207 protein-coding genes, 1 tRNA gene, 1 other RNA gene and 4 pseudogenes are annotated in these 218,185 nt (G+C 41.1%); 74 read left to right on the top strand and 139 right to left on the bottom strand.

All coding sequences use genetic code 11. From position 1 onward, the window contains the following. Window positions 1–162: 162 nt before the first annotated feature. The 5 genes from N473_RS07085 to N473_RS07065 form a co-directional block, all read right to left on the bottom strand. Window positions 163–900: a DNA-methyltransferase gene (locus N473_RS07085; RefSeq protein WP_063367296.1), complete on the bottom strand. Its 738-nt coding sequence runs from the start codon at window positions 898–900 to the stop codon at window positions 163–165. Continuing rightward, window positions 894–1,178, bottom strand: coding sequence for a hypothetical protein (locus tag N473_RS07080; RefSeq protein ID WP_063367295.1), 285 nt, complete (start codon window positions 1,176–1,178; stop codon window positions 894–896). The genes N473_RS07085 and N473_RS07080 overlap by 7 nt, the downstream gene beginning before the upstream one ends. A 72-nt stretch (window positions 1,179–1,250) precedes the next feature. Beyond that, window positions 1,251–1,685: a hypothetical protein gene (locus N473_RS07075; RefSeq protein ID WP_063367294.1), complete on the bottom strand. Its 435-nt coding sequence runs from the start codon at window positions 1,683–1,685 to the stop codon at window positions 1,251–1,253. Then, entirely contained in the window at window positions 1,678–2,205 is a 528-nt protein-coding gene (locus tag N473_RS07070; RefSeq protein ID WP_155735547.1) for a hypothetical protein, read from the bottom strand. Before N473_RS07070 ends, N473_RS07075 begins: the two co-directional genes overlap by 8 nt. A gap of 39 nt (window positions 2,206–2,244) precedes the next feature. After that, window positions 2,245–2,448 (bottom strand): transcriptional regulator, encoded by a 204-nt coding sequence (locus N473_RS07065; RefSeq protein ID WP_063367292.1) that lies wholly within the window; start codon window positions 2,446–2,448, stop codon window positions 2,245–2,247. A gap of 153 nt (window positions 2,449–2,601) precedes the next feature. Between N473_RS07065 and N473_RS07060 the strand changes: the two genes are divergently transcribed. Continuing rightward, on the top strand, window positions 2,602–3,072 hold the full coding sequence (locus tag N473_RS07060; protein WP_196766376.1) for a helix-turn-helix transcriptional regulator: 471 nt from the start codon (window positions 2,602–2,604) through the stop codon (window positions 3,070–3,072). 66 nt (window positions 3,073–3,138) lie between these two features. Here N473_RS07060 and N473_RS26135 read toward each other — a convergent pair whose 3' ends face one another. The 3 genes from N473_RS26135 to N473_RS26130 form a co-directional block, all read right to left on the bottom strand. Then, the gene (locus N473_RS26135; RefSeq protein WP_155735546.1) at window positions 3,139–3,279 is read right to left on the bottom strand and encodes a hypothetical protein; all 141 of its coding nucleotides are present in this window, start codon (window positions 3,277–3,279) and stop codon (window positions 3,139–3,141) included. A gap of 46 nt (window positions 3,280–3,325) precedes the next feature. Beyond that, window positions 3,326–3,673 (bottom strand): hypothetical protein, encoded by a 348-nt coding sequence (locus N473_RS07055; protein ID WP_063367290.1) that lies wholly within the window; start codon window positions 3,671–3,673, stop codon window positions 3,326–3,328. 522 nt (window positions 3,674–4,195) lie between these two features. Beyond that, complete coding sequence (locus N473_RS26130) at window positions 4,196–4,345, bottom strand: hypothetical protein (RefSeq protein ID WP_155735545.1); 150 nt, start codon at window positions 4,343–4,345, stop codon at window positions 4,196–4,198. 154 nt (window positions 4,346–4,499) lie between these two features. Between N473_RS26130 and N473_RS07045 the strand changes: the two genes are divergently transcribed. From N473_RS07045 to N473_RS26125, 12 genes are all read left to right on the top strand, one after another. Then, window positions 4,500–4,766: a hypothetical protein gene (locus N473_RS07045; RefSeq protein WP_063367288.1), complete on the top strand. Its 267-nt coding sequence runs from the start codon at window positions 4,500–4,502 to the stop codon at window positions 4,764–4,766. A gap of 16 nt (window positions 4,767–4,782) precedes the next feature. After that, the gene (locus tag N473_RS07040) at window positions 4,783–5,700 is read left to right on the top strand and encodes a Rad52/Rad22 family DNA repair protein (RefSeq protein ID WP_063367287.1); all 918 of its coding nucleotides are present in this window, start codon (window positions 4,783–4,785) and stop codon (window positions 5,698–5,700) included. 2 nt (window positions 5,701–5,702) lie between these two features. Beyond that, a complete protein-coding gene (locus N473_RS07035; protein WP_063367286.1) occupies window positions 5,703–6,728 on the top strand; it encodes a hypothetical protein in 1,026 nt (341 codons plus the stop codon). 57 nt (window positions 6,729–6,785) lie between these two features. Beyond that, window positions 6,786–7,190 carry a zinc-finger-containing protein gene (locus tag N473_RS07030; RefSeq protein WP_081220992.1) on the top strand — a complete coding sequence of 135 codons (405 nt, stop codon included), beginning with the start codon at window positions 6,786–6,788 and terminating at the stop codon, window positions 7,188–7,190. Continuing rightward, the gene (gene ssb, locus N473_RS07025; protein WP_063367285.1) at window positions 7,183–7,824 is read left to right on the top strand and encodes a single-stranded DNA-binding protein; all 642 of its coding nucleotides are present in this window, start codon (window positions 7,183–7,185) and stop codon (window positions 7,822–7,824) included. The genes N473_RS07030 and ssb overlap by 8 nt, the downstream gene beginning before the upstream one ends. A gap of 44 nt (window positions 7,825–7,868) precedes the next feature. Beyond that, a complete protein-coding gene (locus N473_RS07020; RefSeq protein ID WP_063367284.1) occupies window positions 7,869–8,216 on the top strand; it encodes a hypothetical protein in 348 nt (115 codons plus the stop codon). Between the two features lie 30 nt (window positions 8,217–8,246). Beyond that, window positions 8,247–9,062, top strand: a complete 816-nt coding sequence (locus tag N473_RS07015) for a DUF2303 family protein (protein ID WP_063367283.1) — start codon at window positions 8,247–8,249, stop codon at window positions 9,060–9,062. A gap of 44 nt (window positions 9,063–9,106) precedes the next feature. Next, on the top strand, window positions 9,107–9,433 hold the full coding sequence (locus tag N473_RS07010; protein ID WP_063367282.1) for a hypothetical protein: 327 nt from the start codon (window positions 9,107–9,109) through the stop codon (window positions 9,431–9,433). After that, window positions 9,426–10,049 carry an MT-A70 family methyltransferase gene (locus N473_RS07005; RefSeq protein WP_063367281.1) on the top strand — a complete coding sequence of 208 codons (624 nt, stop codon included), beginning with the start codon at window positions 9,426–9,428 and terminating at the stop codon, window positions 10,047–10,049. Before N473_RS07010 ends, N473_RS07005 begins: the two co-directional genes overlap by 8 nt. Next, window positions 10,046–10,279, top strand: coding sequence for a hypothetical protein (locus N473_RS07000; protein WP_063367280.1), 234 nt, complete (start codon window positions 10,046–10,048; stop codon window positions 10,277–10,279). Before N473_RS07005 ends, N473_RS07000 begins: the two co-directional genes overlap by 4 nt. 66 nt (window positions 10,280–10,345) lie before the next feature. Then, entirely contained in the window at window positions 10,346–11,503 is a 1,158-nt protein-coding gene (locus N473_RS06995; protein ID WP_196766375.1) for a tyrosine-type recombinase/integrase, read from the top strand. A gap of 117 nt (window positions 11,504–11,620) precedes the next feature. After that, window positions 11,621–11,723, top strand: a tRNA-Leu gene (locus tag N473_RS26125). Window positions 11,724–12,230: 507 nt separating this feature from the next. On the opposite strand, the gene N473_RS06990 is transcribed toward N473_RS26125, so the two are convergent. The 4 genes from N473_RS06990 to N473_RS06975 all read right to left on the bottom strand — a co-directional run bounded on the left by N473_RS06990 (window position 12,231) and on the right by N473_RS06975 (window position 19,750). Further along, complete coding sequence (locus tag N473_RS06990; RefSeq protein WP_063367278.1) at window positions 12,231–13,094, bottom strand: hypothetical protein; 864 nt, start codon at window positions 13,092–13,094, stop codon at window positions 12,231–12,233. Further along, window positions 13,087–17,823, bottom strand: coding sequence for an ATP-binding protein (locus N473_RS06985; RefSeq protein WP_063367277.1), 4,737 nt, complete (start codon window positions 17,821–17,823; stop codon window positions 13,087–13,089). The genes N473_RS06990 and N473_RS06985 overlap by 8 nt, the downstream gene beginning before the upstream one ends. A gap of 266 nt (window positions 17,824–18,089) precedes the next feature. After that, window positions 18,090–19,298 (bottom strand): hypothetical protein, encoded by a 1,209-nt coding sequence (locus tag N473_RS06980; protein ID WP_155735544.1) that lies wholly within the window; start codon window positions 19,296–19,298, stop codon window positions 18,090–18,092. Between the two features lie 215 nt (window positions 19,299–19,513). Further along, window positions 19,514–19,750 carry a helix-turn-helix domain-containing protein gene (locus N473_RS06975; protein WP_039609355.1) on the bottom strand — a complete coding sequence of 79 codons (237 nt, stop codon included), beginning with the start codon at window positions 19,748–19,750 and terminating at the stop codon, window positions 19,514–19,516. 344 nt (window positions 19,751–20,094) lie between these two features. On the opposite strand from N473_RS06975, the gene N473_RS06970 reads away from it, so the two are divergent. Then, a complete protein-coding gene (locus N473_RS06970; RefSeq protein WP_063367275.1) occupies window positions 20,095–20,682 on the top strand; it encodes a hypothetical protein in 588 nt (195 codons plus the stop codon). An 18-nt stretch (window positions 20,683–20,700) separates the two neighbouring features. Here the strand turns inward: N473_RS06970 and N473_RS06965 are convergent, their stop codons facing one another. After that, a complete protein-coding gene (locus tag N473_RS06965; RefSeq protein WP_063367274.1) occupies window positions 20,701–21,387 on the bottom strand; it encodes a hypothetical protein in 687 nt (228 codons plus the stop codon). Between the two features lie 110 nt (window positions 21,388–21,497). Then, window positions 21,498–21,689, bottom strand: a complete 192-nt coding sequence (locus N473_RS06960) for a hypothetical protein (protein WP_063367273.1) — start codon at window positions 21,687–21,689, stop codon at window positions 21,498–21,500. A gap of 95 nt (window positions 21,690–21,784) precedes the next feature. Between N473_RS06960 and N473_RS06955 the strand changes: the two genes are divergently transcribed. The 3 genes from N473_RS06955 to N473_RS06945 all read left to right on the top strand — a co-directional run bounded on the left by N473_RS06955 (window position 21,785) and on the right by N473_RS06945 (window position 23,693). Continuing rightward, on the top strand, window positions 21,785–22,051 hold the full coding sequence (locus N473_RS06955) for a helix-turn-helix domain-containing protein (RefSeq protein ID WP_063367272.1): 267 nt from the start codon (window positions 21,785–21,787) through the stop codon (window positions 22,049–22,051). A 549-nt stretch (window positions 22,052–22,600) separates the two neighbouring features. Next, on the top strand, window positions 22,601–22,822 hold the full coding sequence (locus N473_RS06950) for a hypothetical protein (protein WP_039609359.1): 222 nt from the start codon (window positions 22,601–22,603) through the stop codon (window positions 22,820–22,822). Beyond that, window positions 22,815–23,693: a hypothetical protein gene (locus N473_RS06945; protein WP_063367271.1), complete on the top strand. Its 879-nt coding sequence runs from the start codon at window positions 22,815–22,817 to the stop codon at window positions 23,691–23,693. The genes N473_RS06950 and N473_RS06945 overlap by 8 nt, the downstream gene beginning before the upstream one ends. On the opposite strand, the gene N473_RS06940 is transcribed toward N473_RS06945, so the two are convergent. Both N473_RS06940 and N473_RS06935 read right to left on the bottom strand, forming a co-directional pair. Then, window positions 23,684–24,412: a retron Ec48 family effector membrane protein gene (locus N473_RS06940; RefSeq protein ID WP_063367270.1), complete on the bottom strand. Its 729-nt coding sequence runs from the start codon at window positions 24,410–24,412 to the stop codon at window positions 23,684–23,686. The two genes, N473_RS06945 and N473_RS06940, sit on opposite strands and share 10 nt — an antisense overlap. Further along, the gene (locus tag N473_RS06935; RefSeq protein WP_081220991.1) at window positions 24,412–25,617 is read right to left on the bottom strand and encodes a reverse transcriptase family protein; all 1,206 of its coding nucleotides are present in this window, start codon (window positions 25,615–25,617) and stop codon (window positions 24,412–24,414) included. The genes N473_RS06940 and N473_RS06935 overlap by 1 nt, the downstream gene beginning before the upstream one ends. Window positions 25,618–25,692: 75 nt before the next feature. Here N473_RS06935 and N473_RS26470 point away from each other — a divergent pair, with 75 nt between their 5' ends. After that, entirely contained in the window at window positions 25,693–25,920 is a 228-nt protein-coding gene (locus N473_RS26470) for a hypothetical protein (RefSeq protein WP_196766374.1), read from the top strand. Between the two features lie 97 nt (window positions 25,921–26,017). On the opposite strand, the gene N473_RS06925 is transcribed toward N473_RS26470, so the two are convergent. Both N473_RS06925 and N473_RS06920 read right to left on the bottom strand, forming a co-directional pair. Beyond that, window positions 26,018–27,277, bottom strand: coding sequence for a tyrosine-type recombinase/integrase (locus tag N473_RS06925; protein WP_063367268.1), 1,260 nt, complete (start codon window positions 27,275–27,277; stop codon window positions 26,018–26,020). 522 nt (window positions 27,278–27,799) lie between these two features. Then, a pseudogene (locus tag N473_RS06920) lies at window positions 27,800–28,831 on the bottom strand (IS3 family transposase). A gap of 470 nt (window positions 28,832–29,301) precedes the next feature. Here N473_RS06920 and N473_RS26850 point away from each other — a divergent pair. The 4 genes from N473_RS26850 to N473_RS06900 are packed head-to-tail and all read left to right on the top strand — an operon-like array spanning window position 29,302 to window position 34,228. Next, window positions 29,302–29,697 (top strand): phytanoyl-CoA dioxygenase family protein, encoded by a 396-nt coding sequence (locus tag N473_RS26850; RefSeq protein WP_081220989.1) that lies wholly within the window; start codon window positions 29,302–29,304, stop codon window positions 29,695–29,697. Next, window positions 29,678–30,058, top strand: coding sequence for a phytanoyl-CoA dioxygenase family protein (locus N473_RS26845; RefSeq protein WP_081220988.1), 381 nt, complete (start codon window positions 29,678–29,680; stop codon window positions 30,056–30,058). Before N473_RS26850 ends, N473_RS26845 begins: the two co-directional genes overlap by 20 nt. Before the next feature lie 14 nt (window positions 30,059–30,072). Continuing rightward, on the top strand, window positions 30,073–31,128 hold the full coding sequence (locus tag N473_RS06905) for an efflux RND transporter periplasmic adaptor subunit (RefSeq protein ID WP_063367267.1): 1,056 nt from the start codon (window positions 30,073–30,075) through the stop codon (window positions 31,126–31,128). 10 nt (window positions 31,129–31,138) lie between these two features. Beyond that, window positions 31,139–34,228 (top strand): efflux RND transporter permease subunit, encoded by a 3,090-nt coding sequence (locus tag N473_RS06900; RefSeq protein ID WP_063367266.1) that lies wholly within the window; start codon window positions 31,139–31,141, stop codon window positions 34,226–34,228. A gap of 331 nt (window positions 34,229–34,559) precedes the next feature. Here the strand turns inward: N473_RS06900 and N473_RS06895 are convergent, their stop codons facing one another. Continuing rightward, complete coding sequence (locus N473_RS06895) at window positions 34,560–35,531, bottom strand: transposase (RefSeq protein WP_063367302.1); 972 nt, start codon at window positions 35,529–35,531, stop codon at window positions 34,560–34,562. 379 nt (window positions 35,532–35,910) lie between these two features. Here N473_RS06895 and N473_RS06890 point away from each other — a divergent pair, with 379 nt between their 5' ends. After that, window positions 35,911–36,630 (top strand): glycosyltransferase, encoded by a 720-nt coding sequence (locus N473_RS06890; RefSeq protein ID WP_196766373.1) that lies wholly within the window; start codon window positions 35,911–35,913, stop codon window positions 36,628–36,630. Between the two features lie 272 nt (window positions 36,631–36,902). On the opposite strand, the gene N473_RS06885 is transcribed toward N473_RS06890, so the two are convergent. The 4 genes and pseudogenes from N473_RS06885 to N473_RS25780 form a co-directional block, all read right to left on the bottom strand. Continuing rightward, on the bottom strand, window positions 36,903–37,100 hold the full coding sequence (locus tag N473_RS06885) for a hypothetical protein (RefSeq protein ID WP_063367264.1): 198 nt from the start codon (window positions 37,098–37,100) through the stop codon (window positions 36,903–36,905). Between the two features lie 166 nt (window positions 37,101–37,266). Further along, a pseudogene (locus tag N473_RS25790) lies at window positions 37,267–37,398 on the bottom strand (transposase); the annotation flags it as partial. A 434-nt stretch (window positions 37,399–37,832) separates the two neighbouring features. Continuing rightward, window positions 37,833–37,964: pseudogene (locus N473_RS25785) on the bottom strand (transposase); the annotation flags it as partial. A 292-nt stretch (window positions 37,965–38,256) separates the two neighbouring features. Continuing rightward, a complete protein-coding gene (locus N473_RS25780) occupies window positions 38,257–38,391 on the bottom strand; it encodes an integrase core domain-containing protein (RefSeq protein WP_081220986.1) in 135 nt (44 codons plus the stop codon). A 247-nt stretch (window positions 38,392–38,638) separates the two neighbouring features. On the opposite strand from N473_RS25780, the gene N473_RS06880 reads away from it, so the two are divergent. From N473_RS06880 to N473_RS26120, 3 genes are all read left to right on the top strand, one after another. Beyond that, on the top strand, window positions 38,639–39,991 hold the full coding sequence (locus N473_RS06880) for a S41 family peptidase (protein WP_081220985.1): 1,353 nt from the start codon (window positions 38,639–38,641) through the stop codon (window positions 39,989–39,991). Window positions 39,992–40,400: 409 nt separating this feature from the next. Further along, a complete protein-coding gene (locus tag N473_RS06875) occupies window positions 40,401–43,709 on the top strand; it encodes an NACHT domain-containing protein (RefSeq protein ID WP_063367262.1) in 3,309 nt (1,102 codons plus the stop codon). Window positions 43,710–43,976: 267 nt separating this feature from the next. Further along, complete coding sequence (locus tag N473_RS26120) at window positions 43,977–44,117, top strand: hypothetical protein (RefSeq protein ID WP_155735543.1); 141 nt, start codon at window positions 43,977–43,979, stop codon at window positions 44,115–44,117. Between the two features lie 111 nt (window positions 44,118–44,228). On the opposite strand, the gene N473_RS06870 is transcribed toward N473_RS26120, so the two are convergent. The 10 genes from N473_RS06870 to N473_RS06830 all read right to left on the bottom strand — a co-directional run bounded on the left by N473_RS06870 (window position 44,229) and on the right by N473_RS06830 (window position 51,198). Beyond that, entirely contained in the window at window positions 44,229–44,546 is a 318-nt protein-coding gene (locus tag N473_RS06870) for a hypothetical protein (protein WP_063367261.1), read from the bottom strand. Window positions 44,547–44,550: 4 nt separating this feature from the next. Then, on the bottom strand, window positions 44,551–45,495 hold the full coding sequence (locus N473_RS06865; protein ID WP_063367260.1) for a hypothetical protein: 945 nt from the start codon (window positions 45,493–45,495) through the stop codon (window positions 44,551–44,553). Next, a complete protein-coding gene (locus N473_RS06860) occupies window positions 45,485–45,739 on the bottom strand; it encodes a hypothetical protein (protein ID WP_063367259.1) in 255 nt (84 codons plus the stop codon). Before N473_RS06860 ends, N473_RS06865 begins: the two co-directional genes overlap by 11 nt. Before the next feature lie 5 nt (window positions 45,740–45,744). Then, window positions 45,745–46,170 (bottom strand): hypothetical protein, encoded by a 426-nt coding sequence (locus N473_RS06855; protein ID WP_063367258.1) that lies wholly within the window; start codon window positions 46,168–46,170, stop codon window positions 45,745–45,747. Between the two features lie 31 nt (window positions 46,171–46,201). After that, window positions 46,202–46,387 carry a hypothetical protein gene (locus N473_RS06850; protein ID WP_063367257.1) on the bottom strand — a complete coding sequence of 62 codons (186 nt, stop codon included), beginning with the start codon at window positions 46,385–46,387 and terminating at the stop codon, window positions 46,202–46,204. Between the two features lie 361 nt (window positions 46,388–46,748). Then, window positions 46,749–47,105 (bottom strand): VOC family protein, encoded by a 357-nt coding sequence (locus tag N473_RS06845; RefSeq protein WP_196766378.1) that lies wholly within the window; start codon window positions 47,103–47,105, stop codon window positions 46,749–46,751. 225 nt (window positions 47,106–47,330) lie between these two features. Further along, window positions 47,331–47,939 carry a hypothetical protein gene (locus N473_RS06840; protein WP_063367255.1) on the bottom strand — a complete coding sequence of 203 codons (609 nt, stop codon included), beginning with the start codon at window positions 47,937–47,939 and terminating at the stop codon, window positions 47,331–47,333. A gap of 646 nt (window positions 47,940–48,585) precedes the next feature. Next, window positions 48,586–49,464 carry a CPBP family intramembrane glutamic endopeptidase gene (locus tag N473_RS06835; RefSeq protein WP_063367254.1) on the bottom strand — a complete coding sequence of 293 codons (879 nt, stop codon included), beginning with the start codon at window positions 49,462–49,464 and terminating at the stop codon, window positions 48,586–48,588. A gap of 138 nt (window positions 49,465–49,602) precedes the next feature. Beyond that, entirely contained in the window at window positions 49,603–49,764 is a 162-nt protein-coding gene (locus N473_RS26115) for a grasp-with-spasm system A modified peptide (protein WP_155735542.1), read from the bottom strand. Between the two features lie 306 nt (window positions 49,765–50,070). Continuing rightward, window positions 50,071–51,198: a DNA alkylation repair protein gene (locus N473_RS06830; protein ID WP_063367253.1), complete on the bottom strand. Its 1,128-nt coding sequence runs from the start codon at window positions 51,196–51,198 to the stop codon at window positions 50,071–50,073. Between the two features lie 298 nt (window positions 51,199–51,496). Between N473_RS06830 and N473_RS06825 the strand changes: the two genes are divergently transcribed. After that, window positions 51,497–51,826, top strand: a complete 330-nt coding sequence (locus tag N473_RS06825) for a hypothetical protein (RefSeq protein WP_063367252.1) — start codon at window positions 51,497–51,499, stop codon at window positions 51,824–51,826. Window positions 51,827–52,183: 357 nt separating this feature from the next. Here N473_RS06825 and N473_RS06820 read toward each other — a convergent pair whose 3' ends face one another. After that, window positions 52,184–52,627, bottom strand: coding sequence for a hypothetical protein (locus N473_RS06820; protein WP_063367251.1), 444 nt, complete (start codon window positions 52,625–52,627; stop codon window positions 52,184–52,186). A 558-nt stretch (window positions 52,628–53,185) separates the two neighbouring features. Continuing rightward, complete coding sequence (locus tag N473_RS06810; protein WP_063367249.1) at window positions 53,186–55,033, bottom strand: haloalkane dehalogenase; 1,848 nt, start codon at window positions 55,031–55,033, stop codon at window positions 53,186–53,188. 192 nt (window positions 55,034–55,225) lie between these two features. On the opposite strand from N473_RS06810, the gene N473_RS06805 reads away from it, so the two are divergent. The 5 genes from N473_RS06805 to N473_RS26840 all read left to right on the top strand — a co-directional run bounded on the left by N473_RS06805 (window position 55,226) and on the right by N473_RS26840 (window position 58,173). Continuing rightward, on the top strand, window positions 55,226–56,266 hold the full coding sequence (locus tag N473_RS06805) for a sensor histidine kinase (RefSeq protein ID WP_063367248.1): 1,041 nt from the start codon (window positions 55,226–55,228) through the stop codon (window positions 56,264–56,266). 2 nt (window positions 56,267–56,268) lie between these two features. Then, window positions 56,269–57,021 (top strand): LytR/AlgR family response regulator transcription factor, encoded by a 753-nt coding sequence (locus tag N473_RS06800; RefSeq protein ID WP_063367247.1) that lies wholly within the window; start codon window positions 56,269–56,271, stop codon window positions 57,019–57,021. Window positions 57,022–57,240: 219 nt separating this feature from the next. After that, window positions 57,241–57,522, top strand: coding sequence for a helix-turn-helix transcriptional regulator (locus N473_RS06795; RefSeq protein WP_231099533.1), 282 nt, complete (start codon window positions 57,241–57,243; stop codon window positions 57,520–57,522). An 8-nt stretch (window positions 57,523–57,530) separates the two neighbouring features. Further along, a complete protein-coding gene (locus N473_RS06790) occupies window positions 57,531–58,061 on the top strand; it encodes a hypothetical protein (RefSeq protein WP_063367246.1) in 531 nt (176 codons plus the stop codon). After that, window positions 58,045–58,173 carry a hypothetical protein gene (locus N473_RS26840; RefSeq protein WP_269202332.1) on the top strand — a complete coding sequence of 43 codons (129 nt, stop codon included), beginning with the start codon at window positions 58,045–58,047 and terminating at the stop codon, window positions 58,171–58,173. The genes N473_RS06790 and N473_RS26840 overlap by 17 nt, the downstream gene beginning before the upstream one ends. Window positions 58,174–59,034: 861 nt before the next feature. Here N473_RS26840 and N473_RS06785 read toward each other — a convergent pair. Genes N473_RS06785 through N473_RS06775 form a run of 3 tightly spaced genes read right to left on the bottom strand, consistent with a single transcriptional unit; the run spans window position 59,035 to window position 62,005 of the window. Beyond that, on the bottom strand, window positions 59,035–59,202 hold the full coding sequence (locus N473_RS06785; RefSeq protein ID WP_155735541.1) for a hypothetical protein: 168 nt from the start codon (window positions 59,200–59,202) through the stop codon (window positions 59,035–59,037). Then, complete coding sequence (locus N473_RS06780) at window positions 59,199–60,884, bottom strand: nucleoside recognition domain-containing protein (RefSeq protein WP_063367244.1); 1,686 nt, start codon at window positions 60,882–60,884, stop codon at window positions 59,199–59,201. The genes N473_RS06785 and N473_RS06780 overlap by 4 nt, the downstream gene beginning before the upstream one ends. Beyond that, window positions 60,884–62,005 (bottom strand): NAD(P)/FAD-dependent oxidoreductase, encoded by a 1,122-nt coding sequence (locus N473_RS06775; RefSeq protein ID WP_063367243.1) that lies wholly within the window; start codon window positions 62,003–62,005, stop codon window positions 60,884–60,886. Before N473_RS06775 ends, N473_RS06780 begins: the two co-directional genes overlap by 1 nt. Window positions 62,006–62,210: 205 nt before the next feature. On the opposite strand from N473_RS06775, the gene N473_RS06770 reads away from it, so the two are divergent. Further along, complete coding sequence (locus tag N473_RS06770; protein WP_039609386.1) at window positions 62,211–62,621, top strand: TraR/DksA family transcriptional regulator; 411 nt, start codon at window positions 62,211–62,213, stop codon at window positions 62,619–62,621. 44 nt (window positions 62,622–62,665) lie between these two features. Beyond that, window positions 62,666–63,874 carry a zinc metallochaperone GTPase ZigA gene (zigA, locus tag N473_RS06765; RefSeq protein WP_063367242.1) on the top strand — a complete coding sequence of 403 codons (1,209 nt, stop codon included), beginning with the start codon at window positions 62,666–62,668 and terminating at the stop codon, window positions 63,872–63,874. A 62-nt stretch (window positions 63,875–63,936) separates the two neighbouring features. On the opposite strand, the gene N473_RS06760 is transcribed toward zigA, so the two are convergent. Then, complete coding sequence (locus N473_RS06760; RefSeq protein WP_063367241.1) at window positions 63,937–64,329, bottom strand: hypothetical protein; 393 nt, start codon at window positions 64,327–64,329, stop codon at window positions 63,937–63,939. 730 nt (window positions 64,330–65,059) lie between these two features. Between N473_RS06760 and N473_RS06755 the strand changes: the two genes are divergently transcribed. The 4 genes from N473_RS06755 to N473_RS06740 all read left to right on the top strand — a co-directional run bounded on the left by N473_RS06755 (window position 65,060) and on the right by N473_RS06740 (window position 71,460). Then, a complete protein-coding gene (locus N473_RS06755) occupies window positions 65,060–67,318 on the top strand; it encodes a serine protease (protein WP_196766372.1) in 2,259 nt (752 codons plus the stop codon). Between the two features lie 280 nt (window positions 67,319–67,598). After that, window positions 67,599–69,665 carry an LruC domain-containing protein gene (locus N473_RS06750; protein WP_063367239.1) on the top strand — a complete coding sequence of 689 codons (2,067 nt, stop codon included), beginning with the start codon at window positions 67,599–67,601 and terminating at the stop codon, window positions 69,663–69,665. Window positions 69,666–69,674: 9 nt separating this feature from the next. Continuing rightward, window positions 69,675–70,205: a hypothetical protein gene (locus N473_RS06745; RefSeq protein ID WP_063367238.1), complete on the top strand. Its 531-nt coding sequence runs from the start codon at window positions 69,675–69,677 to the stop codon at window positions 70,203–70,205. A gap of 352 nt (window positions 70,206–70,557) precedes the next feature. Beyond that, window positions 70,558–71,460 (top strand): hypothetical protein, encoded by a 903-nt coding sequence (locus N473_RS06740; RefSeq protein WP_063367237.1) that lies wholly within the window; start codon window positions 70,558–70,560, stop codon window positions 71,458–71,460. A 617-nt stretch (window positions 71,461–72,077) separates the two neighbouring features. On the opposite strand, the gene N473_RS06735 is transcribed toward N473_RS06740, so the two are convergent. From N473_RS06735 to N473_RS06710, 6 genes are all read right to left on the bottom strand, one after another. Beyond that, window positions 72,078–72,659, bottom strand: a complete 582-nt coding sequence (locus N473_RS06735) for a hypothetical protein (RefSeq protein WP_155735540.1) — start codon at window positions 72,657–72,659, stop codon at window positions 72,078–72,080. 453 nt (window positions 72,660–73,112) lie between these two features. After that, entirely contained in the window at window positions 73,113–74,312 is a 1,200-nt protein-coding gene (locus tag N473_RS06730; RefSeq protein WP_063367235.1) for a DUF642 domain-containing protein, read from the bottom strand. A gap of 427 nt (window positions 74,313–74,739) precedes the next feature. Then, window positions 74,740–75,564 (bottom strand): sulfite exporter TauE/SafE family protein, encoded by an 825-nt coding sequence (locus N473_RS06725; protein WP_063367234.1) that lies wholly within the window; start codon window positions 75,562–75,564, stop codon window positions 74,740–74,742. A gap of 88 nt (window positions 75,565–75,652) precedes the next feature. Continuing rightward, on the bottom strand, window positions 75,653–76,681 hold the full coding sequence (locus tag N473_RS06720) for a methionine synthase (protein ID WP_063367233.1): 1,029 nt from the start codon (window positions 76,679–76,681) through the stop codon (window positions 75,653–75,655). Between the two features lie 24 nt (window positions 76,682–76,705). After that, entirely contained in the window at window positions 76,706–77,692 is a 987-nt protein-coding gene (locus N473_RS06715; RefSeq protein WP_063367232.1) for a DUF1852 domain-containing protein, read from the bottom strand. A gap of 471 nt (window positions 77,693–78,163) precedes the next feature. Further along, window positions 78,164–79,072 (bottom strand): LysR family transcriptional regulator, encoded by a 909-nt coding sequence (locus tag N473_RS06710; RefSeq protein WP_063367231.1) that lies wholly within the window; start codon window positions 79,070–79,072, stop codon window positions 78,164–78,166. Between the two features lie 117 nt (window positions 79,073–79,189). On the opposite strand from N473_RS06710, the gene N473_RS06705 reads away from it, so the two are divergent. Beyond that, on the top strand, window positions 79,190–79,972 hold the full coding sequence (locus tag N473_RS06705) for a hypothetical protein (RefSeq protein WP_063367230.1): 783 nt from the start codon (window positions 79,190–79,192) through the stop codon (window positions 79,970–79,972). 125 nt (window positions 79,973–80,097) lie between these two features. On the opposite strand, the gene N473_RS06700 is transcribed toward N473_RS06705, so the two are convergent. Beyond that, window positions 80,098–81,225 (bottom strand): serine hydrolase domain-containing protein, encoded by a 1,128-nt coding sequence (locus N473_RS06700; protein ID WP_063367229.1) that lies wholly within the window; start codon window positions 81,223–81,225, stop codon window positions 80,098–80,100. A gap of 646 nt (window positions 81,226–81,871) precedes the next feature. On the opposite strand from N473_RS06700, the gene N473_RS06695 reads away from it, so the two are divergent. Continuing rightward, window positions 81,872–83,089 (top strand): alpha/beta hydrolase family protein, encoded by a 1,218-nt coding sequence (locus N473_RS06695; RefSeq protein WP_063367228.1) that lies wholly within the window; start codon window positions 81,872–81,874, stop codon window positions 83,087–83,089. Between the two features lie 545 nt (window positions 83,090–83,634). Here the strand turns inward: N473_RS06695 and N473_RS06690 are convergent. Then, entirely contained in the window at window positions 83,635–85,263 is a 1,629-nt protein-coding gene (locus N473_RS06690; protein ID WP_063367227.1) for a pentapeptide repeat-containing protein, read from the bottom strand. A gap of 637 nt (window positions 85,264–85,900) precedes the next feature. On the opposite strand from N473_RS06690, the gene N473_RS06685 reads away from it, so the two are divergent. Then, window positions 85,901–86,689, top strand: a complete 789-nt coding sequence (locus N473_RS06685; protein ID WP_063367226.1) for a hypothetical protein — start codon at window positions 85,901–85,903, stop codon at window positions 86,687–86,689. A gap of 112 nt (window positions 86,690–86,801) precedes the next feature. Here the strand turns inward: N473_RS06685 and N473_RS26975 are convergent, their stop codons facing one another. The 5 genes from N473_RS26975 to N473_RS06665 form a co-directional block, all read right to left on the bottom strand. Further along, the gene (locus N473_RS26975) at window positions 86,802–86,873 is read right to left on the bottom strand and encodes a hypothetical protein (RefSeq protein ID WP_419555145.1); all 72 of its coding nucleotides are present in this window, start codon (window positions 86,871–86,873) and stop codon (window positions 86,802–86,804) included. Then, window positions 86,866–87,150: a hypothetical protein gene (locus N473_RS06680; RefSeq protein WP_063367225.1), complete on the bottom strand. Its 285-nt coding sequence runs from the start codon at window positions 87,148–87,150 to the stop codon at window positions 86,866–86,868. Before N473_RS06680 ends, N473_RS26975 begins: the two co-directional genes overlap by 8 nt. Continuing rightward, entirely contained in the window at window positions 87,140–87,769 is a 630-nt protein-coding gene (locus N473_RS06675) for a TnsA endonuclease N-terminal domain-containing protein (protein WP_063367224.1), read from the bottom strand. Before N473_RS06675 ends, N473_RS06680 begins: the two co-directional genes overlap by 11 nt. A gap of 130 nt (window positions 87,770–87,899) precedes the next feature. Then, window positions 87,900–87,996, bottom strand: an RNA gene (ffs, locus tag N473_RS06670) — signal recognition particle sRNA small type. A 147-nt stretch (window positions 87,997–88,143) separates the two neighbouring features. After that, a complete protein-coding gene (locus N473_RS06665) occupies window positions 88,144–89,064 on the bottom strand; it encodes a DUF3014 domain-containing protein (RefSeq protein ID WP_063367223.1) in 921 nt (306 codons plus the stop codon). 361 nt (window positions 89,065–89,425) lie between these two features. Here N473_RS06665 and N473_RS06660 point away from each other — a divergent pair, with 361 nt between their 5' ends. Next, a complete protein-coding gene (locus N473_RS06660) occupies window positions 89,426–90,571 on the top strand; it encodes a patatin-like phospholipase family protein (protein WP_063367222.1) in 1,146 nt (381 codons plus the stop codon). Here N473_RS06660 and N473_RS06655 read toward each other — a convergent pair. Next, window positions 90,568–92,571 (bottom strand): cation:proton antiporter, encoded by a 2,004-nt coding sequence (locus N473_RS06655; RefSeq protein ID WP_063367300.1) that lies wholly within the window; start codon window positions 92,569–92,571, stop codon window positions 90,568–90,570. The two genes, N473_RS06660 and N473_RS06655, sit on opposite strands and share 4 nt — an antisense overlap. 196 nt (window positions 92,572–92,767) lie before the next feature. On the opposite strand from N473_RS06655, the gene N473_RS06650 reads away from it, so the two are divergent. Further along, window positions 92,768–93,664, top strand: coding sequence for a GGDEF domain-containing protein (locus tag N473_RS06650; RefSeq protein ID WP_039609401.1), 897 nt, complete (start codon window positions 92,768–92,770; stop codon window positions 93,662–93,664). A gap of 42 nt (window positions 93,665–93,706) precedes the next feature. Here the strand turns inward: N473_RS06650 and N473_RS06645 are convergent, their stop codons facing one another. Both N473_RS06645 and tilS read right to left on the bottom strand, forming a co-directional pair. Beyond that, entirely contained in the window at window positions 93,707–94,048 is a 342-nt protein-coding gene (locus N473_RS06645) for a hypothetical protein (RefSeq protein WP_063367221.1), read from the bottom strand. After that, a complete protein-coding gene (tilS, locus tag N473_RS06640; RefSeq protein WP_063367220.1) occupies window positions 94,038–95,360 on the bottom strand; it encodes a tRNA lysidine(34) synthetase TilS in 1,323 nt (440 codons plus the stop codon). The genes N473_RS06645 and tilS overlap by 11 nt, the downstream gene beginning before the upstream one ends. Window positions 95,361–96,029: 669 nt before the next feature. Here tilS and accA point away from each other — a divergent pair. Then, the gene (accA, locus tag N473_RS06635; protein WP_063367219.1) at window positions 96,030–96,989 is read left to right on the top strand and encodes an acetyl-CoA carboxylase carboxyl transferase subunit alpha; all 960 of its coding nucleotides are present in this window, start codon (window positions 96,030–96,032) and stop codon (window positions 96,987–96,989) included. A gap of 66 nt (window positions 96,990–97,055) precedes the next feature. On the opposite strand, the gene dnaE is transcribed toward accA, so the two are convergent. The 16 genes from dnaE to rpsB form a co-directional block, all read right to left on the bottom strand. Then, window positions 97,056–100,547, bottom strand: coding sequence for a DNA polymerase III subunit alpha (gene dnaE / locus N473_RS06630; RefSeq protein WP_063367218.1), 3,492 nt, complete (start codon window positions 100,545–100,547; stop codon window positions 97,056–97,058). Between the two features lie 2 nt (window positions 100,548–100,549). Further along, the gene (rnhB, locus tag N473_RS06625; protein ID WP_063367217.1) at window positions 100,550–101,143 is read right to left on the bottom strand and encodes a ribonuclease HII; all 594 of its coding nucleotides are present in this window, start codon (window positions 101,141–101,143) and stop codon (window positions 100,550–100,552) included. Next, window positions 101,133–102,287 carry a lipid-A-disaccharide synthase gene (lpxB, locus tag N473_RS06620; RefSeq protein WP_063367216.1) on the bottom strand — a complete coding sequence of 385 codons (1,155 nt, stop codon included), beginning with the start codon at window positions 102,285–102,287 and terminating at the stop codon, window positions 101,133–101,135. Before lpxB ends, rnhB begins: the two co-directional genes overlap by 11 nt. Before the next feature lie 113 nt (window positions 102,288–102,400). Next, entirely contained in the window at window positions 102,401–103,171 is a 771-nt protein-coding gene (gene lpxA, locus N473_RS06615; RefSeq protein ID WP_039609408.1) for an acyl-ACP--UDP-N-acetylglucosamine O-acyltransferase, read from the bottom strand. Between the two features lie 2 nt (window positions 103,172–103,173). After that, window positions 103,174–103,626: a 3-hydroxyacyl-ACP dehydratase FabZ gene (gene fabZ / locus N473_RS06610; RefSeq protein WP_039609409.1), complete on the bottom strand. Its 453-nt coding sequence runs from the start codon at window positions 103,624–103,626 to the stop codon at window positions 103,174–103,176. A gap of 11 nt (window positions 103,627–103,637) precedes the next feature. Beyond that, window positions 103,638–104,678 carry a UDP-3-O-(3-hydroxymyristoyl)glucosamine N-acyltransferase gene (lpxD, locus tag N473_RS06605; RefSeq protein WP_063367215.1) on the bottom strand — a complete coding sequence of 347 codons (1,041 nt, stop codon included), beginning with the start codon at window positions 104,676–104,678 and terminating at the stop codon, window positions 103,638–103,640. Further along, on the bottom strand, window positions 104,678–105,196 hold the full coding sequence (locus N473_RS06600; protein WP_039609411.1) for an OmpH family outer membrane protein: 519 nt from the start codon (window positions 105,194–105,196) through the stop codon (window positions 104,678–104,680). Before N473_RS06600 ends, lpxD begins: the two co-directional genes overlap by 1 nt. Before the next feature lie 10 nt (window positions 105,197–105,206). Then, on the bottom strand, window positions 105,207–107,678 hold the full coding sequence (gene bamA / locus N473_RS06595) for an outer membrane protein assembly factor BamA (RefSeq protein WP_063367214.1): 2,472 nt from the start codon (window positions 107,676–107,678) through the stop codon (window positions 105,207–105,209). A gap of 72 nt (window positions 107,679–107,750) precedes the next feature. After that, window positions 107,751–109,103: a sigma E protease regulator RseP gene (rseP, locus tag N473_RS06590; protein ID WP_063367213.1), complete on the bottom strand. Its 1,353-nt coding sequence runs from the start codon at window positions 109,101–109,103 to the stop codon at window positions 107,751–107,753. After that, complete coding sequence (gene ispC / locus N473_RS06585; RefSeq protein WP_063367299.1) at window positions 109,103–110,296, bottom strand: 1-deoxy-D-xylulose-5-phosphate reductoisomerase; 1,194 nt, start codon at window positions 110,294–110,296, stop codon at window positions 109,103–109,105. Before ispC ends, rseP begins: the two co-directional genes overlap by 1 nt. Window positions 110,297–110,307: 11 nt before the next feature. Continuing rightward, window positions 110,308–111,174 (bottom strand): phosphatidate cytidylyltransferase, encoded by an 867-nt coding sequence (locus tag N473_RS06580; protein ID WP_063367212.1) that lies wholly within the window; start codon window positions 111,172–111,174, stop codon window positions 110,308–110,310. An 11-nt stretch (window positions 111,175–111,185) separates the two neighbouring features. Next, entirely contained in the window at window positions 111,186–111,959 is a 774-nt protein-coding gene (locus N473_RS06575) for an isoprenyl transferase (protein ID WP_063367211.1), read from the bottom strand. Window positions 111,960–112,191: 232 nt separating this feature from the next. Further along, window positions 112,192–112,749: a ribosome recycling factor gene (gene frr / locus N473_RS06570; protein WP_039609416.1), complete on the bottom strand. Its 558-nt coding sequence runs from the start codon at window positions 112,747–112,749 to the stop codon at window positions 112,192–112,194. 101 nt (window positions 112,750–112,850) lie between these two features. Further along, on the bottom strand, window positions 112,851–113,591 hold the full coding sequence (pyrH, locus tag N473_RS06565; RefSeq protein WP_023401852.1) for a UMP kinase: 741 nt from the start codon (window positions 113,589–113,591) through the stop codon (window positions 112,851–112,853). A 141-nt stretch (window positions 113,592–113,732) separates the two neighbouring features. Continuing rightward, window positions 113,733–114,584 (bottom strand): translation elongation factor Ts, encoded by an 852-nt coding sequence (gene tsf, locus N473_RS06560; RefSeq protein ID WP_063362922.1) that lies wholly within the window; start codon window positions 114,582–114,584, stop codon window positions 113,733–113,735. 104 nt (window positions 114,585–114,688) lie between these two features. After that, window positions 114,689–115,417 (bottom strand): 30S ribosomal protein S2, encoded by a 729-nt coding sequence (rpsB, locus tag N473_RS06555; RefSeq protein ID WP_039609419.1) that lies wholly within the window; start codon window positions 115,415–115,417, stop codon window positions 114,689–114,691. 288 nt (window positions 115,418–115,705) lie between these two features. On the opposite strand from rpsB, the gene map reads away from it, so the two are divergent. The 3 genes from map to dapD all read left to right on the top strand — a co-directional run bounded on the left by map (window position 115,706) and on the right by dapD (window position 120,140). After that, entirely contained in the window at window positions 115,706–116,494 is a 789-nt protein-coding gene (gene map, locus N473_RS06550; RefSeq protein ID WP_063367210.1) for a type I methionyl aminopeptidase, read from the top strand. A 188-nt stretch (window positions 116,495–116,682) separates the two neighbouring features. Then, the gene (glnD, locus tag N473_RS06545) at window positions 116,683–119,301 is read left to right on the top strand and encodes a [protein-PII] uridylyltransferase (RefSeq protein WP_063367209.1); all 2,619 of its coding nucleotides are present in this window, start codon (window positions 116,683–116,685) and stop codon (window positions 119,299–119,301) included. 11 nt (window positions 119,302–119,312) lie between these two features. After that, entirely contained in the window at window positions 119,313–120,140 is an 828-nt protein-coding gene (gene dapD, locus N473_RS06540) for a 2,3,4,5-tetrahydropyridine-2,6-dicarboxylate N-succinyltransferase (protein ID WP_063367208.1), read from the top strand. Window positions 120,141–120,365: 225 nt separating this feature from the next. Here the strand turns inward: dapD and putP are convergent, their stop codons facing one another. Further along, on the bottom strand, window positions 120,366–121,844 hold the full coding sequence (gene putP, locus N473_RS06535; protein WP_063367207.1) for a sodium/proline symporter PutP: 1,479 nt from the start codon (window positions 121,842–121,844) through the stop codon (window positions 120,366–120,368). 274 nt (window positions 121,845–122,118) lie between these two features. Between putP and N473_RS06530 the strand changes: the two genes are divergently transcribed. Both N473_RS06530 and N473_RS06525 read left to right on the top strand, forming a co-directional pair. After that, window positions 122,119–123,342: an EAL and HDOD domain-containing protein gene (locus tag N473_RS06530; RefSeq protein WP_063367206.1), complete on the top strand. Its 1,224-nt coding sequence runs from the start codon at window positions 122,119–122,121 to the stop codon at window positions 123,340–123,342. Window positions 123,343–123,559: 217 nt separating this feature from the next. Further along, on the top strand, window positions 123,560–125,587 hold the full coding sequence (locus tag N473_RS06525; RefSeq protein ID WP_063367205.1) for a TonB-dependent copper receptor: 2,028 nt from the start codon (window positions 123,560–123,562) through the stop codon (window positions 125,585–125,587). A 50-nt stretch (window positions 125,588–125,637) separates the two neighbouring features. Here N473_RS06525 and N473_RS06520 read toward each other — a convergent pair whose 3' ends face one another. From N473_RS06520 to ccmA, 10 genes are read right to left on the bottom strand one after another with little or no spacing between them, the layout of a single operon-like run. Further along, window positions 125,638–126,369: a VacJ family lipoprotein gene (locus N473_RS06520; RefSeq protein WP_063367204.1), complete on the bottom strand. Its 732-nt coding sequence runs from the start codon at window positions 126,367–126,369 to the stop codon at window positions 125,638–125,640. Next, window positions 126,370–127,644 carry a c-type cytochrome biogenesis protein CcmI gene (gene ccmI, locus N473_RS06515; RefSeq protein WP_063367203.1) on the bottom strand — a complete coding sequence of 425 codons (1,275 nt, stop codon included), beginning with the start codon at window positions 127,642–127,644 and terminating at the stop codon, window positions 126,370–126,372. Continuing rightward, window positions 127,641–128,087, bottom strand: coding sequence for a cytochrome c-type biogenesis protein (locus tag N473_RS06510; RefSeq protein WP_419555144.1), 447 nt, complete (start codon window positions 128,085–128,087; stop codon window positions 127,641–127,643). The genes ccmI and N473_RS06510 overlap by 4 nt, the downstream gene beginning before the upstream one ends. Window positions 128,088–128,113: 26 nt before the next feature. Beyond that, window positions 128,114–128,686: a DsbE family thiol:disulfide interchange protein gene (locus N473_RS06505; protein WP_063367201.1), complete on the bottom strand. Its 573-nt coding sequence runs from the start codon at window positions 128,684–128,686 to the stop codon at window positions 128,114–128,116. A 2-nt stretch (window positions 128,687–128,688) separates the two neighbouring features. Then, on the bottom strand, window positions 128,689–130,641 hold the full coding sequence (locus N473_RS06500; protein ID WP_063367200.1) for a heme lyase CcmF/NrfE family subunit: 1,953 nt from the start codon (window positions 130,639–130,641) through the stop codon (window positions 128,689–128,691). Between the two features lies 1 nt (window position 130,642). Beyond that, complete coding sequence (gene ccmE / locus N473_RS06495; RefSeq protein WP_046355148.1) at window positions 130,643–131,122, bottom strand: cytochrome c maturation protein CcmE; 480 nt, start codon at window positions 131,120–131,122, stop codon at window positions 130,643–130,645. Then, a complete protein-coding gene (gene ccmD, locus N473_RS06490) occupies window positions 131,119–131,325 on the bottom strand; it encodes a heme exporter protein CcmD (RefSeq protein WP_063367199.1) in 207 nt (68 codons plus the stop codon). Before ccmD ends, ccmE begins: the two co-directional genes overlap by 4 nt. Window positions 131,326–131,327: 2 nt before the next feature. Beyond that, window positions 131,328–132,065 (bottom strand): heme ABC transporter permease, encoded by a 738-nt coding sequence (locus tag N473_RS06485; RefSeq protein ID WP_063367198.1) that lies wholly within the window; start codon window positions 132,063–132,065, stop codon window positions 131,328–131,330. A 1-nt stretch (window position 132,066) separates the two neighbouring features. Then, window positions 132,067–132,753: a heme exporter protein CcmB gene (gene ccmB, locus N473_RS06480; protein WP_063367197.1), complete on the bottom strand. Its 687-nt coding sequence runs from the start codon at window positions 132,751–132,753 to the stop codon at window positions 132,067–132,069. Beyond that, on the bottom strand, window positions 132,753–133,376 hold the full coding sequence (gene ccmA, locus N473_RS06475) for a cytochrome c biogenesis heme-transporting ATPase CcmA (RefSeq protein WP_081220983.1): 624 nt from the start codon (window positions 133,374–133,376) through the stop codon (window positions 132,753–132,755). The genes ccmB and ccmA overlap by 1 nt, the downstream gene beginning before the upstream one ends. A 105-nt stretch (window positions 133,377–133,481) precedes the next feature. Here ccmA and N473_RS06470 point away from each other — a divergent pair, with 105 nt between their 5' ends. The 3 genes from N473_RS06470 to N473_RS26110 all read left to right on the top strand — a co-directional run bounded on the left by N473_RS06470 (window position 133,482) and on the right by N473_RS26110 (window position 136,896). Next, window positions 133,482–135,992 (top strand): flagellar hook-length control protein FliK, encoded by a 2,511-nt coding sequence (locus N473_RS06470; RefSeq protein ID WP_063367196.1) that lies wholly within the window; start codon window positions 133,482–133,484, stop codon window positions 135,990–135,992. A gap of 3 nt (window positions 135,993–135,995) precedes the next feature. After that, complete coding sequence (locus N473_RS06465; RefSeq protein WP_039609437.1) at window positions 135,996–136,292, top strand: EscU/YscU/HrcU family type III secretion system export apparatus switch protein; 297 nt, start codon at window positions 135,996–135,998, stop codon at window positions 136,290–136,292. A gap of 412 nt (window positions 136,293–136,704) precedes the next feature. Next, window positions 136,705–136,896 carry a hypothetical protein gene (locus tag N473_RS26110; protein WP_155735539.1) on the top strand — a complete coding sequence of 64 codons (192 nt, stop codon included), beginning with the start codon at window positions 136,705–136,707 and terminating at the stop codon, window positions 136,894–136,896. Between the two features lie 211 nt (window positions 136,897–137,107). On the opposite strand, the gene N473_RS06460 is transcribed toward N473_RS26110, so the two are convergent. From N473_RS06460 to N473_RS06305, 31 genes and pseudogenes are all read right to left on the bottom strand, one after another. Then, a complete protein-coding gene (locus N473_RS06460) occupies window positions 137,108–138,067 on the bottom strand; it encodes a fibrinogen-like YCDxxxxGGGW domain-containing protein (protein WP_063367195.1) in 960 nt (319 codons plus the stop codon). A gap of 597 nt (window positions 138,068–138,664) precedes the next feature. Continuing rightward, window positions 138,665–139,725 (bottom strand): annotated as a pseudogene (locus N473_RS06455) (serine hydrolase domain-containing protein). A 188-nt stretch (window positions 139,726–139,913) separates the two neighbouring features. Continuing rightward, complete coding sequence (locus N473_RS06445) at window positions 139,914–140,339, bottom strand: DUF2802 domain-containing protein (protein WP_039609439.1); 426 nt, start codon at window positions 140,337–140,339, stop codon at window positions 139,914–139,916. 3 nt (window positions 140,340–140,342) lie between these two features. Further along, window positions 140,343–140,840: a chemotaxis protein CheW gene (locus tag N473_RS06440; protein WP_023401824.1), complete on the bottom strand. Its 498-nt coding sequence runs from the start codon at window positions 140,838–140,840 to the stop codon at window positions 140,343–140,345. A 24-nt stretch (window positions 140,841–140,864) separates the two neighbouring features. Further along, on the bottom strand, window positions 140,865–141,650 hold the full coding sequence (locus N473_RS06435; RefSeq protein WP_063367192.1) for a chemotaxis protein CheW: 786 nt from the start codon (window positions 141,648–141,650) through the stop codon (window positions 140,865–140,867). Then, window positions 141,643–142,428 carry a ParA family protein gene (locus tag N473_RS06430; RefSeq protein ID WP_039609441.1) on the bottom strand — a complete coding sequence of 262 codons (786 nt, stop codon included), beginning with the start codon at window positions 142,426–142,428 and terminating at the stop codon, window positions 141,643–141,645. Before N473_RS06430 ends, N473_RS06435 begins: the two co-directional genes overlap by 8 nt. A gap of 61 nt (window positions 142,429–142,489) precedes the next feature. Further along, a complete protein-coding gene (locus N473_RS06425) occupies window positions 142,490–143,641 on the bottom strand; it encodes a protein-glutamate methylesterase/protein-glutamine glutaminase (RefSeq protein WP_063367191.1) in 1,152 nt (383 codons plus the stop codon). 85 nt (window positions 143,642–143,726) lie between these two features. Continuing rightward, window positions 143,727–145,991 (bottom strand): chemotaxis protein CheA, encoded by a 2,265-nt coding sequence (locus tag N473_RS06420; RefSeq protein WP_063367190.1) that lies wholly within the window; start codon window positions 145,989–145,991, stop codon window positions 143,727–143,729. A 15-nt stretch (window positions 145,992–146,006) separates the two neighbouring features. Then, on the bottom strand, window positions 146,007–146,774 hold the full coding sequence (locus tag N473_RS06415; protein WP_063367189.1) for a protein phosphatase CheZ: 768 nt from the start codon (window positions 146,772–146,774) through the stop codon (window positions 146,007–146,009). Window positions 146,775–146,794: 20 nt separating this feature from the next. Beyond that, window positions 146,795–147,178: a chemotaxis response regulator CheY gene (gene cheY, locus N473_RS06410; protein ID WP_010364893.1), complete on the bottom strand. Its 384-nt coding sequence runs from the start codon at window positions 147,176–147,178 to the stop codon at window positions 146,795–146,797. A gap of 46 nt (window positions 147,179–147,224) precedes the next feature. Further along, a complete protein-coding gene (locus tag N473_RS06405) occupies window positions 147,225–147,959 on the bottom strand; it encodes an RNA polymerase sigma factor FliA (RefSeq protein WP_039609445.1) in 735 nt (244 codons plus the stop codon). A 2-nt stretch (window positions 147,960–147,961) separates the two neighbouring features. After that, a complete protein-coding gene (locus tag N473_RS06400; RefSeq protein WP_023401816.1) occupies window positions 147,962–148,822 on the bottom strand; it encodes a MinD/ParA family ATP-binding protein in 861 nt (286 codons plus the stop codon). After that, complete coding sequence (gene flhF / locus N473_RS06395) at window positions 148,815–150,311, bottom strand: flagellar biosynthesis protein FlhF (protein WP_063367188.1); 1,497 nt, start codon at window positions 150,309–150,311, stop codon at window positions 148,815–148,817. Before flhF ends, N473_RS06400 begins: the two co-directional genes overlap by 8 nt. Window positions 150,312–150,333: 22 nt before the next feature. Continuing rightward, window positions 150,334–152,433 (bottom strand): flagellar biosynthesis protein FlhA, encoded by a 2,100-nt coding sequence (gene flhA / locus N473_RS06390; protein ID WP_063367187.1) that lies wholly within the window; start codon window positions 152,431–152,433, stop codon window positions 150,334–150,336. 58 nt (window positions 152,434–152,491) lie between these two features. After that, the gene (flhB, locus tag N473_RS06385) at window positions 152,492–153,622 is read right to left on the bottom strand and encodes a flagellar biosynthesis protein FlhB (RefSeq protein ID WP_063367186.1); all 1,131 of its coding nucleotides are present in this window, start codon (window positions 153,620–153,622) and stop codon (window positions 152,492–152,494) included. Between the two features lie 9 nt (window positions 153,623–153,631). Next, window positions 153,632–154,411 (bottom strand): flagellar biosynthetic protein FliR, encoded by a 780-nt coding sequence (gene fliR / locus N473_RS06380; RefSeq protein ID WP_063367185.1) that lies wholly within the window; start codon window positions 154,409–154,411, stop codon window positions 153,632–153,634. A gap of 1 nt (window position 154,412) precedes the next feature. Beyond that, window positions 154,413–154,682, bottom strand: a complete 270-nt coding sequence (fliQ, locus tag N473_RS06375; protein ID WP_039609450.1) for a flagellar biosynthesis protein FliQ — start codon at window positions 154,680–154,682, stop codon at window positions 154,413–154,415. A 1-nt stretch (window position 154,683) separates the two neighbouring features. Further along, window positions 154,684–155,427 carry a flagellar type III secretion system pore protein FliP gene (fliP, locus tag N473_RS06370; protein WP_063367297.1) on the bottom strand — a complete coding sequence of 248 codons (744 nt, stop codon included), beginning with the start codon at window positions 155,425–155,427 and terminating at the stop codon, window positions 154,684–154,686. Window positions 155,428–155,432: 5 nt separating this feature from the next. After that, entirely contained in the window at window positions 155,433–155,792 is a 360-nt protein-coding gene (fliO, locus tag N473_RS06365; protein WP_231099532.1) for a flagellar biosynthetic protein FliO, read from the bottom strand. A gap of 23 nt (window positions 155,793–155,815) precedes the next feature. Further along, window positions 155,816–156,211 (bottom strand): flagellar motor switch protein FliN, encoded by a 396-nt coding sequence (fliN, locus tag N473_RS06360; protein ID WP_039609453.1) that lies wholly within the window; start codon window positions 156,209–156,211, stop codon window positions 155,816–155,818. Between the two features lie 24 nt (window positions 156,212–156,235). Beyond that, the gene (gene fliM / locus N473_RS06355) at window positions 156,236–157,330 is read right to left on the bottom strand and encodes a flagellar motor switch protein FliM (protein WP_039609454.1); all 1,095 of its coding nucleotides are present in this window, start codon (window positions 157,328–157,330) and stop codon (window positions 156,236–156,238) included. A 9-nt stretch (window positions 157,331–157,339) separates the two neighbouring features. Then, window positions 157,340–157,864, bottom strand: a complete 525-nt coding sequence (gene fliL, locus N473_RS06350) for a flagellar basal body-associated protein FliL (RefSeq protein WP_039609455.1) — start codon at window positions 157,862–157,864, stop codon at window positions 157,340–157,342. A gap of 47 nt (window positions 157,865–157,911) precedes the next feature. Continuing rightward, entirely contained in the window at window positions 157,912–160,182 is a 2,271-nt protein-coding gene (locus tag N473_RS26105) for a flagellar hook-length control protein FliK (RefSeq protein ID WP_063367184.1), read from the bottom strand. Between the two features lie 83 nt (window positions 160,183–160,265). Continuing rightward, the gene (gene fliJ, locus N473_RS06340) at window positions 160,266–160,712 is read right to left on the bottom strand and encodes a flagellar export protein FliJ (RefSeq protein ID WP_063367183.1); all 447 of its coding nucleotides are present in this window, start codon (window positions 160,710–160,712) and stop codon (window positions 160,266–160,268) included. Continuing rightward, window positions 160,712–162,055 carry a flagellar protein export ATPase FliI gene (fliI, locus tag N473_RS06335; protein ID WP_063367182.1) on the bottom strand — a complete coding sequence of 448 codons (1,344 nt, stop codon included), beginning with the start codon at window positions 162,053–162,055 and terminating at the stop codon, window positions 160,712–160,714. The genes fliJ and fliI overlap by 1 nt, the downstream gene beginning before the upstream one ends. Before the next feature lie 20 nt (window positions 162,056–162,075). Then, window positions 162,076–162,894 carry a flagellar assembly protein FliH gene (fliH, locus tag N473_RS06330; RefSeq protein ID WP_063367181.1) on the bottom strand — a complete coding sequence of 273 codons (819 nt, stop codon included), beginning with the start codon at window positions 162,892–162,894 and terminating at the stop codon, window positions 162,076–162,078. A 3-nt stretch (window positions 162,895–162,897) separates the two neighbouring features. Continuing rightward, window positions 162,898–163,938 (bottom strand): flagellar motor switch protein FliG, encoded by a 1,041-nt coding sequence (gene fliG, locus N473_RS06325; RefSeq protein ID WP_023401801.1) that lies wholly within the window; start codon window positions 163,936–163,938, stop codon window positions 162,898–162,900. Further along, on the bottom strand, window positions 163,931–165,649 hold the full coding sequence (fliF, locus tag N473_RS06320) for a flagellar basal-body MS-ring/collar protein FliF (protein ID WP_039609459.1): 1,719 nt from the start codon (window positions 165,647–165,649) through the stop codon (window positions 163,931–163,933). The genes fliG and fliF overlap by 8 nt, the downstream gene beginning before the upstream one ends. A gap of 25 nt (window positions 165,650–165,674) precedes the next feature. Further along, window positions 165,675–166,010, bottom strand: coding sequence for a flagellar hook-basal body complex protein FliE (gene fliE / locus N473_RS06315; RefSeq protein WP_039609460.1), 336 nt, complete (start codon window positions 166,008–166,010; stop codon window positions 165,675–165,677). Window positions 166,011–166,166: 156 nt separating this feature from the next. Further along, window positions 166,167–167,576 (bottom strand): sigma-54-dependent transcriptional regulator, encoded by a 1,410-nt coding sequence (locus N473_RS06310; RefSeq protein ID WP_063367180.1) that lies wholly within the window; start codon window positions 167,574–167,576, stop codon window positions 166,167–166,169. Further along, on the bottom strand, window positions 167,573–168,679 hold the full coding sequence (locus N473_RS06305; protein ID WP_063367179.1) for a sensor histidine kinase: 1,107 nt from the start codon (window positions 168,677–168,679) through the stop codon (window positions 167,573–167,575). Before N473_RS06305 ends, N473_RS06310 begins: the two co-directional genes overlap by 4 nt. Before the next feature lie 266 nt (window positions 168,680–168,945). On the opposite strand from N473_RS06305, the gene N473_RS06300 reads away from it, so the two are divergent. Continuing rightward, window positions 168,946–169,563 carry a DNA-3-methyladenine glycosylase I gene (locus tag N473_RS06300; protein WP_063367178.1) on the top strand — a complete coding sequence of 206 codons (618 nt, stop codon included), beginning with the start codon at window positions 168,946–168,948 and terminating at the stop codon, window positions 169,561–169,563. 6 nt (window positions 169,564–169,569) lie between these two features. On the opposite strand, the gene N473_RS06295 is transcribed toward N473_RS06300, so the two are convergent. Then, complete coding sequence (locus N473_RS06295; RefSeq protein ID WP_063367177.1) at window positions 169,570–171,006, bottom strand: sigma-54 dependent transcriptional regulator; 1,437 nt, start codon at window positions 171,004–171,006, stop codon at window positions 169,570–169,572. A gap of 149 nt (window positions 171,007–171,155) precedes the next feature. Then, on the bottom strand, window positions 171,156–171,947 hold the full coding sequence (locus tag N473_RS06290) for a flagellin (RefSeq protein WP_039609465.1): 792 nt from the start codon (window positions 171,945–171,947) through the stop codon (window positions 171,156–171,158). Window positions 171,948–172,172: 225 nt separating this feature from the next. Here N473_RS06290 and pseB point away from each other — a divergent pair, with 225 nt between their 5' ends. Genes pseB through N473_RS06275 form a run of 3 tightly spaced genes read left to right on the top strand, consistent with a single transcriptional unit; the run spans window position 172,173 to window position 175,492 of the window. Further along, a complete protein-coding gene (gene pseB / locus N473_RS06285; protein ID WP_039609466.1) occupies window positions 172,173–173,174 on the top strand; it encodes a UDP-N-acetylglucosamine 4,6-dehydratase (inverting) in 1,002 nt (333 codons plus the stop codon). Next, entirely contained in the window at window positions 173,171–174,349 is a 1,179-nt protein-coding gene (gene pseC / locus N473_RS06280; protein ID WP_063367176.1) for a UDP-4-amino-4,6-dideoxy-N-acetyl-beta-L-altrosamine transaminase, read from the top strand. The genes pseB and pseC overlap by 4 nt, the downstream gene beginning before the upstream one ends. 9 nt (window positions 174,350–174,358) lie before the next feature. Further along, complete coding sequence (locus N473_RS06275) at window positions 174,359–175,492, top strand: Gfo/Idh/MocA family protein (RefSeq protein WP_063367175.1); 1,134 nt, start codon at window positions 174,359–174,361, stop codon at window positions 175,490–175,492. A gap of 33 nt (window positions 175,493–175,525) precedes the next feature. Here N473_RS06275 and N473_RS06270 read toward each other — a convergent pair whose 3' ends face one another. The 5 genes from N473_RS06270 to N473_RS06250 all read right to left on the bottom strand — a co-directional run bounded on the left by N473_RS06270 (window position 175,526) and on the right by N473_RS06250 (window position 181,044). Further along, window positions 175,526–177,070: a class I adenylate-forming enzyme family protein gene (locus N473_RS06270; RefSeq protein ID WP_231099531.1), complete on the bottom strand. Its 1,545-nt coding sequence runs from the start codon at window positions 177,068–177,070 to the stop codon at window positions 175,526–175,528. Then, entirely contained in the window at window positions 177,039–178,625 is a 1,587-nt protein-coding gene (locus tag N473_RS06265; RefSeq protein ID WP_063367173.1) for a hypothetical protein, read from the bottom strand. Before N473_RS06265 ends, N473_RS06270 begins: the two co-directional genes overlap by 32 nt. Continuing rightward, window positions 178,622–178,807 (bottom strand): hypothetical protein, encoded by a 186-nt coding sequence (locus N473_RS06260; RefSeq protein ID WP_231099530.1) that lies wholly within the window; start codon window positions 178,805–178,807, stop codon window positions 178,622–178,624. The genes N473_RS06265 and N473_RS06260 overlap by 4 nt, the downstream gene beginning before the upstream one ends. A gap of 62 nt (window positions 178,808–178,869) precedes the next feature. Continuing rightward, window positions 178,870–179,910 carry a pseudaminic acid synthase gene (gene pseI / locus N473_RS06255; protein WP_063367171.1) on the bottom strand — a complete coding sequence of 347 codons (1,041 nt, stop codon included), beginning with the start codon at window positions 179,908–179,910 and terminating at the stop codon, window positions 178,870–178,872. A 42-nt stretch (window positions 179,911–179,952) separates the two neighbouring features. Beyond that, the gene (locus tag N473_RS06250; protein ID WP_063367170.1) at window positions 179,953–181,044 is read right to left on the bottom strand and encodes an FkbM family methyltransferase; all 1,092 of its coding nucleotides are present in this window, start codon (window positions 181,042–181,044) and stop codon (window positions 179,953–179,955) included. A gap of 167 nt (window positions 181,045–181,211) precedes the next feature. On the opposite strand from N473_RS06250, the gene N473_RS06245 reads away from it, so the two are divergent. From N473_RS06245 to N473_RS06160, 18 genes are all read left to right on the top strand, one after another. Continuing rightward, window positions 181,212–181,937 carry a cytidylyltransferase domain-containing protein gene (locus N473_RS06245; RefSeq protein ID WP_063367169.1) on the top strand — a complete coding sequence of 242 codons (726 nt, stop codon included), beginning with the start codon at window positions 181,212–181,214 and terminating at the stop codon, window positions 181,935–181,937. A gap of 64 nt (window positions 181,938–182,001) precedes the next feature. After that, on the top strand, window positions 182,002–182,952 hold the full coding sequence (locus tag N473_RS06240; RefSeq protein ID WP_063367168.1) for an NAD-dependent epimerase/dehydratase family protein: 951 nt from the start codon (window positions 182,002–182,004) through the stop codon (window positions 182,950–182,952). Further along, window positions 182,949–183,560, top strand: coding sequence for an SIS domain-containing protein (locus N473_RS06235; RefSeq protein ID WP_063367167.1), 612 nt, complete (start codon window positions 182,949–182,951; stop codon window positions 183,558–183,560). The genes N473_RS06240 and N473_RS06235 overlap by 4 nt, the downstream gene beginning before the upstream one ends. Further along, window positions 183,560–184,837 carry a hypothetical protein gene (locus N473_RS06230; protein ID WP_063367166.1) on the top strand — a complete coding sequence of 426 codons (1,278 nt, stop codon included), beginning with the start codon at window positions 183,560–183,562 and terminating at the stop codon, window positions 184,835–184,837. Before N473_RS06235 ends, N473_RS06230 begins: the two co-directional genes overlap by 1 nt. A gap of 3 nt (window positions 184,838–184,840) precedes the next feature. Beyond that, a complete protein-coding gene (locus N473_RS06225; RefSeq protein WP_063367165.1) occupies window positions 184,841–185,836 on the top strand; it encodes a GDP-mannose 4,6-dehydratase in 996 nt (331 codons plus the stop codon). An 11-nt stretch (window positions 185,837–185,847) separates the two neighbouring features. Then, window positions 185,848–186,507 (top strand): class I SAM-dependent methyltransferase, encoded by a 660-nt coding sequence (locus N473_RS06220; protein WP_063367164.1) that lies wholly within the window; start codon window positions 185,848–185,850, stop codon window positions 186,505–186,507. 18 nt (window positions 186,508–186,525) lie between these two features. After that, window positions 186,526–187,209 carry a class I SAM-dependent methyltransferase gene (locus tag N473_RS06215; protein WP_039609480.1) on the top strand — a complete coding sequence of 228 codons (684 nt, stop codon included), beginning with the start codon at window positions 186,526–186,528 and terminating at the stop codon, window positions 187,207–187,209. Then, complete coding sequence (locus tag N473_RS06210; protein ID WP_063367163.1) at window positions 187,202–188,158, top strand: thiamine pyrophosphate-dependent dehydrogenase E1 component subunit alpha; 957 nt, start codon at window positions 187,202–187,204, stop codon at window positions 188,156–188,158. Before N473_RS06215 ends, N473_RS06210 begins: the two co-directional genes overlap by 8 nt. Then, window positions 188,151–189,206 (top strand): alpha-ketoacid dehydrogenase subunit beta, encoded by a 1,056-nt coding sequence (locus tag N473_RS06205; protein WP_063367162.1) that lies wholly within the window; start codon window positions 188,151–188,153, stop codon window positions 189,204–189,206. The genes N473_RS06210 and N473_RS06205 overlap by 8 nt, the downstream gene beginning before the upstream one ends. Before the next feature lie 2 nt (window positions 189,207–189,208). After that, complete coding sequence (locus N473_RS06200; RefSeq protein ID WP_063367161.1) at window positions 189,209–189,988, top strand: SDR family NAD(P)-dependent oxidoreductase; 780 nt, start codon at window positions 189,209–189,211, stop codon at window positions 189,986–189,988. Between the two features lie 3 nt (window positions 189,989–189,991). After that, on the top strand, window positions 189,992–190,756 hold the full coding sequence (locus N473_RS06195) for a transketolase (RefSeq protein ID WP_063367160.1): 765 nt from the start codon (window positions 189,992–189,994) through the stop codon (window positions 190,754–190,756). Further along, the gene (locus tag N473_RS06190) at window positions 190,753–191,679 is read left to right on the top strand and encodes a transketolase family protein (RefSeq protein WP_063367159.1); all 927 of its coding nucleotides are present in this window, start codon (window positions 190,753–190,755) and stop codon (window positions 191,677–191,679) included. Before N473_RS06195 ends, N473_RS06190 begins: the two co-directional genes overlap by 4 nt. A 2-nt stretch (window positions 191,680–191,681) precedes the next feature. Continuing rightward, window positions 191,682–192,917 carry a class I SAM-dependent methyltransferase gene (locus N473_RS06185; RefSeq protein WP_063367158.1) on the top strand — a complete coding sequence of 412 codons (1,236 nt, stop codon included), beginning with the start codon at window positions 191,682–191,684 and terminating at the stop codon, window positions 192,915–192,917. Between the two features lie 12 nt (window positions 192,918–192,929). Further along, a complete protein-coding gene (locus N473_RS06180) occupies window positions 192,930–194,009 on the top strand; it encodes a radical SAM protein (protein ID WP_063367157.1) in 1,080 nt (359 codons plus the stop codon). A 6-nt stretch (window positions 194,010–194,015) separates the two neighbouring features. After that, the gene (locus N473_RS06175) at window positions 194,016–194,876 is read left to right on the top strand and encodes an NAD-dependent epimerase/dehydratase family protein (protein WP_063367156.1); all 861 of its coding nucleotides are present in this window, start codon (window positions 194,016–194,018) and stop codon (window positions 194,874–194,876) included. Beyond that, entirely contained in the window at window positions 194,866–195,915 is a 1,050-nt protein-coding gene (locus N473_RS06170; RefSeq protein WP_063367155.1) for a zinc-binding dehydrogenase, read from the top strand. The genes N473_RS06175 and N473_RS06170 overlap by 11 nt, the downstream gene beginning before the upstream one ends. Before the next feature lie 33 nt (window positions 195,916–195,948). Continuing rightward, entirely contained in the window at window positions 195,949–197,394 is a 1,446-nt protein-coding gene (locus N473_RS06165; protein ID WP_063367154.1) for a PfkB family carbohydrate kinase, read from the top strand. Next, window positions 197,395–198,099: a nucleotidyltransferase family protein gene (locus tag N473_RS06160; protein ID WP_063367153.1), complete on the top strand. Its 705-nt coding sequence runs from the start codon at window positions 197,395–197,397 to the stop codon at window positions 198,097–198,099. A gap of 214 nt (window positions 198,100–198,313) precedes the next feature. On the opposite strand, the gene N473_RS06155 is transcribed toward N473_RS06160, so the two are convergent. The 19 genes from N473_RS06155 to flgB all read right to left on the bottom strand — a co-directional run bounded on the left by N473_RS06155 (window position 198,314) and on the right by flgB (window position 217,715). After that, on the bottom strand, window positions 198,314–200,401 hold the full coding sequence (locus N473_RS06155) for a 6-hydroxymethylpterin diphosphokinase MptE-like protein (protein WP_063367152.1): 2,088 nt from the start codon (window positions 200,399–200,401) through the stop codon (window positions 198,314–198,316). 19 nt (window positions 200,402–200,420) lie between these two features. After that, window positions 200,421–200,717, bottom strand: coding sequence for a hypothetical protein (locus N473_RS06150; RefSeq protein ID WP_039609493.1), 297 nt, complete (start codon window positions 200,715–200,717; stop codon window positions 200,421–200,423). After that, window positions 200,707–201,135 carry a flagellar export chaperone FliS gene (fliS, locus tag N473_RS06145; protein WP_063367151.1) on the bottom strand — a complete coding sequence of 143 codons (429 nt, stop codon included), beginning with the start codon at window positions 201,133–201,135 and terminating at the stop codon, window positions 200,707–200,709. Before fliS ends, N473_RS06150 begins: the two co-directional genes overlap by 11 nt. A gap of 17 nt (window positions 201,136–201,152) precedes the next feature. Beyond that, window positions 201,153–202,574 (bottom strand): flagellar filament capping protein FliD, encoded by a 1,422-nt coding sequence (gene fliD, locus N473_RS06140; protein ID WP_039609495.1) that lies wholly within the window; start codon window positions 202,572–202,574, stop codon window positions 201,153–201,155. A gap of 21 nt (window positions 202,575–202,595) precedes the next feature. Further along, window positions 202,596–203,006, bottom strand: a complete 411-nt coding sequence (locus N473_RS06135; protein WP_039609496.1) for a flagellar protein FlaG — start codon at window positions 203,004–203,006, stop codon at window positions 202,596–202,598. Window positions 203,007–203,092: 86 nt separating this feature from the next. Next, window positions 203,093–204,052, bottom strand: a complete 960-nt coding sequence (locus tag N473_RS06130) for a flagellin (protein ID WP_039609497.1) — start codon at window positions 204,050–204,052, stop codon at window positions 203,093–203,095. Between the two features lie 159 nt (window positions 204,053–204,211). Next, window positions 204,212–205,174, bottom strand: coding sequence for a flagellin (locus tag N473_RS06125; protein WP_039609498.1), 963 nt, complete (start codon window positions 205,172–205,174; stop codon window positions 204,212–204,214). A 453-nt stretch (window positions 205,175–205,627) separates the two neighbouring features. Beyond that, window positions 205,628–206,587, bottom strand: coding sequence for a flagellin (locus N473_RS06120; RefSeq protein WP_039609499.1), 960 nt, complete (start codon window positions 206,585–206,587; stop codon window positions 205,628–205,630). Between the two features lie 337 nt (window positions 206,588–206,924). Continuing rightward, complete coding sequence (gene flgL, locus N473_RS06115) at window positions 206,925–208,169, bottom strand: flagellar hook-associated protein FlgL (RefSeq protein WP_039609500.1); 1,245 nt, start codon at window positions 208,167–208,169, stop codon at window positions 206,925–206,927. A gap of 2 nt (window positions 208,170–208,171) precedes the next feature. Next, a complete protein-coding gene (flgK, locus tag N473_RS06110; RefSeq protein WP_063367150.1) occupies window positions 208,172–210,202 on the bottom strand; it encodes a flagellar hook-associated protein FlgK in 2,031 nt (676 codons plus the stop codon). Window position 210,203: 1 nt separating this feature from the next. Further along, window positions 210,204–211,196, bottom strand: coding sequence for a flagellar assembly peptidoglycan hydrolase FlgJ (gene flgJ, locus N473_RS06105; RefSeq protein WP_063367149.1), 993 nt, complete (start codon window positions 211,194–211,196; stop codon window positions 210,204–210,206). A 107-nt stretch (window positions 211,197–211,303) separates the two neighbouring features. Continuing rightward, a complete protein-coding gene (locus N473_RS06100) occupies window positions 211,304–212,398 on the bottom strand; it encodes a flagellar basal body P-ring protein FlgI (protein WP_039609503.1) in 1,095 nt (364 codons plus the stop codon). An 11-nt stretch (window positions 212,399–212,409) separates the two neighbouring features. Further along, window positions 212,410–213,090: a flagellar basal body L-ring protein FlgH gene (flgH, locus tag N473_RS06095; protein WP_063367148.1), complete on the bottom strand. Its 681-nt coding sequence runs from the start codon at window positions 213,088–213,090 to the stop codon at window positions 212,410–212,412. 16 nt (window positions 213,091–213,106) lie between these two features. Further along, window positions 213,107–213,895: a flagellar basal-body rod protein FlgG gene (gene flgG, locus N473_RS06090; RefSeq protein WP_023401742.1), complete on the bottom strand. Its 789-nt coding sequence runs from the start codon at window positions 213,893–213,895 to the stop codon at window positions 213,107–213,109. An 18-nt stretch (window positions 213,896–213,913) separates the two neighbouring features. Further along, a complete protein-coding gene (locus N473_RS06085; RefSeq protein WP_039609505.1) occupies window positions 213,914–214,678 on the bottom strand; it encodes a flagellar basal body rod protein FlgF in 765 nt (254 codons plus the stop codon). Window positions 214,679–214,789: 111 nt separating this feature from the next. Next, window positions 214,790–216,136 (bottom strand): flagellar hook protein FlgE, encoded by a 1,347-nt coding sequence (gene flgE, locus N473_RS06080; RefSeq protein ID WP_063367147.1) that lies wholly within the window; start codon window positions 216,134–216,136, stop codon window positions 214,790–214,792. Window positions 216,137–216,174: 38 nt separating this feature from the next. Then, window positions 216,175–216,852 (bottom strand): flagellar hook assembly protein FlgD, encoded by a 678-nt coding sequence (locus tag N473_RS06075; RefSeq protein WP_039609507.1) that lies wholly within the window; start codon window positions 216,850–216,852, stop codon window positions 216,175–216,177. A gap of 15 nt (window positions 216,853–216,867) precedes the next feature. Next, on the bottom strand, window positions 216,868–217,299 hold the full coding sequence (gene flgC / locus N473_RS06070; RefSeq protein WP_039609508.1) for a flagellar basal body rod protein FlgC: 432 nt from the start codon (window positions 217,297–217,299) through the stop codon (window positions 216,868–216,870). Between the two features lie 2 nt (window positions 217,300–217,301). Further along, window positions 217,302–217,715, bottom strand: coding sequence for a flagellar basal body rod protein FlgB (gene flgB / locus N473_RS06065; protein WP_039609509.1), 414 nt, complete (start codon window positions 217,713–217,715; stop codon window positions 217,302–217,304). Window positions 217,716–218,185 lie beyond the last annotated feature (470 nt).

Below are 218,185 nucleotides of genomic sequence, written 5' to 3'. Positions count from 1 at the left end.
TTTGTTTTATCTAGGCTTTTTACTTTCTTGCCTTCTACAATCGTGACTTTTACAGTCACTTCCTGTTGTTTTCTTTCTATTTTGTTTTTTACCAGGTTGATGCTCTGGATAAATGTGATACAAATTTTCTAACATTCTTTTCTCCCTGATCATTTTGTTTAGTTAAGCGGCTTTACTATCAATTGCTGTCTCTATACGCTGTTTTGCCTTTTCAAAGTATTCCCTGTTTAGTTCAAAACCCGTGAACTGCCGATTTTGAATCTGTGCGGCAGCACCTGCGGTACCGGAGCCCATACAAAAATCGAGGACATGATCCCCTTCATTGCTATATGTTCTAACTATGTATTCGAGCAACGATAACGGTTTTTGTGTTGGGTGAAGGCTGGCCTTGTATTTGTCACTTGTGAATTTCTGGACACTTCTTGGGAATCTTTCTGTTGAGTCATAATGAACTTTTTTTACTTCTTTCCCATAACACTCACTCTTGCAGCCTTTTCGACTAGCCGTTTTGCGCGGGTGTCCTGATGTTTTTTGCGGGTTATAAATAGGAGGTTTTGAATAAAAAACTAAAACATTTTCATGTGCTTTTAGAGGCATTTTTTTTGCGTTAAAAAAGCCTGTCGCAGTAGACTTTTCCCAAATCCACTCGTATCGCAACATTTCTAAATTACTGCAGCCCAACACTTTATCGAACGGGGTTTGCGCAAATAGAATTATTGCAGCTCTATCCTTCGCAACACGTTTAAGTTTTGGCCAAAGCAAGGTAAGGTCAATCTGAGTGTCCCACTTGCATTGAGTTGTACCGTAAGGCATGTCAGCACAAATGAGATCTATAGAGTTATCAGGCAATAAATCAAGCAGTTGAAGGCAATCTCCTTGAAATAAATTAACCCCTAACATACTTCTTCGTCCTTTCTTGGAGCCGAAGTCTTAAAATCAAAATTGCGTATTACCTGATCAATGCTATCTACCTTTTTCTGGGCATTGGTCAGTTTTTTAGCGGCCTCTTCAGAGCAACTCAAGAACGCCTCCCTGCCCTCTAAGATTGACTCTAGTTCAATTGCCAAAAGAGGTTTTGATACATGATTCCCATGTTCCAAATATGTAAAAGTGCCAACTACTCTGTACTGATCTTGTGCTGTTGGTTGAGCGCTATTGTCTGTATTAAACTCGTTCATTTCTAATTTTCCTTAATTGATTCAGCATAATTGCTAGTTTTTATATTTCACCAATGAGCCTAAAAAAGAACATCAGCTCTTTAGCTCGTTCGGGTATTTACAAGGTTCAGGGTGCGGCCACCCTGCCTGATCGCAGATACCTTGATAAAGTTCGTAGAACCCTGAATCTTTTTTCGCTTGCTGATAAATAAACGTGTCTGCTAACGGTTGTTTATGTGCAATGCTAATGATCGACTTGCCCTGCTCACCTATCTCACCAATTAGGTCCACGAACCTATTAACAACCAAGTTGAAGTTAACCGAATCCTCGTTCAGCATGTTGGCAATGTTCAAAAGCATCTGTTTTGTTTCTAGTACTGCTTTTTCAACTTTGGCCGCATCAAAATCAGGGTGATGTACTGCGGTATCAACATAGGCATCCAAAATGGAAAACATCAGCTTGAGACCTGGCATAAACTTATGTGCCTTTTCAATAATCTGATCGTTAGTTAAATTGGGTTTATCCATTGCTACACCCTTTTATTCTCGCGCCTTGCATCAAACGCTCTGCTTTTAGAATGTAATCCTTGGCACTTGCGATGGATTTCATAACAGCAATTCTTTGCTGAGGATCCTTTATCTTGTCCGCCCAACACAACCAGCCATCGATTGTTTCCAATACACCGCTTTTTGTAGGGATTTGTATCGGTGCCACCAGTTCAAAAGCTAATTTCTCTAAATCTTCGTCGGGGCTTTTCAAATGACTAGCAAGTGAGTGGAGTAGAATGTTCTCAAACCCTTGAAAAGAGGACTGTGTTTCATTGCAGTCACAGCCGTAGACCGAACATTCTCTTTTTAAACGTTCTTTCTCGAACTGTTCTGTTTGATACTCTTCCTCTCTTGAAGCATAGATCAGCTTTAACTCACTACGTGTTAGCGGCTGTGTTACTGTAGCTCCGCCCTCAACGACATAAGTCACTAGGCCAACTACCGCTTTAGGATCTGGCGTTCGCCACTCCAAAGGGTTAATAAATACGGGCTTCATCATTAGTCCTTTCATTTTGATATTGTTGAATTTGTTCACAGGTCATTGTCCAAAAAGGTCTGGCCTGAGTTCTGCTCTGCTAACACCTGTGACTTTTTCAATCTCAATCACATGTTCAGCGGGGACAATACCTCCCCGTTTAAGCCAGTAAGAAATATTTTGCTGCGCAACTCCTGGCAATTGCCCAGCAAGCTTTGTTTGGCTGCCTGCGATACTGATCGCTGCCTTTAGTGCTTTTCCTGACATAATCTCCTCCCACAACAAAAATACAACCACAACAAATAAAATACAAGTTTATTTGTTACTTTGCTACAATTTTATTTGTTTGCTACCATACAAAAAAACTTGTAGATTAACGGGGTATATTTGATGTTAAAAACGAACTTTTGGGGTATTGTCATGGCTAATTCTGTCGGGGCTCGAATTGAGCACCTAAGGAAAGATAAAAACCTAAGTCAGGGCGATCTGGGGAAACTGGTTGGATTAACTCAGCAAGGTGTTGCTTCAGTTGAAAAGAAAGACTCCATACCTAAAAAAATAGTGGAGTTTGCTGAAGCATTAGGTGTAAGCATCGAATATCTTAGGACTGGAGTTTCTGATTGTAAAAATGAAACTGAGGCAAATGAAAACGTTCAAGCTGAAGGTTATAGACTAGATGAAGTTCAAGCTGTAATCCCTAAAGCACTTGACAGAACAATCATTTCACTAAGCAAGCAAGTTAAGGCTAGGCATGGTCGTGAATTAGACCTCATACATGATAGAGCCGCAATATCGAAGCTTCTTACATCAATAGTATTGTCTGAGCTTTCAGGTGATTATGAGATGATCAGCGCTGTATATAATGAATTGAACTTGGCTCAAGGTGAGTAGCCGAGCCACATTTCGATATATTGAATTTTTTGTAAAAAAATGAGCGCATTTGCGCCCACGTTATTTTTATAATTTTAAAGGTGGCTCAGTACCGCCCCCACTTCCAGATAAACTGAAACGAATAGCTCTAGAGTTACTATCATCTCCATCACCGCCCCCGATACCACCAACGACTTTCTTAAGCCCTGAAATAGGTATTACTTTCATTCTGCAACTCCTTTTTTATAAAAAAATTTATACATGCAACTATTAATTAATAAAATTGGCGCTGTTGGCTCTGGTCCGAGCATCTACCTACCCTATCCAGAAGTCCGTCTCGCTTATGTAAGTGAATTGCACTTTTAGCCGTGACATCTTCACCTTTCAAGATCATCTCATCAATATCATAAGATTCCTTAATAACTGCCAGACAATCTTTTAACAATGACTGCTCAGCAAAAGGTGCGTGATATACATTTTCGCTATCTAACTCCTGTTCGATTTGTTCTGGTTTGGAGCTAGTTTCAGCTTTCCTTAGTGTAAGGTAATGAAGCTTGTAAACTCCATAAAAGCTACAAAATAGCATTGCCAATGCAACAATCGCCAAAATGGTAGTGGTCATTCTAAACTCCGTTTATGTACAACGCTTTTCATTGTAACAAATAAAGTTGTTATAGCAACACAAATGTTAATGTAAGGTATACTGTAGGTATAAAACTCTTTGATCAAAAAGTGGTCAACATTTAAAAGTACGTAAGAAATATACCGAATCGTATTAACTGCTGCTAGAAAAGCAAAGCTACCAGCGATGAATACAGCGAATTTGCTACTCTCTATACCGTTGTTTCTATGCACGAAAAAGATAAAGAGCACAGCAACTAAATCAATAAACACAAATGTCAGGTACCAAATATGCCTAAAGATCTCTGAGTTGAAAGAGTTGTGATTGTCTTTTAAGTAAACGCCAATTGACTGCATAAGAAAGTTAAAAAAGCAGAGTGTCACCAAAGACCAAAGCAAACTTTGATTTCTACCCCCTATACATGCATAAATCACGAATGCAAAACAGTTTACATAAACGACTACATCACCGATCTTAAATAACAAATCCGCCATACTAATACCTATTACCTATCTGATTCCCTTAGGGTTTGACAACCTTCACATCATAAAATGCACTACTAGCCTTGGCCGTTGGCTCCCAACCATTTCCATTGGTACCACCGCTTACAACCATTGAAAGCTTAGTGCCTATTACATAAGTGCTATTTAGCTTTTTCTTACTCGTCTTCATAACATCTCCTTTCAATTACAAATAATATATCATAAAAATTGTATTTTAAACTTGAAAACAACAAATTTATTTGTATTATTAATAGCGAAAACAAATTAACAACAACTTGCACAATCATTTTTGTGTTAATAATTGCGATATAGGATTGTACATCATGAATACAGCATTGATACACAAATTAGCTGAATTGCTTCTAGCTAGCTTCCAGCAGCATGACAGAGTATCAATTTCAATTAATACATACCCGCGCAACCAAATGATCGATGTTGTTACATATGACCATGCAACTACTCATGAAGGAAAGCCCGATGCAAATGTAATTGATATGTCTACAGTGCTTTTAAATTCACCTGATGCAGAAAGTCAACTCAATAAACTGATTGCTGATGTAAATACTCACCATTCAGTAACAGCAGCGTAGTAGTAAGGAAAATACAATGACACAAACTGCACAACAAATAAGAGAAAAGCTCTCCGCCCCATTCAATGATCACGAAGTCGAATGGATGGTGAATAGAAAAGGTATAAATAACGACAGGCTTTGGGTTGAAGTTGTTCCTTATATAACAAACCGCGCAGTTCAACATAGATTAGACGAAGTGCTGGGGTTAGACGGATGGAAAAACGAGTTTAAAGACGGCCAAGGCGGTCAAATTTGTGGGTTAAGTATCAAAGTTGGTAATACCTGGGTTACCAAATGGGACGGTGCATCTTACACGGATTTTGAACCGCTAAAAGGCGCATTATCGAGCGCAATGAAGCGCGCTTCTGTTCAGTTAGGAATTGGTCGATACCTTCACCTAGTAAAACCTGTTTTTGTCGAATGCCAACGCATAAGCGATAGAAACGAATGCACAGAAAACTATGTCACTTTCAAGTATGCAGAAAGTGACAATCAATACACAATTTTAAGCGCTCAATGGGCCTCCCCATCATTACCGGCTTGGGCTATGCCCATAAGCGATATAAGCCCATACGTTGCTGATATTAACTCTGCGAAAACTGAAACAGAGTTAAAAAAAGCATTCTCCACAGCTATCAAATGCGCCGAGGCACAAGATAGTGATGTATTCAGGCATGACATAAAAGCAGCTAAAGAGCAGCGCATGTCTGAAATCAAACAAGCTAAACAAAAGACGCAAAGAGAGTCATTAGAAAGGTTTGAAAAATGGTTCGCCAAGAAGTTAGAGCAGCTGCAAAAAGAGCCTAACGAAGCCGTTTTAGACATGACTTACACCCAGTTACTGCAAGAGCTTAAAGGTCAGTGCAAGTCTTTAAGCTTGGATATTTCTGAATATCAAAATCAATTACAAGCCGAAAAAGCGGCAACAATTACAAAAATCCAAGGAGCGTAAAAATGTCATCGAATCACCAAGTAAGCACTGACGTATTAAGTATTATTTTTCAAAATCAGATCACTGAACAGCAATTAGCAGAACTCAAAGCAAAGTTTCCTTCTGACATCGTCTACGACATGACAAATGACGACACATACAAAATAGGCCGTAAAGCCAGAACAGAAAGGAACAAGTTAACAAAGGCCATTAATGATCGCCGTATTAGCATTACTAAGACCATCAAAGAAAAAGGCGATGATCTGATTGAGCAGGTTGAAGATGTCTACTCTGTCATTGTGAGCCCTTTCGAGGCCGAAGATGATGCCAGAAAAAAGGAAAAAGCTCGTCGAGCAGCAGAAAGAGAAACTTTTCTTAATTCACAAAGGGACGAAATACAAGCAATAAGAAACTTTGTTCCTGACTGCGCCAATAAATCATCAGAGTATATCGCCGGCTGTATAGAAGCAGTGAGCATAATAGAAGTGGATCACTTTGATCCTGAGCTAATACATGAAGCTCTCAAAGTAAAAGACGATGTGACTACAGCACTATACAACTTGCGTGAAGATGCTCTAAAACGTGAACGTTTAGCTGAGCAACAAAAAGAAGCAGATCAACGTGACGCATTAAGCCAAATTTCAAACACGCCGATGACGATGTTTAATTCTTCCAGTGAAGACATTAAAGCTGCCATAGCTAAATTGGATGCAACTGTTATTAACGAAGACACATATGGCGATATTAGTGCAGCTAAACAAGCTGTTCATAACGCAACATCTCAATTAAACCAAATTTTAGATATGGCTACAGCGCGTGAAGCAGCTCAGCCCATAACGACTAAAGCTGCAAACGATGACCAACCGGAACTGGCGGCTGATGAAGATACAAGCGAAAGCTTTGAACTTAAATACGAACCTTTCACTAATTGGCCAAGCGATGTGCGTAGAGCACAAGATCCCGCAGTAGATATGATTTGCAAAAAGTTAGAAGAAGCTGAAAAGCATATTGAACTTTTAGAAGAAATGCTTAGCCAACAAGCAGCATAACCAGCCAATGAGGTGCGCATAGCGCCCTCTTCTAAGGTCAAAAAAGGTATTGAAAGAATGGAAGGAATTACACCAATTTGCGGTTACTGCGGCCAGTTTTCGAAAAAAGTATCAGGTCGAGAGATTTATCCTCATAGACCCGATTTATTTAAAAAGACTTTTTACAGCTGCCAAAGTTGCGATGCATATGTCGGATGCCACAAAGGAACTGACAAGCCCATGGGCAGATTAGCTAACGCGCAATTAAGAGCAGAAAAAAGTAACGCTCACAGTGCTTTTGACAAGATATGGAGAAATGGCCACATGAAGCGCCAAGACGCATACAAATGGCTTGCTAAAAAGCTGGGGATTAACGGTAGAGATTGCCACATCGGAATGTTTGACGTGGAAACCTGCAAAAAGGTAGTTCGTATTTCCCTAAACCATCTAAGTACACTAAAAGCAGGGCTTAAACATGGGTAGAGGTGTAAACAAAGTAATCATTGTTGGGAACCTGGGGCAAGATCCTGAAGTTCGCTATATGCCAAACGGTAACGCTGTGGCTAGCTTAAGTATTGCCACGTCAGAGTCTTGGAAAGATAGAAATAGCGGACAGCAGCAAGAGCGTACTGAATGGCATCGTGTTGTGATCTTCGGAAAATTGGCAGAAGTAGCAGGCGAATACTTGCGCAAAGGCTCGCAACTTTACATAGAAGGTAAATTACAAACCCGTAAATGGACTGATCAAAGCGGACAAGACAAATACACCACAGAAGTAGTCGTAGACATAAACGGTCAAATGCAAATGATGGGTAGCCGCAATGATCAGCACTACGGGCCACAAAACTACCCGCAACAGAACGCGCAATATGGCGGTCATCAAAATAACCAGAACCAGCGCGGAGGCTTTAACCCTCAGCAGCAAGGGCATGGACAGCAAAATAACCAAACGCAGAGAGGCGGATTCGCACCTCAGCAAAAAAACAATGCACAACAAGGTAACGGCCAACAAAGCGCTAGTGAGGCGGCAGGTTTGCCTGCTGAGAACAGTAATTTAGGCGGTCCGAATAACCCAATGGAGCCACCCATCGACTTTGACGATGATATTCCCTTTTAGCACACAGTTTTTAAATAGATAAAATTTCAGCAGGAGCAACAGCAATGAGTAATACGACAGATATACAAACATTCATCAGTAGTCTTGAGGCCGGAGTTTTTAAAGAGAAAGTATCGCACTTACTTAGCGATGTAGCTCTCGGCCAAGTTGTACACGGCGCTGGTAACAGAAAAGGTAAATTGACAATCGACTTAACTTTTCAACGTGTCGGAGAAAACAACCAGGTAATGATCTCAAGTAAGCTCACACATACAACGCTTACAAGGAGAGGAAGCAAATCAGAAACAGCATCTAATGAGACCCCGTTTTATGTGGGTAAAGGTGGCGTTCTCACAATTGAGCAGCCGCAAGAAGAGTTCAACGGCCAATTTACCCTAGTACAACAAAACTAAACCATTAACCAAACAATAAGGAAATCAAACATGTCATTATCTAAAGAAGCAGTACAACACATTCAAGAAACAGCCAACGCAGCCCATTTTACTGATCAGTTGCAAGATACAAATGTTCCTCTTGCTCTAGTGCCAGACAGCTTTAAAGTCCAAGACTTAGAAAAGTTTATGGCAGTTCGCTCAAGGCTACGACTGAACTTTGATACTGAGAGCATCAATGACTTTGTTGCCTACAGCATCGAACATGGAAATGACGATTCAGGCTGCTTTATTGACTCTTCAACAATGAGCGCTGAAACAGTTTTTGATATTGGGACCACTGAAGTACCACTGCATCAAGATCACAAAGCTATCGTGGCATTGAAAAAAACAGGGCCATACAAGGCACTATTGGCAACCGGTGACGACTCGCTTAGCCAAAAAACTGCGGCAGAATTTTTTGAAGATTGGAGCGACTTAATTACTGTTTCAGACATGAACGGCGGCGATATGGCACCAGCAATTGCGGCTCAACGACTTAGAGATCTCTCAATAGACAGCGCCAGACAGCTCAATTCAAAAGTGGAAGACTTTGGTGCCTCAATGTCGGCAATGGATAGTATTGAAGCTAAAAACAAGGACACCCTGCCAAACCAAATTACATTCAAATGTGAACCTTACAACGGCTTGGGCGAGTTTTCGTTTACTGTTCGAGTCGGTATTTTAACAGGTGGTGACCGCCCTAAGATCAGTTTCAGAATTTTGCGACTCGAGTCAACGCAAGAAGAGATCACAGAACGCTTTAAAGAGCTGCTAACTACTGAATTTAAAGCGTGTCCATTCAAGACGTACATTGGCCGAGTTTAAACTGATACATGCTGCCCTTCGGGGCAGCAACCAAAGGAAAGATCATGTGTAACGAACTTTATGAAAAAGCCGAAATGACACTGAGTGACGTTGAAGCGGTTGTTGCTATTGGCTCAACTGGCGTAGATGGCGCGGTAACAGAGGTATTAAAAACAAACACACAATTCAACACAGATTTGCAAGAGTACGCTTGTGATATGGAAGATCTGTTCCACAAGCTCACCCTGCCCGAGACAGCAGGTGTATACCTCTTCAAAGGCCAAACTGAAATGCAAAGTCTTGATGACTGGCACCATGAGGGAACATTCACCAAGTTAAATGTTTCGGTATTATTAGAAACAACTACACATAACGAGGTTGCGCATGTTTGATGAATTTAAAGGCCAAAAATTCGGTCTCATATACGCAGACCCCGCATGGCAATTTGATAGCAAAAAAACTGGCGGCTCTATGAGCTCTGGCGCAGCCCATCATTACGACACAATGAGCGTAGAAGAGTTAAAAGCAATGCCCGTAGAAAGTCTCGCTGCAGACGATTGTATATTGGTTATGTGGTACGTGGGAGCAATGCCAGAAGAAGCTATTACAGTTGTCAAAGCGTGGGGTTTCACTCTTAAAAACATGAATGGATTTGTGTGGAATAAACTAACTGTAAACGGCAATCCGGCTTTTGGTATGGGCTATTGGACTCGCGCTGGAAGTGAATCTGCAATCATAGCGACTAAAGGAAAGCCCAAAGTTGCATCGAGGTCAGTTCGCGCCGTTGGGAACTACGCATTTGACGCTGATATCTTCCAAGCTATTAACTATTCAGGCAATTACCTCACTTTAGAACATAGCCGTAAGCCAGATGAATTCAGGGTTAAATGTGAAGAGCTTGCGGGTAATGTACCAAAGGTCGAGTTATTTGCACGGACATCAAAACACGGCTGGTCTGTGTGGGGCAATGAAATAAACAAGTTTGACGCTAAAGGAGAAGCAGCATGAACAAAAACCCGTATGAAAAGACCTATACATCAGCTGAGTACGCGGAAGTCGTCTGCAAAGGAAAGATTAAGCCCCCCGCAGTTCGGGCGTGGATCAGAAAGTGGAGAAGTCAGGGCGGACTCCCCGCCAATCATAGGCTCGATATTTTACCGAATGGAAAAGTGCTGATTGTAGTGACTGAAAACAGAACTCATAGTCAGCTAGTAACTCATTTAGTTGCAAACAGGTGATATATGGCACCAAGAAGACGAATACAGGGCCGAGAAGAGTGGCCCGAGGGCTTGCATAAGAGAAAGATGCGTGGTGTAGATAGGTTCTTTTTCCGAAACGAAAATGGGAAAGATGTATTTTTCCCTGCGGGAACCTCTTTTATTGAAGCCTATCAAGCGGCGCAGACTTACAACGAAATGTATCGTGACCCTGCTAGTATATTTGCATCAAAACTTGATAAGTATAATAAGCCAATCGTTGATTGGAGCAAGCTGATAATAAAAAGGGTTAAATCCGAAGAGGAGCTTGGAGAAAATGCATTTAATACTTTCGTGAAAGACGTTGAAAAACTAGACAGTCTTTTTGGTCATATATTAAGTAAAGAGATTACTTCAGAGCATGCAACTGAATATTTAAATCACTACTGTGTCAACCAAGGCAAATCCAAAAATGTATATAATAGAAAACTGAGTTTTTTAAATAAATACTTCAATTATTTAATGGATGAGCAAGGCATTGAAATACACCCTAGCCAAGGTAAGAAGTTTAGAAAAATAAAAAGAGATGAAAAGAGTAAAGATCGGTCAGATCTAAGTAAAGAGGCGTATCAGGCTATTTATGAAGCGGCTCCACTCTGGCTTAAGGTTGCAATGGGGATTTGCCTTCAATCAACGCATGCAGTTAAAGAGCTCCATCGTTTAAAGCACAATATTAAAAAACCCAAGGTAGGTGAATGCGGTTGCGTTTGGTATGAAACACCTAAAGTAATATGGTGCGTTGTAAGCCAAAAGAACGTACCCACTTTTGGTGTTATGTATATCCATAGGCATAAATCACAACATAAAAAATCAAGTTTTGTAGCGATCCCGATAACAACTGAACTTAAACAGATTATTGAGCTTTCAAAGACAGATAACCTAGTATGCCCTTACATTGTTAGAAGAAAGCCTACACGAAACAATAAAATCTCTAAGTATTGTGATCATCGCTTCCAGATGACAAGTAACAACATTAGCAGAGGCTTTTCGAAGATTAGAGATGACTTAAAGCTTTATGACCATTTACCAAAAGAGCACCGCCCCACCTTTCATGAGATTAGACGTGTAGCGGCGCAAGCAATGGAGCACGCTGGTGAAAACCTCACACAACGAATGGCACATTCAGATAAAGAGACTACAAAAATATACACCGACTCTCAAAATGTTGAGTGGATTGAAGTAGCACCACTTTCTGTACAGTTGTAGTTTTAGCCGCCCCAATATACAGTAGTTTTTAAAAAACTAATTTTTAAGTGATTGTTTTTTATACCCTTATTATTGCCGAATTTACGCGAATATTTAGCATTACTGACGCAAAAGCTTCGGCAAATAACTTTAAGTTATTGATATTTATATATTTTAATATCGCTAACTCTGACACATGGGGTGTCAGGGGTCGCAGGTTCAAATCCTGCTATGCCGACCAGCTTTTCCTTACCCTATTCAATAAGTTATATCAATTACTTGTCTTTTTTTAGCACTTAGCTTCTTCAATTATTAACTTTATATCGCACATTTATCGCACCACATTAATCTAAATTTATTTTCTAATTTTTAGGTTAAATTAGGTGTTGATTGGGGGGGATATATAGGAAGACAGCTAATGGCACCTTTATTACCTTCCTCACGATAGAATTTTATAAAAGCTTTTCAGAAACAGTTTGTAATCGACGGGCAATGAATCTTGGCAGCTCATATATGACCTTATGCTTTCAGCAATTGGGTTAGGATTGTGCCACTATACCTAACAGGTGGTTTGAACTAAAAGCGGACGGCCACTCTAGCCTGTTTTTGGAAAAAATAATTTAGCACTTTGGATCTACAGTGTTACCTTTAAATTAGAAAAATAAGCTTTACTTCCTCCCTTAATTAACCAACAACCTTAGAAAAATGTGTCCGTAGCAGCATTTTTCAAGGAGGATTAAAGATTTAACTAGAATATTTCTGTATAGAAAACCATATCAGGAATGATCATCTTTAATCTTTCATAAAAGTCTTTCCTCAAAATTAAATCGCAACCCTCTAGTCTAGAAATGTTAGAATTTAGGCCAACAAAGGAATTTCCTTTACCGACTAAACTTTCTCTCCAGCATCGGTATATTAAGACTGCTTCACCATTTTCATTTAGAGCTCTCAGCCCGTTGTCATAACGATCTAGACTTAGGCCTAATAAACTCAGCAGCTCACCATTCATCCAAATAACTTGTGCTGCCTCTAAACTATTTTCATTGATACAAAGCCCTTGGATGGCAGGAGTTCCATAACAGTATTCATCTTTCCAAATGTCTTGAGTACAAGGAAAGCTTTTCAGCGGGTTTATGTTAATTTTTATTGGCAGGCAACCTTCACATATCACCGCGCGATTGCCTTTGGTGTTGCTGCCATAATCTCTAGCTTCAAACTGACGCTCAAATCTAGCAATGACAACAAAATCGTTTAATTCATCAGGAGCACTAAACCCAGGTGATTTATCAAACGGCTTTAATAAGTCGGGTCTACTAACAAGAGAGTTAGATGTTGCAATCATTGTTCTAACATCTATTTTCCCTTCACCTTCAAAAATGACTAGTTCTCTATATTGTTGATATAAAAATTCATTTACATACTTAAAAACTAAATCATAGATATAAGTGTTCGGAGAAAGCATCCCATTAGAGCTATTAACAAAGTGCTCAAATTCATCTTCATTAAAATCCTGTATTATTGCGTCTTTTACTTCGTTCGAATCAATTCCTAAAGCATCTAAGTAACTGATAAACTTTGATTTGTTGATTAAGTTTATGAGATTTCTATTCATAACTTAACTCGCAAAAAATACTCTCAACTTCATTTTGTATGTACAAATTTTGCACCCCTATGAGTTTTTCAATAGATGGCTTTATCTTTAGCAACAACGGCTTATGCTGCTTAATTTCAATCGATATAAGCTCAAGGATTGCGGCAATTGTTGAGTGATGGAATAGATGAAAGTTATTGAAAAACCAATTAAGGGGTTTAATTAAAAGGTTAGTGTAATTTTTAATTAAGTAATTTAACGCAAAAATAATCTCTCGTTGAACTGATGAATCCAAGTTGTTTGCTTTACTAAGGAGCAATGTAATTGCCCTCTCATTATCATTCATCTCAGATATTTCAATATAATCTAAATTTTCCCATTCAAAATCACTTTCGTCTGGCAACCTACTGTTGATGAAATCAAAGCCTCTTTCATACATTGATAAAATACTCTGTTCATCAAACCCTACATATTCGAAGGCAATAATTAAGTTAGCCGTTGTCTTGGATGAATAGTCTTTATTTTGAAAAAACGCATATAAAGCCGATGCTAAACAATTTTGCGCAGTATCTCTATCAATCATAACAGCTTGGAGTAATGAATCCTTGTCAACAAAACTAGAAAACCACCCGTCTTTTGAGTACACAAAGTTATTAATCAATAACAAAATTTTATCTCTATCTGAGATGGTAATTCCTTGAATTAACCACCGCAGGTTCGTAAAGTACTCTTGTCCTCTAGGGAACCTTTTGCGGATAAGTGGCACAAGTATTTCATTTGCCAATTCGCTATGATTTCCCTCTTTAAAGAAGAAATGTAAGTAATTGAGATTGTCGTTCCCTAAGATCTCTTGAGAAACTAAATAATCAACTAGATCCTGAGTAGATTTGCTACTTAAGCTTTCTTCTTTACAAAGCTGAGCAGTTAAATTTATAGATAACTTGTCGTTATCAAATGTGCGGGGAGTTCCAGTATTTTGTTCTTTAACCTCATCTAAATGTAAATTCAACCTTAATTTTTCAGCAATATTATTATATTTGCGAACGGTTTTTTGACTCAATGTATCATAAGAATCATTCCAGTCTCTTGTTGATAGGTTAATCATAGATGCTTTGGCTAACTTATCATCCTTCTTTTCTAAACGTCCAATTACCTCCAAAAAACTATTGAGGTATGCATCTTTAATGTTTGTTGGAGTTAATCTATAAAGAAAATTTAAAATACAAGGTTTGATGTTGTCGCTATGTTGCAATAAATCAACATACATGAAGTCTAATTTCCAAAAATATCCATTGGTAAGCATTTCATTGATTAAATATTTCGTAGCTAGTTCGAAATCTACTTTTATAAACATTTCAAACCATTCTATAGTTAACCATCTGGTATCTTTACCATCTTCGGTATGCTTCATAACGGCATCAGTGAGGTATTTGAGTCTTTTAGTATATTCTTTAGCAAAACTGGGATTTAAGTTATTCAGAGAGGGGATCGGGTCGATGAACTCTGCTAAATTTCTATCTTTTCGAGATGTATAGCTAGTTATTAAATGAATAGCCTTTTTCAGCTCTATCTTAGCATTTTCAATATCCTTTACTTTTGCACGATAAATTGCTTTTTTGAATGAATTCACTGCATGCTCAAAATAATCACTGTTTTCTTCATCAAAGCTATTATAAGTCTCTATCAACAAGTTGATATTATTCTTACTAAGAAATCGCTTCTCTATCGTTGGGAGAATAGGAAATACAATTTCCCTTCTGATATCAAATATCTTCTCCCATGCTACTTGTGATTTTATATGCTGAAATACTTGTTCAAAGCTTCTATCTATCAAGCCTCGGCTATCAATAAGAAAATGAGAATACTTAGCGTCAGGAAAGTAGATCATATCTTCAGCTAATGCTTCGAAACTATGAGTTATACTTTCTTCTATTGATAATTCATGGCTGGTCTTGTTTATAATTAGATTCCGTATATAAAACTTAATCCAGCAGTGAACGATGTGATTAGAAGAAATAGTTTTTTTGAAGCTTTGTAGACATTCGAGATCATTATCAGAGTACATTTCTAATTGATTACAAAGCACAGTCAGCTCATTTTTGTCGACATTTTCGTTGATGAGTGGTAGCGATAGGGGCTCTAGAGTGACGTTACACTCTACCTTTATTGGTATCCGAGTTGAACAATTCTCTCTTTCAAAAAGGTTATTAATAATAAGCCCTATGGACTCTTTTTCAGTGTCCGTAAGTTTGCTATATAGATCAACTAAATAATCACTGCCTTTGAGCCTGAATACCTCTTCTAACAATATTCTAAGATAGGTTTTATCATCATGCTGTATTGCTTTGTTTAGAAGCGCAAAAAAATCACCATTTCTTTGGTTCAAAAAGCTAATATAGTATTTGAAGTTTTCTTGAGTTATATTTTTAGAAAACAGCTCATTCACATCCTCCCACTTGGGAAAGTAACCGTGCTTTTCTAAAATTCTAAATGCTTGCGCAGTAACTGCATTACTATGGTTTTTTTCACCATTAAAATATAAAAGCGCATTTGCTTTTTCTACTCCATAGATCAAGCAAATAGCTTCAAAGTATAGCTCGAAGTTTTGTAAAAACTGACTGTAATGTTCTTCGGAGCTAGTTGTATTTATCGCTCTATTCAGTTCACTAGCATAAACAAATAGGGACCAATTTTGTGTTTTTTTGGCTACACTTAGAAAGCTTTCGTAGTTTCTTCTAATTAATGATTCTGAGTGAGCATAATATAAGCTATTTGGTAGAAAATTGTCAGATGCATATCTACTAATATCCTCATACTTCTTTGCTCGCATTAGGTAGCTAAATAAATAACGGTAAGATTTGTCGCTTTCAAAAAAGCATTCACAATTTAGCCAGTCTATGATGAATTCATAGTTTGCTTCTAAAGCTTCTTCGATATCAGCTAACTTTTCCATGTTAAATCGTCTGAAACTATCATGGTAAAGCTTTAGTCCACCCCTAGCTGTATTCTCAGAGATGACGGGGGACAATACTTTCATACTAGAATTGAAATGGTGCTTCACCGGTATTATCTCTTGCAATTCTTTTCTGGTTACAGAAAAATCTAGACAAGATAAGATCTCCGCTGTTGTGTTATTTTCAATTTTATTTGTTAAGTATTCGTAGTATTTTTTCAGGTTGAAATCATAAGGGGGGAGAGAATGTATGATCTCATCACTTATTACTTCACTATTTTCTAGTGTTAACAATATATAAGTTAAATAAAGTGGATTACCCTCACTTTTTTCATGAATTAATGCGACGATATCTTCATTATTGCAATCTAATTTTGTAATTCTATGTTTTTTTGCTAACTCTTTAGTATCCTGAATATCCCAAGCAGGCAACTGGTGCTCTATATAACTGAAGTCCTTTTTAAGAAAATTTAACTCTTCAACAGGCTGGGAACCTAATATTATTATTACGTTGTCGGGAATGCTAACCTGAGATATATTTTCTAGGATTTGAGTTTGTTCTTTAGATAAGCTAATGGACGAATCTAGAACTCTATTAATATGGTCTAAGCCATCTACTATTATTACTAGCGGCTCTTCTATTTTTTGCAAAAGCAGGTTTAATTCATCAAGGTTAGCCGCAAAAACCTGATTTTTTACGTTAGTTAGCTCCGGATATACTTTTTCTATCCCGCTTATTAGATTCCCAAAAAAGGTATTAGAGCTGACCCTTCTCTCAATAAATTCGTCTTCAGTACTTGTGAAACAATAATGACGAAGAACACTTATTTCCTCACGTTCTAAGTAATCTATTAGATTGGTTAGAAACCATGATTTACCAGCTCCTGGCTCACCCGATAATATTACTTTCTTGCTGTTTACAGCAAAGTTATAAAATGAACTATATCTACAATCGGACTTAACGTTTTTACTCTGGTCGATTTCAAACCTTTGCTGAAGTTTTCCAAAATCAGTTTTAATACGCAAATCTTTCAATACATCTAGAGTTGTTACAACAGCAGAATTGGTTCTATAACTTCCAACGTGTTTTACGAGTCTCACCAAGAAATCAATGGTGTTAATATCATCGTTTGGATATTGTCCAATTCCTAGCCTTGTGGCTTGCGAGATTAATATTTTTTCTAGTTCATGTGGATAGTCAAATTTTAAACTGGCTTTTGGAAGATTAACTTCAATTAGAAGGCATTCACAAAATTTTTGGAAATCATCTCGGTCAACGTTATCTTCTTTTACATATTGCTTTAGACTATCCCAACGGTTGAAATTCTCAGGTTCAATTTCCCAAAGTAGGTTTATGTCTACCTTAAAAACTTTAGTTGGAAATGACTCGAATGACGATAGGTTTGAAGGCTGAAGGTTTAACACCTTCAGAATATTTTTTTCAACAGGCTCATCCCAGGCTAAACATAACCTAAACTCACTATGAGTAGTGCTAAGTGCTTTCCATGATTGATATAGTTTATGTAACGCTATCTTATAGTGACTATCAGCGGAAAGGTAATCTTTGGTGAGCCTAATAGATGTCTGTTCATTGCTATATTTTACTTGCTTGCGCTGTACTTTATCCCCGTTAGTTATAACTAAGTCATCGAATCTATCTGGGGTATCTCCTTTCGTATGCTTTTTGTCTATTGAGAATATGCTTTCTCGATTGCCGTTTAGTATCTCTTCTAGTATGAAATAGCTAGTTATCAGATCTTGGTAATCATATCCTTCATGCGCATTATTTAAGCTCAAACTGTTCCTCACCTTGGATTTAGTATTAGTGTTTTAATTCTCGATTTCATTCTACATACCATTGACAAATGAGTCACCACAAAACAATGGATACAGTAACTCTATATTGTTATGCAATTAAAGTTAATAATTATTAAAATTAGGTCAAACACTGAAGTCAATAAATGCTACGAATCATTACTCTAATTAGAAATGGGGCTGACCAAGTTAAGACTTACTTAAATAAATTACACCTTTCGTTGGTTTGAAAATTCCGGTATTTACCCTTAGCTAAACCAATACCGTTTCACCGTTCGTAACCCTAACCCAGCCCTCTCGGCAACTTGCCTCTGAGTTGGCTTTTTGCCTGTTTCATTGATCAATTCATTAAAAGCTTCTCGCACGAGCTCTCGAGAGCTATTTCTCTTCTTAGTAGCAGTATCTTTGGCTGCTTTTTTCTGCCTTTTATTTATTTCATCACTTGATAACTTAACTTTGGGCTTTGTACACAAGTATTCAGGACGGTAGTCAAGTAAGTCTTTTAGGTATTCAGCTAGTGTTTCTTTTTTGTATTTGTAGAAAGTGCTTTTTGCCGTTTTTGTCAGTCCGTCTAACTCTTCGAGTGAAAAACCTATCAGCTCATCATTTATTTTTACCAGCTTTTCAAAAGCAGAGTCTTTATTTAAATGTTGCAAGGCAACAAATAGAATGAATGCTGTTTTATCACGTTTGCCTTTAGGCACCATGCCTTGCTTACGAAAATGAATTTGAATGGTGTTTATACATTTGAGCCACCAATCCTTAATGTTGTGACCGTAACGCCTTTGAGTTTGTTGTTTGGGCTTATTGCTTTTAGATTCATTTGGCAACCTAACAACTCTCAATTCTTTTTCTAGTCTCAAGCTATCTCTTAATGACTCCAAATTGAGATAGTTCAGTAGCTCTTCAAATTGGTACTTAGGGCCACCGCCAAAAAACCTTGCATGTAAACCCGTTCGCCCATGAACAGAACCTGGTATACGCAGATTTCCATAAGCCCTTTTTGATGCGGTTGTGTCGATGCACCATAATGCGCGTATGCTTTGTAAACTTTCAATTAATATATTTGCTATCGCTTTCCACAGTTTTTTATTAATTTGAGAAGCGTCAACAGGAGCGTAAATCCAGTATAAGTGAATCCCGCCAGAACCCGAGCAAACATAACCAGTAAATGGTGGTATCTTATTCTTTTGTAAAATTTGAATAACTTTTTCAATTAAGTCATGTTCAAGCTCTCGCACCTTGCTTGCGTCAACTTTTTCAGTAACATCAATATCAATCCAATTAGCCCTGAAAATAGCCAAATTTATCGCGCGTGGCCAACTATAAAACTCGTTTGGACTATAGTAATTGTTAACCGCTTCGCTTTTACTGTTCAATACTCCTTGAACATATCTAGTTGTTTTTATTTTAAAAGTTTTTAAATCAGTGACCTTGCTGGTCTTTTGGCTTCCCAATAAAAAGATCTTTTTACCTGATTCGTGGTTATGACTAAAAAGTGCCCTCACATATTTGGGTGAATGAAAATCTATCAGCTCGTAAAAGTCTTTTGGTGAGGCAATAGCATACTCAGGCCACGACAAAGGTGGCCTTTCTTGTAAGGCAAGCATATAATTTGAAGATGCAAAGTGCGGTTGGGGTGTCGCCGGTCAAGCAGCCCCTTTCGCCTTCCTTACATCTTCACCCCTTCAAAACGAGCTAGCCATTGCTCAACGGTTTCCCGTATGAACAAACGTGATTTTCCCAACTTTATTGAAGGTGGTGCTAAACGCTGTACTTGGTAGCTCTCTGGATTTTCACCAGCTTCTATTGCTTTAGATTGAGCACTAATTCGGTTGTGGATTGTACGTGGTGATAATTGTAGTAGGTCAGCTAAGTCTTTAACTGAAATAGTTTGAGATGATGACATGACAGTCCTCCAATACGTTTAATGGAGCGAAGGGCATCATTCATGCACGTATGCACGACGCTGCATATGCAGCAATGTCTTTCCTCTTTACGTATTGAAGGCAGCTATAAAAGCGCCTGTTTTCAGTCACCGAAGTGACTCCCCTCGCAGTAACGCAGCAAACGTGCGCATTTGTGAATATAAATGATTGAGTGTGAGGTATCAAGAAATTGGGAGTAACTTTTGCGCTAGTAATTTACTAGTCTTCTAATTTAAGATAACCGTTTAAATAATTGGATAAAAATATAAGCAGGCAGTGCACTTTAACGATACTCAACCCAAAATGTGCGCTACGTAAGGAAACCATGAAACAAAATCTACATTGGCGCTATTATCTCTCGCTAGAATCAGATGTATGCGCTTTGTCTCGCTACATACACTTTGCCCCTGACAATTTCAAAACATACTCTATAGAATTGGCCAAACTCTATCTTGCAATTTGTGCTGAAGTTGAGGTGGTACTTAAAGAGATATGTGATATACACCCTAACAAAAAGGGGAAAAATGCAAATATAAATATTTATCGTCAGTGGATAGTGGAAAATCAACAAGGGCTGATAGCGGAGGAAGTGCTGTCCTTTGAGTTTGAGCTAAAATACGTCCCGTGGAAAGCATTTGAAGAGGGTAGATCCCCCTCTTGGTGGTCAGACTATAACAACGTAAAACATGAGCGCAGAGAAAATTTCAACAAAGCCAATCTTGGTAACGTATTGGAGTCTCTCGCAGGGCTCTATATTACGAATCTATATCTTGAAATAGTGTTATCAGAACGATCTGGCTACAGCCATTTACCTAAAGACATAAATGACGTTTATTCACAACTCCCACATAGCCACAAGCTGTTTCAACCATTTTGTCTAGCTGCTAGCTTGGAAAACTATTATGTTTGTTAAAATTGCAACTCTAACAACCTAATTTTTAGGTTTCTTACTTTCCAGAACCAGTTCAACCACCTTTGAGTAGCGTTCCAAACGCATTGCGAGGTGGTGTGCAACAACACCAAAACCATATAGAAATAATACGGAGTAAGCTAGTGCATCAAGCCATAAGAACTTGTCCGCTTTAACATTTGACAACGCAACCAATACAGCAAATATCCCTGGGATAAGTCCGACTTTTTCGATTGAACCAACAACTAGAGCTATTCTTTTCTCAAAAAACTCTTTCTCTGACCTTAACTCAAGAAGGATAATATCAAGTGTATCAATAGGTAAATCTCTTAGTCTGCTTAACAACCTAGAATCAACTAGGGTACTTCTCTCAATATTTTTCATTAAGAGGCTCATGGGTGAACGCACCGAATTTATAAAGTCACGTCGATGTATCCATATCATTAAGAATGGCTGAATTACCGCAGCAAAATATACCACAAGTAGCAAAATTAATGCTGCTGCTCTTAGGTGATTGTCTCCACCTCCTGAGTTTGCAATAAAAGCCAAAATAACAGACACTGCGAAAGGTGATACTAAGAAAAGCCAGTGGTAGTTTTTGATAATAAAGCTTTCTGTATCTTCTCTACTCTTTGTCTTAAGCCTGCTTTCAAAACGACTAGCGGCGCTAAACAAGCGCAGTAACTCAACCCTCTTAGCTTTATTCATTTGTAACTTCCCTATCGACTGAAATTTTTTATTTACTCAACTCCGAAGAGGTTTACCTATTCGGATTAAGGTCAATTTATAACACATCAGTCTCTAAAGTCGTATGTACGCTAATAAGAAAACTCCCCCCTATCATCGCCTTCTCGTGCTTCTTGCTCCGTATATTCATCACCATAGAAGTTTACATTACCCATCCCATCATTGTATTCATCAATAAACTTGTCTTGGTCTGATTTTTTATCGTCGTCGATCATGACTTCAAGCGCTATTAACGCGGTTGCTTTCAGTGCTTTTAAAAACATGGTTTAGCCTCTCACATTAAAACTAAGGATTCCTGAGTATCAGAATAACATTAAAGCTAAGAGACTCTTAGTTTTCAAGAATTAATCGATTTACGATGAAAACAAATGACGAGTCGCCCTTTCCAAAGCGCTTAAAAGAGGCTCGAAAGAGGAAAGGTTTATCTCAAAAACAGTTAGGTATTTTGGCAGGAATGGACGAGTTCTCAGCCTCTGCGAGAATGAACCAGTATGAAAAAGGGGTTCATGCGCCTGATTTTAAAACAGTCAAAGCACTCGCTAAAGTTTTAGACGTACCAACTGCCTTTTTGTTTTGTGAAGAGGATGGACTTGCTGGGATAATAGCTGATTACAAAGGTAGTTAACTCACCATTTTATTTGACCTTACCTACCATTTGAGGTTTTTGAATTAGCCTATACCTTACATATATCCTCGCCTGCAAATTTGCTAAAAACCAAGCCCTTTTCACCGATGCATCATGAGCAATTTCCTCCTCTTTTAAAAGGGGCTACGCCCCCCGCTATGTCGAAGCGATAAATCGCTCGCTTCATAGCGGGGGGCTTGGTTTTGCTGAGCTTATACGCAGATTTTTATTCGCAGATTGAAAGCTGTCTTATTTAACGCTAACCTAAACTTGATTTAGCCCTTTGGGCATTGAAGAAAAACGGCGCTGCTCAGCTGCCGACAACTCATAGTGAGGACCCTCACTGTTTTAATATTTATGTCATGCCGCGCCACATTTATGGCGCTTTTCAAATTCGGCGCTTAGTTGCTGCCGCTTCCACGTATCTGAGGTTTTTATTTTAGGCGAGATCAGTCCGAGCCTTGCGCAGTTGCGCTTAACTGGGGCGAATAGGCTTTAGTGCCGCTGAGCAACTGTGTTGCCAGTTAATCTTACAACCAAGGAACAAGCATGACTTTTAACCCCAATATTGAAGTCGCTTTATTAAAAGCGCAAACAAAACTACGTGCCCGTAAACGTCATAAATCATCCAAACTTGATAAGTACCGAACTCAACTTTGTAAACTATATGACGCAGGTGCAACTAAAGCTGAGTTACAACGCTGGCTTGCCATGAGAGGTATCGTTGTGCAGTGGACGACCGTTAAGCGGTGGCTCGATAAAAATGCCTAAATTTGCCAAAGCCAGCACACAAGCCAAAAACGTTATCAAAGGGTTGACCAAAGCAAAACATATACGCTCTTTAGGCACAGCTAGAAACTACGAACAGGCGCTAAAAACGGTTGCCAGCTGGTCAAAGGATATTGGTATAAACGGCATCCAATCTATGAGCATTGAACAAGCCCGAATTTATCTCGACTACCGAGCTGAGATTGTCGGCCAAAAAGCCCTAGATATGGAGCGTCAAGCAATACAAGCTATGATGCAACTAAACGGTAAGCTACAGCCAAAAGCAACACTCTATCGAGTTAAGTCATGTTTAGAAGAAATCAAGCGTTCTCGGGCTTACACTAAAGATCAAGCCAGAGCTATTTCACATCGGCAAACAGCAAAGCATCAACTCGCTACACAAATCGCCTATGCCGCAGGTCTGCGCGCTCATGAGCTGCTAACACTTGCCAAAGCTAGTGAGCGAAGCCCAGACAAACGCCCTGCCTTAGATTCAAAATGGCATGGTCGAAGCGGCGAGCTATATACCGTGCAAGGTAAAGGCGGCTTAATTCGCCATGTGCTAATTCCAACCACACTCGCCAATAAGCTAGAACAACAACGTTTAGCACAACCTATCAGGGTAGTAGACAGAAAAATTAACTACCTTCAGCGCTATGATATTGCTGGCGGTAAAAAATGGTCAGACTCTTTCTCTAAAGCCTCAAACCGCGCATTGTTATTTTCGACTGGAGCGCATGGTCTTAGACATAGCTATGCCCAAGAGCGGATGGTTGAGCTGAAAAGCTTGGGGTATAAATATGAAACGGCATTAGAGACCGTTTCACAAGAGATGGGGCACTTTAGGGCTGAGATTACTACTCATTATCTGTAGTGAATATCAACTTTATGCATGAGAAAACGCGCTCTCTCAACCTCTCGCTCATTTGTGAATGTTGTGGTTATCACGTCTAGCAATTTGAAGAAGTCACTCTCAACGGAAAAAAAGTCACTTTTGGGTAAGTTAGCAACATCAATGCCAAATTTTTTAGCGAGTTTTATTATTTTCTTTTTGTGATTGAAAAAAGAAACTTCTGAGTTTGGCACCTTTTTCAGTCCGCCTTTATAACCATTTGAGTAACTTATTACATAGTCTCTCAACTCTTTAACTCCGCTTTTGTACCCATCAAAATTTGACATTTTACCCTCAGATGAATTTGGGTAAATCAACTGATATAAAATATTGAAATCAACGCTAGACTGAGAGAGGTAATCTAGTCGATCAATTTCAGATTTTATGAATGATACGAAGAACTCTAAATTCCTGAGATGGTTGTTAAACGCCCTATCTTTTGATTGCTCAAGAAAAGCTACATAACCATAAGCTACGCCAAAAATAGCCGCAAATCCCGCTAAAAATTTATTTATTACAATCACCAACTCGATAAAATATTGGTGCCTATCGTATAAGTATTTTAGGCAACGATCTTCTACGCAGAAATCAAGTGAAAACGTTCCTGCTACATTCATCTGCACCAACAGCAGGAGTAAGAAAATGATGTTCGTAAAAGCATAAATACAAGCCATCTTTGTTATTTTACTCTTTACTAGCATTAATAGTCCTTGACCTTAAAATCAGGCTCATAACGTGATAAGTTATCAAGCTTAACTTGTGCAAACTTTTTATAGTCAGAACCCCCCTCTCCTTTTATAAAAAATAAGAGATGCTTTAAATAATGATATCTTTTATAAAAGTTGTATTGAGATTTTTTCCTGCTGTAATCAGTCACTATTTTATCAAATCGCTTTTCCGCAGAAATTATGTCTGCCCTGGATGGCTTGGGTCTTAAATTTTCACTTCTAAGTATTTTTATAAGCTTTGCATGCTTGTCATTTTTAACGCGACTAAGCTTATTAACTCTTCCTAAAATCCTTTGGTAGTCGTTCCTATATGATTTCGATTTTTGATCTTCTTGTTTTTCAGCTCTATGTTTCAGTTGATGAACAGCCGCCCTAATATTCTTTACTTCATCTTTAGAATATATAGGGTTTGGGAATGATACTACTAAGCCATGAACTTTGAGTGGCTCACTAGAAAGACGATATATTCTAGTTTTATCAAAGTTCTGTGGTAAGCCTTTTTCATTTAGCATTTCTTCGATCAGCTTGGATGCCCCGTTAAAATCAAAATTGTGACTAGGAGAAGAAACAGTAATATCATCCACTAAGCGCGTATAAGTTAGATTCAAACGCTTCAACTTTCTAACCAAGGATAGCTCAACGTCCCACAAAATAAGTGAAGCTATATAACTAGAGGTCAATGCTCCTTGCACTACCCTGTCACCATAACAGCATATATTGGTTATAATCTCAGAAACTTCATCAGAATACCTGAATAAATTTTTAAACATATTCTGCACATGAAACTCTTGTATATTGTCAAAGAAATTAGAAATATCAACTTTCAAAATACTCTTTGCCCCACAATGTTTATGAGCGCACTCAACATAATCCCGATTACCATTTTCAATACTTTTAGGGATAGAACCATAAATGTAGGAGGGCCATCTTATACACTGCTTATTAATTCTATTATTAATGCGTCGCTGCAAGAACCTTACTTTTCGATGAGGGTTAAATATTTTTCTAATTGTTCCATCAGATTTTAAAATGGGGTTCCTAGGAAGCCTATACCTCTTATCTAGTGGCATGTTTAAGACATCATCGATATCAGATATGTCAATATTTAACACTTTTGCTAAATGAGCTTTCGATTTTATTGGACCGGCTTTAAACAGAGGAATATCTGGAGTGGTCATTTGACTAATAATTCCCTTTACAATTTTTGGAACAACCGACCCAGCACAAACGTGCTAACAGGCTTCCGCCACACTATGAGACTCAAACCGCCTCTGAAAAAGAAAAACCAGTACAAGTCTCATAGCCTGGGTCGGTATCCGAAAGTGCCGAAGGCACGCAGCAGATTCGCCCCAGAGGGGGTTGCGAAGCAACGCTACTCTGGTCAGGGTGAATCACGCGACTGCGTCGGGGGTCCAGCACTAGGCCTAAAGGCCACCTTATACATCAAGGCAAAAGGGTTTTCTTTTTATCAATCAGAATAAGTTTGCGGACGAAACGTCCGTGAAGTTTTAACAATAGCTCTAAATTCAGCTTATGCAAATATTGGCTACAATTTAAATAAGGGGGTTCTAGGACTATTTAAATCATATTAAACTTAAGAGACCAAGCCGCAAGGGCTTTACTCCTTTTCTCCATATACTCCTGTAAGTTATAAACCTTTTGCATTCCCTGCAATTGGTGGTTAAGTATCTTTTCAACCACTATCGGGTCAGCGCCAATATCATCATCACCTAAGCGAGTAGCTATTGTTCTACGCAAGTCATGAGGCACAAACTTTGGAACGCCTAGCTCTTTTTGTTTTCGGTTTACCGCTCTTGAAAGTGAGTGCCTATCAATGGGCTGTTCACCTACAGCGCTTGTGGTACAGGTGGTGCTTGGGAACACATACTTTGAGCTTAAATAGCTGAATGAAGCGCGCAGTTCATCAAGCATAATGATCATATTTTGGGTGATGGGCACTTTGTGGATTCGCTCCCCGCCTTTGTTTTGCTTTACTCGCTCGGCGGGAATGGTCCAAATCATTGTATCAAAGTCGAATTCTTGCCACTGCGCGCCCGTCACCTCTATTGGCCTGCAACCAGTTAAGGCGATAAACTTTAGAGCATAGATAACTTGCGTGCTTACGCCGAGCTTAGGAAGGCGCTCGAATACTTGTATCAGCTCTTCAAACTCAAGAGCACGTGTACGTGACTTTTCAATACCGCCCACGTTCTTTTTCTTAGCGGTGCTTATCGGGTTGCCCTGCATCAGGTCACGCTCAACGGCAAAGTCGAACATTTGTTTAAGAATTGAAAGGGTTTTGTTGGCTTGAGTGCCTGCTCCCCTGTCGGTGATTGGGTCTAATACTTTGCTTAAAATGTCTCGGCGGGTAATGTCTTTTAATTTAGCGCCCCCTATCGTTGGTAGCACGTCTTTTTTAAACATGCGTTCGACTTCTATAGGGTCTTTGCGATTAACCTTGATATAGCGTTCTAGGAACTCTGTAACTAACTCTTGTATCGTTGGTGCTTCAGTTTCTTGTTTTTGCGCTTTGGTTCTTTCTTTCTGTTCAAGAAATACATCAATACCGCGTGATACATCACCAATGTATTGCTTTGCTAGCTCACGAGCTTTAACAACGCTCAAAGCAGGCGCACGGCCTAATGCTAAACGCCTTTCTTTTGAACCTCGGCCGCCTAATCGATAATAAAGGTAGTAAACTAAAGAACGCTTCCCATCTTTGTTAGGCTTGCCAACATTGAGATAAAAACCTGATAACTCAGTATCTGTTATTCGGGTGATCTCTAGTGGAATATTTTTGATCACCGACTCTGTTAATTTTGCTTTAATTGACGCCATTTATCGCACACCTAACACATAGCTAATAAATTTATCGCACAGTTATCGCACCAACTGGTTTTAACTCACGATTCATCACGTTGCTTCACTATGTATAATTTACAACGTAATTATTAGCAACAGCAATAAGTTAGGTTTTATTCGGATACCTCACGATGAGCCACGTTTGTTCATGATTGTACACGTTTGAACACAGTTAATTTTTATGGGGTGTCAGGGGTCGCCGGTTCAAATCCTGCTATGCCGACCAGCTTTCCTCTCCCTATTCAATAAGTTAAACCAATTTCTCGTCTTGTTTTTCGCACTTAGTTTCTAATATTTTTATCCGACATATTTTTTTGGCTTTGTAACGCTTTGATATCTGTACAGTGCTTAGTTCATACCTTTAGAATGAGCAGGCTCTTTAATACATTCATAAATTAAATCCCAATATTGAATATCTCATTATATCTTTTATGGTTCAAAGAGGATCAGGGAAGTCCTTTGAAACACACCTTTCTTGGACTGTTCTGCGCAACTAAATCAGGACACTTTTCTTAAGGAATTTTGCTCATACTCTACTGGCGTTTGATCACAGTTAGCTGTATGAAGTCGCTCTAAATTGTAATAGCGCATATACGCTGTCACATCATTTCTCATATATTCACGAGTTAGCTGAGGCACTTTCAACAACCAATCGTGTTTTAAACTGCCGAAGAACCGTTCAACCACGGCATTATCCCAACAAGCTCCGACATCACCCATACTCGCTCTAATACCGTAATTAGCTAACAGTTTTCGGTAATGCTTACTGGTATATTGCGAACCTCTATCAGAGTGAAACACCAAGCCTTTTGGTGGCTGGCGTAAGTTATACGCTTTCATCATCGCTTTGCTCACTAAGTCTGTGGTCATGCGTCTATCAATGTGCCAACCAACGATACGGCGTGAATATAAGTCCATAACAATGGCTAGGTACATCCAGCCTTCGTCAGTTCTTAAATAGGTCACATCAACAGCCCATACCTGATTAGGCGCAACAGGATTAAAGTTCTGATTCAATAAATTATCAGCAACAGTATCACTGTGCTTGCGTTTGGTTGTTACCTTATAGGCTATGCGCTGGGTAACAACTAAGCCAAGCTTAGCCATTAATGTTTTAACGCCATACTCGCTAACATTTGTCCCTCCTTGCATAACCGTTTCCGCAGTTCTCGGTAGCCTAAGCTATTTTGCAAAGCTTCACCACAGGAAACGCTGTAGCTAGCTGTTGAATTGTTTGAAACGCTACTTCGTTTCCCTTAGCAGGAGGGAACTGGCCTTTTTTAATATTTCTTTTTCCATCCTTAGCTCTTTAACTTCCTTTCGTAGCTTCAATAATTCGGCTCGCTCATCAGCACTTAAAATCGAGCCTGATTGCTCTGCTTCAAATTTTGCTTTCCAGTTATAAAGTAATTTATCTGTGATACCTAAAGACGCAGCCGCTTTAGATACGCTATAACCTTGCTCGGTTACTAATGCGACGGCTTCTTGTTTAAATTCAGCCGTGTAACTTCTGTTTGTTCTTTTTGTCATTTAACACCTCAATAATTGGATTATATTCCATTATCAAAGTGTCCTGTTTAATTACAGCAGATCAATTTAAAACTGGACAAATTTATTAGTATTTTAAATTGACTTAGACGGACCTGTAATGTAGCATTTTCGCTCATTCCATCGAGTTTATTTCACTTATTTTGAATTAAATGGGGATTAATGACAGAATTTTTAAACCTCATAGGTTTGGATAAATACGCACCCAGGATAAGCCACAGCCAATTCATAAGTGAGAGGTACAATCATATCTAAAGAGATATGTTTGGGAGCTTTGCTATATAGAGATTAATGTTCTTAATGGGTATAGTTTTTGAGTAGCTGAATAGACTATCTGTGCATTACTTAAGACTTTAATCGGTAAAGAAAACAAAATCTTTTATGCCGGTGGATAAAAGCTTGTCAGTAAAATTTAGAGATGGAACATGGAACAAAAAGATTAGAGATGGAACATGGAACAAAAAGAATTTTATAATAAAAATGGTTATTTAATTTTATCTGGGTTTTTGTCTAAAGATGAGTTAAACGATATAAATGCACATTTATCTGATTATATAAAAAACGTCAAAAAAGGCGTTGCTCTTGAGGCGGACGGAAAAACAATTCGCGGACTTCACGGGTTGCATTTGTATGACGATTTTTTCAAAAGGCTCACTAATCATCCTGCGATTCTTGATTTGGCAAAGCAGCTTTTGCATAAAGAATTATATGTACATCAATTTAAAGTAAATCTTAAAGAAGCCATAATAGGGGCTAGTTGGCCTTGGCATCAAGATTATATTTTTTTGGAAAGAGTTGGATCATATTCCAAATCCACATTTAATAAATATGTGTATTCTCTTAGATGATGTTGACTACTTATCTGGTCCTTTGTGGTTAATACCCGGAAGTCATCTGCTAGGTGACATTTCAATGCCAATAGGGAATAGAGCGAAATCAGTCAACCGTTGGGCAAACGATACCTCAGAAACTTTGTCTTACCAAGTGCCTTCTAATGATGTGAATTCGTTATTAGAAAACACTGAGCCTAAGGCTTTGGTCGGTAAAGCTGGCGACGTAATATTTTTTCATCCCCAAGTCGTTCACTGTAGCTCAAATAATTTATCAAGTGTAGATCGTCGTTTATTGATAATTACCTATAATCAGAAGTCTAATGCCGGTATAAAAGCTTCAAGTCGACCAGAATTTCTTAGCTCAAGATTAAAATAAAAGGTTAATGTATTATGAGAAATAGTTGGTCAAGAAGCTTAAAACTCACAAATATAGGTATTTTTTCACTTTTTCCTTGGTTAGTCCATGCAGATATTAGCGCGGTATCTGTTGCTAATGTGACTGCTAGTAACGAAAGACATGTAGAAGTTCAATGTCAAGTAATCGCCGAGCATGAGAAAGTATACTCTGCTCAAGTTGATGCAAATATAGATTATATTTCGCTCACTGGGCAGCAGTTGGAAAGTGGAGATGAATTGATTAGGCAAGATACTACCTTCATGAAATTTGATTTATCGAAGTTAGAAATAGATATTCTTAGCGAGAAAAATAAATACGAATATTTAAAAAAGGAATCTTCTAGATTATCGTTGTTAGCAAAACGCAATTTGTCATCTGATGAGCAATCCTCACGAGCGATTCATGAGCTTGAACAAAGTAAGTATCGACTTTCATTATTAGAAAATAGAAAAAATGTCTTGCAAGAAAAAATTTCAAGAGGTGTATTAACTGCTAGTAAAAAGGGGGTTGTGGTTTCTAGAAATGTGGAACATGGACAGTTTGCGCAACAAGGAAGGGAATTATTAACATTTGTTGAAGATGATGACAGATCACTTAAATGCCTAGTAGAAGCAAAACTACAAAGTCATATTGCTCAAGAAAGTGTTGCTCAAATATTGTTAGCAAATGAAGAAGTCAATGGAATTGTTAATAGGGTTTCATCAAAATTGGATGATGTTTCCACTTCAATTGCTATTTATATAGAGCCAGCAAGTAAAAGCAAGAGTTTATTGATTTTAAACGCATATCATAGAGTTCGTTTTCCACTTCAGTATAAACAATTATTTTCTATTCCATACAAATCATTAGTCGCATACAAGGGACAGAATTATGTTTACCGAGTTTCGAAAATTAATGGTGAATCTAGAGTCCAAAAAGTTCAAGTTGACGTAGTCGACGACACTGAGTTAGGTTTTGTGGTGCGCGGTGAGTTGAAACAAGATGATATTGTCGTGACCAGCGGCAAGACAATGCTTCAGGATAAAACGGAAGTTAAAATAATTTATTAAGGAACAAACTATGACCCGTTTTGTTTTAGATCAATATCGTATTGTCTTATTTCTTTGTTGTATTTTAATTCTTGCAGGCTCGTATTTTAGTTATTCGCTTCCTGTTTCTTTGCTACCAGAATTAAAAAAGCCTGAGATAACTATTTACAATGTTTGGCCTGGCGCATTGCCAGATGAAATTGAACAAGCTCTTGTTGAGCCACTTGAAAATACATTGGACTCAATTCCAGGGGTACAGGATTTTTCTACTTTTATCTACCCTGAAGCGGCGTTAACTCGAATCTACTTCAAATATAATACCGATATGTATCAGGCGTATATGGATGTACTTGATAGAGTTAACAGAGTACCAAACCGCCCTGTAACTGCTTTAGAGCCAGCAATTACAAATAAGAGCGCTACTAATGACTTAGTCGTAGCTGACCTATTGTTAACAGCAAAGAATGGGGAGGTCTATTCCAGAGAAAATGTAACCAATATTTATGAACAAGTCATTTATCCAAAAGTAAAAGCTATTGATGGAGTCTTACGAATTTTTACTCACTTAAATAGCTTAGAAAAAAGATTAGTTATTGAGTTTGATGCCCATAAATTGTCGCAATATAAGCTCGAGTTTAATGATCTTGCAAATGCTATTGGTAATGTAAGTGATAGAAGTGGCGGCTATATTGAACTCGGGGAAAAGCGTTATAGTATTAAATACCAGGGGCAACATACAATTAAAAGCTTACGCAATCTGCAGATTTCACAGCGTAATGGTCGAAATATTTATCTTAATGATGTTGCTAAAATAAAAGTTGATTTTGTTCAACATGAAACTCGTAACTACTTTAATGGCGAAAGGTCGTTTCATTTTGGTTTGGTTGCTGCTCCGGGAAGCAACACGCTAAATATTCTCGAAGATGTAAAAGAAGTTGTTGATAGTCTAAATAATTCAACATTGGCAGAAAGCGGACTTCAATTAAATCTTGGTGCCGACAACTCTGTGCCAATAGTGCAGTCTGTGTCTTTTGTTTCTAGAAATTTAATTGTGGGTATTTTGCTTTCTGTATTTCTACTTACACTATTTATTCGAAGACCAGTATTGCTTGTATTTATCGCTTCTATTGTTCCTCTTTCTATGCTTGGAACTATCTTGGTCATGGCAATTACTGGGCGCTCAATTAATACCATTTCATTAGCAGGCATAGCGCTATCGACGGGAATAATTTTAGATGCAGCTATTATCTTAGTCGACAGCATATTGCGGCAACGTCAGTTAGGTAAAAGTTCCATAAAAGCTATTACTGATGGTACCAAAGAAGTATCTAAAGCCTTATTTACATCAGTAATTACCAGTATAATTGTGTTTTTACCCATACTCTTTTTAGATACGGCTGAAGGAAGATTGTTTCACGATCTTGCTATCACTATATCTGCGACAGTATTCTTCTCATTAATAGCATCATTATCTTTACTACCAATAATGATGAGAGTTTATTTCAAAAATCAAACATTTATTTGCAATCAAGATGGTTTGTATTTGAACTTAGCGACGAAGCTTTCAAGTTTAACAAGCTCAAAAATCCGTCAATTTAGCATTGCCATTATTGGTGTTATGCTTCCAATAATATTGTCAATCGTTTTTCTACCAAATATAGATGTTCTGCCTGATCCGAAAGGTCATGCGGTGAGTGTTCATTTAAGCTTACACGATAGATTAAATGAAAAAGCCAAAGAAATGCGCTTTGTAGACCCTATTCACGACATGGTTCAAGACCATATAGCTTCAGGCCAAGAGCCGCAAATTTTAAGTTATTCAGTCGGAAATTTAAGAGAAGATAGCCTGTCCTTACGATTCTATGCAAAGGATCATAACAAAATTAATGAATTAAAAGTTTGGCTCGAGCAGAGTTTCTCAGATGGGAAATTTTATGATGCTTATGTAAATATAGACAGTCTCTTGAGGTTCAGTCTTTCAAACTATCAAGACGTTGAAGTTAATATTCTTGGCAAAGATAACGCTCATTTATCTGAATTAGCTCAAAAATTTAAACAATTAGTTGAGAAAGAACTTCCAGAAGCCTATGTCGATTTCTTTGGTGGAGAAGCGAAACAAAGTGAGCGTATTGTATTTACGCCTAAAGACGATGTTTTGCAGCGTCTTAATCTTGACCGAAACCAGATTGGAACATTGACTAAGGCCATAAGTGATGGTGTGTTTGTCGGTGAGTATTTTGACGGTGCGCAAAATTTAACTATGCAATTAAAAAGTGCTAGGACTGAACAATTGTCTGATCTCTTGGATACTCCATTTCATTTTGCCGGTTACGGTACTTTGCCTTTGAGTGTGTTTGTAGACATGAGTTTGACTTCTTCTGATGAACGAATCGATCGATACAATGGCAATAAGTCTCAAGTTTTATATATTTCTCCTCCAGATGATTACTCAATCGACCAATTGTTAACTGTGCTCAAACAAAAAGTTGAACCCGTATTATATAAAGATATGCAAGAAGGTGAGTCGGTAGAATACAACGGAAGTGCTAGCAAGCTCAAAATGATTGTAAGTCAATTATCAATCCAAGCAGGAATTGCATTTTTATTACTGGCAGTGATCATCTCAATAATGTTGAATTCGTTTCGATATGCAGTTATCTCTTTGAGCGCTATGCCATTTACCGTGCTAGGAGGAATTTTAGCAATAAACGCGATTAACTTATTTAGTTTTCAATCGCTCGATGTAATTACGTTTATCGGCTTTATTATTTTAATCGGACTTGCTGTAAATAACTCTATTTTATTTGTCTCTCACTTCAAAAATGGTGTTATGGCTGGCGAACAAAAGTCAAAAGCATTGTACGATGCTATCGCTGTCCGAAGTCGGCCTATTTTGATGAGTACATTAACCAGTATTTTAGGTGTTTTACCGTTAGCCATATTGCCTGGTACTGGTGCCGAAATTTACCGTGGATTGGCAGCCGTTATCGCGGCAGGAATGCTATTCAATCTAATAATCACTATTCCGTTGTTGTCTTCTTTACTAATGCTAACAACAAACGAAAATAAAATTAAAAGTAGTTTAAGTGTCGAACCAGAAGTAATTTCGAACGTTGCTTAAATAGTTCTTGAAGGTTAAAAATAAAATGACAAATCCAGACGAAATTATTTTAGAAAACGCTAGGCTCTGCTCTGAGTTGAATCTTAGCTTTTTTGATTATGCTACTACTAATAACCGAGTAATAGCAAGATACCTGACACCCACATTAATTTATACCACAAATACACCTGAACATGTTTCAAAGCAGAAACAAACCGCTAAAAATTGCTACATTCGGTTTTATCGTTTGATTAATTGCTGAAATTTATAACTTTTTTGGGATTTCAGACATGACTGAAGACATAGCTTTTACAAGCTGCATTGAAGTTGGAATGTTAGAACGTCTTAAAGGTTAAGTAAGCAATTCACTACATTGCGTCAAATTGCTTCGTCGCTTTAATTTTAAGTGCTCACAGTATTTTTGCTTGGCATCAGGATTGCCTACTGACCCCTTGAACACCTTGGTAAATTTGGTAGTAAGCTTTAGCCAATTCTCTGGCTGTATATTAAGCATTGCTAAAATCGGTTGTGATTCGGTGATAAATCCGCGTTTATCTTCGCGCATACAACGCCCTGTTAAATCGACAAGTTCTAAATAATATTTAAATTCAAACGGTAAGCCTTTTGGCATGTTTTTTCTTGGATTACCTGCAAAACGCATGAGTGACTTAGGCTGCTTGCCTACTTTTGCTGTCTCAATACGCTTTTTGATACTGGTATGGTCTGACTTTTCTGGGGTCTTTGCCATTTTGGCTCTGACAGGATTCAAATCCACATACGCTAAACATGCTGCCAACGCGGCTTCATCTAACAAGGCTTGTGATTTAAATCGCCCTTCCCAAAAGCGGCCTGTGCACCCATCTTCTTTATTGGCTTTACGTGCTATATCTTCGTTAAGCGTTCGCATAAACCAGCTAATATCAGCTAGACGCTTTCTATATTCGTCTATCAACTCTGACAGTAAGCATCGCTCTGAGCTGGTCAGTAACTCGCCACTAACAAACTTATGAGTCAGCCAAGTCCCTTTAAACTGCTTGTGCCAACGAATAAGAATGGCTTTATCGGTTAAACGTTTTGCTTTTTTATCATCAACATACAAAACAAGATGGGTATGATTGCTCATCACTGCATAAGCACAGACATCAATACAAAACACCTTGGCAAGCTGCAATAGCTTGTCTTCAACCCACCCTCGTCGATGCTCATATGACTTACCCGTTACTTTATCTTCTCCGCACAAATACGCCCGTCTTACGCATCGTGATATGCAGTGATAGTACTTGGTATCTACCAAGCTAACTTGCCTCTTCCTTGCAATTGCCATTAAAAAAGCCATCCATACTTTAACATTCATTAAAGCATAGACGGCTTCTTAAGCTAACCCAAGATTAGAGTGGGTGTCAGCTTTACATATGTTGCTATTGCCATAAAAAAGCCATCCATACTCTAACATTCATTAAAGCATAGACGGCTTCTTACACTACCCCCAATTAAGGTGGTGTCATGTTTATTTGTGTTGTTACATTTAGCTAATTTTGCTTGCCTGCTAAGTATTAAGAAGCAATTAATTTGACCCCTTTGCTCTTTCTAAAGCTATGCAAGCTGTGGTTTACAGCATTACCTAGAATTTTTCGACTCTACAATTGCGTCCCTTATACGGTGGTGCTATGAATAATTGGTTACTATTTAACAGGTGTTACAAAATGAAGGTTAGCGTAGTTGTTCCAGCTCATAACGAAGAAAAATATATTGGTCGATGCCTTAAATCAATCCGAACTCAATTGATACCGAGTGATCTGCAAGTCGACATCATCGTTGTTTTGAACAGATGTACTGATAAAACACAGGAAGTAGCTGAGATATACGGCGCTAAGGTAGTTAACAATGATTCAAAAAATCTGTCAGCAATCAGAAATACCGGCGTTTCGCACGCAAAAACTGAATGGGTTGTCACCATAGATGCTGATAGTTGGATGTCTGATGGCGTTTTAGCTGAAATATACAGGCATGCAAAACGTTCAAACGTGTTGGGTGGGGGAATACGGATTAAACCCGAAAGATTATCTCCTGGTATTGCCGTTGGGTATAGCATGATGATCGTCCCTGCATTTTTCCTTGGGCTATCTTTTGGCATGTATTGGTTTAAAAAGTCTGATTTTGACGCAATCGGCGGATTCGATGAAAAACGCCATATTGCGGAAGACGTCGACTTTATGCGCAGGCTAAAGTCCCATGGTCGTAAATCAGGCAGGCAACATACAATAATTACCTCTGAGTCTGTAATAACATCTTGCAGAAAGTTTGACGAATTTGGAGATTGGCATTTTGTTCGTATTTTCGCGAATCCATGTCAGGTTCGAAGAGCCATACTTGGAAAAGATCGCGAGTATCTGGATAAAAACTGGTACGATGTTGATCGCTAGCGGCTTTACAAGGTTACTGAATATGGATTCACAAGGCAGTATTAATGATATAGCTAACTTCTGAAACAAGTTATTTTTTAGGCATAATTGATAAACTACAACAATATGTGATATATCCGCGTTTGCCTGTGCTAACTTGCAATTGCCATTAAAAAAACCATCCATACTTTAACATTTATAAAAGCATAGGCAGCTTCTTAAACTAACCCAAGATTAGAGTGGGTGTCAGCCTATCAGGTTATTTCTCTGTTGAGGTGAACTGTCATTTAAACTCATAAAAATCTTTGAAAATGCTCAAAAATCAGGTACAGAACAAATCCTAATGCACCGACTGAGCTAATAACTTTTGCAATCCCAATACTTAACTCTCTAATTATTAGAGCGGCGCCATCAAACCAAACCCTTACTCGTTCCGTTTCTGCTAGATATCTGTTCTTATTCCAGTTTTCAACCTTTTTTTTCTTTGCCATAACCCAACCCAAACAAATCCGTTGAGTCTATACTGGCGGTAGTTCAACGGTGAGTTAAGCATTTTTGATCACGAAGCTGGAAAATTTGATTTTTTTTCCCATTAACCAGTTTTAATCTAGAAATTAAATATGACACCCTATCCAATCTATAGAAAATTTAGCCCTTGCAAACTTCAATACAAAACACCTTGGCAAGCTGCAATAACTTGTCTTCATCCCACCCCCGTCAATGCTCATATGACTTGCCTGTTACTTTATCTTCTCCGCACAAATACGCCCGTCTTACGCACCTAGATATGCAGTGATAGTACTTGGTAGCTACTCAGCTAACTTGCCTCTTCCTTGCAATTGCCATTAAAAAAGCCACCCATACTTTAACATTCACTAAAGCATAGATGGCTTCTTAAGCTAACCCAAGATTAGAGTGGGTGTCAGTCATACAATACAATCCCAATACTTAACTCTCTAATTATTAGAGCGGCGCCATCAAACCAAACCCTTACTCGTTCCGTTTCTGCTATGTACCTACTTTTATTCCAGTTTTGAACATTTTTCTTCTTTGCCATAACCCAACCCAAACAAATCCGTTGAGTCTATACTGGCGGTAGTTCAACGGTGAGTTAAGCATTTTTGATCACGAAGCTGGAAAATTTGATTTTTTTTCCCATTAACCAGTTTTAATCTAGAAATTAAATATGACACCCTATCCAATCTATAGAAAATTTAGCCCTTGCAAACTTCAATACAAAACACCTTGGCAAGCTGCAATAACTTGTCTTCATCCCACCCCCGTCAATGCTCATATGACTTGCCTGTTACTTTATCTTCTCCGCACAAATACGCCCGTCTTACGCACCTAGATATGCAGTGATAGTACTTGGTAGCTACTCAGCTAACTTGCCTCTTCCTTGCAATTGCCATTAAAAAAGCCACCCATACTTTAACATTCACTAAAGCATAGATGGCTTCTTAAGCTAACCCAAGATTAGAGTGGGTGTCAGTCATACAATACACGAAAGTGCGGTGTTGGTTTAACGAAAGGAAATTATCTCAGTTCAAAGTTTTCTTGAATTCAATGGACCTCAGTGAGAGAGCCATATTAAACATGACGTAGCTGTGCAACTATCCCCAGCTTTAGTACAGTTCATTAGTAGAATTATGCAGCCTCTAGATAGCTCATTGAAGTTTGATTTCCTAGTGCATCGTGAGGCCGTTCACAAATGTAAATATCTAACCATACATCTGTAATGTCACGAATTTGCTGAAGTGACTCAAACAGATATAAATCCAATACCTCTTCTCGGGTGCCTGGGACTATTCAAAAATAGGTATCATATTTATTTGAGCCAAAAGAAATATGCGTGGCAGCAAGGTATGGTTGCATAACTAAAGCCATAGCGAGCCTCAGTTTTTAGTGTAAATACAAAGCCACCATCAAAGTTGAAATATTACTATAAATAGCTCAAACACATTTAAACCTTTTGTGATTCTGGTGCGTCAAACAAGACATTAATAAGAATAAAAGGAATAACGTCTCGATGATCAGAGCTTTAAGAATAATGTGCGCGCTTGCAGCTGCTTCATGTATCAGTATTTTCTCGGCAAATACCCTAGCAAATAATCACACGCCACAAGCTTTGCAACACACCCTCTCGGCAAGGCAAGCTAGCGAAGATTTTGATCAATGGTTCAATTGGTTGCACCAAACTCATCCCGATTTATCACACAGTGTGCAGGATGTAGATAAGTTCTACGACACTGTTACGCAGATAAAAACCGAGTTAGACACGCCGATGACTGTAATGGCATTTTGGCAAAAAATAGCACCACTTAATTCGATGCTCGCTGATGGACACTTAAAAGTCGGTCATGGTTCATCTTCACAGTGGAGAGAATGGATAACCCAAGGCGTTACACTACTCCCGTTCGAAGTGGACATTAAAGAAGATGGTCTATACATAGCACGCGATCTGGGTGAACAAAGTAGCAAATATAAAGGCGCAAAAATACAATCTATTAATGGTATAAATGCAGAGGCACTGTTAAAACAATTACTCGTGAATACCCATGGTGATACACTCGCATTTCGCAAAAATGTATTACAAAGCCAATTTAACAGGTTGTATTATATGACCTTTGGTCCACAAGCCTCGTTTAAAATCGCGTTTCAACAAAACAATAAAATAGAACATGTTACGCTCAATGCAAAAGCCGCTATACCAACCGCGCTCGCAAATTCGTCGTTTTCAGATGAATTTAACGTGTCTTATCACGAAAAAACTGCAGTCCTACAGGTAAATACGTTTGCATGGGATGACTTCAAACAGTTTTTAAACTACATGGACTCAGTATTTACTGAGATAAAAGAGAAGCAAATTAATCATTTAATTATTGATATTAGCCGCAATGGCGGTGGTAATGATGATATGTGGATGGCAGGTATTATGCGCTACATCGCACATAAGCCATATCGCCACTTTTCAACTTACCGTTCAAAAGTGCTACTAAAATACAGAGACCCAGGCCAACTCGTTGGCGCTATTGAGCAAGGCGAAAACACCCGCTTCATCGAACCCGAAACGCATTTAGCTAATTTCTACCGTGGCAAAACGTCATTGCTGATTGGCACGGGTACTTATTCATCGTCTATTGTATTTGCGAATACCGTGCAAGATCATCAGTTTGCTCAGCTGATTGGCAACTCAACCGGTGGCCGAAGTACACAAAGTGGTGGCATTCAATTTAAGCATTTAACTCATAGTCAACTTCAGATGATTTCACCACGTTTTATACTCACCCGTCCAAGTGGTAATCAACAAATGACGCCTGTTCAGCCCGACCTATCTATTGAACAGCTTGCGCTTCCCGAAAAAGTAAAAGCGATGCTTTAACATCACCTTAAGCAAACGTCATGTGCCACAACATGGCGCTTGCTTTATTGTTCATAGTGCAGCCAGCTTTCATTTACCCCCAAAGAGGTATTTATTATTATCAATGCCTCTAACGTAAGCGACAAATTTCGGACCTCACCATCCTAACTCGACTCAAATGGCACACAACAGAAGCCCTGACAGTAAATATGCAAATATTGAGAAAAGGCACATCTCAACCACCACATAAAAAACCATTAATTTTCATAATATAAATTGATATTTTTATCTGAGTATCGCAGTATTGTAGAAGTTAATTATAAGTGAATATATTACTGTTAGAAAATGGGAAATAGTAAATGTATAAGCATTTAATAAAACCATTTAAGCGTAAAAAAGCCTACACAAAATAGATTAAAGAGGTCAATCAGTGAATAGTTATCAACTGCCGGCATTAGCCTGTGAAACAGAGTTTGAATATTTTGTCACCGACCTGTGCCGCCTAGAATACGATAACTCATTTCAAGTATATGGTAGAAAAGGTCAAAAACAGAACGGAATTGATGGAATAGGCTCAAATGAAAACAACAAGCTGGTCGTACATCAATGCAAAAAAAAGCGATTAGACCGCCAAGATAAAGACATCGTAAAAGAATTATTAGATGATTTGGTAGCAGATGCTGAGAGCTTCAACCAAGAGTTCATAGTCGATAAAAAGTTTTCAGTAGAGTGCTTTATTTTTGCGCACACTTTTAAAAATGATGTCACTTTACAAAAAAAAGCGACTGAATTAACTGCGAAATATAAGTTTAAAGTCATAGTCTGGAGTTGGGACTTTATGGTTGATAAAACCATGGAGTCACAAAAGTTAATCGATAAATACTTTGCTAAACTCATCAAAGTTAACGGAAAAGCCATCGATCCGAATAATTACATAAGTGAGTTATCTAACATTGTTGCAGACCACTATAAATCAGCCTCATTTACGAGAATGGTTGGCTTGGCTACATCTGTGGATAGTGCCAATTTAAATTTAACAGATACCATTGCAGTGGATTCTTCAAACCCTGCTTCGCAAGATTCCGTGAAATCAAGTGCAATGCTGCTTCGTGACTTAATTGGGTCTTTTTCCAATAACACTCCTCTTAAACAATTAATATTAGGAAAGCCAGGCGTAGGTAAAACCACTTTCCTTAAAACACTATGTCACAAATGGTCAGAAAAAGCGCTCGACTGCCCTTTCAAGGTCATTTTGTATATCTCACTAAGGGATTGGAACAGTGAATTGCCTTTTACCGAAAACGTACTTAATCAATTCTATGAATTCAATGAAAAAAGCAACAGTTCTTTAGAAAATCAGCACCAATTATTAAAAGATAACAACCAAGATATACTATTTTTATTTGATGGCCTAGATGAGTTTAAGCTGAAAGATAATGATGCTTTTATATCAAAAGTATTAGAATTTGATAATGTAATTTTTACCTCACGGCCATATGCGGTAAATCCTAACAAGTTAAACATCAACAAAAAATATGAAATAACCGGGTTAAGTACACCTAGCTTATTTAATTATATACAAAAACACCTCAGTACCGAAGAAGCAAATAATCTAAAATCTCTTTTACAGAAAGAGCCTGCTCTGCTGGAATTAGCACATACACCTCTTATTTTAGAGATTCTCTGTATCGTTTTTGAGGGTGCTCAGACCGAAAGTTCAACAGACTTTACCAATATTGCATCACTATATAAGTGTTTATTAGATAGACTGCTATCTGATTACTGCGCTTTGAAGGGATTATCAAAGGTAGAAGAAAATGAAATTTCTATCATAAAAAAATTATCTGAACTCGCATTCCACAGCCATATTAAAAATAAAGCATATATCGACGTACCTGAAACAGTAGAAGACAGAGAGTTTTTCAGAGATTGCTTATTAAAATCTGGCTTTTTACAGTCCAAGCTTGAGCGACTCAGCATATATAAAGATAATTATTCATTCTATCATTTAACATTCCAAGAGTACCTTTCAGCTTTATACATTTCTACACTTGATGAAGGTGAAATTTCTGAAATTATACAAAAGTATAAACCCTACCCAAACCTTAACACCATGTTCAAGTTCCTTACTGGAATATACGTAAATAAGAAGTTCATACTAAAAGAACTAGATAAGGGACAAAGAGATATTATTGGTTATCACTCTCTTGGGCTATATTTAGACTGCTTTAATGAAGCTGAAGGTTTGGACGTTGAAGACTGTCGTTTCCCCAGAGAACAGGTTTATAAAATCATTGACTATGGTATGAACAACAACTTAAACGTTGAAACTTTAATATATAAAATAAGAGACAAAGAAGCACTGTTAGAGACATATTCAAAATTCGGCTATAACATAAACAAGGTAGCAATCTTTAATCAAATACTATTACACACTGATTTTACCAAAGAAATAATCGAAAAATTCAAGGATGAGAAGTCAAAAAACTTAATAGATGAGCTCACTTTAAAAGCATTAAGCTTAAATGTAATTACGCCTCTCATTGAAGGTAAAGTTGATATTAAGTCTTATATTAAAAACAAAACGAGTAATTCTTCATTTAGATACTTTACAACAGATTTTAATGAGTCTGAAGAGCTACTAGGAGAAGACATCTTAATTTCGGCCCTGTTCAACCTATACCACTACAATCAAGAGTATTGTCTATGGATATCTGACTTAATGTTAAATAGCGATACACAAAACTCAATAAAAACAAAACTCTTATTTACCACCAAAAATAGTGATATAACAGAACCGTCAGTTTTAAAAAATGATTCAAATGAAGATTTAAATATTGAAATTGAATGCGACGATGAGCACGATATCGTTTTTGATGACCTGGCGCTGTGTGCACGGTTCAACACATCCTCCGACAAAGTTGATACTGCTAATGTCATATTAAAAGAGTTAAATACTTTACCCCAGGAAAAAGTTCAAAAAGCAAAATCAGCCCAACTAATCTTGGAGTACCTACTATCTAACGACATCAATCAAGCTTCGGATTACAGCTTTATGAAACTTGCCTGTCGATATTTAAAACGTAATTATAGCTTAGAGCTTGATGAATACATATGCCAACTAATTGAAATTATCATAAAAAAAGAAATAGATTATACAAATAAAGACATTATGTATTTGCTTGAACACTTGGCACTCTGCGAACCTAAAAGCGCCAGGTTAAAAAATATTATATTCTCATTCCTTGATGATAAGTCAGTAAAATCAGCACATAAAATAGATATTGCCAAGTGTTTATTTATTACTGGAAGCCGGGAGATCTCTGTAATGAATATCTTATTTTACCTAATTAGTAGTTCGGAAAAACTTTGGGGAGGCGGGATCCAAGACATAATGAAAAATGAGGTCATCTCATTACTAAGTGGTTTTTCTGTCGATAAAAGTAAGGGAGTACTTGAACCGACTCGCGTGTACTCTGCTGGTAGGAAATTAAAGTTAAGTACAAAATCAACTTTTTACTTTATCAAAAACATACCTGACCTTATAGAAAACGATAACTTTATCAAAGCTATTGTTAATTACTTTATCACTCAAAACAAACCCCTCTACCTCATAGAAAACAAAGTAATATCATTTGAAGATGGTGCACAGGTATCAATTGAACTGACTGAAGATAAGATAACCAAGTTAAAAGATAAAATAGATCAAACTCTTAACTGTATAAGCTTTAAAAATTAACTCCTTGACATGTACCACTTCCTCTACATCCCAAAAAGACGAAGTGGTACTCGATTAAGTTTAAATATAAAACCAACAAAAAATCATAGCTGAAATTAAAATTATAAAACCCAGAAATAAAATCAGATTAAAAATTAAAACCATTACACTGCACTAACGTTAGCCAATAATAATTCACACTTAAATACTGGCTAACTAAAAAATTTATTGACACCTGCTATTTTTTTAGATAAAAAATTAAGTGTTAACTATATAAAGGAGCTTGTAATGACATTAGAACTTAAGAAAATCAGCTTAAAAAACATCTCCACACCTTCAGCATCGCTATTTGAAAATGACAAGGCCATAGGTAACAGAAACCCTGAGGGTTGCGGTACTACAACGCATCAAGGTCAATACTCTTGTTAACTAACATTTTATAATTAAGTATATATCGAATTATAAAAAACGCAGTTTTATAAAAATATAAATCTGCGTTTTTATCATTTATAGTAAAACTGTTCTATCACTACCTCATCATCAAGGTAGTTGAGCATATTTTACTTCAAGCTTTGCGTGAGTAATCGTAGCAAAATAACTTCGCTCATAAGGTGAAGCAGTTAAAATAATACCCTGATTACTATTTTCGTCCTCAACCCACTGCTTAACTAAATTAATTAGCAGATCTGACTCTACGACATAACTATTATTTGCCATTGCAGCGGGGATCGTGCCTAAGCGCTGATCCCAAGCAGGACACACATTAAAGCTTTGGCAAAAGTCGTCATAGCTCACCGCTTGGCCATTTAATGTACGCTTGTTTTGATTAAATACTTCTATCGAATTAAATGGCGTCATTAGGCTAGACTCCCACTTCGATGATCAGTTTAGCCTCCAAAACATGGCTACCAGAGATCTCTGGGCTGAAGGTTAACAATGTCTCATAGTCATAAGGAATTGAAGAACCCGAACGTAAGTAACCACCTACTCTTGTGTTATTAGAGGGTGCCACGAGTGATGTTTGCCAGTTGCTGCGCTCTAACGCATATTGCTGTGCATCGAAAACCTTCGTATACACAGACATAAACGGCTCTTTTTCATACGCTCTGGTTTCACCCAGTAAATTCTTTCTGGCGGATACTCTGCCCTTGGTAACCAGCAGTCCAACAAAGCGATATAGCCCATCCGCTTTGACAAGTGCCTTATTGTTCACATTAAACATCACCGAATTATCACCAGCGGTTAAGTCTGCTGAAAACGTAATAAGGCCCAAATCTGTGTTATCTGCAGCAAAAGCTTTTGAAGATACCTGATAACGGCCAGATTGCTTCACAAATACAGGGAAGCTGACATCAATACCTGAGTAATAACCATCAGCTAACACGGGTTCTTCGGTTATCTCTGGCATGATCTCTATATCATCTCGACATAAATCAGCATAAGAGGTCCCTGTCGATAATACATGGTCAGGCAACAATGCTGTTAAATGGATACCTTCAGAGTCTACTTTATTCACCCAAAACTTAGCGAGCTGATACTGAGATGTTTTATTTAAATTGGCTTTGAGCTCATCCCGTGAATAACTTAAATTAATGACTGCTGCACCCAGTGGCAAAGACACATTTTTATTGCTGAGTAATTTGCGCTCACTGTAAGAAATATCCAGATTCACGACGTACTGACCTGCTTCCAACACTTCTAAATTAACTTTTGCATTGATTGCTTCAACACAGCCCGCGCTATCTAACACTTTGTCATAGGTGATGTCATTAACGTCAATAAAAGGGCTCTTCACATCAAGCATCATACCGACGAACAATTCCTTTACCGGTGTTAATATCGACCGCCATACTTACTTTATATTGACCGGGTTTATTGAGTAGAAAGTCAATACGGTAGATCCCATCTGCTTTTTGCGCATCAGCTTCTTCCCCATTATCTTGCGCAGTTAAAACCGTGTTCAAACCATCCGGGTCTGTTATGGTGAACTCAAGTGAAACGCCAGCAATTGGCAAACCCTCATCTAAGATAGTCACAGCTAAAGGTGCCACCTAGTCTACCAAGTACTCGGTGCGCGCAATGACCATCCCGACTTGCAGATTAGATCGCATAATTGCGGTTGCAGCTGCTCAGGGAGCAAGAATATACCACCCAGTAATGGATTAGCAGCATCTAGTTCTGCGCCTGCGATAAACTGCGTTTTAGGATCATTGGCATCTGTAACCATGTTACCCTGTGGATCAAACAGTTGAACACTTGCTCCCTCTACAGGCACAACCAGCTCAACCCGAAAACTCTGTGCGCCTTGTACGTCGAATTGTAATGTCGCGATTTCATCTTCTGTTTTAATCGCCACTGATGGCGTAGTCGGTGAATTTGCAACAATTTGTCCTTGTATACTTGCCGAAACGGACGATGCCAAAAGCATCACCACCAGCATTAAGCCTTGAGCAATGATGTTACCTGTCCAGTATTTAAACATTTTCAATCTCGTTATCACCTTTCAAATCTTTTTATTTAAGATGTATTGTGTTGTTAACTATGCGTGTGATGTTTTGTGCATTTTTCAATGTTGAATGGTTCGCCATCACATTACCAATTACTTGACCATAGCTGGGATTTGCACTGTTTAACGTCACAACAATATCGTTGTTTTGAGGTTGAATAGATGAGGTCGCTGCGTATTTCAAAATAATCATGTCAAAGATAACACCGTGCCCCTTACTCTTGTTAATTGCAAAAGCACAGACTTTAAAATGAGATATGTAAGACTAAAGTTTGGTGCCATACTTGATCAAAGCAGCCGAATTTAGATATGTGATGTAATTTTAAGCTTGCTTAATACACTCGCTAGTTAACACATGGATTGACTGGTTAACCATTTCTGCCACAGTTCGCCGCCAAAAGCAGTTTAAAACAGTAGCTCACCATATTAGAGGGCGTGACATTATCGGTAAGAACACACTGAACAACAGCTCCAAAGGCGATAGAGATCAACAAGTATTTGGTTTCCATCGCCACTCCCGCAATTTAACAATAAGATATTGACTTGCGTGTTTGTCAATCACCAAACACTAACTTATTCTTATCTAGATCTCTGATATACGCCGAAAATTTAGGGCCCCGCTGTTTTGGCTCGCCTTCGCAGCTTCCACCAAGTGCCAACGCTTTATGATAAAGCCGTGTCACCTCATCGGCACTGCCTACGTTAAACCCCAACATCGTGCCATTACCATTAGTCGCCACTTCTTGATTAAACGGTATGGCTACAGCAAATGCAGCATCAGGATCTTCAGCTTGCCAAAATGTCATTCTATCGGTTGCATAAGTTTGCGTAAATGGCGTGTGCTCAAATAGTGCATTGTAAAAATTAATCGCTGCAGGCATATCGTTTGTACCCACAACAAAGTAGTTCATTTTCACTTAGTTTTTCCTTTAAATGGATTAGGTTTTCTTGGTTAGGCAGTATATATTTTCCCCCTGACACCCCATGTCAGGAGTGTCTATACCCTAGCCTTATTTGGCCTTTAGTGAAAAATACCGCTTTGATATATAAATAACAGAAAGCCCAGCGAATGCTGGGCTTTAAATTTTATAAAGTAGAATATACAATCTAATTACTTTTATCATGTAAAAAATAGATTAGCATTCAACACCAACCAATATAATCTCATCAAATTTACTTTCGGTTTTATATCCAGGTGGACATGCTTTATTGTGCCTATCTTCCCCTGTAATTATTAAAAACGAGTCAGCTGAATGACCGCTCCCCCAAGTAACATGACACCTCTGTACTTTTCTAGGGGCAAAACATTGTCTGTCTAGCTTTAGTAATTTATTGGAAGATAAAATATTATTTACAGCCTCAACACTTTTAGAAATAATGAGATCACTATCAATCTTACCATCCACTGCGGTTTTTATGATATCAGACGAATTATTTGCATAGGCCTGTGCTTTTTTTGAATTAGTAAGCGCTTTTTCAGCATCCAGTTTGGCTAGATTTGCTTGTGCCTTAGCTTGCTCGACATCAGATATTCCATCTGCAAGTTTATTAACCATTGCAGTAACTACTATTTGTGCATCAAGATTCTGCTCTTTAATTCTTTCATCAACCAAATGAATCAGTTTGTTGTGTATATAGCTGTATGACAATGCAATAAATATTGCAGCAATTATTGCTGCCAATACAGAATCAATTATGTTTTTATAGGAATTGTATGTAGTTTTAAGACTCTCTATTGTAAACATTGAACCCCCTAAGTTAACCATTCAAACACATAAATGACATTGAAAATTACAAAATGTCAACAAAAATCATTAGGGAATACCTAACAACCTGCCCTAACGCTCAAAAAATGAAATTAATCGAGTATTGTAAAAACAAACAAAAGTATTTTGATAAAAAGAGATTCTCGAATGAAAACCCTATAAAAGGGATTAATAAACGCTTCTAGTGCATTTCTTTGAACGTGTATGAGTAATGGCTAAAATTACCACAAAAAAATTACTTGAAAATTTTAATTTTATGAATTTTATATAAAATACTAGTAACTCCACTTCTCCTTACTTTGTTCTTGCATTCTACGTAAATCAAGATGCAAAAACATGATGCTGGTACACTTAGCTTATATTTAAAAGGCACATATCGACGCCATAATCTTAACCACTTAAAAATAGAGTTTACAATTTTTCACTACAATACCGCTTATCAGAAAAGCTATGTTAGTGTATGTTTTTAATAAAGTTATCATCCACTAGAAAGAGTGATTTCCACCCTTTTTTCTGACAATTATTATCGTATTCATATAACATGATCTGCATATCAAGATTTGAAGCGCTCCCCTTTACACTCTATCTCGGAAATCTAAAATTAAGAATTCGTATATGTTCAATATCACGCCAAAAAAGGATAAGTAAACAAACTAAAATGTAGAAGATTAAAAACAAAATGGATATAAATAGGCACCAAAATATTGGTTGTTTTTTGATAGGCATAAGCACAGCCCAAGCCAAGCAGCGAAGCTATTAAGGTATAAGCTAAGCCACCCGGAAAATGTACAACACCAAACAAGACTCCTGAAAAGACAACCGTTAACCAAAAACCAAATTGGCGATGTTTAAAAGCTTGATAAAATTGCGTTTGTATAAATCCCCGAAAAAATGCCTCTTCTGCATAACAAGTGATAAATAAATTTGTTATCACCCAACCCAGTAAAATTGGGCTCAGCTTTGGGTCCCATTCAACCAAACCGGCAAAGACCCCACCAGCTAACCCACATAAGATCACCAATGTTGATACAGCAAAGACCTTCACGGCATCTTTACCAGCAGAAGATTGAGCGCGCGGTACAACCAAAGCCATCAAAGCAATGGCAACCATCAACTTGTCAAAATTTAAATGCTTCGAGAATGGCACCGCATTATGACTCACTTCATACGACTCAATCACTAACGGGTTATTAAAACCGGGAAAGGCATGCACAAAAAACAAAATGGATGTAACAAAAATACCGATCCCAAGTAGCCAACGCACACCTGCTTGCTTGAATAAGCTGAAGCCAAAACTCATCGCAAATAAGCTGAAGATCCCGAGCAAGCCAGCAACATCAACAATACCAAAATAGTAAGCAAATACGGTCGATAGGACAGCCAAAGCAACTGCAGTACGATGCAGTAAAAAAGTAAGGGCACAAATAGATAACAATGCTGGAAGAAAAGCAATGACGATACCAGCGTTTAACGTCAAGCCGAATAGTTCAAAAGGTGAATTCATCTTCAATGCTGCTTAATTGGTATTCTTTCACACATAAATGGAAAAAATATTAATTTTTACAACATTGTACGTTAAAGCACCTCTTGAACTATATTTATTTTTAATTTCAATTTTTGCCCAGCAAAGCCAGACTAAAGATTAATTACATATGATTGCTGTTGGGCAAAATACTGGCGCAGTATGGCAGGCACCATAATCCTTGCTGTATGCCGATGCACCACCACCAATTTGGCGTGTTTGTTTATTATTTAAATTTTTATGACTGCTTAGTTCTTTTAAATTTACTTTGTTCAGCTTCATACTAATTCCTATTTAATTTTCAACCTTTATCAAGTAGACAAGCGCATTTCTTTATTGCACTTATCTAAACACGACTTTGTTCAATTAATAAGCACAATGCAAGTTGAAAATATGCGTAATATACATCTAAAAACATATAGGCCTTATTTAACAGCAACTTATAAAGGTTGAAAAATAATCATCTCCCGTAAATTAGTCAGTATTGATGAAGGGTAGACTTGAAATTTATTTTTACACTTAAAACATAAAATAGTCATAATAAGCAAAGTCCAAACAGGGGGTGAGCACGCATTGCAATAAATAGATTTACATCGTCAGCTCAAACTGTGTTTGGGCAACTACGTTGCCATTTACCTGTAATTCCACAGTGTGTATACCTGGGTAATAAGTGCGTGTTGTGATCGGTTTAATGGTATGCTTCTTTTTTACTCTTATATCGCTATGCGCTGCCAATTCAATTGTTTTCCATTTAAACACTTTAGGTGATGTTGAGCCATTGGCCTTTTGATGATGCACAATATAATCTATCATCAAAGGCTGAGTCACGTCACTGCTGCTTGAAAGTTCAGCAACTAACTCAATATGACTGCCAAACGCAAGAATGGGTGAGGACACGCTTAATGTCACTGATGACAATGCCACCTCAGCATAGCCCAATGCGAGTAACGTTGGTTTGTGCCCTTCCTTTATCAATGTTCGACATGCATGCTTAATGAGTGCGACGCGCTCAGGTGAGGCATTTTTAAGCCAGCTTTTCGCTATGTTACACACCGTATCGGGATGATCTTTGGAAATATCATTGAGGTTATTTGCCACAGAGCGCCTAACATATTCACTGGGATCGTCTTTTAATACTTCCAACAAACCAATTACAGGGTCTGGATCCTCGACATATTTTTTTAGTCTCAAACCCCATGGCAATCTAGGTCTGCACCCTTCACTTGCCAACCTTCTGACATTTAGATTGTCATCACTTGCCCATGTTTTCATCACATCTAATGTGCGCTCAGGCTCCGCGTCTAAAAAATGCCGTATCGCAAATTCAGATGTATTGCGCTTCGTCATTTCTTTTAGCAGTTCCATGGCACGCTCAAACTGTTCCTGGCCTTTATTAGCAACGTATTGTGCCATTGGTAAAATTGCCCAACCCGAAATACCCCGTTCATTGCTCGTTGCTAAAGTCCAATCTCCCTGGATTTTATCTCCTAAAGACTGCTCAATAACCCTTGCAGCGGCCTCAAAATCATCAGGTAGATACGCAGCCATCGCCTCACTGATCCGCTGGCTTCGTTGTTTAAATTCCAATTCGTCGAACTCTTTCTCGACATGTGAAATAAAGCCATCAGACAAAAATTCAGGGAAATTACGACTAAAATGTAGCGCCATAAGACGCACAAGTTCTAAATTAAAAACGTTTTTAAAAGGTTCTGGCATTGGGTTTAAACTCTTGTGTTAACAGTCGGCTTACTCGCTTGTAAAATAACACAAAAAATTTAGCTAATGCATTAATACCTAAAATTGTAGGCACACCAAATGAAAATCGAACGCTACAATACGTTTGCCCGTAAACGACCGGATGATCTTGCCTGTCCTCAGTAATTGGCTAAACAGAGCTTTAAACACGCCTGCTCCAGATCAATTCTCCTTACTATTTCACACGAGTTGTCTTGAACATGTAAGCACTTGAGATGTAAACTAACTGTAACATCAATGTTCCAAAAAGGAGCTTCTCATGGATAAATCTAAACCTGTTGTACAGACTCATAGTCAGCATAACAAAGCAGAGGATGCATTAGAGCAATTTACCAAACAGAATAAAGAGCAGATCCCAAACGGTCCGATCACGAGTGGCAAGTTCTTTGAAGCGTTAAGCGATATTTATGTGAGATATTGTGATATTTCTGCCAAGTTAGTTAGAAATGATAAAAAAATAGTGGCATTTAGTGTTGACTATGAAACCCGTAAAACAGATGGCTTATGGAGCACTCACCCTTGTTATAAAGTGCACTTTTCTGACCAAGAAATTTTGCCATTTTCAATTTCAAAACCGTTAACTACGTAAATTTACTAGGTTTAATACGCTTAATGTGTACACGATGCCAAATACTTGGCATCGTGGTTACTCAATTGATCTTCAGCTATTTTACACCAAGTAATATTCGGTCATTATTATCATCTTCATTATAGATATGGTCGGCTCGAATTAATTAAACCAACATATCATGACGCCTCACCCTCTAATAATGGTCTAGCCATAACGAAAACAGGGCAAATTTAGAACAAAAAGATTACCGCTATCATGATATTACACACAATGGTGACTACTGTTCTATTGCCAACCTCAACCCTGAATAGCCAAAGATTGACTGATGATTGTCTTACTCGTTAAGTCGCACTTGCTTTCAATGAAACACGTAGCTTAGAACCGATAACCAAGATTCCAAAGTAACCCGACTTCTCTTTCCTCTTCATACGTTACCTTGCTAAAAAGCAGACTATACTCATCCCTTCGAATATAACCTATGCCCGTACCTATCTCCCAACCAGAGTCGTGAAATCCATTAAAGTGGTAAGTATAGGTCAACCCTAAAATATCTGTTTTATGATTAAATATGGTATGAAACCGTCCAAAGTTAATACCCACAGAATGATGGGGCTCATCTGGTAATTGAAATTGTGCCCCTGCGGCCACGCCAGGAATCCCCAAGGCTGCGAAATACCTAATGTCGTCGACTTTGACCGCGGCCTGAACACCTAACACCCCTGCATACTGTGACCCAATTCCAGCTGCCAATTCAAACTCTGCAGAGAAGGCCGAAAATGATGACAGCATCATCGCAACGGGGAGTATTTTTTTTCGCATTAACTGGCTCCTTATAATGCGTAATAATAAAAAGGTAAATAGAAATACTATCAAAAAACGACGACAATCTAATTTAGCATTTAATAAAACGCAATTGTTTTAAGCCAAAAATCACTCGTGCTAGCTAAAAACAATGCCTCCCATAGGAGATTTATAAGACAATAACTCACTAGGTGAATAATACTAATTACCTAACATTTGTTTTGAACCTAATAAACTGATAATTTATTATTGGTCTTTATATTAATTTATTTAACAAGGAAAGTTTTATCATGAATGTTCATCGAAGGGGGCGTATTTTAGAGCTGTTTTTACCCCTACTCTTTGCAAAGTACCTTGCAAGATCTCCCAAACTGCTTATAGGAATAATCGTTTTTTTAGTATTATCCATCGTTTTTATTATTCAAATCGCGGCATTTGCAATTTATTCATTTCTTTTTGGCACACTCCTATTTATCGGCTGGCGATGCTGGCGTGCAACTAAACGACTGTTTAAAAGACAAAAAAGTCATAATCAATAAAATCGTGCCACCCCGCACAACGAGGTGACAGGATTGATTACTGTACAAGCTGGTAACTGTTACCTAATTCATCTTGCATTACATACGCTATACCGCCAACCGCAGTGACGTTTAATGGCTCGGTCAAAATACGACTTGAATAGTGCCAGCCATCGGGTAAGTTTAGCCGTGTTTCTAACTCCTTTAAGTCGTCCATTTGCAATGACGCATCCGAAATACGGCTAAACGATTGCATCACGTAAACTTGGCCTTGGTTGTCGGTAATTTCATAAACACGTCTGCCTTGGTAAAAATGCCATGTATTATTTCTAGATACTTCTGCGGCAACATATGGCGCTTGTTCACCACCTGCCACACTCAAATCAGCAGTTGTGAGCAGGCGCATTTTAACATCGCCAAATTGACGAAACTCAGTGTCTGCATCCAGCGAGATTGTGTCACCACCTCGGCTTTCATCCACCACAAAAAAACGTGGACCATTCGGTATTGCGCTCAACGCATCATATTGCTGTGCAACTTCATCAAAATCAATGGCATCCCACTGAGCCTGACGGCACATATCAACGCCAGGGGTGCCCCATACTTGCGAAACGACTTTACCGTCTTGCTGATAAGGCAATAAAATTTCACAGTAACGCATGTTGTAGCTTGGGCCCCCTGTGACAAGTGGTTCTTGCACTGCCGTCGATTGCATAAATGCTAAAAAGTGCAGCGCCAAGTCCTCCCCTACATCATCTTGAATAAAATGCCCCGCAGGAAAACGTCGGTGATCAGCCCCGTCAGCCCCTGGAACATGGTTAACCCACTTTTGTTGGTTAGATTCGCTTCCAAGTCCCTTATCGTACTCACCGGCGTTAAACATAAATGGATTATGATAAGCCCCTAGTGTTTGCCATGCAGGCAGCGTTTGCACCTCAATACCAGATAACATAGATGGAAATGCACGGATCGCCGCTTTATAGTGCACATTTGGATACGGCGCGTTGTATGCTGTGACCTCTGTGTCGCTCAATTCAATTGCTGAAAGCTTTTGCACCACATCACCCGCCATCAATTCGGGCACACTGGCAGCATAATCGATCCACTGCTGAAACCCCTCTACACGATCACTGGACCGCGAATCAAAAAACGTACTCGCATCTGCGGTGATTGACTCATCAATCTCAAAGCTAGGTAACAGATATGGATTACTGCCTGTCGGAATAATTGGCATATCACCATTGGCGACCACGATTCTAGCAAACCGCTCAGACATATTACCCGCTATTCTCAAACCAATAAGACTGCCCCAATCTTGTACAAACAAATTAATGTCTGTGAGTTGCAATTGATTAATAAATGCCTTAGTCCAAGCCACATGATGCTCATATTGATGCACAGAGGTATTCACAGGTTTATCTGATTTACCCATCCCCATATTATCCAGCGCAATCACGCGATAACCAGCATCTGCTAAGATTGGGATCATTTTACGATATAGATATGACCAACTTGGCTGACCATGAAGCATCAGTACCACCTCACCCTCTTTTGGTCCTTCGTCAACATAATGTAATCTCAGTCCTTCGAGCTCTATATAGTTAGCTGAAAAGTCATAGCCGGGTAAGTCATCAAAGCAGGTATCTGGTGTTCTAACAAACTCCACGCCTTTGGCTGTAGTCAACGTATTAATCTCAGCCTTTAAACACGCATCGCTCAATGGGCCTGTAGACGGCCTCGTCTCAACCGATGATTGAACAACGGTTTCTTCTACAGAGACAATTTCATCATCGTCATCGTTACATGCCACCAATAAGCCGCTTAGTAAGCACACCCCAAGTACTTTTTGTAAAGCCACCACAGAGGGTGTCAACTTTAACTGTTTTTCTCGAATGCTATAAACCATGTTTGTTTTCCTTATGTTTCAGCTGACAATTGCTTGTCGTGTTGAGACATAGGAATATCACCGTAAATAGCTGTGACGTAGTCAGTTGTGTGCAGATGGTGTAAAAGTCTGTATCAATGGTGTTTTCGCGGCGTATCATCAAAATGCGTTTACTTGTACCATGCAACATATCGTTAATTGCAGGCATATTAAGTGGATAAATTAGATATACCATCGAATCAAATTGGGCTATATAACAAAAGAAAAACGCAAGCTTTGATATTTTTACTGATTTGGCCTTGGTTCAATATCTTGCTGCTGTCGAGCGTATTACTTGTGCTTGATGTCTTCACACTGCATTTATTTGCTCAGGCTACATTCAAGGTTTGGAGCGGATTTTGCGCAGGTTATCTGTTGTTTAATATTTTAGAACCTGTTTTAGCGCGGCTTTTTACTGTAAATTTGCGCCATAATGTTTGGCTATTTAGACCGTTTGTCATCATTATATTCTATGCGCTGATTGGCCCTATTGTGAACTTGCCCATCAACAGCGCTGCCCCTCAAGTGACTTTTTTACCGATTGTCATTATGTTACTTGAAACCTTGGTTTACATTGCGGTGATGCTCATGTTTAAACAGCAAACTTATCACTTTCAATCACAATTACAGACACAAAAAACAGAACTACAGATGCTGAAAATGCAATCTAACCCGCATTTTTTGTTTAATACATTGAACCTCATTGCCAGCGAAGTGACACACAACCCACAAAACGCAAAAGCCTTAATTTACGACTTGAGCGACCTACTACGTCAAACCATTCAACAGGCCAAACAGCAATTTATCCCACTTGAACAAGAGCTAAAACTGGTAGAGCTGTATTTAGTTTTGCAACAAAAGCGCTTTGCCGACAGGTTCACCTTTGATATTGATTGCCATAGTGCATTGGAACCGTTGTCTGTCCCCTCTTTACTCTTATTGCCAATTGTTGAAAACGCTGTGAAATACGGCATTGCACCCTTCGCAAAAATGGGCCACATCAGTATCATTATTGAAGAACAAGACACTGAGCTGCTGATTGAAGTGCAAGATACTGGCGCTCAATTTAATGACAGTCTTGTTGTACAAGGTGAAGGGCTGCGCATCACAACTGAAACCCTCAAATTACACTATCAAAACCAAGCCACATTTGCGTTACAATCCAGCGATGAAGGCACCAGTGCGTTTATCAAATTACCGCATAATATTGAGTAAATATGAATACTAAAACCGTGATCATTGTCGACGACGAACCCGCTGCAAGACGAAATTTGAGAGATGTGATCCATAATTTTGCTGAACTACACATTATTGCTGAAGCTGCCGATGGCAAATCTGCCATTGAACAAATCATGATTAAACATCCTGATATCGTCTTTCTCGATATTGAGATGCCAGAATTAAATGGCTTTGATGTTGCCAAAGCCACCCAAGATGTAAACTATCAGCTAATTTTCATGACCGCATACGAGCATTATGCCCTCAAAGCCTTTGATACCAAAGCCATTGATTATTTGGTCAAGCCAGCAAGACCTGAGCTCGTAACAAAAAGTATCAATAAGATTATCCATCAACAGAGCTGCTACCACACTAAAAAATCCATCGAGCGCCTTATCCTCAGCGATCATGCCGAGCAAAAAGTCATTGAATTTGACCATATCAACTTTATCGAAAGCATTGGTCGATATCGCCGAGTGCATTTAACCAAGCACGGTGCTCAAGCGCATAATACTGAGACCATTATCTCTGAACACACTCTCGATAGTTTTGAAGCGCAGCTACCAAGTTCGCAATTTTATCGCCTACACCGAAGCTACATCATTAGTGCTATACGGCTCATAGAACTTAAATACCAAAATCGAAAGCACTTTGTGCGACTTGCTAGTACCGACGCACACATTCCTGTTTCACGCAGCTTTGTCGGCACTTTAAAAGCGCATATTGCTCAGAGTAGAAAACGAGATAAATAGCACTTCACTTTTAAACAAACATCTGCAACTTTTGACTATTTTTTCACTAAAAATAGGGCTTTTTCACACACCTTTTATACTTTATCTTACCTAAACTTTTTATAAATACTTTTATAAAGTGCTAATTTATAAGGCTTTTTGTTAAATTTTGGTTGCAAATAAAAATATCAACTGATAATTTACGACAATCGATTAAGGAAGAGGTACAAGGGTGTGGTGGTGAGTAGCACAAGAAGGATCAAAACAGAAAACTTTAGGGCGTACGTCCAACGCTCAATGCGACAGCTACGCAAAGAAAGAAAATGGACACAAGAGCAATTAGGAAAAAAGCTAGGCGTTGACCAAGCGTCTATTAGTAACTATGAGTCTGGCAAAACAGATATGACATGCACTCAACTATTTGAGCTATTTCTAATATTTGGTAAGGATTTGAGTGGCGTATTCGAATTTAAATCTTCGAAATTACAAAATACAAATAACACTCAAGAAGAAAAGGAGTAATTACAATAATGTCTGAACTTTATCCTCTTGCAGATCAAGCTCTAGTTGCATTCGCTATCATTGGAGTGTTTATCAGTTGGAAAAACCCTATAGCAATTTGGTTTTTTATATCGTATTTGATGGTAATCTCTATCGACCTAACTTTTTCGAGTATTAGTTTTGAATGGAAGGTTCACTATTATATATTCCAAGCAATCCTTAACGTTGCCTTTATAATACCAATCGTTTATCGTAGAAACTTAGCATTGTTTCTATACCATAAGACTGATGCAAGCTTTTTTAGGCAAGCTTATGAAAAGCAAACGTTAACTTCCCAAGAATGTATGATTCTATTAATATTCCTTGGTGCTGCAGTAGTAAATATATTTACATGGCTTGAAGTACTTGCTTATAAGCATTATTGGATTGATAACGCTTACATCAAGCTCTACTTTAGAAACAATATTATTATGTTGATCCAACTTGTTTTATGCGTTTGTTTTATAGCTTACGCTATGCAATCAAAGTCGAGGGACTGTAATTATGAAGCAACTAAGTGAAGAACTTTTAATGAACATTATTGGAGGTAGTGCAGACGCACCTGGGCTACCTCATAGGCCACAGTTTATTGAACTTCCAAATAGTAAGCCTGAAGTAAAACACCAAGAGTAATATAGCACCTAACTCTTGTGGTAAAGCGCTTTAAAGAAAGGAATTAAATAATGAAAACCTTGCATATTAAGTTATTGAAATCTATTTATGGTGGCTGCAGTCATACTAAGTCCCCTGATTTACCTGAAAGAAAGCAAGCATTAGAATTACCAAGTGGCAAGATTTAATAATGGAATTGTTAAGCCTTAAAGCATTGGAATGTATCTATGGCGGAGTTCATTGAAGTTCTCCTAGCACTCCACCTAGAGCCAAAGCAATTGAGCTGTTTGGCATAAACCAATACAGCAATAGTCAGAGAGATAAATAACTTTTCTCTTAAAGAGTAAGCCATCACTGATGCGCTTACTCTTATGAATATTTACATATTTCATCCACTATAAAACTCTTCTGACGACTCGACACACCTAACCGCCTGAGCAAAAAAGCGCTATTCGCCCCCGCAATTTTTTCACCTTATAATTTAAATTCTGCTTTTTTCCCTGCGCCAATCAGCTGCTGTTTTGGCTGCACTAAGCTGGTATAAACTCGGCCAAGCGACTTTGGCAGTACCAAAGAGACAACACTTAACTGTTTATGGGGTAATACGCAGCCAAGTCTGAAATAAGCGCGGCTATGGTTTCCTTTGTGAAGCTGAGCAATCTTTGCGGGAAATTGATTCAGCTGGCAACAGAGTAATACACCATTAGCCTGAATTTTTGTATGTGTAAGAGTAAGCTCCTGTAGCTGTTTACGCCTTTACGTGCTCTGATTGCCCATCTTGCAATACCTACTCTATATCTTGGCGCAACTAAGCCTCATTATTATGTAATAAGCTCAGCCAATGACTAAAGTCAGTATTGACGAGTACATCTATTTGACCGTTTAAACGCCTCTATTATCTAATTTGTACAAGCTAACAGTATTCACATGCCGGTTATAAATAAGCACACCGAGCTCACCCACAGCAGAGTAGCCATACACGGCTACTCCATTAATGGTTACACCACTTGCTGCATAATCAAACGAAGGAGCAAAATTATACTCAATCAACTTAAAACCCAACCTATACCCCAAGACAGAGACATAGTAAAAACCACCGCCCACGAGACTTGCCTTAAAACCATTTTGGATGCAAATCGCCACTGCATTTCCCGAATAATCGTGAGTAACGACACGATACAAGGCAGCATCACTCCCGCCAAATACACCGCACATAACAATTGAACGTCTGTGATTTCAGCAATTTTTAGCCCTTGTGTACTGCTATCAATTAGCCCAATGGCCAAGCCATCTTTACGAATTGCACCTAAAATCACCGCAATTGCCGCGCCCTCTGGTAAATTCACCACACTCATCAATGGTGCTATCACGCCAATTAATGCATCGAAAAAGCCAAGCCACGCTAAAAATCCAGCAGCTAAACAGATCCCAACAAAAAGCGGAAATGCGGTCTTAAAAAATGACTTAAGTACATCGACCATTTCATTGACTGCAAAACGCCAATTAGGCGGCTGTAAAAAACCTCGGTTCAATAAGTTATGAGATGCCGCTGCTTTTCGTTGTGCCGCAGAGGTTGTCGCAATCAAATAAATGCACGTAGTCACGGCTAAAATGATCAAATACGGTAAGGTTAAATAAGGCTTGCCCGCTGCGGAGAACACCGCAACAGTGGCTGGCAATTGATATGAGCAAGCAGAACCAAACGATATCGCTGATACACAGCTCCCCCTTGTACAGCAAGAGCAATTACGGGTTTGAATTATCGCAGGTACATTGCAGCCAAACCCCATGATCACACGCACTAAATCACGACCACTTAGTCCGAGTTTGTGCATAACAGAGTCCAAACGATAAGACAACCTATCTATCAGCCCTGTGGTTTTATACAAGGAAATAATCATCGAAAAAATGACCACCGTCGGCAATGCATACAAGATTAAAAACGGCAACATAGACACCAAGCCATAATCCCCCACCAGCATATGATTAAATGGCTCTGGCAAATGTGAGAGCTTTGATTTAATTAAGTCGACTGGCCGTTCAATCGTCGGGTATAGCCAATCGGCAAGTGTATTTGCATTGGTCACGGCCAGCCAAGCGGGCAGCACCAGTAATAAAAAGGACAACAGCGGAGCCAAGCCAGTTTTTTCGAAAAACAATAGCTTGGGTGTTACCGACCAATTAGCAGACAGCGTTGGGGGACTTTTTGGAAAACGAGATGGACGTGATAACGCCCGCTCGATTTCTTGCAGCTGTTCATCTGTAATATGTCGGTTATCAACAGTTACCCAAGCCAAATTAGTGCTTTCTCTAAGTATCGCAAGCTCCTCTTGTACGCCAGCCTTGTCTTTGACCACATCCCAATATGTTAATATCACGATGCCTGTTTGCCCTTTTGCCAGATGCCACAGGTCAGATAAATCACTTTGTAAATCAGATGCCTTGAGCGTCAAAATAATATGTTCACTGGTTTTTAATCGGCTCAAAACTTGGGAAGTCACCACACTGTCCATACTGGTTTGAATACCAGGCGTATCGGTGATTGTTTGGCCATTCCACGTGTACTCTTTGCAAAATAAAGAGCTGCCTTGAAAGTTGCTTTTACCCGATTTTTTACCAATTAGATTTTCTGTGAATGCGGTTTTCCCCACGCTCTCTTTACCAATCAATAACCAATTATTTTTTTGCTTTTGCTCTGGGTAAAAGGTTTGTACATCAATAAACTGCGTCATTAGCAGAAGCACTCCTGCTGCTTGCAACAGTCCATATCTTCGAGCACCATGCCCGCTTGGCGATAGTGTTTCATCACCGACATATCAAGCTCTAACTCTGAGCCAATGACCCTGCACGGTGCTGCAAATCGGCCTCTGAACTTATAGATAAAACACAGCAGAGTTGGATCATGATAAAGCCTCGGCCCTGCTAAAAATAAATTTCTGCGCTTAGTCGACTCGTCAAATGCGCTCACCCACGGATAGCCATTGTCTTGATAGACAAACAAATCAGACACAGGTCCAAGATCCATCTCAAAGCCAGTACAGTTGATCGGTGGAAATGGCGTACGTACCTCATTGCCGTCGGTAGACTGGACAACATACTCATCGCCCTCTTTGTACACAGAGCTGACTTCAAACTCGCCGTCGTAGTCAATGTCTTTATTGTCTGCAATCGACTTCATACGCTCCATGGTATACGGAGATAAAACCTGGCTGGGGTCGTAGGTATCGGCGTCATTTGGCTTACAATCAAGTAGCGTGACTTTATTTGCTGATTTTGCCAAATTAAATGTCGCATCTACACCACTCTCATAACCGCCAATGACCACATAATGGCCCTGCTCTAATGCTTGCCAATCACGAATATGAGTATTGTGCTGACACAGCTCAGCGCCACTAAAGGCATTCATACTCGGAGATTGAAATTCACCACCCGCCCAAATTAAAAATTTACACTTAATCTCAGAATCACTTGTGCGTAAATAAAATCCATCACTTGGTCCTATCGATGAGACTTCCAGTAGCTCAGTCTGTGTTGTGACCGGAATTTTGTAATGGTTAACCACCATGCTTAGATACTTCGCATACTCTTTGCCGCTTAAGTGTTCTTTTCCTGCGTTAAATGCAGGGGAAGTATCTGGGGTGATGGCATTTAAGTCTGTCTGATGATACCCGTTACATGGGAAAGAAGGGGTAATAAAGCGCATGCTCTCTGGCCACCTTAAAAAGCTCTCCCCCACTTCGCCTCGTTCAAGCACCATGAGTTCTTGATCTTCAATCCCCATTTGCTTTAATAAAGCTGCACACCCAAGCCCCGCAGGACCTGCACCAACGATTACGACTTCCGTTTTGATCATGTGAGGTTCACCTATTCTGTTAAAACTTAATTTTGATACGATATAACACAACAATATACACAAGTGTAAATGAGAATTCATCGCATTAATGAATTAATCTTGCTGGTCGTACCCTTAAACACAGTGGCCAACGGTAATTCCAATGGTGAAATCACCAAAATATGTTATAACATAACAAATAAGCAAAATTAGTGGTATATCAATTATGACCTCCGCAATTGAACAAAAAATTATTGACGCTCCTGAATCAGACTATATGAATGACGAGCAATTGGCATTTTTTAAAGACCTACTCATTGAGTTACACGACACAACCCGAGCCCGAATAAAAGAAGCCAAAGAGGAAATGCTTAACCCACCGGATCTACCTGACTTTAACGACAGAGCTTCGTGGGAAGAGCAATGTGAGCTCCTTATGCGCATTGTTGACAGAGAGCAAAAATTACTGCCTAAAATTCAACTCTCCCTTGAGCGGATCCGTTTAGGCACCTATGGATATTGCCTTGAAACTGGCGAACCTATCGGTGTCCAACGACTAATGGCAAGACCGACAGCAGAATACTGCATTGACGTCAAAGCATGCCAAGAGATGAAGGAACATTTAATTCGGTCTTAATAGACACTTTCATCCTTTTCCTAGTAACAATAAGGTAGCAAGTTATGTTACATACACCGTCAAAATTACCTGTTACAGTACTTTCCAGTTTTCTTGGAGCGGGGAAAACCACCCTCTTAAATCACATACTCAATAACCGAGATGGACTGAAAATAGCGGTTATTGTGAATGATATGAGCGAAATTAATATCGATGCCGCTACCGTTAAAAATGAAATCGGCGTCAATCGTGCAGAAGAAAAGCTCGTAGAAATGAGCAATGGCTGTATCTGCTGCACGCTGCGAGAAGACTTACTCGAAGAAATCACCCTGCTTGCCAAAGAAGGGAAATACGATTACCTCGTTATTGAATCCACAGGCATATCTGAGCCTCTCCCTGTGGCTGAAACCTTCACCTTTACCGATGAAAACGGCCAAAGCTTATCTAATGTCGCCACATTAGATACCATGGTGACGGTTGTCGATGCACTTAACTTTTTAAAAGATTACGACCAAGCCCGTAACTTACAAGAAGTAGGAGAGAGCTTAGGTGAAGACGACCACCGTAATGTAGCTGATTTATTAGTTGACCAAATAGAGTTTGCTGATGTCATTGTGATCAGCAAGACCGATCTGGTTTCTGAGACAGAGCTGCGTCGTCTTCAGAGCATCTTAAGCACACTTAATACCGAAGCCATGCAAATTCCTGTATTAAACGGCCAAGTGCCGCTCAAACAGATCCTTGCAACAGGCAAGTTCAGTTTTGAAAAAGCGCAGCTTTCACCGGGCTGGTTAAAAGAGCTACGTGGTGAGCATGTACCAGAAACGGAAGAATTTGGTATCAGCAGCTTTGTGTATGCCGCACGCAAACCCTTTCACCCACAACGATTTTATGATTTTCTGCACAGCAAAGATAAAAAAGGTAAGCTCATCCGCTCTAAAGGCTTTTTTTGGCTTGCATCGCGTCCCCAGTTTGCTGGTAGCTGGAATCAAGCAGGTGGCATGGCGCAATATGGCGTGGCAGGCTTATTTTGGAAAGCCGTCCCTCAAGAACAGTGGCCGACCGATCCAGAATACATTGATGCAATACAAGAGATGTGGGAAGAACCCTACGGCGACATGCGTCAAGAGCTGGTATTTATTGGGCAAAAGCTCGATAAACAAGCAATTATCGACGCACTGAATGCGTGTTTGTTAACTGAAGAAGAAATGGCACTTGGTATGCAGCTTTGGAGTACGCTGCCTGATCCATTCCCTGAGTGGGAAACAAGGTAGACGTCGCATGTATAGAGGCAGCTCAACCAAAAACGCTGCCTCAACTTTACCTTATCGGCCTATCAAAGCTCAGCCTCTAACACTGCAAGGGCACGTTTTTCGGCGTCATCCACGACACCGTCAGCCTCGATAACTTTAATGACGAGCTCTTTGACAAATTTTCGCATAGGTTCATCAACAACATGGTGCATTCGATGTTGAATAAACGACTCAATGTCATTTTGCTGTACCGCTAACACCGATTTACTCAAACTGTCTTCAAAATAGTCTTCCAATGCAATTGTCGAATTCCACTGAAGTTGGTTAGCCCATTCATACACAACACGCTTTTCGCTGTCGTCTATTTTGCCATCTACACCGATAAACAATAAGGCGAGGTCTAATAGCGACTCTTTTTGTAATTGATCAATACAAATGCCCGTATCAAAATGACTTAATAGTTGCTCAAATTTCATTATTCACCTGTCCTTTTTGTCCAAAATCACACTGACAATAACCTTAATCTACTTTTTTACGTTTGTCATAACAATTTAGCGCAGTGCAACAGTCATTACTTTTAACAACGTCATTCACACAACTTTAGTGCAAACTATTAATAGCAACATGCCAAAACTCACATAGGTCATGTCAAATATAAAGCGGTTTTTTCAGGAAACGTCCTCTTTTTCGGCGCTGACGCAGGGGATCCCGATGGCGACACTCTCACCCGCAATTGGGCGCAAACGTTGGGGACTACAACCTCAGTGCCTGATAAAACCGAACAGTTGGGTTTTACTGCCCTAGAGGTGATTCAAACCAAGAGTTGGATGCTTACCGTAACGATCACAGATGTTTTTGGGTTATCTCAATCTAAAAAATCAGCTTTATAGTGAATGCTAAACACAACAGCGGTGTTTTTAGTTATATCATTTCACTGCTGATACTAATGATATAATTCATATTTACATATTATTTATGGCACCACTTACCATTAGTATATTCATAGTTATAAATATTTAAAATTATCACTTCGATTATTGGGAATTAAATATTAAAATAGGCGAGATCAAAAAACACACAAAAGAATACATTTTTAAACAATATTGTTCTGATGTAGCTCATATTCTATGAGTTTTCTTATGTAAATAATTTAACCAGAAAATAGGACTGACAATGCTCGCTAAGTTGAAAGGATTGCTTCTTATCGTGACCATAACTATTCCAGCGATTGGTATTGCGATTGAACAAAATACTCCATTAAAAGCCCCTAACACACTCCCGCCTTCGTCAGAAGTGACTCCCTATATAGTTGGTGGTAATGAAACAACCCCCTTTAATTACCCATTTATTGGCAGTTTACAAAAAAATGGCGTGCACAGCTGCGGGGTCACATTTATTGGCGACAACAAAGTGCTTACCGCAGCCCACTGCGTGAGGAATGGTTACATTGAGTCCTTCACTGTGAAGTTTGGAGGACATGACCTGAGTGAGCCAACACAATGGCAAACCTATCACGTGTTGCGTCAATTCATGCACGACGACTACGATTGGATTTTTACCGATGAAAGGGCATATGACATTGCTATTTTGGAGCTAGATCGCCCAGTTGAAAACATCACACCAATAAAACTGGCGAACCCAGCAGTGCGTAATAACCTAGTGGCGGGCGAAACGCTCAAAGTAATGGGATGGGGCCGCTTAAATTATAACGGCAGTCTGCCAAGCAAGCTTCAAGAAGTCGATTTGCAATATATCCCTAACGACATTTGTAATGATGTAGATCATTATGACGGTGACATCACAGCTTCCATGATGTGTGCAGGTGTTGAAGCCGGAGACAAAAGCCCATGCAACGGAGATAGCGGTGGCCCACTTATCGTCAAAAAAGAAAATGAATGGGTTCAGGTTGGCGTCGTAAGCTGGGGTTTTCGCTGCGGTGCGCCAAATAAGCCGGGGGTATTTGCCGATGTAGCAAATTTATCTGATTGGCTGTTTGGACGGACAATTGAATTTGGTTTTGACACTGAAACGCAACATGCCTTCATTCAAGAAGAAGCACCAACTATTTTAACAGGCGCATTCACCAATACCCTAAACACACCCGTTAACATTACCAATGTCAAATTTGCTGATAGCGCAGATCCCGACTACATACACCCCAATCCATCTAATGTAGCGCTTGTCGAACAAACCTGTACAACCACTCCCCTTGCACCTCAACAAACATGTCAATTTAGCGCTCAGTTACCAGAACAACATCATCATAGCTATTACAAAGTATATGTGGACATAAACTCACCGGTAGAAGCTCGCTATTATGAGCATTTACACTATTACAAAACCCGCGAAATCGAAGAAGATGTTAATCAGCACTTATCGAGTCCAACACACATAAAATGGTTAACAGGCGGAGAGGCAAACTGGTATACAGCAACCACTGACGACGGAGAAAAGGTCCTAGTTAGTGGAGATATGATAGATAATTCAGACGACCCTGATCATAAACTCGCGTGGCAAAAAACCTACATAACTGCTGACATTGATAATGTGCATATCAGCGCGGTGAGTTTTGACTATCTTATTTCCAGTGAAAAATATGAAGACTATGTCGATATTTTCCACAATGGCAAGCAGCTACTTAGAGACAGTGGTCTCCAAGAAACCAAGACAAATATTCACATTGAATTGGAAGCAGGTCCAAATCAAATTGCGATCTTATACAACAAAGGGTACAACAACTCCGAAGGGAGTGATAATGTCACTATTTATAACTTTTCGACCACCTTTGTAAATGAAGTACCCAAAGCGGTTGTTGCACATTCAGATGTTGAAATACGCAGTGAGCTAGACTTTACATTAGACGCCACCCAATCCACTGATCCAGACGGTGATAACTTGACCTATCAATGGCGTGAACTAAGTTCGCCTGATGACATCATCGGCACAGAAGACACCTTACAACTCAGTGCCGAAAAAGTAGCTGTAGATACAGTGAAAACCTATCAAGTAACAGTCACGGATGAGTATGAAGCGGCGGCCACAGCACAAGTGAAGGTGCGCATACGCGCAAACAAAGCACCTGAAGTCACTTTAGCGAGCGATACACAAACAGTATCTATTGGCAAAGAAGTCGTTATTACATCAACGTCTTCAGACCCTGATAATGACAAAATGACTTATACATGGAAGCAAACTGCGGGGACGCAAATCACACTCCCTCAAAATACCCAGCAATTGAAGTTTACAGCCCCGCAAGTAACACATAATGAGACGCTAACTTTTGCACTGACTGTGACTGACTCATTTGGCCTCACAGCCTCACATGAAATAAACATAAACGTTGCGGCCCCTGCGTCCAGGCCAAATAATGACTCAGGCAGTAGCGGTTCATTCGGCCTCCTCAGCATAGGTGTATTGGCCCTGCTGATTCGACTAAGACGCTTTCAACTTAACAAGTTAAATTAACGCGGTTTAAGTAAAAGCCTTCATTCTATGTCGGCTTTTACTCATTTATTCGGTTCGACCAATTGATAGAGCACCTCCCTTTCCCCACATTCATGCTCAATTTAGCGCCATGACCTATGGACTTTTTCATTCCTAAAATGAGATTTTGATTTCGATATGGCTTTGCATTTTGAAAACCTGTAAAACATAAAATAAAAAATCACAATAATATTAATAACTTAAAATTGGCACCGCGATTGCAATCAGTTAAATCAGCAAAAATTGCATCTTGGAGAATGTCATGAAATACAAACTATTAAGCTTGTGCCTTTTGTCTGCAGGCGTGAATGCAGCACCGTTCGATACTTGCCCTTCTAAAGCATTTTTAGTGCAAGGAAATACAGCATCCATATACGGCGTAAATTTAGTGTCTGGCGCATTCACAGAGTTCGCTCAAAACGTTGGTACCAACAACAAGCTTAATGGGTTTGGATTCAGTCTCCACGACCGTTACCTCTATGGTTGGGATTACAGCCGCAAAGACATCGGTCGTGTTGGTAAAGACTATACATTAGAACCATTAAATACTATCGGCTTCCCTGACACCAACTTCTACGTTGGCGATGTCGCTATCCACGAAAATGCGTATTATGTTTACAGAAAAGGCAGTTCATACGGTTTATACCGTGTCTCGCTGGATGAAACAAGCAACGACTATTTGCAAGCAACGCGTGTCATCAACGGGGGTGATCTTAACCTAAATATTTTTGATATGGCGTTTGCCCCCAATGGCGAAACTGGCATGGCTTATAGTGTAGATAGCAACGGTAATTTACATCGTATTAATGCCAACACAGGTGAAAGTACTATGCTTGGTAACGTCGGCCAGTCGGGTACTTTTGGTGCTGTATATTTCGATATCGATAACAACTTTTATATCAGTCGTAACCAAGATGGTCATATTTATCAAGTAAACATAGATGACCCAGCAGACACACAGCTATTTGCCTACGGCCCAAGTTCAGGTTCTAATGATGGCGCACGCTGCGCAACCGCCCCGATTATTGATGAAAGTGAAGATCCCACCATGGACTATGGCGATGCACCTGAAAGCTACGGCACGTCTTTAGCTGAAAATGGCGCTCGCCACGTTGTAGGAGATCTATACTTTGGCGATGGCGTAAGCGCAGAGCATTTACCACAAGCGCAAGATGATGACGATGGCGTCAGCTTCGTTACAAGCATTGAAACAGGATATGATGCACTCATCTCATTTACACTCTCTACTAACGGCTACGTTAACGCTTGGGTAGACTGGAACCAAGATGGTGAATTCCAATCATCCGAACGCATCATTAGCGAACTTTCAGGTGTAGCTGGCGAAAACCGGGTGTTAATACCTGTGCCAGTTGACGCACTTGAAGGTAACACTTGGGCACGCTTTAGAGTATCAAACAACCAAGATATTGCGCCAACAGGCGGGGTGGATACCGGTGAAGTAGAAGATATCTCAGTGTCAGTGGTTGCCAGCAGCTTAATCGAGTCATCAACCGCTTGGCAAACCGCCGCGTTTGAAGACTTATGGCCACAAAAAGGCGATTATGATTTCAATGATGTGGTCGTCAGGTACCGCGCAACAACAGGCCAGATTGGTAATCAAGTCGTTCAATACAAAGTAGAAGGTGCATTAGTTGCCGTAGGTGCCGGCTACCACAATGCATTTGCGCTGCGCTTTAAAGAAATAGCTCGAAATCATGTCAATGAAGCACAAATTAAGTTAACCGTTGATGGCGTGGAGTCTCAAACTAGTCCGCTTGAAGCGAATAGAAATGAAGCGATCGCCGTCATTTTTTCTGACACCAGAGAAATGGTGCCGACACAAGAAGGCTGTAAATTCTTCCGAACAGAAGAAGGCTGTAGTGATATTCAACGCGCACCGATTCCGTTTGAGCTAACTCTACCATTGTCGACCACTTACAGCGCCAATGTAGCGACACTAGACAAATTAGACCCATTCATTTTCGCAGTAGACGGTCATTACCACGGCCCATATGTTGACAGCAATAATGGTCGCGGCTGGGAAGTACACTTGAAAAACCAAGCGCCAACAGAAGCATTTGACAGTAGCTATCTTGACCAAGGTGACGATACATCATCTACAAATGGGTACTTTCAAACTGGCACTGGGTTACCTTGGGCACTGATCATCGATACCGATTGGCAGCATCCAAAAGAGCGCGTTGAGATGTCCATTGCATACCCGCAATTTGTAGAGTTCGCATCATCAGCTGGCCAGAGCAACGTGACTTGGTTTGAAAATCCTGTCGCAAATTACCAATACACCATCAGCAGCGCATCACAAAACTAGGAGCAGACCATGAACAAGTTAATTATCACTCTAATGACATTAGTACTTACAGCATGTGGCGGCGGTTCAGGTGGCTCTGAAGGTCAAAGTAACCCGACGACAACAACGTCAAGCAATAGCACGGCCGCTGCACCAGCATCAGCAAGTTCTAGCACACCAGATGCGGTGCCACAAGACACGACTGACGCAGATGACACGGCAGCAACACAGCCACAAGGTGGAGGAATGGATAGCATGGATGTTGATGTCACTTTCGATTTTAGAAGTAATGTCGCTGTAGAGGTTACATTTGGTCAGAACCTAGTAAGTGAACGTGCTTTCGTAAACATTTGCAAGCAAGGTGAGAGCATAACAAATACTAGTAACTGCTTTTTGAGAGCACCACTGGACAGTAACGGTTTCACAACACAAATCCAGTTACCTCATGCAGATCAGAAACTCAAAGCGGAAATTTGGTTCTACAGCACAACGAAAGAGCCACTAGTATACAACTGGGAGATAGATGCAAGCCAAGAACAACAAGTTTGGAGCATTAACTAACAAACACCACAGGAGCATGTAAACATCATGCTCCTTTTTTTATTCTAACAATGCACTTTAATCTTAAAATAGCCAAGGGTTTACCATTAAATCGACACCTCTTAATTCTCTAGCTATACAAACTAAACATAGGAATTAAAAACTCCAAATATCCTCAGCTCCACTTTAATAATTCAACTCCAATTGCTCCCTACTTTTATTTTACAACAAGTGTTTTTAAGATTCGTTCTAACATTCATCCACCACAACAACAAAATCACAAAATTCACACCTTATTCACAAAAACAGATTACATTCATTACCAACCAGAATATAATAACGATTCTCATTACCAAAAAGGATAATTACTAAAATGAAATTAATCTATGTGTTATCACTATTACTATTACTTTTCACTTTACCAGCATTTGCGAAACAGCCCATACGAGTTGCAGATATTGGCGTTATGGGTCTAGCATCGCATGACCTTTTTCAGTGGAACTCTCGTACACGTGAAAATGAAGAAAACGGACGCTTTGATTTAAGTACAATATTTGACTACGCAGATGGCACAAAAATACATCAAGGAGGCAATCCTAAAAACTCATCAAACACTGCCGTCTATTCTGTAACTCAAAGCCTAGTCAGTTACTATTCTGGTAAAAAAGCCACACTACTTATGTCCAGAGAAGTAACTGAAGAACAGGCACATATAATCGCTCGACAACAAACTGTTAAATTCTTTATCGGGATGGTAAAAGAATCCTATGAACGATTTACAAACTCTAGGTTTCCAAATTATGCATTAGCGCAAAACGTCAATGACAATGAACAAGCTGTCATGCGTGCTCTTCATGATATATTACCTGGAAAAATAATCGTCAACCGTAATCTCGCACAAGAAGTCTTGGTTGTGACAGATTATAAACTGGCCATGACGCAGCTATCGGCCTCTGAAATGATGCAAATAGTTAAGTTTTTTGATGGTAAATACGACGAAGAATACTTACATGTTGTCGTGCCGGGGTTCCCAGATTTTCAAGTCATCAATTTACAAGAAATCGACCAAAAATTTATTGCAGACCAAACAAATTACAACCTAGATCATATGCTAATGGAATTACACTTTTACGGTAATTTCCCTTTCTTCGGCAACCTTGTTGATTTTACTAGCTTTGGGTTTCACTTAGAGAACTTATTTGCAAAAGGTATCTGTAATAAATATGCAGATGGCAGCCCAAATCCTTGGAACACTGTTGAAATTGAGTGTTACTAATACATTTTTACGCTTTTTGATTCATTAACTATATATTTTCTAGCGTCGTTAAATAGATACTTTTCTTACAGCGCATTAGTGAAACCTTAATGCGCTTCTTAGCTTAACTAACAAGATGTTACCCCCCGAATTCTCATAATAAGTAATATAAACAGCATTTATAAAGAGTTATTTATAACATTAGGTACAGAAGAAACAGTACCATAATGCACAAATTATAAAAGTTCGATATGAAAACTCTACTAATAATGTTGATTGGCAAGTTAGCGAATTTTTTTAATCAACCCGCTGGACAGAGCGACACCCAGAACAACTTCTACAGGCATTCAATACCAGCTCATTTAAATACTTTGCATATCAAGAGGGAAAATGAATTGGAGTCGTTATAGCTGTAGATGACGGTCACTTTTATACGTGGAAAGTAGACTTAGCAGTTAACCCACAATACCAAGAGCTTGAGGTTGGTAAAACTATTTTAGGTAAACTCGAAACAGACTTAAATGCTTACATTACAACTATGCTAATAGCAGCACCTGGAAAAAGTAAGCTTTAAGAAAAGCAAGACAAGAAGAAGCCTTATCCTTTGAGATCGACAAGGCTTAATAACAGAGAGCGTATTATTTACAGTAGTTTTCTACCACTTGGTAATTGTCTACTTCTACTTTCTTGTACTGGCTTTGCCCATCAGCAACTATTTCAAAAAGTTTAACGCCACAAGTTTCTTTACCATTTGGCAGCTCAATGTAATCGTACAGCGCCTCATAGTTTGCATTTTCCGCCGGTGTGAAAGTAATGATTTTTCGACACCAAGAATACAGTGCACCACCAGAATCAGTTTGACCAGGCGTGAAACCCGAGATCCCTACACCATTGAATTGAAATGAAAAAGGTTTTTGTGCTGGAATATAGACTTCATTTTGATGTGAATCACCCAGTTTTTCGTCATATGCAGGCATATCTAAACGACTCAAGCTACGAACTAAATTAGCTTTAACACCCAGTGTCGCTATATGCCCACCATGTTTAAACTCTGTTGAAATACAACTTTCTGACAAAGGAACTGCAACAAAGTTATTATTACTTGGCACAGATGCTAAACGCAGCTTGGCACTTGGACCATCAACCATTGGCTGAAGATAAGGGTTTACTGCACAGCCAGACAGCAATGTAACTGCGGCCATCAAACTAATTTTTTTCACAAAAAGTACTCCATTTGCAAGCTTAGACACTTGGCTCAATCTAAGAGAGAGTTAAGCTTCCTATTGAACATATGCCATATTCGATTATTACAGAGTGAAGCATAAGTTTTTATGCATAAAATTTCAACAATTCAACCTAATTCACTCATTCATTAAGCAATGAATTATGGCCTTGATATAAACCTTTATTACCGTTATTAAGAAGAAATATAGATTTATCACTATTTTAAAATAGGCGGCGCCACAAAAAAATTAAATATTAACCCTTCTTAGCAACCTTGTGATAACCCGAAAGGCAAAGTTATTATGTGTTATTTGAAAGGAAAACTATTTATAGAGAGCTAAAAACACATCAATTTACTTAAAGAAAAAAACATTTTACTTTTTAAATCATTTCCATATTTTAATGGCAAAAAGTAATAGCCTATCCTTGGCTATTTTTATAAACACGAATTAATGGCAATAATTATCTACAAAAGTTAAATCATTAATATGCTCTGGCGCATCCATCACATAAGTTGCAGCTGCAGTTTGGGGATTAACGCTATAAATTTTTGCGCGCTCACCTGAAACTCTGCCTGACACATATAATGTTCCATCATCAGAAATAGCCAAACCAGACGCCCAGTTAATACCATGGTCGCCAATCCAGGTTAACGCCATTGAACCATCATCTATGGTATACAGAGATTTGCCAGTCAACACATACAGTGTGTTGTTATCAGCAGAATAAGCAATATCTCCATGAGAGAAAGAGTCACCTGAGTAACGCATCTTTCCTAACACAGTTTTTTCGCCCGTTTCTAGGTTGTAGTCATACATATAAGTTTTACTAGTCGCACGTAAAGACTCGCCATTCGCGGTGACCGCAGAGCGGTAGATTGGCCAAGACTTCGCATCTGCTTCAGCAGCTTGTACGCCAGTTTCTAAGTCCAATGACCACAGTTTTGAAGCCTTTGTGCCCGAATCTAGCTGTTCCATGAAATACAGCTTACCGTTGTGACTAGCAATATTTGACGCCGTATTCTGAGCGCCAGCGACGACACTATACGTATTTGTCTCTAAATCAAACTTATAGACATAACCCGTTTCGGCTGAGCCATAATTATTAATGCCAAAAATGCCCGTATGACAAGCTTGCTTTTCGGTTACGGCGACGTCATCAATAAAGCCCCCTAAACTGTCATTCGTGCCTGTTCCAGTAAAACGGATCTCTGAACTACTTGAAGTCGCCTGTACAGACAATGTAAATGATTGCCAACCTCTTTGCGTCGCGTTTAGGTTTAATACCGTTGTGCCATTCCACTTAACATCCACCTTATTTGTCTGGCTATTCCCTTTAACGCGCGGTGAATAATAGAACGACACCTCATAGGCTTTTCCAGCTTCAGTAGCAACACTTTGAAATACACTGTGATTAGCCGTCGAGTCTAGCTCAATGTACTGCTTACCATCTGCAGCGGTAATGATCCCAAGACGTGATGTTTGAATTTCAAATCTCGCCCCTTCACTTTGCCACCCAGTCACTGAATCAAGTAATGTCCATTTTGACTTCACGGCATCTTGTTCGAATGAGCCGTTAGTTACTAAATTGTCTGCAGTTGCAATTTGCGATGCAAAAAGCGTAGACAGTGCAAAAAGAGATAATTTCATAAAGTAAGTCTCCAAAATTTGGTTATGTTTAAAACACAATCAAATGAACATTTATTCATTAAATTCATAATGTTAAACCAACAAATAAAGTTCAGTTAAAGCTAAGTTGAACTATTCAGCTGTAATTAAATTGCACAAATGATGCCGAAACTCAAAAGCGTGTTTATCAATCCAGAGATTGCCATGAAAGAACAAGAAATTAGTGGCAACTCGTAAGGTGATACCTCACTGACGGTGAGGTAAACCGATACTATGACCACTAAAGGTTTTGATATGTAAAAGCTGAGTGATTATTTGAGGGCTTAAAAAAATAGGCCAGCGACTTTACAGTGGCTGACCTATCTCAACAACCTAGCAGACGAAAGCGCTAGGCCTTACAGTTTGATTACTCATATTCTTGAAGGTTATTTCCTATGTATATTCAACCTTACAAAAATAATTGTAAAAGCATACGTATGCCGGTGATAAGCAACACGACAGAAAACACTTTCTTGAGTTTTTTTGCGTCTAGCTTAGCAGCAAGTGATGCACCAACTGGTGCAAATAACACAGTTAAAGGCACAATGCATAGGAACGCAACGAGGTTAACAAGCCCAAACGTGCCGATAGGTGCATCAGCAGGTGATTGGCCTAAAATGAGCATAGTCGCAGCGCCTGGCAAAGAGATAATTAGTCCAATCGCTGCGGCTGTCCCCACAGCTTTATGTGCTGGATAGTTATAAAGCGTGAGTAATGGCACTGAAATAGTACCACCCCCAATGCCCACCATTGAACTGAAAAATCCAATTGAGGTACTCATTGACGCTTGTCCAGCTTTACCTGGCAGCGATTGAAATAAAGCTGATTTGCCTGTTCGAAACAGCATATTCAGCGCTGACAAAGTTGCGATAATACCAAATAACCCAGTCAACCAAGTACCATTGACGCGTGTAACCAGCCAGCTTCCTAACAAAACACCGATAAAGATAAACACAGCCCAGCGCTTTAACAGGTCAAAATCAACATTGCCTTTTTGATTGTGTGAGCGAATTGAACTGATAGAGGTTGGAATGATTGTCGCTAATGAGGTCGCTGTTGCAATGACCATGGCTGACTCAGGCGATACGCCAAACCCTTGAAAAACAAAAAATAGTACCGGCACAATAACGATACCGCCACCGACACCCAGTAAGCCTGCCAAAATCCCTGCAAATGCACCTGTTGCAACCAGCGCCATGAGTGTTGAAATATTATTGCTTAAAAACTCTATCATAGTGTAAATCAACAACGTTTAATTAAAATAAATAAAACCAACAAACGGAAAATCCGTTTGTTGGTTATGTAAAAGAAAAACGAAGAAATTATGCAGAGAGCTCTTTTCTTACGATTTCTGCCCCTGCGGCTAAAGCCTGTAGTTTGCCTCTCGCCACTTCTCGCGATAGCGGTGCCATACCACAGTTTGTGGAAGGATAAAGTTTGTCAGCATCGACATATTTAAGTGCTTCGCGAATGGTGTCGGCGACTTCTTCCGGTGTTTCAATGTCATTGGTAGCAACATCAATAGCGCCGACCATCACCTTCTTGCCTTTTAATAATGACAACACTTCAAGCGGCACTCGACCGTTGTGACATTCTAAAGAAATAATATCGATACTGGATTGTTGAATAGCAGGGAATGTTCTTTCATAGTGACGCCACTCATTGCCTAACGTTTTCTTCCAGTCGGTATTTGCTTTGATGCCGTAGCCATAGCAAATGTGCACCGCGGTTTCGCATTTAAGCCCTTCGGTTGCAATTTCAAGCGCTTCAATGCCCCATTCATTCACTTCATCAAGGAACACATTAAATGCAGGTTCATCAAATTGAATGATATTGACGCCCGCAGCTTCTAGCTCTTTTGCCTCTTCATTCAGAGCTTTAGCAAATTCAAACGCAAGGGTTTTACGATCTTGATAATAATCATCATAGAGCGTATCAACCATGGTCATCGGCCCTGGTAGCGCCCATTTGATTGGCTGCTGTGTTTGCGAGCGCAAAAACTTAGCATCGTCAATAAATACTGGTTTTTGACGACTTACTGGGCCAATAATGCCCGGTACACTGGCGTCATAGCGGTCACGAATTCTAACTGTTTTTTTATTTTCGAAATCAACACCACTCAAATTTTCGATGAAGGTGGTGACAAAGTGCTGACGAGTTTGTTCGCCGTCACTCACAATTTCAATACCCGCGCTATCTTGTTCTTGTAATGTAACTCTCAGTGCATCTTTTTTACCGGCAATCAGTTCATCGCCTTCTAGTTTCCAAGGTGACCAAAGCTGTTCAGGTTGTGCCAACCAAGACGGTTTTGGTAGGCTGCCAGCGGTAGAAGTTGGGAATAATTTTTTCATAATTAATGCATCTATACCTTAAAATCAGAATGACGGCTGAACAAAGTTAGCAGCCCATTTTTCCAGTGTTGACTGGTATCGCTGAATAAAGTTATCTTCACACCACTTACCTTGTTCAATCGCAAGGCGAGCACGCTCTTCTCGGTCATAAACTACTTGCGTTAAAGAGCAATCTAAGTTTTTCAAGCTTGGCTTGTAAGTTTCACCGGCAGTCGAGTTCGCGTTATAAATTTCTGGACGATAAATCTTCTGGAACGTTTCCATGGTGCTTAGCGTACTGATAAGCTCCAGTGTGCTGTAATCGTTTAACAAGTCACCGAAGAAAAAGAATGCATACGGAGCAACACTGTTTTCAGGCATAAAGTAACGCACTTCCATACCCATTGTTCTGAAGTACTGCTCTGTCAATGATGATTCATTCGGCGTGTATTCAACACCCAAAATCGGGTGTGTGTTACTGGTGCGATGATACGTTTTGTTGTCTGATACACTTAAACAAATCACCGGAGGCTTACTGAAGTTTTCTTTGTAAGCGCTTGAATTAATGAAGTCTTGAAACATTTTACCGTGCAACTCACCATAGTTATCTGGCACAGAAAAATGGTCTTTCCCTTCGTTATGTTTACGCAGTAAAACGCTAAAATCGTAGTCGCGTACATACGATGAGAAGTTATTACCCACAATACCTTCAATACGTCTGTTTGTGTGATGATCAACAATGTATGTTTTTAATACTTCGATAGTAGGGAAGGTTTCACCATTGCCCTCAACGTCAATATCCACATGCACAATATCAATTTCAACTGAGTAACGGTCTTTGTTTGGGTTATCCCAATTTGCCAGACTGTTAAAGCAGTTATTAATCATGTTAATTGCTTTACGAAGGTTTTCTTGGCGTACTTCACCACGAGCCAAATTAGCAAAGTTTGTAGTAAGGCGCGTATCGTTTGAAGGTGAATAGTGCTCATCAAAACGAATAGTCTTAATAGAATAGGTGAAATCGCTGTTCATAATATTGTGGTGTCCTTTACTTAAATTAAATCAGACCTTAAATCGAATGAAGCGATTCTATGATCAATAACCCATGATTAATATTGATTTAATTTTATGAACCTATGAGTTTTACTCATAGAGACTCTGTTAACGACTCGAGTCTATAAATGCTTAGGAATTGTTAATTACTATGATTTGCAAACTAGTGCGGTAATTAATTCTATGTTTGATGATGCTAATTTGTGAGCAATTAGAGTTGATGAATTGGTGTGTATATGGAGCAGTATTTCGAAGTAGTGTGGTACCACTAAAAATTGTTTTACTGAGTGATGGTCTGCAACCTAAGCGCGCAGCAAAACGCCGTGTTTAGGCCAATTATCATTTCTCTAATAAAGGTGAAACGAACGTTTTAAACTTTTGTGCATTTTACTTTTTTAGACTGAGACAACAAACAACTTTAGCCATTAGGAAGTGCTAATGGCTGTTGATTTAATCTGAGATAATTGCCACCGGATGTTTGTAACTGTGAGCCATTTTGATAAAGGCGCTGAGGTAATCAATATCACTATCCCCTTCGCGAGTCCCTAAATAAATTTGCTTCGCGATACCATTTTTCCCTAGACGCACAACTGATAAAGGTAATTTTGTACTGTACTCTTCTGCCAGCCAGCGTGGTAGTGCCGCAACACCGCGACCACATGCAACCATTTGCAACATGATGTCGGTAGTTTCGACGGTTTTGTGTTGCTTAGGGATCACTTGGTCTGGATTGAGGAACTGCGTGTAAATATCAAGGCGATCTTTTGATACTGGGTAGGTAAACAACACTTGGTCCCTAAGATCTTCAGCCTGGGCAAATTTTTTAGCCGTTAATTTATGATCTTTAGGAACGACGAGCACTTGCTCATAATCAAATACTGGCTCAAAGACTAAGCCGGTTTTAAAATAGGGATCAGGGGTTACTAGCAAATCTATTTCATAATCTAGTAAAGCCCCTACTCCGCCGAATTGAAATTTTTGTTTAACATCTACGTCAACACCCGGCCAAGTTTCTAAAAAAGGCGATACCACTTTTAATAGCCATTGATAACATGGGTGGCATTCCATACCGATCCGCAGTGTGCCACGCTCGCCCATCGCGATTTGCTTTAGTCTTTCTTCAGCACCACTTAATAACGGAAGCGCACGATTTGCGATATTAAGTAAGTAATGGCCTGCTTGAGTTAACCTTAAACTTCTTCCGTCACGTACCCAAACGGCAGTACCGAGGTTGTCTTCCAGTTTACGCATCGTATGGCTTAATGCCGATTGTGTTACACAGAGCTCTTTTGCCGCAGCAGTGAGAGATCCTTGCTGATGGACAGCATGGATGATACGAAGGTGGATACGTTCTAACATTTTTAATTATGAGTAAAATTAATAGATTGTTTATAATATATCATTATCTCTCATCGATAAACTCACCTAGACTAGTAACAATTAAATAACCCATACGATTAAGTGTAAGTTTATAAAATGAAAAATGAAGTTCAAACGTCCCCTGTCGCACATTATGACGTGTGTGTAACCAAGATCGAATCACTCAATAAGCATACCTTTGAAATTGAGCTGTTAGCCCCAGAGGGAAAAGTGTTGAGCTATAGGTCTGGACAATATTTGAAGCTCGAACTGGATGTTAATAATGATGGCCAACCATTGTGGCTTTCATACACGATTTCCAGCCGTTTGGATGCTGGTAAACCTAATAAAGTGTGTTTAATTATTCAAGTTGCGAGTGACTTTTCAGGCAAAGTAGTAGACTGCTTGTTTGCTGCCAAAGCCAGTAACCAGCCGGTCAAGATCATGCTTGCCATGGGCAATGCGTTTTTACAAACAAGCCTTGACCAGCCTCATTTGTTTGTCGCCGCGGGCTCTGGCATATCCAAGATTAAGTGTATAACGGAAGAGATTTTGCATCGAAACCCTGATGCGAATATCAATATTTACTGGTCTAATCGTCATAGCGATGACTTTTTTCTTTTAGAACAGTTTCATAAATGGGCGACTACGCATAAAAACTTGGATTTCCATACGGTTTTAGAGTCGGCTCAATCTGGTTGGGCAGGAAGAACAGGCTTTCTCTACGAAGTCATACAGCAAGACCATACCAACCTTAAAGAGACACATGCTTATTTATGTGGTTCTCCAAAAATGGTTTATGGCACCATTGACCAGCTCAACGCTTTAGGTTTAGAGGAACGCAACTGCTATTCAGACGTTTTTGAGTTTTCACCTAGAGTCGAACAGCTAGAAGCCTAAAGCCATTCAGATAATTTAAAGCTAAAACCCCTTTCAAGTCACCGTCAAATATCTTTTTGGCGGTGACTTTGAGCAATGAATATTTGTTAGCTGTCATACACAGTAAAGCGGAACCGAGCCAACCGTTACGGACCCGACTTTAACGCCTTTTTATACTCAATTAAATAGTCAAACACCTTATTTGAAATCGCCTCTAACTTTGGTTGAGTATTTTCCTCTGCCACATTGGTTACAACAAAAATACCCACCTTTTTCTTCGGATAAATGACCAACCAACTAGATGTGCCCATTGAGCCGCCACTTTGATAGAGCATGAGCTCATTTGAGTCATCTTTAGCGGTATACCAATAAAATGCCTTGCCATGACCCGTCCAACTCTCCTCTAAAAGTTGATGAGAAATAGCCACCTCAGGCTCTGAAGAAAATTGATGTTGAATATAACGCGTAACAGACTCAACGTTTGAAGTTAATCCTCCACCAGCAAACCAATATGGACTCGCTAAGGGCATTTGATTGCCATTTTCATCTGATCCGACTGTAACTTCGCTTACCTCGGAGTTTGTGCGTCTGAATTTTGTGCCGCGCTCTCCAGACTTGCTTGTGATCATTTCAGAAATCAGTAATTCAAACGGTTTTTGGTAAACTGACTCCAGAATGTATCCAGCTAAGTTGGTACCGACGCTTGAATATAGATAGTCCTCGCCTGGGGTAGAATTCAGTTTTACTTTTTTAAGATCGTCAAAGTAGTCATCTCTAGAATATTTTGATATTTTTTCGAAATACCTGCCTTGCTCAATATCTTCTCGGCTAGCAGCAAAATTGCCAGGCAGCCCACTGGTATGCGTCAAAAGATGTCGTAAAGTTATAGACTGGTTGGACAGTTCTAGGTTTTTATATTCGTCATTTTTAAGGTAATGGCGGATATCTTTATCAAGCTCAACTTTACCGTCGTGAATAGCCTTAGCAACTGCTAACCCTGTGTAAGTTTTGGTTAAAGAGCCAATTTCGTATATTGTTTGGTTGTTAGGCTTATCGCCATTCCTTAACGTCCCTAAATGATATTGGTAAGTCTTATCTGAGTCTACGACTGAAATTGAGACGACCTGTCCAGCATTTCCATTAATAAGTTCAATGAGTTCATTCTTTGTATTAGATTCAAAATTAGTTGCATCATGACTTTTGCAAGAAGCCAACACTGTCATTAATGAAATAGCCAATACCGATGATATAGTTTGAGTTATTAATTGGCTCATCGTTTTCCTTTTAAAATCATTAAAATCGTTGTTTAGACGACAAAATTAAGCAAAAGGTTTAAAGGCTGAATCCAATAAGGCACTTAAAGTTGTAAATAAAAGACTAAACATAGTTGGCTATAGTTTGTGAGGAAGAAAAAATTTAACTACTGTTCATCCGTACTTTTTATATTTAGGTAACTGCAACTGATTGGGCGGCAAAGTTACACTCTTGTTGGTCTGTACCTAAACAATAACATACGCTGTTAAATCTAAACCAATCACTCATTCGATACACTTTGCATCGAAATCCGAGTCCTTAATCGTTAAACCAGATGCCTCAATAAAAGTGAATAAAAGCACAAAGGTAAACCCTGTTGGTTGAACATACATTACAATGTCTAAGCGCTTAATTTCACTAAAATAATCGATTAATTTATCATGCCTAGATTAACTAGGAATATATTTGCTGATTAGAATCCATAGCAGGCACCTAACACATTTGTGTCAGTACAATATTATCTTTAAAATCAAAAAAAGAAGGATGCTGATTATAGTGACTAGCCCTGGTAACAGGTAATACGGCCTTTTCGACCAAACACTTATTCTGAAGAATGGGGGTGACTAAACCGCACTATAAATCACAAACAACATACTGGAATAAATAATGAAGCCTGAACGCCTAGCGAAATGCCTCTCAATGGTAATTGCTTTGTTTCTAACCACCAGCGAGGTGCAAAGCTGCGAGCTTGAAACAGAAAGTAGTCTGTGTATCCACCAGCAGACAATATCATTACCTTTAAAACAACCGGTTGGGACCTTTGTTGTTCACCTAGAAGATCACAGCCGTAAGAGCCATAGAACGCTTGATTTGGGTCACAGACGGCTGGGAGTTAGGTTTTTTTATCCCGCCATTGTCGATTATCAGAAAACTAAACTGGCAACGCTGCCGGACAAGTTTGCACGGGTTAACCAGCTTATTTTCGATGAAGCCATAGAGCCATCAGCAATCGAAAAGTTAAAACCATTGAATTGGGACATCGCTGTAGGAGCAGAAATAGATCACTCTTTGGGGGCTTTACCCCTGATCATTTTATCTCATGGGTATTATCTCAACCCAGAACTGTTTGTCATCACGGCTTCGTATATCGCCAGTAGAGGCTATCTCGTCGCTTCTATTAATCATACTTTTGGCTCGTCTCACTACTCCCCCCCTCATTCAGAGACTGAGCTGACCATAGAATTGCCCCATGATAACCTAGGAAGTGATCTGGCGATGTGGAGTGCCGATCAGCTTTTTGTGATTGAATACTTACAGCAACAAAGCAAAAAATCAGAGAGTGTTTTTTACAACAACGTCTCCGACAATATAGGTATAATTGGTCATTCTTATGGGGGTGCAGCCGCGTTTCACAGTGCAGCACAATCAGACAAAGTCGATGCCATCATTAACCTAGACGGCACGGTTTTCAACAGAAAAGGGCTTACTATTACACAGCCGTTTATGTATGTGCACGCCGACGAGGAATACTTCAGCGAAATTTTTGTGAACGTGAAAAACAAGGGCTATGTTGCCATTTTTAAAGACCTCAATCACGTGTCTTTCACCGACTTTGTTGTCTTCAAGGAGATGATTCAACAACCCCAATCAACACAGCAAATAGATACTAACTTCAAAGCTATTCTGGATGTGGCCAACCTAAGCTCTAGCTTCTTTGAGCATCACCTTGGTGACAACAAAGGCCATTTTAAGCCACCAGCCAATTTGGCCAGAGAAGATTTTAGCTTCAAAGTTTTTAACTGCAATTCTAAGGAATCATCGCCACAACCGTTAATGCTCTGTACCTACTATGAATTGAAAGACTGGTTAATGCAGACATTTTGAATACACTCGCATTGATGTTTTTACGCTGAATGAAAAAAGAAAAAAGGACAGGCACTTTTCTTTTTAAAGTGCGAACCGAAATATAGCAATGTATTTACAAGCCATGGGTTTTATTACTGGGCAAAGCAGCCATAGTCCGCCTAATGATAAAAATAAATGTAACTTTGGGTTATCTTCATTTTATGAAACAAAAGCGTCTAGATTGATAAGCAAGGCTCAAGCTACATTTTACTAACCCACTCCTTTATACTAATCCATATTTTTTAACGGCATGTGCTCTTAATAATGTGTGCAAACCAGCAAGTTACCATAATGGCCACCAAAGCTTTTACTTGTGCACTTCCCCTCACCACACAAAAAAGCGCGAAGTACACACCGTACGATTAAGTGATAATAAGACGTAAAAGAAAAATCTATCAGTGCTTTATGTGTTCAAGTCATGTCTACTCAACTTAACTTGATTCTGTATCGCTAAGTCACGCAACTTATGCAGAGAATATGTGCCTACCCCACGTGGTTTGATTAAAAAGTAATGGTACAAAAACTTAATCGCTAACTTTTACAATGCTCTTGGCCTCAGCAGGCAGCTCAGCCTCTATGTGTATTTTCTCAATAGGATATTTATTTGTTATTTCTTGAGCAACTTTCAGCGCAGAGTCATACTCTGGTGAGCTCAGATAGGAGAGAGCATCAAAATCAGCTGAAATGTCTTCTAGAAGACTAAGGATCTCTAGTTCTTTCTTTACTTTATCTAGTTTTTTACTTTCTAGCTCTTCACTGAGTAGCTTGTTTTCAAGAGTTATTTTTATTAACTCTTGTTTTTGAAGTTCCTTTTGCAATGCTCTATTCTCAGCCGTGGTCTTAATTGCTTGCCTTTTAACTATATTCTCTAGTTTTTTTTCGGTGACCTCAGCTTCAGTTTTTTCCAAATCTAAAAATTTACCTTTTAGCAGTAGCTGCCTGAAATCACCGTACATTTTGACCCAAATACTGCCTCGTTTTATATAATCCAATTCTGACTTTCTAACGTTAAAAGGCAAAAGACTTTCGAGTTCATCAAGTGATTTTAATAACCCACTAGCTCCATTTAATGACAATCCACCTGATGTCAACTTTATGTTTAAAGATGCCGGATACTCCCACCTTTTAAGAATCTCCGCATGCTTTGATTCTGATAAGGATTGGAGAGGTAGCTGTTTTAAACCATCGTGGCCAGTTGAGGTAATAAATGTCGTGTAGTCTTTAAAGATTGTTCCTAGCTCTGTGTAATCGCCTTTTTCTTGTGCTGAATTAGCTAAAGTCTTAAACCAATCCTTTACTCTTTCTTTAGTTTCAAAATCAAGGCTTGAATTAATGCTGTTTAATCTGGTGATACACACTTCAATTTTTTCGTAATTACCATACTCCCACTCTGTAGATTTGAGCACTTTATTTATGATGTCGAGGTAGAATGAAACACGGTTAGTAGAGTGAAAGTTGTTCCATTCAGTTAACGCTGGAGTAGGCTCAGTGCTGTTCGAAAATTCAGCATCTACAAAATCACATAAGGATAATTTGTTATTTTGCAATGTTTCCCAAGAAATATCTTTTAAAGATGATGCCGTAAAAACACAGTTGCTAAAATGAGATTCTTCAATTTGTGTTCTATTAATGAAAAATTTAGATAAGTCGCAGTCGTGAAACGCACATTCTTTTAATTCTGAAGACTGTATTAACCAATTAGAGCATTCAAGAACGTCCATAAATATTGAATCTCGATACACACAGGCGACTACATCTGTATTTTCTATCGTGCCTGATGAAATCAAGCCTCGTTCAATGGTCGATTTAATCCATCTATGTTTAACAAAACTACAGTAGAAATAATGAGTTTCATCAAAGCTACAATTTTCTAATTCACAGTCTACAAACTGACACTTATAAAAACTAGTAATTACAAAGGATGAGTTACTAAATTGACAATTTTGAAATTTTATATTTTTTAGAATACAGTCTTCTATTTTGATATTATCAAATTTAATATTTTTAAAAGTATAAAAACACTCACTTTCATCACTATGACTTTTATCTTCAAGCATTATGCTTTGTAATTTTAAGTCTTTAACAGTTTTCCCTGACATTTCATCAAAGTAATTTAAAATCTCTTTTTTATTAGTGTTTTTATCAATGATCATGGCTGCTTATTCAGTTATTAATGGCACTGTGTTGGTCGCTCTTGCTGCGTATACGGAATATTGCAGAGTAACTAATATGTAACACAAAAGTACATGCTCGATAAATAGCTTTTTTCATTCGTTTTGTTCTAGCACTTGATACCAGTATCAAAATACTAGAATGTATAAGATTTTTTAACCTCATTAGTATTTTTATCATCAGGTTTAGCTATAAGGATGAAGCTTCTTGCCCCAGGGTCAAGTGTTGCCTTTTTGACCAACTCATGCTGTCGTAGAATTAGTTTAAGCAGATCTATTATTCTAATTATTTTCCTTGGATATTGCCTTTAGATGGTTGTCCCCTCGCTTATTCCTATTCAACTCAACTTTAACTGTGTATCTAAACAGTAGTCTGGCAATGCAATTTATGCAAAAAATTTGTGCCTGTCCGATTTTGATACTTTGCGTATTTAATTGACTCACCTTTCAAAATATATGGCCTTCCAGCAAATAATACTTTTTCACAACTCAGAAAAAACAACGTCTTCCTTCGTACAAAATTTAAAAAAACAATATAGTGCTCGATTAATTAGAGTTTTTGTTTATCTAATTAACAAGCCGGAATCAATTCGACACTATACAAGTTCGGGAGGCTCAAGTGGAATTCAAACTACAAAATGAAGAGACAAATAAGAAAGAGATAGGCAAAACAATTGTGTTCACAGGTGTTTCATATGATCGAAAAGCTATTGAACAAACACTAAAAACCCAAGTAAAAGATAGATGGGGCTGGAACACAGTACCTAAGGGGACTTCTGCCGATCACATGGTGCCTCATTCAGCCATCAAAAACAGAATGATTGATAAGATTAATGGTTCCAAATTCTGGGAAATATATAAAGAAGTTCAGGAAGGAACGGAGAGTTGGATACCCAAATATGTAAGAGACAGAAGTGACAAGGCTACTAGATATGGAGTTAAAAATTACTACAATCAAGCTACAATTGTAGATAAAGATAATGCTGTATCCTACGGCGCTGCAACAACACTCCCTGAAAGCAGAAAATGGCTAACCAATCTTTTTGATGATGCTACAGATAACGTTGAAAACTTAATGTATTGGCCAGCAACGTCTGGAGACAGTGCTGACGAATTATCTAACACAGCACAACACAACACGTTAACTACAAAAAATCATAATGGAGTGAGTGTAGATAACAATCGAACTAAAACAACATCAGGTGCTTGGAAAAAAACTTCAGGTACAGGCGTAGATGTTCCTCTAAAAACAGGCTTGCTTTCTGGCTGGAATGCTCAGAGTAAATATATGAATAACATATTCTGGGATCAGGCAGGTCACGAGGCCCATGCAACAAAATTATATGAAGACAACTTAGATAACTATGATAATAATACAAAAAACAAGGCTTTAGGTTATGTATTTTAACCAGATAGGTAATTGGTTAAAATAAGAAAAGGTAAGGCGCTTAGTGTTATTTAAAGGGCACAATTAAAACAAAGTGTAACTGCCCCAGTTTTAGTACAGCTCATTAGTAGAATTATGCTGCCTCAAGATAGCTCATTGGGGTTTGAAGTCCTAGTGCATCGTGAGGCCGCTCATAATTATAAATATCTAACCATTCGTCTGTGAATATTTAGATTAGGCTTTTCTTGCCCTTGAAATTCAGGCATTTCATCCAGTAGTGGTGCTAAGTTTTTCTGCGTCCAACCACCAATTAATCGCTGTTTAAGCCACTTCACGTATTTAAGTCGTGCAAGTGTAGCTGCCTGCACTTCCTTGGGCAGTGACTCTAAATCACGAGGTTGAGGGTTAGGCTCTTCCGCTTTAGCGGTTTCAACTAACGTTTGAGGTTCTTCCTCAACGTTAAACTCGTCTTCAAACTCCATCAGCCCAAATCACCGATTCTAAAGTAAGTTCTGTGTTTAGGTCTGAATTAACACTGCCTAGAGACAATAGACGATATACAGAGGCAAGTACCTCACCCATGGACGCTTTTAACGTCATTACCAAATCTTGAATGGTAAGTTTTCGAAACTGGTTAAGTAACTGAATAATCGAGAGTTGGAGGTCTGTTAAAGACTGAAATCCCGAGTAACGATGCAGCAGCTTTAAATTATCTAAGGTTGGAAAAACACGAATCTGTTTGTCGGTAACTAATATCAGCTCAATGCCTATTTGTTCTTTGGCATAGAACTGTTTTTGCGCAAAGCGTGCTCTAAATTCAGGGTTTGCAATTTTATTGTAGGGCTTAACTTCAATATATTTTTGCGGCTTCTCATGATGAGAAATTAAAAAGTCAGGTGTATAGCGGCAAGTTCTACCGTCAAACTCATATTCAAACCCTAACGGTTGTGCTTCAAAGGTTTTTATTTCGCGAGAGTATTCAAAGTGAAAGCACGCATCGAATTCTAAGGATGATTCAACCAAGCAAGTGGCTTTGTTCTTTTGGCTTGCGAACTTGTATAGATTTTTGACTCTGGAATGTTTGAGTTTACGCCTTATCATTATCATCACCAAACTGCTGGGACAATTTAAAAGTAGGCTATGCAGGGTTATAGTTCAAGTTTATGCAGGGTTTTAATTCAAATTTGCAGACTTATGCTTCAAACAACAAAATATGAAGTTTGGGTGGTAGTCTTACCAGCCACATCCCGGCACACAAGTCATCCGCTGTGGCTGCTTCCTTCCGGACCTGACCAGGTTCACGAACTATTGTTGCGAGAGGACCAATAAGACTACCATTGAGGGCCTTGTTTGGCGCGGGATGAATTATGGCGATTTTCTTACTGGGATGCAAGCGAAAACTAAAAAAGCTTGCTCGTTTGCTGTTTGTTTAAGCAAGTAAGCAAGCTTTTGATTATTTAAGTATTAAATTTGTACTAGTTGGCAATTGCACGCTGAAAAGCTTGCAAGCGTTTCTTCGCTTTTTTCATGTTTTCAGGGCCCATACGTAAAAACAATTTTTGCGCATCCGAAAGCTGCTCCCACTCGGCATACGCGTACTTGTAAGTCACGGACTCTTGGATAAGCGGTAAGTTTGACTCAGGAATAGGGGTTTCTAGTAATTCACCCAACGCTTCTTGAAGCGTGTAATCAAACTCGTTGCCGTTATAGCCGATTTCTTCATACGCTTCGCTGATGAGTGGCTTGTATTGCTCATATAAACGAACAAGCTGAGCAGTACTCATTGAGTTAAGCATATTGACGTACGGAGTATAACGCTCAAAGCTATTTGGATCTGTGATGATCAAATCATCTTCTATCACCATGAAGTTATCAGCGGGTTTGCTCACAGGATAGTGCTTTTTAGCCACTTTACCCTGCGCAAGGTTATCGATAAATACAACACTGCGTCTAACCATATCTTCTGTTACTAATAGCTCCATCGCTTGTTTGCTCAAGTAACTCGCCACTGAATCGCGCACACTCATATCACTGTCATCAAGACTGGGGAGTACAGGCTCCACGGGTTCTGCGGGTCTTGATTCTGGCTCAGTAACATTGGTAACAGGCTCTTCAATCACGTCAGGTACTGGCTCAGGATCCACATTTACCGTGATTTCTGCTTTTTTCGTTTCTTCCGCGTCTTGACGTGCGGTGTTCACAACGGTTTTAGGGGTTTCTTCAGGCACTACGACATCCTGTCGAAATTTTGTATTGTCTGCGGGTTTACTTTCTTTGTTCGCTAATACAAATACAGCCACGATGATCAAGGCAACCACTGCAATTGCCGCAAGAAGTAACTGACTGTTAGAAGGCTTTTTATTTGTCCTTGGTTCTACTGAACTGTGCTCTGACATGGAGGCTCCGTAAAATTCGCTTAAAAAACTTGGCAACTAAGAAAAACACTTAGCAGCACTTAGTAATTAAAACACAAACTAAAAGATATCTCATCTGCGTCAACGCGCATTAACGAGAGTTTATCTCAAACTCGCATCTGTTTGCTGACAATTACATGAACGCACGTACAAACAAGCGTCATCTCGACAAAAAGCCACATAACTATGACACTTTTTTACGTCTTAAAATTTGTCAAAATTCCGTAACAGGCTGATATTTAAAAGAGATGTAAAATACACTTTCGCATGTATTTGAGTATAGTATATGAAAGTGCGAAGCTTTTATCTTTGTGACTAACAGCTTATTTTTGAAGGAGCAGATATGAAAAAAGCACAATGTAAAATTGGCAAACCGCATATTGCACTGTTACTCACTGGAGGCGGCGCAAGGGCAGCCTATCAAGTAGGGGTATTAAAAGCCATAGCACTGAGCTTACCGCGCAGTGCGCCACTGCCTTTTAAAATCATTAACGGTACCTCCGCTGGAGCAATTAACTCTACCGGACTGGCATGTTATTCATCAAATATGCACTTGGCCATTCGAAAAATTGAATGGATCTGGAAAAACTTTCACACCAATATGGTGTATAAAAGTAGTCTATTTGGAGCTTTTGGTCATTTAACTAACAATGTCATGCGCAGCTTTCAAGCTGACTACTTAAATCATCCACCAGCGAGCTTGCTCGACAACACGCCACTGCGTCAATTGCTCGAAGAGGTAATGGACCTTGCACGGATCGATCGCAATATTCACCGTGGCTTTATCGATGCTTTATCTGTGACGGTATCGAGCTACTCTAGCGGTAAGTCGGTGGCTTTTTTTCAAGCTAAAGATGCGAAGCCATGGCAAAGAGCCAAGCGCGAAGGCATTCAAACTCAGCTCAACATTGACCACCTGATGGCATCCAGTGCTATCCCCATGGTGTTCCCCAGTGTTCGGGTTAAGCATAATTATTATGGTGACGGTTCCATTCACCAATTGTCACCATTGAGTCCTTCCATTCACCTAGGTGCCAGTAAAATATTCATCATTGGTGTTGAGCAACCCAAGGTGCAACAGCCTCTGGGTTACGAACCGCACTTTCCTGGTATGTCGGTAGTAGCGGGCCATTTGTTAGATAGTATTTTTAGTGACACCTTGCAATCAGATTTAGAACGCCTTGAACGTGTTAATCGCACCATTAGCTTACTTCCTGCAAGAGACAAACATAAAGAGCTCAAACGCGTTGATACCTTAATTGTTAACCCATCTCAAAACTTCAATGAACTGGCTCTCGATTTTTATGATGATTTGCCCATCGCGGTTAAGTTATTACTTAGAACCATCGGGGTGAAAAAGCACTCACAATCAAGTTTAACCAGTTACTTACTGTTTGAGAAAAGCTATACCCAAGAGTTAATCAATATAGGTTATGAGGACGGCCTTAAACGCCTAGATGAAATAAAAACATTTTTAGAGCTGGACTAAGGAAGACCGTCTAAAATAAATTGCTCAGCACGCTCCACTCTTCTAGGTTTGCCCTTGAGCAGTAGAACATCACTCGCTTGAAGTATAATATCTTCATCCGGCATAGGAATTTCGGTGCCATCACGCCTTAAAGCTTTAACAACGACTTTTTGACGCACTAACTGAAGCTGCGAAATGGTCTTTTCAACTGCATAGGCATCTTCTGGCAATGCCACTGCATGTAAGTACTCTAGGCGATCTGTCACAAAACTAGAGCTTGAATGACTATGGCCGTATTCACTCATTTCGTCACTACTGCCCGTGAAAAAACCATGTAAGTACTCGTAGCGATTTTGTCGCTCCTTACTTACACGTTTAAAGATCCGCCTCATCGGCACCCCAGACATGTACAGCACATGGGACACCAACATTAAACTCGCTTCTAAGGATTCTGGTACTACTTCTGTGACACCCAATTGCTTTAAGTCTTCCAAGTGTGTGTCATCTTGCATTCTGACCAAAATTTTGACTTCTGGTGCATAGTGCTTAAGTGCATCAATAACAATTTGGCTTTGCTCAAAGTCATCCATGGTCACTATCACTAACCTTGCCTTATTAACACAGGCAGATTTTAAAATGGCTTTTTGTCCTGCATGACCAAAAATGACGGGCTCACCAGCGGTTTGCGCTTCTTGCACGATAATAGGGTTACGTTCAATTGCTACGTAAGGAATTGCTTCAGGCTTTAAAAAGCGGGCAATGGTTTGCCCAACTCGCGCATATCCAAAGATAACCACATGGTCTTTAACCGTATCGTCTTTAAATCCAGCATACGTAAAATCAGATTTATGCTCGCCATCTAATTTGAATAGCTTTAAGAGCCTATCTGTTTCACTCATAAGATAGGGAGTAAATGCCATGGATAGCACGCCAAGAGCAATTAAAAACGACGCGGTATCAGGGGTTAACAAGTGATGTTGGCCAGCAAGCGCCACCAATACAAAACCAAACTCCCCCATTTGCCACAGCATAATTCCAGAGGCGAGTGCATCGCGTTTTCGCTCTCCCATCATTTGCGCACTAAAATAGACAATGGTCACTTTAACCAAAAGCAATACTGCCATCGCGGCAACTATGTAACCAAATGCACTGATCACATACGCCACATCAAGCTGCATGCCGACGGTAACAAAAAAGAGCCCCATAAGAATATCTCTAAAAGGCCTTATTTCAGCTTCCAATTGATGCCGGTATTGGCTCTCTCCTAGCATCATACCCGCTAAGAAAGCGCCTAACGCCATCGAAAGCCCAAATGCATAAGTCAATGCACCAGCGCACAACGCCACAACCAAAGTCGTCAATACAAATAGCTCATCTGTTCTAGCCAGCGCAACTTCATTAAACACCTTGGGCAATATCCATTTACCAATCGCCCACAGTAGTAAACACACAAATGCCCCTTTGGCCAGCGCCAACACCAGCGCCCCCACTAAAAATTGATTGTCAGTACTGGCCATTAATGGAAATACAATCAGCATGGGGACAACGGCAATGTCTTGGAATAACAGCACCCCGATAGATAACTGCCCTTTACGCAAATTCAGCATGCCTGATTCTTTCATGATCTTAACCACAACCGCAGTGGATGAGAGCGATACGATACAAGCAATGATCAACGACTCAGACCAGCCAAACCCGAACAATGACACTAAAAAGGTACCGATCAAGATAGATAGCAATACTTGAGTACTGCCCAGCCCAAATACGACACTGCGCATTGCCATTAGTTTTGGTATAGAAAATTCCAGCCCTAAACTAAATAACAGAAATACAATTCCAACTTCAGCAATTAAATGGATTTCATGGCTGTTATCCATTAGGCCATAACCTGCCGCCACTAGGCCAGTAAGTAAATACGCTAATATCGGCGGCAGCCCTACTCTTTTAAAGGACCAAACCAAGATCACAGCACACAGTAGCAGCGCAACGACATCTGTAAAATGACCATGTATCGCGGTCATAAAGACGGTGACGACTCTATCGGAAATAAACCCGGCAAAATTTTGCTGCAAACGGCCCCCTAAGTGTCAAAGAAATGTTTTGGTGTATTTTTCACCCAATTTAACTATAGCAACCAACTGTTTTTCAGCCAGTTTAATTTTTTGGCACGAAACTAGCTTATATGTTCGGGAATGTTGTAATTAGGGGAATTACCAGATGGAAAATGTCCATATTTTGGCACAGCGAACGCCTTCGCGCGGTGATTACGTTCCGTTCACGACTGAACAATACGTAACACAAGCGCCTGAACAACCGAATGTGCTCGTTGAAAAGCTGCAAACAACGTTGGAGATAAACGGTATCTTAGATATCTTTGCATCCTACGTTAAACGCATTACTGATCTTGCAGGATTGCAGTTTCATTCCAATCAAGGACTGTTTCAAACTCAACAAAGTGATAACCAACTCAAGCCTTACACGTTTGATCTCGACTTAGAAGGTCAGCACCTAGGACAGTTGGTCTATTTCAGCAAATATAGTTTTAGTGGCACAATACGCGCACGCTTAATGCAACTGCATGCCTGCCTTTTGTACCCTTTAAGAAATGCGCTGATGTATCACCGCGTACTACAACTGGCAACTAAGGACACGCTCACCGGACTGTATAATCGCAGCCAGTTTAATGAATACCTAGAGACGAAGTTAGAGCGCAGCCGTAGGCAGCACCGAAACTTTAGTTTAATGCTATTAGACCTCGATAATTTTAAACAAGTAAACGATGCATTCGGGCACAAAAAAGGCGATGAGGTACTCATAGGATTTGCCAACATCCTGACTTCTAGCATTCGTGCCACAGACGCGGTGTTTAGATTTGGCGGTGATGAATTTGCTATTCTTATTGATGACCCTGCGTTTACAACAAATAAAGTCATCGCAGAGCGCATTATGGAACGAGTGAATAGTAACAGCTTATTGGCAAAACATGCTGTCACCACCAGTATTGGTTTTACACTGGCTTCGAGCCAAGATTGCTCTAACGAAATTTTTGCACGGGCAGACAGTGGTTTATATAAAGCCAAAGAGGCCGGTAGAAATTGCGCACGCGCAGTATAAACTCACAGGTACTTATCATCCCCTAATGATAAGTACCGCTTTTTAGTCTTGGCTATTTTTTAGCTGAAATAACCACAGTAAAATAGCAAAACCACAAAAGAACCCATTAATAACCCAGCCCAACGCCCAAAAATCAGGAAGAACACTAAACAATATGGACAACATGGGCGCAGCTAATCCTAAAATGAAGTAAACCCCTCCCTTGCCATGCCAATAAGCAAGTAATAACACTGCCGATAATACCCCAACACTCAATGCTAAAATAAGATTTGCCCAATTTATAGACGAGCTTATGGTGAGCAATATAAATATCAACGCACATAAAAACAAAGCCATCGGTGCTTTGCGTGCCAAAGACGAACCAATCTGTTTGTTACTCTGCATCTTCTACCTGCCAATTAATTCCTGATTGCGCGGCATAGTCTTCATTGATAAATATACCCGCCACCGCAACTAAGGTATCGTTGTAGTATATCATTGGAATAGTATCTCTCTCCCAGCTGGGTACTTTGGCAGCTTTGAGCCAATGTTTAACCGTATTGCGGCCAGGTTTACCGAGTGGCTTGATCTTCTCATTAAGCTGTGCAAACCGCACTGTGATCGACTCACTTTGAGAAGGCCTGCGAATACCCTTTCCTTCTACAAAGACCAAACTTCTGCCATCACCCAGTGGGGTCTTTTTCGCCAAATTCGCCATGGGTATATCAACCAACTCTGTTGTGTTGTTGAATACCCAGTACATCAGCCCGTTATAGCATTTGACCGATCCTGCCCGTAGCTGCACATGAACTTGGGCATCTTCTTTTGCATGAAGGGTTTGCTGTAAAATCTGGAGCAGCTGTTTTTGTGTAGGCATACTTACGCCTTTATTACTCAACCATGCCCGCACTACATTTGCCTGCCTAAGCGCCGACAATGTTGCCAAATTGGATACCTCAAGTTCTTTGCCACATCGGCATGCGGCTAAATCATCATTGGTTATTTCGTCTATCAAAGTTTGTTGGGATTGCAGTAAGGAAATAGACCTCAATACACTGGGTACAAACCCTGTAAACCGCGCTTTGAGCAGTGGCATCACCTGATTACGTAAAAAGTTGCGATCGAATACATCACTTTGATTGGACTCATCTTCGATATGAGACAAACCAAAAGTATGTGCAAACGCCTCTATATCTTTACGCTCAATGTTAATCAGTGGCCTTGCACAGTAACGTCCGCTCGCAAGTTGAGTGGTCGCCCGCATTGCACCAAGCCCCTGTAGTCCTGAGCCTCTTTTTAAACGAATAAAAAAAGTTTCAACTTGATCATCAGCATGCTGACCAAGCAGCAAAGTGGCGCTTTTCAGCGCATGGGTATCCAAAGCCGCATAACGCGCATCTCTGGCCTGAGCTTCTAAACTGGTTCTTGTCTGCGCTTGGATCTCGACTGAGACTGCTTGAAAAGGGATGTTAAGCCTGGTGCATAATTGAGCGCAAAACGCCTGCCACTTAAGTGCATTATCTGATAAGCCATGATTGACATAAATCGCTTCTAGCTTTATGCCTGCGTTGAGTGTGATGTATTGCTGACATAAATGAAGTAATACAACTGAATCGACACCGCCAGATAAAGCAATGGTGAGCCCTTGCCCCAATCGAGCATGGCATTGCGCTTCAAGTGCACTGGCAAATTGTTTATATACGCCTGTCGATTCCATATTTTTTCCTCATACTCTCATCAGGCGTTATACCCTATCCAACTTAAATTGCAACGAACACAAGGCTGATAAAATGATATTGATGCAATAGATCATCCTCAGCGCAAAACTTAATCCTGTTCAATTTTATTAATTAGTCCACCAATTTGGTACTTAAAATCAGTAAAAAAGAGTATATTTTGCCATTAATGAAGCGAAAACCAATTAATAAAACAATTTTAATCACTTAGCGTGACCTGACATTGATATATCACAAAAGTCATTTGCAAATTTTACATAGATAAAACAAACCCGAAATTAATTGACATTAGTGCTAAAATCTAGGTAAATCCCTACTTATGTTTAAAAAGTCACATTATCTTGCTGGTCTGTTTTCAAGATCCAGCTCGGGGCAGTATAATGTGCACAAAATTGTATGTGATGACAGAGAACGGCGCCTTCACGAAGGAAAAACAGTTAAAAAATGAAGAAGGTAAATGTCGCTAAAATTCGACATCTTCTGCAAAAACTGACTTAAATAAGCAATATTGACACTTAGTTTAAGCTCCATTTAGCAAAATAGACTATGCTAAATAATATGCTGAAAATAACTGAGTCACGGCATTTTAAATCTGTACTCTCTACATAAAACCGAGACAAACTTTAAAAAATTATCAGATAGGTTAGAAAATGAGCTTAAATTATCTAGAATTTGAACTTCCAGTAGCTGAATTAGAGCAAAAAATTAAAGAGCTACAAGCTGTTAGTCGCTCAGGTTCTTTGGACCTAAGTCTGGAAGAAGAGATCAGTAAGTTAAAAGAAAAAAGTGTACAGCTTACTGAAAAAATTTACTCAGAACTTAACCCTTGGCAGTTACTTCAACTAGCGCGTCACCCAATGCGTCCTCATGCAAGTGACTACATCAAGCGCATGTTTACAGAATTCGACGAGTTTGCAGGTGATCGCGCATTTGCAAACGACCCAGCAATCATTGGCGGTACTGCACGACTAGACGGTAAGCCAGTGATGGTGATCGGCCAAGAAAAAGGTCGTGATACAGCAGAGAAGATCAAGCGTAACTTCGGTATGCCACGTCCAGAAGGTTACCGTAAAGCCAAGCGCCTTATGGAAATGGCAGAACGTTTTAAGATGCCAGTGATCACATTAATCGATACACAAGGTGCATACCCTGGGATTGGCGCAGAAGAGCGTGGTCAAAGTGAAGCCATCGCAATGAACTTAAAAGTCATGGCATCATTAAAGGTTCCTACAATTTGTAGCGTTATCGGTGAAGGTGGTTCAGGTGGTGCGCTAGCAATTGGTGTGGGCGACCGCGTTAACATGCTACGTTATAGTACTTATTCCGTTATCACACCTGAAGGGTGTGCTTCAATCCTTTGGAAGAGTGCAGAAAAAGCACCTCTTGCAGCTGAAGCAATGGGTGTATCTGCACAGCGTATCAAAGACAATAACCTAATCAACGAAATCGTTGCTGAGCCTCTAGGCGGTGCACACCGTGATTACGACACGGCGGCAAGAAATCTAAAAGCGCAGATCATCAAAGATCTAGACAACGTGTCTAAACTTAGCCAAGAAGAAATGCTTGAGCAAAGATACCAGCGCTTAATGTCTTTTGGTTACTGTAACTAATTAAAAAATTTAAATTAAAAAGGCCACCCATTGGGTGGCCTTTTTTGTAGCTGAAATCATGTATGTTTAATCAAAAATTAATTCTACATCTTGTCCAGTTAACTTTTTCAATGCCCTCATCAGCTCGTCACTGGGTGTCACACACCACTGCGTGCCAAGTGTTAATTCCGCAGTTGCATCAGGGCGTTGATACTCGATGATCACCTGACAAGTTCCAAACTTATATGGCTCTAGTACCCGTTTTAAGTTCTCACCAAACCCTGCATCAATTTGCGCCATATTGAGCCTCATCTTCATTGAGTTCACACGTTTCTCCCGTGCCTGCCCAATGGTATTCACATCTCTGGCAGTCATCGTAATACCACCTGAGAAGTTATCAAAGCTCACCTGTCCAGAGATCACCAAGATCTGGTTCACCTGTAGCAAGCTCTCGTACATTTCAAATTGTTCAGGAAAGAAACGCACGTCAATACGGGCACTCTTGTCATCAAGCGTGATAAGGCCCCAACGATTGCCTTTTTTGTTTATCAAAGTTCGCGCATTGATAACCAGTCCAGCGGCTGTCGATTGCATATCTCTGTTGGTCGGTTGTAAATCGACCAATTTGCCAGAAGTATAATGCTTGAGCTCTTTGCGATATTGGTTTATTGGATGTCCGGTCAGGTATAAACCCAGCGTTTCCTTTTCACCATCAAGCCACTCGTTGTCACTCAAAGGCGGCGCCTGAACGAAGGCTTGGGCAACTTCTTCAGGTTCAACGGCAAGCAAACCAAATAAATCTGATTGACCTAATTGCTCCGCTTTATGATGCTGTTCGGCAGACTTCATGGCGTCTTTCAAACTTGCCAATAACGTTGCACGTCCACCTTGTTTCTTCTCTGGGCCAAGCTTATCAAGGGCTCCAGCATAAATGAGTTTTTCAATCACACGGCGGTTGAGACGTTTTAAGTCAACACGGGCACAAAAATCAAATAAGTCTTTAAACTCACCACCTTGCTCGCGCGCCTCAAGGATCGCCTCGACAGGACCTTCACCGACGCCTTTAATCGCGCCAATGCCGTAAACAATCTCACCTTGTAAGTTCACTGCAAACTTATACACACCCGCGTTCACATCCGGTGGTAACAAGGTCAACTTCATGTTTTCACACTCATCGACCAAGGTGACGATCTTATCGGTGTTATCCATATCCGCAGACATTACCGCAGCCATGAACTCAGCTGGGAAGTGCGTTTTCATCCAGAGCGTTTGGTAAGAAACCAGTGCGTATGCTGCCGAGTGAGATTTGTTAAAACCATAACCTGCGAACTTTTCTACAAGGTCGAAGATCTTCATCGCAAGTTCGCCATCAACCCCGTTGTTGATCGAGCCCTCTTCAAAGGTTGAACGCTGCTTTGCCATCTCTTCAGGTTTTTTCTTACCCATCGCACGACGAAGCAAGTCAGCGCCACCTAGGCTATAGCCAGCAAGGACCTGCGCGATCTGCATGACCTGCTCCTGATAGAGGATGATCCCATAGGTCGGCTCTAAGATAGGCGCTAAGCTTTCATGCTGATACTGAGCATCTGGAAAAGATATCTCTTCTCGGCCATGCTTACGGTCGATGAAGTTATCTACCATGCCCGATTGCAGAGGACCCGGACGGAATAAAGCAACCAGTGCGATCATATCTTCAAAGCAGTCTGGCTTAAGTCGACGGATCAGATCTTTCATACCACGGGATTCCAGCTGGAATACTGCGGTGGTCTCTGCTCTGAGTAAAACCTCAAAGCTGGCATGGTCGTCCAGTGGAATCGCGTTGATATCAACAAATGGCTTTTGCTCTCGTGCCAAACGCTCGTTGGCCATATCCAACGCCCACTGCAATATGGTCAGTGTTCTTAGACCTAAGAAGTCAAACTTTACTAGACCGGCCGTTTCTACGTCGTTTTTATCAAATTGGGTAACTGGAAACTTACCCTCTTCGTCACAGTATAAGGCTGCAAAGTCGGTAATGCTGGTTGGCGAGATAACAACACCACCGGCGTGTTTACCGGCGTTACGGGTACATCCCTCTAGAATTCGACATTTATCGATAAGCTCTTTTACTTCATCATCACCGTCGTAAGCTTCAGGTAACCTTGGCTCGACTTCAAAAGCTTTGGCAAGTGTCATACCTGGATCGCCAGGTACTAGCTTGGAAATTCTATCAACAAAGCCATATGGGTGACCTAATACACGGCCTACATCACGAATTACCGCTTTGGCCGCCATGGTACCAAAGGTGATGATCTGAGATACCGCTTGTCGCCCGTACAATTTGGCAACGTGATCAATCACCTCATCTCGCCTATCCATACAGAAGTCGACGTCAAAGTCAGGCATCGAGACACGCTCTGGGTTCAAGAATCGTTCGAATAGCAGATCGAATTCAAGTGGGTCAAGATCGGTGATCTTCAGTGCATACGCGACCAATGAACCTGCACCAGAGCCTCGACCAGGACCGACTGGGATATTGTTATCTTTACTCCACTGAATGAATTCCATTACGATCAAGAAGTAGCCTGGGAATCCCATTTGGTTGATAACGTCTAATTCAATCCTTAAACGATCATCGTACTCAACTCGCTTAACTTTCCTATCTTCTTCATCAGGGAATAAAAACTGCAGACGCTCCTCAAGACCATCTTCAGATACCTTAACTAAGAAGTCATCAATTTTTAAATCGCCCGTCGGGTAATCTGGTAAGAAGTACGTACCGAGCTGGACTGTAACATTACAGCGCTTGGCGATTTCCACCGTATTTTCCAGCGCTTCGGGAATGTCACTAAACAACTCAGCCATCTGCTCAGGTGTTTTTAGATACTGCTCTTTTGAAAAGCGTTTCGGTCTGTTTTTATCTTCTAATGTGTATCCATCGTGGATAGCAACACGGATCTCATGAGCTTCAAAGTCTTCTTCATGTAAAAATACCACTTCATTGGTGGCAACAACCGGTAAATTACGCTCAGCAGCAAGGGCGACTGCAGCATGTAAATAGTCTTCTTCTTGCTCACGGCCTGTACGGTGAAGTTCAAGGTAATAATGATCCGCAAAGTGTTCTTCATAGAAGGCCAGCGTTTCTAAAACCAGTTGCTGGTTACCTTTAAGTAATGCTTTACCCACATCGCCATCTTTTGCGCCTGAGAGTAATATTAAGCCCTCTTTGTACTGAGCTAACCATGCCTTATCAACCACCGGACGATGAAATACATGACCTCTTAGAAAAGCTTCTGAAATCAATAATGTAAGGTTTTTATACCCTTCATTATTTTTCGCTAGCACCACGATACGGCAGGGCTCATCAGGTAACTCATCGCTTTTCAGCCACAGATCTGCACCCACCATGGGCTTTATTCCTGCGCCATGGGCACCGCCATAAAACCGCACTAAACCACATAAGTTCATTTGATCCGTGATGGCAAACGCAGGCATTTCAAGTTCTTGCGCTCTGGCAACAATCGGTTTGGTTTTTGCCAAACCATCGACCATTGAGAAGTCACTATGCACACGTAAGTGCACAAAATTAGGCGTTGGCATGGTTACGACTGCTCCGCGATAATTTTTTGTACTGGCTTAAAGCTCTTACGGTGATAAGGGGTAATGCCATGTTGTGCAAGGGCTTCGAAGTGCGCCTTAGTCGGATACCCCTTGTGGCCCGCAAAACCGAATTCAGGATACTGTGCATCTAACTCAATCATTTCATTATCACGTGTGACTTTAGCTAAAATTGATGCGGCACTGATTTCAGCGACTAAGCTATCGCCTTTCACCACCGCTTGTGCAGGGACTGCAATATCAGGCACACGATTACCATCAATAAAAACAAATTCAGCAGGAATTGATAAACCTTCAACCGCGCGCTTCATTGCCAGCATAGTAGCGTGCAAAATATTTAGCTCATCGATTTCTTCAACCGACGCGCGAGCAATACAGTAGCACAGGGCTTTCTCTTTAATTTCTTCCGCCAGAGCATTACGCTTTTTCTCAGACAGCTTTTTTGAGTCAGTTAACCCTTCAATTGGCTTAGCTGGGTCCAAAATAACCGCTGCAGTGACTACATCCCCCACAAGCGGGCCTCGACCAACCTCATCAACACCAGCTATATGGTTAACGTTTGGGCGCTCAATTTGCATCTATTACCTCCGCAACGGCAATGGCTGCCTGTTCGCTGGCATTCAAGCGAATATCTTTGTGTATTTCGTAAAAACGTTCTATCAACGCTGAATTATCCCCTCTTAGTAGGGGTAAAAGTGCATCAGTTAATGCGTCTGGGTTACAATCTTCTTGCAAAAACTCAGCAACCAAAGGCGCATCAGCCAACAAATTAGGCAATGAAAAATGCTTAATATTAAAAGTGAAGAATGTGCTAAATATTTTATAGCTCAAGGTTTTAAGACGATAACCTACCACCATGGGTTTTTTGTACAACATGGCTTCTAGCGTCGCGGTGCCTGAAGCCAACAGCACTGCATCTGCCGCCGTCATCGCCAGTGAAGACTTACCGTCCAACATGATTGGTCTCAGTTCTGGCGCAATTTTATCCAAAATTTGCGTGAACTGTTTTTGACGCTTTTCATTGACCAAAGGTACTACAATTTTAAGATCAGGGATTTTGTCCACTAATTGCTTTGCAGTTTGTAAATATGTTTCACTCAATAAGCCAACCTCAGAGCCACGACTACCAGGCAACAACGCCAATACCGTGTCTGATTCTTTTAATCCAATCTCTTTTCTGGCTGCTAAGGTGTCTGACTCTAATGGAATTTCATCTGCAAGGGTATGACCGACAAACGTACATGGCACCTCATACTTATCATAAAACGCCTTTTCGAATGGCAACAAAGATAAAACCAAGTTTGTTGCCTCAGCGATGGTATGAATGCGCTTTGGCCGCCAAGCCCAAACGGATGGACTCACATATTGAATGGTTTTTATACCCGCCGCTTTCAGTGGTTTTTCAACACGCAAGTTAAAATCAGGCGCATCAACGCCGATAAATACATCAGGTGGATTTTGAATAAAGTAATTGACCAACTCTTTTCGAATTTTAAGTAATCGTGGCAGTCGGCCTAATACTTCCACAAGTCCCATCACTGCAAGCTCTTCCATATCAAATAAGCTCTTACAGCCTTCGGCTTGCATTTTAGGGCCCGCGATGCCAACAAATTGGGCATTTGGAAAGCGCTTTTTTAACGCTTTAATAAGACCTGCGCCAAGAATATCGCCAGATAACTCACCTGCGACAATCCCAACAGTAATTGATTTTTCGTTTGCCATTTTTGTTCTTCTAGAAAATAAAAAACGCCATACTAAGTATGGCGTTATTATATCAGAACCCGCTCTTTGTTATTCGAAAAAATACGATATACAAAGCAAAGAGCCAGATTTTGTTAGCGTACCAATCCACGCTCTGATGTCGCGATAAAATCAAGCATCTGCTGAACTGCAGGAAACTGCTTTGCTTCATCTTGCAAAGCGGCTACTGCTTCATCTAACTTAAGGCCTTTACGGAAGAGTGTTTTATATGCTCTACGAGTTGCCATAATTTCATCAGATTCAAAACCACGGCGCTTTAACCCTTCGGTATTAATCGCAACCGGTCTTGCAGGAGTTCCCGTCGTTGTTACAAACGGAGGGACGTCTTGATTCACGCCTGAGTACATGCCAACGAATGCATGCGAACCCACTTTACAGAACTGATGCACACCAGAGTTACCTGCAAGGATAACCCAGTCTCCAACATGTACGTGGCCAGCGACACTCGCATTATTAGCAAAAATCACGTTATTGCCAATTACAGCGTCGTGTGCAACGTGGGTATATGCCATGAATAAATTGTTACTACCAATAATGGTAACACCTTGATCTTGAATGGTGCCGCGGTGAATTGTGGCACACTCTCTGATCACGTTGTTGTCACCAATAATCAGTTTGGTCGGTTCATCCTTGTACTTTTTATCTTGACAGGCCTCGCCTACTGACGCGAACTGAAATATGTGGTTACCAGAGCCAATTTCGCTTGGTCCTTTAATAACGACATGAGACTCTATCTTACAATCATCACCGATAATCACATCATTACCGATATAACTGTATGGTCCGACTGAGACGTTGTTTCCTAATTTAGCGCCTGGCTCAATAATTGCGGTAGGATGGATCACGCTTAAAACTCTCTTCTAGCACACATTATTTCTGCACTACATACAACATTGCCGTCTACCTTCGCTTCACCTGAAAATTTCCAAATGTTGCGACGCTCTTTAACGAACTGTACGTGTAAATGCATCGTATCGCCAGGAACAACTGGCTGCTTAAACCTTGCATTGTCAATGGCTGCAAACAAGTATAGCTCATTCTCACTGCGATTCTCGACCGTTTTAAAGCCAAGTAGGCCGGTTGCTTGAGCAAGTGCTTCCAAGATCATTACACCCGGGAAAATTGGCTGATCTGGAAAATGCCCAGTAAAAATGGGCTCATTCGCTGTGACATTTTTCACAGCATGTAAATATTCACCAGGCTTATGATCAATCACCTTATCCACTAATAGCATAGGGTAACGGTGAGGAAGTAACTTCAAGATTTCTTGAATATCAAAGCTGTTTAATTCGTTGGCCAAAATAGTACCTTTTATTTATCCGTCTGGTTTAACTGCTCGGTGAGACTCTCAAGTGCTTTAATACGCGCTTTAAAATCGGAAAGATTACGTAAATGAGCAATGTTTTTACGCCACTCTTTATTGGTAGTATGAGGCATACCTGAAGAGTAAATACCTGGCTTAGAAATACCTTTTGTCACCATACTCATACCAGTAATTACGACGCCGTCACACACCTCATTGTGACCATTGACAGCCACCATACCGCCGAGTTGACAATACTTTCCAATTTTAACACTACCAGCTAACACCGAACACCCGGCAATGGCTGTGCCGTATCCAATTTCAACATTATGTGCAATTTGAATTTGGTTATCTAGAATCACATTATCGTGGATCACAGTGTTGTCTATTGCACCTCGGTCGATAGACGTACATGCGCCAACTTCCACTCGGTTACCAATAATGACAGTACCAATTTGTGGAATTTTAACCCACTCTCCAGATTCATTTGCATAACCAAAGCCGTCACTGCCAATCACACTTCCTGATTGGAACAAACAATGCTCGCCAATCTCAACTTCGTGATAAATTGTCACATTTGCCCATAGCTTAGTGCCTGTGCCAATGCGTGCATGTTTACCAATAAAACACCCAGCGCCAATTTCAACGTTGTCACCAATAACAGCACCCGCTTCAATAACAGCATTGGCTGCAATTTTTACGTTTTCACCCAAGTGAGCACTTTGGTCAATAACGGCTGTACTGTGAATTGAGCTGGCAGCACTGGGGGTAGTATCCATGTACTGGGCAAGCTTGGCATACGCCACATAAGGGTTATCACAAATTAATTTGTTACCCGAAAAAAATTCCGCATCATCCGCTGATAATATAACAGCGCCAGCTTGGGTTGAATCAAGCTGGCTGCGATATTTTTTATTTGCCAAGAATGCAATCTCTTGATCACTCGCATTCAATAAAGTGGCAATTTTTACAATTGGCTGATCTGGGTTACCTTCAATCTCGGCCCCCAAATGATCAGCCAGTTGCGACAACGTATAGTGTTTAGTCATTACTTTTTGCTAACTGCTTCAACAATATCATCCGACAGATCGCTAACTTTATCAGGGTTGAAGTAGATTGTCGTTTCTTTTAATCTAACTTCGTCAAACTTTCCTTTTTTAGCAACACTTTCAATAGCATCCAAGATCATTTTTTGTACTTTAGCTAGCTCTTGGTTTTGACGCTGTTTAATTTCTTGCTCAAGCGGACGACCTTTCTCAGCCAGTGTTTTTTGCATACCTTGAATTTTGTCACGTAGTGCTGTTTTTTGATCTTCGCTCATAGTTGCACTTTCGCGCTTGAACTTTTCAGCTTCAAAACGGATGTCACCTTGTAGTTTTTCAAGTTCTTGACGACGCTCCGAAAATTCACTTTTCAGTGTTTGCTCAATTTTAGCCATCTGCGGCAATTGTTGATAAACAGTCTGCATATCAACAATACCCACTTTATGCGCGAATGCGTTGATAGAGTTACCCATTAGTAGAGCAGCTAGGATACCCATAGCAGAGGTTTTAAAAATCTTTTTCACAATAAACTCCTTAGAATGTATTACTGATGTTGAAGCTGATGTTCTTAGTGTCATCGTCTTCTTCTTTCTTCAGTGGATACGCAAAACTAATTAACATTGGTCCCATAGGTGAAATCCATTGAATAGACATACCTGTAGAAACCCTAAAGCGACTTGGGTCAGAGAAATCTGATAGTTGATTATATTGATACTCTGGTAAGTTTGAGTAGCGGTCTACGTCAAACTCAGTGTCCCAAACGTTTGCAGCATCGATAAAGAAGCTAGTTCGTACCGAGCTGGTGTTTTCTTCATCTAAAAACGGGGTTGGTACAATCATTTCCGCACCAAATACCGCTTTGGCATTACCACCGATTCGACCAAGAGGTCGTAATTCATCAAAAGCAGGGTCACCACCAATTGCGCCACATTCGGTACCATCTGGTAGACATGTACTAGGCACTGATTGAGGAGCGCGCTGAACCGCTAGCGGTAAGATTGTATTTCTCTCAAAGCCTCTTAGTTCCATTTCTGTAATACGATAGAACTCTTGGAATGGTAGCACTTGATCGAAGCCATTTTCTTCACCATAGCCGTTACCATACGCAAGTGATGCCCTCGTTGAGAATACCCAGCGATGATCGTTGCTCACTGGCCAGTAAAAACGCGAGTCATAACTTAATTTAAAGTAGTTTAGATCCGAGTTAGGCGTCGTGATATTGAAATTAGCAGTTTGACGAGAACCATCTGTCGGGAACATACCACGGTTTACCGTAATACGTGACCAACCAAACCCTAATTCATACTTGGTGAAATCATAGCCACCTTCTGGATCATTTGGGTCCTGGAAAGTTAATCGAAGTACGCGTGTTTGTTCGTAATCGGCAATTCTGTCAAGTGCTTCTTCAACCCATCGGAAACTAAAGTTCAAGCGGTTAACAGGGTTAATTGGAATACCAAAGTGGGTACCAATACCATAACTACGAGAGTCGTAATCAATCAAGCCGATCTCTGAGCCATCAAATTTACTAAAGAAGATGCTACTACCTTGAGAGATACCATCTGGCGTAAAGTATGGATCTGTGTATGACACACTGTAACGGGTTGACGCTTTTGACGTGTTAATGTTAAACGCAACTTGGTTACCAGAACCTAAAAAGTTTGACTCACTCACACCAACATTAAACTGCAGACCCGCATATGAACCATATGCCACACCAGCTTGGAAACTCCCTGCAGGTTGCTCTTTAACATTGAAATCAACATCAACCTGGTCATCAACACCCGGGATAGGTTTAACTTCAAAATCAACCGTTTCCATGTAAGGTAAACGTTGAATTTGTAATTTAGAACGCTCAAGGCTTTGGTTTGACAACCAAGCGCCCTCAAGCTGCGTCATTTCTCTTCGTACAACATGATCAGCAGTGCTCTGGTTACCATTAACCAAGATACGGCGTACATAAACACGCTTCCCAGGGTCAACTGACAACGTTAACTGTACTTCTTTATTCTCATCGTCAATATCAGGAATAGTTCGCACTTCAGCATTGGCATAACCAAAACGCGCTAAATAGCTCTTAATAAATTCTTCTGATGAAGTCACCAAAGAACCATTGTACAGTTCACCAGATTTTAAAGGGATCACGCTTCTAATGAGGTCTTCGCGACCTAATAAATCACCGATAAAGTCAAAGCCTTTAACCGTGTATTTTTCACCCTCGGAGATATTCGCAGTAACATAAACAGACTCACGCTCCGGGCTCACCGATACTTGAGTCGAATCAATATTGAACCTAAGGTAGCCTCTGTCCAAGTAGTAACTTCGAATCTTCTCTAGGTCACCTTCAATTGTTTGCTTTTGATAACGGTCGCTTGAAAGGAACTTCCACCATGGTAAGTCTTGTTGTGACTCTACAAGGCGCAATAACTGTTCGTCGGAGAAAAGTTCGTTACCAACTAAGTTAATTTGACGAACAGATGCCGCGTCTCCTTCATCAAACTCAAATTTTAGTTTGACTCGGTTGCGTGGCAACTCAACAATGCTTACTTCAATTTTAGCGTTGTATTTACCGATACTGTGAAAGAACTCAATTAAGCCTTTTTCAATACCATCAATGACCGTTCTGTCTAGCGTTTCACCGGTGCGGATATCTTTACCGTCTAAGCTCTCTTGAAGCTGTTCATCTTTGATGTCTTTATTGCCATCAAATTCAATAGACGCAATCGTAGGTCGTTCTTTTACTTTAAAAACAATTTGATTGCCATCACGGTAAGCAGAAATATCATCGAAGTGCCCTGACGAAAAAAGCGCTTTGATGGTTTTAGAAACCGTATAATTATCAACTTCATCGCCAACGTTAATTGGTATATGAGTTAACGCTGCACCAAGTGCAACACGTTGTAACCCTTCAACTTTTAAATCTTCTACGATAAAGGAGTTTTGCCCTAGAGCGGCAAAACTAGCGCCAAGTAAACTCGTTACAGCTAAATGTTTTTTTATAGGCATTTTTTTATCTTTATCCTTTACAGCTTACGGCGAACTAAACGCCACGTGCGCTATCGCCCTTATTCTAAGAGCCTAGAGCCTCGATACATCATTAAACAGTGCAAAACAGGTCAATGCCAGTAACATCATTGCTCCCAGCTTATAACCTAACTCTTGTGTCTTTTCAGAGACCGGTTTTTTTCGAATTAGTTCAATTAAGTAATACATCAAATGTCCACCATCCAACATGGGCAGCGGTAAAAGGTTGAAAACCCCCAAGTTGACGCTAATTAATGCTAAGAAGCTTAAAAAAGCAATTAATCCATAACTAACACTGTCTCCAGCCCCAACTGCAATACCAACAGGTCCACTGATATTTTTTACAGATACTTGCCCCGTGATCAGATTACCTATCATCTCGAAGCTCAACATTGTAAGGGCATAGGTTTTCTGAACGCCAAGCAAGATACTATCGAATACACCGTACTGTCTAGTCTCAATGTACCCTGGCGGCCAACTTTTCTGTTTCGGTACAACGCCCAAGTAGCCTATTGTCGTCCCTTGCGATGTCTCTCTTGCATCTGGTGTGATATTCAAGGTAATTGTACTGTCATTTCTCAACACCGTAATGACACTTTGCTTGTTAGGTGCAAGTTGAACTAGCTCTACAAATTGTGTCCAACTGGAGATGTTCTGTTGGTTAAATGATACGATTTTATCACCTGCTTGCATATTGGCGCGTGCGGCTGCAGAGCCCTCAGCAACAAGGGCTAGTTCGGTCGTAATATCAGGTCTATACGGTGTAATGCCAATAGATGTCAAAGGTGCAACGTCGCGCTTATCTAGCTTCCACCCTTCAACATCCAGCGTTCTTATGGCAATTTGCCCACGCTCATCTGTTACCCTAACGTCTAGTCTTTTCTCACCTAAACCAGACATGACTGCAAAGTTAACTTCTTGCCAAGACGCCACTTCGTCATCACCAATCCGAGTTATCTGATCACCAGATTGCATACCCGCATGAAAAGCGATTGAATCAGATGCAATAGAACCAACGACGGGTTTAACGTTTTGAACGCCCACAATATACATTATGGCTAATGCGAGAATCGCGAATAAGAAATTTGCTATCGGCCCTGCCGCAGCAACCGCCATACGAGCATAAACCGATTTACTATTAAGCGTCAGAAGTTTATCTTGCTCTGATACATCATCGACCCGTGAATCAAGCATTCTGACATAACCACCAAGTGGGATCGCAGAGATCGCGTACTCTGTACCCAACTTGTCATACCAAGTAAATAACGGCTTTCCAAACCCAATCGAAAAGCGTAAAACCTTCACGCCGGATTTTCTGGCAACCCAAAAATGTCCATACTCATGAACCGCTACCAATATACTCAGTGCGACAATAAAAGAACCCAGATTCCAGAAAAAATCAAACATTAACCGACCTGCCTTAACACAAGCTCTTGAGCTAATCGACGCGCTTGAGCATCCATATCAATAATTTCTTCCATGGTGTCTAACTCACCTAATACACTATTAGAAAGTACTTGTTCGTTCACTTTAAAAATATCCATAAAACCAATCTTTCCCTGTAAAAATGCAGCAACTGATATTTCATTGGCAGCATTCAGTGTCGTTGTTGCAGCTTGCCCTAAACGGCAAGCCTCAATGGCTAACTTAAGATTTGGATAGCGCTTATAATCTGGCTCAGTGAATGTAAAGTCTTTCATGCGTGAAAAGTCGAGCGGTTGAACACCTGCATCAATGCGATCAGGATAAGCCAAACCATACGCGATGGGGGTGCGCATATCTGGCTGCCCCATTTGTGCGATCACAGAGCCATCTTGATACTGAACCATTGAATGGATCATACTCTGTGGGTGGATAACAACTTCAATATCGTCGGCCTGACAATCAAACAGCCACTTTGCCTCAATAAACTCTAACCCTTTATTCATCATTGTTGCTGAATCAACAGAGATTTTCTGGCCCATAGACCAGTTTGGGTGTGCTACAGCTTCTGCGACCGTCACTTGAGACAAAGTCTGGATATCACGATTTAAGAAAGGACCACCTGAGCCTGTAAGCAATATTTTGTGGATACCTAGAGGTGAAAAGTCCGTGGTCTTCCCCTGTTGCATCTCACGCGGCATACACTGGAAAATCGCATTATGTTCGCTGTCTATGGGCAATAAAGTCGCGCCATGTTTTTTGACTTTGTCCATAAATAATTTACCGGACATCACCAAAGATTCTTTATTGGCAAGTAAGACTTTTTTTCCGGATTCAACCGCAGCCAAAGTTGGCAACAAACCTGCTGCACCAACAATCGCAGACATTACAACATCAACATCATCATGTGATGCGACTTCACACATTGCGCGAGTACCGCTCATGATTTCAGTCGCGACGCCACTCAGTCGTACGCTTAGCGCTTTTGCAGCGTCTTCGTCGTTCATCACGACATATTTCGGTTTATGCTCAATAACTTGTTGATATACAGCGTCAACATTCTTACCTGCAACCAAAGCAAACACACTATATCGCGCTGAGTTACGGCTAATTACATCTAGAGTTGACGTACCAATAGAACCACTTGAGCCGAGAATAACCACCTGCTGAGCAGGCATTACAGCTGTACTCATAGTGTGACCGTCCAAGCATAAAACAGGGCAAACATTGGCGCAGCTGCCGTCAAACTATCAATACGATCTAATATACCACCATGTCCGGGTAAACAGCTGCCTGAATCTTTTAATCCAGCTTCACGCTTAAACATGCTTTCAAGCAAATCACCAATCGCCGAAAACAATGCAATCACCACGGTTAACAAGCCGTACATTAACCAATGTTTATGTTCAACATCGGAGCAGTAGCAAAAAATCAATACAAACACGACCGCTGTGATCAATCCACCAATGAGTCCTTCGATTGTTTTATTAGGGCTCACATTGGGCATTAGTTTTCTTTTACCTAAATTTTTCCCCGCAAAATACGCACCGATATCAGCACTCCATACAATCCCAAGAACCACCATGATAAGTACCGAGCCAAATTGCTCTGATGCATGATAGTCTGCACTTCGAAGTACATTTAAAGCAAGCCATAAAGGTATGAGAGTTAAAAAGCCTGCGATCGCTGGCATCACGATGCCCTGACTCCATGACTTTGCCATTTTTGGATAACGTGTCACCAGTAAAGTGGCCACAATCCACCAAGCGGCTGCGAGCGTAAAGACGTAATTTGCATCTGCCACCAATTTACCAGACTGCCAAAGGCTCTCTATAGGCCAATGGAAGTGTAAAGTAGCAATAAATACACCAGTTACTGCAACATATGCCAAACGGTACAACGGTTTTGAGATCCCCATTAAAGAGGCCCACTCCCAGGCTCCTAGCAGTACGATTGATGCTGCAATAACGCTAAACAAGTTTAGCGGCGTGTAAAATACTAAAATCAGCGCCAGCGGTGCAAGCACAGCCGACGTCATAATACGTTGTTTTAACAAACTGAATACCTTTAACTTGTTGTATTGCTCTCGGCGAGTAGTTGTTTTATTTGTTCACCTGTGCAACCAAAGCGCCTCTCTCTAGAAATATAGCAAGCGATTGCCTCTGAGAAAGCCTCTTCGTTAAAATCAGGCCAAAGAGTTTCTGTGAAATATAATTCTGCGTACGCAGCTTGCCATAGCAAAAAGTTACTGATCCGATAATCACCGCCTGTACGAATGAGTAAATCAAGCGGGCTTTGGTCTGACATTGACATGTTATTTGTCAGCGCATCTTCTGTAATATCATTAACACCTAACTCACCGCTTTGAACTTTTTCTGCAAGCGTTTGAGCAGCATTGACAATATCCCAACGACCACCATAGTTTGCGGCGATATTCAACTGCAACCCAGTATTTTGTCCAGTTAATGCATGGGCATCATGAACTTTATCCTGCAAACTTGTAGGAAACTTTGATATATCCCCAATTATGTTTAGTTTTACATTATTTTTATGTAACTTTTTTACTTCTTTACTTAAGACAAAAAGGAATAATTCCATCAAGGTACTGACTTCGTCTTCAGGTCGACGCCAGTTTTCACTGCTAAATGCAAACAGAGTCAAAGACTCAATACCTAATTTTGAGCAAAACTGTACAGCGCTGCGAACAGAGTCGACACCTTTTTTATGACCATAAGCTCTCGGACGCTTACGGGCTTGAGCCCATCGTCCGTTGCCATCCATAATTATGGCAACATGCTTAGGTAGTGATTGTTGAGAAATCGCGTCAGCGTTTAAAACCATAGTACTATTTTAAATAAAAAAAACGCCGCCTAGTATAGCGCAGTCATCGCTGCAAACCTAATAAAATTCTTTATCTTAAAACTTAAGACAAAACGCTTGATTTTCATACTAAATTTTAAAATGTGTGTAAATACAGCAAACTATAATTTATGGTGCGTATTTTACTGTGCTTGAAACAACAAAAAGCCGCGATAACGCGGCTTTTTGGTCAAAAAAATCAGAGTAATAGAAATTAAATTTCCATTAACTCTGCTTCTTTTGCACTTAATTGTGTATCCATCTCTTTGATGTGTGCATCAGTGATCTTTTGAATTTGATCTTCTGCTTGACGCGCTTCATCTTCAGAAATCTCTTTATCTTTTAACAGTGATTTAATGTCACCGTTTGCATCACGACGAATGTTACGAACTGCAACACGACCACCTTCAACTTCACCACGTACGATTTTGATTAAGTCTTTACGACGTTCTTCTGTAAGTGGAGGTAGAGGTACGCGGATAACGGTACCAGCTGACATTGGGTTAAGACCTAAGTCTGAAGCCATGATCGCTTTTTCTACAGCTTGCGCTAATGACTTATCAAAAACATTAATAGCCAATGTACGTGAGTCTTCTACTGTCACGTTTGCAACCTGGTTTAAAGGCGTGTCAGCACCATAGTAAGATACTGAAATACCATCAAGTAGTGCTGGGTGTGCACGGCCTGTACGAATTTTAGAAAGTTGGCTTGCTAATGCCGCCACACTTTTTTTCATGCGCTCTTGAGCGTCTTTTTGGATATCATTAATCACAGTTGCAATCCTATTTTTACTGTTCCAACCTCAGCAATGCGTGCCAAAAGGTTGGGTTATTCTATAAGAATGGGGCCTCAAGCCCCATTCTCAATTGCTATTTATTCTGCCGCTTTTTTTGACGTGATCAAGGTGCCTTCATCTTCACCCATGATAACACGCTTCAATGCACCTGGCTTGTTCATGTTAAATACGCTCAGTGGCATATTGTGGTCACGGGCCAAAGTGAATGCAGCTAAATCCATTACTTTGAGCTCTTTATCAATAATTTCGTCATGCGTAAGCTGACTATACAAAGTAGCTTCTGGGTTTTTAACAGGATCATCACTGTAAACGCCATCTACTTTGGTTGCTTTAATTACTGTATCAGCTTCAATTTCAATACCGCGTAAACATGCTGCTGAATCAGTTGTAAAGAATGGGTTACCAGTACCTGCTGAAAAGATAACAACACGGCCTGATTTTAACAAGCTAATTGCCTCAGCCCAATTATAGGCATCACACACGCCATTAAGTGGAATAGCTGACATCAAACGGGCATTTACGAATGCTCTATGAAGTGCATCACGCATTGCCAAACCATTCATCACTGTCGCTAACATACCCATGTGATCACCAACAACACGGTTCATACCCGCTTCTGCTAATGAACCACCGCGTAAAAAGTTACCGCCGCCGATAACCAAACCCACTTCTACGTCGAGTTCTACAAGCTCTTTGATCTCTTGAGCCATACGATCCAATACTTTTGGATCAATACCAAAGCCTTCATCTCCCATTAAAGCTTCACCGCTTAATTTAAGAAGAACGCGTCTAAAAACAGGTTTTCGATTGATAGTCATAATTTCCGGGCCAAGTTAAAATTGAGACAAAAAATAACCGCGCTTATGATAGACATAAATGCGCGGTTATTTTAGAGAATTTTCTTCATTGACGCAAAAGCAAATCAACACTTTTATGTCAATAAGATTATTCTATTGCGATTATTCGCCTTTTGCAGCTGCGATTTGAGCAGCAACTTCAGCAGCGAAGTCTTCTTCTTTCTTCTCGATACCTTCACCTACTTCTAGGCGAATGAATGAAGAAACAGTAGCGCCTTTCTCTTTAAGGTACTCACCAACAGACTTCTTAGGCTCCATGATGAAAGCTTGACCAGTAAGAGAGATCTCACCAGTGAACTTCTTCATACGACCAATAACCATTTTTTCTGCGATTTCAGCAGGCTTGCCTTCGTTCATAGCGATTTCAACTTGAACCGCTTTTTCTTTTTCAACAACGTCAGCTGGTACGTCTTCTGGCTTCAGGAAGTCAGGCTTAGAAGCAGCAACGTGCATTGCAACGTGCTTAAGTGTTTCTTCGTCAGCATCACCAGTTACAACAACACCGATACGGTCGCCGTGACGGTATGCAGATAGCTTGTCGCCATCGATGTACTCAACGCGACGAACGTTGATGTTTTCACCGATTTTAGCAACTAGAGCAACACGTGTTTCTTCGAACTTAGCTTGAAGGTCAGCAATTGTTGCCTTAGTAGCAACAGCGTCGTCAAGAACAGTGTTAGCAAAACCTAGGAAGTTTTCGTCTTTAGCAACGAAGTCAGTTTGACAGTTAACTTCAAGAAGTGCAGCGAAACCTTCGCCTTGCTTGATAAGGATTGTACCTTCTGCAGCGATGTTACCCGCTTTCTTAGCAGCTTTAGCAGCACCACTTTTACGCATGTTCTCGATCGCTAGATCGATGTCACCGTTAGTTTCAGTTAGTGCTTTTTTACAATCCATCATGCCAGCGCCAGTACGCTCGCGAAGTTCTTTAACTAGGGCAGCAGTTACAGCCATTAGAATATCCTCAATTCTGAATTCGGTTTTTTGATAAGCGAATTACCGCTTGTAAAGAATATCAAGTCTTCATCACAATTGGATGAAGACTTGATGACAGCTAATTACTCAGCTTCTACGAAATCGTCGTTTTCTGCTTGAGCAACGATGTTGCTTTCACGACCTTCAGTGATAGCAGTTGCAACAGCGCCAGTGTAAAGCTGGATTGCACGGATCGCATCGTCGTTACCAGGGATGATGAAGTCAACACCATCTGGGTTTGAGTTAGTATCAACAACAGATACTACTGGAATACCTAGGTTGTTAGCTTCGCGGATAGCGATGTGCTCGTGGTCAGCATCGATTACGAAGATAGCGTCAGGTAGACCGCCCATATCTTTGATACCACCAAGGCTCTTCTCAAGCTTTTCCATTTCACGCGTTTTCATTAGCGCTTCTTTCTTAGTAAGCTTCTCGAAAGTACCGTCTTGGCTTTGTGCTTCAAGGTCTTTAAGACGCTTGATTGATTGACGAACTGTTTTCCAGTTAGTCAACATACCACCTAACCAACGGTGATTTACGTAGAACTGCTCACTTGAGATAGCTGCTTCTTTAACTGCTTCACCAGCTGCACGCTTAGTACCAACGAAAAGGATTTTACCTTTGTTAGATGCAACGTTTGATAAAAACTTAAGTGCATCGTTGAAAAGTGGAACTGTCTTTTCTAGGTTGATGATGTGAACGCGGTTACGTGCACCGAAGATGAACGGCTTCATCTTAGGGTTCCAGTAACGTGCTTGGTGACCGAAGTGAACACCAGCTTGAAGCATATCGCGCATTGAAACGTTTGCCATTGTATTTTCCTCTATTTAGTAGGGTTAGGCCTCCACATATCCCATAGCACCAACATGCTTATTGCGTATCTTTTTAGATACAAACATGCACCCAAGTGTATGTGTCGATATGTGTGTGTGTTAAAATTAAATTTTGCGTGCCTTAAGTACAAACAACCTCAAGATCAAATCTGGAAGATTTATTTGTAAAAAGACGGCGCGCTTTATACCATATAAAATAAATTAACTCAATGATGAGACCAAAATTTGCTCGTCATTGCTTTGTAAAAATTATGACTTGGAGTCTCAATGAGTGCAGTGATTAAAACCCCTGAAGAAATCGAAAAAATGCGTGTTGCCGGTAGGTTAGCGGCTGAAGTGTTGGAAATGATCGAGGAGTTTGTGAAGCCAGGGGTTACCACAGACGAATTAAATACAATTTGTCATAATTACATTGTGGATGTACAAGGCTGCATACCTGCACCACTCAACTATCATGGATTCCCAAAGTCAATTTGTACATCTGTTAACCATGTTATCTGTCATGGAATTCCCAATGAGAAACCATTAAAAGAAGGTGATATTGTCAATATCGACGTCACCGTTATCAAAGATGGCTACCATGGTGATACGTCAAAAATGTTTTACGTTGGCACGCCAAGTATTCAGGGCAAACGTTTAAGTGAAATCACACAAGAGTCTCTTTATCTAGCGATTAAAATGGTAAAACCGGGCGTGCGTCTTGGTGATATTGGTGCCGCTATTCAAAAGTTTGCTGAAGGCTTCAACTACTCTATCGTTCGTGAATATTGCGGCCATGGTATTGGTGCGCAATTCCACGAAGAACCACAAGTTATGCACTATGGTAAACCGGGTACTGGTGAAACGCTCAAAGCAGGTATGTGTTTAACCATAGAGCCTATGGTTAACGCGGGTAAGCGTCAGTGTAAGTTACTCAAAGATGACTGGACTGTTGTCACTAAAGACCGCAGTTTATCAGCACAATGGGAACACACACTGCTTGTCACGGACAATGGCGTTGAAATCCTAACGCACCGTAAAGATGACACGATCGACCGTGTGATCGAGCACGCCTAAGTCAATTGATGCTGCTTGTGATGAGCAAGCAGCATCCAAAATCACAGACGAGTTTGGAACCGGATTAGGTAAAAAATATCCATTTAACCCATCAATCTCACAAAACCCGCAAAAAACGTACTTTCGCTGCTTCAAGTCATCCCAATATACAAGTAAACTGATTCCATCTTGTGTTCCAAGGATCTCTCGTGGCGTTACCAAATAAAGTAAAGTTGTTACTTGAACAAGCTGAGCAACTTAATGATTACAAAGGCTGTATGAACTACTTTTACAAGTGGCTCAACAATCAATTTTCAAAACAGCCAGTCAGGTTGCTGATCAAAGCACGTTCTGAGTTCATCGATACACTGCTAAAAAAGTTATTTGTTCAAACCGGATTATCTGAATTTCCACAATTGGCGTTGATCGGAATCGGTGGATATGGACGCGGTGAGCTTCACCCATTTTCCGACATAGACTTTTTGTTATTGACCGATGGGGAACCCAGTAACGAATTACGTAATGCGCTTGAGACATTTGTCACGTATTTATGGGATTTAAACTTAGACATCGGTCATAGTGTCCGCACACATGAGCAAGTACTAGAACAAAAACGTAAAGATGTGCACTTCACGACAAGCTTGCTCGAAAGTCGGCTCATTTGCGGTAACCTTGTCGAGTTTGAACGATTGAAAAGCCATATCGTTAAGACTCCGATATGGCGATCCGATGATTTTTTTATTGCTAAAGTGAAAGAACAAAAGCTCAGACGTAAAAAATGCCATGGTACTGCCTATAACCTCGAGCCAAATATCAAAGAAAACCCAGGTGGTTTAAGAGACTTACAAACTATTTTTTGGGTTGCTAAAAAACACTTCCATGCGGAGACATTAGAAGAACTGATCGGCCATGGCTATTTGACCCATGAAGAATACCAAGAACTGATGGAGTGCTTGGAAAATTTATGGAATATTCGATTTGCGCTGCACCTCGCAGCTGGGCGCAGTGAAAATAGATTATTGTTCGATTATCAGCCGCATGCCGCTGAATTGCTTGGCTTTGGCTCGGAGGGCAAGCCTTCGGTCGAACGTATGATGAAACGTTTATTTAGGATCATGAGTCGTGTTCGTGAGATGAACCAAATGCTGCTCGCCTATTTTGAACAAAGTATCTTGCCTGATCACGATGCACACCTTGTCACACCTTTAGATGCGCATTTTGAACGTATCGGCAACAAAATACGGGTAAAAGATCCCTCAGCATTCTTTTTACGAGAGAACCTAATCGTTCTTTTTGAGCATATCGCTGACAATACTGACATCACAGATATTGATCCAAATACCATACGTTCGGTTAGGCAAGTACGCAGGCGATTGCTCGGAGACTTGCAAGACTATGCTGCATGTCGTGACGCATTTATGCGGCTGCTAAAGCATCCAAATGGTATGGGGCGAGCGTTCACATTAATGCACAAGCACGGCATTATTGCAGCCTATTTGCCACAGTGGCGTAGTATATTTGGTCAAATGCAATTTGATTTATTTCATGCGTATACGGTGGATGAACACACTCATAAGCTGATTAATAACATCCATAAATACCGCGACAAGCAGCTTAGTAAAGATTTCCCTATCTGCGCTGAGATCGTGACACGAATGGATAAACCCGAGTTACTGTATCTGGCCGCTATTTTCCACGATATTGCCAAAGGGCGTGGCGGAGACCATTCAGAACTAGGCGCTGTTGATGCCACTGCATTTGCCAGCATGCACAAATTAACCCCATCAGATGCTAAGCTCATTGCTTGGCTAGTTCAGCATCACTTGCTCATGTCAGTTACCGCGCAACGTAAAGACATCAATGACCCAGATGTCATTAATGAGTTTGCCTCTAAAGTGAAAAATGAACGTCAGCTCGATTATCTTTACTGCTTAACTGTGGCAGATATCCGCGCGACCAATGACAATTTATGGAATGATTGGAAAAACACCCTTTTACGCGAGCTTTATTTACATGCACAACGTGCTTTAAGACTGGGCTTGGAGCACCCCATGGATATGCGTGATCAGATCCGTGATAAAAAGGCCCAAGCGATGCAGAGGTTAGTTGAAATAGGCTTTGAAGAAACCAATGTCATCGCACTTTGGTCACGATTTAAAGCAAACTATTTTACAGGTTTCAGTGAAGAGCAAATCTCCTGGCAAAGTGAGTACCTACTTTCTCTTGAAAAAGAGACTAAATCTGGCGTTGCGGTATCTGAAAAGCCAATGCATGGTGGTACGCAAGTATTTGTTTATGCCCCTTATGAAGCCAGCTTATTTGCCAAGCTTGTGTCTGTAATTGGCACTAAAAAAGCACAGATCCAGCATGCTCAAGTCATGACGACTAAAGATGGTTACGTGGTTTTTAGCTTTGTGATTTTAGAAGTCAATGGCGATGCAATTAGTGGGAGCCGCGCGAAAAATTTACGCAGAGGACTCGACAGTATCCTTGCTGATCCCAAGAAAAAAATACGCCTAAAGAAAAATCGCTCGCAGCGATTCAAAGACTTTAATATTAAACCTAAAGTCATTGTGCGCCCACATGCCCGTGTCGACAGAAACTTAGTAGAGATACAGGCCGTTGATATTCAGGGTCTATTAACTAAAATTGCGGAAGTATTGCAGGTTCATAACCTTCATATCCACGCAGCACGGATCACCACTGTTGGAGAGCGTGCAGAGGACTTTTTCGTAGTCTCAAATGAACATTATTTAGCATTAAGTGATGATGAAAAAACTGCTTTACATCATTCACTAATGAAAAAATTAAACGCCGAATCTGAATAAAAGAGGAAACCATGTCGGATTTAAAAAGTATAATTGAACAAGCGTGGGAAAACCGCGACAGCATCACACCATCTTCTGTTGCACCCGAAGTTAAAAATGCAATTGTTGATTCTTTAGAGTTACTGGATAAAGGTGCTGCACGTGTAGCAGAAAAAGTAAGCGGTGAGTGGGTTGTTCACCAATGGCTAAAAAAAGCAGTACTACTGTCTTTTAGAATTCGTGATAACCAACCAATGAACGATGGCGTAAACCAATTTTACGACAAAGTACCACTTAAATTTAGTGATTATACACCAGAGCAATTCCAGCAAGGCGGCATGCGTGTCGTACCAAATGCAGTCGCTCGTCAAGGTAGTTTCGTCGGTAAAAACGTCGTACTTATGCCTTCTTACGTCAATATTGGTGCTTACGTTGACGAAGGTACAATGGTTGATACATGGGCAACCGTGGGGTCATGTGCACAAATTGGTAAAAATGTTCACTTATCTGGTGGTGTTGGCATTGGCGGTGTCCTAGAGCCGTTACAAGCTAATCCAACAATTATTGAAGACAACTGCTTTATCGGTGCACGTTCAGAGATTGTTGAAGGTGTAATCGTTGAAGAAGGCGCTGTTATCTCAATGGGTGTGTACATTTCGCAAAGCACGCGTATTTATGACAGAGAAACCGGTGAAATTCACTATGGTCGAGTCCCTGCAGGCTCTGTTGTAGTTCCTGGCTCACTGCCTAGTAAAGACGGCACACACAGTCTTTACGCTGCAATTATCGTGAAAAAAGTAGACCAACAGACCCGTGAAAAAGTCGGTGTAAATGCACTACTACGCTCTGTGCAAGACTAACTAATATCGAGCCGTGTGCCACTTAGCTGCACGGCTGCTTTTCAAATCAATCTCTGTTCATTATGTTTAAGCATGGCAATCTGTGATTAAAATAGCAACACAGCCAAACATGGAAAGACAGAACGATAACAATATTCCTCCCGTACAGCTTTAATTTTAAGTTTATTGAGTAAAACAAAAAAGGTGAGCCGAAGCTCACCTTTTACTTTTATCGCTACAGCGTGTTTACAGGCCACGATTCATTTCTTCAAATTTCGCTTCTATCGTTTTAGAAGGCGGTGCAGTCATTAAGCTCACTGCCACAATCGCAATGGATGCTGCAATGAAGCCAGGTACGATTTCGTAAATGAATCCACTTGGGCTTTGTCCTGCAATGGTGAATGGCGCATAGATCCACACAAGCACAGTCACAGCACCAACGACCATACCAGCAAGCGCGCCTGAGAAGTTCATACGCTTCCAGAATAAGCTAAACAATACCAGAGGACCAAATGCAGCACCAAAACCTGCCCACGCATTGCTCACTAAGCTTAAGATGGTGCTTTCTCTATCATGTGCAAGATAAATAGCTAACACTGATACAGCCGCGACACTGATACGACCAACCATGACGAGTTCTTTGTCTGTCGCATTTGGCTTAATGAATACTTTGTAGAAATCTTCAGTCAAAGAGCTCGAACTCACCAATAACTGTGATGAAATCGTGCTCATAATCGCCGCTAAAATTGCAGCCAGTAAGAAGCCTGCAATCAATGGGTGGAATAGCAACTCAGACAGAACCAAAAAGATGGTTTCAGCATCTTTTACAACGATGCTATTCTCATGTGCATAAGCCGCGCCAAACAGGCCCGTTGTGATAGCACCAACGGTTGCCACAATCATCCAGCTCATACCAATATTTCTGGCTGTTGGCATATCTTTAACACTGCGCACAGACATAAAGCGAACAATGATGTGTGGCTGACCAAAATACCCTAGACCCCAAGACATCGCAGAAATGATACCAATTACGCCACCAGCGCCAACCCACGTCAGCATATCTGGGTTTAATTCATTCAGCGTCGCAATTAACGGCTGCTCTAGTAAACTGAATGTCACCAAAGGCACTAATACAAGCGCAATAAACATAATACAGCCTTGTACAAAGTCTGTGAGGCTCACAGCTAAAAACCCACCAAACAGCGTGTAAAGTACAACCACACCGGTTGTCACATACAAGCCCGTTTCGTAGCTCATGCCAAACGAGTTTTCAAATAACTTACCGCCTGCAACCACGCCTGATGAAGTGTACAAGGTGAAGAAAACAATGATAACAATCGCAGATACAATACGCAGTGCGTTGCTATTGTCTTCAAAGCGATTTGCAAAATAATCTGGAATCGTGATTGCGTCATTAGCAACCTCGGTGTAGACACGTAGTCTTGGTGCAACAAGTAGATAGTTTAAGAACGCACCAATTACCAAACCAACCGCTATCCACGTGCTGCTGAACCCTGTAAGGAACATTGCACCTGGCAATCCCATTAGGATCCAACCACTCATGTCGGATGCACCTGCTGATAGTGCAGCTACGCTGGGTGGTAAATTACGACCCCCTAACATGTAACCTGATACATCATCGGTAGATTTACGATAGGCATAAAGGCCAATAGCTAACATTGCAACAAAATACAAAGCCAGCGATATCATCGTGCCAATTTCCAAAATGACCTCCGTTAAAAAGAGCTTCTCTCCGAATAACAGTAAACTAACTTCTTAACTGATATTGGAACAAAAGCCAAAAACAAAGGCGCACTATATCATGGCTCCCTCTCACCCCCAAGTAAGTCTGCTTAAATAGCTGCTGTTGCACATTTCACACTCTAAAATATTACCCTTTAGTACGAAAATACTAAGAAAGTGTAAATTTTATAATGAAATACGTTGTAGATTGCCTTATATTGAAATGAAGTGAAGTAACGATTGGGTGTCTCGTTCCATGTATTTTTATGCCGCTAGGCAACCTATTTTAAACATCAACAAAGAAGTCGTTGGATATGAGCTGCTATTTCGCGATGGCGTCGACAACGTATTTCCCAATATCGATGATGTTGAAGCCACATCAAAATTAATCGAAGGTAGTCAATTTAATTTCGGATTAGAAGATCTCACTGACAGCAAGCCTGCCTATATCAACTTTACCCTTGAAACTATTCTTAAAGGGTACCCGACTATGATGGGGCGTGATCAGTTAATAGTAGAGATTTTAGAAACAGTTCAACCTGGGAAGCGATTGTTAGCAGCAGTACAAGATCTCAAAGAAAAAGGCTACAAACTGGTTTTAGACGACTATAAACATCAGAAAGTGTGGCGCCATTTCTACCCTTATATTGATCAAATCAAAGTGGATATGTTGGTAACTAGCGTTGATGAGATCCATGAGCTTAAAGAAGCCATCGCACCGCATAAAAATATTGAACTCGTTGCCGAAAAAGTAGAAACCCATGAACAGTACCAGCTTGCGCTTGATCTTGGATTTACACTCTTTCAGGGGTTTTTCTTCGCCAAACCTGAAATGGTTCAGACAAAAGCACTTCCACCATCAGAAATGGCGTTAGCAGAGCTATTATATGAAACATCGAGTGTTGATGTGGATCTAAAACGAATTACACAAGTCTTCGAACGCGATGTAAACCTTAGCTACAAATTGCTACGTTATTCTAACTCAGCAGCTTTTAAACGCAGGGCAGAAATATCCACAATCAAACAAGCACTGGTTGTGCTAGGTAATCAAGAACTGAAAAAATTTCTCTCTTTACTCTTTGCATCACAAGTTGCTTCAGAAAAGCCCATGGAACTTATCCGACTGTCGCTTACACGCGCGAGATTTTGTGAACTTATCTCAATTAAACATAGTGAAATGCGTGATACAGGTATGGCTTTTTTAACTGGGATGATGTCGTTGATGGACGCAATCTTAGATGAAACCATGCAAAGCGTGATGCAAAAGCTACCTTTGACCATAGACATCAAAGATGCGTTATTGCAAGGTGAAGGTATACTGGCGCAGTATTTAAACCTCGTTATGGCATATGAGCAAGCCAACTGGGCTGACGCGTCAAAACTCACTGAGCAATTGAATTTGCAAGCTCAATCACTCCCCGAACTATACTCAGAAGCCCTACAATGGTGCGATCAACAAGTCGAAGCGATGGGTATTTAACGCTTTAAAATTCAAGTGGTGATAATGCAGATCACCACTTTCAATACAAATAAATTTTGCGTTACATCAAATTTCTTATACTTTTTGTGACAGTGCGACATTTTGTCACATCCCAACTTGTCCCTGCATCAGTAAAATGCACCTCAGAATAAACTATTGATAATTAAATCAACTGACTCACTAAAAGTTACGTTGAGACATCACTCTGAGGACAACCATGAAGAAGCGTCTGATCTGCACAGCGATAACAGCATCCTTTGCTTGGCAAGGACAAGCACAATCCGAGCAAACGATGGAGCATATCGAAGTCATTGCTCCTATGCATAGTCCACTCGATATTAAAACCGATCCCAAAGCGACTAGACAACCGTTACCCGCACAGGATGGCGCAGATCTTCTTTCTAGCATCGCAGGCTTCTCACTCGTAAAAAAAGGGGGCGCAAGTAGTGATCCTGTATTTAGGGGTATGGCAGGCTCTCGTATCAACATCATCACCGACGGTGGTGTTACATTGGGTGGCTGTGGTGGTCGAATGGATCCTCCTACGGCGTATATTACGCCGCAAACTTACGATACCTTAACCGTTATCAAAGGGCCGCAAACGGTTTTATACGGCCCGGGTAATAGCGCCGCAACGGTGGTATTCGAGCGAGAATCAGAGCGCCTGCTCGAGCGTGGTACAACGGGTTTCGTTAACACCACACTGGGTGACTTTGGAAAACGTGTTATAAACAGTGATATAAAAACAGGCACAGAAGATTATTTTGCCAGAATTGCAGCTAGTTATAGCACGGCTGACGACTACCAAGATGGAGAAGGGACACCTGTTCATTCGGCGTATGACAAATGGAATCTAGATACACAATTTGCCTACACCCCAGATCACAATACTTTATATAGTATCAGCCTTGGTCGCAGTGATGGTGAAGTTGCCTATGCCGATAGAATGATGGATGGTAGCCTATTTGATCGCACACAAGTTGCGTTACAGATGTCAAAAAGTGAGTTAGAAGGCTTTGTCGATAGCATTGAAGCCAACATTTTTTTCAACAACATAGATCACATCATGGACAATCACAGCTTACGCCAATTTATGCCAAATATGATGATGAAAACGCCCGTATCCTCTAACCCAGACAGAAGAACTTTCGGTGCTAAAGTCTTACTCAATTCAGAACTCAATGACACAATAGCTCTGGCCTACGGATTAGATCATCAACAAAACCGCCACCGTATTCGAATTGGCCGAGATCTAGAAAATATCCCCGTCGAGTCATTGACTCGTCAAGAAACAGCTGAATTCGAACAAACCGGCTTATTTGCTGAAATTGAATATCATCTGAGCCAAAACAGCCAATGGGTGAGTGGTTTAAGAATCGATGATTGGCAAGCTACAGATAGACGCCAAACCCGCACTGTGATGATGAAAGAAGTGCCTAACCCAACGGCAGACCTGACACGTAATGATACCCTTATCAGTGGTTTTACACGTTATCAAGCACAATCAGAAAATAGCAGTTACTATATTGGTTTAGGCCGCACAGAGCGGTTCCCTGATTACTGGGAAGTCATGGGCGGTGGTCGTGGCGCTGTCGATAGCCCAAGTGCATTTCTTGTTGACCATGAAACAACTAATCAATTAGATATTGGGTGGCTTGGTCAATCAAGCGCTTTTACCAACTCAGTCTCTGTATTTTTCAGCCGGATCGATAATTATCTACTCACTGATAACTTATATGAAAAAATGGGCATGGCCAGTAGAGTGACTCGCAATATCGACGCACAAACCTATGGGTTTGAGGCAGAGAGCCGCTACAACGTCAACAAGAACCTCATGGCAACAGCGAGTATAAACTATGTCAAAGGCGAAAATCGCACTGACAATATAGCCCTTGCTCAGCAACCGCCTTTACAAATTCGCTTTGCGCTGAACTATACCAAAGATAAATGGCAATTTGGCGGATTATGGCGAATAGCTCAAGGTCAGCATCGAGTGGCCATTGGTCAGGGTAATATCGCAGGACAAGATGTTTCGCAAAGCCATGGTTTTGGCACATTAGCCCTCAATACCTCGTATTCTCAGTCTGAAGACCTTGTCTTTAATTTAGGTCTCGACAATGTCTTTGACAAAACATATGCGGAACATTTGAGCCGCTCAGGGGCAATGGTCAGTGGTTATGATCAAACCGCTAAGGTTAATGAAGCGGGTCGGACGGTGTGGCTCAATATGAACTGGAAGTTTTAAACCTGGCATAAAACTAAGAAGCCAGCGAGTGCTGGCTTCTTAGTTTTTGATTAGAGATTTTCTAAGAAATCATCATCAAAGTCTTCTGGCTCTTCTTCCATTGGTGGGTTGCCATCGTGCAACTCGTAAAGTTGCCTTTGGAAATAGACGTCTTTTAAGAACGTGTAGGGATCCAGTGATTCATTTAACAACTTTTCTTGTGACATCAACGAAGCACGTGCCTCAACCGCTCGCAATGCGAACACAATGAGAGTTTGTGGTGTCGTTAAAGCAATTTCAGGTAACACGATATTGTCAACTAAATCTCCGGTAAGGTTTCTAGCCGTCGACGGCCCCATAGCAGGCAACATTAAATATGCGCCATCACCCACACCCCACACACCTAACGTTTGACCGAAATCCTCGTCTTTATGTTCTAAGCCCACTTTTTTCGCTACATCAAAAAACCCCAAAATACCCACTGTAGAGTTAATTAAAAAACGAGCAACATTGACTCCTGCATCACCCGGCTTTCCCTGCAACGCAGCATTGACTGCATCCGTAGGTGCGGCAATGTTGGTAGTAAAGTTAACAAGACTACTGCGTACTGGTGCAGGCGTAATTGCAACGTAACCCTTTGCCGCTGGGCGCAAAATATAGGCATCTAGTACATCCATATTAAAATCATAAATGGGCCTATTCATGGATTGTAATGGATCACGAGGGTCTTGCTTTTCCTCTGGGACCTGCGCACAGCCAACAAGCATTAACGCAAGTGCTGCACCGACAATTTTTTTATACATTTAGCTTCCTGTGCTGGTTATAACACGACTTATAGTGACATTAACCTGTTGACGCATATCCTTATTCAATGTGATCACATCGGAGTTACCTTCAAGCTCGCCAGCTTGTGTCATCACCGAGTCATCAACAGAAATACGCGCCGTTATCACAACTTCTTTAAAGTTAGATAACTTCAGATCTGGCAACATTGCCATACTATCATTCAAAGTGACAACTAAAGGCAAGTTAAAAACTGTAAGTTTTTGCACTGCAAGTGGCATTCTTGGTCCGTTTGCTGCTTTTGCGAACACAAACAAAGTTGCGTTGTCTGGCAATTGGCTCACAAGCTTATCGTCAATACGCACCTTCACACTTAATTGAGGCCCAGATCCAGCACTCACCGGCTCCGTGTTTCCTAACTTGTCTGCTATCTCATCAATACGCTGTTTTATCATGGTATAGCGCGGGTCATTGGGCTGCACGGTTGACAGTAACACCTCAAATGCAGATTTCGCTTCTAGCCAATCCTCTCGCTCATAAGCAATCAGAGCTAACAATGAGATCGCATCAATATTCTGTGGATCTTTACTCAATACACGCGATAGCATTTGTGCTGCGCGATTAATACTCTGCTCAGAACCTTCAATGAGTAATGCTTGGCTATAATTGACCAGAACATTATGATTGTCAGGCTGCATGACTAACGCTTTATCAAATGCTTGCATTGCCATTTCGTAGTCATTCAACGACATAGCAACACGTCCGAGCAGCATCCACGCAACGGCATCGTCTCCACTGTTTGCCAATTTAGTACGTAATCCCAACGCAAACGCTTGAAGTTCATTTGCAGACAACGGGTTACCCATTTGCAACACTGCCCGTTCACCATATTCAGGTAGCTTTTCCACTGCTTTTTGCCAACTGGCAATTTGTTGATGACTACCCGTGAAATAGTAAAACACACTACTCACAACCAAGGTAAACGCAACCCCCGTAGCGCCTAATACAACATTATTACCACGAGTATCTAACGTTTGCTCCGGCGATAACTCATTGAGAAGACGTCGTTTGAGTTCAATAACAGACTCTTCAAAATCACTTTGTGCAATACGCTGGTTTTCAAGTTCACTTTTAAGTTCATCTAACCTTTGATGATAAATTTCAATACGTTGTGCATTGGCATCATGATCAACAGAAACCACTTTTTCTTTGCACATAAAAGGGGTCACCACAAATAAGCAACTCAATATTGCCAGTAGTACAAACATCCCCCACATGTGAGTTAACTCCATCATTGGTGACGCTCCTTACGCTGATACTGTGCAATTAATTGTTCTAGACGCTTTTCATCTTCTGCATTCCAAGATTGCTTTTTGGCCGCCTTTTTTTGTCTAAAGACGATAAATCCAAAGCCTAACACAACGATAATTACTGGCAGAACCCACAGAATAATAGTGGCAGGTGTCACAGGCGGCTGGTAATGCACAAAGTAGCCGTACCTATCAATCATATAGTCAATCACTTCTTGCTTAGAGTTCCCCTCTTGTACTAGAGCCACAACCTTTTCACGTAAATCTTTTGCAACAACCGCATCTGAGTCTGCAATGTTTTGGTTTTGGCACTTGGGACAACGTAGCTCCAGCGTTAATTCCTTAAACGTTTGGGCTTGTTCAGCATTTTTAAATTCATATTTATCTTCAGCTGCATTGACAACAGCCGCACTCAATAGCAGCACCATCACCAATAGAAATACGACTCTGATCTTCATCGTTGCAGCTCCTCTAGTGCAGGTAAAAATTTACTTCGCCACACTCGCTGATTAATGTCCCCTGTATGATGCAGCAAAATTGTACCTTCCTTATCAACCAAAAAAGTCTCCGGTGCGCCCGATACCCCAAGGTCCAGCGCAAGGCTGCGCTCTAAGTCCAAAATATTAAACTGATAAGGGTTACCCGCTCGGCTTAACATGGTATCGACTTCTTCTCTGAGCGCATTGATATCGAAATGGTCACCAAAATCAGGGTCATAGGCCTGCTCATAATACAAGCCCACTATTTTAACGCCCTGCTCACGCAACTTAGTTAAATACCCAAGCTCTGCAATACACGTAGGACACCACGTGCCCCACACGTTCATCAAATATACTTCACCCAGTAACTCTTTTTCTGTCCAGCGTTTATTTTCATCCATTAAATCAGGTAAATTAAAGCTCGGCATAGTTTGCCCTAATCGACCGGTTTGTAACTCTCTAGGGTTACCAAACAATCCTTGATATAAAAATACGCACAGCAGAACGAAAATTAAAAATGGCAAAAAGCCCAGTATTTTACGATTCATAATTACGCCTGAGCTCCTTTTTTAACACGACGACGATAGCGTTTATCTGCCAGTACAATAAAACCGGCCAACGAAATTAAAATCCCGCCAAGCCACATCCAACGAACGTAAGGCTTATGGTAAATCCGTAATGACCAAGCCCCTTGACTCATCTGCTCACCCAGCGCCAAATATAGATCTCTGAAGAAGCCATCATCAATGGCGGCTTCTGTCATAAACTGCATACCAATATCGTACAAACGCTTTTCAGCATAAAGCTCCGTAACCAATTCATCATTTTTAAGTACCGTTACAACGCCTGCATGGCCACTGTAGTTTGGCCCTCGTATCTCTTTGACACCATCAAAGCGATACTGGTACTCATTCAATGTCGCAATATCTCCAGGCTTCATAGCAACAGCGCGCTCTACTGAATAAGCAGAAGTCAATGTGACACTGGCAACAACAAAAGCGAGTCCGATATGACCAAATACCATGGCCCAGTAACTCAAACCTAAACGCTTAAAACCTTCAGATACCGATGCTTGTAATGACACTTTTTGCAATAAATCAGCGATAGTAGAAAACACAATCCAAACCGCCAGTGCAGTCGCCATAAAAGTCAGCGCAGAGACTTGCTCATAACTAGAGAACAACCATGCAGCCGTCGCCACAAGGCTAAGCGCAACATTGACCAACCATTTTTTTGCTAACGGAGACAATTTGTTTTGCTTCCAGCGCAACATTGGGGCAATACCTAATAACAGTGCGAATGGCACGATTAAAATAGCAAACATCTGATTAAAGAAAGGGACACCAATTGAAATTGAACCAAGGCCTAATTCTTTGTGGATCATAGGCAGTAACGTCCCTAACAATACAATTAAGGTCGCAACCACTAAGAAAATATTATTGAGCCACAATGCCACTTCCCGTGACGCAAATCGATAACGTCCTTCACTATGCACCTGTGAAACGCGTGCGGCATATAAAGCTAAGCTGCCACCAACCACAACCGCTAAGAACGAGAGGATATATAAACCACGATCAGGATCTGTTGCAAACGCGTGTACAGAAACAATAATACCCGAACGGACAATAAATGTGCCTAACAAACATAAACTGAACGCAGCGATAGCCAGCAAGACAGTCCAAGATTTAAATACGCCACGTTTCTCAGTCACCGCCAGCGAATGTAATAACGCTGTTGCGACAAGCCAAGGCATTAGAGATGCGTTTTCTACCGGATCCCAGAACCACCAGCCGCCCCAGCCAAGTTCAGCATAAGCCCACCAACTACCGATGGTGATCCCTAACGTTAAAAATGCCCAAGCGACCATGGTCCAAGGACGCGACCACTTCGCCCAAGTATTATCTAGCTTACCTGTTAAAAGTGCCGCAATGGCAAAAGAAAATGACACCGACAAACCGACATAGCCCATGTATAACAGTGGTGGATGTATGATCATGCCAGGGTCTTGTAACAACGGGTTTAAATCACGCCCTTCAACTGGGAAGTAAGGTAATAAGCGCTCAAAAGGGCTCGACATCCACAAGGTATACAGCATAAAACCAACGCCAAGGAATCCAAGTACGCCAAGTACGCGCGCCCTGAGCACCCAAGGCAATGATTTTGACATCAAAGCAACCAGAGCTGTCCAGCTCGATTGCATGACTAACCAGAGTAAAATTGCACCTTCATGTCCGCCCCACGTTGACGTTACTTTGTAGTACCAAGGTAACGTACTACTTGAATGGTGTGCCACATACGCAACAGTAAAATCATCCGTCAGCGTGATATAGATAAGAATGCCAAATGAAAATAAGACAAATAGACACTGCCCTAATGCTAACGAAGGTGCAGCACGCATCAATCTTAGGTTGCCCGTATAAGCCCCCCAAAGTGGGAAAATACACAGTAGTAGGCTCAGCGCCATAGCTAAAACTAGCGCGAAATATCCTATTTCTGGGATCATACTAGTTCTCGCTATTTAAGTTGTATTTTGGTTTTTCGTGCTTGATCCCCTTAACGGCCTCAGCTACTTCAGAGGGCATATATTCTTCATCGTGCTTTGCCAAGACTTCAAAAGCTTCTATCACATTTGGCTCAATCAATGTCCCCTGAGCAACGATCCCCTGCCCTTCGCGGAACAGATCAGGCAAAATACCCTGATAACGAATAGTCACTAAAGGCCCCGTATCTATGAGCTGAAACTCAACATCAAGGGAGGTCTCATCACGTACAACCGACCCAGGTACAACCATACCACCAATACGCAGCTTTTGACCTATCGTTGGTTTCTCCAATTCAGGGCCCTTGCCATTCACTAATTCACTCGGTGTATAAAACAAATTGATATTTTCTTGTAGTGCATAAAGTGTCAAACCCACCGCTGAACCAATACCAAAAATCACCGCCAATACTGTAAACAATCGTTTTTTACGTCTTGGATTCATACTTGGGCCTCCATATCTTTGGCCTTTTTAATACGTTCTTCTCTGGCCATTTGAGACTTTACTTGTTGTTTTAATTGCCTGCCTTCATATAACGATCCAAATAGCAAACCCAGTATAATGGCTGCGCAACTGCCAAAAGACAGCCACACATAAAATCCATAACCGCCCATGGCGATAAAGTCGCTTAATGATTCAAACTGCATAATCAACCTCGACTAACTAATTGACGGACCCAAGGGCGATGTTGCTCGACCTGCATAATTTCATTTTTGAGGCGGATTAAGGTAAGTGTTCCGACTAAAGCTGCAAACCCAAGTATATTGATCAACAAAGGCCACAACATTGATGGATCGATTGCTGATGTATCAAATTTAGTAATAGCGCCACCTTGATGAAGTGTATTCCACCACTCTACCGAAAAATGAATAATTGGTAAGTTAACCACACCCACAATGGCCAAAATACACGCGGCTTTTCCGCCTGCTTTTTTATCTTCAAAAGCGTGGAACAGCGACAGTACACCTAAGTACAAAAATAATAGAATAAGCTCTGAAGTAAGCCTTGCATCCCACACCCACCAAGCGCCCCACATTGGCTTGCCCCATGCAGAGCCGGTGATCAGCGCAATCGCTGTCATCGCTGCCCCTACAGGCGCAATTGCAATGACAGCTAACTCGGCATTTCGCAGCTGCCACACCAATGCAACGATGGCTGCAATGGCCATAGATGAGTATGCCCCCATCGACAAAATCGCCGAAGGCACATGAATAAAGATGATCCGGTAACTATCTTTTTGTTGGTAGTCTGCTGGGGCATACGCAAGCCCCCATACCCATCCAACTACAATACATAGCACGGACACCACTACAAAGTACGGAAGCAAGGTGTTACACAATTGGTAAGCACGCTCCGCTTTGGCATAAGGATGTAACCACTTCCACATTTTAACTTACACTCACTCTTAAAGCTGACGATATTGCAATTGGTGCGGTAACTAAAGCGACGGCTAGCATCGCACCAAGGATTGCAAGCTGTCCACTATATGCTAAAGACATGATGCTAGTATCAATAGCGGACGTTGCAAAAATAAGTACTGGTATATAAAGCGGTAAAACGAGCAAACTCATCAAGATACCGCCTTTTTGCAAGCCTACAGTCAAGCCTGCCCCAATGGCACCAATAAAACTCAATAGTGGGGTGCCAATTAATAACGTTAATATGGTGGCACCCAGCGCTTGTGACTCTAAATTCATCAACATCGAGAACACAGGTGCCATGACTACCATTGGCAGTCCAGCTGTTGTCCAATGTGCGGCAACTTTAGCCAGTACGGCCAGTGGCAATGGATATGGAGAAGCAATCAACTGCTCTAACGAGCCATCCATGTAGTCGTCACGAAAAATCTTATCTAACCCTAACATAGTTGATAAAAGCGCAGCGACCCAAATAATCCCCGGTGCCATTCGTGCCAATAACCCTGGCTCCGGACCAATCGCAAGCGGGAATAAGGTGATCACAATCAAAAAAAACAGCAGTGGATTCACTATTTCAGCACGCTGGCGAAATGCCAATGTGACATCTTTTTTATAAACGGAGCAAAATAGCGTCCAGTATGAATTGCTTGCTTGCATCAGTGGCGATACTCCAAAACCAATGTTTGCAAAGAACTAAACGAGTTGGTGAGATCTTGGTGAGTTGTTAACAAAATCGCGCCACCCTGCTCTAAGTGTCGCTGAAACTGTGCTTGTAACATGGCTACGCCCTTCTTATCGAGCGCAGTAAAAGGCTCATCTAAAATCCAAAGGTTTGCATCATTGAGCCATAAACGGACCAAAGCGACGCGACGTTGCTGTCCAGCAGACAAAGTTCTTACGGGGACGTCTTCTAAGCCGACAAGACCTAGCTTACCAAGGAGGGTATAAATTTCCGGTTCAGTACTTTTATAACCGTGTACAGTGAGCCAGTGCATGACATTTTCATAGGCAGTGAGCTGCTGATTAACACCAGTTTTATGCCCTATAAAGAGCAATGACTGTGCAAAATCATCGTAATCTTCACTAATATTTTTCTTATTAAACAGAACACTACCTTCATCTGGCTGAGAAAAACCGGCAATAATTCTAAGCAACGATGTTTTTCCCGCACCATTTGGGCCTTCTATTTGCATGATTTGACCAGATAACAATGAAAAGTTAAGTGATTCGAACAAACAACGGTCTTGTTTGATACAAGTTAAAGCCTTAATCTCTAGCAAAATTTGTTATTCTCACGACCCTAAATGTGGGCGTAAGTCTATCATAGTGATATTGTAATACGAATAATACCTTGTGACCGATTACCGAAAATTTGATTTAGAATAATGAATAAGCAAACAATTCCTGTACAACATCCAGCAAATGTGTCACCAACAACATTATCTTCACAAGGTAGCAACAATCAGCCGCAATTAGAAGCTGATAAGACGTTTTTGGCACGAAACATTGTCATTAAGCCCGACTCGATTCAAATGGAAGTTGCGCTGGAAGGCCGTTGGCAGCCTGTGCGCTTAAGTAGTGAAGCCAGTGTTGACCAAGTATTGAAGTTACCTGAAGCCCAATTAAAGCTCGATGCAACAGGCACAGTGCTAACACTCGCGACCCCCGAAGCTAAATTATCATTAAAATCAGCACAATCATTACTCAGCTTACTCGGTGTTTTAAAAGGCTTTGGCGACCACAGCGCCATACAAACCGATGCGCACATCAAACTGGCACCTAATTCACAGCTTGCCTTACCAAAACTTGGGGTCAATGTCCCTATCCCGCCTAGTATTGGTAGTTTACTACAGCAAGAGTCCAAATTGGTTGCTAGCTTAAGTGCAAAAAGTGATAAAATATTGATGCAGGTATTCAATATGTTTGGTGACAAGCTACATCAAATGCCGGTTGCCAAAAAAGCCATCGCGCAATTAGTAAGTCAACTCAGCCAGCAAGTACCCAATTTTGTGCAACTCGCCCAGAGTAAAGGCACATTGAAACTGGGCCGTCATCAACATGATATTGCACACATCCAAACATCGACCCCCGCTGAGCTAAAACAGCTCCAAAAGCAGGTATGGCATGGCGCTAAACTCAGTCCACAACAAGATGGTATAGAAGTCGCCATCGCCTCGAAATCGACTAAGGTAAAACTGACCACATCGCTCAAAAGTATCCTTCCAAAGTTAGATACCCATGTATTTCAAACTCATCTAAAAGAAGCATCTCAATCATATCAAGAACAGACCTTGAAATATGATAAGCCACTCTTTAATGTCTCTTTGGCAGATATAAAACAAACCGTAAAACAAGCATTACAAGCCATTACACAGACCCCATTTTTTAATCGTGCGGCGACACAAGCAACAACTCAAACTCACATTCCACTTAATCAACAAATCCCTTCTATCGCTCCGTCCATCAAAAGTTATTTGCATCAACCTCTCATTACGCTAGCCGCAGTGCGACCAACTAATCAGGCTTTGATGGCGCTCTCTGATGGCATTAAGCAAAATTTCGCAGGGCTTGATAAGCCAGTCAGTCAACCAGCCTCCCAATCGCCGCAAAGTAGCGCAGCGACAAAAGGATCAATAACATCCGTTGTAGACGCACCAAAGCCACCTAATACTGCCCCTATACATGACGGTGTATCGACCAAAAAAATGCCAAGCCATCAAGCACAACCCATGTCGCCAAATTCTGGATTAGCAAATCAAAACAGCGGTGCAAAAATGCCTTTTGAGATGCGTTTACAATTGATCCAACAAGTACTCTCAGCAGCGCTGCCAAAAAACGATGCACCAATTGCTTCTAAGCTGTTGGGAGTGACCCAAACAAAATTAGCAGCGCAAGCACAATTAGCTGATGTAATACCTTTACGTCATGCACAGAAGTCTCAAAGTACGGCACCTGCGTCACTGCCTTTGGCACACATTCTAAACAAACCGCTACGAGTAGCTTCTTTATTGCAAGATAAGTTACCAGATCCCAAAGATCCCGCATTGCTCAGTGAGAAAATTTCAGAAAAAATGACCTTTAAAAATGGCGATTCTGTTGATCTCACACGGCTTGTGCACCAAGCTTTTTCACGCTTAATGGATGAAGGAAAAGCAACGCCTGAAGCGGTTAGTCAAGACTTGTTTAGTCGCCTACCAAGCATAGCAACACCACTTAATACCAGTGTACCGATGACCAGTTTTACTCAGGCGCTAGATAAGTTACTTGTTGCCTTACTGGGCACACAATTAAGTAGCCAACATGAGAGCCAACTTCCCAAAAATATCTCTCAAGAACAACGAGTCGCAAGCATGGTAGAAACCTTATTTCCAGGTAATAAGTTGCAACAACCAAAACAATTTATTCAAGCGGTGAATTTATCAGCACAACAAAACTTAGTGGAAGAACTCGGTTTTATTCAAAACGCAATGTCTGTCAATAATCAAGCTCAGGCGCTAGGTCAAAAGTTTGACAGTGAAAGTCAACTGCTGATCAACTTGTTTTTACCAATGAAAACGCCGCCAGAGTGCAGACAAAGCGAGCTACAAATTGGAAAATATAAAAAACCGGCAAAGGCTGGGTTGCCAGAAAAGCAAGTATGGTTTGTCAGGCTAAACTTTGATTATGAGGCACTTGGTCAGCTCAGTGTCCAAGCAGAGTTGATGGATAAAGCCATTGATTGCGAAATTGTCGGCGATAGCCCGAGTGTGTGCCAACTTGCTGAACCGCACTTAGATGCGTTGAGAAGTAAGCTAGCTGCCCATGGCTTGCAAGTAGGAGACATCGCACTGCGTGAAGATGCAGTACAGGTAAAACAGTTTTACGATAAACATGCTATCGTAAACATAAAGGTATAACTTATGGAACAAAAAACAGCCGTTGGGCTCTTATACGAAGCTGGAAAGTCACCAGAGGTCGTCTGCAAGGGTTTTGGTGAACTGGCAGAAGAAATTATTGCCTTAGCCAAAGAAAAAGACATCATGATCCACGAAGATCCTGCACTGGTCAAAACGCTGGGGCAGCTAGATTTACATGAAGAAATCCCCAAAGAGCTTTATTATGTCATCGCTGAATTGATTGCGTTTTCTTACGTGCTCCGTGGTAAATTCCCACCTGGGTGGAAAAACTTTCAAGGTAAACTCAATATTAAAGCCTAAATATACGAGCAATCATATGAATGTATCAGGGTTAATGTGCGAAGAAACTGTTACGGATACACCCTAAATCATAGCAAAATCAGTTGAACGACCGGTCACTTTCGTGCCTGAACTTTATTTTTATTCATACCAACTGCCAAATAGTTTGATAACTGAAAAAGTAAGGTGACTTTATGAAATCTAATCCTCTTGCCTATGTACTATATAGCTTTGTCAGTACACGACTAAGTATCTCAGTCGGCACTGAACCATTAGCTAAAGAGCACCCTATTTAAGCCTGCTTTCTCAGGTACTTACACTACAGACATTTGCCCCCGATATTGCCACAGCGGATCACGATGACCTGACAGCTTTGTTTCATTCTTGTATCGCCACTGATGAACCATACTTATTTTTCGGCGTAACCAGAGGGGTGAATATAGCGACTCAGACTTATATAAGCTTCCAGTACAGCGATGACGCTTGGGACAGTCCAAACAGCCTAGGAGGTCAAGTCGTCACTCCGATTTGGGAAGCATTAGCAAGTGTTCCCCCTGACAGTAAGTATCCCTTCTTCCGCCGTAAGATCTGTGATGACAGTAACGAAAATACAGATACTTTCTAGGTCGATGCAAAGGTCATTCATCACTTGATGACCAAACCAATGTAAAATCTGAATCTGATACAACCAGGTCTCTCTGAAATCTAGGGGCGACATAGTAAAGCGGCACAGAGCGAAATAAAGGTCTGAATTGCAGCGCCTTTTAATTGGCTATGGAGTAAAAGACCAGTGTTGATGTTTTAACAGCACTGGTCTTTGTATCTAAATATCAAGCTTATCTTACGTAAAGCCACATATTTTGAGCATTGTAGTGATACGGACCATTACCACCGACTCCCCAGCCATTACCAAAGCGTTCGATAATAAATTTAGTATTTGAATAATCATATACAGAAGTTTTAAACTTAGCTGAATTTAGGAAAGAATAATCCTGACCAGCACCAGTACAACCAGCAGACTCAGCATGAGCCAATACATCATCCGTCAAAGAGTTTGCTAAAGGTGTACAATTTGCACTATTTAAAGTCACCATGTCTAAAATTGCTGCGGTATCGTTATCTGCGGTCACTAGCATTTCTTGTGCAGTATATTTAAAGCCTGCCCATTTTTGATCTGTAATAACATTTGCTTTTTGATCTAATGACAGTAGTTCATCCACTTGGACATTTGGCTGTGTTTTACTTTTTATCCCGACAAGCGTCCATCCGCCGCCATGAGTTTCCATGTCGCAGTAGACTTTATAAGGCGATTGAACATTATCTGGTTTTATTGAATATACCCCACTGCCAGTACTTAAACCATTGGCAAGTATCTCTGCACAACTACGGCTTTCATGTTCAGAGTATTTTTTATTAAAAGTAAAGTTAGCAGATGTTATTTCACCAGTAACTTTATTATATACAGATAATATATACTTATACTCTCCCGCAGGAAATTCAGGCAAAACACTGATCCGAGGTTGTGCTTGAGCAAATACTTGACCAGCTGTTAACGTCAAGTTTGCTGCGTTGGAACGGTTATAAAGCTCACCATTAGGAAAAACCAGCGTATCATAATACCTTAAATTCAATACTTCATTACCGGTATTTTTAATCGCTCTGTCAAAGCTTACATTACCACCAGTAACTTCCACAATTGGAGTCGCTTCATCTGAAGTGGCTTCAACAACAACATTTGCAGATAATGCAGAAGAGAATAAAGCAGATAATAAAAGCGTCACTTTATTTATTTTCATTGGGTAAATCCTTATTTTTTATAATAGAGTGCCATTAAAACAATCATATTTTATAAACCACCTTCCTAGTTACATCTCATAGAAAATAGCACAAGTTAGATATCTTCATAAAAACATAGATTTTGGAAAGTCATTCACACAGAAGAAAATACCATTTTGGGGAGAAAAATAAAGAAAAGAAACAATAAAAAATATAAAATACAGGTAAAAATAAGAATTAAATATTAATAAATAAAACCAAAACACTTTAAAACAAAAAAATTAAAGTTATAAAATACATCTAACCTACCAACTTCAACAAAAAAAACAACTACGCACTCCAGTTAAAGTTAAAGTTAAAGTTAAAGTTAAAGTTAAAGTTAAAAATTTTTAAATTAATTTAAAGCAAAAATCAACCTGCAAAAAAAGAACAACATTAACACCAATCACTTTTTAATTACCTTTCCGCTCCATCAATAATTAACTCCTTTATTAATTTTAATTCAAAGTTCGAATGCTTTTTATTTAAGCACATAACAGAGTTTGTTTATCAAGGCATGCATAGTATGTCATCAAAGATAAGTATTTAAGAAAAGATAATAAAAAGCCTTAAATCGATTAAAACGACTCATAAAGCCCCGCCCAAACTAATAAACGAGAAAAGGGGTTCGTTATCCAATACTGCTGTAAAGATTTAACTAAACTTCGACTCCACACCCCATCTAAATTACCGTTCGTCAAATAAATAACAATCTTATAATCACTGAACTCTGCATTAAAAAATGCAGATACTCTTAACAACGCTCCTCCATCATGTCCCACACTATGCCAATCACCTTCCTTTTCATAATCCCAGCCAGATACGAAGAAATTAGTCTGTCCATTTAAAAGCTTCTGTGGGCGCCAAAGCTTAATCAATATCGCCTTATCGACTAGTTTGCCTTCCATTAAACTTGATAGAAAAAGGTTTAGATCATAAGCAGAAGAATAAACGCCAGTATGAGCAGTGCCATAGCTTGGGAAGACATACTTATTAGGTTTGATCTTATCGCCACTATTAGGCAGATATGAAGGCACAACGTCTCTTGGGAGCTGCACAGCCTTTAAGTAAGTATTCGACATCATTAGAGGGGTTAATAATCGTTCTTGGACCAATGACTCATAAGACTGGCCTGTAACAGACTCTAGCAAGGCACCAATAAGAAGATAATTAATTTGGGTATACTGTACTTGAGTATTGAACTCAAACACAGGTTCTTTCTCACCTAAAGCTTTAATAACGTGTTCAAAGCTTTGTGGTGCACTCACTTGCTGATTTATAACTAAAAAATATTCAGGTATCCCAGAGGTATGGTTCAACAATGCACTTATTGGAATATTCAGCCATTGACGAGGCAACTGGACATACTTACCGATAGGTTCATCTAATGAGAGCTGTTTTTTTCTACCAGTTGAAAAACAAGGACAGTCGCAAACAGTTTGCTAACAGAAAAAATGGGAAAGACACTATGCTCATTCAGGGTCGAACCCACCCTGCTTTTTGATGCCTCAAACGCATATTTAAAGGTAATATCACCATTGTCGTTAACTAACACTGCTTGAGATGGGATCCCATGTAACTGTGCATTTTTCTCAACTTGATGAATTAACTTATCGCGCAAAGATGAGTCGTTTTGCATACACCCAGTTTGCAACCACAAAGCAATAAATACGAATAATCTACGCACCACGCATTTTTCCCTTGCAAATATCCATAACAATAGTGAACAATATATACGCTTTTAGATACAAAATAATCAATATCTCTAAACAAACCTAACAACAATTTATGTTTGAACAATAAAAAAGGTGCCTTTCAGCACCTTATTCAAGATTTATTGTGTAGAGACATCAATAATTCTGCTTCCGCTCTAGGGAGCTCACATTCTCGCATGATTTCTTCGAGGTCAGCACCAAGCTCAACCATCTTAACTGCACGAGAATATATTTTTGCGTCGGGATCATCATATTTTTGTGCTGCTTGTTGCTGAGCTAACTCTTTGACATAGCTTTCACTTTCAACAAGCCGCTTACCAATGCTTAAAACACTCGCTCTGACTTCTGCAATTTCACTTCTTAGAATACTAATCTGCTCTGCGTCACTGTGTACTTGTTTATGCAATTTAACATTACTATTTTGTGATTGCTGCAAACGTTTACTAAACATGAACAACAGCCCCAAACATAACAAGCTAATAAAGCATGATGCTATCACCAGTATAATGAGTACATCATCTAATGTTACTGCCGCCACAACTTACAGATGACTCAACTCATCCCACTCATCGTCGCTGAGTAGTTTATTGAGATCAACTAAGATTAGTAATTCACCTTCGCGATTAGACACACCCTGAATAAACTTAGCACTTTCTTCAGTACCAATGTTTGGCGCACTGTCAATCTCGGAGCTACGTAAATATACTACCTCTGCGACACTATCTACCAAGATACCAATTACTTGCTTCTCAGCCTCTATAATAACAATCCTAGAGTTGTCAGTGACTTCAGCACTCATCAACCCAAAGCGGGCGCGAGTATCAATAACGGTTACAACGTTACCACGAAGGTTAATGATACCTAGCACATAACTTGGTGCACCTGGGACGGGTGCAATCTCAGTGTAACGCAATACCTCTTGTACTTGCATTACATTGATACCATATGTCTCTTCCTCTAGTTTATATGTCACCCACTGTAGGACTTCATCATTACTATCGGCATTTTTATCTGCAGAAAGTATTCTTTCTTGGCTCATGATTAAACTCCAGATTGATGCTAGTTACTGCTCTCGGCTATCGAGGCCTTGCTCTAGCAACCTATTTAAATTCTCTACGTCAATAAGCGCACACATTTTTTCTTTAATCACACCTGCAAGCCATGGTCGCTTACCACAGGTTGTTCGCCACTTAACATCATCAGCTGTGAGCGTAATATTATTGACTAATTTTTCTGCTAGCAGCCCCCACTGACTGTCACCTAGCATGATTAAATACTGGTAGTTAAGCTGCGACTCCAACTCGGGCGTATACTTTTCTGGCATTACCCAACGAGCTGTATCAACAACATTCAGCTTTTCTTCACGGTTTAGCATTACACCTTTAAACCACTTTGGTTTTCCAAATAACTGGTTAACCTCTGTCAGCTGATGAATGCCACCCAGTGCTTGCAATGGAACAGCAAGTGTCAGACCTGCAACCTCAAAAAACAAAGCTTGAAACTCGCCTTCAATGAAGGCTTCTTTTGCCGCACTCTGCGCAGGTGCTTGTTCTTTGATAATAGTTGTATTTTCAGTTATCTCAAGCTCTTGGGCCGGCAACTCAGGAGTTTCTTGTAGAACTTCCTCAACAACGGCCTCAGAAGTCTCAACTTTCAGTTCAACCTCGGCTTTTGGTACCTCAACAACTTTTGCTTCATCAAGTAGTTTCTCTTGCTTTTGTGCATCCGGCACAGACTCAAGCAACCTCGCAACGGGCGCAAGTGCAACATCTTGATCTTCCTCTTCTTGCAATAAGGCTCCAAGATATTGTTTCATCACTTGTTCGTTTGCAAACAGGTGCTTACTCATTCTTACCTCTTTCTAATTCACCAATATGCTCGAGTAATGCTCGATATGCATATACACCTCTTGATTTCGGGCAGAATTGTACCGGAACCTTCTGTGCCAAGCTAGCATCTCTAAATTTGGTATCAACTGGAATAACACCAGGCCACACTTTATCCTGATATGATTCAACCAGCGACTTGTATGCTTCTAAAGATGCTTTTGTACGCTTATCATACATTGTAGGGACTATAGTATATTGATATTGTTTAGAATGCGAACTTTGCATTAATGTCATTGTGCGCATCATTCTATCTAGCCCCTTTAATGCCAAAAACTCAGTCTGTACAGGGATGAGTATACGTTCACTGGCAGCCAAAGCATTGACCATCAAGACCCCTAAAACAGGTGGGCAATCTAAGATGGCATAATCATAATAATCGCTAATTTTTGCCAGCGCTTTTTTCAATATTAGCCCCATACCTGAACGATTACCCATGCTTCTATCTAAGGTGGCTATGGCCATTGTCGCAGGTAAAATATCTAAGTTTTCAACAGTTGAGGGGCATAAAGCTTGTAAGATCTCTTCGCTTTGCATGTTGGAACCACGAATGAAAATATCATACACACTCACCTCTAAGTCTTCAGAGTCAATTCCAAAGTAATAAGTCAGTGATGCATGCGGGTCTGTATCAATTAATAATACTCTTTTTCCTTCAGTGGCTAATATGCCACCCAAGCTCACCGCAGTGGTCGTTTTGCCTACACCACCCTTTTGATTCGCAACCGTCCAAATTTTCACTTTATTATTTTATTCCTTTGTGACTTTTCATGACAAAGCTGTATCAAACTAATTTATATACCTACGCAATCCCCAGCTCTTTATTAATGCGTAATGCCACATCTTGAAGTGCAAGGCTTTCGGATGATAGACCTGCCGCTGCAACAGCTTGAGGCATGCCGTAAACGACGCATGTTTTTTCGTCTTGCGCCCAAATCGTTGCGCCTACTTGCTTCAACATACGAGCACCATCTCTGCCGTCAGCGCCCATCCCCGTTAACACAATCGCGAGAACATCACCCGAATAAGCTTTAGCCGTACTCGCAAATGTCACGTCAACACACGGTTTATAAGTGATTCTCGGGCTGTCATCTTCAAACACTTTAAGTGTTTTACTCCCACCTCGCGCTTCTACCATCATTTGCTTACCCCCTGGCGCTAAATACGCCACACCCGGCATCAGCTTATCACCTTGCTCGGCTTCTTTTACCTTAATTTTGCACAAGCTATTGAGTCGTTGTGCAAAAGCAGGTGTGAAAGCAGCAGGCATATGCTGAATAAGCAATATTGGATGAGGAAAGTTCGCAGGTAGTTGAGTCAAAATAGTTTGTAGCGCAACAGGACCACCTGTAGAAGTGCCAATAGCTACTATTTTGTATGATTTACCAGACGCTTTGAAGCTTCTTTGTGGAGCGCTCTCTGGCGCGGCTTTTTGAAAACTTCTATCTGGCTGAGCCACAGTTGTACTTGAACGTAAACTAGATGTTGGTTTTGCTGCAGGACTAGCCGGTGTTGATGGCTTTGCTGAAGTCATCGGTCTTGTAAATCGACTGACTCGCTTACGGCCAATTTCTTTGACCTTTGTCTGCAATGCACGCGTGGCTTCTTCACTATTTCGAGCAATGTCTTCAAACTTTTTAGGTAAAAAGTCTACAGCCCCTGCATCTAGTGCATCTAACGTAGCGCTTGCTCCTTCACGAGTTAATGAAGAAAACATTAAAATTGGCGTTGGGTTACTCTGCATTATTTTTTTAACAGCGCTGATACCATCCAATACTGGCATCTCTACATCCATGGTGATCACATCAGGGCGCAACTTACTTGCTTTTTCAACAGCTTCTTGGCCATTAACTGCAAAATCAATAACCTCAATTCCTGCGTCTTTTTCTAGTATTTCACTTACACGACGACGGAAGAAACTTGAGTCATCAACAACTAATACTTTTACTGCCATTGGCATCGCTCTTTTTTAATGTTACAGATCCGAAAAGTGGTGCCTTTGGCACCACTAATTCGGTGACAGCAAAAAGCGTCTAGCGCTATTTGCCTGCGTAATGCTTCAACATACTTGGTACATCAAGAATCAGTGCAATACCACCGTCTGAAGTGATAGTTGCACCTGCCATACCAGGTGTGCCTTGTAGTAGGGAATCAAGTGGTTTAATCACCACCTCTTCTTGACCTATTAGTGAATCAACTACAAAACCGACTTGCTGAGTACCTATTTGTACAATAACCACATGCCCTTCGGCTTTTTTCTGATTAATATCAGTCCCTTTAACTAACCAATGCTCGAGATAAAACAGAGGTATCGCCTTTTCGCGAACAATAATCGTCAATTGCCCATCAACCACATTGGTTTTGGTTAGGTCGAGATGGAATATCTCACTGACGCCGGCAAGCGGTAACGCAAATGTTTGCTCTCCTACCATCACCATAAGTGTTGGTAAAATAGCGAGTGTCAGTGGTACTTTGATCTCAAGAATTGTACCCACACCCAGCTCAGACTGAATGTTTACTTGACCATTAAGCTGCGTAATCTTTGTCTTAACTACATCCATCCCCACACCTCGTCCAGAGATGTCGGAAATTTCTTCTTTCGTAGAAAAACCAGGCGCAAAAATCAGGTTATATGCTTCAGTATCTGACAATCTACTTGCTTGATCTGAATCAATAACACCTTTGCTAATCGCAATTTTCTTCAACTTTTCAGGATCCATACCCGCACCATCATCTCTGATAGTTAACAGAATATGGTCCCCTTCTTGTGATGCAGAAAGCGTAACTGTACCTGTGCGAGATTTACCACCTGCTTCACGTATATCCGGCATTTCAATACCGTGGTCAACAGAGTTTCTCACCAAGTGAACCAATGGATCTGCCAGTGCTTCTACCAAGTTTTTATCTAGATCGGTATCTTCACCTTCTAGAATCAAATTGATGTCTTTTTTAAGGCTTCGTGCAAGGTCTCTCACAACGCGAGGGAATCGGCCAAATACTTTCTTAATTGGCTGCATTCGGGTTTTCATAACAGCACCCTGTAAGTCAGCCGTGACCACATCTAGGTTCGATATGGCTTTACCCATGGCTTCACTGTTGCTGTTATTTGCTAAGCTCACCAAACGATTTCGAACCAATACAAGCTCACCAACCATATTCATGATCTGGTCTAGCCTTTTTGTATCTACCCGAACCGTAGTTTCAGCTTGTGCCGCCGGTTTTTTAGGCGCTCCGCCTTTAGGCTCTGCTTTAGCTGGTGCAGGTTTTGGTGCTGCTTTGGCTACCGGCTTAGGCGCCTCAGCTTTTGGCGCAGGTTGCGGTTTAGCTGCTGGTGTTGGCGGCGGTGCAGGAGCAGCTTTTGGAGCTTGTGCAGGCTCTGAAGGCGCGGCACCATCTTCTAAATTTTTTGGTGCCTGGCCTTTGCCATGCAGTTCATCAAGCAGCGCTTCAAAATCTTCATCATTAATTTCGTCATCGCCACTGTCTTGCGAACTTGTTGGTGCAGCGGGCGTGGCAGGCGCTTGTGGTGGAGCACTCTGAGCTGGCGCTTCGTCGCTGGATGTTGCACCAAACTTACCAACACCATGAAGCTCGTCCAATAAGCTGTCAAATTCATCATCGGTAATATCTCCATCATTGGCATTAGATGGAGGTGTAGACGGAGCCGCAGGGGCGGCAGGCGCCGCTTGAGGCGCTTCAACGGCAGGGCCATTACCCGACCCGTGAAGCTCATCTAACAAGCTTTCAAATTCTTCTTCTGTGATTTCGTCAATACTATCTGAGGTTGCAGGTTCAGCGCTTTCTTCACTGCCTACATCAAACAGCACATCATCTTCTGCTTCCTGAACAGGCTCAGGTGGTGGTGCTTCAACCACAGGCTCAGCAGCAGGAGCTGCGATGACCTCGTCAGCAGACTCAGGCTGACTTAACTTGTGTAATACGTCGAGTAACTCTTGGTCCGCAGGCTCAGGTTGCTCGCGGTTTTGTATGCACGCGAACATGTCATTAATGGTATCAAGCGACTGTAAAATCACGTCCATTAATTCAGGATTCACAGAGCGTTGGCCTTGGCGCAAAACATCAAAAACGTTTTCGGCACCATGACAAGCGTCAACCAACTCGTTCATACCTAAAAAGCCAGCTCCACCTTTTACAGTGTGGAAGCCTCTAAAAATTGCATTCAGTAAATCTTTGTCATCTGGGTTATTTTCTAATTCAACAAGTTGCTCAGATAACAGTTCGAGTATTTCTCCAGCTTCAACAAGAAAGTCTTGTAAGATATCTTCATCGACTTCAAAGCTCATTATTATACTCTCCTATTAGAAACCCAAACTAGATAACAAATCATCAACTTCATCTTGGCCAGACACAACATCGTCTCGTTCCTCAGCGTCAATGATAGGCCCTTCAGGACCAGCTAGTTCATCAGTGGTGGTTTCAACTACTTCTTGTGGTTGTTGAGCCGTGTTAAGTTGACCCACTTCTGACGTGCCAAAAACAGTTAATAGATGAATTAAACTGTCTTCGACCTCTCTTACCAATTCTATGACTCGACGAATGACCTGACCAGTTAAATCTTGATAATCTTGCGCCATTAAAACATTAGTCATCAAGCTTTGTAGTTCGTCGGTGCGACCTTGTGAAGATTGCATAAAATCATTTAAGTCATGACACAGAGATTTAAACTCTCCTAGCTGAATATCACGACTCATCAACCTATCCCAAGTAGGCTTTATTTCAGAAAGCTCGTCGGCCAACTGTTGAGCGAGCGGTAAACTAGCTTCAACCGCATCCATCGTTTTGTTCGCCGCATTTTCAGTCATTTCCATGACATAGTTTAAGCGTTGCTTTGCATCTGGTAAGGCTTCTGTAGTTAAATCTGATAAACGCGTATCTAACTCGAAGTTTTTCAACGACTCGTGTAACTGACGTGTCAATTTTCCGACTTCAGCAAATAACTCGGATTGCTCTTTGTTAGTTGCTTCAATTAAAATTTGATCAGCTTTTTCTTGTTCACCGTTTTCAAGATACTCAACAAGTTGCTTCGCTTGCTCTAATGTAATTTGTGGCGCAGAGGATTCTGACATAAGCCTATCCTTACTTGTAACTAGCCTAAGCGTTCAAAAACTTTTTCTAACTTAGTTTTCAATGTTCCAGCGGTAAAAGGTTTAACAATATAACCATTTACCCCAGCTTGCGCTGCTGCAACAATTTGTTCTTTTTTAGCTTCTGCAGTTACCATTAATACTGGGATATGCTTAAGGCTATCGTCAGCCCTTATTGCTCGAAGCAAGTCGATACCTTGCATGCCTGGCATATTCCAATCAGTAACAACAAAGTCAAATTCTTGATTTTGCAACATTGGAAGCGCAGTGCTGCCATCATCTGCCTCTTGAACATTTGTAAAGCCTAAGTCTCTCAACAGGTTTTTGATTATTCTTCTCATTGTAGAGAAATCATCAACCACGAGAATTTTCATGTTCTTATCCAAAACTTCCTCCGGTGAGGTTTGAACCTATAAAAAAATAAAATGTACTCTAATTGATCCAGTCATTTATCTTGGCTCTGAGTTTAATCATTGCCTGACCATGAATCTGACTCACTCGAGACTCGCTCACATCTAAGATCTGGCCAATCTCTTTTAAATTCATTTCATCGTTGTAGTACAAAGATAGCACCATCGCGTCTCGCTCTGGCAACGTTTTTATTGCGTCTACTAACGATTCATTAAAGCGCTCATTCTTAACGTTATTGAATGGTTTGTCTAGCGCTAAATCACTGCCTGCAGGTGAAATTACATCTTGGTCGACCCCAAGGTCTTCAATGCCAATAATCTTACTTGCATTCACGTCATGTAAAATATGATGGTACTCATCTAAGGGAATATCAAGTTTTTCAGCGATTTCAGTGTCTTTTGGCTCACGGCCTAAAGCAGTTTCTAACTCTGCAATTGCCTCTGCAACCATACGGCTATTTTTGTGGACAGAGCGCGGAGCCCAGTCTCCACGGCGTATTTCATCTAACATAGCACCCCGAATGCGGATGCCTGCAAACGTTTCAAAACTCGCGCCTTTACTGGCATCAAAATTTTTTGTTGCCTCAATGAGACCTATCATTCCTGATTGAATCAGATCATCAAGTTGAACGCTCGCAGGAAGCCTTGCGAGCAAATGACAAGCAACTTTTTTGACCAAAGGTGTATGACGCTCAACCACCTTGTTAAGGTGGTCTGCAGTTTGATATCCCGCCATTCGATTGACCGGTGTAGCCATAATTACCCGTTAACTAACTGCTCAATGAAAAACTCTAGGTGTCCTGAAGGCTGATGAGGCACAGGCCATTTAACAGCTTTGCTTGCTAACCCCCTAAACGCCACAGCGGCAGGAGAGTTAGGGTAGAGTTCAACAATGGTTTTTTGACGGCGCGAAGATTTACGCATATTTTCATCGAAAGGAATTGTAGCGACAAGCTCCAAAGCAACATCTAAAAACCTATCCGTCACTTTTGACAGCTTAGCAAATAGCTCTTGCCCTTCTCGAAGGCTCCTAACCATGTTCGCAACAATTTTAAACTTGTAAACGCCATGCTCTCGACTTAAAACCTTGATCAATGCATACGCATCTGTAATTGACGTTGGTTCATCACAGACAACGACCATTACGTCTTGCGCGGCTCTGGAAAAGCTCAAAACCATATCAGAAATACCGGCGGCGGTATCCACTATTAAAACGTCAAAGTCGTTACTAAGTTCGCTAAATGCACGGATCAAACCTGCATGCTCTGCCGGGCTTAGCTCAACCATATTCTGAGAGCCCGAGGTCGCTGGGACAATTCTTATCCCCGCAGGCCCTTCAACCAAAATCTCGTCCAGCTCACATTCGCCGGATAGCACATGAGATAAGTTACGCTCCACACGCAAGCCAAGCATTACATCACAATTCGCTAATCCAAGGTCAGCATCTAAAACTAATACTCTATGGCCCTGTTGTCCTAACGCAATTGCAGTATTTAATGAAACATTAGTCTTACCGACTCCTCCTTTACCACCAGTTACTGCTATTACTTTTACTCCGTGGTTACTTTTTTGATTCATTTTACGCAGGCCACTTGCTTGATCTAAAACTGTATTAATCATACATTCCTACTGTCTGGGACGCCACTGCTTCACGTCGTGAATGTTGTGCTTTTGTTCTTTTTAAATACAATTGCTCAGCCTTTTTAACTAATTTTTGAGCATTTGCAACACGAATGTCTTCTGGCACTCGTTGTCCGTTGGTAAGATACCCTATTGGCAGACGATTTTGAATCGCAATACTAATAATCTCACCTAAACTTAGACATTCATCAAGTTTTGTAAAGATGCAACCACTCAAGTTTACTTTTTTGAAATGGTTTACTGTTTCCTGCAAAACATGCATTTGCGATGTTGCGCTAAGCACCAAATAACTACGAATATCAACTCGTGAACTGCGCATCAATGTATTTAGTTGCTCAGTTAAACGCAAGTCTCTTTGACTCATGCCGGCAGTATCTATTAATACTAGTCGCTTATTTCGCAAATGATAAAGAACTTCTGCTAACTCATTTGCATCTTTAACTTGCTTGACCGGACAGCCAATGATTCTACCATAAGTTGCCAACTGCTCGTAAGCACCAATTCTATATGTATCTGTGGTAATTAATGCAACTTTATCAGCACCATACTTCTGCGCGCCTAGCGCTGCTAATTTTGCAACCGTCGTTGTCTTACCTACCCCTGTTGGGCCAACCATTGCGTAAACACCACCTTGACGAAGGATGTCATTATTGGTTGTGTGCATCTGATTCACAACCATATTTAAAAGCGCATTCCACGCTTCTTTTCTGGATACATCATCAGGTATAAAACACGCCATTTGCTCAGCTACCTCAGAGCTGATCCCCATACCTTGCAAACGGTTGATTAAACAAGCTCTAGTCGGATCTCTGCGGTCCATCTCTTGCTTCATTAAACCAGACACCTGATATTCAAGTAACTGACGGATAGCATTCATTTCATCACGCATAGAACTCATTTCATCTTGAGACGCGTTATTTACAGCTGGCTGTGTATCCATATCGGCTTCTAATTCATCACCAAAATCCCAATCGGACGTCAGAGGATCTGCTTGCTGTACAGGGCGAGTTTGTGCTGGACTAGGTTGAGTTTGCTGAGCTTGACTATATGTTGGTCTTTGCTCTTGCTGAGGTTGGAACAAATCACCAGTATCAATGCCTGACTGAGAAAACATAGAAGCAAGCTCAGGAGAACGAGGTTTTGGAGCTTGACGCTCTAAGAGCGCTTCTAGGCTATCAGCAACTTTTGCCTGTGGCTGAGCTTGAGGACGACGAGTTTGAGGCTTAACCACGCGAGCGGGTTGACTATACGTAGACTTTTGCGTAGCTACAGGCGCTGGCTCAGGGCGCGCTTCAATTGAAGCTGGTTGAGCCTGTGGCGCAACTCTGTCATTGTCGATAGCCGCAACAATTTCCACGCCGTCAGCAAGTTTTTTGTTCGACATTATGACAGCATCTGCACCTAATTCATCTTTTACTTCTTTTAAAGCCGTACGCATATCTTTTGCGAAAAATCTTTTAATTTTCATGACTCAGCACCTCGTTCCTCTATTATTGCCCAACCGAGCTAATAATCTTGATTTGTCTCTCGTCCGGTACTTCCTGATAAGACATCACTCTTAAACCAGGAATCGTATGCTTAACAAATCGAGATAAAACACTTCTTAACATACCTGAGGTTAATAAGATGGACGGCTCGCCTAACATTTCTTGCGTTTGATGCGCTTCTCTCAATGAACCTTGAAGTCGCTCTGCAAGACCTGGCTCTATGCCTGCCCCCTCATCACCTGCGTTCTGAAGTGACTGATGCAACATCTGTTCCAACTCAGGCGCCAATGTTATGACAGGTATCTCATCAGCGTTTCCAACGGCATCTTGGACGATGAGTCTGCGTAGTGAAATTCGCACTGCAGCCGTTAGTACATCAGGGTCTTGGCTTCTTGGACCATACTCAACTAAAGTCTGTACAATTGATCTCATATCTCTGATAGCGACACCTTCGTTAAGCAAATTCTGTAGCACTTTCACGATTGTAGTCAGAGGTAAAACATCTGGTACCAACCCTTCGACAAGACGAGGGTGACTCTTCGCAAGCATGTCTAATAGATTTTGAACTTCTTCGTGACCGAGTAGCAGTGATGCATTATTGGTCAGTAACTGGCTGATATGTGTGGCAACCACAGTCGCAGCGTCTACGACTGTATACCCTAGAGAATGTGCTTCATCTTTTTGATCTGGTTTTATCCAAACGGCATCTAAACCAAAAGCAGGATCCTTTGTCACCACACCTTGAAGAGGACCAAAGACTTGACCTGGGTTAATTGCAAGCTCATCACCATGTTTCAATTCTCCATCTCCTGAGCCAACTCCCATTAATGTAATCTTGTATGCATTAGGGTCTAGCTCAAGGTTGTCACGAATATGGACGGGTGGAACAAGAAAACCAAGTTCTTGAGATAGCTTTTTACGTACGCCTTTAATGCGACTAAGCAGTTCGCCACCTTGGGCTTGGTCTACTAACGGGATCAATCGATAGCCTACTTCAAGACCGATTACATCAACAGGCTGCACATCATCCCAACCCAACTCTTTTTGATCTTGTTGTTTGTTGGCAACTTGCGTTCCTTTCGCTTCCTCTTCTGCTTGCTGCTCAGCCGCTTTTTCTTTGTGCTTCTTGGAAAGATAAGCTAAACCGCCAATCAGTGTACCCAGGCCTAAGAAGGCAACATGAGGCATGCCCGGCACTAATCCCATCACAATTAAGATACCAGAAGCGATATAAAGCGACTTTTCGTTTCCTAGCTGCTGCGTCACTTGCTCACCCATGTTGTGAGACTCATTTTGACGCGTTACAACAATCGCGGTACCGATAGACAGTAATAGAGAAGGTAATTGGGCGACAAGACCATCACCAATAGTTAATAGCGTATAGACTTCCATTGCACGAGAGAATGTAAGGTCGTGCTGAACCATGCCAACAAATAATCCACCAATAATATTGATAGCCAAAATGACGATACCCGCAATAGCATCCCCTTTAACAAACTTACTTGCACCATCCATAGAACCATAAAAGTCAGCCTCTCTGGTCACTTCATCGCGGCGTGTTCGTGCTTCTTCTGCTGAAATAAAGCCAGCGTTTAAGTCGGCGTCTATCGCCATTTGTTTACCGGGCATTGCGTCTAGGGTAAAACGTGCTGACACCTCTGAAATACGGCCAGCACCTTTGGTAATTACCACAAAGTTAATGATAATAAGGATAAGAAATACAACTAAGCCAACGGCATAGTTACCACCGATAACCACGGAGCCAAACGCTTCAATCACTTTACCAGCGGCATCTCCGCCATTATGACCTTCAAGTAACACAACCCGTGTACTGGCAACATTTAATGCTAATCGCATTATGGTCGCAATCAGAAGCACAGCGGGGAACATGCCGAATTCTAAAGGTTTCATGGTATATACGGTAACAAGCAGTACCACAAGTGCGAGTGCGATATTAAACGAAAACAAAATATCCAGTAAGAATGGTGGCATGGGTAAAATCACCATGGCCAAGGCAGCTAAAACCAATAAAGGCGTACCTATGCCTTTAGCATACTCTTTTTTGTCTCGATTAACTTGTTGTAGAACCGCTTTAAAATCCATAACTTATCAACTTCAATTTATTGACGCAGATAAGTTAAAGCAAGCTTTGTTCCAACTATTAGTGTTTTAGATCATCTGGTATAGGCAAGTCTTTACTCAACGCGGTAGGCCTTCTGCCTCGACCTTTATTGAACTTCTTCAACTGGAAAACATACGCTAAGACCTGTGCGACTGCGGTAAACAGCTGATCTGGTATTTGATCTCCCACCTCCGTCGTGTGATACAAAGAACGAGTTAAAACAGGCGACTCAACAATGGGCACTTCATTACCCTTAGCGACTTTACGTATTTGCATCGCCAATTCATCCACACCTTTTGCAATCACAATAGGTGCCCCTGCTTTCTCTGTATCGTACTTTAATGCAACAGAGTAATGCGTCGGGTTGGTCACGACCACATCAGCATCAGGCACGTCTTGCATCATTCGACGCTGCGACATTTCACGCTGGGTTCTTCGAATTCTGGCTTTTATTTGCGGATCACCTTCAGAGTTTTTATATTCATCTTTCACTTCCTGAAGGGTCATTTTCAACTGTTTGTGATGCGTATGACTTTGATACGGCGCATCAATGGCTGAAATGATAATCATGGTGCAACTGAGCGCGAGGAAAAGCCAAGCTAAGATTTCAAGTGAGTGAATGACACTGCCCGGAACTGATTCAATACTTAAATGCAAGATGTCATAGAACATCCACTTAATGCATAAAATGGCGAACCCAGCTACTAGTACAAACTTTAAAATTGACTTGAGTAGCTCTACTGCGGCTTGAGGCCCAAACATCCGCTTTATGCCTTTTAACGGTGACATTTTACTTGCTTTTGGAGCGGCAGCCTGCCAACTAAAATTGAATCCACCTAATAAGGTATTTCCTATGACCCCTGCAACCGCAATAATCAAGACAAACATAGACATAGGAAAAAGTAATTCAGAGAAGGCATCCCCCCATACAGAAAACATCTTGGTGGTATCGTAAGTTTCATTGCGGTTTAGAGTAAGCATGCGGCCCATAATATTATATAAACCCTTGGCAATATCCCCCCCATATAAAATGAGCGAAACCGCTGAAAATATTAAAACAAACGTCGTCCCCAGTTCTTTGGAACGCGCCACTTGTCCTTTTTTTCTGGCATCACTTATTTTTTTCGCGGTGGGCTCTTCGGTACGTTCTTGACCCGAGTCTTCAGCCATCTTGCTCTCCTAAACGGTGCAACCTATTAAGTTACACATTAACTCTGTCATTTTCAGCCACTGAAACTCATACTGCATGGTAAAATTACCTAGCGTCGCCCAAATGATCATTAACCCCGCTACCAAAGTAAATGCAAAGCCCACCGAAAAGATGTTCATCTGCGGCGCAGCACGGGTCATAATCCCAAAGGCAAGGTTAATCACGAGCATTGCAGTTAAAGGCGCTAAAGATAAGGACAGTGCCGTTGCAAATAACCATGATCCCCATTTAGCGATGTCATAATAATGATCAACATGCCACCAATCTCCTCCTATAGGCCAAGACTGAAAGCTAAATACGATCATTTGGATCATCATTAAATGACCATTAAACACAAAAAAGAGTAAGGTGGCCAAAATTAAATAAAACTGACCCACAGCAGGTACACTCAAGCCATTAGACGGGTCGACTACCGAAGCAAAGCCCAGGCCAGTTTGCATGGCAAGTACCTGACCGGCAAGAATAAATGTATTGAGCAATAGAAGTGATGCAAAACCAATTGCCACACCAATAATCATCTCTTGGATCACAACAAGTATCATCTGAAATGAAAACAGGTTAGTAAATTGCGATTGAGGAATAGCAGGTGCCACCGCAAATGTAACAACAATGGCTAAGCAAATTTTAATTCGCTTCGATACACTCTGAGCCCCCAAGCCAGCCATGACCATGATCATCGAACTAATGCGAATAAAAGGAATTAAGTAATCACTTAACCCTTGCATGATATCGGAAAATAAGAATTCCATCTTAACCTGCTACTTCAGGGATCCGCATAACCATCAATTTGAAAAAATCCATTAACTCTTGCGTCATCCAGTGACCACCTACGATTAACGCAACCAAAGTGATGATCAGTTTTGGTAAGAAACTTAAAGTTTGTTCGTTGATAGAAGTTGCAGCTTGAAATACAGATACCACAAGGCCAATCATTAGCCCAGGTACAACAATCGCCGAGACCAACTTAATCACGATAAATAAAGAGTCACTTAAAATATCAACGAATACTTCGGGTTCCATTTTACACTCCCAGACCGAAACTTCTTGCTAATGTACCCATCACCAGTGACCAGCCATCCACCAGCACAAATAACATAATTTTAAATGGCAACGAAACAATCATTGGGGATAGCATCATCATACCCATGGCCATTAATACACTGGCAACAACCAAGTCGACTATCAAAAAAGGGATGAAAAACATAAACCCGATGATAAAGGCAGTTTGCAATTCACTGGTGACAAACGCTGGGATGATCACAATAAACGGCGTGTCTTCTGGACTATCTAATTTGTCGTACCCTGCAATTTTAGCAAAGGTCTCCAAATCTTTGATCCGCGTTTGGGACAGCATAAATGCCTTCATCGGCTCTTTGGCAGCGTGAAGTGCTTGCACAGACGTCATTTCTTCATTTATATAGGGCTGAACAGCTTCATCGTAAATTTTACTGAAAATTGGAGCCATAATAAAAAAGGTTAAAAACAATGACATCCCCACCAAAATCTGATTTGAGGGAGACTGCTGTAAGCCAATGGCTTGCCGCAATATCGCAAGCACTACAATAATACGTGTAAAAGACGTCATCATGATTAACGCAGCAGGTATAAAACTGAGCGCCGTCATGATAGCCAAAACTTGAATTGTTACCGAGTATTCTTGGGAGCCGTCAGGATTTGTCGTTACACTGAGCGCTTCGATACCATCATTAGCGCTTACCTGTGGGATAAATAGAGTCAATCCGAATAGGATTAGGAATCGAAGCATCATATTCACTTTGTTTTTTTTATGGGTTGATTCATAAAACGACTGAGCTCCTTCACAAAAGGGGCTGATTGATTTTCACTTAAAGGAGATTCTAATTGATATAAGTAGTTTATATTTTGAGGTGTAACACCAAGTAAGTGTTGTTTATCGTCAATTTCGATGACCAAAAGTCTCTCTCGCGTGCCAAGCGGTAAACTGCGGATCACTTTAAAATCTTGATTGTTACCCACATTGGGATTCACCCGTTTCACTAACCAAGCTAACCCTATAATCAGGGCAACAATAGATGCCAGTGAGAGCATCACTGTCACTATTTCCAAACTCGGTCCCTGCGGCTGCGATACCACAGCCGCGTTTGTAAACATTATCCAAGTCATTTTTAAATCGCTTATCTGAGCTTTTTAATTCGCTCAACTTGGCTAATAACGTCGGTTAAACGAATACCAAATTTGTCATTTACGACAACCACTTCACCATGCGCTATCAAAGTGCCATTAACCAGAACATCCAGCGGCTCACCCGCAACACGGTCCAGCTCAACAACCGACCCTTGGTTAAGTTGTAATAGGTTTCGGATATTGATCTTCGAACGTCCAACTTCCATTGAAATGGTTACTGGAATATCGAGGATTGTATCTAACTTTCTTTTCTCATCAGCACTCAGGTTGGCATTGCTTTCTTCAAGCTCTTCTAGCTCAGCAACTTCAGCGCTGCCTTGGTCGGTATCCTCAGCCTCAGCAAGCGCTGCCGCCCATTCGTCCATTGTATCTTGATCATCACTCATGCACTTACTACCTTAAAAACTTGATCACCAGTCAAGATCCACACCTTCTGATAGGTGCAGATCTTCTTCTAATTCAGCTAATTCTGCATCCGAATCGAGCTTTTTACCACCTTTGGTAAAGACATGTAGCTCGGACTTCACAGACTCCGGACGCTTAATTTTCTCACTTATTTGTAATGCGACATTATCTCTTGAGCGACCCATTTTCGCCCTGAAAGTGGGCAACTCTTCAACAAATACGGTAATGTGTTCCGGCATTTCTACAGGAATAATGTCTCCCGCTTTCAGTTCCATTATTTGCTGTAGCGATAAATCAACTTCTAACAGCTGCGTTGACATTTCAACCTCAACATCCATGATTTCATCACGAAGAGCCTTACTCCAACGTAAATCCGTATCCTCGGTATCTGATTGAACACCCGCGTCGAGTAACTCTCTAATGGGCTCGAGCATCGAGTAAGGTAATGAGATATGAAAATCACCTCCCCCACCGTCAAGTTCAATATGAAACGAGCTGATTACAACCACTTCGGTTGGCGAAACAATATTCGCCATTGCAGGGTTAACCTCTGAATCTAGATATTCAAATGACACATCCATTACTGGTGCCCAAGCTTCTTTGTAGTCTTCAAAGATAATCTTAAGTAACATTTGAACAATACGACGTTCAGTCGGCGTGAACTCTCGTCCCTCAATTTTGGCATGATAACGCCCATCACCACCAAAGAAGTTATCAACCAAGATAAAGACAAGCCTTGCCTCCATCGTGATCAAACCGGTGCCTTTAAGAGGGCGAAACCGCACCATGTTCAAACTCGTCGGTACAAATAAAGTATGAATATACTCACCAAACTTGAGCATTTGAACACCATTGATAGACACCTCCGCTGTGCGTCTCATCATATTAAACAAACTAATGCGCATGTGTCTTGCAAAACGTTCGTTTACAATCTCAAGGGTAGGCATTCGACCACGAACAATGCGGTCTTGTGAAGAGAAGTCGTACTGTAAGGCATTTGCGTCCTCACCGTCTTCTCCCGTGGATACTTCATCTTCTTCGACTTCATCGACGCCATGGAGTAGCGCGTCGATTTCATCTTGTGATAATAAGTCGCTCACAATATCGTCCTACTGCATTACAAAACCAGTAAACAGCACACGTTCAATCACTTTGCTGCCTTCGACGCCTTCCATTGCAGCCTGTACTTTATCCAATGCAGACAATCGAAGCGTTTCTTTACCTGCACTTGTACTTAACTCATCTGCGGTCGTTGTTGAAAAGACCCCTAATAAGGTACCTTCAATCAATGGGATGTGTTTTTTAGCCACTTCCTCATTGACATCGCCACGTACAAGCAATTGGACTTTAATCTGTACAATTCTATCTCTGCTTGCACCTGGTACGTTGAATACAAAAGGCCTAGGCATCGCAACATATAAGGCACTGCCCATTTCAGCTGCGTTTTGCTCACTTAAGTCTTCTTGAACAGCGGTTGATTCCTCCGCCAATGAAGCTTCTTCTTCCTCACCACCTGACATTAAGAAGAAGCCTGCTACACCGCCTAAAATCACTACCACTGCTGCAATAATGATGATGAGTTTCTTTTTCGACCCACCCGCTTCTTCTATTTCTAAATCGGTTTCTTCTGCCATATGTGCGCTTCTTATAATTCAATGATCTTTTTTAATGATAGCAGTTGTTAAGCATAGTAATCTATCGCCGAGTCACTTTGTTTTCTGCTAGTCACTGATTGTTCTTTATTATTTTGCGCTTCACTGCTCTCATTAGCAAGTTTTCCGTGACCATTTTGCTCATTCCCTTGCTGATCACTGCCTCCTTCAGCCTGCTGCTCTATATTACTATCACCGAGTTGAATACCCTGTTCCTCTAACATTTCTTTAAGCTTCGGCATGGACTCCTCAAGTAACTCTTTGGCTTGTTGGTTTTGTACTACAAAGTTAACTTGTGCTTGCTCCGCATCAGAGCGAATACGAATTTGCATACTTCCTAATTCTGCTGGATCCAAACGAATTTCTGCTTCTTGATTATTCAAGTTAATCATCATGTTAACTTTGTCTTGAAGCATTTTTGCCGCGTCGCTCTTGGTCAGGTTAAGGCTTTGCATTAAAGCAGGATCAGCTTGCAATTTGACCTGTGCGGTCGTTTGTTGCTGTGCCGTTTGCTGAACTTGGCGTGACTGCTCTACTTGATTAATCACTTGCTCAAATTCTTCTTTGCTTTGAATTTGCTCTGAACCTAAAGTGCGGATTGCTTTAAATATATTCTCGACATTGGTACTGGCAGTCTGGCGTTGTTGGTTGCCGCTGTTATTTTGTGATTGCTCACCGTCTGACTCAGCAGTCATTTCAGGGGCTTCCTCACTTAAAACAACCTCTGCGTTTTGCTTTGTAGGCTCGGCCACAACGGCTTCTTTAACTGATGTGACTTTGGTGGAATTGTAACTTACCTCAGGCTTAGCAACCTGTTGGGTAGTAAGCTCAGCCGCCACATTATTTAATTTCGTCTTACTATCAGTTGACTTATCTGCTGCGAGCTCTGCACTCTCAGTCATGTTTGCCTGCTTTGAATTTACATCAGGAGCTGGTTTACCTGTTATCACTGTATATAATGCGCTTTCAAGACGTCTGACTTGAGGTTCAGCCAATTTATCACTACTTAATTTTTCATTTAAAGCGTTCTCCAACTGCTTTTTCTCTTGTGGAGAGAGTTGCTCAACCATGGATTTTAATTCTGAAAGCACTTTGGTATGAGATGGATCTTTGTCACTTCCCTTTACTGCAATCTCAATTGGAGATTTTGCGTTTAGTTCAGTATTAGACACAGTCTCATCAATATTCTGTGCCTGAACAGAACCTTGTGTTTGAACCACCTGAGGTTCCTGCGCAACCGCTTTTCTAATCTGCGAGGCCAAATAAGAAGCTTCATTCTTTGGTGCGCTTTGCGCAGGCTCTGTTGCTTCGTTTGAGGCAGTCTTTAATTCAGTGTGCACTTTAGGCTCAGCAACAACTTTGGCTTCAACCGGATCCGCTGTTACTGCTTTATTTGAGACATCAGACTGTACTTGAACCTGCGGTTTTGATTCATCAGAAACAACATTTTTATTATGTAAAAACCATTCACGCGATTTTACTTCACCATTAAAAACTTCTTTACTTGTATTAAAATCTTTTTGTGGCACAGGGTTATTAACGACCTTATTTGTATCATCTGCTACTTTGCTGGGGTCACCAACAGGCCCCTCAGAGTGACGAGGTCCAGGATCAACCGCTTTAAAAGCTTCAACTCCGGTAAGTTGGCCTTGCTTTTGAGGTATATCTATACTTGACTGCTTGTCAGATTGAGGTGGTGATACAAGTTTATTATCTGCATTTGAGTCAGTGCCTGTGATAGCACCAGTATCAGCCTTTTTGCCTTGTGTAACTATCGGGCCAATGAGATCAATAGGGCCTTTTTTCCCTTTATCAGGCGCTGAGTTGTCAGGTAACACTTCAACTTTTCCTGCGTGCTCACGCATCGCTTTTGGAACCGGTGCTAAATGATGTGCCACATCTGTTTTTTGTTTATTAGAAGCCGTTATTTGCGATAACAAACTGTCAGGAGTTTGTCCTACTCCTTTTGATTGCGTATCAATGTCTCCTGACATCTCTACCTGCAACATGATATCTGGGCCAGCTTTAGGTAAGTGTGAATCGTCTAATTTCAACGGCTCGTCAGGGCCTGCTTGTACCTTAACAGGCTCATCTTCTGTTTTGTCACTCTGTGATGCAGTTTTCCTGCGCTGTACTTCAGCTTTTGCTTCTGACGCTAACGCTGCACTTTTAGCTTCTTCTTGCTCATTTGCTTGCGCCATTACAGCCATGAACCCTTGTTCTGCTGACCTGTCATCTGCTTGTCTATGTTGAGGTGAAACTGAATTGTTCATACCTACATCTAGCGAAACATTAGCCATACTCTCACCTTTTTATGTGGCAACCTAAGACCGCTTGCCTACTTCAAATACCAATTTTGTTAAAAAATGCAATTTTTAAGCCACTAATTGAGCACTCTATTTCTCATGAACATATTTGTTGCAAATTCGTCAAGCATTTTTTGCTCCGCCTTTGCCTGAATACGTTGTTTTTCTTCTTGTTTTTTCTCAATCAACTTTGCTATTGCTTTTACTTTTGCCTGCTGACTCAACCAGAGTTTTCTCCGCTGTTCAACAACCCGCTTTGCCGTTGCCACCGTGTTGGCTTGTTGTTTAATTGCCTCTTCAATTTTATTGATAAAACTATGATACTGAGTAAAGCCACTGCTGCTCAGACCTTGTTGAGCTTTAGTGTGTAATTGTTGCGTGTATTCCAAGCGGAAATCATTCAACCCTTTTAGTTTCTGTTGATTGTCATTTAAACTATTTTCCGCCTGAATAAAGTTAATTCGCAACGAATCTTCTTTATCTGTCTCTAACTTATGTAACAAAGATAATTTATCCGTCGCCATTAACCTTGTCCTAATAGTTGTGACAAGCCTTGTAAGCACTCATCGTAGTTAAGTACATCTTTCATGCCTTGTTGCAAGAAACCATTAACGCTGGGCATCATTGCAATGGCTTGATCTAACATGGGATCACTGCCTTTTTGATACGCGCCTAACGTGATCATATCCTTATTTTGTTGATACATAGAATAGACTTGCTTCACGATTCTAGCTTGCTGCATATGTGTATCTGACACCACTTGTGGCATCACACGACTAATGGATTTTTCAATATCAATTGCAGGATAATGACCACTATCAGCCAGCTCACGAGACAAAACAATATGCCCATCAAGTATGGCCCTTGCGGAATCTGCAATGGGGTCTTGCATATCATCACCCTCACTGAGCACTGTAAAAAAAGCCGTAATAGAACCTTGACCTTCTCCGCCATTACCCGCCCTTTCAACCAAAGCAGGTAACTTAGCAAATACAGAAGGTGGATAACCTTTAGTTGCAGGTGGCTCACCAACCGCGAGTGCAATTTCCCGCTGAGCCATCGCATAACGCGTCACAGAGTCGAGTAACAACAAAACGTTTAAGCCTTGATCTCTAAAATACTCTGCAATCGTGACCGCACTCTCACAGCCTTTTAATCGCATCAAAGGGGAGGCATCAGCAGGAGCGGCAACAACAACAGATCGACGGCGCCCCTCAGTGCCTAAAATCTCATCTATGAATTCTTTGACTTCTCGACCACGCTCACCGACCAGACCGACAACAATAACGTCTGCTTCACTGCCCCGAGTCATCATACCTAATAAGACTGATTTACCAACACCACTGCCAGCAAACAGTCCCATTCGCTGACCTTGCCCAACAGTGATGATAGAGTTAATTGCTCTCACGCCAACATCCATCGGCTCTTTAATTGGACGTCTCGCTAATGGGTTTATCGGTGCTTGTGCGAATTTTAAACGCGTCTCAGCTTGGATTGCACCGAGTCCATCTAATGGCCGACCCAAACCATCGACCACTCTACCTAGAAGACCCATACCAACAGGCAAGCCAGCTTCTTTAACTTGTGGGATCACCCTTGCGCCAGGGAGGACACCAGATATGCGGTCATTAGGCATGAGATAAAGTACATCATTGTTGAAGCCAATGACTTCGGCATCAATAAAACCATTTATCGTCTCTATTTTACACTGACTGCCAACTGCAGCATTGAGCCCTTTTGCTTCGAGGGTCAGCCCAACAACACGTGTTAGGCTACCTGCCACGGCAACACCAAATGGATGAATATGTTTTTGGTATTTATGTATTCGTTGTGCAAAAGACGAATTTTGCTGTTCTAGCTCTGACATTTAACATGGCGCGATAATTCTTAGATACCGCTATCATGCAAAAACTTCTCCAGAATTTCAGAAAGTCTTGTTTTTATCGTCAAATCAATAGAAGAAATGGGGGATTTAATCTCGCAACCACCACGTTCGAATGTCGGTTCAGGGATAAGCTGCCATTGCTGCTTTTGTATCATTTCCACTCCGTAAGCCTCCTCAACTAGAGTAAGGTCGTCAGGGTGCAAATGTACTTTCAGCTGCACTTCTGCGATAGGGAGAGCGTCTAAGCCTTTCTTTAATGCTTGGAGAATTAAGTCCGGATTCGCTTTAATTTCGTGGAATGTAATTTGTTGCGTCAATAAACTGACAAGCTCAATCAGTTGTTTTTCACAGGCTTCATCAACTTGCTTAAGTGGATCATGAATTTTTTCAATTAATTGGGTGAGCGTCTGTAGTCTCTCTTCAACCAAAGGTTTTGCATCTTCAAGGCCTTGTTGCTTACCTATCTCTAAGCCTTCTTTTTGACCAGCTTCATTCCCTTCCTTTGCGCCCTTCTCAAACCCTTCAATATACCCTTGCTCATGGCCTTGCTTGAGACCTTCATCGTAGGCATCTTGTCTGATCTGCTCGAGCTCTTCCAATGTTAAGGTGGGTATTTCGGGCTCAACTGTTTCAGGCTCAGAATTACGCTCTGTCTTAGTATAAAGCTCTTCAAGCGGAGTGCCCATCGCCGTAGAGCGCCCTGACAACCCGCTAAGATCTTCTTTTACATCAGGAATAGGCCAATCTTCTAAATGTTCTAGTAGCGCATCTACAGCTTCCCCATGAACAGGACGGCCGCGCTGAAATTTAGGTTCAGACATGGTTTACAGGAACTCCTCACCGCCGCCGCCACCGAGCATGATCTCTCCAGAGTCAGCTAAGCGTCTGGCTGTTGCCAGTATTTCTTTTTGTGCAGCTTCGACTTCACTAATTCGAACCGGTGGCATGGCTTCCAGATCATCTGCCATCATTTCTGCAGCACGCTTCGACATATTGCTCAAAATCTTATCTTTCAATGAGTCATCGGCGCCCTTGATGGCTTTCATCAGTACATCTTGTTGTACTTCGCGCAGAATCGCTTGAATGCCTCGGTCTTCTACGTCCATCAAGTTTTCAAACACAAACATTAAGTCTTGAATTTGCTGTGACATCTCTTCATCATGCTCACGAATAGAATCCATCAACTGACCTTCAACATTGGTGTCTAGGTAGTTCATGATATCTGCGGCTGCTTTCAAGCCCCCCATTTTCGCGGCTTGTGCACCAGCTTGACCTGCAAACTGTTTTTCCATTATTTCGTTTAGCTCTTGCAATGCAGCCGGCTGGACTTCTTCTAAGTTCGCAATACGCATCGTCAAATCTAATCTAACTTTCTCAGTAAACTGAGACAATATTTCTGCTGATTGCTCAGGCTCCAAATACGATAAAACAATAGTTTGGATCTGCGGGTGTTCGTTACGAATAATGTTGGCAACCTGTTTGGAGTCCATCCATTTCAATGAATCTAATCCTTTTGCACCTGACCCCATCACAATCTGGTCAATCAGACTAGCTGCTTTATCTTCGCCTAGCGCTGCCGTCAATGCCTTTTTAATAAAGTCTTCAGATTGGAAACCTATAGTACTGAAGCTTTGAATTTGCTCAATAAACAAATTGTGTACAGCACTAATTTTCGATTGCGACAAATCATCAATCGCCGCCATCGCCATACCCACTTTTTGAACTTGCTTCGGCTCTAAATGTTTTAAAATTTGTGCCGCATCTTCTTCTGTTAAACTTAACAGTAAGATGGCGGCTTTATCGACGCCATCAAGTTTCTCAACATCAAACGTTGGAGGCAGTTGTTTTTGTTCTTCATCACTCATCTTCAGTTAACCACGCTTTGACCACTTGTGAAGAAAGCTCAGGCTCATTAGCTACTAATGCACGAACCGCTTTCAGTAGATCTTCATCCCCATGTAAGTCTGGCAATTGTAATGTACCATCAGAGGAGAAGCCAACAGCTGATTCATCAAAGTCATTACTTAGCATATCTAATGTACTATCACCAAGGTCTACACCAGCAGTCAGTGCATCCTCATCATAGTCCTCAAGAGTATCATCTGGGTAAATAAGTCTTTTCAGCATAGGGCGAACTACCGCCATAATCAACACGATGATAACCAAAGCACCTGCTGCAAGACGTGCGACCTTCATAAACCACTCTTGCTCCCAAAGTGGCAGCTCTGAAGCCTCTAAAATGTCTTCACGAACAAAAGGGACCGTTACAACTTCAAGGGCATCACCTCGTTGCATGTCGAACCCAACACCACCTTGAAGAAGACGGCGAATATTATTCAACTCTTCTTGTGCTCTTGGCACCATTGACACGTTCCCTTCAGCATCAGCTTTTGCAACATAGTCAACAGCAACAGATACACTAATGCGACGTATTACACCAGTCTGCTGACGCTTATGTGAAATCGTCGTGTCCAGTTCATAATTACGTGTCGCCTCTCTTTGTGAGCGGCTTGGCGTAGTACCTTTACCACTACCACCTGCACCTGCTATTTCAGGAATATTAGAATCCATTGGCGGCTGATTAGTTAACGCACCTGGAATACCTGCAGTGATCCCGCCAATATTGTTTTCTTCAAAGGTTGTTTCGCTGCGTACAGCAGGTAAGTCTGGGTTAAAACGTTTATGCGTTTCTTCAACCGCGCTAAAGTCCATCGTCAAATCAACTTGAGCTGTGAAATTACCCAGTCCCACGACAGGGATCATGATGCTATCAATTTTCGATAAGTACTCTGACTCACGTTTGCGTTCAATCTCATATTCTTTACGTGAACGTGCAGCAAGAGAATCTTGAGAACCCGAGTTCAACAGACGACCATTTTGATCTGTGACAGTAACACGCGATGGTTCAAGCCCTTGTACCGCTGACGCCACAATATCAACAATAGAGTCAACTTCCTCACCATCGAGTGTACGACCACGTTTCATGGTTAACACCACGGTAGCTGAAGGTTTTTTCTCACGCCGAGCAAATACATTTTCTTTCGGAATAGCGAGCAGTACTTTGGCTCTATTAATATCTTGCAGTTCTTCAATCGTACGCGCAAGTTGCTGCTCTCGGCTGTGCTTTAGTCTTTCTCTTTCGAGACGCTGACTTACACCAAAGCCCATATCCTGCATCAAAATATCTGTGCCAGAGGTCGGTGATTGAGTAAACCCATCTCGTGCCATTTTTAATTTGATATCTTGATAGTCGGTTTCTGCAACCATGACGGTATTGCCGTCTAGCTCATACTCTATTTTTTGCGCATCTAGAAAATCCAGAGTCTGAACGAGCTCATCTGTCGGGTATTGACCAAGCGGTCGCATATCGGGCTGACGTGCCCAGATAATGATGAAAATAGCAATTGCCAAGCAAATTGCCAGTGCGATCACGAGCGTAACTTGACGCAGCATATCAACGCCACTTAATGCGCTAAAATAACCAGACTTTTGCTCTTGCTGGGTATCTGCGCCTTCAGCTACTGCACCTGCTTGGCCGTCTGAAAGTGCTAGATCTGTCGTTTGATTTGTAGCCACAGTTACTCTCCAATCTTCTCTTCAATTACACCGGCATGCTCATAATATCTTTATAAGCTTCGACAAGTTTATTACGAACTTGTACAGTTGCTTCAAAGGCCACAGATGATTTGTTTTTCGCAATCATAGCCTCTGCAAGGGAGACACTACGATCGCCCATCTCTACTGCCGTCACTTTGGATTTTGCATCTCTTTGTAAATCTGCAACCGTATTGAGTGCATTTTGTAAAATATCGCCGAACTGCGCGCTGGATGTTGCAGCACTTTCTTGAATTGGCAACTTAGCCTGTGGTTGAACTCTACCGGCCTGAGATGCCATTGACTGCATTTCTTGATATAAACTGGTGTTTTGAATTTTCATGTTGCTCACCCTGTCAATTCTGTTACAAGGTGTAATGCACCATTCATGCCAACTTTAAATTCATAAAAATCAATTATTTAAAATAAAATTTGTGAGGACGTTTTTTTGACAGGTTATAAAGCAACCAGAGTAATTCTGGTTGCTTTATTAAAAATGTTAGGCAGGTACTGGCAATCCTAAGTCTCGCATCTTTGCAAGTTTATATCTGAGCGTTCGTGGGCTGATCCCAAGTATTTCAGCAACATCTTTACGCTTACCATTGCAACGTGTAAGTGTATCCAAAATAATTTGATGCTCTTTATCTTGTAACTCTTCTTTATAACTCATGCTATCACTCTGTTGTGTAGAGGCCGGCTCAGTCACCGGATCAGAATGATATGGAGAAGCATCGAGTTCTACTGGCATAGCAGTAAAGGCTGCCTCTGTAACCAGTTCAATCGGTGTCAGATTTTCAATAAAGATATCAGAGTCAGACACTTGATCTCCTTGCTGCAAAATCAAGGCACGTTGAACAACGTTATCTAACTCTCGTACATTGCCCGGCCATGCATGTTGTAACAGCTTTTGCTGAGCTGCAGTCGTGAGCGACGGCACAGGTTGGCTGGACTTCTGACAATGCCTTTCAATTAAATGTTTAGCCAAAGGTACAATGTCTGCAGCTCTGTCTTTGAGTGGTAACCATGTCAATGGAAAGACATTCAATCGATAATACAAATCTTCTCGAAACTTACCCTCGGCAACAGCATCTTTTAAATCTCGGTTACTGGTCGCCAAAACTCTGACATCCAACTCAATGGTTTTTCTGCCACCAAGTCGTTCTACTTCCCGCTCTTGCAGTACGCGGAGTAGCTTCGCTTGCAAACCAAGATCCATTTCCGTGATCTCATCTAATAAGATAGTCCCTTTTTGTGCTTGCTCGAACTTACCCGGACAAGCTTGTATCGCCCCAGTGAAAGCACCTTTTTCATAACCAAATAAAGTGGCTTCTAACATATTCTCTGGAATCGCTGCGCAATTAATCGCGACGAAAGGTTCACTTTTACGTTCAGAACTATCGTGAATAAAGCGCGCCAACACCTCTTTACCTGAACCACTAGGGCCTAAAACCATCACACTGGCGTCTGACTGCGCCACTTTTTTGGCGAGGTTTAATAACTGAAGACTTTTTGCATCAGCCACGATAGGGCCATCCGTTTCCTTCTCTTTTTCCGGCATGTAGCGACTTACCATATTGAGAAGCACTTCCGGTGCAAATGGTTTGGCCATATAATCAATCGCGCCCAAACGCATTGCTTCAACGGCATCATCAATCGTCGCGTAAGCAGTCATCATCAAAACGGGTAAGTTTGGAAAATTCAACTTAATACTTTTGAGTAAGTCAATCCCACTCATTTGCCCCATTTGAACGTCACTGACCACCAACGAAAAGCTCTGCTGTTTTAGCAACACCATCGCTTGCTCTGCACTGTCGGCCTCAACACAATCAATACCAGCAAGCTCTAGAGTGTCCAATAGTGCTTCACGTAAACCTGCGTCATCTTCAACGACTAGAATTTTATTGCTCATACAACCTCCTGAAGTTGAGTATGTTGAGATATGGGTAACAGCATACTAAAGCATGCTCCTCCGTTAGACGTATTGTTTACTTCAACACGTCCTTTATGCGAATTTGCCACTGAACTAACAACCGCTAACCCCAGTCCAGTGCCTTGTGATTTAGTAGTAAAGAAAGGTTCAAATAATTTGTCTGCCAAGCTCATATCAACCCCAGGGCCATTGTCACAGACCGAAATACGAACATGATCTTCTTTGTCACGTACGGCACTTAAGGTAATTTGTGCACCAGAGCCAATCACCTGCACACTATTGTGGATCAAGTTTTGAACTGCACTGGCAAGTGCTGTCTTATTGCCAATAATTTCAATATCTGGATCTGGCAAGATAACATCTAATTGTGCATTGTGGAGTGATACCATGGCATCAGATCCGGCCTTAACTTCATTGAGAAGTTGTTGCATAGATACTTGTTCAATGACTTGTTGTTCTCCGCTTTTCGCAAATAACAGCATGTCATTAACTTGATTTTCGAGGTCCTTCAGTCTCGACATCAGTTTATTGTGAAACTTTTCACGAGACTTGGCTGGTAAGTTTTCACTACCTAAGTTAGCACCATATAGCATGGCAGCAGAGAGAGGTGTTCTGACTTGGTGCGCGAGCGATGCAACCATTTTACCAAGCGCACTTAAGCGCTGCATGTGTGCAACACGCGCTTGCAATCGACGCGTTTCAGTCAAGTCAGTCATTAAAATTAACTGACCGGGTTCTGGTGTGAGCGCAGTAATTTCTAACTTGATTAAACGCCCATCTCGCAACGACACTTCATGACCGTCATCTTGTTGCGGGCTAAAAGAGCGCTGAATAATGTTAAACCACTTTTCACCTTCAAGCGGCTCACCCAGCATATCTTTTGCAATCTGGTTCGCTTTAGCAATCATACCTTGCCCGTCAAGTACAACGATACCTGCTGGCATGGTATCTACCAAATGGCTTAACCAGCTAGCCTGTTGTCGCAAGTCACTCAGTTCACCAATATATGCTTCTTGCAATAAACAAGGGTTATATTGGTTTTCTGGCACAAATTGTGGATTTATCACTTTCGCTAACGCCATGACACTACTCTCATGTATCTTCCTAACAGGATAAAAGCAAATGCCGTGCCAAATTTATTTTCTATAAATAACAATGAAATAGAAGTAAAACTCGATAGACAAAACTTTGACGCACGCCCGATAGACTCTCATTAAACACCCGCTTATCTAGTGAAAAATCGTTCAATGTGCACTCGCACCTACGGTTTTAACTAAATCTTGATTTTACATACTGAATGTAAGATAAATGCTTATACCAATATGGCACTCTATTTCAGAGCGTAGTTATGTGTAAAAGATGTTTATGGCTAGATGAGAGCAAACCGGATTATGTTGCTTACCATGATCAAGAATGGGGCGTACCCATCTGGGATGATAACAAACTATTTGAATTTATTACCCTCGAATCAGCACAAGCTGGATTGAGCTGGTATACCATTTTAAAGAAGCGCGAAAATTATAGAGCCGCTTTTAAAGAGTTTGACGTACAGAAAGTCGCAAATATGTCAGATCAAGATGTCGAAGCACTGATGGAAAATAAAGGCATTGTGCGTAATAGAGCCAAAATATTGGCCACCATAAATAATGCGCAACGCTTTATCGAAGTACAAGCGGCCTATGGTAGCTTTGCTAAATATCAGTGGGCATTTGTCAATTTCAATCCCATCGTCAATGATATTAAAGGCAAAGAGGACTACCCCGTCACCAGTGAAATAAGCGAAAAATTTGCCAAAGATTTAAAAAAGAAAGGATTTAAATTTTTAGGGCCCACCACAGTTTACGCGCATATGCAGGCATGTGGGATGGTGAATGATCATGATAACGACTGCCACGCAAAGCAGCCGTTAATCGACCTACTGGCTAGGTTAAACATAGCCGATGAACTAAACAACGTTCGTAGTTAATCTGATCTAATCTCTATTCAGATTATACTTCTTCATTTTTTCGACAAGTGTCGTGCGCCTTACGCCCAGTATTTCCGCGGCCCGTGCTACGACATAATCATATCGCTCCAATGCTTGTGTGATAAGGCTTACCTCTAGCTCTGCCAAATAATCTTTTAATTCGATCCCTTCATCAGGTAGTAACCCAAGCATAGGCTGCTCTGGCGCCATGATGTCCTCTTCCTCTTCAAAATCACTAAAACCTTCACTAAATAAATCATTGAAAGCGTCCCTTTCCATGAGCTCTTCTGGATATTCAGGTTCAAAAGCTTCCACTTCAATATAGCGATACTTCATTGGTAAATCTGTCACATCAACCAATTTGTCTGGAAACATAATCGCCATTCGCTCTACTAGGTTAGCTAACTCACGAATATTGCCTGGCCAAGCATGTGACTTCAGGCTTTCAACCGCTCTATCAGTGAACTTAACGCCTTTATTACCTTGCTCCGTTACCCGACGAAGTAGCTCCTTCAATAATAAAGGAATATCATCAACGCGCTGACTCAAAGACGGATTTTCTATTGGAAAAACATTAAGACGATAAAATAAGTCTTCTCGAAACTTACCTTCTTCAATCATCTCTTCAAGATTGCGGTGTGTCGCCGCAATAACCCGTACATTTGCCTGAATTGGTTTAGTGCCGCCCACTCGCTCGTAGCTACGCTCTTGCAAAACACGCAATAACTTAACTTGCATCTGTAATGGCATATCACCGATTTCATCTAAAAACAAAGTGCCGTTTTGAGCCAGTTCAAAACGCCCTTTTCGAGCAGAAATAGCGCCTGTGAATGCACCTTTTTCATGGCCAAACAGCTCACTCTCAAGGAGCTCTCCAGGTATCGCACCACAGTTTACCGGTACAAACGGGCCATCCGAACGATTTGAAAGCAAATGAACATTGCGAGCCACAACTTCTTTACCAGTTCCAGACTCACCTAAAATCAGAACATTGGCATCAGTTTGTGCAACTTGAGAAATAAGAAAACGAACCTCTTTGACTGCATCCGTATCCCCGACAAGGCCGTCAAATGACTTTGCATCTCGACCTTGCTCTGTTTGACCCGGTAATAAGCTTAAATACTGCTGACAGTCGTGTAACAATTGCATTGTCACATCGTGACTAAATGGTTCAGTGATCAACCCGATCACATTTGCCAGAGACAGCAGAGGCCTTAGCGTTTCTCCGACAAGTATAAATGGCTGCGCAGGCAGGCCTTTTATATGGCGCTCATGATCCAATCCGTCGAGTGCACCTAATACGACTTTACATTCTTGATATTTTTTGACCAACTCAGGGGAAAAGTCAGATTCAGCAACCACGCACGCAGGTTGCCCGCAAAATGACAACGCGGCAGCTAGTCCAGAAGCGCGATTATTGTTGTTATCGATGATCAGTATCATTTGGACTGGATCCGAGAGTATTTATAAGTCTATGAGTATGATTGTAAGGGAGTATCTTAGGGATGCAATACCTAAGTGGCAATTTATTGACGTAAACGCCAAATAAATGCCACGGAGTATGTTTTGAATCAATACAATAGTATTAATTTTTATTGAAGAAGGTTCAGTACAGAAGAAGCAGACTGATTTGCTTGTCCTCTTAAAGCCACACTGGTTTGTGACAAAATATCATTCGCTGTTCTTTGTGCAGCTGCTTGCGCAAAGTCCGTATCAGCGATGCGACTTTGGCTTTCTGCAATTCTGTCACTCTGATTACCCAACCCTCGGATAGTACTATCCAATGTATTTTCAAATGCACCTAACTGAGAGCGTTGCGTATTTACATCTTTTGCGACCTGATCAGCCGCAGTAATGGCAGCTTGTGCGCCCGCCTGTGTCGAAATATCAACACTCAAAATACCAGCCGCTACAGTGCCATCTGTTGGCGTAAAGCTTTGCGTAGTATTAGCATCAGGACCTACCTGAAAACTTGCCTGCTCACCATCAAATAACGGGTCGCCTCCAAACGTCGTATTCTCAAATGTCTCTGTAATTTGAGTTTGCAGCTGAGATACCTCGTCCTGTAATGCCTGTCTGTCGCTATCAGTCAAAGCACCGCTGCCCGCTTGAATTGATAATTCTCTAATACGACTTACCGCATCATTAACACCAGACAATGCCGAATCGGCTGTTTGAGAATAAGAGATGCCATCATACGCATTACGAATAGATTGATTGTAGCCTTCTTGCTGAGACGTTAAACGATTAATAATTTGCAATGCCGCCGCATCGTCAGCTGCCGAGTTTACCTTTTTACCGGTAGCAAGCTGCTGGTTTAATTTATTATTCGTTTGCTCTGTCTTGTTAAAGAGAGAGTTACTCGGTGAATTGATCTGTAACATGACACCTTCCTCCGCAATCCTAGTAACTTCAGTTTACGACTATTAGTGCAAAAAGTCATCTAAAGTCTAAAATTCGCCCGCGCCACCTCGTTAAATACTGCAAAATTTAAAAAAGTGATATAAAGTATTGAGTAATCGATTTTTTTAGGATTCAGGGGCGAATTCTTTACCTAATACTTTTTTCCATAGCGTAAAGAAATCATTGCACCTTTAGACGGGTAAAATATGTTTGATAATAAAACAATCTTGATTACTGGCGGCACAGGATCTTTCGGGAAAAAATACGTTAAGACTCTATTGGAAAGGTATAACCCTAAAAAGATTATAGTTTTTTCTCGCGACGAACTGAAACAGTTCGAAATGCAGCAAACTTTTAACGCGCCGTGCATGCGTTACTTTATCGGTGATGTTCGCGATAGAGATCGACTTCGCAGAGCCATGCAAGGTGTTGATTACGTGATCCATGCAGCCGCACTCAAACAAGTCCCAGCCGCTGAATACAACCCTATGGAGTGCATCAAAACCAACATCAATGGTGCTGAAAATGTTATTGAAGCTGCGCTGGATTGTAATGTAGACAAGGTCATTGCACTATCAACTGACAAAGCCGCTAACCCCATCAACCTATATGGCGCTACAAAACTGGCTTCTGACAAATTATTTGTTGCCGCCAATAATATGTCTGGCGGTCATAAAACCATGTTCTCAGTTGTCAGATATGGTAACGTAGTTTGTTCTCGAGGCTCTGTTGTTCCCGTCTTTCAAAACTTTGTTGATGAGCAGCGAGATCATATTCCAATTACCCATCCAGACATGACTAGATTTTGGATAAGCTTGCAGCAAGGCGTTGATTTTGTATTAAAAAATTTCGAACGTATGCTGGGTGGCGAGATTTTTGTGCCTAAGATCCCTTCCATCAAGATTACCGACTTAGCTACTGCCATGGCACCCAATATCAAGCAGAAAATCATTGGCATACGACCTGGTGAAAAGTTACATGAAGTGATGTGTCCTGAAGACTTATCTTTTGATACGTATGAATTTGATGACCACTTTGTGATTGCACCTGGAATTAAATTCAGCAGTCGAGTCAATGCGTTTGACGTCAATGCACTCAATGAAAAAGGCAAACCGGTTGCACCAGGGTTTGAGTATAATTCACTAACAAATCCTGAATATCTGACGATAGAAGAGATAGCTGAATTTAATAAACAGGCTTTGTTATGATCCCATATGGAAAACAAGCTATCTCCCAGCAAGACATTGATGCAGTCATTGAGGTATTAAATTCACCTTGGTTAACGCAAGGACCAAAGGTGCCGGAATTCGAAACTGCTGTCAGTCAATACTGCCAAGTAAACTTTGCCACAGCGGTAAACAGTGCAACGTCAGCGCTTCACATTGCTTGTCTCGCACTTGGTGTCGGTCATAACGACATTGTGTGGACGTCCCCAAACTCGTTTGTCGCCTCTGCTAACTGCGCCTTATATTGTGGTGCAAAAGTCGACTTTGTCGATATTGACCCTCATACTGGTAACCTATGCGCACAAACACTCGCTGCAAAACTAGCAATCGCACAGCAAAATAACACGCTTCCTAAAGTCGTCATTCCTGTTCACTTTGCAGGGCAATCGTGCGACATGGCAGCCATCCATAAACTTGCAAAGCAATATAATTTTAAAATCATTGAGGATGCCTCTCATGCTGTCGGTGGGCAATATGAAAACAGTCCCGTAGGTAGCTGCCAATATTCTGATATCTGCATTTTTAGTTTTCATCCTGTCAAAATTGTCACTTCAGCAGAAGGTGGTATGGCGTTAACCAATGATCAAGCATTGGATGCTCAATTAAAATTATATCGTAGCCATGGCGTGACAGCAGATCCCGATTTGCTGGAGCATGACCCACACGGCCCTTGGTATTATGAGCAGCAAGCTCTCGGTTTTAATTATCGCATGACAGACCTGCATGCGGCGCTCGGCGCTTCTCAACTTAAGCAATTAGATCAATTTGTAAGTAAACGCAATGCACTTGCCAATCACTATGACGCTCTGTTGGAGGCACATACACATGTTAATCCTCTTATGCAACGTGATGGCATTTATAACGCGTATCACCTGTATGTGGTTCAAATTGCTGACTGTACTGGCGAGTTGCACAAGCACTTAGTCAAAGAATTAAGAGCAAAAGGTATATTTTGCCACGTCCATTACATCCCAATTTATTTGCAACCATATTACTCTCAACAAGGGTTCTCCCAAGGTTACTGTCCGAATGCAGAAGCCTACTACCATAGTGCCATCACTTTACCCTTATTCCCTGAATTATCTCAGCAGGAACAGAAGTATATCGTTACTACGCTAGTCGATGTGCTCGACGTATTGAGCAATGATCAACTATAGGAAAAATTCATGTCAAATCGCTGTTTAAAACTCGCATTTATCGGGGGCGGCGCAAATTCAGCTGTCGGTTATGTACACTTTTCAGCCGCCCAATTAGATAATAGGTTTAAAGTCGTTGCTGGTGCATTTAGTCGCGACAAAAAACACAATCAACTGACTGCACAGCAATGGGGAGTTGCTGATGAACATACCTATGATGACTGGCAAGAAATGCTTCAGCAAGAGCAAAGTCACATTGACGCAGTTGTGGTGCTCACGCCAACCCCCCATCATTTGGAAGTGCTTGAAACCCTTTTTAAACTGAATATCCCAACGATATGCGAAAAATCTTTGGTATGCGGCAGTGATGAAGTACAGCAGCTTGCAAAGCTATACGATGCCAAAAAGCATTTTCTCGCTGTGACATTTAACTACTCAGGCTATGCCATGGTCAGAGAGCTTAAAAACTTAATACAGCACAATAAACTCGGTATTATTCAGAAAATCCATTTAGAAATGCCTCAAGAAGGGTTCAAACGACCACCAGCCATAGCAGGTAAGGCGTCTCCTCCTCAGGCTTGGCGGTTAAAAGACTATGCAGTTCCTACTATTTGCCTTGATTTAGGTGTACATCTACATCACCTTTCTAGCTACTTGCTCGACTTGGAGCCTGAAAAAACCAGCGCTCTATTTGCAACACATTCAGAGTACACCAATTTAGTCGATGACGTGCAAATGCTACTTAAGTACCCCAATAACGTCACCGGTAGCATGTGGATGTCTAAAACAGCCATTGGTCATAGAAATGGCTTAAAAGTGCGCGTTTATGGGACTGAGGGCAGCGCAACTTGGTATCAATTAAATCCAGATGAGCTTGAGTTGAACTACAACGACGGCCGCCGAGAAACCCTCGATAGAGCTGGTCAATGTCAGTACGCGAGTCAATTTAGGTACAATCGAATGAAGCCGGGCCATCCGACAGGGTTCGTCGAAGCATTTGCCAATTTATATACCGACATTCACCACGCGCTTGTTAGCTACTTAGATAAGGTGCCAACTACAAACGAATATGTATTTGGATTTGAGCAAGCTCGTGATGGTCTTGCTCTATTTGAAGCCGCTACACGGTCAAATGAGTCTGGTAGCTGGGAAAACATAACATAAATATATGAGAGTGAAGGCCATACCTTCACTCTTTTATTGATTTTGTAACTTCACGTCATTTCTCAATACTTTACCCATTTGATTTCGTGGCATGTCGGCTAATCTCACCAACTGTCTGGGCTGCTGATAATCGGTCAGTTCCTGCAAACACATTAATCGCAGTGCTTTATCTAATTGCTCATCACCACGCTGCTCATAAACCACTTTGATAATCTCACCCAGCTGAGGCTCTTCAACACCAAATGCAACACATTCAACGATGTCAGGGTGACGTTTTATAACAGATTCAATATCTTGTGGGAAAATATTTATCCCTCCGCTTGAGATCACTTCTTTCTTTCTGCCAACGTAATATAAATATCCCTGTTCATCAATATACCCCAAATCTCCAGTATAAAAATAACCTTGCGTATCATACGCTGCATCAGTCGCATCTGGCATTTTATGATAGCCACTGAAACCGGTGATTGTTTTACAAGCAATTTCGCCAATCTGGCCTGCGTTGAGCACGGTACGCTCAGGAGAGCAAATTTTTATATCTACAAATGGGAGTGGTTTTCCAACACTGCCATTTTTATGTGGCTGTTCTGATACACAAAAATCCGTGACCACACCCACCTCAGATGCGCCATAACATTCATGAAAGGCGCAGTTCAGTTTCTCTAGTAATGCCTTCTTAGAATCTGCATTTAACACCGCTGACGATGACACCAGACAACGCAGTGAATTCAAGTTGAAATCTGGACCTTGATAAGACAGCAAACTCTCCAGCTGCGCAGACACAGCAAACAGGAAGCTAATGCGGTGTGTTTCAATCGCATCTAACCAGCTTTGTAGGACAAACTTCACCATGATCACGGTAGTTGCACCCAACATTAAAGGCATGAGCACGCCCCGCTGAGCTAAGGAATGATAAAGTGGTGTTGCAACCAACACTTTATCACTTTCATCTAAACCATAGTAATTCTGTGTTGCTTCAATGGCCCGTTGCACCTTACAGTGCTGACTCAGAACAATCGGTTTCGGTGCGCCAGTCGAACCAGATGTCATGGTCAGTATAAACGGCGCATGCACGTCAACATCACTTTGCAAGTCTGTCGATACATCAAGATAGGACTGTTCAAATACCTGCTGCCAAGTGACTTCTCCAGCAATGCTTTTTTCAAAACTGATCAACTTACCTTGTTCTACTAAATCTTTCTCAAGTAACACTTTACTAATAGTCGGCCAAGCTAACACAGCAGCGACAGGCGTTTTCTTTAATGCAACTTCTAACGCCGCTCCCTTTAAACTCATTGGTAATGGCACAATCGCCAGTCCCAGTTTGGCCGCAGCCATAAGTACAATGGGATATTCAACACCATTGGGAGCAAACAGCGCAACTCGATGACCTGGTGTTAGTCCCATCTGAACAAAATAAGATGCCAATTGACAAACTTTATCGTCTAACTCTCGGTAACTTAAGCATGAATGTTTGAATATGACCGCTGTTTTATCTGGCATCGATAAGACGTTACGTTTGAAGATTGAATAAATCCCATCCATTTTAGCCTCCACCGGCTGGAAACTTGGCAACATAATTAAACTCTTCCTCTGATGCTTGAGAGAATAGTTGCTGGGTAACAAGATACTCTTCTGAATCCGTTTCTAGCGCAACGAACCCTTCTTTTTGATTCAGTAAGTTGACGAATTTGTTGTCTTTATTAATCACAGCCACCCACACTGCGTCTGGGTGTAAATCATCACAGTAGGCTAATTGCCATTTCAGGATCAATTGTGCATGAACAAAGCTCACTTTATCACTCGCAGCAAACCACCCACCAAATAAGTATTCTTTATTGTTATGACGATACACTTGATGCCATACATAAACCAAAGGGTCGTTATCTTGTTCCAGCACATAAGAATAGCGTTGATTGTTATACCACCATGTATAATGATCGATGCGTTTAATCGTGTCAGTTATCGTCATTCGCCACATATTTTCCTGACGATTACGCGCCGTTAAATAACCATTCATATCACCATCTGTAATAGTTCGAACTTGAAGTGAGCTACTTATCTTTGACACCACTTCAGGCAACACTTTTACAGACCCAGATAATGATAGAGGAGCCACGCACACTCCTTGGGTAATATAATCAGCAATGCGACAAGCACCTTTACCATCGACGTCAATAGGCGGGCTGCTTCTCAGTTGTATTTGCCTATCGCGGTGTTCATACAAGGTGGTAATTAGCCGCGCCACTTTTTCCGCTGGATATGTCAGTAATGCTTCTACATGATGAAAATGCCCAAGCTGCTCTAAGTCTTCTATATTATTTTCTTGATTCGCAGCAAGAGAAAAAGTCAATGCGGGTGTTTGAGTTACAGCCAATTCGTATAAAGAAGTACCTAGCGCCCCCACAAATAAGCCTGTGTTCCTGTAGTATTGCGCCAAGCTCTTTGGCGAGTGTATCAATTCTAATTGTTTAAATTGCTGACTCAATACTTCCAATTCATGTGTATTCGTGGCTTTTGGACCTACAATGGCTATCAGCTTCACTTCTGGTAGTGCCAAACACAACTGCTCAATGATTTTTGCAAATGCACTCCAATCACCGCCGCCACCTAAAGAAAAAGTAATGCTTTGATCGCGTGAAACGACACATTCGCTCAGGTCATATTCGGGCGACAAAATCGCAAACTGCGGACCGAGCATTAAGTCGGTATCGGGTGGTGTTAGGGCATCATATCGACTTTGCGTGACATTACCTGCCCACTTCATATCAACAACCGCATCAGCACAATGTTCACGGACTAAGTCATCGATAGCTAACAGTTTCAGTCCCGCTTGTTTTGCGGCACTTTCCCACTTTAACCCAAAATTATAACCATCTAATACAAACCATTTAATTGGCTGTTCAAGGGTCTTTAAATAATTTAGACAAAACCTTGCGTCATCCTCACAATTGTTGAACGGCGGAACAGTCACACAAATTGCGTTGAGTTCAAATAAAAACGGCTCAACTACCTCGCTTTGGTCGACAAAAAATAGAGTGTGCTCTTGTCTTTTTTCTAGCTCTAACGCTAGCCACTTCATTCTCATCAAGTGACCAAGTCCACATTGTGTATCAACACGAAACGCTATCATGCTTTATCCAAAACCGCAGATACGAGATTACCAACAATGGCATTTTTTTCATCCAACAGCAGCTCTGGAGACACCTCAACAGAAAAATGCGCCTCAATTCCCATGGTAAGGGTTAGGATCTCGAACGAATCCAACGCTCCTTCTGTCACAAAGTTATAGCTCTCGAGCGAAGAAGAAGACAATAGAACTCCTCGCTCCTCCAAAAATTGCTGGATATAGTCAAGTAAAGACTCTCTAGAAGCCATTATTGTAAATCCTCCCAGCTCAATTGTGCTCCACAAGTTAGCGCTTTATTAACACGACGACCAATCAGGTTAGGCAATTCTTTTGGCATAATCTCACCTCCACCGGGCCTCATTTGTCTTAAATGCTCAGCAGTCAGTACTTCGTTCGCTTTGATATCTTTCACAATGTATACACAGCGACGAGCTTTTGACGCCTCACTGGGGTAGTGTACCGTGCCCATGGCTTTTTCAATTTGACGCACTCCATGTACCAACGCCTTAAGCTCATCGGGTGTCATTGAGAAAAAGCTATCTGCGGTATTGTCTGTTTTATCTAATACGAAGTGCTTTTCAATCATACATGCACCAACTGCAACCGACGCTAAAGGTACATCATTTCCAAGCGTATGATCCGACAGCCCAACGGGGCAACCAAACGCATCACGCATATGCGGAATTGTTCGCAAATTTATCGACTCCGCAGGGGCTGGGTACGTACTTGTGCACTTCATTAATGCCAATGCTTCAATACCCGCATCTTCAGCAACTTTAACGGCTTCGGCAATTTCTGTTAGCGTAGCACCGCCTGTAGACATGATCACTGGCTTTTTCGTCGCAGCAACATCCCGTATCAATTGGTGATCAATCAGTTCCGGAGAAGCAATCTTGTATGCAGGTGCATCAAACTGCTGTAATAAGTCGACTGCCGTTTTATCAAATGGAGATGAAAAACAAGTTAGCCCAAGTTTTGCTGACAATTCAAATAACTCAGCATGAAAATCCCAAGGCATGTAGGCGTCTTTGTACAAGTCATGCAAGTATTGCCCCTTCCAAGGACCTGTTGCTTCAAAATGTGGTAACTTGCAATCCATCGTCAGGGTATCAGCGGTATAAGTTTGTAACTTTATCGCATCGGCACCTGCCTCTTTTGCTGCATGTACCAACTCTTTCGCTTTACTCAATGATTGCCCATGATTCGCTGACATTTCAGCGATGATGTAGCATGGAAAATCATGACCAACTTGCTGACCGTTAATTTCAAATGACTTTTTAAACTTCATATTATTCTCGCTCTTCGAGCGTCATTGTTACATTTCACTTAGTTACAGGCTCTTTGGCACAGCATAAAATTGCGTCTCTAAATACCAGTGCCCTTCTTGGCGTAAATAGAAATCATATTTTCCAGGCGCTAAGTCTTCTATTAATAATGGAATTTCCCATAGGTCTTGTGGCCTATGGTACAGAGACAATGCCAATGTTGGTACATTTGTACTGATATACTGCTGCGCTTGAACCAAGGCATCATAATCCGCACCTTCAATATCCATTTTCAAAATATTGCACTGTACCCTATTCATCAGCTCGCCCAGATCAGCCGCTTCTACGGTATGTTCGCTCTCAATTTGCCCGTCAAATACCACTTCTACTGTCGACGCAGAAGCATTTTCTTTTACAACTAAAGCTGCATTTGCTGGCAATCCAACAGCGACTCTTTCAACGTCGATAAAGTCTTCTGGCAATGACATATTTTTCAGTCTAGTCTTCAACTTTTCTACATTGCTCACACATATTTCTACGCCGGTATATTTCTCAATTCTCTCGCCATAGCGGTGATAAAAACCCGCAAACGTATCTCCATCATAAATACCCACGTCTAACACATTTAATTGCGGGTAATCATATAAGCCTTTCACTTGCGGTGGGAAATACATTTCGTATTGCTCGGGCAATGCATAATCTTCTGCACTCGGATTTGAGCGATAACGTACCATTTTATCAAAAAGCTGCTTTGAAGCTGCATCAGCCCATAATGGCGCTAATCGCTCACATTTACTGTCGTCAACTTGACTTGAAGCTGGCGCTTGCATCCATAAAACTCCGCACTCATTTAAGAATCTCAAAGACTCCGGATATGCAGCAAATACATCTAATGTCTCTACAATATTAGTGAAGCCTTTGGCTTCAATGGACTCAGTAACACCCGCAAAGCCTAAAATAGTAACCAATACGGGTAAGTCCGTAGCGAACGCTTGATCTCCAAATACTTCAACAGGTACGCCACAATAACTGTCAAATCTAGGGGCGCGATCCAATATCGCCAAAGGTAAAAGATCGATTTTTTCAAGATAGCGCATCAGTGCTTGTCCATAATGGCTTGCACCATAAACGTAAAAACCACCACTTTTTAATTTCAATTGTAGCTCCTAGTGTATTTAATATTTTATTCAATAGTTTAAGCAAATTTTAGACCGATATGGTCAATACGTTTGTATTAATTTGAAAGGAGGAGACACCGACTTTACTTATAAACACCCACCACTATACTATGAAACCAACGTTTTATCTTCAATAACAAGACATTATGAACAATATTCAGATCATTATCCAAGCACGTATGACATCAACGAGACTTCCAGGTAAAGTAATGATGGAGCTGTGTAACTTGCCTGTACTACAAGTCATGATGGAACGATTACCGCATCTAAAACAGCATGTCATTATCGCCACCACCGATGATGGTACAGAAAAACCCATTACCGATTTATGCGAACAACTGCAAATACCTTATTACCGAGGCAGTACCGAGGATGTGCTTGCAAGGTATTATTATGCAGCGAAAAAATTTGGTGCCACAAAAGATACCACCATTGTAAGGCTGACCAGTGACTGCCCACTTATCGATGAGGCGCTTTGCCAAAAGGTTATAGATAAACACCAAGAAGGACATTTCGACCTCGTCAACTTAGGACCTCATAGTGGTTACCCTAGAGGACTGGACTGCAGCGCTTTTACATTCAAGCTGCTCGAAGATACACATAATCGAGCGACTGATCCAAGCGATCGTGAGCACGTTACTCTCGGCATCTGTAAATTCAACGCTTGCAGCCAATACACCTTCAGTGCAAAAAATGACTACAGCCATTATCGACTTACCCTAGATGAGCCTGATGATTACAAAGCAATTAAGCAAATATACCTAAAAATGGAACATAAATTTAACTTTTCTTATGAATTACTAATAAAAACGCTCAAGAAACACCCCGAACTTGCCGATATAAATAAGCATGTGGAGCAAAAAAGGACGTAACCCACTATGAATTAACGTAAATTTGACTTATAGTTTACACGCAGTTTAGCTCGGGAACATATTGATGATACAGAAAAATATTTTAGTCACAGGTGCAACGGGTTATAAAGGTACAAGGCTTGTCCCTAAACTTCTTGATAAAGGCTATAAAGTCGTTGCACTCGATACACAGTGGTTCGGTAACTTTTTACCACAACATGAAAATCTCACCGTAATAAAGGGGGATGTTAGACATACATCTGACATCAACCTTCAAGGCATAGACAGCATCATCCACCTAGCGTCTATAGCAAATGACCCGTGTGGGGACCTCGACCCAAAGCTGACATGGGAAGTCAGTGCCCTCGCCACCATGCAGCTTGCAGACAAGGCTAAACGCGCAGGCATTAAGCAATTTATTTATGCCTCATCTGGCAGTGTCTACGGCGTCAAAGATGAACTTCAAGTCACGGAAGATTTACCACTAGACCCAATTTCTGAATATAACAAAACAAAAATGGTCGCAGAGCGGGTCTTAATGAGTTACGCCAATGATATGGCAGTACAGATCGTGCGCCCTGCCACTGTGTGTGGTTTGTCTGATCGCATGCGTCTTGACGTTTCGGTCAATATGCTAACTATGCAAGCATTATGTAATGGTTTAATTACCGTGTTTGGTGGCGCGCAAGTGAGACCGAATATACATATCGATGACATCACTGATCTATATGTATTTATGCTGGAAAACCCGACAAAGACCAGCGGCATATTCAACGCCGGTTTTGAAAATATATCCATTATGGATATTGCCAAAATGGTCCAACAAAAGGTCGATTGTAAAATCGAAGTTACGCCATCAAATGATCCCCGTTGCTATCGGATTAACTCTGACAAATTGCTCGCGACGGGCTTCAAGCCTAAAAAAAGTGTCTCTATTGCCATTGATGAAATTGCCTCGGCGTTTCACGCAGGCAAGTTATCCAACCAAGACCGCTACTACAACTTGAAGTGGATGCAACAGGAAGTATTAAAATGAGTTCACACAATGCATTACCAAAATTACCTGATATTTCAATCGTCGACACAATTACGCAAGAGTATGTCAATAATTTGAGTTTGGTATTGCAGCAACTCAATCACCAAGATGTCAAAAGTTTTACTGGCGCTTTGATGTCAATGCGCAAACGTTCTGGCACGTTGTACATCTGCGGCAATGGTGGTTCAGCGGCCAATGCCATTCATTTAGCCAATGACTTTACGTTTGGCATTTGTCCCTCTGGTGATGCATTAAAAGTTGAAGCACTGAGTGCAAATAGCTCAGTCTTAACTTGCTTGGGCAATGATATTGGCTATGAGAATATTTTTAGCCACCAGCTTAAGGTAAAGGCAAGTGAAAAAGATATGTTACTTGTTTTATCTGGCAGTGGTAACTCACCAAATATCATCAATGCGATTGAGCAAGCCCGGCATCTCAACATGATGACCGTGGGCGTATTAGGTTACAGCGGAGGCAAGGCAAAGCCGCGACTAGATTTGCCCTTCCATTTCAATATCGATGACATGCAAGTATCGGAAGATATGCAGGTTATTCTTGGCCATATTTTAATGCAATCACTTCATCAGCTGATATTACAGGAGTCTTAATGCTAACCGTAGTATATGGTATTACATCTTCTACTGACATGTTCATGAAGTCTGAGTTTAATCAAGGCAACAACATATTTGCATGTACTTATGGCAAAGAGGAATATCAAGGTCAATTAGCACATTCACTGGAAGACTTAGCCAAATTAGATCCAACGACAATCTCACGCGTTGTCATTTGCTCTGAATTTGTACAAGACATTTTAAAATCGCTCAAAAGCATTGATATTGATATCAGTAAGTGTTTCTTCTTCAACCACATGCGTGAACAACTCGTCCCTTGTGATAGCTTACTTACACACGCTATCTGCACAAACTCGACGTTGTACGCTATTTACGATCTCGCCTATAACTTGCCGTGCTTTGACGTGATCACCTTTATCATTTTGGCTGAGCAAGAACGTATAAAGCAAAACAAACAATATATTCAATTTATTGTACTTCCCAGTTGGAACGACAGTGATGCAGGTGTGAATGTTTTTCACACCAATGATGATACACAATGGCGTCTAGAGAAAGTCGTTAAGCCCATGTTCTCATGTCTACCTAGCTGTATTTCCGTCGAACAACCTTTGAATCGAAATCAGATAGAAGTTTACAAAGCTTTGAATGTGGCAACCCACCCCGACAACTACTTTAAAAATAACCGACAGCCCGCTGGAGACTTTAAAGTACTGAAGAGTTTAGTCGAGGAAAAAGCCAATTTAAGTGTGCTCGCCCCCCCCAAACAAGCACAACAAATCATTGCAGACTATATCCGTCATTATGCGCAAGGTAAAAAGCTCGTCACACTCACTTTAAGAGAGTACGACGCAAACCCAGAGTACCGTAATAGCAACCTCCCTGACTGGCTTAGATTCGCGCAAACTCTGCAAGATAAAGGGTTCTTTCCACTGATTATTCGTGACACTTATGCAATGGGTCAACCGCTACCAGCGGAGTTTAACCACCTGCCAACTTACCCTGCGGCAGCCATCGATGTGCATTTGCGATTAGCACTGTATCAAAGCGCCTATATCAATATGGGAATAGAAAACGGTCCGCTATATGCAATTAGTTATCTAAAAGGCGCCCGTTCTATTATTTTCCGTAGACAAAGTAATGACATCCCCAACCTGTCAGATCGCACCAATCAAAACTTCTTTTTCAAAGTCGGAGAGAATCACTTTTTCAATGACAACCAGTTTCAAATCAATGCTTGGATGGATGATTCTCTCGAGAACCTTTTGACTCAATTCCAGCAACTTGATGAAAGCATACAATGCAGTGAGAAATAAACTATGAGTAATTCACCTATCCTAGTACTTGGTAGCAATTCCTTCTCTGGCGCCTCATTTTGTTCTCATTTGATAAAGCAGGGATTAGAGGTGCTCGCTATCAGTCGCTCCATCGAGCCCAACGAAGCACTGTTGCCCTACAAGTGGCATGAAAACCAAAATTTAATCACCTATCATCAGCTTGATTTAAACCATCACCTTGATGAAATCATGACATTAATCAAGCAACACAAAGTGCGCTACATATACAATTTTGCTGCCCAAAGTATGGTTGGTCAAAGTTGGCAGTATCCAGAGCACTGGTTTATGACAAATACCGTCTCAACCATTCAGTTTCACAATGCGTTACGACAATATGACGGTCTTGAAAAGTATATTCATATATCAACGCCTGAAGTTTATGGCTCATGTTCTGGGTTGGTGACAGAATCTACCAACTACCACCCAAGTACTCCATATGCGGTCTCTAGAGCAGCTGCTGATATGAGTTTGCACACCTTTAATGATGTTTATGATTTCCCTGTTGTATTTACGCGCGCAGCCAATGTTTTTGGCGAAGGGCAGCAGCTTTATCGGATTATTCCCAAGACAATTTATAGCGCGTTGAATAACGACACCTTCCCGCTTCACGGAGGGGGACACTCAACGCGTTCATTTATCCATATAGATGATGTATCACGCGCTACTCAGTTAATTGGCGAACAAGGTAATACTGGCGATATTTACCACATTTCTACATCTGAAAACATCACTGTCAGAGCCCTTGTTATGCGAATTTGCGAGATGCTTAACACACCTTTCGAGCAAGTATGTGAAGTCAGTGAAGACCGCCTAGGCAAAGATGCGGCATATCTGCTAGACAGCACGAAACTCAAATCTGAGCTGGGCTGGCAAAGACAAGTTTCTCTTGATAACGGGCTAGATAGAACCATTGGCTGGGCTAAAAATAAATTAGATATCCTAAAAACCTTACCCAAAGAATACGTTCACAAACCATAGCGAGTAAAGTGATGGGACGAGAAATAGACTTATTACGCAATTATCCAAAATCTAAACGTGATTTATCAGGCAGACTAGAATCAAAAACCGATGCCGTCCGAGCAATTGCTCGCCAATTTGGCAAAGCATTTTTTGACGGGGATCGAGAACATGGATACGGGGGATTCAATTATCACCCTCGATTTTGGCAACCGGTTGTCCCCGACTTAATGAGTCATTTTGCCCTTCAAGAAAACAGTAGCGTCTTAGACGTAGGGTGCGCCAAAGGCTTCATGTTATATGACTTGCTCAATGCAATGCCGAGTCTCAACATTCGCGGCGTCGATATCTCCGATTACGCGCTAGAACACGCAATCACTGAAGTGAAGCCGTTCGTTACCAAAGCATGTGCTTCTAACCTGCCATTTGAAAACAACAGTTTCGACGCTGTAATTTCAATCAATACGATCCACAACTTGGAAGAAGACGCCTGTGCACAAGCCTTGCAAGAGATTGAACGCATTAGCGCAGGAAATAGCTTTATTACTGTAGATGCTTATCGCAATGATGATGAAAAAAAGAGAATGGAAGCTTGGAATCTAACCGCCAAAACCATGAAGCATGTTGATGAATGGAAAAGCTTCTTTAACAAAGTTGGCTACAGTGGTGATTACTACTGGTTCATACCATAAAAAGAGAGGAATTCAGATATGTTCGAAACTAAAGCGAAAGAAGTACAAAATCAGTCTCAGTTCGACAACTATAATTCACAAGGCGGCGTCACCATGGGCCCCTACACTTCTCACATTTGGCGAACAGATCCAAGACACCTCGGTTTTTTGCTGGCCCGCTATAAATTTGTCGCAAAAATGCTAGAAGGTAAAAAATGGGCCCTTGAGATGGGCTGTGGCGATGCATTTGGCACACCTGTTGTACTGCAAACAGTCGATAAAGTAACGGGGGTCGATTGGGAACCGCTGCTGATGGAAGATAACGCGGTACGACTTGCCGACTACAATTGCGATTTCCAGTGTTTAGATATAACAAAAAAAGCCCCCGAAGGAGAGTTTGACTGCGCATTTTCACTGGACGTCATAGAACATATCCCAACGGAGCGAGAACACCTTTACATGGAGAATATCTGTAAAAATCTTTCTCGAGACGCAATATTTATCGTTGGCTGTCCAAATATTACAGCCAACGAATACGCTTCTGAAGCCAGTAAAATAGGCCATATAAATCTAAAACATCATCATGAATTACGTGCTTTGATGAAACAGCATTTTGATAACGTTTTACTGTTCTCAATGAATGACGAAGTGGTACACACGGGCTACTACCCTATGGCACATTATTTATTTGCAGTCGGTATAGGTAAAAAAGCACATGGCTGATTTGAAGCATATCTATTTTCAAACGCTGAGAATTAGGAAAATAGAAGAAGCCATCGCTGCCAAGTATTCAGAGCAAAAAATGCGCTGCCCAACACACTTATCTATTGGGCAGGAGCTGGTGCCTGTTGCGGTTTCACACTTTCTCACCCATGTCGATAAAGCTTATAGCTCTCACCGTGCCCATGCGCATTACCTTGCCAAAGGTGGCGACCTGGTTAAATTAATAGCCGAGCTATATGGTAAGGTCAGTGGATGCACAGCAGGTCGAGGCGGCTCCATGCACTTAAGTGATTTAGAGTGCGGATTTATCGCCAGTACAGCCATTGTTGGCAATAGCATTCCTCTTGCCACTGGTAACGCATTGCATCAACAGTTAACACGCGCAGAGGGGTTAACTGTCAGCTACTTCGGTGATGGCGCAACAGAGGAAGGTGCCTTTTATGAGTCATTAAATTTTGCTGCGTTAAAATCTTTACCTATTGTTTATGTGTGCGAGAACAATCAATACTCGGTGTACAGCCCACTATCCGTCAGGCAGCCAACTGGTCGCAGCATCTCCAAATTATCCAGTGAAATTGGGCTAAAAAGCTTCTCTGTAGATGGTAATAACCCCACTCAAGCACTGGAAACTTCGCAAGCAGCGATTAACTATGTAAGGCGTCATGGTAAACCGGTGCTTATAGAGTATTTTACTTATCGTCATAGAGAGCATTGCGGCCCACATTTTGATGATGACCTGAATTATCGTAAACAAGAAGAAGTGCAAACATGGCTCGACAATGACCCACTCAACAATCTTGAAAAAGCGCTGGATAAGGACCCTGAATTTGAGGCGTTTCAAAAGCTTGCAATAAGCGACATCAATCAAGAGATTGAGGACGCATTTGCCGCAGCAGAAACAGCCTCTTTTGGGTTAATAGAGAATAATGAGAGGTTTATCTATGGCTGATAAAACGACCAGTTTTGCGCAACAAATTCTTGACGCTCAGTATTTAGCTATGCAGGAAGATCCAACCATGATCTGCATGGGTCTTGGCATTGATGATCCAAAAGCCATTTTTGGTACCACTCAAGGACTACAAGAAACATTTGGAGAGCAACGGGTTTTTGACATGCCAACAGCTGAAAATGCCATGACTGGCATTGGCATTGGCGCTGCGGTAGCTGGCACCCGTGTATTGATGACCCATCAACGTGTAGACTTTTTTTTACTCGCCATGGATCAACTTGTCAATAATGCAGCGAAGTGGCATTACATGTTTAATGGTCAAATGACTGTGCCTTTAACCATTAGGTTAATTGTCGGCCGAGGTTGGGGGCAAGGCCCTACTCATCAGCAGAGCTTACAGTCATGGTTTTCACATATACCTGGGCTTAAAGTGGTCGTGCCAAGCCTAACAGAAAATGTCGGTCAGTTGCTTTACAACGCCATCATGGACAACAACCCAACGATTTTCCTTGAACACAGATGGCTGCACAATCAAATTGCCCCTAATGCAACCGCTTGCCAGCCCCTCAGCGAAGCGCCACAATACACAAGAGTGCTGCGAACGGGAAATGATTACACAATTATCAGCAATAGCTATATGCTGTCTGAAGCGCTTCAAGCACAAAAATATTTACAACAACACAATGTGCACTGTGAAGTCATTGAAATTGCCTCACCAACGAGCATTGACTGGCACATCATTTATCAATCAGTCAGTAAAACAAAGCGATGTATAGTCACGGATATGGGTCACACCTTCTGCTCTTTAGCCAGTGAGATTGCCAATAAGGTGTATAGTCATTGCTATAATGCATTGCTTTCACCTGTATCCATCATTGGACTGCCAAATTACCCAGAGCCAACAAGCTATGGTTTAACCAAAGAATATTACCCAGATGTTAATACAATTATTAAAACAGTCTCAAACAACTGCGGTATAGAAATTGCACAATTAAAATCACGTCAACACCACGATGTTCCTGGAGAATGGTTTAAAGGGCCCTTTTAGTTATGGATTTAAAAATTACAAATAAACTCGCGTTAGTGACAGGTAGCAGCAGAGGGTTAGGTGAGTCCATTGCGGAGTCCCTGGCAAAAGAAGGCGTTAATGTCATTTGGGCTGCTCGAGATCTCGAACAACTCAAGGTGAATGCGGCGCGCTGTGAGCAACAATACAACAACAAAAATATTGTCATTGAAGCAAATCTCAAAGATAGCACAGGTGCTGCACAATTAGCCGAAGAATTAAAAGCCCAAAACCTCATACCGGATATTATCGTTAACAATGTCGGCGGTAACTTAGGGGTCACGGATCCACTCTCAAAAGTGACAGCGTGGAAAGACGTGTTCGATTTTAATTTATTCAATGCAATCGAATTAAACAACCACTTCATTGACAGCATGGTTAATAAAAAGTGGGGCCGAATTTGCCATGTCTCCTCTATCGCTTCTCTTGAGAATCAAGGTGCCCCCCAATACTGTGCAGCCAAAGCCGCACTCAATGCATATGTTCGCAGCGTAGGAAGATATGTCTCTGAACACAATGTCATTATGACGGGGATTTTACCTGGGGCTGTGTTTACTGAAGGTGGATACTGGGACGAAACCAGCAAAACACGTCCAGAACACGTAGAGAGATATCTCAATGAAAGAATGGCCATTAAGCGATTTGGCACCAGAGAAGAAGTCAGCGAATTAGTCGCATTTTTAGTGTCAGATAAAGCATCGTTTTGTGTCGGTACTTCATTGCTAGTTGATGGTGGTCAAGGCCGCGTCTTTTATGAGGGCTAATGTATGAATCAAGATCTGAGAAAACGTATAGCAGAGATCATTTATCAAGCAAAAGAAGGGCATATACCAAGCTCCTATTCAATTGTTGATATCATCAATCACCTATACACATCGGTGCTGTCTTATGACAGCAACAATCCAACTTGGGAAAAAAGAGATTATTTCATTCTCTCCAAAGGTCATGGGTGTGCGGCCTTGTGGGTAGTACTTGAAAAACTCAACTTGCTGCCTGAACGAGCGCTTGAACAATACTCCCAATTTGGCGGGATCTTAGGCGGTCACCCAGACAGAACTAAAGTTCCCTTTGTTGAGGCATCAACGGGCTCATTGGGACATGGTATGCCCATGGCAGTAGGCTGTGCGCTTGCGCATAAAATAACAGGTAATGACAACAAGGTGTTCTGTTTGGTAGGTGATGGTGAGTGCCACGAAGGGACTATTTGGGAAAGCGCCCATGTTGCGACCAACCGCAACCTCAACAACCTCACTGTCATTGTTGATTGGAACCAATCAGCCGCGCAGTTATGCCCAACCGATGATCTCCCTGCAAAATGGCGAAGCTTTGGTTGGCATACTGTGGTTTTTGATGGTCACAACCAAGCTCAAATCGAAGCGGCATTTAACGAAAATGATGCTCAAGCCCCCACTGTTTTAATTGCAAAAAATGTCAAAGGTAAAGGTGTAAGCATGACTGAAGGTCACGGCCCTTGGCACCATAAAATCCCATCAAAAGAAGAGCTAGAACATATTTTGGAGGCATTGTCATGAGTAATCTAAGACAAGCATTCGCCGATAAGATGCTTTCTGTCGGTGCCGATGATCCCCGTTTAGTGGTGATGGTGGGAGATATTAGTCATGGTATTTTAAAACCTTTCGCTGCCGAATATCCACAGAGGTATTATAACGTGGGTATTTGTGAACCAACCATTGTTGGTATGGCAGCAGGCATTGCAAGTACAGGCCTTGTTCCTGTCGCCCATACTATCGCACCGTTTCTCATTGAACGTTCTTTCGAACAAATAAAACTCGACTTTGCATATCAACAATTAGCGGGTAACTTTATTACCGTTGGTGGTGCTTTTGACTATGCTCAACTAGGATGTAGCCATCATTGCTACAACGATATCGCGTTAATGTGTCAATTGGACAACACGGTGGTCACAAGCCCTGCCAGTGACTATGAATTTTCTGAACTGTTTTCGCAATGTTACGACCAAGGTACGATTAACTATTTTAAGCTCACTGAAAACCCACACAGCATCGACTTTACTGGGCAGGTAGAGCTTGGCAAAGCCATTGTTGTTGAGCAAGGCAACGATCTCACCTTACTTGCTGTCGGCCCCCAGTTAAAGCAGGCCCTGTTAGCATATGAAAACCTCACAGCTCAGGGACATAGTATCGAATTAATCTACATTCACACAATTAAACCTTTTGATGCACCAACTGTTATCAACAGCATTGCCAAAACAAAAGCTGTCATTGTATGTGAAGAGCTGTCGGAACATGGCGGTGTATATGATGTTGTCATGCGCCACTGGGCTAGTCGTGACAAAGCGCAATTTAAGCAGTTAGCCATTAAAGAAATGATCCATGATTACGGAACTTATGAGCAATTGTGCCAAGTTGCAGGTTTAACCGATAAGCACATCAGCGATCACGCAATCACCATGCTTGAGAATAAAAAGGCGTAGTTATGTCATATGAGCACGACTTTAAAAAATATCGCAATATTAATTATGACACACGGCAATCGTGCTCTGTATGTGGCTTTAAAAACACCGTGCCAGTGCTGGAATTGCCAGCACTGCCACTGACCGAAGTCTTTATTAATCAACCAGGTATTCCATCTCTTGGAGAAACGGATCAATCACTGCATTGTTGCCCAAAATGTGGCCATGCCCAATTACAAAATGTGCTCGACCAGTCATTACTTTACTCTAGTAAAACAGGCTATGAATTTAGAAGTTCTCAAAGCTATACAGGAAGAAAAACCGCAGAGTTCTTCAAGCAGTTTTTAACCTCGCTGAACTTTAAAGAACACTATAACTGTGCTTTAGAAGTCGGTTGTAATGATGCCTATTTACTCAAAGAGTTGAAGCCAATAGCAAAAGAGTTGATTGGTATCGACCCTATATTAAAAGGACATGAAACTGACATTAACGATGAGCAAGTCACGGTGTACGGAGAGTTTTTTGAAAGTTGTAACGTCAGCCAATCGCCCGATTTAGTCATTTGTAAAGATGTCATTGAACACGTCACTGATCCCAAAGCACTTATTCAAGAGCTTGTCAGCGTTGCAAAAAGCAATGCTCTGTTTTTAATCCAAGTGCCTATCTGGGACAAACTTGTCGAGAATTATAACTTCGATCATGTTTTCCATCAGCACTTGAACTACTTCAGTTTGGCTTCGTTTACTACCCTTTTAGAATCACTTGGGTGCTCACTCATTGACTGGACCGTCAATGAGCAACACTGGAATAGCGCGATTTTCGCATTTACAAACCAAACAACGACAACCACAGGCCAAGTCCAAACCGTCGACATCGAGTCTGTCAGTGCCAGTATCAAAGTGTTTCAACACCAAATGCAAGCTTGTGAGTTGGCATTAGAAACCGCCGCGCGTCAATTCCCTGTTTATGGTTACGGTGCCGCACTGATGTTGCCTGTGATCAAGTATCACTTTCCCAATCAACTTAGTGTTATTAGCCAAATCTTTGATGATAACCCAAACAGAAATGGTCAATATTATTTAAATTCAACAACACCAATTGTATCTACCGAGTGCGCTGAGGGTCTTCATGATGCAGCCGTTATGCTCACAGCATTTTCTTCTCGCTTAAATGCAAAAAGAATGCTGGCAAGACTAAGTAATGAAATTCAGCCAAAGCAAATTTACTACCCGTTTTCTTTATTAAGCGGAACGATATAGGGGTGCAACACTATGTCTGCTTTCCACAACAAACACGAGCTCATCACCAATAAAATTTTCAGCGGCGAATTGATAATGCCTCACAGGTATGTCTTTGTGCTCACCAATCTCTGCAATCTTGACTGCAGTTTTTGCTTTCAGGACAGAGATCGACGCGACGATGCAATGACCACTGATGACTGGCTTAAAGTCGTTGAGCAACTGCCCGAGTATGCACGTGTCACTTTTACTGGTGGTGAGCCCTTAGCATTTAAAGATTTTGAAGTCATAGTTAACGCAGTCGCAAAAAAGCATGACTGTAATATGATCACCAATGGGCTCTTACTCTCTGAAAAGAAAATAGACTTTATATTGAGTAAGAAAAACTTCAAAGTATTGTCTATCTCAATTGATGATATCGGCAACTTAAATCGAGACGTAAAACCACGCCAATGGGAGAAGTTAGTAAGCCAAATAAACTACTTTCACAAGCGTAAAGCCGAATTGAATAGCGACTGTGTGTTAGACATTAAAACCGTTGTGTTAGACAAAAATGCAAAAGACTTACTCGCGATACATAGGTACAGTGTTGAAACATTAGGTGCGAATACCCACGCTTTCCAATTCCTTAAGGGAAGTCACTTACAGCATTCTGATAAAATGCATGACATGGTGGAGATGTATGCAACCTCTCATGCACCTACCTACGAGCACTTCGATGTGATCTTAGAGCAATTGGAGTTAGTTAGACAATATAATCAACACAGCCAGTGTAATGCCTTTGTCCACCCCAAAATTTGTGATTTGAGCTCAGCCGACCCCATACCCAAAGTGTCTTATATCAACAGTGAGCGATTCCGTCCCAAAGACTTTCAACCGTGCAAGTTTCCTTGGTCTAGTGTCCACATCAACGTTGATGGCAATTTATTCCCTTGCATCGCCGTCAGTATGGGCAATGTAAAAAATACAGCATTAGAAGATATTGTTACAGGGGAGCTTTTCACTGAATTTAAAGATGCTTTATCAAAACATCTTGTGGAGGGCTGTAATCGCTGTGGCTGGATAAGACCTAACCCTAAATTGAATATCATTGATTCTATTACTTTAAAGTAGGTAATTATGGATAAGACAGTCATACTTGGTGGCAGTGGTTACATTGGTAATAATATAGCTAAAGCCCTTAGTCAACAAGGAATTGAAGTCGTTGCACTCAGTCGAAAAGACGTAGATCTTGAAGATAGCGCAGTGGCGGCCTCAAAGCTGGCGGGGCATTTGTTAGATGCTGAAAATCTAATCATCTGCTCAGCTATTACCCGCACTTCAGCAAATGATACCCATAGCTGTAACAAAAATATTACGCAACTACAGACAATTATTACCGCTTTACAGACGTATCTACCCAAGCGAGTGATATATCTTAGCGCCGCAGATGTGTATGGTCATTATGGCAGTGGCGCCACAGAAAGCTCGGTACTCACGCCGCAAAATGAATATGGTGCATTTAAAGTCTTTGCAGAAAATATGCTGAGGATCAACTTTGCCGCGCAGTGCAAACTTTCCGTGCTGAGATTCTCAGGTGTGTTTGGGGGAGCTCAAGATACCAGCAGCCTTATTTATCGCTTGCACAGTTCTGTCATCAACAATACAACCATCTCTTTATCGAATAATGGCTTGAGCAAACGCGACTTTGTGCCTGTCACACTGTTAGCTGAGGTGATAACACAGCTAGTCAGATGCAATACCGACGGTACATTCAATGTCTCAACAGGGCAAGAGCTAAACATTGTCGATTTAGTTAGCTCAATAGAGCATAGCTGTGACAAAAAAGCAGTTCTTAATCTAATTTCTGATAAATCAGATAGAGATTTTGACTTGTCTTTGGATAATTCAAAATTAATCTCTCATTTTCCAACACTGTGCATACCAAACTTGCACGATGCCTTGGCGCATTTTTTATGTGAGTTACCCCATGAACGATAGTATTCCTAACGAGTTTAACGCAGCCGTCTTAACCAAGACAAATGAAGCGCTGGAAATTAAATCAATAAAAACGCCAAAGTTAAATGCAGGACATGTGCTCGTCAAAATAAAACAAGCGGGATTGTGTCGTAGCCAGCTAATGGAAGCCCGTGGGCATCGAGGTGAAGATAAATATCTCCCGCATCTACTTGGCCACGAAGGTGTGGGGCAGGTTATTGCGACAGGGCCAGGTGTCAATAAAGTTAAGGTCGGTGAACGCGTCATATTGGGTTGGCTAAAAGGCAGTGGTATAGACGCCGGCGGCATGGTGTTCTCGTCGGTGAGTGGAGAACAGATTAATGCAGGGCCCGTCACAACGTTTTCGGAATATACCGTTGTGTCAGAAAATAGAGTAACTCCCTGCCCTGATGACATTACCGATGATATGGCCGTGCTTTTAGGTTGTGCACTACCAACCGGTGCAGGTATTGTTCTGAATCAAGCTAAACCAACCCCTGATGACACTGTAGTGCTCGTTGGTCTGGGCGGGATTGGATTAAGCGCACTCCTGATGCTACTTCACTTTCAACCAAAAACCATTGTTGTCATCGATGCCAACCCTAACAAGATAGCCTTAGCCAAATCTTTGGGCGCTACTCACGGATTTGAGCTAGATGATAATTTGCAAAATACCCTCAGCGAGCTTTTCCCTCATGGCTTCGATATCGCCATTGAATGTGCGGGGCAAACTAGTTCCATTGAGCTTGCGTTTGAGCTTATAAATAACTCGGGAAGATGTATTTTCGCTTCTCACCCACCAAACGGTGAAAAAATACAACTTGATCCGCACGCCCTCATTTGCGGAAAACGCATCGAAGGCTCTTGGGGCGGTGGATCAAACCCGGATACCGACCTCGTCAAAATTGGCCGTATTTTACAAAACATGACGCTACCAACCGAATTATTCGTATCTCACAGATATTCTTTGACTGACATTAATAACGCCTTTGACGACCTAGAGCAAGGTGCAGTTGTTAGAGCTATGATTGAGTTTGAGTAGCATGTTCAAGGTAAAAGAGAGAAAGGTTAAAAGATGAAAAACACAGTATTAGTACAAGGTAATTTTGACGTTTTACACCCTGGCCATATTCGTCTTTTAAACTTTGCAAAAGAATGCGGAAACGAACTAACGGTAGCCGTCAACTCTGATGCGTCGATGACGGTTAAAAGTCGAGTCTCAGAGCGCCACCGTTTGGAAATGGTGCAATCATTAGAGTGTGTTTCAAACGCATTCCTGACCGACTCACCACCCGCCGAAGTTGTTCAAAAATACAAACCAGATATTGTAGTCAAAGGTAAAGAGTTTGAGGATAGGCCAAACGATGAACTCGACATTTTATCTCAGTACGGCGGTAAACTCATTTTTGGTTCAGGGGAATTTGAGTCTAATGCAGAACAATTTATCAAAAGAAATCGTCCGATAGATCGCAGCTTTGAATATTCAGAAGCCACCAGTTACGCGCAAAGACATGAAATACAATTCCAAGAAATCGAAAACTGCCTAAATAGAGTAAAGCACGTAAAGGCATTAGTCATTGGCGAAGTTATCGTCGATGAATATGTTCAAGGGACTGCCGTTGGGCTCTCCCAAGAAGATCCCACCATTGTGATGACGCCCAGTAAAAAAGAAACGTTTTTGGGAGGAGCTGCTATCACTGCTGGACATATTAAATCGATTGGTGCACAAAAAGTACATTTGATCTCTGTGCTTGGAAATGATGAAGCGGCCTCTTATACACAAAAACACATACAAGATTACCAATTAGAGCCACATTTTTTTACCGATGAAAGCCGCCCTACTCCCCTGAAAACAAGATACAGAGCAAGCTCCAAAACACTATTACGAGTAAACCAAGTTCGACAACATAAAATATCAAAATCACTTCAGCAGGACATTTTATCTACCGTAGAGTCATTAATTCATGACGTAGATCTCGTGGTGTTTTCTGACTTTAATTATGGCGTTTTACCTCAAAAGCTGGTTGATCAAATTACTCAGCTTTGCCAGCAGCAGCACATCAAAGTTGTCGCAGATAGCCAAACATCTTCACAAGTTGGAGATATATCTCGCTACCGAAATATGGACCTCATTACACCCACCGAAAAAGAGGTACGTGTTGCATTGAATAACCCAGACGACGGATTAGTGATCTTAGCTAAAAAGCTGTCAGAAAAATCTAACCCGAAAAATGTTGTGATTACTTTGGCGGAAGAAGGGATCTTCATCCATAAACCCGGTGACAATTCCCTGCAATGGGAAAATGACAGATTGCCTGCAATCAATAAAAATGCGGTTGACCCTGCTGGCGCTGGTGATTGCTTTTTGGCCGCCAGTGCATTGGCGCTCACTGCAGGTGCTACCTCATGGCAAGCTTGCTACTTAGGAAGTATTGCATCCGCATGTCAGGTGGGATCTGTGGGTAATACGCCACTCGAACTCACAACGTTAAAAAAAGCCGTTATGGACTCATTTAATTAAATGAAAGCTATTTTACTTGCAGCAGGCCTTGGCACACGCCTTCGCCCAATTACAAACTCAATTCCGAAATGCTTGGTGCCAATTAACGGCAGGCCTTTACTCGACCTTTGGATTGAAAAGCTCATCAACTTAGGTGTCGATGACATACTGATAAATACTCACTACTTCTCAGAACAAGTGGAGCTATTTATCCACCAGCACCCTCACAAAGCTAACATCACCGTTGTACGAGAGCAGGAGCTTTTAGGTACCGGTGGTACACTTATCGCAAATGCTGAATTTTGGCGAGATGAGACCACACTTATCATTCACGCAGATAACTATTGTCATGACACACTCGATGGGCTCATGAGCGCCCATATAAATAGGCCCTCACACAGCCTTGCTACTTTGCTTTTATTCGAGACGTCGACACCTGAGCAATGTGGCATAGTTGAATTAAGTCAAGAAGGTGTTGTCCACGCTTTCCATGAAAAAATCCCTAACCCACCCAGTAATCTCGCCAGCGGCGCACTCTTTGTGTTCTCTGAGCAGGTTTATTCAAACTGGCTATCACACTTCAAGCCACATCATTTTTATGAAATCAGCCTGGATTTCGTGCCACTCATGATAGGCAATCTATACACGTATAAAACAAATGAAATTTATGTAGATATTGGCACACCTACCGCGTACCAAAGTTTACAGTCACAACTTGCTATATAAAATGCAGGTTGAACGATTAACTCCGATCTTGTGTGGTAAAAATAAATGAAGGCTAGCAATGCCGAGGTACTCTAAATGAGGGGCTTATACGTGATTACTAAATTCTATCTATAACAGTAAAAACGTGTGTCGCCTTTAACTATGATTGGCGAGTCGTGCTGAGAGACACAAGCGTACTCACTACCTGGCCTCTCAGGCTGAGAAAGCAAGGAGATTAATCCTTGCCATGATCACATTTAGTTCTGTAGTTGTGCTGATAGTATTCTTTCATTTCGATGATATACCCCTGCCAGAGGGTGTTTACTTTCGCGTAGCTTTCTAGGGTAAACTGCTCGTCTGTATAGGTATATAGCAATGACAGCATGGGGCAATGATAATACAGCAATGCGCCTTTAATCATATGATGCAAATGGTGCAGCGCTGTATTTCGAATCGCGTAAACATATCGAGCTTGTCTTAAGAGATTGTCGGACGCTTCTTTGACAGAGCTAACGGGCTCTTTTGCCAATCCAAGCACATGATCACAAATTTCGTTAAATGCTTTTACACCCAGCAAGGTGTCATCAAACTCTTCTAAGTTGAATTGTTCAAAAAAATCACTTTTCAGAAATTCAACCTGCTCATTGATGTCTCTATTTGCCTCAGGTAAAGGCAACAGCTCTTCAGCGCGAACCGGGTGAGCCCCTTTGAGCTTTGCGCCATTACCAATGTTATACACTGTTCTATTTGGGTAATGTGCTATCAGTTTCTCTAACTGGAAATGCGCCCCCATGAACAGATCGTTTGATTCTACTTGCCCACCAAAGTTTGCAGGTAAATATTTACCATTCATCCCCATGCAGACAAGCCCTTCTTCGTTCTCGTCGTCTAAGTTGTTACGATAAATACTATCTTTACTATGGTGCTCACCGGTAGGTAAATTGCCATTATCTATACCGAACAAGTAAATATTTTTAAATCCCGAGAACATAGCAAACGACAGCGCCGTGTTTGCAACAACGGGATTACAATATGGCATAAGCGGTATGCCCTTGTTGTTTAATGTCTGGCTCACCACCTCAAGCAAAAAGGTTCCAGCTTCATTACCTTTGCCAGCCACTCCCGACCACTTATATCTATCGGTTGTGTCAGGATAGAGTGTATTAAGCCCAATTAAATTGGTTTTCTTGTATTCCTCAGGCGGTAAAAAGTCGCCAAATACTTTGTAATTGTAATATGGCCTTTCAACTAAAATGTGAAAGTCACAATCAATCCCTTTTTTACTAAGTGACGCAATGGCAGTACCCGCCGCAAAAATAATGGCTTTGTCTGCATTTTCTCGAATGAACTCTTCCGCTTCATCCAATGAAGGACCATTACCAACAATGAATATTGGAGTTGATAAATCGACCCGTTTTTGCTTTGGCAATGTCAAAACAGGAGTGTTTTTCTCAACCAAGTGTACCGTGTGCGCCAATCCGGTGATGGCATCGTTAAAGAAACCATGACCATACTGAAATCTGAAATACTGAGAGGACCATTGCTGGATCAGTTCAATGATTTCAGGTAATGGTGTGTGCTGATAGCAAAACGAGCGTACCACGGAGAATGCACCAATATCGTCTGCTAATGTTTCTAAGTCTTGAATAAATGTCTGTTCATCAGCCCCTAATTGAAAAAATAACGAGCCTCCGCGCTCATCCACTTTCTCGATGATGGAGAACCAGTCGGTACAAAATAAACTGGCAAAAAAGACTTCGAAATCTGGTTCAATTAAGAAACAATAATCAAATGATGTTTTCTCTAACAATAAATCAATATGATAGCCTAACCCAATACCAAAGATCATAGCTGAAGGAAAGTGCTCTGGTAGCACAGTAAGCCGCTCTTTCTGTTCTGCCTGTATTTCTTGGAACGCTTTTGTTAATGCCCCCATGTAACGAATATGGATGCGTTTATCATCTTCTAGAATTGGGCTTGCAGTATAATCAGTGGCACTGAATGTTGGATGTTGGATACCATATTCAACTTGTGCGCTCACTTGTGAAATCGGGTCATCACCATAAATTGGCGCATGATGGTTTTTTGGCACAAAGTTACCAACTCCGGTCGTGGTAACATGAATACAAAAATCTTCTCTTACCTTGTATTCGCTAATGGCTGTGGCAATTTGCGGGTAATACTTTTCAAAACAAGCTATGTTACGCGCAAACCGTTCATTCGCTTCTACCGCAAACTTAGCTTCTCTTTCTTGATGCTCTACAGAGCTTGATAGTTGTTCATCAAGCTGTTGAATTTGTTCTTCGAGGGACTTTTGACTCATAGGTATATTGGTTTTTTAATTATATGCTTTTATAAGCGTTGATCTTTTTTTGGTTACCCATATGCTTGGAGAGCTGTGAAGTAACATCCGCTTTTTGCATTTGAAGCTTTGCGTTTAAATCGACAATGTTAGTGTAGCAATTTTGAAGATACTGAACTTGCTGCTCAGACAAATTGAGCGCTGTATTTGAAAATATGCTTCTTAACGAAACATCTAACTTAGATAATGTCGTTTCTGCTTTGTCTAGCTCACCTGCCACACAGTGAGCTTCCAGGTCTTCTAAGTAGTCAGCAAGCTTATCTAGCTCACCCGACATTGGCGTCTGTACCATTTTGATTCAGAGTCTTTTCTCTGACGTCGAAAGGAATAGCATCCCAAGCAGACTTAATCTCTTTCAACAGGTTTGACACTTCTTCAACGATGGCTGGGTCATTTTGCATACTTGCATCTAACAAACGCTCAAGCATGTAGGTATACAAAGCGTACAGGTTTTCTGTCACTTCACCACCGACTTCAAAATCAAGGCAGTCTCTAAGTGCACCAATAATCGCAGATGACTTTGAGATGTGTTCAGCTTTGGCTTCCAAGTGTTTTTTCTCAATGGCCACTTTTGCTAACACCATTTTCTCAATTGCGCCAGCCATAAGCATTTGGATTACTTCATATCTATCAGCACCTGCAACTCGCGTTTTAAGTGCCTCACGCTGATAATTTTTGACTCTTGCGTTATACATAACGGCTCCTTAATTTGTTATTTCTTAGTAAACCCAGGCAAATTAGCAAGCTGCGCACCAAGGTAGTTTTGTGTTTGCTGCATTTGAGCAATCAATACATCCAGGCCAGCATACTGTTTACGCAATCTATCTTCCAAAGACGCCATTCGATACTCATGATCTAAGACATCATCTTCAAGTTCCTTAATCTGACTATTTAAGCTATCTTCCCGTTGCTTAAGTAACCCGCTTGAATCTACGTAGTTGCCAAGTAAACTTTCAAGTTCTTTGGCAACCCCATTTTCTCCTGCAAACGCTGTGCCAATATCATCAAAATTAGAGTCCATCGCTTCGTTTATACTACGTACTAACGATGATTTTTCTAGGTAGCCTTCTTTGTCAACGCCCAAGCCAATGTCAAAAATAGACTCAAAAGGTCCCGCGTCCGTCAAAGATTTTGACAACGAGCTCACCAGCTGGTCATCTAAACTTCTCATCGAAGAGTCACCATTTAATGGCTCCCCGATACGCGTTCTAAAACCTATTTGTCCAATCACGGCATTATAATTGGTAATAAACTCATCTATTAACGTATTAACCGAATCTCTGTCATAGTCAATATTTAATTTAGCTGTTTCGTATTCTAGCGAAGTCGCATCTTGTACACTTTTCGCTTTTGCCGTAATCGTCATGTCTTGTACGGCATCTTTAAAGGTGTTTGAGTCACTGGTTACAAGCAGACCATCAACCAGTATTTCTGCATCTAATGCTTTATCATCATCCGCAATCACCATACCACCTGTTGGGTTTGTGGTGGCATCATAAGTCTCAATGGCATCGAGCTCAGCGGTATCGCTGGTGATCACCAAATTATTACTGGAACCCGTCACACTTGATGTTAGGACCAGCTTACTACCAACATCAGTGTCACCGGTATTGATGATATTTGCTGTGACGCCAAAGTTATTCTCATCCGCATTAATCGCGTCTCGTAATTCATTCAGCGTCATACCAGCTGTCACGGTGAGATCAAAATTATTTGTGCCCGCTGCAAAGGTTAACGTTCCACCCGATGCACTCACCACGGCATCGGCGTCTGCAAAGGCACCATCGGTGCTTACAGCGCGGCTACCTTGAGCGAGTTGCTTTACAGCAATTTCAAAATTACCAACAGAAATATCGGATGTTGGCGTAACACTGATAATATCGCCACTGGTAGGTTGCGTAATATTGGCAACCCGTTTGTTGAAATTATCAATGTCCGCCAATTTTTCGACAGTGTCATTGAGGGTAGATAAGGCAGACTTCACCTCGCCAATCGCTGAGAGTTCGACACTTAAGCGCTCATCCTTAATTGCAAACTGTTGCATCTTAGGTCTATTTTCAGCATCCACAGACGCTTTAATAATACTCTCCAGATCCAAACCGGAGCCTACCCCAGCTGATGTAATAAGTGGCATTTTGCTACCTCCAACTAATAATCATGCAGTTCTGTCGAACAACAAGCCTTTACCTGATACCTTATCGGCAAATTCATCTAAAGCCTTAGCTACTTCTCTAAACTCTTCAGAAGGAATTTCCCTAATCACTTCTTCGCTATCTCTGTCAATGACTCTGATAAAAGGCGGATCTCCGTTTTCATCAAATTCAAAAGACAAATTAGTCGAAGTAACAGGTAAAACATTATTCAGCCTATCAAGATTGGCTTTCACCTCTTCAAAAAGTTCTGGTTGTACTTGACTCCCATCTTCTTTCTTTTCTCGAGATAGCTCAAGTTTGCTCGTATCCTCAACGGCTCGTAATGTTTCGCTTCCTTCTTCGGGCTTCAGTTTATCAGGAGTTGGCACCATGCCGTTCGATCCCACTCCAACAGCAGATTGAACGTCTTTCATAATACACCTCCAAGTAACAAGCCTAATTTATAGTATACGTCAAGTTTGTATTGAGTCCCAAACTTGACGCAACCATAATGCCAAAATTAACCAAGTAGAGAGAGTGCGACCTGCGGTCTTTGGTTAGCCTGACTTAGAATTGAACTACTTGCCTGCTGCAATATCTGCATCTTAGTTAAGCTCGCAGTCTCTGTAGCAAAGTCTGTATCTTTGATACGAGAACGTGCAGCTGATAAGTTTTCAGATACGTTAGATTGGTTACGAATAGTAGATTGGAATCGGTTTTGAACCGCACCCAGTTCCGCACGCTTTTTATCTACCACAGCGATAAGTGAATCCATACCCGCTAAAACAGCTTGTGCATTAGCTTGTGACGATACACTGATTGAGCCGGCTTGGAATGTATCACTGAATGTGTAGTCATTTGTTGCGTTAGAAATCGCACTGACACCACTTACAAATCCAGATAAGTCATTACCAACAATGGCACTTGCGATACCAGCGATACCTGATAGCGTAAAGCCGTTGTTAGCCGCTAAATCATTTGCTGTGCTTGATACATTTTTCATGCTGAACGTGATCGTCTGCACTGCGTCAGCACCCACCTGGAAGCTAGCATCATATGTACCATCTAACAGATTTTGACCACCAAACGTAGTATCCGCAGCAACACGATTCACTTCTGAAGAAAGTGAGCGGATCTCTTCTTGGATCGCTAATCTATCTTCATCAGTATTCGAGCCGTTCGAAGCCTGTTGAGCAAGTGTTCTGATACGTTGGAACATTTGCGTTGTTTCATCCAGCGCACCTTCTGCTGTTTGCGCTAGTGAAATACCATCGTTTGCATTTCGAATACCTTGATTCAGGCCGTTAATTTGCCCTGTCAAACGGTTAGAAATCTGCAAACCTGCTGCGTCATCTTTCGCACTGTTAATACGAGTACCTGATGACAATCTTTGGAATGAAACATCCAAAGCATTTGCTGAGTTGTTTAATTGCCTTTGCGCATTCAAAGAACTCACATTGGTGTTTACGTATAAAGCCATAATAGCCTCCGCTTTATCAATTTTGGTCGCTAGAACGGGATACCCCTACCCTGTTTTAGCGATTGCTAGAGTCCTAAAGTTATAGTTCTCTAACTCCGCTATCGACCGATAAAGCGAAAGCTTTAGCTTTATTTGCAAATATTTTAAAAAATAATTTAATTAACCCTGTAATAAGCTCAATGCAGCTTGAGGTCTTTGGTTTGCTTGACCCAAGATTGTTTGGCTAGCTTGTTGTAATATTTGATTCTTAGTAAGCATAGCGGTTTCGTGTGCAAAGTCAGCATCACGAATACGAGATTTCGCAGCTGCTAGGTTTTCAGAAATATTAGATTGGTTACGGATCGTCGATTGGAATCGGTTTTGTACGGCACCTAACTCTGAACGCTTTTTATCAACAACAGCAATCAATGAATCCATACCAGCCATAACAGCTTGTGCGTTAGCTTGTGACGATACACTAATTGATGCAGCTTGATATACGTTACTGAATGTATAATCGTTAGCTGCACCAGATACCGCACTGACTCCTGAAGCGAAACCAGATAAGTCATTACCAACAACCGCACTGGCAATACCAGCGATACCAGAAATCGTGAAACCACCGTTTGCAACCATGGTATTTGCAGTCGTTCCGACGTACTGCATGCTGAATCCAATCGTTTGAACAGCATCTGCACCGACCTGGAAATTAGCAGCATACGAGCCATCAAGTAAGTTTTGACCACCAAATGTCGTATCAGATGCAACACGGTTTACTTCCGCAGATAAAGAGCGGATCTCTTCTTGAATCGCTAAACGGTCTTCATCTGTATTTGAGCCGTTTGCCGCTTGCTGTGCCAGAGTACGAATACGCTGGAACATCGTCGTGATCTCATCCATTGCACCTTCAGCAGTTTGCGCCAGTGAAATACCGTCGTTTGCATTTCGGTTACCTTGGTTTAAACCTAAAATCTGAGACTGCAAACGGTCAGAGATTTGAAGACCTGCCGCATCATCTGCGGCACTGTTAATACGTAGACCCGATGAAAGTCTCTTAAAAGAAGTATCTAGTTCTACGCCCGACTGTTGCAGCTGTCTTTGTGCATTCAACGAGCTGACGTTGGTATTTACATATAAAGCCATGGTTCACTCTCTCTATTCAAACGCTCTATCAAGAGCGGTTAATCAGTACAAGGAGGCAATCCGAATCGATAATTTTTTAGCGATGGGGCAATAAACTGCCACTTGCACAACTCTTTCTAAGTTTGAATAGATAAAAGCAAACAATATGCCAATAAATAAAATTTTTTTTGACTACATACAGAAATACAATTTAAAGCGTTGATTTAAATAAACAAAATGGAAATTTAGAAATAAAAAAGGAGGCGAACGGCCTCCTTTTTTGAAGTTTGAGAGTGAGTGTCAATATTTTATTCTAAATATTGGCACGAAAAGTGCTAACATTAATGTGTTCATTGAATACATGAACTGTCTTGGATTTTAAGCTCCTCCGCTTTATCATCCAATTCCGGTGTCAGTGTTAAATACCCCATCAAACACTGACACCATCTTCCCCCGCTTTACCGTCTAACTAAATTATCCTAGAAGACTTAGTGCAGCCTGAGGACGCTGGTTAGCCTGACTTAAGATTGTTTGGCTAGCCTGTTGTAGAATCTGCATTTTAGTTAGTGCAGCAGTTTCTGTCGCAAAGTCCGTATCTTTAATACGTGATTTTGCAGCAGATAAGTTTTCAGAGATATTCGACTGGTTACGAATTGTCGATTGGAAACGGTTTTGAACCGCACCTAACTCTGCACGTTTTTTATCAACTACCGCAATCAACGAATCCATACCTGCCAATACTGCTTGTGCATTTGCTTGCGACGATACACTGATAGACCCTGCTTGGAACGTGTCACTGAACGTATAATCATTCGAAGCACCCGAGATTGCACTAACACCACTGGCAAATCCTGATAGGTCATTGCCAACAATCGCACTCGCGATACCTGCGATACCTGACAGCGTGAAACCGTTATTTGCAGAAATATCATTTGCTGTGCCAGCAACATTTTTCATACTGAAGCCAATGGTTTGTACTGCATCAGCACCTACCTGGAAACTTGCCTCGTATGTACCATCTAATAAGTTTTGGCCACCGAAAGTCGTATCCGCAGCAACACGGTTAACTTCTGCAGAAAGAGAGCGGATCTCTTCTTGAATCGCCAAACGGTCTTCATCAGTATTTGAACCGTTTGAAGCTTGCTGTGCCAAAGTACGAATACGCTGGAACATTGACGTTACTTCGTCCATCGCACCTTCAGCTGTTTGAGCCAAAGAAATACCGTCGTTTGCGTTACGGTTACCTTGGTTTAGACCATTAATCTGTGATGTTAATCGGTCAGAGATTTGTAGACCTGCCGCGTCATCTGCTGCGCTATTGATACGGAAGCCTGAAGATAGACGCTTAAATGATACGTCTAATGCATTGCCTGAATTGTTTAACTGTCTTTGAGCATTCAATGAACTTACGTTAGTATTTACATAAAGTGCCATGGTAATTCTCCCACTGTAAACTGAGTACTTACTCTCAAACTTGTAACTCTTGCCACCTTCAAGTTATTTAAACTGTCCGGCTTGGTTAATTAAGTTATCGGACGGCAAAAAGTTTCCTTTAGATTTTTTTTGAACTTTTTTTTAAAACACTGAATTTATTTAATTTTTTATGCAAATGAAAACACTATTCAAATAATAGGAAAGTTGTTTCCGCCTGAGATAATTTATAAAAATTAATAAAGTTTTTGGCAATAATTCAGGAAGTTACTTGGAAGATTGTGAGATTTGACAAGTTACTAAATAAAAAAGCCGTCAAGTATATGACGGCTCATTAAAGTTATCGGATGTAATCTAATAAGGATAAGTTGGATAAGCGTCCATAAGTCGCTTGCGATGCCTGAAGTTGGGTCTCGTGCTTTGTAAGTTCAGTAATGGCCTCTGCCATATCTAACTCTATCAAGTCTGCCCGCGCTATTTTGTTATTTATATCTAAATCGGTATTGGCATCAATGATCCTAGTGGCTGTGTTTTTTCTGCCACCTAAACCTGATTGGATCTGAGACACCGTATTTTTTGCGTTTTCTAGCCCGATCATCGAATCAGCTAACACCTGTCGATAGTCTTTATCCGACAGTGTTGGATCTTGAACTGCATTGATCAGGTTATCTAGCGTGTTTAGTACGTTGTCTTTTTTCGGTGCCTCTAGCTCAAAAGTAATTGTATCGGCAGCGCCGGCAGTCCCCATAAAGCTGAACTCAATACCTGCAGCTTGAATGTTGTCTTCTGTATAGGTTCCGGTCTCAAATACGGTGGCGCCTTGGCGCAATTGATACGTACCAGGGGTTACCGTACCATTAAGCACCAATTCAAACTCATTCGATCCCGCCGGCGCGGTCGGATCTGGGTTATAATTCGCTTTGTGGAAAATATCAAACGGCCCTTGCTGTGTCACATACACATCCGCGTTCAATATCCCGCCCGTCGTGGTCGCCGTGTTTGACGTCACGTTTAATCGCTGCTCAACGCTTTCAAAAACATCGAATCCGTTATCACTTGACTTGATCTCGACCCCCTCTGCAACTTTAATTTTATGTTGCCCTTGGTCGCCTTGATATGCATACCGATTATTTAAGCTATCATACTCATACGTTCTGTTATTGTCTTGATAACCAGAAAAGATGTAGCGGCCATCTTCCGTTTTTGAATTCATTAATTCCAATACCGCTGTTTGTATCGCTTCCAATTCTTCAGAGAGTGACGCTTTATCTGGTGCAGTTAAAGCACCATTACCCGCATTCACTGTCAATTCAATAGATCGTAACAATGAGTCTTTGATGTTAGTCAGTACACCCTCTTGGGTATCCAAACGGCTTTTTAACATCGTTAAGTTTTTATCATATTGTTCATTCGTTTGAATTTTATCTGAATAAAGTAATGATCTCGCCATCGCAGAAGGATCATCTGATGCAGACAATACACGTTTCTGTGTATTCACTTGGTGCATAGATTTATTCACTTCTTGCTGACTATTTAAAATTGAATTCAAGTTGTTCTTGAAAATCATGTTATGAGATAAACGCATAATTACCTCGCAGCATTAAGTAGAGTGTCAAACACGGTTCTTGCCGCACTTAATATTTGTGCCGACGCAGAATACGATTGCTGAAAACGCAGTAAATTAGCGGCTTCTTCATCTAGGTTTACGCCAGCGACTGACTCAAACCATGCCTCAGACTGAGCAGCTAATGCATCATAAGCTGCACCGTTGGTTTTAGCCTGATTTGCAACTACACCAATTTCCGTAACCAATCCCGCATACGCTTCATTGAATGTTTTTAAGTTATCCGCAACCGCCGTCGTAACCACATTTTGCCTCACTAATTGGCCTGACTGTAATTCACTGAGTAAAAGTCCATTTCGGTTATCATCAAAACCACTCTGATTAAACTCAATGGTATACGTATCACCTGTGGCAGGTTCCCCTTCAATATCAAAATCAAAACCATAGCTGGCAAACGCACCACCCGCTGCTGCTAAAATATTTTCTCTGGGCGCAGGCGCGGTAAACGTCGTAGTACCACTGGCATCTGTGATCTGATACTCATCAGGATTGCCTGTTTTGACTAGGGTGATAGTGCCATTAGTCAGTGTTGGCGGCGTAGTCGCTGAAAAATTACTTGTTGCGGGGTCTGTATTTGAAACACTCCCCACTGAAATCATCGCATTGCTGACGTTATTTCCCGACGATTCTGTTCGGATAGGAGATGCCAGGGCAAGCGCTTCTGGTCTATCTGTCGCCAGTGACAAAGTACCCGCGGCAGCAGAATTTAACTTAATATCAAAAATATCGCCGTCATTCGGCAGTGCTGCCGCCCCACTGACGTCAGTAAAATTAATTTGCAATCCAAACAACTCGGTACCTGACGGGGTAACCGTTTGAGAGTTTAATGGATCCGTATATGCCACTGTCGTTGCGTTACCTATGGTATTGCCCTGAGCATCTATTGCCGCAATCGTGACATTACCCGCGTTATAGGTCACTCGAAAGTCCGTTGCAGGGATCTGGCTGCCTTGACCAGGCTCTAATGTGGCTGCTAGCTGAGTTGTACTTGTATTACTACTATGCGGAAACCCTGCAGTCGTCGGTATAGTAAATATATTTCCACCCAGATTACCATCAAGATCCATACCCAGCTTGTTTTGTTGGTTAAATGCATCCGCTAATGAAAGGGCTATTTGGCCAAGTTGGTTTTGAGCGGGGATTAAAATCTCATCTCTGAATGCCAAAAGTCCACCAATTTTACCCTGTAATTTAGTTTGATCTACTTCCAGTGCGATTGCAGCCCCTTCCGTGATATCAAGTTTAAGTTCCTTTTTGTTAGGGTCCGGATCGCCATCTAGTGAAAACAGATTAAAGGTGCCATTTTCCATTACGACAGATTGACCAGAGCCTAAGAACACCAATTTTTCGCCGTTCGAACCATCTAAGGTTTCAATATCAACCAATTCAGACAGGTCTTTAATTGCTTGATCTCGTTCATTTAGTACTGAGTTTGCATTGTCATTATCTGGGTTTGCGTTAAGTGCACCAACCTGACCATTAAGATCACTAATTTTTTGAATTAGGTTATTTGCTTCTTGCGAATAAATTGACAGTTGCTCGTTCACAATATTATTTTGATCAAACACAATGCCAGACAATCGATCCATTTGATCAATCATATTTTGAGCATCAGTCAGGAATAATGACCTCGTAACTGTCGAAGAAGGCAAATTCATCGCTTCTTGCAAATTATTAAATAGCGAGTTAATACTGGTATTTAAGTTATTAGAATCCTCACCAAACAAGGTATCCACTCGGCTCGACTCAGTCACAAACTGGTTGTAGTAAGACTGACTGGAGATATCTCTATACAATTGCTTTTGAGCAAATTCATTTAACAAACGAACTGTTTCTCCACGACCAACCTGATTCCCAACCATGGTTGCATGTTCAGTACGCTCTCGAATGTAGCCCACTGTATTTAGGTTTGCTATGTTTTTACTGGTCGTCTGCAACAGCTCGCTGCTTGCTCTAACGCCAGAGGTACCAATGTTCATTAAATTAAAAGACATCTTAGTTTACTCCTTGACGTATAAATGAAGACACAGCAGATTGGAAATGACTTCCACCTAACACGTTTTTAATTTTGTTCGCATAGTTAGGATCCGTTGCATAGCCTGCTTGTTGCAATGCGTCTAAGTATTCACTTGGCTTAGAAACTTTCTTGAGCGCTTCCTCATATCTAGGATTAGATTGCAAGAAGTTCACATAATCACTAAAACTGTCTTTCAAAGATTCATAAGCTCTGAAGTTTGCTTGTTTTTTAACAGGTAAGCCCTGTTCAAATTCGAGTGTCATTTTACTGGCACTGTCTCCTGTCCAGCGGCTATCCGCTTTAATATTAAATAAGTTAAAACTGCTATTGCCATCAGGCTTGGCGATTACATGTTTACCCCACCCCGTCTCCAACGCAGCTTGAGCAACCATGACAGCCGGGTTTAAGCCAATTTTTTCTGCCGCAGATTTCGCATAGCTCCAAAGTGTATTTATAAACTCTTCAGGGCTGTCAAACGCTTGAGGATCTGCTTGTTTTGGTTGAGCGGCCTCTTGTACGGTAACCTCTTTTACTTCAGGTTTCTCAGAGGTATTCGTTTGCTGGGTGTTCCCACTGGCGAGTCTGTCGCTTTGGATTTCAGCACCAGTGCGAATAACTGAAGACGGCATATACCCATCTTTTTGCGGCGAGAGTTGTTGTACAATCAAATCAGCAAGCCCCAAGCTCCCTTTATTAGATAGCTCTAGGGCCATTTGCTGGTCATGCATATCACGATAAAACTTCACGCTGCTTGAGTTAAATGGACTATCTTTGTCTTCAAATGCCTCATTGGCTTTACGCATACTCGTTAACAGCATTTGCGTGAAGATTGATTCAAACTGCTGTGCAGCCTTTTTCAGCGCTTGTTTTGATGCGTCACCATCACCAGCACTTTTTAACGCATCCTGCCTCAGTGAGTTCAGGTTGTTTAAATCAAAAAAGCTTTGATTATGTGTCGGATCAGTATTCATGGTTCAAAAACACGTCGTTAAAAAAGGAATACAAGAATGAATGCAATTATTAGGCCAAAAAAAAGCCTCATTAATATGAGGCTAACTTATTGAATATAAATAAAACACTATATGACGACTAATTGACCATGTATCGCGCCCGCTTCTTTGAGCGCTTCTAATATCGCCATTAAATCACCGGGAGCTGCGCCCACAGCATTAATCGCACGAACCAAATCATCTAAACTGCTACCAGGGTCAAAAACAAATGCGCGCGAGTCGTCTTGGTCAACATCGACAATGCTTTGTCTTGTCACAACAGCATCGGCTTCTGTTAAAGGTTGTGGTTGCGATACGTTTGTTTGCTCCGCAATTGTGACCGTTAATCCACCATGAGTAATCGCTGCAGGTTGTAATTTCACATCTTTACCAATCACAATTGTGCCAGTTCTGGAATTGACAATAATTTTGGCGGACGTATCAGCTGGTTTAAACTCAAGGTTTTCAAGTGTAGACAGGTATGCGACGCGCTGCGAAGGATCTCGTGGTGCTATCACTCTGACAGAAGCCGCATCTAAAGCACTGGCGCTATTAGGTCCAACCAATTCATTGATTGTGTCTGCTAACCGTTTCGCTGTCGTGAAATCAGGACGATTAAGGTTAAACGTAATATGGTCGCCTTGTGTGAATGGACTTTTTACTGCACGCTCCACCATACCACCATTAGGAATACGACCAACGGTTGGGGTATTTATTACAACTCGGCTACCATCCAAGCCTTCCGCTCCTAAACCACCAACGATCATACTGCCTTGCGCAATTGCATACACGTTGCCATCAACACCTTTTAGAAAAGTCTGTAGCAGTGTACCACCTCTTAGGCTACCGGCACTGCCAATCGAAGACACTGTGACATCGATGCTTTGTCCTGGTTTTACAAAAGGAGGTAAGTCTGCGTGCACAGCCACAGCCGCGACATTTTTAATCTTTGGCTTTAAATTACCCGGTAGAGTAATACCAAAGCTATTTAGCATTGCTTTAAAACTTTGCTCTGTAAACCGACTTTGCTCGCCAGTCCCCGGTAAACCAACCACCAGACCATAGCCAATCAGTTGGTTACTTCTCACTCCTTCCACGACACTGACGTCTTTAATACGCTCAGCACTTACACTGAGTGATGCCGCCAATGTGAAAGTTAAAATAATTGTTTGCAGAATACGCATGATCTACATCCTTAAAACGGCATCAATGTGCTCATGAAGAATTTAGTTAACCAGCCTGCACTTTGAACTTCTTGTGTTTGGCCTTTACCCGAGTATTGAATTCGGGCATTAGCAATGCGATTAGATTGTACTTCATTTTCAGCAGATACATCTTGTGGCCTTACTAACCCCTCTAATCGAATAAACTCTTCACCGGTGTTCAGTGTTAACCACTTTTCACCGCGGATCACTAAATTACCATTCGGTAATACCCGCATCACATTCACTGAAATATTACCAAATAAGCTATTTGATTGATTAGCTTGAGCATCACCTTGATAAGAAGAATTAGCCCCCATATCTAACTGAATGGCATCTCCACCAATATTTACAGGTACATTGCCCAAACCAAGAAATGGGTCAACATTTACTTCACTGTCTTTATCAAGTTTAGAGTTTGCAGCTTTTGAGGCTTGAGTAGACTCCCTCAATACCACAGTAATAATATCACCTACTCTGACTGCCTTTTTATCTGAGTACAGATCATTCGAATATGAATTAAATAGCGATCCCGTTGATACAACAGGCTCTGCTTCCATTTCTGGATACATAGGTGCGTAATAAGGATCATCTCTTACAACGTCACTATTTTCCGTAGACATGCACCCACTTAGACCCAAGCCCAACGTAACGACTAAAATACATTTACGCATGATCTGCCCTACCCTATTAAAGTTGTTGATTGATGTAACTCAGCATTTCGTCGACAGACTTAATCACTTTTGAGTTCATCTCATAAACACGCTGGGTCTCAATGAGATTGACCAGCTCTTCGGTCACGTTAACATTTGACGTTTCTAGCGCGCCTTGTACCATCGAGCCTAAACCTTCGACGCCAGGGTTACCTTGCACTGGTGCACCGCTCACCGCAGTCTCTGTATATAAGTTTTGACCAATCGGCTCTAGCCCTGATGGATTAATAAAGTCACTGATCACAAGCTGACCAATAACGGTATTCTCCGCCTGACCATTAATACTGACGGACACTTCTCCATCTTGCGATATCGTAATAGAGTTCGCATTATCCGGGACCGTCATTTCAGGTTGAACTGGGAAGCCTGCACCGGATGTGACTACACGACCTGTTTCATCAGTGGTGAACTGACCATTTCGTGAGTATGCTATCGTGCCATCAGGCATTTGGATCTCAAAAAAGCCCGGCCCTTGGATCATCCAGTCCAACGAGTTTTCCGTGCTTATCATATTCCCTTGAGAAAAGTTCTTTTGGTTCGCAACAACTTTCGAACCTGCACCAAGCATCAAACCTGATGGCAATTCTGTATCCTGAGACGAACGCCCACCTGGCTGATTGATATTTTGATAAAGCAAATCTTCAAAAATCGCTCTACTCTTTTTGTAACCAACAGTACTGGCGTTAGCCAAGTTATTGGAAATAACTGAAATATCGGTTTGTTGAGCATCAAGCCCAGTTTTACTTATCCACAATGCTGGATTCATAATATTTACCTCACTCTCTTATACTATGCGCAGGAGCGAAGTGTGTCGCTCGTCGATTTCTTCTGCTGACTTCATTAATTTAATTTGCATCTCAAACTGTCTTTGGTGGTTAATTAAATCAACCATCTCATGAACAGGGTTAACATTAGACATTTCTAAATAACCACTCATCACTTTTGCTGTTGGAGATACTTCGCAAAAACCACAGTGACCATCATCTAACTGATCTTCTTGTGGTCTAAATAAACCATCATTGCCTTTCTCAAGTTGATTATTATCAGCGGTAATTATTTTTAGCCGATCAACAGTTTCTAAGAAATTGGCAGGTGCTCCTTGAGGACGAACTTGAATAGATCCGTCGTCACTAAATACCACTTTGTCGATAGGTAAAGGCAGGATGATCGGGCCACCTTCGCCAATTAATTGACGACCATGGCTGGTAACTAAAGCGCCGTCACTCGTAATGTTCAGCGTACCTACTTTTGTATACGCCTCTTCACCACTGGCATCCATAACACTGATCCATGACTTTTCATCAACTGCGATGTCTAAATCACGGCCGGTTTCAGCAACCGCGCCACTTAACATATTTGTACCAGGACGCTCTTGCATGGCAAACACTCGTGTGGGCAACCCCTCACCAAAAGCCTGCATGGAGCGAGCCTGTGCAAAGTCTGCTTTGAAGCCAGTGGTATTCGCATTGGCTAAGTTGTTGGCTTTGAGCGCCACGCCACGTAAGCTTTGTTTAGCGCCTGACATGGCGACATAGAGCATTTTATCCATGAGAACGACCTAAAACTGTTCAATATATGGTGATAAAAGCAATATTAGTGCCAAGGTGAGTGTCAAAAAATAAAAAAGCCGCAAAAGCGGCTTTTATAGAGGGAATTTGTACTATCGGATTTGAAGAATGTTCTGTTGAAGTGTTGAGTTAACTTCAAGTGCTCGTGAGTTTGCTTGGAAGTTTCTTTGTGCACTGATTAAATCAACCAACTCATTTGTTAAGTTTACATTTGATTGCTCTAACGCAGATGAATTAATCGTGCCTAACGTACCTGAGCCGGGTTCACCCGCAATCGGCTCACCAGACGTTAAACTTTTCTTCCAACCTGTATTACCGGCTTCTGTCAAACCTTGTGAGTTCGAAAATCTCACCATTGCAACCTGCCCTAAGAAGGTTGAGTCACCGTTACTGTAGGATGCCACTATTTTACCATCCGTACCAATATCGATACCTGCGAGTCGGCCCGTTGTCGCACCATCCTGATCCAATGCCTTAACTTCAAAACGGCTGGCAAACTGTGTTGGTAATTTATTGGTTGTATTGGCTTCATCACGCCAGTTTAATTGAATATCTGACGGGAAAGTTGCGCCATTAGATAGCAATCCAGAGACATTCGCTGCTGTTAAGTTAAGGGAGTTAAAGGTTGTGCCTGTATTCGCAACCCCTCCTGTCGTGTTCGGAAAGCCCTGTGCATTGAATTCAAATTCAGTAATCGGTGTGATTGTAGCAGGAGAAACTATTTCACTACCGTTTGCATCAAACGGTTTTCCACCGAGCGTTGCATAAACTTGCCACTCATTTGGGTTCGTTGTTGGATCTTCCTTACGGAAGAACAGCTGCAAAGTATGTGGTTCACCTAAAGAGTCATACACGGTCGTCGACGTTGAGCTATTATACGATGCCGTTGTATCGGGATCGAATGCAATGGTTGGTGCCGTCGCTGTTGAATCTAAATTAAATGAAGAATATACATTCGTCGTAGCACGCGGAGAACCTGATGCATCAGGTATTTGCAGTGGTGATGACGTACTTAAGCTCACAGATGTTGTATCGCCTGTGCTTGGGTCAACAGGGAAGCCCTGAAGAAAGTTACCATTGGCGTCAACAATGAAGTTATCTTTGTTGAGCTTAAATGCACCTGCACGCGTGAATGTATAATCTTGGCTGCCTAAATCTTCACTTGTAGCAAAGTAACCTTCACCTGTAATAGCAAGGTCAAGCGAGTTTTGTGTAAAGTTTAATGAACCTTGGTGGAATTGCTGAGCAACCATGGTCGTTGACACACCATCACCGTTTTTGGTTTTACCAGCACTAAACACTGATGATGCATATACAGAAGCAAATTCGGCACGAGATTCTTTGAAACCTGTGGTATTTACGTTCGCAATGTTGTTAGCTGTGGTGTCCAAATCTTTTTGGGCTGCAGCTAATCCTGTTAAAGCAATATTAAAACTCATACTCTAATACCTCTATAAATGAAGGTTAAATCTTTTGATTAAGCTATTTCTGCAACGTCAGATAGTCTAACTGCACCAGCTTTAGTGTTAATAATGATGCCCTGAGAACCATTCACATTAACACTATCAATATTTCTAAAAGTCGCTGTTGGCAATGCTTCAAACTTACCGTTTGTTTGCCCTTCAGCTTTAATTGTGTACTCACCTGGAGGGGCTGCTTCACCGCCATCAGTCAAACCATCCCACTCGAAGCGCGTTGCGCCAACGCTTTGCTCGCCGAGCTCAATCTTTCTAACAAGCTCTTTTTTGTCATTAACAATACTCAGCGTCAGCTTTTCGACCGGTTCCGCTACGATAATAGATCCTCTCGGCTGCATACCTGGACCATGTTCAATCGTGTCTGACTCCAGTAGAGCCTTTTTACCGATTAACGTTGAAGCTTGAAGTGCTGAGTTTGATGTCATTGAAGCTGCCAACGACTCAAACTTCGTGTTTAAGTTTGATATGCCCTCTGCCATCGTAAAGTTGGTCATTTGGGAAATCATCTGATCATTGTCAGCAGGCTTACTCGGGTCTTGAAAAGACAACTGCTGAGTAAGTAACGCAAAGAAGTCTTCCTGCTTTAACTCATCATTTTTCTCAGTTGGCACTTGCTTATCTTGCCAACGCAACGAGTCGACAAAGGACGTAGTTGCGGAATTGACATCATTACTCATCAGCTATACTCCCAATTAGCGCTGACCAAGCAACAGAGTTTTACTTAACATCTGCTTTGCTGCGTCTGCTACTTGAACATTCGTTTGGTACGAACGTGAAGCGGAAATCATATTTGTCATTTCTTCCACAACATTCACATTCGGTTTATAGATATAACCATCTTTATCAGCACTGGGGTGATTCGGGTTGTATTCAACCTGCAGAGGTTTGTCGCTTTCAACAATCCCCAAAACCTTTACTCCCACAGACGAACTTAGTGTATTTGGGTGCGCAGCTGCTGCTTTATTTAACTCAGCAGCAAATACGGGATGCCTTGCACGATACACTTTGTCCTGACTAGAGCTGATGCTGTTTGCATTGGATATATTACTGGCAGTGGTGTTCAACCGCACATTTTGTGCACTCATGCCAGAGCCTGCAATATCAAAAACGTTGTATAAACTCATAATTAGGCTCCTTGACCACCACCAAGCGCTTTTTTCAAGCTTTTAAATTTACCACCCAAAAAGTTCAAACTAGCTTGGTACTCTAATGAGTTCTGTACATACAAGTTTCGTTCCACTTGTATGTCAACAGAGTTACCATCACCTGTATCTGTTTGATTTGGATTACGAAATTGTTCTACACCATTGGCTAACCTAGTCCCACCACTGATGTGTTTTTCGTTGGTACGGGTCATTTGATTGCCGCTTTGTTGTGCCGACTTTGCCGCATTGAGTGCTCGGCCAAAGTCGATATCTTTTGCTTTATAACCGGGAGTATCAGCATTTGCGATATTGCTTGCTAAGATCTCGGCACGTTGAGAACGGATCAACATTGTATGCTGATGCACCCCAAGCGCTTTATCAAAACTAATTGCCATAACCAACTCCAAAAATTTGACTATATACAGATTAATGCAAAAGTAGGACCAACTTTAAAATCGTTCAGCAACATTAATTAAGCTATTAATTATTAATGACTTAAAAACAGAGCATACCCACCTGTTGTGCCAAAAAGATATTTTTACCTTCTTATCATTAGAAGAGTAAGCACTTTTTATTCCACAAGTAACAAGAACTCAGAAGGATAACGACAGAGTGCGGAGCGAGTACGTTCAATCTGCGCAAGGTGAAATAAGCCATTTTAGCCGAAAGTAATCAATGCACCTCTCTAAGCGCAGCAACCGGGTAAAAACTGGCAAAGCATGGATCCTGAAGCGAGTTCAGGATGACATGGTGCAAAAGGCTAGCGACAGCGAACGCAGTGAGTGCGCTTCTTTTGCGCAAGGTGAAATGAGCCGTTTTAATAAAAGGTAATTATAGCACTGCGCTCAACCTTTCCGTCACCCTG

Origin of the sequence: Pseudoalteromonas luteoviolacea CPMOR-1, assembly GCF_001625685.1 — a bacterium.
GTDB classification, from domain to species: Bacteria; Pseudomonadota; Gammaproteobacteria; order Enterobacterales; family Alteromonadaceae; genus Pseudoalteromonas; species Pseudoalteromonas luteoviolacea_K.
This window is presented reverse-complemented; position numbering and strand designations above follow the sequence as displayed.

What these genes read in the sequence shown, in the direction of transcription:
- N473_RS07085 (WP_063367296.1), bottom strand. Translation starts at nt 900, where the DNA reads ATGTTAGGGGTTAATTTATTTCAAGGAGATTGCCTTCAACTGCTTGAT.
- N473_RS07080 (WP_063367295.1), bottom strand. Translation starts at nt 1,178, where the DNA reads ATGAACGAGTTTAATACAGACAATAGCGCTCAACCAACAGCACAAGAT.
- N473_RS07075 (WP_063367294.1), bottom strand. Translation starts at nt 1,685, where the DNA reads ATGGATAAACCCAATTTAACTAACGATCAGATTATTGAAAAGGCACAT.
- N473_RS07070 (WP_155735547.1), bottom strand. Translation starts at nt 2,205, where the DNA reads ATGATGAAGCCCGTATTTATTAACCCTTTGGAGTGGCGAACGCCAGAT.
- N473_RS07065 (WP_063367292.1), bottom strand. Translation starts at nt 2,448, where the DNA reads ATGTCAGGAAAAGCACTAAAGGCAGCGATCAGTATCGCAGGCAGCCAA.
- N473_RS07060 (WP_196766376.1), top strand. Translation starts at nt 2,602, where the DNA reads ATGGCTAATTCTGTCGGGGCTCGAATTGAGCACCTAAGGAAAGATAAA.
- N473_RS26135 (WP_155735546.1), bottom strand. Translation starts at nt 3,279, where the DNA reads ATGAAAGTAATACCTATTTCAGGGCTTAAGAAAGTCGTTGGTGGTATC.
- N473_RS07055 (WP_063367290.1), bottom strand. Translation starts at nt 3,673, where the DNA reads ATGACCACTACCATTTTGGCGATTGTTGCATTGGCAATGCTATTTTGT.
- N473_RS26130 (WP_155735545.1), bottom strand. Translation starts at nt 4,345, where the DNA reads ATGAAGACGAGTAAGAAAAAGCTAAATAGCACTTATGTAATAGGCACT.
- N473_RS07045 (WP_063367288.1), top strand. Translation starts at nt 4,500, where the DNA reads ATGAATACAGCATTGATACACAAATTAGCTGAATTGCTTCTAGCTAGC.
- N473_RS07040 (WP_063367287.1), top strand. Translation starts at nt 4,783, where the DNA reads ATGACACAAACTGCACAACAAATAAGAGAAAAGCTCTCCGCCCCATTC.
- N473_RS07035 (WP_063367286.1), top strand. Translation starts at nt 5,703, where the DNA reads ATGTCATCGAATCACCAAGTAAGCACTGACGTATTAAGTATTATTTTT.
- N473_RS07030 (WP_081220992.1), top strand. Translation starts at nt 6,786, where the DNA reads ATGGAAGGAATTACACCAATTTGCGGTTACTGCGGCCAGTTTTCGAAA.
- ssb (WP_063367285.1), top strand. Translation starts at nt 7,183, where the DNA reads ATGGGTAGAGGTGTAAACAAAGTAATCATTGTTGGGAACCTGGGGCAA.
- N473_RS07020 (WP_063367284.1), top strand. Translation starts at nt 7,869, where the DNA reads ATGAGTAATACGACAGATATACAAACATTCATCAGTAGTCTTGAGGCC.
- N473_RS07015 (WP_063367283.1), top strand. Translation starts at nt 8,247, where the DNA reads ATGTCATTATCTAAAGAAGCAGTACAACACATTCAAGAAACAGCCAAC.
- N473_RS07010 (WP_063367282.1), top strand. Translation starts at nt 9,107, where the DNA reads ATGTGTAACGAACTTTATGAAAAAGCCGAAATGACACTGAGTGACGTT.
- N473_RS07005 (WP_063367281.1), top strand. Translation starts at nt 9,426, where the DNA reads ATGTTTGATGAATTTAAAGGCCAAAAATTCGGTCTCATATACGCAGAC.
- N473_RS07000 (WP_063367280.1), top strand. Translation starts at nt 10,046, where the DNA reads ATGAACAAAAACCCGTATGAAAAGACCTATACATCAGCTGAGTACGCG.
- N473_RS06995 (WP_196766375.1), top strand. Translation starts at nt 10,346, where the DNA reads ATGCGTGGTGTAGATAGGTTCTTTTTCCGAAACGAAAATGGGAAAGAT.
- N473_RS06990 (WP_063367278.1), bottom strand. Translation starts at nt 13,094, where the DNA reads ATGAATAGAAATCTCATAAACTTAATCAACAAATCAAAGTTTATCAGT.
- N473_RS06975 (WP_039609355.1), bottom strand. Translation starts at nt 19,750, where the DNA reads ATGTCATCATCTCAAACTATTTCAGTTAAAGACTTAGCTGACCTACTA.
- N473_RS06970 (WP_063367275.1), top strand. Translation starts at nt 20,095, where the DNA reads ATGAAACAAAATCTACATTGGCGCTATTATCTCTCGCTAGAATCAGAT.
- N473_RS06965 (WP_063367274.1), bottom strand. Translation starts at nt 21,387, where the DNA reads ATGAATAAAGCTAAGAGGGTTGAGTTACTGCGCTTGTTTAGCGCCGCT.
- N473_RS06960 (WP_063367273.1), bottom strand. Translation starts at nt 21,689, where the DNA reads ATGTTTTTAAAAGCACTGAAAGCAACCGCGTTAATAGCGCTTGAAGTC.
- N473_RS06955 (WP_063367272.1), top strand. Translation starts at nt 21,785, where the DNA reads ATGAAAACAAATGACGAGTCGCCCTTTCCAAAGCGCTTAAAAGAGGCT.
- N473_RS06950 (WP_039609359.1), top strand. Translation starts at nt 22,601, where the DNA reads ATGACTTTTAACCCCAATATTGAAGTCGCTTTATTAAAAGCGCAAACA.
- N473_RS06945 (WP_063367271.1), top strand. Translation starts at nt 22,815, where the DNA reads ATGCCTAAATTTGCCAAAGCCAGCACACAAGCCAAAAACGTTATCAAA.
- N473_RS06940 (WP_063367270.1), bottom strand. Translation starts at nt 24,412, where the DNA reads ATGCTAGTAAAGAGTAAAATAACAAAGATGGCTTGTATTTATGCTTTT.
- N473_RS06935 (WP_081220991.1), bottom strand. Translation starts at nt 25,617, where the DNA reads ATGACCACTCCAGATATTCCTCTGTTTAAAGCCGGTCCAATAAAATCG.
- N473_RS26470 (WP_196766374.1), top strand. Translation starts at nt 25,693, where the DNA reads ATGAGACTCAAACCGCCTCTGAAAAAGAAAAACCAGTACAAGTCTCAT.
- N473_RS06925 (WP_063367268.1), bottom strand. Translation starts at nt 27,277, where the DNA reads ATGGCGTCAATTAAAGCAAAATTAACAGAGTCGGTGATCAAAAATATT.
- N473_RS26850 (WP_081220989.1), top strand. Translation starts at nt 29,302, where the DNA reads ATGGAACAAAAAGAATTTTATAATAAAAATGGTTATTTAATTTTATCT.
- N473_RS26845 (WP_081220988.1), top strand. Translation starts at nt 29,678, where the DNA reads ATGTGTATTCTCTTAGATGATGTTGACTACTTATCTGGTCCTTTGTGG.
- N473_RS06905 (WP_063367267.1), top strand. Translation starts at nt 30,073, where the DNA reads ATGAGAAATAGTTGGTCAAGAAGCTTAAAACTCACAAATATAGGTATT.
- N473_RS06900 (WP_063367266.1), top strand. Translation starts at nt 31,139, where the DNA reads ATGACCCGTTTTGTTTTAGATCAATATCGTATTGTCTTATTTCTTTGT.
- N473_RS06895 (WP_063367302.1), bottom strand. Translation starts at nt 35,531, where the DNA reads ATGGCAATTGCAAGGAAGAGGCAAGTTAGCTTGGTAGATACCAAGTAC.
- N473_RS06890 (WP_196766373.1), top strand. Translation starts at nt 35,911, where the DNA reads ATGAAGGTTAGCGTAGTTGTTCCAGCTCATAACGAAGAAAAATATATT.
- N473_RS06885 (WP_063367264.1), bottom strand. Translation starts at nt 37,100, where the DNA reads ATGGCAAAGAAAAAAAAGGTTGAAAACTGGAATAAGAACAGATATCTA.
- N473_RS06880 (WP_081220985.1), top strand. Translation starts at nt 38,639, where the DNA reads ATGATCAGAGCTTTAAGAATAATGTGCGCGCTTGCAGCTGCTTCATGT.
- N473_RS26120 (WP_155735543.1), top strand. Translation starts at nt 43,977, where the DNA reads ATGACATTAGAACTTAAGAAAATCAGCTTAAAAAACATCTCCACACCT.
- N473_RS06870 (WP_063367261.1), bottom strand. Translation starts at nt 44,546, where the DNA reads ATGACGCCATTTAATTCGATAGAAGTATTTAATCAAAACAAGCGTACA.
- N473_RS06865 (WP_063367260.1), bottom strand. Translation starts at nt 45,495, where the DNA reads ATGATGCTTGATGTGAAGAGCCCTTTTATTGACGTTAATGACATCACC.
- N473_RS06855 (WP_063367258.1), bottom strand. Translation starts at nt 46,170, where the DNA reads ATGTTTAAATACTGGACAGGTAACATCATTGCTCAAGGCTTAATGCTG.
- N473_RS06850 (WP_063367257.1), bottom strand. Translation starts at nt 46,387, where the DNA reads ATGATTATTTTGAAATACGCAGCGACCTCATCTATTCAACCTCAAAAC.
- N473_RS06845 (WP_196766378.1), bottom strand. Translation starts at nt 47,105, where the DNA reads ATGAACTACTTTGTTGTGGGTACAAACGATATGCCTGCAGCGATTAAT.
- N473_RS06840 (WP_063367255.1), bottom strand. Translation starts at nt 47,939, where the DNA reads ATGTTTACAATAGAGAGTCTTAAAACTACATACAATTCCTATAAAAAC.
- N473_RS06835 (WP_063367254.1), bottom strand. Translation starts at nt 49,464, where the DNA reads ATGAATTCACCTTTTGAACTATTCGGCTTGACGTTAAACGCTGGTATC.
- N473_RS26115 (WP_155735542.1), bottom strand. Translation starts at nt 49,764, where the DNA reads ATGAAGCTGAACAAAGTAAATTTAAAAGAACTAAGCAGTCATAAAAAT.
- N473_RS06830 (WP_063367253.1), bottom strand. Translation starts at nt 51,198, where the DNA reads ATGCCAGAACCTTTTAAAAACGTTTTTAATTTAGAACTTGTGCGTCTT.
- N473_RS06825 (WP_063367252.1), top strand. Translation starts at nt 51,497, where the DNA reads ATGGATAAATCTAAACCTGTTGTACAGACTCATAGTCAGCATAACAAA.
- N473_RS06820 (WP_063367251.1), bottom strand. Translation starts at nt 52,627, where the DNA reads ATGCGAAAAAAAATACTCCCCGTTGCGATGATGCTGTCATCATTTTCG.
- N473_RS06810 (WP_063367249.1), bottom strand. Translation starts at nt 55,033, where the DNA reads ATGGTTTATAGCATTCGAGAAAAACAGTTAAAGTTGACACCCTCTGTG.
- N473_RS06800 (WP_063367247.1), top strand. Translation starts at nt 56,269, where the DNA reads ATGAATACTAAAACCGTGATCATTGTCGACGACGAACCCGCTGCAAGA.
- N473_RS06790 (WP_063367246.1), top strand. Translation starts at nt 57,531, where the DNA reads ATGTCTGAACTTTATCCTCTTGCAGATCAAGCTCTAGTTGCATTCGCT.
- N473_RS26840 (WP_269202332.1), top strand. Translation starts at nt 58,045, where the DNA reads ATGAAGCAACTAAGTGAAGAACTTTTAATGAACATTATTGGAGGTAGT.
- N473_RS06780 (WP_063367244.1), bottom strand. Translation starts at nt 60,884, where the DNA reads ATGACGCAGTTTATTGATGTACAAACCTTTTACCCAGAGCAAAAGCAA.
- N473_RS06775 (WP_063367243.1), bottom strand. Translation starts at nt 62,005, where the DNA reads ATGATCAAAACGGAAGTCGTAATCGTTGGTGCAGGTCCTGCGGGGCTT.
- N473_RS06770 (WP_039609386.1), top strand. Translation starts at nt 62,211, where the DNA reads ATGACCTCCGCAATTGAACAAAAAATTATTGACGCTCCTGAATCAGAC.
- zigA (WP_063367242.1), top strand. Translation starts at nt 62,666, where the DNA reads ATGTTACATACACCGTCAAAATTACCTGTTACAGTACTTTCCAGTTTT.
- N473_RS06760 (WP_063367241.1), bottom strand. Translation starts at nt 64,329, where the DNA reads ATGAAATTTGAGCAACTATTAAGTCATTTTGATACGGGCATTTGTATT.
- N473_RS06750 (WP_063367239.1), top strand. Translation starts at nt 67,599, where the DNA reads ATGAAATACAAACTATTAAGCTTGTGCCTTTTGTCTGCAGGCGTGAAT.
- N473_RS06745 (WP_063367238.1), top strand. Translation starts at nt 69,675, where the DNA reads ATGAACAAGTTAATTATCACTCTAATGACATTAGTACTTACAGCATGT.
- N473_RS06740 (WP_063367237.1), top strand. Translation starts at nt 70,558, where the DNA reads ATGAAATTAATCTATGTGTTATCACTATTACTATTACTTTTCACTTTA.
- N473_RS06730 (WP_063367235.1), bottom strand. Translation starts at nt 74,312, where the DNA reads ATGAAATTATCTCTTTTTGCACTGTCTACGCTTTTTGCATCGCAAATT.
- N473_RS06725 (WP_063367234.1), bottom strand. Translation starts at nt 75,564, where the DNA reads ATGATAGAGTTTTTAAGCAATAATATTTCAACACTCATGGCGCTGGTT.
- N473_RS06720 (WP_063367233.1), bottom strand. Translation starts at nt 76,681, where the DNA reads ATGAAAAAATTATTCCCAACTTCTACCGCTGGCAGCCTACCAAAACCG.
- N473_RS06715 (WP_063367232.1), bottom strand. Translation starts at nt 77,692, where the DNA reads ATGAACAGCGATTTCACCTATTCTATTAAGACTATTCGTTTTGATGAG.
- N473_RS06710 (WP_063367231.1), bottom strand. Translation starts at nt 79,072, where the DNA reads ATGTTAGAACGTATCCACCTTCGTATCATCCATGCTGTCCATCAGCAA.
- N473_RS06705 (WP_063367230.1), top strand. Translation starts at nt 79,190, where the DNA reads ATGAAAAATGAAGTTCAAACGTCCCCTGTCGCACATTATGACGTGTGT.
- N473_RS06700 (WP_063367229.1), bottom strand. Translation starts at nt 81,225, where the DNA reads ATGAGCCAATTAATAACTCAAACTATATCATCGGTATTGGCTATTTCA.
- N473_RS06695 (WP_063367228.1), top strand. Translation starts at nt 81,872, where the DNA reads ATGAAGCCTGAACGCCTAGCGAAATGCCTCTCAATGGTAATTGCTTTG.
- N473_RS06690 (WP_063367227.1), bottom strand. Translation starts at nt 85,263, where the DNA reads ATGATCATTGATAAAAACACTAATAAAAAAGAGATTTTAAATTACTTT.
- N473_RS06680 (WP_063367225.1), bottom strand. Translation starts at nt 87,150, where the DNA reads ATGGAGTTTGAAGACGAGTTTAACGTTGAGGAAGAACCTCAAACGTTA.
- N473_RS06675 (WP_063367224.1), bottom strand. Translation starts at nt 87,769, where the DNA reads ATGATAAGGCGTAAACTCAAACATTCCAGAGTCAAAAATCTATACAAG.
- N473_RS06665 (WP_063367223.1), bottom strand. Translation starts at nt 89,064, where the DNA reads ATGTCAGAGCACAGTTCAGTAGAACCAAGGACAAATAAAAAGCCTTCT.
- N473_RS06660 (WP_063367222.1), top strand. Translation starts at nt 89,426, where the DNA reads ATGAAAAAAGCACAATGTAAAATTGGCAAACCGCATATTGCACTGTTA.
- N473_RS06655 (WP_063367300.1), bottom strand. Translation starts at nt 92,571, where the DNA reads ATGACCGCGATACATGGTCATTTTACAGATGTCGTTGCGCTGCTACTG.
- N473_RS06650 (WP_039609401.1), top strand. Translation starts at nt 92,768, where the DNA reads ATGGAAAATGTCCATATTTTGGCACAGCGAACGCCTTCGCGCGGTGAT.
- N473_RS06645 (WP_063367221.1), bottom strand. Translation starts at nt 94,048, where the DNA reads ATGCAGAGTAACAAACAGATTGGTTCGTCTTTGGCACGCAAAGCACCG.
- tilS (WP_063367220.1), bottom strand. Translation starts at nt 95,360, where the DNA reads ATGGAATCGACAGGCGTATATAAACAATTTGCCAGTGCACTTGAAGCG.
- accA (WP_063367219.1), top strand. Translation starts at nt 96,030, where the DNA reads ATGAGCTTAAATTATCTAGAATTTGAACTTCCAGTAGCTGAATTAGAG.
- dnaE (WP_063367218.1), bottom strand. Translation starts at nt 100,547, where the DNA reads ATGCCAACGCCTAATTTTGTGCACTTACGTGTGCATAGTGACTTCTCA.
- rnhB (WP_063367217.1), bottom strand. Translation starts at nt 101,143, where the DNA reads ATGCAAATTGAGCGCCCAAACGTTAACCATATAGCTGGTGTTGATGAG.
- lpxB (WP_063367216.1), bottom strand. Translation starts at nt 102,287, where the DNA reads ATGGCAAACGAAAAATCAATTACTGTTGGGATTGTCGCAGGTGAGTTA.
- lpxD (WP_063367215.1), bottom strand. Translation starts at nt 104,678, where the DNA reads ATGACTAAACACTATACGTTGTCGCAACTGGCTGATCATTTGGGGGCC.
- bamA (WP_063367214.1), bottom strand. Translation starts at nt 107,678, where the DNA reads ATGCCTATAAAAAAACATTTAGCTGTAACGAGTTTACTTGGCGCTAGT.
- rseP (WP_063367213.1), bottom strand. Translation starts at nt 109,103, where the DNA reads ATGTTTGATTTTTTCTGGAATCTGGGTTCTTTTATTGTCGCACTGAGT.
- ispC (WP_063367299.1), bottom strand. Translation starts at nt 110,296, where the DNA reads ATGCCTGCTCAGCAGGTGGTTATTCTCGGCTCAAGTGGTTCTATTGGT.
- N473_RS06575 (WP_063367211.1), bottom strand. Translation starts at nt 111,959, where the DNA reads ATGGTTTTAAACGCTGACGCGATTTCTCAACAATCACTACCTAAGCAT.
- pyrH (WP_023401852.1), bottom strand. Translation starts at nt 113,591, where the DNA reads ATGACTATCAATCGAAAACCTGTTTTTAGACGCGTTCTTCTTAAATTA.
- tsf (WP_063362922.1), bottom strand. Translation starts at nt 114,584, where the DNA reads ATGGCTGTAACTGCTGCCCTAGTTAAAGAACTTCGCGAGCGTACTGGC.
- rpsB (WP_039609419.1), bottom strand. Translation starts at nt 115,417, where the DNA reads ATGGCAAACGTTTCAATGCGCGATATGCTTCAAGCTGGTGTTCACTTC.
- map (WP_063367210.1), top strand. Translation starts at nt 115,706, where the DNA reads ATGAGTGCAGTGATTAAAACCCCTGAAGAAATCGAAAAAATGCGTGTT.
- dapD (WP_063367208.1), top strand. Translation starts at nt 119,313, where the DNA reads ATGTCGGATTTAAAAAGTATAATTGAACAAGCGTGGGAAAACCGCGAC.
- N473_RS06530 (WP_063367206.1), top strand. Translation starts at nt 122,119, where the DNA reads ATGTATTTTTATGCCGCTAGGCAACCTATTTTAAACATCAACAAAGAA.
- N473_RS06525 (WP_063367205.1), top strand. Translation starts at nt 123,560, where the DNA reads ATGAAGAAGCGTCTGATCTGCACAGCGATAACAGCATCCTTTGCTTGG.
- N473_RS06520 (WP_063367204.1), bottom strand. Translation starts at nt 126,369, where the DNA reads ATGTATAAAAAAATTGTCGGTGCAGCACTTGCGTTAATGCTTGTTGGC.
- ccmI (WP_063367203.1), bottom strand. Translation starts at nt 127,644, where the DNA reads ATGATGGAGTTAACTCACATGTGGGGGATGTTTGTACTACTGGCAATA.
- N473_RS06510 (WP_419555144.1), bottom strand. Translation starts at nt 128,087, where the DNA reads ATGGTGCTGCTATTGAGTGCGGCTGTTGTCAATGCAGCTGAAGATAAA.
- N473_RS06505 (WP_063367201.1), bottom strand. Translation starts at nt 128,686, where the DNA reads ATGAATCGTAAAATACTGGGCTTTTTGCCATTTTTAATTTTCGTTCTG.
- N473_RS06500 (WP_063367200.1), bottom strand. Translation starts at nt 130,641, where the DNA reads ATGATCCCAGAAATAGGATATTTCGCGCTAGTTTTAGCTATGGCGCTG.
- ccmE (WP_046355148.1), bottom strand. Translation starts at nt 131,122, where the DNA reads ATGAATCCAAGACGTAAAAAACGATTGTTTACAGTATTGGCGGTGATT.
- ccmD (WP_063367199.1), bottom strand. Translation starts at nt 131,325, where the DNA reads ATGCAGTTTGAATCATTAAGCGACTTTATCGCCATGGGCGGTTATGGA.
- N473_RS06485 (WP_063367198.1), bottom strand. Translation starts at nt 132,065, where the DNA reads ATGTGGAAGTGGTTACATCCTTATGCCAAAGCGGAGCGTGCTTACCAA.
- ccmB (WP_063367197.1), bottom strand. Translation starts at nt 132,753, where the DNA reads ATGCAAGCAAGCAATTCATACTGGACGCTATTTTGCTCCGTTTATAAA.
- N473_RS06470 (WP_063367196.1), top strand. Translation starts at nt 133,482, where the DNA reads ATGAATAAGCAAACAATTCCTGTACAACATCCAGCAAATGTGTCACCA.
- N473_RS06465 (WP_039609437.1), top strand. Translation starts at nt 135,996, where the DNA reads ATGGAACAAAAAACAGCCGTTGGGCTCTTATACGAAGCTGGAAAGTCA.
- N473_RS06460 (WP_063367195.1), bottom strand. Translation starts at nt 138,067, where the DNA reads ATGAAAATAAATAAAGTGACGCTTTTATTATCTGCTTTATTCTCTTCT.
- N473_RS06440 (WP_023401824.1), bottom strand. Translation starts at nt 140,840, where the DNA reads ATGAGCCAAGAAAGAATACTTTCTGCAGATAAAAATGCCGATAGTAAT.
- N473_RS06435 (WP_063367192.1), bottom strand. Translation starts at nt 141,650, where the DNA reads ATGAGTAAGCACCTGTTTGCAAACGAACAAGTGATGAAACAATATCTT.
- N473_RS06425 (WP_063367191.1), bottom strand. Translation starts at nt 143,641, where the DNA reads ATGGCAGTAAAAGTATTAGTTGTTGATGACTCAAGTTTCTTCCGTCGT.
- N473_RS06420 (WP_063367190.1), bottom strand. Translation starts at nt 145,991, where the DNA reads ATGAGCTTTGAAGTCGATGAAGATATCTTACAAGACTTTCTTGTTGAA.
- N473_RS06415 (WP_063367189.1), bottom strand. Translation starts at nt 146,774, where the DNA reads ATGTCAGAATCCTCTGCGCCACAAATTACATTAGAGCAAGCGAAGCAA.
- N473_RS06405 (WP_039609445.1), bottom strand. Translation starts at nt 147,959, where the DNA reads ATGGCTACACCGGTCAATCGAATGGCGGGATATCAAACTGCAGACCAC.
- N473_RS06400 (WP_023401816.1), bottom strand. Translation starts at nt 148,822, where the DNA reads ATGATTAATACAGTTTTAGATCAAGCAAGTGGCCTGCGTAAAATGAAT.
- flhF (WP_063367188.1), bottom strand. Translation starts at nt 150,311, where the DNA reads ATGAAAATTAAAAGATTTTTCGCAAAAGATATGCGTACGGCTTTAAAA.
- flhA (WP_063367187.1), bottom strand. Translation starts at nt 152,433, where the DNA reads ATGGATTTTAAAGCGGTTCTACAACAAGTTAATCGAGACAAAAAAGAG.
- flhB (WP_063367186.1), bottom strand. Translation starts at nt 153,622, where the DNA reads ATGGCTGAAGACTCGGGTCAAGAACGTACCGAAGAGCCCACCGCGAAA.
- fliR (WP_063367185.1), bottom strand. Translation starts at nt 154,411, where the DNA reads ATGGAATTCTTATTTTCCGATATCATGCAAGGGTTAAGTGATTACTTA.
- fliQ (WP_039609450.1), bottom strand. Translation starts at nt 154,682, where the DNA reads ATGGAACCCGAAGTATTCGTTGATATTTTAAGTGACTCTTTATTTATC.
- fliP (WP_063367297.1), bottom strand. Translation starts at nt 155,427, where the DNA reads ATGCTTCGATTCCTAATCCTATTCGGATTGACTCTATTTATCCCACAG.
- fliO (WP_231099532.1), bottom strand. Translation starts at nt 155,792, where the DNA reads ATGTTTACAAACGCGGCTGTGGTATCGCAGCCGCAGGGACCGAGTTTG.
- fliN (WP_039609453.1), bottom strand. Translation starts at nt 156,211, where the DNA reads ATGAGTGATGATCAAGATACAATGGACGAATGGGCGGCAGCGCTTGCT.
- fliL (WP_039609455.1), bottom strand. Translation starts at nt 157,864, where the DNA reads ATGGCAGAAGAAACCGATTTAGAAATAGAAGAAGCGGGTGGGTCGAAA.
- N473_RS26105 (WP_063367184.1), bottom strand. Translation starts at nt 160,182, where the DNA reads ATGGCTAATGTTTCGCTAGATGTAGGTATGAACAATTCAGTTTCACCT.
- fliJ (WP_063367183.1), bottom strand. Translation starts at nt 160,712, where the DNA reads ATGGCGACGGATAAATTATCTTTGTTACATAAGTTAGAGACAGATAAA.
- fliI (WP_063367182.1), bottom strand. Translation starts at nt 162,055, where the DNA reads ATGTCAGAGCTAGAACAGCAAAATTCGTCTTTTGCACAACGAATACAT.
- fliH (WP_063367181.1), bottom strand. Translation starts at nt 162,894, where the DNA reads ATGTCTGAACCTAAATTTCAGCGCGGCCGTCCTGTTCATGGGGAAGCT.
- fliG (WP_023401801.1), bottom strand. Translation starts at nt 163,938, where the DNA reads ATGAGTGATGAAGAACAAAAACAACTGCCTCCAACGTTTGATGTTGAG.
- fliE (WP_039609460.1), bottom strand. Translation starts at nt 166,010, where the DNA reads ATGAAAATTCAAAACACCAGTTTATATCAAGAAATGCAGTCAATGGCA.
- N473_RS06310 (WP_063367180.1), bottom strand. Translation starts at nt 167,576, where the DNA reads ATGAGCAATAAAATTCTAGTCGTTGAAGATGACGCAGGTTTACGTGAA.
- N473_RS06305 (WP_063367179.1), bottom strand. Translation starts at nt 168,679, where the DNA reads ATGGCGTTAGCGAAAGTGATAAATCCACAATTTGTGCCAGAAAACCAA.
- N473_RS06300 (WP_063367178.1), top strand. Translation starts at nt 168,946, where the DNA reads ATGTGTAAAAGATGTTTATGGCTAGATGAGAGCAAACCGGATTATGTT.
- N473_RS06295 (WP_063367177.1), bottom strand. Translation starts at nt 171,006, where the DNA reads ATGATACTGATCATCGATAACAACAATAATCGCGCTTCTGGACTAGCT.
- N473_RS06290 (WP_039609465.1), bottom strand. Translation starts at nt 171,947, where the DNA reads ATGTTACAGATCAATTCACCGAGTAACTCTCTCTTTAACAAGACAGAG.
- pseB (WP_039609466.1), top strand. Translation starts at nt 172,173, where the DNA reads ATGTTTGATAATAAAACAATCTTGATTACTGGCGGCACAGGATCTTTC.
- pseC (WP_063367176.1), top strand. Translation starts at nt 173,171, where the DNA reads ATGATCCCATATGGAAAACAAGCTATCTCCCAGCAAGACATTGATGCA.
- N473_RS06275 (WP_063367175.1), top strand. Translation starts at nt 174,359, where the DNA reads ATGTCAAATCGCTGTTTAAAACTCGCATTTATCGGGGGCGGCGCAAAT.
- N473_RS06270 (WP_231099531.1), bottom strand. Translation starts at nt 177,070, where the DNA reads ATGTTGCCAAGTTTCCAGCCGGTGGAGGCTAAAATGGATGGGATTTAT.
- N473_RS06265 (WP_063367173.1), bottom strand. Translation starts at nt 178,625, where the DNA reads ATGATAGCGTTTCGTGTTGATACACAATGTGGACTTGGTCACTTGATG.
- pseI (WP_063367171.1), bottom strand. Translation starts at nt 179,910, where the DNA reads ATGAAGTTTAAAAAGTCATTTGAAATTAACGGTCAGCAAGTTGGTCAT.
- N473_RS06245 (WP_063367169.1), top strand. Translation starts at nt 181,212, where the DNA reads ATGAACAATATTCAGATCATTATCCAAGCACGTATGACATCAACGAGA.
- N473_RS06240 (WP_063367168.1), top strand. Translation starts at nt 182,002, where the DNA reads ATGATACAGAAAAATATTTTAGTCACAGGTGCAACGGGTTATAAAGGT.
- N473_RS06235 (WP_063367167.1), top strand. Translation starts at nt 182,949, where the DNA reads ATGAGTTCACACAATGCATTACCAAAATTACCTGATATTTCAATCGTC.
- N473_RS06230 (WP_063367166.1), top strand. Translation starts at nt 183,560, where the DNA reads ATGCTAACCGTAGTATATGGTATTACATCTTCTACTGACATGTTCATG.
- N473_RS06225 (WP_063367165.1), top strand. Translation starts at nt 184,841, where the DNA reads ATGAGTAATTCACCTATCCTAGTACTTGGTAGCAATTCCTTCTCTGGC.
- N473_RS06220 (WP_063367164.1), top strand. Translation starts at nt 185,848, where the DNA reads ATGGGACGAGAAATAGACTTATTACGCAATTATCCAAAATCTAAACGT.
- N473_RS06215 (WP_039609480.1), top strand. Translation starts at nt 186,526, where the DNA reads ATGTTCGAAACTAAAGCGAAAGAAGTACAAAATCAGTCTCAGTTCGAC.
- N473_RS06210 (WP_063367163.1), top strand. Translation starts at nt 187,202, where the DNA reads ATGGCTGATTTGAAGCATATCTATTTTCAAACGCTGAGAATTAGGAAA.
- N473_RS06205 (WP_063367162.1), top strand. Translation starts at nt 188,151, where the DNA reads ATGGCTGATAAAACGACCAGTTTTGCGCAACAAATTCTTGACGCTCAG.
- N473_RS06200 (WP_063367161.1), top strand. Translation starts at nt 189,209, where the DNA reads ATGGATTTAAAAATTACAAATAAACTCGCGTTAGTGACAGGTAGCAGC.
- N473_RS06195 (WP_063367160.1), top strand. Translation starts at nt 189,992, where the DNA reads ATGAATCAAGATCTGAGAAAACGTATAGCAGAGATCATTTATCAAGCA.
- N473_RS06190 (WP_063367159.1), top strand. Translation starts at nt 190,753, where the DNA reads ATGAGTAATCTAAGACAAGCATTCGCCGATAAGATGCTTTCTGTCGGT.
- N473_RS06185 (WP_063367158.1), top strand. Translation starts at nt 191,682, where the DNA reads ATGTCATATGAGCACGACTTTAAAAAATATCGCAATATTAATTATGAC.
- N473_RS06180 (WP_063367157.1), top strand. Translation starts at nt 192,930, where the DNA reads ATGTCTGCTTTCCACAACAAACACGAGCTCATCACCAATAAAATTTTC.
- N473_RS06175 (WP_063367156.1), top strand. Translation starts at nt 194,016, where the DNA reads ATGGATAAGACAGTCATACTTGGTGGCAGTGGTTACATTGGTAATAAT.
- N473_RS06170 (WP_063367155.1), top strand. Translation starts at nt 194,866, where the DNA reads ATGAACGATAGTATTCCTAACGAGTTTAACGCAGCCGTCTTAACCAAG.
- N473_RS06165 (WP_063367154.1), top strand. Translation starts at nt 195,949, where the DNA reads ATGAAAAACACAGTATTAGTACAAGGTAATTTTGACGTTTTACACCCT.
- N473_RS06160 (WP_063367153.1), top strand. Translation starts at nt 197,395, where the DNA reads ATGAAAGCTATTTTACTTGCAGCAGGCCTTGGCACACGCCTTCGCCCA.
- N473_RS06155 (WP_063367152.1), bottom strand. Translation starts at nt 200,401, where the DNA reads ATGAGTCAAAAGTCCCTCGAAGAACAAATTCAACAGCTTGATGAACAA.
- N473_RS06150 (WP_039609493.1), bottom strand. Translation starts at nt 200,717, where the DNA reads ATGTCGGGTGAGCTAGATAAGCTTGCTGACTACTTAGAAGACCTGGAA.
- fliS (WP_063367151.1), bottom strand. Translation starts at nt 201,135, where the DNA reads ATGTATAACGCAAGAGTCAAAAATTATCAGCGTGAGGCACTTAAAACG.
- fliD (WP_039609495.1), bottom strand. Translation starts at nt 202,574, where the DNA reads ATGCCACTTATTACATCAGCTGGGGTAGGCTCCGGTTTGGATCTGGAG.
- N473_RS06135 (WP_039609496.1), bottom strand. Translation starts at nt 203,006, where the DNA reads ATGAAAGACGTTCAATCTGCTGTTGGAGTGGGATCGAACGGCATGGTG.
- N473_RS06130 (WP_039609497.1), bottom strand. Translation starts at nt 204,052, where the DNA reads ATGGCTTTATACGTAAACACCAATGTGAGTTCTTTGAATGCGCAAAGG.
- N473_RS06125 (WP_039609498.1), bottom strand. Translation starts at nt 205,174, where the DNA reads ATGGCTTTATATGTAAATACCAACGTCAGCTCGTTGAATGCACAAAGA.
- N473_RS06120 (WP_039609499.1), bottom strand. Translation starts at nt 206,587, where the DNA reads ATGGCACTTTATGTAAATACTAACGTAAGTTCATTGAATGCTCAAAGA.
- flgL (WP_039609500.1), bottom strand. Translation starts at nt 208,169, where the DNA reads ATGCGTTTATCTCATAACATGATTTTCAAGAACAACTTGAATTCAATT.
- flgK (WP_063367150.1), bottom strand. Translation starts at nt 210,202, where the DNA reads ATGTCTTTTAATTTAATGAACATTGGTACCTCTGGCGTTAGAGCAAGC.
- flgJ (WP_063367149.1), bottom strand. Translation starts at nt 211,196, where the DNA reads ATGAATACTGATCCGACACATAATCAAAGCTTTTTTGATTTAAACAAC.
- N473_RS06100 (WP_039609503.1), bottom strand. Translation starts at nt 212,398, where the DNA reads ATGCGTATTCTGCAAACAATTATTTTAACTTTCACATTGGCGGCATCA.
- flgH (WP_063367148.1), bottom strand. Translation starts at nt 213,090, where the DNA reads ATGCGTAAATGTATTTTAGTCGTTACGTTGGGCTTGGGTCTAAGTGGG.
- flgG (WP_023401742.1), bottom strand. Translation starts at nt 213,895, where the DNA reads ATGAATCCAGCATTGTGGATAAGTAAAACTGGGCTTGATGCTCAACAA.
- N473_RS06085 (WP_039609505.1), bottom strand. Translation starts at nt 214,678, where the DNA reads ATGGATAAAATGCTCTATGTCGCCATGTCAGGCGCTAAACAAAGCTTA.
- flgE (WP_063367147.1), bottom strand. Translation starts at nt 216,136, where the DNA reads ATGAGTTTTAATATTGCTTTAACAGGATTAGCTGCAGCCCAAAAAGAT.
- N473_RS06075 (WP_039609507.1), bottom strand. Translation starts at nt 216,852, where the DNA reads ATGAGTAATGATGTCAATTCCGCAACTACGTCCTTTGTCGACTCGTTG.
- flgC (WP_039609508.1), bottom strand. Translation starts at nt 217,299, where the DNA reads ATGAGTTTATACAACGTTTTTGATATTGCAGGCTCTGGCATGAGTGCA.
- flgB (WP_039609509.1), bottom strand. Translation starts at nt 217,715, where the DNA reads ATGGCAATTAGTTTTGATAAAGCGCTTGGGGTGCATCAGCATACAATG.